This window comes from Lysinibacillus sp. FSL P2-0066 (genome assembly GCF_037969495.1).
Classification (GTDB): Bacteria; Bacillota; Bacilli; order Bacillales_A; family Planococcaceae; genus Lysinibacillus; species Lysinibacillus boronitolerans.
On record NZ_CP150202.1, the window covers coordinates 4,038,801 to 4,269,486 of the forward strand.

General features: G+C 37.1%; 224 protein-coding genes, 9 tRNA genes, 3 rRNA genes, 1 pseudogene, 2 riboswitches and 2 other annotated features (1 of these 241 running past the window's edge). Of the genes and pseudogenes, 59 read left to right on the forward strand and 178 right to left on the reverse strand.

Annotated features, from left to right (window positions below):
- The first annotated feature begins 480 nt into the window (after positions 1-480).
- From MKZ14_RS20080 to MKZ14_RS20095, 4 genes are all read left to right on the forward strand, one after another.
- On the forward strand, positions 481-2,229 hold the full coding sequence (locus MKZ14_RS20080; RefSeq protein WP_016994786.1) for a methyl-accepting chemotaxis protein: 1,749 nt from the start codon (positions 481-483) through the stop codon (positions 2,227-2,229).
- A 135-nt stretch (positions 2,230-2,364) separates the two neighbouring features.
- Entirely contained in the window at positions 2,365-5,535 is a 3,171-nt protein-coding gene (locus tag MKZ14_RS20085) for an amino acid adenylation domain-containing protein (RefSeq protein ID WP_339280382.1), read from the forward strand.
- Complete coding sequence (locus tag MKZ14_RS20090; protein ID WP_339280383.1) at positions 5,532-6,188, forward strand: 4'-phosphopantetheinyl transferase superfamily protein; 657 nt, start codon at positions 5,532-5,534, stop codon at positions 6,186-6,188. Before MKZ14_RS20085 ends, MKZ14_RS20090 begins: the two co-directional genes overlap by 4 nt.
- A 154-nt stretch (positions 6,189-6,342) precedes the next feature.
- Entirely contained in the window at positions 6,343-7,557 is a 1,215-nt protein-coding gene (locus MKZ14_RS20095; protein WP_333007013.1) for an ISL3 family transposase, read from the forward strand.
- A 111-nt stretch (positions 7,558-7,668) separates the two neighbouring features.
- Here MKZ14_RS20095 and MKZ14_RS20100 read toward each other — a convergent pair whose 3' ends face one another.
- The 5 genes from MKZ14_RS20100 to groES form a co-directional block, all read right to left on the reverse strand.
- Positions 7,669-8,679, reverse strand: coding sequence for an ABC transporter substrate-binding protein (locus tag MKZ14_RS20100; protein WP_339280384.1), 1,011 nt, complete (start codon positions 8,677-8,679; stop codon positions 7,669-7,671).
- A gap of 10 nt (positions 8,680-8,689) precedes the next feature.
- Positions 8,690-9,451 (reverse strand): ABC transporter ATP-binding protein, encoded by a 762-nt coding sequence (locus tag MKZ14_RS20105; RefSeq protein WP_312127029.1) that lies wholly within the window; start codon positions 9,449-9,451, stop codon positions 8,690-8,692.
- A 4-nt stretch (positions 9,452-9,455) separates the two neighbouring features.
- The gene (locus MKZ14_RS20110) at positions 9,456-10,535 is read right to left on the reverse strand and encodes an iron ABC transporter permease (RefSeq protein WP_339280385.1); all 1,080 of its coding nucleotides are present in this window, start codon (positions 10,533-10,535) and stop codon (positions 9,456-9,458) included.
- 249 nt (positions 10,536-10,784) lie between these two features.
- Positions 10,785-12,416, reverse strand: coding sequence for a chaperonin GroEL (groL, locus tag MKZ14_RS20115; protein WP_036075467.1), 1,632 nt, complete (start codon positions 12,414-12,416; stop codon positions 10,785-10,787).
- A gap of 129 nt (positions 12,417-12,545) precedes the next feature.
- The gene (gene groES / locus MKZ14_RS20120; RefSeq protein WP_004224358.1) at positions 12,546-12,830 is read right to left on the reverse strand and encodes a co-chaperone GroES; all 285 of its coding nucleotides are present in this window, start codon (positions 12,828-12,830) and stop codon (positions 12,546-12,548) included.
- Between the two features lie 171 nt (positions 12,831-13,001).
- On the opposite strand from groES, the gene MKZ14_RS20125 reads away from it, so the two are divergent.
- Together MKZ14_RS20125 and MKZ14_RS20130 are read left to right on the forward strand one after the other, a co-directional pair.
- Positions 13,002-13,766 carry a type II CAAX endopeptidase family protein gene (locus tag MKZ14_RS20125; RefSeq protein WP_036075465.1) on the forward strand — a complete coding sequence of 255 codons (765 nt, stop codon included), beginning with the start codon at positions 13,002-13,004 and terminating at the stop codon, positions 13,764-13,766.
- 378 nt (positions 13,767-14,144) lie between these two features.
- Positions 14,145-14,504, forward strand: a complete 360-nt coding sequence (locus MKZ14_RS20130) for a hypothetical protein (protein WP_339280386.1) — start codon at positions 14,145-14,147, stop codon at positions 14,502-14,504.
- 565 nt (positions 14,505-15,069) lie between these two features.
- Here the strand turns inward: MKZ14_RS20130 and tatC are convergent.
- The 3 genes from tatC to MKZ14_RS20145 form a co-directional block, all read right to left on the reverse strand.
- Positions 15,070-15,894, reverse strand: a complete 825-nt coding sequence (gene tatC / locus MKZ14_RS20135; RefSeq protein WP_333005885.1) for a twin-arginine translocase subunit TatC — start codon at positions 15,892-15,894, stop codon at positions 15,070-15,072.
- A 16-nt stretch (positions 15,895-15,910) separates the two neighbouring features.
- Entirely contained in the window at positions 15,911-16,096 is a 186-nt protein-coding gene (locus MKZ14_RS20140) for a twin-arginine translocase TatA/TatE family subunit (protein WP_008176991.1), read from the reverse strand.
- Positions 16,097-16,262: 166 nt separating this feature from the next.
- Positions 16,263-16,898: a redox-sensing transcriptional repressor Rex gene (locus MKZ14_RS20145; protein WP_036075461.1), complete on the reverse strand. Its 636-nt coding sequence runs from the start codon at positions 16,896-16,898 to the stop codon at positions 16,263-16,265.
- A 253-nt stretch (positions 16,899-17,151) separates the two neighbouring features.
- Between MKZ14_RS20145 and MKZ14_RS20150 the strand changes: the two genes are divergently transcribed.
- Positions 17,152-19,095: an ABC-F family ATP-binding cassette domain-containing protein gene (locus tag MKZ14_RS20150; RefSeq protein ID WP_333005884.1), complete on the forward strand. Its 1,944-nt coding sequence runs from the start codon at positions 17,152-17,154 to the stop codon at positions 19,093-19,095.
- A gap of 431 nt (positions 19,096-19,526) precedes the next feature.
- On the opposite strand, the gene tsaD is transcribed toward MKZ14_RS20150, so the two are convergent.
- From tsaD to MKZ14_RS20180, 6 genes are all read right to left on the reverse strand, one after another.
- Positions 19,527-20,543, reverse strand: coding sequence for a tRNA (adenosine(37)-N6)-threonylcarbamoyltransferase complex transferase subunit TsaD (gene tsaD, locus MKZ14_RS20155; protein WP_016993018.1), 1,017 nt, complete (start codon positions 20,541-20,543; stop codon positions 19,527-19,529).
- Positions 20,540-20,995: a ribosomal protein S18-alanine N-acetyltransferase gene (gene rimI, locus MKZ14_RS20160; protein ID WP_016993016.1), complete on the reverse strand. Its 456-nt coding sequence runs from the start codon at positions 20,993-20,995 to the stop codon at positions 20,540-20,542. Before rimI ends, tsaD begins: the two co-directional genes overlap by 4 nt.
- On the reverse strand, positions 20,988-21,695 hold the full coding sequence (gene tsaB, locus MKZ14_RS20165; RefSeq protein ID WP_333005883.1) for a tRNA (adenosine(37)-N6)-threonylcarbamoyltransferase complex dimerization subunit type 1 TsaB: 708 nt from the start codon (positions 21,693-21,695) through the stop codon (positions 20,988-20,990). The genes rimI and tsaB overlap by 8 nt, the downstream gene beginning before the upstream one ends.
- Positions 21,692-22,141, reverse strand: coding sequence for a tRNA (adenosine(37)-N6)-threonylcarbamoyltransferase complex ATPase subunit type 1 TsaE (gene tsaE / locus MKZ14_RS20170; RefSeq protein WP_016993010.1), 450 nt, complete (start codon positions 22,139-22,141; stop codon positions 21,692-21,694). Before tsaE ends, tsaB begins: the two co-directional genes overlap by 4 nt.
- Before the next feature lie 181 nt (positions 22,142-22,322).
- A complete protein-coding gene (locus MKZ14_RS20175; RefSeq protein WP_258859713.1) occupies positions 22,323-22,661 on the reverse strand; it encodes a hypothetical protein in 339 nt (112 codons plus the stop codon).
- Between the two features lie 466 nt (positions 22,662-23,127).
- A tRNA-Asp gene (locus tag MKZ14_RS20180) sits at positions 23,128-23,203 on the reverse strand.
- A gap of 213 nt (positions 23,204-23,416) precedes the next feature.
- On the opposite strand from MKZ14_RS20180, the gene MKZ14_RS20185 reads away from it, so the two are divergent.
- Positions 23,417-24,481: a Xaa-Pro peptidase family protein gene (locus MKZ14_RS20185; RefSeq protein ID WP_333005882.1), complete on the forward strand. Its 1,065-nt coding sequence runs from the start codon at positions 23,417-23,419 to the stop codon at positions 24,479-24,481.
- An 86-nt stretch (positions 24,482-24,567) separates the two neighbouring features.
- Here MKZ14_RS20185 and rrf read toward each other — a convergent pair.
- The 23 genes from rrf to acpS form a co-directional block, all read right to left on the reverse strand.
- Positions 24,568-24,683, reverse strand: a 5S ribosomal RNA gene (gene rrf, locus MKZ14_RS20190).
- Positions 24,684-24,797: 114 nt separating this feature from the next.
- Positions 24,798-27,725, reverse strand: a 23S ribosomal RNA gene (locus MKZ14_RS20195).
- A gap of 181 nt (positions 27,726-27,906) precedes the next feature.
- Positions 27,907-29,458: ribosomal RNA gene (locus tag MKZ14_RS20200) — 16S ribosomal RNA — on the reverse strand.
- The 16S, 23S and 5S rRNA genes sit together here with 8 tRNA genes alongside, the layout of an rRNA operon.
- 197 nt (positions 29,459-29,655) lie before the next feature.
- Positions 29,656-29,729, reverse strand: a tRNA-Gly gene (locus tag MKZ14_RS20205).
- A 14-nt stretch (positions 29,730-29,743) separates the two neighbouring features.
- Positions 29,744-29,820 (reverse strand) — tRNA-Arg (locus MKZ14_RS20210).
- 18 nt (positions 29,821-29,838) lie between these two features.
- Positions 29,839-29,924: transfer RNA gene (locus MKZ14_RS20215), tRNA-Leu, on the reverse strand.
- Between the two features lie 66 nt (positions 29,925-29,990).
- Positions 29,991-30,063 (reverse strand) — tRNA-Lys (locus MKZ14_RS20220).
- A 15-nt stretch (positions 30,064-30,078) separates the two neighbouring features.
- Positions 30,079-30,153 (reverse strand) — tRNA-Gln (locus tag MKZ14_RS20225).
- A 5-nt stretch (positions 30,154-30,158) separates the two neighbouring features.
- A tRNA-Asp gene (locus MKZ14_RS20230) sits at positions 30,159-30,234 on the reverse strand.
- 27 nt (positions 30,235-30,261) lie between these two features.
- A tRNA-Glu gene (locus MKZ14_RS20235) sits at positions 30,262-30,333 on the reverse strand.
- A 1-nt stretch (position 30,334) separates the two neighbouring features.
- A tRNA-Asn gene (locus MKZ14_RS20240) sits at positions 30,335-30,411 on the reverse strand.
- 90 nt (positions 30,412-30,501) lie between these two features.
- On the reverse strand, positions 30,502-30,963 hold the full coding sequence (locus MKZ14_RS20245) for a SprT family protein (RefSeq protein WP_333006493.1): 462 nt from the start codon (positions 30,961-30,963) through the stop codon (positions 30,502-30,504).
- Between the two features lie 67 nt (positions 30,964-31,030).
- Positions 31,031-33,202 carry a Tex family protein gene (locus MKZ14_RS20250; RefSeq protein WP_333006492.1) on the reverse strand — a complete coding sequence of 724 codons (2,172 nt, stop codon included), beginning with the start codon at positions 33,200-33,202 and terminating at the stop codon, positions 31,031-31,033.
- A gap of 135 nt (positions 33,203-33,337) precedes the next feature.
- A complete protein-coding gene (gene sigB / locus MKZ14_RS20255; protein ID WP_016993412.1) occupies positions 33,338-34,123 on the reverse strand; it encodes an RNA polymerase sigma factor SigB in 786 nt (261 codons plus the stop codon).
- Positions 34,101-34,571 carry an anti-sigma B factor RsbW gene (rsbW, locus tag MKZ14_RS20260; RefSeq protein WP_016993413.1) on the reverse strand — a complete coding sequence of 157 codons (471 nt, stop codon included), beginning with the start codon at positions 34,569-34,571 and terminating at the stop codon, positions 34,101-34,103. Before rsbW ends, sigB begins: the two co-directional genes overlap by 23 nt.
- The gene (locus tag MKZ14_RS20265) at positions 34,571-34,903 is read right to left on the reverse strand and encodes an STAS domain-containing protein (RefSeq protein ID WP_016993414.1); all 333 of its coding nucleotides are present in this window, start codon (positions 34,901-34,903) and stop codon (positions 34,571-34,573) included. The genes rsbW and MKZ14_RS20265 overlap by 1 nt, the downstream gene beginning before the upstream one ends.
- Positions 34,904-34,966: 63 nt before the next feature.
- Positions 34,967-35,917, reverse strand: coding sequence for a PP2C family protein-serine/threonine phosphatase (locus tag MKZ14_RS20270; protein WP_333006491.1), 951 nt, complete (start codon positions 35,915-35,917; stop codon positions 34,967-34,969).
- A gap of 58 nt (positions 35,918-35,975) precedes the next feature.
- Positions 35,976-36,377: an anti-sigma regulatory factor gene (locus MKZ14_RS20275; RefSeq protein ID WP_016993415.1), complete on the reverse strand. Its 402-nt coding sequence runs from the start codon at positions 36,375-36,377 to the stop codon at positions 35,976-35,978.
- Between the two features lie 363 nt (positions 36,378-36,740).
- Positions 36,741-37,091: a type II toxin-antitoxin system PemK/MazF family toxin gene (locus MKZ14_RS20280; protein WP_004232054.1), complete on the reverse strand. Its 351-nt coding sequence runs from the start codon at positions 37,089-37,091 to the stop codon at positions 36,741-36,743.
- A gap of 4 nt (positions 37,092-37,095) precedes the next feature.
- On the reverse strand, positions 37,096-37,359 hold the full coding sequence (locus tag MKZ14_RS20285; RefSeq protein WP_004232053.1) for a hypothetical protein: 264 nt from the start codon (positions 37,357-37,359) through the stop codon (positions 37,096-37,098).
- A gap of 301 nt (positions 37,360-37,660) precedes the next feature.
- Positions 37,661-38,782 carry an alanine racemase gene (alr, locus tag MKZ14_RS20290; RefSeq protein ID WP_016995332.1) on the reverse strand — a complete coding sequence of 374 codons (1,122 nt, stop codon included), beginning with the start codon at positions 38,780-38,782 and terminating at the stop codon, positions 37,661-37,663.
- A gap of 179 nt (positions 38,783-38,961) precedes the next feature.
- A complete protein-coding gene (locus tag MKZ14_RS20295; protein WP_339280387.1) occupies positions 38,962-40,020 on the reverse strand; it encodes an outer membrane lipoprotein carrier protein LolA in 1,059 nt (352 codons plus the stop codon).
- Positions 40,021-40,144: 124 nt separating this feature from the next.
- A complete protein-coding gene (gene acpS / locus MKZ14_RS20300; protein ID WP_036079388.1) occupies positions 40,145-40,498 on the reverse strand; it encodes a holo-ACP synthase in 354 nt (117 codons plus the stop codon).
- A gap of 65 nt (positions 40,499-40,563) precedes the next feature.
- Here acpS and MKZ14_RS20305 point away from each other — a divergent pair, with 65 nt between their 5' ends.
- Positions 40,564-41,187, forward strand: a complete 624-nt coding sequence (locus MKZ14_RS20305; RefSeq protein ID WP_036079389.1) for a rhomboid family intramembrane serine protease — start codon at positions 40,564-40,566, stop codon at positions 41,185-41,187.
- A 280-nt stretch (positions 41,188-41,467) separates the two neighbouring features.
- On the opposite strand, the gene MKZ14_RS20310 is transcribed toward MKZ14_RS20305, so the two are convergent.
- The 8 genes from MKZ14_RS20310 to MKZ14_RS20345 all read right to left on the reverse strand — a co-directional run bounded on the left by MKZ14_RS20310 (position 41,468) and on the right by MKZ14_RS20345 (position 50,308).
- Entirely contained in the window at positions 41,468-42,043 is a 576-nt protein-coding gene (locus MKZ14_RS20310; RefSeq protein WP_258860285.1) for a GNAT family protein, read from the reverse strand.
- 110 nt (positions 42,044-42,153) lie between these two features.
- Positions 42,154-43,620 carry a PH domain-containing protein gene (locus MKZ14_RS20315; RefSeq protein ID WP_339280388.1) on the reverse strand — a complete coding sequence of 489 codons (1,467 nt, stop codon included), beginning with the start codon at positions 43,618-43,620 and terminating at the stop codon, positions 42,154-42,156.
- Positions 43,613-44,092 (reverse strand): PH domain-containing protein, encoded by a 480-nt coding sequence (locus MKZ14_RS20320; RefSeq protein ID WP_312126250.1) that lies wholly within the window; start codon positions 44,090-44,092, stop codon positions 43,613-43,615. The genes MKZ14_RS20315 and MKZ14_RS20320 overlap by 8 nt, the downstream gene beginning before the upstream one ends.
- Before the next feature lie 137 nt (positions 44,093-44,229).
- Positions 44,230-45,753, reverse strand: coding sequence for a DEAD/DEAH box helicase (locus MKZ14_RS20325; protein WP_036079395.1), 1,524 nt, complete (start codon positions 45,751-45,753; stop codon positions 44,230-44,232).
- Positions 45,754-46,105: 352 nt separating this feature from the next.
- Complete coding sequence (locus MKZ14_RS20330; protein WP_333006488.1) at positions 46,106-46,798, reverse strand: alpha/beta fold hydrolase; 693 nt, start codon at positions 46,796-46,798, stop codon at positions 46,106-46,108.
- Between the two features lie 75 nt (positions 46,799-46,873).
- Complete coding sequence (gene murF, locus MKZ14_RS20335; protein WP_312126248.1) at positions 46,874-48,241, reverse strand: UDP-N-acetylmuramoyl-tripeptide--D-alanyl-D-alanine ligase; 1,368 nt, start codon at positions 48,239-48,241, stop codon at positions 46,874-46,876.
- Between the two features lie 11 nt (positions 48,242-48,252).
- Positions 48,253-49,332 (reverse strand): D-alanine--D-alanine ligase, encoded by a 1,080-nt coding sequence (locus tag MKZ14_RS20340; RefSeq protein ID WP_312126246.1) that lies wholly within the window; start codon positions 49,330-49,332, stop codon positions 48,253-48,255.
- A 223-nt stretch (positions 49,333-49,555) separates the two neighbouring features.
- Positions 49,556-50,308, reverse strand: a complete 753-nt coding sequence (locus MKZ14_RS20345) for a hypothetical protein (RefSeq protein WP_036079402.1) — start codon at positions 50,306-50,308, stop codon at positions 49,556-49,558.
- 352 nt (positions 50,309-50,660) lie between these two features.
- On the opposite strand from MKZ14_RS20345, the gene MKZ14_RS20350 reads away from it, so the two are divergent.
- Entirely contained in the window at positions 50,661-51,848 is a 1,188-nt protein-coding gene (locus tag MKZ14_RS20350; protein ID WP_036079404.1) for an FtsW/RodA/SpoVE family cell cycle protein, read from the forward strand.
- A gap of 57 nt (positions 51,849-51,905) precedes the next feature.
- Here the strand turns inward: MKZ14_RS20350 and MKZ14_RS20355 are convergent, their stop codons facing one another.
- Complete coding sequence (locus tag MKZ14_RS20355; protein WP_004232019.1) at positions 51,906-52,043, reverse strand: Lmo0850 family protein; 138 nt, start codon at positions 52,041-52,043, stop codon at positions 51,906-51,908.
- A 370-nt stretch (positions 52,044-52,413) separates the two neighbouring features.
- On the opposite strand from MKZ14_RS20355, the gene MKZ14_RS20360 reads away from it, so the two are divergent.
- Positions 52,414-53,574: an MFS transporter gene (locus tag MKZ14_RS20360; protein ID WP_036079799.1), complete on the forward strand. Its 1,161-nt coding sequence runs from the start codon at positions 52,414-52,416 to the stop codon at positions 53,572-53,574.
- Positions 53,575-53,898: 324 nt separating this feature from the next.
- Positions 53,899-55,356 (forward strand): cardiolipin synthase, encoded by a 1,458-nt coding sequence (gene cls / locus MKZ14_RS20365; RefSeq protein WP_036079801.1) that lies wholly within the window; start codon positions 53,899-53,901, stop codon positions 55,354-55,356.
- A gap of 49 nt (positions 55,357-55,405) precedes the next feature.
- Here the strand turns inward: cls and MKZ14_RS20370 are convergent, their stop codons facing one another.
- The 4 genes from MKZ14_RS20370 to MKZ14_RS20385 all read right to left on the reverse strand — a co-directional run bounded on the left by MKZ14_RS20370 (position 55,406) and on the right by MKZ14_RS20385 (position 58,376).
- Entirely contained in the window at positions 55,406-56,185 is a 780-nt protein-coding gene (locus MKZ14_RS20370) for a M15 family metallopeptidase (protein WP_339280389.1), read from the reverse strand.
- Positions 56,186-56,339: 154 nt separating this feature from the next.
- Positions 56,340-56,588, reverse strand: a complete 249-nt coding sequence (locus MKZ14_RS20375; RefSeq protein ID WP_036079405.1) for a hypothetical protein — start codon at positions 56,586-56,588, stop codon at positions 56,340-56,342.
- Between the two features lie 55 nt (positions 56,589-56,643).
- Positions 56,644-57,405: a membrane protein insertase YidC gene (yidC, locus tag MKZ14_RS20380; RefSeq protein ID WP_016992710.1), complete on the reverse strand. Its 762-nt coding sequence runs from the start codon at positions 57,403-57,405 to the stop codon at positions 56,644-56,646.
- A 176-nt stretch (positions 57,406-57,581) separates the two neighbouring features.
- Complete coding sequence (locus MKZ14_RS20385) at positions 57,582-58,376, reverse strand: helix-turn-helix transcriptional regulator (protein ID WP_004232009.1); 795 nt, start codon at positions 58,374-58,376, stop codon at positions 57,582-57,584.
- A gap of 505 nt (positions 58,377-58,881) precedes the next feature.
- Here MKZ14_RS20385 and MKZ14_RS20390 point away from each other — a divergent pair.
- The 3 genes from MKZ14_RS20390 (at position 58,882) to MKZ14_RS20400 (ending at position 62,704) form a co-directional block, all read left to right on the forward strand.
- Positions 58,882-59,532 carry a LytTR family DNA-binding domain-containing protein gene (locus MKZ14_RS20390; protein ID WP_004232004.1) on the forward strand — a complete coding sequence of 217 codons (651 nt, stop codon included), beginning with the start codon at positions 58,882-58,884 and terminating at the stop codon, positions 59,530-59,532.
- Between the two features lie 351 nt (positions 59,533-59,883).
- Positions 59,884-61,404 carry a succinate CoA transferase gene (locus MKZ14_RS20395; RefSeq protein WP_339280390.1) on the forward strand — a complete coding sequence of 507 codons (1,521 nt, stop codon included), beginning with the start codon at positions 59,884-59,886 and terminating at the stop codon, positions 61,402-61,404.
- A gap of 157 nt (positions 61,405-61,561) precedes the next feature.
- Positions 61,562-62,704 (forward strand): MFS transporter, encoded by a 1,143-nt coding sequence (locus tag MKZ14_RS20400; RefSeq protein ID WP_339280391.1) that lies wholly within the window; start codon positions 61,562-61,564, stop codon positions 62,702-62,704.
- A 17-nt stretch (positions 62,705-62,721) separates the two neighbouring features.
- Here the strand turns inward: MKZ14_RS20400 and MKZ14_RS20405 are convergent, their stop codons facing one another.
- The 12 genes from MKZ14_RS20405 to MKZ14_RS20460 form a co-directional block, all read right to left on the reverse strand.
- Entirely contained in the window at positions 62,722-63,030 is a 309-nt protein-coding gene (locus MKZ14_RS20405) for a hypothetical protein (protein WP_004232000.1), read from the reverse strand.
- Between the two features lie 488 nt (positions 63,031-63,518).
- Positions 63,519-63,800 (reverse strand): GNAT family N-acetyltransferase, encoded by a 282-nt coding sequence (locus MKZ14_RS20410; RefSeq protein WP_016992714.1) that lies wholly within the window; start codon positions 63,798-63,800, stop codon positions 63,519-63,521.
- Between the two features lie 227 nt (positions 63,801-64,027).
- Positions 64,028-64,942: a DUF1002 domain-containing protein gene (locus MKZ14_RS20415; protein ID WP_016992715.1), complete on the reverse strand. Its 915-nt coding sequence runs from the start codon at positions 64,940-64,942 to the stop codon at positions 64,028-64,030.
- Positions 64,943-65,097: 155 nt separating this feature from the next.
- The gene (locus tag MKZ14_RS20420; protein WP_016992716.1) at positions 65,098-65,955 is read right to left on the reverse strand and encodes a S1-like domain-containing RNA-binding protein; all 858 of its coding nucleotides are present in this window, start codon (positions 65,953-65,955) and stop codon (positions 65,098-65,100) included.
- 29 nt (positions 65,956-65,984) lie between these two features.
- Positions 65,985-66,404: a transcriptional regulator MntR gene (gene mntR / locus MKZ14_RS20425; RefSeq protein ID WP_004231993.1), complete on the reverse strand. Its 420-nt coding sequence runs from the start codon at positions 66,402-66,404 to the stop codon at positions 65,985-65,987.
- A gap of 122 nt (positions 66,405-66,526) precedes the next feature.
- Entirely contained in the window at positions 66,527-66,829 is a 303-nt protein-coding gene (locus MKZ14_RS20430) for a late competence development ComFB family protein (RefSeq protein ID WP_016992717.1), read from the reverse strand.
- A 164-nt stretch (positions 66,830-66,993) separates the two neighbouring features.
- Complete coding sequence (locus tag MKZ14_RS20435) at positions 66,994-69,117, reverse strand: heavy metal translocating P-type ATPase (protein WP_016992718.1); 2,124 nt, start codon at positions 69,115-69,117, stop codon at positions 66,994-66,996.
- Positions 69,098-69,469 carry a metalloregulator ArsR/SmtB family transcription factor gene (locus MKZ14_RS20440; protein ID WP_016992719.1) on the reverse strand — a complete coding sequence of 124 codons (372 nt, stop codon included), beginning with the start codon at positions 69,467-69,469 and terminating at the stop codon, positions 69,098-69,100. Before MKZ14_RS20440 ends, MKZ14_RS20435 begins: the two co-directional genes overlap by 20 nt.
- Before the next feature lie 143 nt (positions 69,470-69,612).
- Positions 69,613-71,982, reverse strand: a complete 2,370-nt coding sequence (locus tag MKZ14_RS20445; protein ID WP_258860762.1) for a penicillin acylase family protein — start codon at positions 71,980-71,982, stop codon at positions 69,613-69,615.
- 468 nt (positions 71,983-72,450) lie between these two features.
- Entirely contained in the window at positions 72,451-73,206 is a 756-nt protein-coding gene (locus MKZ14_RS20450; RefSeq protein ID WP_016992720.1) for an exodeoxyribonuclease III, read from the reverse strand.
- Between the two features lie 52 nt (positions 73,207-73,258).
- Positions 73,259-74,173, reverse strand: a complete 915-nt coding sequence (gene murB / locus MKZ14_RS20455; RefSeq protein ID WP_016992721.1) for a UDP-N-acetylmuramate dehydrogenase — start codon at positions 74,171-74,173, stop codon at positions 73,259-73,261.
- Positions 74,174-74,391: 218 nt separating this feature from the next.
- Positions 74,392-74,697: a helix-turn-helix domain-containing protein gene (locus MKZ14_RS20460; protein ID WP_004231981.1), complete on the reverse strand. Its 306-nt coding sequence runs from the start codon at positions 74,695-74,697 to the stop codon at positions 74,392-74,394.
- 337 nt (positions 74,698-75,034) lie between these two features.
- Here MKZ14_RS20460 and MKZ14_RS20465 point away from each other — a divergent pair, with 337 nt between their 5' ends.
- Both MKZ14_RS20465 and MKZ14_RS20470 read left to right on the forward strand, forming a co-directional pair.
- The gene (locus MKZ14_RS20465; protein ID WP_016992722.1) at positions 75,035-75,562 is read left to right on the forward strand and encodes a YceI family protein; all 528 of its coding nucleotides are present in this window, start codon (positions 75,035-75,037) and stop codon (positions 75,560-75,562) included.
- Between the two features lie 36 nt (positions 75,563-75,598).
- Entirely contained in the window at positions 75,599-75,964 is a 366-nt protein-coding gene (locus MKZ14_RS20470) for a DUF2500 domain-containing protein (RefSeq protein ID WP_036079415.1), read from the forward strand.
- A gap of 43 nt (positions 75,965-76,007) precedes the next feature.
- On the opposite strand, the gene MKZ14_RS20475 is transcribed toward MKZ14_RS20470, so the two are convergent.
- The 5 genes from MKZ14_RS20475 to MKZ14_RS20495 all read right to left on the reverse strand — a co-directional run bounded on the left by MKZ14_RS20475 (position 76,008) and on the right by MKZ14_RS20495 (position 81,636).
- On the reverse strand, positions 76,008-77,018 hold the full coding sequence (locus MKZ14_RS20475; RefSeq protein WP_339280999.1) for an IS3 family transposase: 1,011 nt from the start codon (positions 77,016-77,018) through the stop codon (positions 76,008-76,010).
- The gene (locus MKZ14_RS20480) at positions 76,913-77,338 is read right to left on the reverse strand and encodes an HTH domain-containing protein (protein WP_058844812.1); all 426 of its coding nucleotides are present in this window, start codon (positions 77,336-77,338) and stop codon (positions 76,913-76,915) included. The genes MKZ14_RS20475 and MKZ14_RS20480 overlap by 106 nt, the downstream gene beginning before the upstream one ends.
- A 122-nt stretch (positions 77,339-77,460) precedes the next feature.
- Positions 77,461-79,821 (reverse strand): bifunctional 2',3'-cyclic-nucleotide 2'-phosphodiesterase/3'-nucleotidase, encoded by a 2,361-nt coding sequence (locus MKZ14_RS20485; RefSeq protein ID WP_016992724.1) that lies wholly within the window; start codon positions 79,819-79,821, stop codon positions 77,461-77,463.
- A 302-nt stretch (positions 79,822-80,123) separates the two neighbouring features.
- Positions 80,124-80,750, reverse strand: a complete 627-nt coding sequence (locus MKZ14_RS20490; RefSeq protein ID WP_016992725.1) for an FMN-dependent NADH-azoreductase — start codon at positions 80,748-80,750, stop codon at positions 80,124-80,126.
- Positions 80,751-80,928: 178 nt separating this feature from the next.
- On the reverse strand, positions 80,929-81,636 hold the full coding sequence (locus MKZ14_RS20495) for a DsbA family oxidoreductase (RefSeq protein WP_016992726.1): 708 nt from the start codon (positions 81,634-81,636) through the stop codon (positions 80,929-80,931).
- Positions 81,637-81,761: 125 nt separating this feature from the next.
- Here MKZ14_RS20495 and MKZ14_RS20500 point away from each other — a divergent pair, with 125 nt between their 5' ends.
- A complete protein-coding gene (locus MKZ14_RS20500; RefSeq protein WP_016992727.1) occupies positions 81,762-83,141 on the forward strand; it encodes an FAD-dependent oxidoreductase in 1,380 nt (459 codons plus the stop codon).
- A 102-nt stretch (positions 83,142-83,243) separates the two neighbouring features.
- Here MKZ14_RS20500 and MKZ14_RS20505 read toward each other — a convergent pair whose 3' ends face one another.
- Both MKZ14_RS20505 and MKZ14_RS20510 read right to left on the reverse strand, forming a co-directional pair.
- Entirely contained in the window at positions 83,244-84,812 is a 1,569-nt protein-coding gene (locus MKZ14_RS20505) for an IS1182 family transposase (RefSeq protein ID WP_258861044.1), read from the reverse strand.
- Positions 84,813-84,975: 163 nt separating this feature from the next.
- Complete coding sequence (locus MKZ14_RS20510; protein WP_258860757.1) at positions 84,976-85,902, reverse strand: manganese-dependent inorganic pyrophosphatase; 927 nt, start codon at positions 85,900-85,902, stop codon at positions 84,976-84,978.
- Positions 85,903-86,367: 465 nt separating this feature from the next.
- On the opposite strand from MKZ14_RS20510, the gene MKZ14_RS20515 reads away from it, so the two are divergent.
- Positions 86,368-87,171, forward strand: coding sequence for a GNAT family N-acetyltransferase (locus MKZ14_RS20515; RefSeq protein WP_036079421.1), 804 nt, complete (start codon positions 86,368-86,370; stop codon positions 87,169-87,171).
- Between the two features lie 112 nt (positions 87,172-87,283).
- Here MKZ14_RS20515 and MKZ14_RS20520 read toward each other — a convergent pair whose 3' ends face one another.
- Positions 87,284-88,150 carry a MurR/RpiR family transcriptional regulator gene (locus MKZ14_RS20520; RefSeq protein ID WP_339280392.1) on the reverse strand — a complete coding sequence of 289 codons (867 nt, stop codon included), beginning with the start codon at positions 88,148-88,150 and terminating at the stop codon, positions 87,284-87,286.
- A 317-nt stretch (positions 88,151-88,467) separates the two neighbouring features.
- Positions 88,468-89,697 carry an MFS transporter gene (locus MKZ14_RS20525; RefSeq protein ID WP_339280393.1) on the reverse strand — a complete coding sequence of 410 codons (1,230 nt, stop codon included), beginning with the start codon at positions 89,695-89,697 and terminating at the stop codon, positions 88,468-88,470.
- Positions 89,698-89,901: 204 nt separating this feature from the next.
- Here MKZ14_RS20525 and thrC point away from each other — a divergent pair, with 204 nt between their 5' ends.
- The 3 genes from thrC to MKZ14_RS20540 all read left to right on the forward strand — a co-directional run bounded on the left by thrC (position 89,902) and on the right by MKZ14_RS20540 (position 92,651).
- Entirely contained in the window at positions 89,902-90,954 is a 1,053-nt protein-coding gene (thrC, locus tag MKZ14_RS20530; protein ID WP_016992731.1) for a threonine synthase, read from the forward strand.
- Positions 90,951-91,865, forward strand: coding sequence for a homoserine kinase (gene thrB / locus MKZ14_RS20535; protein ID WP_016992732.1), 915 nt, complete (start codon positions 90,951-90,953; stop codon positions 91,863-91,865). The genes thrC and thrB overlap by 4 nt, the downstream gene beginning before the upstream one ends.
- A 99-nt stretch (positions 91,866-91,964) precedes the next feature.
- Complete coding sequence (locus MKZ14_RS20540) at positions 91,965-92,651, forward strand: 2-hydroxy-3-keto-5-methylthiopentenyl-1-phosphate phosphatase (protein ID WP_339280394.1); 687 nt, start codon at positions 91,965-91,967, stop codon at positions 92,649-92,651.
- A gap of 55 nt (positions 92,652-92,706) precedes the next feature.
- Here the strand turns inward: MKZ14_RS20540 and zupT are convergent, their stop codons facing one another.
- The 8 genes from zupT to MKZ14_RS20580 form a co-directional block, all read right to left on the reverse strand.
- Positions 92,707-93,516, reverse strand: coding sequence for a zinc transporter ZupT (gene zupT / locus MKZ14_RS20545; protein WP_016992734.1), 810 nt, complete (start codon positions 93,514-93,516; stop codon positions 92,707-92,709).
- Between the two features lie 159 nt (positions 93,517-93,675).
- Positions 93,676-94,284, reverse strand: a complete 609-nt coding sequence (locus MKZ14_RS20550; protein WP_016992735.1) for a phosphatase PAP2 family protein — start codon at positions 94,282-94,284, stop codon at positions 93,676-93,678.
- Positions 94,285-94,369: 85 nt separating this feature from the next.
- On the reverse strand, positions 94,370-94,501 hold the full coding sequence (locus tag MKZ14_RS20555; protein ID WP_333006629.1) for a hypothetical protein: 132 nt from the start codon (positions 94,499-94,501) through the stop codon (positions 94,370-94,372).
- 39 nt (positions 94,502-94,540) lie between these two features.
- Positions 94,541-95,440, reverse strand: a complete 900-nt coding sequence (locus MKZ14_RS20560) for a hypothetical protein (protein ID WP_339280395.1) — start codon at positions 95,438-95,440, stop codon at positions 94,541-94,543.
- Positions 95,441-95,863: 423 nt separating this feature from the next.
- Positions 95,864-96,475, reverse strand: coding sequence for a response regulator transcription factor (locus MKZ14_RS20565; RefSeq protein WP_238543007.1), 612 nt, complete (start codon positions 96,473-96,475; stop codon positions 95,864-95,866).
- Positions 96,459-98,747 (reverse strand): ATP-binding protein, encoded by a 2,289-nt coding sequence (locus MKZ14_RS20570; RefSeq protein WP_339280396.1) that lies wholly within the window; start codon positions 98,745-98,747, stop codon positions 96,459-96,461. The genes MKZ14_RS20565 and MKZ14_RS20570 overlap by 17 nt, the downstream gene beginning before the upstream one ends.
- Before the next feature lie 5 nt (positions 98,748-98,752).
- The gene (gene comX, locus MKZ14_RS20575; RefSeq protein WP_016994779.1) at positions 98,753-98,911 is read right to left on the reverse strand and encodes a competence pheromone ComX; all 159 of its coding nucleotides are present in this window, start codon (positions 98,909-98,911) and stop codon (positions 98,753-98,755) included.
- 12 nt (positions 98,912-98,923) lie between these two features.
- Positions 98,924-99,826: a polyprenyl synthetase family protein gene (locus tag MKZ14_RS20580; RefSeq protein WP_036079437.1), complete on the reverse strand. Its 903-nt coding sequence runs from the start codon at positions 99,824-99,826 to the stop codon at positions 98,924-98,926.
- A 340-nt stretch (positions 99,827-100,166) separates the two neighbouring features.
- On the opposite strand from MKZ14_RS20580, the gene MKZ14_RS20585 reads away from it, so the two are divergent.
- On the forward strand, positions 100,167-100,712 hold the full coding sequence (locus tag MKZ14_RS20585; protein ID WP_016992693.1) for a hypothetical protein: 546 nt from the start codon (positions 100,167-100,169) through the stop codon (positions 100,710-100,712).
- A 625-nt stretch (positions 100,713-101,337) separates the two neighbouring features.
- Here the strand turns inward: MKZ14_RS20585 and MKZ14_RS20590 are convergent.
- From MKZ14_RS20590 to putP, 13 genes are all read right to left on the reverse strand, one after another.
- Positions 101,338-101,652 (reverse strand): antibiotic biosynthesis monooxygenase, encoded by a 315-nt coding sequence (locus MKZ14_RS20590; RefSeq protein ID WP_016995403.1) that lies wholly within the window; start codon positions 101,650-101,652, stop codon positions 101,338-101,340.
- A 1-nt stretch (position 101,653) separates the two neighbouring features.
- The gene (locus MKZ14_RS20595) at positions 101,654-102,673 is read right to left on the reverse strand and encodes a siderophore ABC transporter substrate-binding protein (RefSeq protein ID WP_339280397.1); all 1,020 of its coding nucleotides are present in this window, start codon (positions 102,671-102,673) and stop codon (positions 101,654-101,656) included.
- 62 nt (positions 102,674-102,735) lie between these two features.
- Positions 102,736-103,497 (reverse strand): ABC transporter ATP-binding protein, encoded by a 762-nt coding sequence (locus tag MKZ14_RS20600; protein ID WP_048394201.1) that lies wholly within the window; start codon positions 103,495-103,497, stop codon positions 102,736-102,738.
- Positions 103,494-104,447 carry an iron chelate uptake ABC transporter family permease subunit gene (locus MKZ14_RS20605; protein ID WP_004231949.1) on the reverse strand — a complete coding sequence of 318 codons (954 nt, stop codon included), beginning with the start codon at positions 104,445-104,447 and terminating at the stop codon, positions 103,494-103,496. The genes MKZ14_RS20600 and MKZ14_RS20605 overlap by 4 nt, the downstream gene beginning before the upstream one ends.
- A complete protein-coding gene (locus tag MKZ14_RS20610) occupies positions 104,440-105,390 on the reverse strand; it encodes an ABC transporter permease (protein ID WP_016995399.1) in 951 nt (316 codons plus the stop codon). The genes MKZ14_RS20605 and MKZ14_RS20610 overlap by 8 nt, the downstream gene beginning before the upstream one ends.
- A gap of 285 nt (positions 105,391-105,675) precedes the next feature.
- Positions 105,676-106,728, reverse strand: coding sequence for a hypothetical protein (locus tag MKZ14_RS20615; RefSeq protein WP_258860746.1), 1,053 nt, complete (start codon positions 106,726-106,728; stop codon positions 105,676-105,678).
- 51 nt (positions 106,729-106,779) lie between these two features.
- Positions 106,780-107,886: an o-succinylbenzoate synthase gene (menC, locus tag MKZ14_RS20620; protein WP_312123948.1), complete on the reverse strand. Its 1,107-nt coding sequence runs from the start codon at positions 107,884-107,886 to the stop codon at positions 106,780-106,782.
- 21 nt (positions 107,887-107,907) lie between these two features.
- Positions 107,908-108,732, reverse strand: a complete 825-nt coding sequence (locus MKZ14_RS20625; RefSeq protein WP_036079445.1) for a GNAT family N-acetyltransferase — start codon at positions 108,730-108,732, stop codon at positions 107,908-107,910.
- Entirely contained in the window at positions 108,732-109,877 is a 1,146-nt protein-coding gene (locus MKZ14_RS20630) for a M20 peptidase aminoacylase family protein (RefSeq protein ID WP_016995394.1), read from the reverse strand. Before MKZ14_RS20630 ends, MKZ14_RS20625 begins: the two co-directional genes overlap by 1 nt.
- A gap of 137 nt (positions 109,878-110,014) precedes the next feature.
- A complete protein-coding gene (locus tag MKZ14_RS20635; RefSeq protein ID WP_333007013.1) occupies positions 110,015-111,229 on the reverse strand; it encodes an ISL3 family transposase in 1,215 nt (404 codons plus the stop codon).
- A 230-nt stretch (positions 111,230-111,459) separates the two neighbouring features.
- Positions 111,460-112,947: a peptide MFS transporter gene (locus MKZ14_RS20640; protein WP_036079448.1), complete on the reverse strand. Its 1,488-nt coding sequence runs from the start codon at positions 112,945-112,947 to the stop codon at positions 111,460-111,462.
- Positions 112,948-113,359: 412 nt separating this feature from the next.
- Positions 113,360-114,646, reverse strand: coding sequence for a GTPase HflX (gene hflX / locus MKZ14_RS20645; RefSeq protein ID WP_016995391.1), 1,287 nt, complete (start codon positions 114,644-114,646; stop codon positions 113,360-113,362).
- Between the two features lie 133 nt (positions 114,647-114,779).
- Positions 114,780-116,267, reverse strand: a complete 1,488-nt coding sequence (gene putP, locus MKZ14_RS20650) for a sodium/proline symporter PutP (protein WP_016995390.1) — start codon at positions 116,265-116,267, stop codon at positions 114,780-114,782.
- Between the two features lie 198 nt (positions 116,268-116,465).
- On the opposite strand from putP, the gene MKZ14_RS20655 reads away from it, so the two are divergent.
- The gene (locus tag MKZ14_RS20655; RefSeq protein WP_312123947.1) at positions 116,466-117,626 is read left to right on the forward strand and encodes an SAM-dependent methyltransferase; all 1,161 of its coding nucleotides are present in this window, start codon (positions 116,466-116,468) and stop codon (positions 117,624-117,626) included.
- A 62-nt stretch (positions 117,627-117,688) separates the two neighbouring features.
- On the opposite strand, the gene MKZ14_RS20660 is transcribed toward MKZ14_RS20655, so the two are convergent.
- The gene (locus tag MKZ14_RS20660; protein WP_036079452.1) at positions 117,689-119,008 is read right to left on the reverse strand and encodes an FtsX-like permease family protein; all 1,320 of its coding nucleotides are present in this window, start codon (positions 119,006-119,008) and stop codon (positions 117,689-117,691) included.
- A gap of 1 nt (position 119,009) precedes the next feature.
- Entirely contained in the window at positions 119,010-119,696 is a 687-nt protein-coding gene (locus MKZ14_RS20665; RefSeq protein ID WP_004231931.1) for an ABC transporter ATP-binding protein, read from the reverse strand.
- A gap of 425 nt (positions 119,697-120,121) precedes the next feature.
- Here MKZ14_RS20665 and MKZ14_RS20670 point away from each other — a divergent pair, with 425 nt between their 5' ends.
- The 3 genes from MKZ14_RS20670 to MKZ14_RS20680 all read left to right on the forward strand — a co-directional run bounded on the left by MKZ14_RS20670 (position 120,122) and on the right by MKZ14_RS20680 (position 123,997).
- Positions 120,122-120,742, forward strand: a complete 621-nt coding sequence (locus tag MKZ14_RS20670; protein ID WP_004231927.1) for a DUF47 domain-containing protein — start codon at positions 120,122-120,124, stop codon at positions 120,740-120,742.
- Positions 120,743-120,763: 21 nt separating this feature from the next.
- Positions 120,764-121,780 (forward strand): inorganic phosphate transporter, encoded by a 1,017-nt coding sequence (locus MKZ14_RS20675; protein WP_036079454.1) that lies wholly within the window; start codon positions 120,764-120,766, stop codon positions 121,778-121,780.
- A 105-nt stretch (positions 121,781-121,885) separates the two neighbouring features.
- Entirely contained in the window at positions 121,886-123,997 is a 2,112-nt protein-coding gene (locus MKZ14_RS20680; protein WP_312123946.1) for an MMPL family transporter, read from the forward strand.
- A 46-nt stretch (positions 123,998-124,043) separates the two neighbouring features.
- Here the strand turns inward: MKZ14_RS20680 and MKZ14_RS20685 are convergent, their stop codons facing one another.
- The 20 genes from MKZ14_RS20685 to MKZ14_RS20780 form a co-directional block, all read right to left on the reverse strand.
- A complete protein-coding gene (locus MKZ14_RS20685) occupies positions 124,044-124,652 on the reverse strand; it encodes an alpha/beta hydrolase (protein ID WP_312123945.1) in 609 nt (202 codons plus the stop codon).
- 17 nt (positions 124,653-124,669) lie between these two features.
- A complete protein-coding gene (locus tag MKZ14_RS20690) occupies positions 124,670-124,861 on the reverse strand; it encodes a hypothetical protein (protein WP_004231917.1) in 192 nt (63 codons plus the stop codon).
- Positions 124,862-124,883: 22 nt separating this feature from the next.
- Positions 124,884-125,348 (reverse strand): hypothetical protein, encoded by a 465-nt coding sequence (locus MKZ14_RS20695; protein WP_036079460.1) that lies wholly within the window; start codon positions 125,346-125,348, stop codon positions 124,884-124,886.
- 133 nt (positions 125,349-125,481) lie between these two features.
- Positions 125,482-126,105 carry an NUDIX domain-containing protein gene (locus MKZ14_RS20700; protein WP_036079462.1) on the reverse strand — a complete coding sequence of 208 codons (624 nt, stop codon included), beginning with the start codon at positions 126,103-126,105 and terminating at the stop codon, positions 125,482-125,484.
- An 11-nt stretch (positions 126,106-126,116) separates the two neighbouring features.
- Positions 126,117-127,265 (reverse strand): AI-2E family transporter, encoded by a 1,149-nt coding sequence (locus MKZ14_RS20705; protein ID WP_312123943.1) that lies wholly within the window; start codon positions 127,263-127,265, stop codon positions 126,117-126,119.
- Positions 127,266-127,371: 106 nt separating this feature from the next.
- Positions 127,372-129,069, reverse strand: coding sequence for a M3 family oligoendopeptidase (locus tag MKZ14_RS20710; protein WP_036079466.1), 1,698 nt, complete (start codon positions 129,067-129,069; stop codon positions 127,372-127,374).
- A 132-nt stretch (positions 129,070-129,201) separates the two neighbouring features.
- Positions 129,202-129,777, reverse strand: a complete 576-nt coding sequence (locus MKZ14_RS20715; RefSeq protein ID WP_036079468.1) for a YdcF family protein — start codon at positions 129,775-129,777, stop codon at positions 129,202-129,204.
- Positions 129,778-129,854: 77 nt separating this feature from the next.
- Complete coding sequence (locus MKZ14_RS20720) at positions 129,855-131,597, reverse strand: methyl-accepting chemotaxis protein (RefSeq protein WP_036079470.1); 1,743 nt, start codon at positions 131,595-131,597, stop codon at positions 129,855-129,857.
- Positions 131,598-131,821: 224 nt separating this feature from the next.
- Positions 131,822-133,570 (reverse strand): methyl-accepting chemotaxis protein, encoded by a 1,749-nt coding sequence (locus tag MKZ14_RS20725; RefSeq protein ID WP_339280398.1) that lies wholly within the window; start codon positions 133,568-133,570, stop codon positions 131,822-131,824.
- Between the two features lie 82 nt (positions 133,571-133,652).
- Positions 133,653-134,948: an arsenic transporter gene (locus MKZ14_RS20730; protein WP_339280399.1), complete on the reverse strand. Its 1,296-nt coding sequence runs from the start codon at positions 134,946-134,948 to the stop codon at positions 133,653-133,655.
- Positions 134,949-135,014: 66 nt separating this feature from the next.
- Positions 135,015-135,734, reverse strand: a complete 720-nt coding sequence (locus MKZ14_RS20735; RefSeq protein ID WP_016992915.1) for a YebC/PmpR family DNA-binding transcriptional regulator — start codon at positions 135,732-135,734, stop codon at positions 135,015-135,017.
- A gap of 201 nt (positions 135,735-135,935) precedes the next feature.
- Entirely contained in the window at positions 135,936-136,397 is a 462-nt protein-coding gene (locus MKZ14_RS20740) for a low molecular weight protein-tyrosine-phosphatase (RefSeq protein ID WP_333004725.1), read from the reverse strand.
- A gap of 60 nt (positions 136,398-136,457) precedes the next feature.
- The gene (locus MKZ14_RS20745) at positions 136,458-137,060 is read right to left on the reverse strand and encodes a lysophospholipid acyltransferase family protein (RefSeq protein WP_016992913.1); all 603 of its coding nucleotides are present in this window, start codon (positions 137,058-137,060) and stop codon (positions 136,458-136,460) included.
- A 79-nt stretch (positions 137,061-137,139) separates the two neighbouring features.
- Positions 137,140-137,973, reverse strand: a complete 834-nt coding sequence (locus MKZ14_RS20750) for a putative RNA methyltransferase (protein ID WP_016992912.1) — start codon at positions 137,971-137,973, stop codon at positions 137,140-137,142.
- Between the two features lie 2 nt (positions 137,974-137,975).
- The gene (locus MKZ14_RS20755) at positions 137,976-139,343 is read right to left on the reverse strand and encodes an MATE family efflux transporter (protein WP_339280400.1); all 1,368 of its coding nucleotides are present in this window, start codon (positions 139,341-139,343) and stop codon (positions 137,976-137,978) included.
- 136 nt (positions 139,344-139,479) lie between these two features.
- Positions 139,480-140,247, reverse strand: a complete 768-nt coding sequence (locus MKZ14_RS20760; RefSeq protein WP_312123937.1) for a tyrosine-protein phosphatase — start codon at positions 140,245-140,247, stop codon at positions 139,480-139,482.
- A gap of 142 nt (positions 140,248-140,389) precedes the next feature.
- The gene (locus MKZ14_RS20765) at positions 140,390-141,340 is read right to left on the reverse strand and encodes a cobalamin-binding protein (protein WP_333004721.1); all 951 of its coding nucleotides are present in this window, start codon (positions 141,338-141,340) and stop codon (positions 140,390-140,392) included.
- The gene (locus MKZ14_RS20770; RefSeq protein WP_016992909.1) at positions 141,324-141,881 is read right to left on the reverse strand and encodes a hypothetical protein; all 558 of its coding nucleotides are present in this window, start codon (positions 141,879-141,881) and stop codon (positions 141,324-141,326) included. Before MKZ14_RS20770 ends, MKZ14_RS20765 begins: the two co-directional genes overlap by 17 nt.
- Positions 141,882-142,039: 158 nt before the next feature.
- A riboswitch (cobalamin riboswitch) is annotated at positions 142,040-142,238 on the reverse strand.
- Positions 142,239-142,362: 124 nt separating this feature from the next.
- The gene (locus tag MKZ14_RS20775) at positions 142,363-142,908 is read right to left on the reverse strand and encodes a glutathione peroxidase (RefSeq protein WP_339280401.1); all 546 of its coding nucleotides are present in this window, start codon (positions 142,906-142,908) and stop codon (positions 142,363-142,365) included.
- A gap of 81 nt (positions 142,909-142,989) precedes the next feature.
- Entirely contained in the window at positions 142,990-143,544 is a 555-nt protein-coding gene (locus tag MKZ14_RS20780) for a hypothetical protein (RefSeq protein WP_036079480.1), read from the reverse strand.
- 90 nt (positions 143,545-143,634) lie between these two features.
- Here MKZ14_RS20780 and ytvI point away from each other — a divergent pair, with 90 nt between their 5' ends.
- Positions 143,635-144,693 carry a sporulation integral membrane protein YtvI gene (gene ytvI, locus MKZ14_RS20785; protein ID WP_036079481.1) on the forward strand — a complete coding sequence of 353 codons (1,059 nt, stop codon included), beginning with the start codon at positions 143,635-143,637 and terminating at the stop codon, positions 144,691-144,693.
- A 163-nt stretch (positions 144,694-144,856) separates the two neighbouring features.
- Here ytvI and MKZ14_RS20790 read toward each other — a convergent pair whose 3' ends face one another.
- The gene (locus MKZ14_RS20790) at positions 144,857-146,011 is read right to left on the reverse strand and encodes a C40 family peptidase (protein ID WP_004231877.1); all 1,155 of its coding nucleotides are present in this window, start codon (positions 146,009-146,011) and stop codon (positions 144,857-144,859) included.
- 321 nt (positions 146,012-146,332) lie between these two features.
- Positions 146,333-148,321 (reverse strand): AarF/UbiB family protein, encoded by a 1,989-nt coding sequence (locus MKZ14_RS20795; protein WP_259950536.1) that lies wholly within the window; start codon positions 148,319-148,321, stop codon positions 146,333-146,335.
- Positions 148,322-148,570: 249 nt separating this feature from the next.
- Between MKZ14_RS20795 and MKZ14_RS20800 the strand changes: the two genes are divergently transcribed.
- Positions 148,571-150,265, forward strand: coding sequence for an FAD-dependent oxidoreductase (locus tag MKZ14_RS20800; protein WP_339280402.1), 1,695 nt, complete (start codon positions 148,571-148,573; stop codon positions 150,263-150,265).
- A 39-nt stretch (positions 150,266-150,304) separates the two neighbouring features.
- Here MKZ14_RS20800 and MKZ14_RS20805 read toward each other — a convergent pair whose 3' ends face one another.
- The 11 genes from MKZ14_RS20805 to hmpA all read right to left on the reverse strand — a co-directional run bounded on the left by MKZ14_RS20805 (position 150,305) and on the right by hmpA (position 157,987).
- Positions 150,305-151,255: a c-type cytochrome gene (locus tag MKZ14_RS20805; protein ID WP_339280403.1), complete on the reverse strand. Its 951-nt coding sequence runs from the start codon at positions 151,253-151,255 to the stop codon at positions 150,305-150,307.
- Positions 151,256-151,492: 237 nt separating this feature from the next.
- Complete coding sequence (locus MKZ14_RS20810) at positions 151,493-152,197, reverse strand: DsbA family oxidoreductase (protein ID WP_339280404.1); 705 nt, start codon at positions 152,195-152,197, stop codon at positions 151,493-151,495.
- Between the two features lie 13 nt (positions 152,198-152,210).
- Complete coding sequence (locus tag MKZ14_RS20815; RefSeq protein ID WP_339280405.1) at positions 152,211-152,987, reverse strand: sulfite exporter TauE/SafE family protein; 777 nt, start codon at positions 152,985-152,987, stop codon at positions 152,211-152,213.
- A gap of 80 nt (positions 152,988-153,067) precedes the next feature.
- Positions 153,068-153,298, reverse strand: a complete 231-nt coding sequence (locus MKZ14_RS20820) for a sulfurtransferase TusA family protein (RefSeq protein ID WP_088364071.1) — start codon at positions 153,296-153,298, stop codon at positions 153,068-153,070.
- A 117-nt stretch (positions 153,299-153,415) separates the two neighbouring features.
- A complete protein-coding gene (locus tag MKZ14_RS20825; protein WP_036079493.1) occupies positions 153,416-154,543 on the reverse strand; it encodes an MBL fold metallo-hydrolase in 1,128 nt (375 codons plus the stop codon).
- A 73-nt stretch (positions 154,544-154,616) separates the two neighbouring features.
- Positions 154,617-155,012 carry a DsrE/DsrF/DrsH-like family protein gene (locus MKZ14_RS20830; RefSeq protein ID WP_016992899.1) on the reverse strand — a complete coding sequence of 132 codons (396 nt, stop codon included), beginning with the start codon at positions 155,010-155,012 and terminating at the stop codon, positions 154,617-154,619.
- A 17-nt stretch (positions 155,013-155,029) separates the two neighbouring features.
- Positions 155,030-155,578 carry a sulfurtransferase TusA family protein gene (locus MKZ14_RS20835; protein ID WP_339280406.1) on the reverse strand — a complete coding sequence of 183 codons (549 nt, stop codon included), beginning with the start codon at positions 155,576-155,578 and terminating at the stop codon, positions 155,030-155,032.
- Positions 155,579-155,641: 63 nt separating this feature from the next.
- The gene (locus tag MKZ14_RS20840) at positions 155,642-155,941 is read right to left on the reverse strand and encodes a rhodanese-like domain-containing protein (RefSeq protein ID WP_258859867.1); all 300 of its coding nucleotides are present in this window, start codon (positions 155,939-155,941) and stop codon (positions 155,642-155,644) included.
- Between the two features lie 11 nt (positions 155,942-155,952).
- Positions 155,953-156,294 (reverse strand): rhodanese-like domain-containing protein, encoded by a 342-nt coding sequence (locus MKZ14_RS20845; RefSeq protein WP_339280407.1) that lies wholly within the window; start codon positions 156,292-156,294, stop codon positions 155,953-155,955.
- A gap of 42 nt (positions 156,295-156,336) precedes the next feature.
- Positions 156,337-156,597: a metal-sensitive transcriptional regulator gene (locus MKZ14_RS20850; protein ID WP_016992895.1), complete on the reverse strand. Its 261-nt coding sequence runs from the start codon at positions 156,595-156,597 to the stop codon at positions 156,337-156,339.
- A 223-nt stretch (positions 156,598-156,820) separates the two neighbouring features.
- Positions 156,821-157,987, reverse strand: a complete 1,167-nt coding sequence (gene hmpA, locus MKZ14_RS20855) for an NO-inducible flavohemoprotein (protein WP_339280408.1) — start codon at positions 157,985-157,987, stop codon at positions 156,821-156,823.
- A gap of 190 nt (positions 157,988-158,177) precedes the next feature.
- Here hmpA and MKZ14_RS20860 point away from each other — a divergent pair, with 190 nt between their 5' ends.
- Positions 158,178-158,615 (forward strand): Rrf2 family transcriptional regulator, encoded by a 438-nt coding sequence (locus tag MKZ14_RS20860; RefSeq protein ID WP_004231845.1) that lies wholly within the window; start codon positions 158,178-158,180, stop codon positions 158,613-158,615.
- Positions 158,616-158,664: 49 nt separating this feature from the next.
- On the opposite strand, the gene MKZ14_RS20865 is transcribed toward MKZ14_RS20860, so the two are convergent.
- The 4 genes from MKZ14_RS20865 to MKZ14_RS20880 form a co-directional block, all read right to left on the reverse strand.
- A complete protein-coding gene (locus MKZ14_RS20865) occupies positions 158,665-159,645 on the reverse strand; it encodes a GNAT family N-acetyltransferase (protein ID WP_339280409.1) in 981 nt (326 codons plus the stop codon).
- Between the two features lie 177 nt (positions 159,646-159,822).
- A complete protein-coding gene (locus tag MKZ14_RS20870) occupies positions 159,823-160,941 on the reverse strand; it encodes a DUF4179 domain-containing protein (protein ID WP_339280410.1) in 1,119 nt (372 codons plus the stop codon).
- Positions 160,913-161,503 carry an RNA polymerase sigma factor gene (locus MKZ14_RS20875; protein ID WP_339280411.1) on the reverse strand — a complete coding sequence of 197 codons (591 nt, stop codon included), beginning with the start codon at positions 161,501-161,503 and terminating at the stop codon, positions 160,913-160,915. The genes MKZ14_RS20870 and MKZ14_RS20875 overlap by 29 nt, the downstream gene beginning before the upstream one ends.
- Before the next feature lie 226 nt (positions 161,504-161,729).
- Positions 161,730-162,224 (reverse strand): DUF1648 domain-containing protein, encoded by a 495-nt coding sequence (locus MKZ14_RS20880; RefSeq protein ID WP_036079512.1) that lies wholly within the window; start codon positions 162,222-162,224, stop codon positions 161,730-161,732.
- A gap of 311 nt (positions 162,225-162,535) precedes the next feature.
- On the opposite strand from MKZ14_RS20880, the gene MKZ14_RS20885 reads away from it, so the two are divergent.
- Positions 162,536-164,230 (forward strand): methyl-accepting chemotaxis protein, encoded by a 1,695-nt coding sequence (locus tag MKZ14_RS20885; RefSeq protein ID WP_036079514.1) that lies wholly within the window; start codon positions 162,536-162,538, stop codon positions 164,228-164,230.
- Between the two features lie 162 nt (positions 164,231-164,392).
- Here MKZ14_RS20885 and MKZ14_RS20890 read toward each other — a convergent pair.
- Positions 164,393-165,012, reverse strand: a pseudogene (locus MKZ14_RS20890) (HAD-IIB family hydrolase).
- A gap of 178 nt (positions 165,013-165,190) precedes the next feature.
- Positions 165,191-165,429 (forward strand) — a binding site (T-box leader).
- A 90-nt stretch (positions 165,430-165,519) separates the two neighbouring features.
- Here MKZ14_RS20890 and MKZ14_RS20895 point away from each other — a divergent pair.
- Positions 165,520-167,091 carry a 2-isopropylmalate synthase gene (locus tag MKZ14_RS20895; protein ID WP_339280412.1) on the forward strand — a complete coding sequence of 524 codons (1,572 nt, stop codon included), beginning with the start codon at positions 165,520-165,522 and terminating at the stop codon, positions 167,089-167,091.
- A 50-nt stretch (positions 167,092-167,141) separates the two neighbouring features.
- Here MKZ14_RS20895 and metG read toward each other — a convergent pair whose 3' ends face one another.
- The 4 genes from metG to rsgA all read right to left on the reverse strand — a co-directional run bounded on the left by metG (position 167,142) and on the right by rsgA (position 171,361).
- Positions 167,142-168,776: a methionine--tRNA ligase gene (gene metG, locus MKZ14_RS20900; protein ID WP_339280413.1), complete on the reverse strand. Its 1,635-nt coding sequence runs from the start codon at positions 168,774-168,776 to the stop codon at positions 167,142-167,144.
- A gap of 58 nt (positions 168,777-168,834) precedes the next feature.
- Positions 168,835-169,095: a binding site (T-box leader), on the reverse strand.
- A gap of 89 nt (positions 169,096-169,184) precedes the next feature.
- Positions 169,185-169,832 (reverse strand): HAD hydrolase-like protein, encoded by a 648-nt coding sequence (locus tag MKZ14_RS20905; protein WP_312123922.1) that lies wholly within the window; start codon positions 169,830-169,832, stop codon positions 169,185-169,187.
- A 15-nt stretch (positions 169,833-169,847) separates the two neighbouring features.
- On the reverse strand, positions 169,848-170,273 hold the full coding sequence (fosM, locus tag MKZ14_RS20910) for a FosM family fosfomycin resistance protein (RefSeq protein WP_258858853.1): 426 nt from the start codon (positions 170,271-170,273) through the stop codon (positions 169,848-169,850).
- Between the two features lie 17 nt (positions 170,274-170,290).
- Positions 170,291-171,361, reverse strand: coding sequence for a ribosome small subunit-dependent GTPase A (gene rsgA, locus MKZ14_RS20915; RefSeq protein ID WP_339280414.1), 1,071 nt, complete (start codon positions 171,359-171,361; stop codon positions 170,291-170,293).
- A 397-nt stretch (positions 171,362-171,758) separates the two neighbouring features.
- Between rsgA and MKZ14_RS20920 the strand changes: the two genes are divergently transcribed.
- Positions 171,759-172,841 carry a 3-oxoacyl-[acyl-carrier-protein] synthase III C-terminal domain-containing protein gene (locus MKZ14_RS20920; RefSeq protein WP_339280415.1) on the forward strand — a complete coding sequence of 361 codons (1,083 nt, stop codon included), beginning with the start codon at positions 171,759-171,761 and terminating at the stop codon, positions 172,839-172,841.
- Between the two features lies 1 nt (position 172,842).
- Positions 172,843-173,385 (forward strand): isoprenylcysteine carboxyl methyltransferase family protein, encoded by a 543-nt coding sequence (locus tag MKZ14_RS20925; RefSeq protein ID WP_339280416.1) that lies wholly within the window; start codon positions 172,843-172,845, stop codon positions 173,383-173,385.
- Between the two features lie 20 nt (positions 173,386-173,405).
- Here the strand turns inward: MKZ14_RS20925 and MKZ14_RS20930 are convergent, their stop codons facing one another.
- The gene (locus MKZ14_RS20930; protein WP_016993039.1) at positions 173,406-174,599 is read right to left on the reverse strand and encodes a GTP-binding protein; all 1,194 of its coding nucleotides are present in this window, start codon (positions 174,597-174,599) and stop codon (positions 173,406-173,408) included.
- 169 nt (positions 174,600-174,768) lie between these two features.
- Between MKZ14_RS20930 and rpmG the strand changes: the two genes are divergently transcribed.
- A complete protein-coding gene (gene rpmG, locus MKZ14_RS20935) occupies positions 174,769-174,918 on the forward strand; it encodes a 50S ribosomal protein L33 (RefSeq protein WP_004231780.1) in 150 nt (49 codons plus the stop codon).
- Between the two features lie 210 nt (positions 174,919-175,128).
- On the opposite strand, the gene MKZ14_RS20940 is transcribed toward rpmG, so the two are convergent.
- The 4 genes from MKZ14_RS20940 to MKZ14_RS20955 form a co-directional block, all read right to left on the reverse strand.
- The gene (locus MKZ14_RS20940) at positions 175,129-175,863 is read right to left on the reverse strand and encodes a hypothetical protein (protein ID WP_339280417.1); all 735 of its coding nucleotides are present in this window, start codon (positions 175,861-175,863) and stop codon (positions 175,129-175,131) included.
- A gap of 12 nt (positions 175,864-175,875) precedes the next feature.
- Complete coding sequence (locus tag MKZ14_RS20945) at positions 175,876-176,157, reverse strand: hypothetical protein (RefSeq protein WP_016993047.1); 282 nt, start codon at positions 176,155-176,157, stop codon at positions 175,876-175,878.
- Positions 176,150-176,722: a hypothetical protein gene (locus MKZ14_RS20950; protein WP_036079532.1), complete on the reverse strand. Its 573-nt coding sequence runs from the start codon at positions 176,720-176,722 to the stop codon at positions 176,150-176,152. Before MKZ14_RS20950 ends, MKZ14_RS20945 begins: the two co-directional genes overlap by 8 nt.
- An 85-nt stretch (positions 176,723-176,807) precedes the next feature.
- On the reverse strand, positions 176,808-177,458 hold the full coding sequence (locus MKZ14_RS20955) for a hypothetical protein (RefSeq protein ID WP_004231775.1): 651 nt from the start codon (positions 177,456-177,458) through the stop codon (positions 176,808-176,810).
- A 235-nt stretch (positions 177,459-177,693) separates the two neighbouring features.
- Between MKZ14_RS20955 and MKZ14_RS20960 the strand changes: the two genes are divergently transcribed.
- The gene (locus MKZ14_RS20960) at positions 177,694-178,884 is read left to right on the forward strand and encodes a hypothetical protein (protein WP_339280418.1); all 1,191 of its coding nucleotides are present in this window, start codon (positions 177,694-177,696) and stop codon (positions 178,882-178,884) included.
- Between the two features lie 163 nt (positions 178,885-179,047).
- Complete coding sequence (locus MKZ14_RS20965; RefSeq protein WP_258858860.1) at positions 179,048-179,665, forward strand: exosporium glycoprotein BclB-related protein; 618 nt, start codon at positions 179,048-179,050, stop codon at positions 179,663-179,665.
- Between the two features lie 73 nt (positions 179,666-179,738).
- Here MKZ14_RS20965 and MKZ14_RS20970 read toward each other — a convergent pair whose 3' ends face one another.
- From MKZ14_RS20970 to MKZ14_RS21030, 13 genes are all read right to left on the reverse strand, one after another.
- Positions 179,739-180,251 (reverse strand): YfiT family bacillithiol transferase, encoded by a 513-nt coding sequence (locus tag MKZ14_RS20970; protein ID WP_339280419.1) that lies wholly within the window; start codon positions 180,249-180,251, stop codon positions 179,739-179,741.
- Between the two features lie 241 nt (positions 180,252-180,492).
- Positions 180,493-180,972 (reverse strand): hypothetical protein, encoded by a 480-nt coding sequence (locus MKZ14_RS20975; protein WP_333004690.1) that lies wholly within the window; start codon positions 180,970-180,972, stop codon positions 180,493-180,495.
- Positions 180,973-181,044: 72 nt separating this feature from the next.
- Complete coding sequence (locus MKZ14_RS20980) at positions 181,045-181,692, reverse strand: hypothetical protein (RefSeq protein ID WP_339280420.1); 648 nt, start codon at positions 181,690-181,692, stop codon at positions 181,045-181,047.
- A gap of 11 nt (positions 181,693-181,703) precedes the next feature.
- Entirely contained in the window at positions 181,704-182,177 is a 474-nt protein-coding gene (locus MKZ14_RS20985; protein ID WP_036079543.1) for a GNAT family N-acetyltransferase, read from the reverse strand.
- Between the two features lie 82 nt (positions 182,178-182,259).
- Positions 182,260-183,831, reverse strand: a complete 1,572-nt coding sequence (locus MKZ14_RS20990; RefSeq protein WP_339280421.1) for a BCCT family transporter — start codon at positions 183,829-183,831, stop codon at positions 182,260-182,262.
- 121 nt (positions 183,832-183,952) lie between these two features.
- On the reverse strand, positions 183,953-184,723 hold the full coding sequence (locus MKZ14_RS20995; RefSeq protein ID WP_339280422.1) for an alpha/beta hydrolase-fold protein: 771 nt from the start codon (positions 184,721-184,723) through the stop codon (positions 183,953-183,955).
- Complete coding sequence (locus tag MKZ14_RS21000; protein ID WP_066038038.1) at positions 184,723-185,502, reverse strand: ABC transporter ATP-binding protein; 780 nt, start codon at positions 185,500-185,502, stop codon at positions 184,723-184,725. The genes MKZ14_RS20995 and MKZ14_RS21000 overlap by 1 nt, the downstream gene beginning before the upstream one ends.
- 29 nt (positions 185,503-185,531) lie before the next feature.
- Entirely contained in the window at positions 185,532-186,527 is a 996-nt protein-coding gene (locus tag MKZ14_RS21005) for an iron ABC transporter permease (protein WP_016993066.1), read from the reverse strand.
- Positions 186,528-186,555: 28 nt separating this feature from the next.
- Positions 186,556-187,563 (reverse strand): iron ABC transporter permease, encoded by a 1,008-nt coding sequence (locus MKZ14_RS21010; RefSeq protein WP_009370610.1) that lies wholly within the window; start codon positions 187,561-187,563, stop codon positions 186,556-186,558.
- A 155-nt stretch (positions 187,564-187,718) separates the two neighbouring features.
- Positions 187,719-188,702: an ABC transporter substrate-binding protein gene (locus MKZ14_RS21015; protein ID WP_339280423.1), complete on the reverse strand. Its 984-nt coding sequence runs from the start codon at positions 188,700-188,702 to the stop codon at positions 187,719-187,721.
- 206 nt (positions 188,703-188,908) lie between these two features.
- Positions 188,909-189,739, reverse strand: a complete 831-nt coding sequence (locus tag MKZ14_RS21020) for an AraC family transcriptional regulator (protein WP_339280424.1) — start codon at positions 189,737-189,739, stop codon at positions 188,909-188,911.
- A 10-nt stretch (positions 189,740-189,749) separates the two neighbouring features.
- Positions 189,750-190,343, reverse strand: coding sequence for a nucleotidyltransferase family protein (locus MKZ14_RS21025; RefSeq protein ID WP_016993070.1), 594 nt, complete (start codon positions 190,341-190,343; stop codon positions 189,750-189,752).
- Positions 190,344-191,168, reverse strand: a complete 825-nt coding sequence (locus MKZ14_RS21030) for an alpha/beta hydrolase (RefSeq protein ID WP_339280425.1) — start codon at positions 191,166-191,168, stop codon at positions 190,344-190,346. It lies immediately after the preceding gene.
- Positions 191,169-191,278: 110 nt separating this feature from the next.
- On the opposite strand from MKZ14_RS21030, the gene MKZ14_RS21035 reads away from it, so the two are divergent.
- A complete protein-coding gene (locus tag MKZ14_RS21035; RefSeq protein ID WP_339280426.1) occupies positions 191,279-192,073 on the forward strand; it encodes a sulfite exporter TauE/SafE family protein in 795 nt (264 codons plus the stop codon).
- Here the strand turns inward: MKZ14_RS21035 and MKZ14_RS21040 are convergent.
- A complete protein-coding gene (locus MKZ14_RS21040; RefSeq protein ID WP_339280427.1) occupies positions 192,070-192,435 on the reverse strand; it encodes a nuclear transport factor 2 family protein in 366 nt (121 codons plus the stop codon). The genes MKZ14_RS21035 and MKZ14_RS21040 overlap by 4 nt on opposite strands.
- 136 nt (positions 192,436-192,571) lie before the next feature.
- Between MKZ14_RS21040 and MKZ14_RS21045 the strand changes: the two genes are divergently transcribed.
- Positions 192,572-193,057, forward strand: a complete 486-nt coding sequence (locus MKZ14_RS21045; RefSeq protein ID WP_036079563.1) for an SRPBCC family protein — start codon at positions 192,572-192,574, stop codon at positions 193,055-193,057.
- Positions 193,058-193,104: 47 nt separating this feature from the next.
- Here the strand turns inward: MKZ14_RS21045 and MKZ14_RS21050 are convergent, their stop codons facing one another.
- From MKZ14_RS21050 to MKZ14_RS21060, 3 genes are all read right to left on the reverse strand, one after another.
- Positions 193,105-193,866: a hypothetical protein gene (locus MKZ14_RS21050; RefSeq protein ID WP_339280428.1), complete on the reverse strand. Its 762-nt coding sequence runs from the start codon at positions 193,864-193,866 to the stop codon at positions 193,105-193,107.
- A 70-nt stretch (positions 193,867-193,936) separates the two neighbouring features.
- Complete coding sequence (gene abc-f, locus MKZ14_RS21055) at positions 193,937-195,568, reverse strand: ABC-F type ribosomal protection protein (RefSeq protein WP_257961876.1); 1,632 nt, start codon at positions 195,566-195,568, stop codon at positions 193,937-193,939.
- A 331-nt stretch (positions 195,569-195,899) separates the two neighbouring features.
- Entirely contained in the window at positions 195,900-196,265 is a 366-nt protein-coding gene (locus MKZ14_RS21060) for a hypothetical protein (protein WP_054549664.1), read from the reverse strand.
- A gap of 132 nt (positions 196,266-196,397) precedes the next feature.
- Between MKZ14_RS21060 and MKZ14_RS21065 the strand changes: the two genes are divergently transcribed.
- The 3 genes from MKZ14_RS21065 (at position 196,398) to MKZ14_RS21075 (ending at position 198,656) form a co-directional block, all read left to right on the forward strand.
- Positions 196,398-197,288 carry an endo alpha-1,4 polygalactosaminidase gene (locus MKZ14_RS21065; protein ID WP_339280429.1) on the forward strand — a complete coding sequence of 297 codons (891 nt, stop codon included), beginning with the start codon at positions 196,398-196,400 and terminating at the stop codon, positions 197,286-197,288.
- Between the two features lie 71 nt (positions 197,289-197,359).
- Positions 197,360-197,842 carry a DUF2243 domain-containing protein gene (locus tag MKZ14_RS21070; protein WP_339280430.1) on the forward strand — a complete coding sequence of 161 codons (483 nt, stop codon included), beginning with the start codon at positions 197,360-197,362 and terminating at the stop codon, positions 197,840-197,842.
- Between the two features lie 13 nt (positions 197,843-197,855).
- The gene (locus MKZ14_RS21075; protein ID WP_326140594.1) at positions 197,856-198,656 is read left to right on the forward strand and encodes a cytochrome c oxidase assembly protein; all 801 of its coding nucleotides are present in this window, start codon (positions 197,856-197,858) and stop codon (positions 198,654-198,656) included.
- Positions 198,657-198,670: 14 nt separating this feature from the next.
- Here MKZ14_RS21075 and MKZ14_RS21080 read toward each other — a convergent pair whose 3' ends face one another.
- A complete protein-coding gene (locus MKZ14_RS21080) occupies positions 198,671-199,180 on the reverse strand; it encodes a DNA-deoxyinosine glycosylase (RefSeq protein WP_054549667.1) in 510 nt (169 codons plus the stop codon).
- 18 nt (positions 199,181-199,198) lie between these two features.
- Positions 199,199-199,993, reverse strand: a complete 795-nt coding sequence (locus MKZ14_RS21085) for a DUF2268 domain-containing putative Zn-dependent protease (RefSeq protein WP_339280431.1) — start codon at positions 199,991-199,993, stop codon at positions 199,199-199,201.
- Between the two features lie 105 nt (positions 199,994-200,098).
- Between MKZ14_RS21085 and MKZ14_RS21090 the strand changes: the two genes are divergently transcribed.
- The gene (locus MKZ14_RS21090; protein WP_004231722.1) at positions 200,099-200,359 is read left to right on the forward strand and encodes a hypothetical protein; all 261 of its coding nucleotides are present in this window, start codon (positions 200,099-200,101) and stop codon (positions 200,357-200,359) included.
- Between the two features lie 65 nt (positions 200,360-200,424).
- Here MKZ14_RS21090 and MKZ14_RS21095 read toward each other — a convergent pair whose 3' ends face one another.
- Positions 200,425-201,159: a polysaccharide deacetylase family protein gene (locus tag MKZ14_RS21095; protein WP_066037960.1), complete on the reverse strand. Its 735-nt coding sequence runs from the start codon at positions 201,157-201,159 to the stop codon at positions 200,425-200,427.
- Between the two features lie 272 nt (positions 201,160-201,431).
- Here MKZ14_RS21095 and MKZ14_RS21100 point away from each other — a divergent pair, with 272 nt between their 5' ends.
- The 4 genes from MKZ14_RS21100 to MKZ14_RS21115 all read left to right on the forward strand — a co-directional run bounded on the left by MKZ14_RS21100 (position 201,432) and on the right by MKZ14_RS21115 (position 203,464).
- Positions 201,432-201,554 carry a hypothetical protein gene (locus MKZ14_RS21100; RefSeq protein WP_004231718.1) on the forward strand — a complete coding sequence of 41 codons (123 nt, stop codon included), beginning with the start codon at positions 201,432-201,434 and terminating at the stop codon, positions 201,552-201,554.
- A 183-nt stretch (positions 201,555-201,737) separates the two neighbouring features.
- Entirely contained in the window at positions 201,738-202,040 is a 303-nt protein-coding gene (locus tag MKZ14_RS21105) for a DUF1805 domain-containing protein (RefSeq protein WP_004231716.1), read from the forward strand.
- Between the two features lie 105 nt (positions 202,041-202,145).
- Complete coding sequence (locus MKZ14_RS21110; protein WP_054549669.1) at positions 202,146-202,772, forward strand: DUF2238 domain-containing protein; 627 nt, start codon at positions 202,146-202,148, stop codon at positions 202,770-202,772.
- Between the two features lie 47 nt (positions 202,773-202,819).
- Positions 202,820-203,464, forward strand: a complete 645-nt coding sequence (locus tag MKZ14_RS21115) for an SIMPL domain-containing protein (RefSeq protein ID WP_048394056.1) — start codon at positions 202,820-202,822, stop codon at positions 203,462-203,464.
- A gap of 42 nt (positions 203,465-203,506) precedes the next feature.
- Here MKZ14_RS21115 and MKZ14_RS21120 read toward each other — a convergent pair whose 3' ends face one another.
- From MKZ14_RS21120 to MKZ14_RS21130, 3 genes are all read right to left on the reverse strand, one after another.
- Positions 203,507-204,154, reverse strand: a complete 648-nt coding sequence (locus MKZ14_RS21120; RefSeq protein WP_048394054.1) for a phosphoribulokinase — start codon at positions 204,152-204,154, stop codon at positions 203,507-203,509.
- A 60-nt stretch (positions 204,155-204,214) separates the two neighbouring features.
- Positions 204,215-204,772 (reverse strand): histidine phosphatase family protein, encoded by a 558-nt coding sequence (locus MKZ14_RS21125; RefSeq protein WP_048394052.1) that lies wholly within the window; start codon positions 204,770-204,772, stop codon positions 204,215-204,217.
- Positions 204,773-204,857: 85 nt separating this feature from the next.
- Positions 204,858-205,775, reverse strand: coding sequence for a DMT family transporter (locus MKZ14_RS21130; protein WP_048394051.1), 918 nt, complete (start codon positions 205,773-205,775; stop codon positions 204,858-204,860).
- A gap of 118 nt (positions 205,776-205,893) precedes the next feature.
- Here MKZ14_RS21130 and MKZ14_RS21135 point away from each other — a divergent pair, with 118 nt between their 5' ends.
- Both MKZ14_RS21135 and MKZ14_RS21140 read left to right on the forward strand, forming a co-directional pair.
- Positions 205,894-207,231, forward strand: coding sequence for a PLP-dependent aminotransferase family protein (locus tag MKZ14_RS21135; protein ID WP_048394049.1), 1,338 nt, complete (start codon positions 205,894-205,896; stop codon positions 207,229-207,231).
- 74 nt (positions 207,232-207,305) lie between these two features.
- Positions 207,306-207,548: a hypothetical protein gene (locus tag MKZ14_RS21140; protein WP_004231701.1), complete on the forward strand. Its 243-nt coding sequence runs from the start codon at positions 207,306-207,308 to the stop codon at positions 207,546-207,548.
- Between the two features lie 48 nt (positions 207,549-207,596).
- Here the strand turns inward: MKZ14_RS21140 and MKZ14_RS21145 are convergent, their stop codons facing one another.
- From MKZ14_RS21145 to MKZ14_RS21180, 8 genes are all read right to left on the reverse strand, one after another.
- Positions 207,597-207,755, reverse strand: a complete 159-nt coding sequence (locus tag MKZ14_RS21145; protein WP_004231699.1) for a DUF1540 domain-containing protein — start codon at positions 207,753-207,755, stop codon at positions 207,597-207,599.
- 96 nt (positions 207,756-207,851) lie between these two features.
- Positions 207,852-208,736, reverse strand: coding sequence for an AraC family transcriptional regulator (locus tag MKZ14_RS21150; RefSeq protein WP_048394047.1), 885 nt, complete (start codon positions 208,734-208,736; stop codon positions 207,852-207,854).
- A gap of 69 nt (positions 208,737-208,805) precedes the next feature.
- Complete coding sequence (locus MKZ14_RS21155; RefSeq protein ID WP_315059608.1) at positions 208,806-210,068, reverse strand: erythromycin esterase family protein; 1,263 nt, start codon at positions 210,066-210,068, stop codon at positions 208,806-208,808.
- A gap of 12 nt (positions 210,069-210,080) precedes the next feature.
- Positions 210,081-210,818, reverse strand: coding sequence for an ABC transporter permease (locus tag MKZ14_RS21160; protein ID WP_339280432.1), 738 nt, complete (start codon positions 210,816-210,818; stop codon positions 210,081-210,083).
- Positions 210,818-211,528 carry an ABC transporter permease gene (locus MKZ14_RS21165; protein WP_048394043.1) on the reverse strand — a complete coding sequence of 237 codons (711 nt, stop codon included), beginning with the start codon at positions 211,526-211,528 and terminating at the stop codon, positions 210,818-210,820. The genes MKZ14_RS21160 and MKZ14_RS21165 overlap by 1 nt, the downstream gene beginning before the upstream one ends.
- Positions 211,525-212,436: an ABC transporter ATP-binding protein gene (locus MKZ14_RS21170; RefSeq protein WP_257961863.1), complete on the reverse strand. Its 912-nt coding sequence runs from the start codon at positions 212,434-212,436 to the stop codon at positions 211,525-211,527. The genes MKZ14_RS21165 and MKZ14_RS21170 overlap by 4 nt, the downstream gene beginning before the upstream one ends.
- A 111-nt stretch (positions 212,437-212,547) precedes the next feature.
- Complete coding sequence (locus MKZ14_RS21175; protein ID WP_054549679.1) at positions 212,548-213,921, reverse strand: HAMP domain-containing sensor histidine kinase; 1,374 nt, start codon at positions 213,919-213,921, stop codon at positions 212,548-212,550.
- Entirely contained in the window at positions 213,918-214,586 is a 669-nt protein-coding gene (locus tag MKZ14_RS21180; protein WP_339280433.1) for a response regulator transcription factor, read from the reverse strand. Before MKZ14_RS21180 ends, MKZ14_RS21175 begins: the two co-directional genes overlap by 4 nt.
- A 424-nt stretch (positions 214,587-215,010) precedes the next feature.
- On the opposite strand from MKZ14_RS21180, the gene MKZ14_RS21185 reads away from it, so the two are divergent.
- On the forward strand, positions 215,011-215,889 hold the full coding sequence (locus MKZ14_RS21185) for a LysR family transcriptional regulator (RefSeq protein WP_054549680.1): 879 nt from the start codon (positions 215,011-215,013) through the stop codon (positions 215,887-215,889).
- A gap of 56 nt (positions 215,890-215,945) precedes the next feature.
- Here the strand turns inward: MKZ14_RS21185 and MKZ14_RS21190 are convergent, their stop codons facing one another.
- Complete coding sequence (locus MKZ14_RS21190; RefSeq protein ID WP_048394038.1) at positions 215,946-216,386, reverse strand: VOC family protein; 441 nt, start codon at positions 216,384-216,386, stop codon at positions 215,946-215,948.
- Between the two features lie 330 nt (positions 216,387-216,716).
- Between MKZ14_RS21190 and MKZ14_RS21195 the strand changes: the two genes are divergently transcribed.
- Positions 216,717-217,562, forward strand: a complete 846-nt coding sequence (locus tag MKZ14_RS21195) for an aldo/keto reductase (protein ID WP_339280434.1) — start codon at positions 216,717-216,719, stop codon at positions 217,560-217,562.
- 55 nt (positions 217,563-217,617) lie between these two features.
- Here MKZ14_RS21195 and MKZ14_RS21200 read toward each other — a convergent pair whose 3' ends face one another.
- Complete coding sequence (locus tag MKZ14_RS21200; RefSeq protein WP_036079607.1) at positions 217,618-218,001, reverse strand: helix-turn-helix domain-containing protein; 384 nt, start codon at positions 217,999-218,001, stop codon at positions 217,618-217,620.
- Positions 218,002-218,110: 109 nt separating this feature from the next.
- Between MKZ14_RS21200 and MKZ14_RS21205 the strand changes: the two genes are divergently transcribed.
- The 5 genes from MKZ14_RS21205 (at position 218,111) to MKZ14_RS21225 (ending at position 223,978) form a co-directional block, all read left to right on the forward strand.
- On the forward strand, positions 218,111-219,295 hold the full coding sequence (locus MKZ14_RS21205) for an MFS transporter (RefSeq protein ID WP_339280435.1): 1,185 nt from the start codon (positions 218,111-218,113) through the stop codon (positions 219,293-219,295).
- Positions 219,296-219,453: 158 nt separating this feature from the next.
- Positions 219,454-220,404, forward strand: coding sequence for an ABC transporter substrate-binding protein (locus MKZ14_RS21210; protein WP_339280436.1), 951 nt, complete (start codon positions 219,454-219,456; stop codon positions 220,402-220,404).
- Positions 220,405-220,872: 468 nt separating this feature from the next.
- Positions 220,873-222,444 carry a helix-turn-helix domain-containing protein gene (locus MKZ14_RS21215; RefSeq protein WP_339280437.1) on the forward strand — a complete coding sequence of 524 codons (1,572 nt, stop codon included), beginning with the start codon at positions 220,873-220,875 and terminating at the stop codon, positions 222,442-222,444.
- 116 nt (positions 222,445-222,560) lie between these two features.
- Positions 222,561-222,965, forward strand: coding sequence for a hypothetical protein (locus MKZ14_RS21220; RefSeq protein WP_244905020.1), 405 nt, complete (start codon positions 222,561-222,563; stop codon positions 222,963-222,965).
- 81 nt (positions 222,966-223,046) lie between these two features.
- A riboswitch (SAM riboswitch) is annotated at positions 223,047-223,153 on the forward strand.
- Between the two features lie 87 nt (positions 223,154-223,240).
- On the forward strand, positions 223,241-223,978 hold the full coding sequence (locus MKZ14_RS21225; protein WP_036079618.1) for a cyclase family protein: 738 nt from the start codon (positions 223,241-223,243) through the stop codon (positions 223,976-223,978).
- A 30-nt stretch (positions 223,979-224,008) separates the two neighbouring features.
- Here the strand turns inward: MKZ14_RS21225 and MKZ14_RS21230 are convergent, their stop codons facing one another.
- Together MKZ14_RS21230 and MKZ14_RS21235 are read right to left on the reverse strand one after the other, a co-directional pair.
- A complete protein-coding gene (locus MKZ14_RS21230) occupies positions 224,009-224,605 on the reverse strand; it encodes a DedA family protein (protein WP_036079620.1) in 597 nt (198 codons plus the stop codon).
- A 61-nt stretch (positions 224,606-224,666) separates the two neighbouring features.
- Complete coding sequence (locus MKZ14_RS21235) at positions 224,667-225,440, reverse strand: Cof-type HAD-IIB family hydrolase (protein ID WP_339280438.1); 774 nt, start codon at positions 225,438-225,440, stop codon at positions 224,667-224,669.
- Between the two features lie 313 nt (positions 225,441-225,753).
- On the opposite strand from MKZ14_RS21235, the gene MKZ14_RS21240 reads away from it, so the two are divergent.
- The 3 genes from MKZ14_RS21240 (at position 225,754) to MKZ14_RS21250 (ending at position 228,363) form a co-directional block, all read left to right on the forward strand.
- Positions 225,754-226,437 carry a DUF2225 domain-containing protein gene (locus MKZ14_RS21240; protein ID WP_036079623.1) on the forward strand — a complete coding sequence of 228 codons (684 nt, stop codon included), beginning with the start codon at positions 225,754-225,756 and terminating at the stop codon, positions 226,435-226,437.
- A 22-nt stretch (positions 226,438-226,459) separates the two neighbouring features.
- The gene (locus MKZ14_RS21245; protein ID WP_036079625.1) at positions 226,460-226,813 is read left to right on the forward strand and encodes a hypothetical protein; all 354 of its coding nucleotides are present in this window, start codon (positions 226,460-226,462) and stop codon (positions 226,811-226,813) included.
- Positions 226,814-226,950: 137 nt separating this feature from the next.
- Positions 226,951-228,363, forward strand: a complete 1,413-nt coding sequence (locus tag MKZ14_RS21250; RefSeq protein WP_339280440.1) for an erythromycin esterase family protein — start codon at positions 226,951-226,953, stop codon at positions 228,361-228,363.
- Positions 228,364-228,412: 49 nt separating this feature from the next.
- Here MKZ14_RS21250 and MKZ14_RS21255 read toward each other — a convergent pair whose 3' ends face one another.
- Positions 228,413-229,588, reverse strand: coding sequence for a DUF4272 domain-containing protein (locus MKZ14_RS21255; protein ID WP_339280441.1), 1,176 nt, complete (start codon positions 229,586-229,588; stop codon positions 228,413-228,415).
- A 1-nt stretch (position 229,589) separates the two neighbouring features.
- Positions 229,590-230,686, reverse strand: the 3' portion of a protein-coding gene (locus tag MKZ14_RS21260) for an SMI1/KNR4 family protein (RefSeq protein ID WP_339280442.1). The gene runs 205 nt beyond the window's last position; 1,097 of the gene's 1,302 nt are visible here — the last part of the coding sequence; its start codon lies off the right edge, out of view; it ends in the stop codon at positions 229,590-229,592.

Genomic DNA, 230,686 nt, shown 5'->3' on the forward strand with positions numbered 1-230,686 from the left:
CCTTTTTTTCATTTTATCCCCATAATAAAAATCATCCAATTCCTTTCCACATAAGACATGGCATAATAAGTAAAAAGCCCTAACAAGTAATTGAAAATTGGCATTTCCGCCAAATTTTAAATCAATTGAAAATAAGTTCGTTCTGAGCATACTTCTTTTTTATACTAGGAACAGTTGAATTTTTTGTAAAAATTTAAGCTAACTTGAAAAATATATAGACTAAAAAACTAAATTTCATCGTTTATTTATAGAAATCATGACTTTAAATAGTAAGTTTTCTGGGTTGTGAATCATTTTTTTTGGCAGTATAGTAGTTAAATGATAGGGGATAAATAGATTACTTTGCATTTATAAATATTTAACACGCGTCTGGACTTCTACGAATAACATCAACATCTTCAAGGTGTAATACATTTACTAAATTATCCACTCATAGTCCTTAGCTTGAAATATTTGCTATATCATATTAGGAGGAAAAGCATGAAAACACGCAAGAAGCAGCAAATGTCTATTAGTAAGAAATTAACTGCAATAGTAGTGAGTATTTTATTATTATTTGGATTAGTTACTTTAGGTCTTTCTTATTATATAGTAAGAAATAGTAATTTAACAGACATGAATCAATCTCTTTCTGACAAAGGCATGATCCTAGCCAAAACCATTGATATTACTACACTAAAATCCATATTAGAGAATCCTACAAATAGTAACCCCGATGCTCTACGTTTAACTAGAGAGATGGATGCAATCAATGATAATTCAGATAGTATTACCAATCTATTTTTAATTACAGTTAACGGTGAAAATATTAATGCACCTGTTCTATCATCTAGTATACTTGAACTAGGAGCAGAGTATAATCAAGATATGATTGCAATGGGTTTATCTCCTGATTTCCTAGCAAGAATTAAAGAAGTCTTTGATACAAAAAAAGCAACAGCAACAGATATTTATAGCGATGAATATGGTAGCTATAAAACAGGCCTTACACCAATCTTGGATGAAAATGGGGACATGCTGGCTGCTTATGCCATTGACTATGATGTATCAATGGTAACAGGAAAAGCGATGTCTGAAGCCCTATGGACGTTATTAGTAACGGTTATTTTCTTAATTGGTTCATCCATTGCTGTTTACACTCTTTTAAGAAAAAAATTAACACCAATTCAACAACTTTCCTTACAATCGAAAAAGGTCGCAGAAGGTAATTTAGAACTTGAACCGTTACCAGTTACTTCAACAGACGAAGTAGGAATGCTCACACAAAACTTTAATTCAATGATTGAAAATCTAAAAAATGTTATTAAGAGTACAACGAATGTGTCTGAACGTGTTTCAAACACAGCCAATGTTTTATCTGTAAATATGCAAGAAGCTTCTGATTCATATAATAATGTAGCATCTTCCATGCAGGAAATTGCAAGTGGCGCTGATCTTCAAGTACAAAAGGCTAAAGAAAGTACAGTTACTATTGAAGAAATGAGTATTGGTATTCAACGAATTGCTATGACATCCAATCAAATTTCAGAATCCTCAATTTTAGCATCTGAGGAAGCTGAAAGAGGGAATGAATCGACAAATAAATCTGTTGCACAAATGAATGCTATTAGTAAGGCTGTTAATCAATCCGCAGCTTCTGTTAAATTACTTGGCGAACATTCCAATAAAATTGAAGAAATTGTAGGAATCATTACAGGGATTGCTTCTCAAACCAATTTACTTGCATTGAATGCGGCTATCGAAGCTGCACGTGCTGGAGAAGCTGGTAGTGGCTTCGCAGTGGTTGCTGATGAGGTACGTAAACTTGCCGAACAATCTGAGGCATCTGCACGTGAAATTTCTACACTTATTTCTCATATCCAGCATGATACAAACGAATCTGTAAATATCATGGTTCACGCTGTAGAAGAAGTAGATCATGGTATTGTCATGATCAATGATTCGGAAAAATCATTTAGCCAGATCTTAACTTCCATTCACCATGTGACAGGGCAAATTCAAGAGCTTTCTGCAACGATTGAAGAAATGGCAGCTGGTATGGAAGAAGTAACGTCTGCTGTTAAAGATATGGAAGATTTTTCAGTCAATTCAAAGGACAATACAAGAGCAGTAGCAGCAACTTCTGCCTCTCAATTGAATACAGTACAACGAGTTTCTGAAGAGGCTCAAGTATTATCCGAGTTATCTGATGAATTAATGAATGTTGTTAATACCTTTGTAGTGAAATAAAAAATGAAAGGGCTGCCTTATTAAGGAGAGTTATTTCCGTTAGTTTCTCACAGATTGCTTCACTACTGTGGACCTAATGATGATAATCGCTCCTTCATAAGTGTCGGCCCTTTTCTAAAATAGGAGTTGTCATAATTGAATAATAAACAAGAATTTGATGTACACCCATCCCAAAATAATAAGCATTCTTTTGACCAACAAACGCCATCCTCCAATAGCACACAATTGTTGAACAAAGAAGACTTACTCGCATATCAAACGTTAAACCGAACAATGGCTAACTACGATCAAAACACCACAATACCTGATGTATTTTATCAGGCAGCACAAAAGTTTGCAGAACGAATCGCATTATCCTATGAAGGTGGAAAACTTACCTACCGTCAGCTAAATGAACAATCCAACCAAGTTGCTCATATGTTAGTTGCCAACGGTCTAAAAAAAGGAAACTATGTAGCGATTGTGATGGAACGTAGTAAAGAAACAGTCATTAGTTTGTTAGGTATCCTGAAAGCTGGTGGTGTTTATGTTCCCATTGATCCGAGCTATCCAAAAGAACGTTGTCAGTACCTATTAAACGATACAGGTGCCCCATTTATCATAACGAAAAACGAACATACAGCTCTACTGAATGATTTTATACATAATGATTCCCAAACACGCACAGTGTTCACTATCAACCAAACGGAGCAAGGGTATTCACAGGAAAATATGCAATGTGAACTGCTTCCATCCGATTTAGCCTATATTATTTATACTTCTGGTTCAACAGGTAAACCAAAAGGCGTCATGCTTAAGCATGAAGCTGTCATTAATTTAATAACAGATAATCAACGAATCTACCATTCAACTAAAGAAGATGTTTATTCCCAGTTTATTTCTTATAGTTTTGACCCTTCTATAACAGAAACTTTTACTGCTTTATTTTCAGGGGCAAGACTTCATATGCTTACAAGTGTAGAACGTCTGTCCATTGAGGCATTTGCTGATATGATCGGCCGTGAGCAAGTAACGACTGCTACTGTTCCAAATGCTTTCTTTACACAGCTAGCTACACATTTACCAGTAAGCTATAGGGAAAAGCTTTCGACATTAAATTATTTATCTGTAGGTGGTGAAGCCCTATTGCCTGCCATTGTTCAAAAATGGCAAGAGAAATTTGGACTTACTACAGAAATTATTAACGTGTATGGACCAACTGAATGTACAGTATTGTCCTCCTATTTTAAGGTGAAAAGTCAGATAACAGACATGCAATCTAGTATCCCTATTGGCAGACCAATCGCCAATTATGAAATGTATGTTATTAATACGGACGATCAGCTATGTCCTGTTAATGTAATCGGAGAATTATGTATTGCTGGTGCTGGTTTAGCAGCAGGTTATTTACATCAGCCTGAAAAAACAGCTGAAGTATTTGTACCTCATCTCTTAAAGCCAGATCAAAAAATGTATCGAACAGGTGATTTAGTTCGACTATTGCCAACTGGTGTCATTGAATTTGTTGGACGTAAAGACTCTCAAATTAAAGTAAGAGGTTTTCGTATTGAACTTGGAGAAATCGAAACAGTATTGAGCAATCATACGAGCATTCAGGAAGCTGTGATTATTGCGAAGAAAATGGCTGATGGAAATAATCATTTATTTGCCTACTATACAGTGGCAAGTGGTATGCAGCTTGAGGAGAATCTTTTAAGGGACTACTTAGCAAATCTTTTACCAGATTATATGGTACCAGAGCAATTTATTGAATTGCAAGAAATGCCGTTATCCCCTACAGGAAAAATTGATCGAAAGCACTTAGCTTCATTGGAATTAACTTTATCACGCAGCACTACATATATTGCCCCAGAAAATGATACACAGCGTATGCTTGCTACTGCATGGGAATTTGTACTCGGTATTGAGCCGATTGGCATTCACGATAACTTCTTTCATATCGGTGGGCATTCGCTAAAAGTGCTCGAGATTCTTGTACAAGTGAAAAAACATATACCATTCTTAAAGATTCAGGATTTCTTCCAATATCAAACGATTGCTGAACTGGATCATTATATTCGTCATTATCAACCAGAAGCGATTGAAGATCAAGACGAGCCAGCTAAAAGCATTGTATTCAAGGACTTAATGGAGCCTAGTCCTCTACAAGTCTCCCAAAACGTGAAGCCCTTGCCAATGACATCGGTATTATTAACTGGGGCTACAGGTTATTTAGGTAGTCATGTATTATATGAGCTATTAGCAACAACAACTGCGCACATATATTGCCTTATTCGACCGAGTGCCCAAACTACGATTGAAGCCAAACTAATAGAAAGTATGCAATTTTATTTTGGTAATACGATTGTTCGGCAATTGAAAGACCGTGTCACTGTTATCCAAGGTGACTTAGGCAAGCAACGACTTCATTTATCTGATAAAGATGAACAAATTATTATGAAAGAAATCGATGCCATCATTCATTGTGGTGCAGATGTACGTCATTTCGGTGCAGCTGATCATTTTAATAATGTCAATGTGAATGGAACTCGCTATTTGCTTGAAGTAGCCAAACAGAAACCAGGTGTGCATTTCCATTATGTATCGACTATTGGAATTCCAGAGGAGCTAGCAGCCATCCAATGGGGACCAGATGAAGCAAAAGGTAACTTCAATTACGATGTAAAGCTAACTAATGTTTATACTCAAAGTAAGCTAGAAGCAGAAAATCTTGTTCGAAACGCTGTACATGATGCGATCCCTGTCTCCATTTATCGTGTAGGAAATTTAAGCTGTCATTCTGAAACAGGTAAATTCCAACGTAATATCGATGACAATGCCTTTTACCGTATGATTAAATCAATGCTTTATTTAGGTAAAACTCCTACGGCACAATGGCATGTTGACTTCACACCAATCAATTATGCTAGTCAGGCACTTGTTTCTTTGGCAAGCCAGCCAGCAACCAACGGCCATGTCTTCCATTTATGTAACCCTGTATCGCTTACTTATTTAGAATTAATCGATATGCTGAAAGAAATTGGATATGACTTAACAATTGTTTCAACACAAGAATATACAGATTGGCTTTTAAATGGCGATCATTCAAAAGATGTACAGGAATATTTATCGTTAGCCATTGCGCAGCTTGAAGGTGATGGAGCAAGTGACTCCCCATTTATCTTCAATTGCAAAAAAACGATAGAATTTTTAGCGCATACAAAGATTGAATGTGCGGTACCAAATACAGCCTTTATTCACAGAATGATTCAATATGGCATTGATACAGGCTACTTTCCTGAGCCAAAACAAGTCAATATAAGATGATAAAACAAACTATACAGCTATTTGCACTACCTCTAGGCGCTCAGTTAGCACCACCAGAACGGGATGCTTTCCTTAAAGTACTCCCTTGTGAGGTGCAAAGAAAAGTTCAGCAATACAAGCACTGGCAAGATCAGCAAAGAGCGTTGCTAGGTAGCACTCTTATTAGATGGGCACTCCTTCCCTATATAGATGACGTTCTGTTACATCTAGCTCATAATGAATTTGGGCGCCCTTATATTGCAGGACACCCACATTGGCAGGGAGATTTTAATCTCTCTCATTCTGGGGATTGGATAGTGTTAGCTCTCACCACTATTGGACGAGTGGGCATTGATGTTGAAGAAATAAAGCCAGTTAGTGAAGATATGATGATATATGCGCTTTCTGAGACAGAGCGTCAATTGGTCTCTCATCAGCCTTTACATGTTTTTTATGAGTTTTGGACTTTAAAAGAGGCTCTTTTTAAAACAGGCTTATTACCAATCCAATCGCCACATTTGCTTGATACTACTGATATAAGAAAAAAAAGGAAAGACCTTTTTACCCAATTACTCTATCTTGATCAGCAACATCCTGTATCCGTCTGCTGGAGCAATGAAAATTCTAAGATAATAACCACAATATTAAATAAAGAGCTGCTTCTACAGCTATAACAAAGGAGGAGAAATTGAATAATTTCTCCTCCTTTTATTATGGTTCTATAATATTTTTTGGGGTATTTACACAATTACACGCATAAAAAAAGCACAGATTCACTGATTTATATATACTTGAATTGTCGAGAAACAAGTAATAGAAAGGTGAACTGTGCAAATGAATTTTAACATGAATATCCCAGGATTAAAAGATGTAGAGATTACGAAAGTAGAAGAAGTAGGCGATCGAATCGCATTGTATGTGCAATTGCCTAAGTGCACGCATCCATGTCCAGTTTGTGAAAAAAAAACATCGAAGGTTCACGATTACCGTATACAAAAGATCAATCATTTAAAATGGTTTGAACGTTTAACTATTCTTTTCTATAAACGTCGTCGTTATGTTTGTGATTGTGGAAAGCGTTTCTCTGAAAAATCCCCCTTCGTAGATAAATATCAACGTTACTCAAAGGAATGGAATCAAGTAGTGAGTATACGTGCTATTAAAGCTAAAACATTTAAAGAAGCTGCAGAAGTGCTAGGTACATCAACCACGACGGTTATTCGCCGTTTTAAAAAGGTAGCGAAAAAACAATTAGTAGAGGGTGTACGTTTACCAAAAGCAATTGCGATTGATGAGTATAAAGGCGATACAGATGCAGGTACGTATCAGTTAATCATTGCGAATGCGGAGACGCGCGAACCGATTGATATTTTACCGAATCGTAAAAAAGAAACCATAAAAAATTACCTAAGTCAGTATGGAGCAGATGTTGAGATAGTGGTCATGGATATGAATCCAAGTTTTAAAGCAGCTGTTCGTCAAGCGCTAGGTCGACCTGTTATTGTGGCAGACCGGTTTCATTTTAGCCGTTATATCTATTGGGCAATGGATGAAGTGCGCCGACAAGTACAAAAAGAATGGGACAAATACAATCGTACAAAGTGTAAACGTATGCGTCATGTATTGTATAAACGTGCATCTAAATTATCACCGAAACAACAGTGGTACTTACAGCGTTATACAGAAATGTCTGAAACATTAAAAGTAGCTCATGAATTAAAGGAAGCCTATTGTGAATGGTTTGATTGGGCAAAGACAAAAAATGATGTTGTAGAAGTGAAGAAGCGATTACTAGCTTTTTACCGTAAGGTAGAAGAGACAAAATTACCAGCTTTCTTAAAAGCCATTCAAACATTGAAGAACTGGCAAGTAGAAATCTTAAATAGCTTTAGTTTTGGTTATTCCAATGGCTTCTTGGAAGGCATTAATAATAAAACAAAAGTGATGAAACGGAATGCATATGGCTTTCAGCGTTTCGATCACTTTCGAGCAAAAATCTTATTAAATTTAAAGTATAAAGAAATCGGAGTTCATCTGGGTTAATGTGTTAAAAGATTACACCACCCCAACATTTGACTTAGAACCTTTATTATTAGTAGAAAACGCTGCCCTATCGTGTCATTTATTCGCCCCGCTAGGACAGTGCTTTTTATATTATTTAAATAAGTCTGGATACATTTCTTTCGCTAGTGTCTCCATTCCGTCAATTGTGTTATAGCCATAGCCGAACATGTAATTGTAATCTACGATATATATTTGTTTATTTTTAATAGCCTTCATGCTTGAAAGTTTAGGATTGGCATAAATTTCTTCACGTACTTTTGTCAAATCAGAACCGTCCCAGTTAGGAAGTATTAATACATCTGGATCTGCTGCAATTAATGTCTCAACACTTACATCGCCTGTTTCATCTTTGAAAATATTATCTAATTTAACCATTTTGAATGCATCATTAAAAAATGTTTCGTCGTGTGCTGGATAAATAAAAAGCTCTTTTGGATCATTTGTATGCAGATAAGCAAATGTTTTTTCTTCTTTAATACTTTCTAATTTTGAAGAAATATCTTGTTGTCGGCCTTTTAGTTCGTTAATAAAGCTAACTGCTTTGTCTTGAACATTAAAAATTTCACCGATATTTTCGATATCTTTATAAATAGAATCATATGTACCACCTGTTACAGATGACTCTAAAACATATGTTTTTACACCCATTTCATTAAGAGAGTCTACTGTCCCTACTCCCCATTCAGCATTATCAAATAAGCCACCACGGCCAAATACTAAATCAGGATTAGTCCCTAATGTAACCTCTTTCCCAACATATTCATCACTTAAAATATTTAGCTTAGCATACTGTTCTTCTACAGATTTATCAACTGCTCCAAAGTTCGCACCAACACCAACGATTTTATCGCCTAATCCTAGATGTAATAATAATTCTGCTGCCGGGCGTGTATTTGCCATAATTCTTTCAGGTGCTTTATCAAATACTTGATCTTTCTTTTCCCATGTTGATCCCCCTTCAGCCTTTGTAAAGTTCTCAATTGTTAGTGGATAATGCTCTTTTGTTTGTGTTTCCTTAGATGCATCTTTTGATGTGTATCCGCAGGCTGTTAATGTTAACAAAGCCGCTAAACCAATTCCTAATAATAATTTTTTCTTCATGGTTTTCCTCCTACAGTCCATATGCAAAGCCTAATCCATTCGTCACCGGATTAATAAATGTTTGACATTTTATATGATATAAAGCTTCTATTGTTTCTGGTGTTAAAACTTCTTGTGGTGTACCATGTGCATAGATTTCACCATCTTTTACGGCATAAAGATAGTCACAGTAATGTGCTGCCATTTCTAGATCATGAAGAGCTGCTAAAACACCGATGTTTAAACTTCTTACACAGGATAGTATTTCAATTTGATAGCGAATATCTAAATGATTTGTTGGTTCATCCAAAATCATAAATTTAGGCTGTTGGGCAATCGTTCTAGCTAAAATAACCCTTTGCTTTTCGCCGCCAGATAGTGAAAGAAAGCTACGCCCTCTATAAGATTGTAAGTTCGTTCTTGTCAATGCCTCTTCTACGATGTCAAAATCCTTTTGGTTATCTGACTCTAGCATTTTTTTATGAGGTGTTCTTCCTAACATCACCATTTGTTGAACTGTTAAATCAAAGTGCATTTCATTGAATTGTCCAACCACGCCTAAGTGCTGAGAAATCTTTTTTTCGGGACTTTTTAAAACATCTAAATCATCTAAGAAGACCATTCCTTTTTGAGGCACTAAGCTTTTATAAATGCTTTTTAGTAAAGTTGATTTTCCGCATCCGTTTGGTCCGATTAAGCCCACAAATTGCTGCTTATTCACATGAATGGATATGTTTTTTACGATTTCCTTTTTGCCGATTTTTACTTCTATTTCCTTTGCTACTAATTCCATTGTTCTACCCTCCGAAGTTGTAACCTTTTTTTACAATCATATAGATAAATAATGGTGACCCAATGACAGAAGTAATAATACCAATCGGTAATTCTACATTTTGGATTAATGTACGAGACAGAATATCCGCCCAAATCATGAAAAGACCGCCTAAGAGCAATGTTCCTAGCATTAATCGTTTATGATCTGCCCCGAAAATACCTCTCGTAATATGTGGAATAATTAAACCAACAAAACCGATCATACCTGCATAAGCGACCATCGTCCCTGTAATAAGCGAGGTAAGAACCATATACAATTTACGATAAGCACTTAAATTGATCCCTAATGTGATAGCTGATTCATCCCCAAGTAGCATTGTATTTAGCACGCGATGTTGGAAAAGGAATAATACAGCTCCTAGCACAATGACGAATGTTAAAATCGGTGTTTTGTCCCAGCTTGCGGATGCTAAACTCCCCATAGACCAGAACGTAACCGTTTTGATACCCTCTGCATTATTGGCAAAAAAGATGATAAGGCTTGAAAACGAACTACATAATGCACCGATAACAACCCCTGATAAAACCAATTTCACTGAGGTTGCTTTACCTCCAATACTGGATAAGATAAGCACTGCCATAGAGGTAAACATCGCTCCTGCAAATGCACCAAAGGCTACTCCAAATTGTGCTAGCAATGCACTACTCCCAAAACCAACTAGGATAGCAAAGGTTGCTCCCAATGACGCTCCTGAAGAAATACCAAGTATGTATGGATCAGCAAGTGGGTTTTGGACAACTGCCTGCATGACAGCGCCACACAATGCAAGTCCGACACCAATTAATAAGGCAAAAACCACACGTGGCATTCTGACCTGTAAAATAATATTCAAGTAGGATTCACTTTCCACACTATCAAGGGTGCCAAGTTTTCCATTGGATATAGTATGTAGCAAAATATCCATCGATTGCTTGAAAGGAATACTGACTTGTCCTATTGATACAGAAAAAACGGCAGATATTAAAATGGAGGCTATTAAAAGCAAGATAATAACATAATAAATATTGCCCGTCCCTATTCTGTTAGCTTCCTGTTTATTCAAGATTTCACCTCTATCTATTTAACTATTAGTTAATGATAACGATTATCATTTTCATTTGTATTGTAAGTGATAATCCATTGAAAAACAACAGGAAAATTTTTAATTATAAATTATTCATATATTTAGCAGATGAATAATCCACTTAAATAGCCTGTTCTAATAAAAAATCAAAATAAAAACCACTTTCCATAAAATTATGGAAAGTGGTCATGTTTACTTAAAAGATTGTGCTTTAGTTTAAGCTAAATCTTACATCATTCCTGGCATACCGCCCATGCCGCTCATATCTGGCATTGCTGGTGCTGCTTCAGGGATATCTGCTACAACCGCTTCTGTTGTTAAGAATAGCGCTGCAACTGATGCTGCGTTTTGTAAAGCTGAGCGAGTTACTTTTGCTGGGTCTACTACGCCTGCTTCCATCATGTTTACCCATTCGCCAGTTGCTGCATTGAAACCAATGCCAACTTCTTCACGTTTTAAGCGATCTACGATAATTGAGCCTTCAAGACCAGCGTTATTAGCAATTTGGCGAACTGGTTCTTCTAAAGCACGTAGAACGATTTTCACACCTGTAGCTACGTCGCCTTCTACTGCTTCAGCCGCTTTTTCCACTGCTGCATAGACGTTAAGAAGAGCTGTACCACCACCTGATACGATACCTTCTTCAACAGCCGCACGAGTTGAGTTTAAAGCATCCTCAATACGAAGTTTACGCTCTTTAAGCTCTGTTTCTGTTGCAGCACCAACTTTGATAACTGCTACACCACCTGCTAATTTAGCAAGACGTTCTTGTAATTTTTCTTTATCAAATTCTGAAGTAGTTTCAGCAAGTTGTGCACGGATTTGACCAATGCGTGATTCAATCGCGTCTGCTCCGCCTACACCTTCAACGATTGTTGTGTTATCTTTTGTTACCACTACTTTTGCTGCACGACCAAGTGCAGAAATGTCAGCTGATTTTAGATCTAAGCCTAATTCTTCTGTAATCACTTGTCCACCTGTCAGGATAGCAATATCTTCAAGCATTGCTTTGCGGCGATCACCGAAGCCTGGTGCTTTTACTGCTACAGCATTGAATGTACCACGAAGCTTGTTCACAACAAGTGTTGCTAGTGCTTCACCTTCTACATCTTCAGCAATCATTAAAAGTGGACGACCTTGTTGTACCACTTGTTCTAATAATGGTAATACTTCTTGAATGTTTGTAATTTTTTTATCAGTAATTAAAATGTATGGGTTATCAAGAACCGCTTCCATTTTATCTGTATCAGTTACCATGTAATGAGACGCATAGCCACGATCAAACTGCATACCCTCTACTACATCTAGCTCTGTTGTGAAGCCTTTTGATTCTTCAATTGTAATAACACCATCGTTACCAACGCGCTCCATTGCTTCAGCAATTAGTTGTCCAACTTCATCATCAGCAGCAGAAATAGCAGCAACTTGTGCAATTTCTTCCTTATTGCTTACTGGGCGAGAAATAGCGTGTAATTCCGTAAGTGCTGCAGCCACTGCTTTATCAATACCTTTGCGGATACCTACAGGATTTGCGCCAGCTGTAACGTTTTTCAAGCCTTCACGAATAATTGCTTGAGCTAATACTGTTGCTGTAGTTGTACCATCACCAGCGATTTCGTTTGTCTTAGAAGCAACTTCTGCTACTAATTTTGCTCCCATGTTTTCGTATGGGTTTTCTAATTCGATTTCTTTTGCAATTGTCACACCATCATTTGTAATAAGTGGTGAACCGAATTTTTTTTCTAAAACAACATTACGTCCTTTTGGTCCTAATGTTACTTTTACTGCATTCGCTAATTTATCTACACCTTGTAACATTAATGAACGAGCGTCTTCTGAGAATTTAATATCTTTTGCCATGAGAATTTACCCTCCTGAAATGGAATATTCGTTAAGCTTCTTCAATATATTTATATCAATTTCACCTTATTGTCACATTTGTTTTGCAGACAATAAGCATCCACCTTACGTAAGGTGTGTTTAATGTTCTTATTCAATAATTGCAAGAATATCGCTTTCGCGTAAAATTAGGTATTCATTACCTTCAAATTTAACTTCTGTGCCAGCGTATTTAGAGAAAATAATGCGGTCGTCAACTTTAACGTCAAGCTCTACACGTTGCCCGTTCTCTAATACACGACCTGTCCCAACTGCTACTACTTTACCTTCTTGTGGTTTTTCTTTTGCAGAGTCAGGTAGTACAATACCGAATGCAGATTTTTCTTCTACCTCGATTAGTTCAATTACAATACGATCTCCTAGTGGTCTTAACAAGTGAAACAACCTCCTAATAATTAAATAATTGTTGATATTTATTAGCACTCTATATCAATGAGTGCTAACACAATTATTATGATAATCAATCACCCTTTTTTTTGCAAGTCAGAACTTCAAAAAATTTTGTTTTCTTTCCATATTCCTCTACAATAGAAAAGAAGCATATGAATGGAAAGGATTTTGACTGTGACTAATTCTCAAAAAGTAACGAAACATAAAAAAACAGCCCTGTATGTTTTGCTGATTTATATCTTGATGCAAATCTCTAGCAGATGGTTGCTCTTACCGTTCCATAAGCTCATCATGAAGGTAACGGGTTTAGCTTCTGAACAAGCAGCTCCCATTACTCAAGGTTGGTATATTGCCTTAAGTTTTGCTGTAGCGCTCATTTTAAGCTTAATCCTTACATCTCGAGATAAGGCCTTCTGGAACATTTATCAAGGAAAAAAAGAAACGATACCACTTACAATTGTGTGGGGAATCATCGGCTTCTTCCTAGTCTTCTTTGGACAAATGATTGGTGCAGCTATTGAGATGGCTGTTTTCGGTATTGAAGGAGGCTCACAAAATACTGCTGATATAGTTGCGATAGCTAAAGGGGCTCCCATTGCCATATTAGCAATTGTTGTATTTGGTCCCATTTTAGAAGAATTCGTCTTTCGCAGAGTGATCTTTGGCTCGCTTGTCCAAACAACAAATTTCTGGGTGGCAGCAATCGTTAGTGCCATTTTCTTTGCGATTATCCACTTCGACTTCTCACATATCTTGCTTTATACCATTTGTGGTTTAATCTTCGCTTTTTTATATCACAAAACAAAGCGCATTTGGACGTCTATTATTGCACACGTCATGCTTAATGGATTTGTGACACTTGTACAATTCTATGCGGAACCATTGCAAAAGTTTCTTCAAGAACTAGAAAAAATGCAATAAATTTTTGTAAAGCCCAAAAGGTAATACAAAATATAGACAAAATTGTATAGGTACCAATTTAATGTAATTTAATTACATCATGTTAGATTTCAGTATAAATAGCCTCATTACAAAAAGACAATAGCTTTCCCAATTTAAAAATAGCAACAGATAACGAATAGTTTTCTGTTGCTATTTTTTATTTCGGAAACAAAATTTGTAAAAGTCCGATAATACTCTATAGTTTATAGAGAGATAAAAATGAAAATATTAACATAAATACAAATTTTCTGTAAATTATGATTGATTAGCCATAATGCGAATGTTACACTTGATTTAACTCGAGTGTAGCTTACTTTTAATAGCGCTTTAAATGATTAATTATAGGAGGTATTAAATATGCAAGCAAAAAAAATAATTAGTGGTGTGTTACTAGGATTATCCGTAACTCTATCAGGAGCACTAATTTCTTCGGCAGAAGAAATAGAGAATAATGAAACTAATAATGTAAGTACTGAAAATAATAGTGAAATTTCACAAAGCTCTGGAGAAATAACTCCTTATGCTGTACACGAAAGATGGGTTTCAGGAATTAGAAAACCTTACTCACTTTTCTCAACAGTCGAAAAACAAGTATTTCATATAAACGGCGATTGGAGTGGTGTACTTAATTTAGTAGCTATTGAAGATTCATACGATATTTTCACAGGAAAACGCATTAAGGTGGGCGTTTATGAGGGGTGGCTATATCCAAGATAGTTTAAAAGTACACATATTTTTAATCGAGAATTTCTACTCTTTTCTAGTATTATAAAATAAGTACTAATTTAAAGAAAATCTATTTAGTATTTGAACTACACCTCAATTGGAGGTGTAGTTTTTTACGGATAAATTTAGAATAAAAGAAAAACTAGAAACAACTAATTGCTTAATAATTGATAGGAACATAATCGAAAATTTACTGTCAAATGCGATAAACAATATAACATTTCTAAATTACACATCATAATTCAAATTAGGTGTACTAAAATACTTAACTTATAATAGTTAGTTTTTGAAAATTAACCACATTATCTTGTAAAAAGCCTGTTTGAATTATAAAGTGTTTTACATCAAGCTTGCATGTAACATAATAAACTTTATTTTGTATACTTCTAACTAATTACTAGGAATAATATACTTCTTGGCTAATTTATCAATAAGAAAGAACTTCTTGAATATATTTTCTCCTTACTTATAATTTACTGCTATACTTTGACATAGCAAACACCCAAAAGTTAGATTTTCACGCTAACTTTTGGGTGTACTTCAATTTTAAAATTGATTATTGTTTTTTTAATTCTTCAATTTGTTTCCGTTGTAACTCAAGTGCCTCTTCAATCTGGCGCTTTTGTTCAGCTTCCTGCTCTTCTTTTAATCTCATTTCTTCTGATTGCAAGTATTTTTTATAGCCAATACGTGAAATCATAATGCTTATTTCATATAGCATAAACAATGGTATTGATACCATTAAATGCGAAGCCAACTCCGGGGGTGCAATTATAGCTGCACACACAAACAGACCAAAATAGGAATACTTTCGAAAACGCACTAGTATTTCAGGAGTTAACATTCCAATACGTGAAAAGAATAGGACTACAATCGGCAATTGGAAAAGGAAACCAAATGGAATTGTAAGTCTAAATAAAAATGAAAAATAGTCCTTTATGCCAATTGTTGGTTGTATGTCTAATTCATTCGATAAACCCATCATAAATTTTATGACATAAGGAAATAAGTAAAAGAAAGAAAAGGACAGCCCTGCTAAAAATAATAAAAATGCATACGGAATATACTTTAAGGTTGCTTTTCGTTCTATGTCCCTTAGTCCTGGACTTATAAATGCCCACAATTGATACATTAAAATTGGCGAAGAAACAATAAAAGAGATTAAAAATATAACTTGAATATAAATTGAAAGCGGTGTTACTACATCAAACGCATGGAGTTCTATATTATAGGATTCTCCAGTAATTTGAAGATATTTAATAATTGGCTTTGCGACAAAAAAGGCGCCGGCCATAGCTAGAACAAAGAAAACGGCAACAATGAACAGCCGTTTTCTTAATTCTTCTATATGCTCAATGACAGTTAGATCTTTTGGATTCATTCCTCAACATCCTAACTTACTTATCTAGTTCTTTCTTTTTCTTATCATCATCATCTTCGTCGGCTAAACCTTTAGTAGCATTTTTGAATTCACGTAGTGTTGAACCAAATGCCTTACCAAGCTCTGGTAACTTTTTAGGACCAAAAATTAGTAACGCGACAACTCCGATAATAATGAGGCTCATAGGACCAATACCACCCATTACAGCCACCTCCTCTTTATATCCATCATTTTAACGCATATTTCGCCATTTTGCTAACTAATTATATGTGAAAGTTTTTCGTCACTCTCACTGATTTGACCTCATTTTATTTAAATTATCTATCTTGACAGAAACGGTGAATTACACTTAAAAATATGTATGGTTTTCACTCTTCCTGATTACGAATTAAATAAATAAGCGCTTGCAACTCTACCGATAAATCGATGGTTAAAAGCTGCATTCTTTCAGGTACTGTTAATCGCTCTGGCGTAAAGTTTAAAATTCCCTTTGCATTCATGGCTGCTAAGCGATCCGCCATTTTTTGAGCGGAGCGTGGTGAAACGGTTAAAATAGCAAGCTCTGCACCGTATTCTGCATATTTTTCTTCCAATAAATCTGGATGAAAAACAGGAATGTTACTGATCATTTTGCCATCCTTCGGTGCTTTTGAATCGAATGCTACCACAATATGTGTATTATGATTTTTTTGAAAATTATATTTTAATAATGCACTGCCTAAATTCCCCACACCAATTAACGCTACTTTTGTCGTTTCATGTTGATCAAGCGTCTGGCTAAAAAATTGTAATAGATGCTGCACATCGTAGCCATAACCCTTTTTCCCAAGTGCACCAAAATAAGAAAAATCACGGCGAATAGTTGCAGAATCTATTTTCATCGCTTCACTCAATTCCTTCGACGAAATACGTTCCATACCTTCTTGTGCAAAGTTTTGAATAAATCGATAGTAAAGAGGAAGTCTTTTTGTAGTGGCTTGTGGAATTTTTAATTCTTGTTTCAAACTTTTTCCTCCTTATGATGTACCTCCATCAATTTTACTGTCTTTAACTACTAATTTTAATACATTCATCCTTAACAATATACAACATTTTTGCAATCCCCTGCTGTATTTCTCTTTAGTTAATGGCGCCTTATACGCAGCTAACTAAAAAGAAATCGTTTCAATCTTACATGACTGCTAGGAATAAGTAAAGCACGGACATTGCATGCAAATCGTTCATCCATTACACTAAGGTAGAATTGAGGTGTCAAGAATGATTGTTTTACAGGTCAATCAACTAACTAAATCCTTTCTTGCAGATGAAATTTTAAGTGGTGTTAAATTAGAAGTTCAACACCGTGACCGTGTTGCCTTAGTAGGACGAAACGGTGCAGGTAAATCTACTTTATTAAAAATAATTGCTGGTCAAATGTCCTATGATTCAGGCGATATCATTATCCCAAAGGGTATTCAAATAGGCTATTTAGAGCAACATGCAGGATTAAACTCTACGCTAACGATTTGGAATGAAATGATGACTATTTTCGAATCACTTTTAGCACAAGAACAGCTCCTACGCTCACTTGAACAACAAATGGCTGATCCTACTGTTTATGAAAATCCTACTATGTATGCGAAAGTTATGTCGGAATACGATCAATTACAGCATACGTTCAAGGATGCTGGCGGCTATCAATATGAATCAGACATACGATCAGTCCTTCATGGTATGCAATTTTATTCCGAAGACTATGACAAACCCATCAGTTCCTTATCTGGTGGACAACGCACACGTTTAGCACTTGCTAAGCTCTTACTTAGTAAACCAGATCTTTTAATTCTCGATGAGCCTACTAACCATTTAGATATCGAAACATTATCTTGGTTGGAATCCTATTTAAAGGGCTATGAAGGCGCAATATTAATTGTTTCCCATGACCGCTACTTCTTAGACCAAGTCGTTTCTATTGTCTACGAAGTATCCCGTCATCGTGTTACCAAATATCCTGGTAATTATAGTGCTTATTTAGATGAAAAAGCTAAAAATTATGAGCGTGATGTCAAACTCTATGAACGTCAGCAAGATGAAAAGGCCAAGCTAGAGGATTTTATCCAAAAAAATATTGCACGTGCTTCTACAACAAAAATGGCACAAAGTCGACGTAAAATGCTTGAACGTACAGAGTGGATGGAATCCCCGGACGGTGATGAGAAATCCGCTAGTTTCGGTTTCTCGATTGAACGTCAAAGTGGAAATGATGTTTTATCTGTTGATGAATTAACGATTGGTTATAATGATCGTACCATTTCTAGTGGGATAAACCTTCGCACTTTTCGCGAGGATCGGATTGCCCTTGTTGGTCCAAATGGAGTTGGTAAATCGACATTATTAAAAACAATTGTAAAGGATTTAGCCCCTCTTGCAGGCAGTATTCGTTATGGGACGAATGTACAAATTGGCTATTATGATCAAGAGCAAGCAAAGCTCTCGAGTAATAAGAGTGTCCTGAAAGAATTATGGGATGAATGGCCACTCATGAACGAAAAAGATATTCGAACTGTATTAGGGCGTTTTCTTTTTAGTGGTGAAGATGTGGATAAAGCTGTATCCTCTTTATCGGGCGGTGAAAAAGCACGCCTTGCACTCGCAAAGCTAATGATGCAAAAGGCTAATTTCTTAATTCTAGATGAGCCTACCAATCATTTAGACTTAGATAGCAAAGAGGTATTAGAAAATGCCTTGATTGATTATCCAGGTACTCTTCTATTTGTCTCACACGACCGCTACTTCATTAATCGTATCGCAACAAAAGTGGTGGAGTTATCTGGAACGGGTTCATTTGAATATTTAGGTGATTACGATTATTACGTTGAGAAAAAGCAGGAACTATTGGAACTAGCACAAATGAATGCTGCCTCTCAACCCCAAGTACAGCAAGATCTGCCTGATAAAACGTCTACATCAAAAATAGATAAAGAGGCAAAAAAACGTGAACGTCAAATTAGACGTACGATCGAAGATTTAGAAAGCAAGATGCAAGAAACATCTACTATTGTTGCAAGCCTAGAAGAGGCTCTATGTGACTCTGCCATTTTCACTGACCATGAAAAAATTTCAATGCTTCAAGACGAATTAGCAACTGCTAAAGAACAGCATGAGCTATTAGAATTAGAATGGCTTGAGTTAAATGAAGAACTCGAAAATATTAATATGTAAAGATGTAAGCCATGTGACCTTTCACATGGCTTTTTCTTTACTTGTCTTCATTTTTCATATATATTGGTCAAGTGCTATTTTTCGACAAAAAATGCCCACAGTTTTATACACACTATAAATCTAGTAATACCAACATATCAACAGAGTTTTCCACACTGTCCACAATAAAAAATTATTTTATCCACATTGTATCGTATAAAACAAGCTACTATATATTGAATAATCACAAGTTATACACAAGTTATCAACAATTTGTGTATAAGTACGCGTGTTCGCTATTTATTTCGCTCTTTTACCTGTGGATAATTTTCTGAAAAATTTGTCAATTTTGTTGTTTCTACTTATTATTCCCTTAGCACCGTTCCTTTTTATCAACAATTATTCGACAATTAAAAAGAGATATCTAAAAATATAGATACCTCTTTTCCATACTATATCCAGGATTTTAACTCCATTCCTGGACGTCCATTCATCATTAAGTTTCCTCGAATACCAGCCTCATACATCGGCATAGCAGCTGCGCCAATCATTGCAGCATTATCAGTACACAATTTAAGCGGTGGTACAAAAAACGGGATACCTTCCTCTTCAAATACAGCCTCCAAAGAAGTTCGCAAACCTTTATTTGCGGCTACACCTCCAGCTGCAATAACCTGTTTCACCTGATACTCACGAGCAGCACGCAATGTTTTAGCTGTCAGTACTTCAACAACACTTTCCTGAAATCCCTTGGCAACAGCTGCTGGTGAAATGGCTTCACCTCGTTGATCCATATTATGTTTATAATTGATGACAGCTGATTTTAAACCGCTAAAGCTAAAATCATACGAATCCTCTTCCAACCATACTCTTGGAAAAGGCACAGCCTCTCCTTCCTCATGAGCAAGACGATCAATATGTGGCCCACCAGGATAAGGTAAATTTAAAACACGTGCCACTTTATCATATGCTTCACCAGCAGCATCATCTCGTGTTTCACCAATGACCTCAAAAGAACCATGCTCCTTCATATAGACAAGCTCTGTATGACCGCCTGAAACTACTAGTGCTAATAAAGGGAACTCCATTGGCTGTACAAGCGCATTGGCATAAATATGACCTGCAATATGATGTACACCCACAATGGGTAAGCTGTTCGCAAAGGCAAAAGCCTTCGCCGCATTAATGCCAATCAACAATGCCCCTACAAGACCTGGACCCTCTGTAACAGCAACCGCATCCAAATCTGACGGCTTTAGATTTGCTTGAGCTAAAGCTTCTTCAATTACCATCGTAATTTGTTCAACATGATGGCGTGATGCAATTTCTGGGACAACTCCACCAAAACGCTTATGACTCTCTATTTGAGAAGCAACAACATTCGACACGATTTCATGACCATTTCGAATAATCGCTGCAGCTGTTTCATCACAGCTTGATTCTATTGCTAATATCATTCCATTATTCATTGTAAATTCACCCACATGACAAGGGCATCCTCCCCGTTATCAGTATAATAGCCTTTCCGTATACCACCATCTTGGAATTGAAGCTTGCGATAAAGATTTTGTGCAACGGTGTTCGTTACACGTACCTCCAATGTCATAACCTCCATTCCATGTAAACGAGCTATTTGCATCGCCTCACGCATTAATCCCTCGCCTATACCTCGACCACGAGCACCCTCAATCACAGCTACATTCGTAATTTGGGCTGCATCTATAACCATCCACATCCCACAAAAACCAATAATACTTCCATTTGCATCCACAGCCAGCACATAATGAGCATACTGATTTTCATGCACTTCATAGTAAAAGGAATCCAACGTCCAAGGTACAGGAAATGAAGCTACTTCAATTTCATAAACTGCTGGTACATCATCAGAAACCATTTTACGATAAGTTACATCACTACTCATGTTCTTTCTCCTTTTGTTCTTTCAGCCAATTTGCTTCAGCCTCTGCAATTCGTTTATATTGTGGGACAAAGTGATGAGTAGCTTCAACACTCGGTAACTCCACTTTAGTTCCTACACGAATAACTTCCGTTGCACGTGGCAAGTCAAGACTAAAAGGTGCACGCAAAGCGTTATCACCAAGCTCTTCTACGATGTTATCCCAAAAAATGCCCACATCTGTTCCTACAAATAAAACAGGTGCATCTAATGCCCTTAAACGTTCTAATAAATCAGCGATATGTGCATGATGATCTTCCACAAGAGCCTCTAGTGTCATTCCTTGATAAACAGCTGTATAAACATTGTCTCTTCTTGCATCAAAAATTGGACAAATGAATCCATTATAAAGGGTAGCATTTGCAGCTAATGCTTTTAAGCTAGAGACGCCAACTAAAGGTATCTGTAATGTCCAAGCTAGGGTTTTCGCTAATGTCACACCTATGCGGACACCTGTATACGAACCTGGACCTTCAGACACCGCAATCACATCCAAGTCGCCTGCCTTTAAGCCTGCTCTTGCTAATATTTCTTCGATAGCGGGCATCGCGCCAGCAGAATGCGTTAATTTTATATTTTGCACCATCTCGGCTACCACTTTTCCATCCCTCACAATAGCAACGGAAAGTGGTGTATTCGCTGTTTCTATTCCTAACCAAATCATTTCATTAGCTCCTCACATAGCGCCTTATAGCGTTCCCCAGTAGGTATTAACACAAAACGTCGTTCATTATCTCCGATTCGGTAAATCTCTATCGCTAATCGATTCTGTGGCAAATCCTGTTCAATTAAATGCGCCCACTCTACCACTGATACTGCATCTCCATAAAATAATTCATCCCAACCAAGGTCCTCGTCACTTTCAGCCAGACGATATACATCTAAATGATTGAAGGGTAAACGTCCTTCATACTGTTTAACAATCGTAAATGTTGGACTGTTGACTGTTCTCTTCACACCAAGCCCCTTTGCTAAGGCCTTCGTAAACGTTGTCTTGCCTGCGCCCAAATCTCCTTCTAATGTAATCGTATCTTGAGCTTCTAGTAAATTGGCAAGTGCCATAGCAAAACGTTCTGTATCATCAACTGAATTCATGATTATTTCATACATTCTCATTTTTCCTCTCATCACTACATTACCTCTAGTTTACCTAAACTAGCGAAAATGTTCAAAGCATCCAATATCATTTATATCCTACTTAGAATGTCGTCGTTAAAAAGCCTAATTCAATACATAGGTTGCTTATTTAAATGAAAAAACACGTCTTCATTTACGAAGACGTGACAACGATTTATCTTTTTGAATGACCTTTCACTGCTATGATTTCTTTGCCAACTAGTTTATCATCCTTAAATTTCACTATATAGGCCTGTGTCATCAAGATTTCATCATTCCAACGATATTCATTATTTTTGATCTTTTTACCTGCGCCGCCTGCTGCTTTTACTACCTCAATATATGACATATCATTTTTTAATTTCTCAAATTCTACTTCGTTCATATTTTTTTGCCAGTGATACGCATTTGATTCTTCAATCTCTATAATAGGATCTCCACAGCCTACCATCATTATCATGGAACCAATAAGCAAAGGTAAATAAATACTTTTAAAAGAATAATCTTTGCTCATATAAACACCTCCGTAGCCAATCCGATTACTTCTACTTTTTACCCTTAATCTTTATATTAGAAACACATCTAATTTTACCTTATAGAAACGCTATCATTTATCGGTAATTTTTACTATTTTTAGATAATGTTAAATAAATACAAATAATTATATTTATGTAAATAATATCAATTATTTCACGAAGATTAAGCCATTTTTTAGACACGATTGAGATGCTTTTAGGGAAATAGATGTTGTTTATGAAATAATAAAGGGAGGTTGGTCTCAAATACTTCACAGATTGTTATACTTTTAGCCCCTTTGTTTCTAATAGGCGAGGTTGATCCTTTAGGAGTTATTCATTTGTCATAAAATTTCTACTTAGGTTTCCTAATAAGCTCCTGAATGATGAATTGGTTCCATACTCCGATAAAATATAAAAAGTCCTTATGATGTAAAATCATAAGGACTGTAATATCAATTTAAATGGCGGTCCCGACCGGGATCGAACCGGCGATCTCCTGCGTGACAGGCAGGCATGTTAACCGCTACACCACGGGACCTCTTTAAGACATTTATAAATATATCATAGAAAACATAGATATGCAATATCTATTTTTATATTTTCCTTTAATATATTTTCTAACACTCTCTTAACTAGAAATAGAACTTATCTTGTAATGAATTTCCTATACAATCAACTTCTTAATTTTATATAAGCTCTAAACATAATGCATATTTTGCAGTATATTTAACTTTAAAGGGGGAAATGTAACATGTCAAAATTAGAGCAATTACAAGCAGCCTTACAGCTACACGAAACCGATGCAATTATTATTACAAATGCTCAAAATCGTCGCTATCTAACCGGTTTTACAGGTAGTGCAGGTACAGTTATCGTAACGAAGACGCGCGCACTTTTATTAGTAGACTTCCGCTATACACAGCAAGCAACAAATCAATGTGACACCTTTGAAGTACTCGAGATTGATCGCAACCGTTTATATGAAACCATTCAGGAAATTTTTGAACAGGAATCAATTCAAACAGTTGGTTTTGAGCAACTTCATGTTACTTATTACAGCTATCAATTCATGAAAAGCAAATTGACAGCCATATTAAAACCAATGCCTACTATTGTAGAAGATTTACGGATGATTAAAACGCCAGAGGAAATTGAAATAATTAAAAAAGCAGCATGGATTTCTGATGAGGCATTTAATCATATTCTGACATTCATCAAACCTGGTATTTCAGAACTTGAGATAGCCTATGAATTAGAGTCTCATATGCGCAAAAATGGTGCAACGGGTGCAGCCTTCGATATGATTATTGCTTCTGGCCATCGCTCAGCACTCCCACATGGCGTAGCATCCTCTAAAATAGTGGAGCAAGGTGATATGCTGACAATGGATTTTGGTGCTTACTATCAAGGCTATCGTTCTGATATGACAAGAACGATTGCTGTTGGAGAACCATTAGAGCAATTAAAAGAAGTATATCAAATAGTCCATTATGCCTTACAACATGCCCTTTCCAATATCAAACCTGGTATTACTGGACAAGAGGCAGATCGTTATACACGAGACTACATTACTGCAAAGGGATATGGACAAAATTACGGACATGGTACAGGACATGGCATAGGCTTAGATATCCATGAAAATATATTTATGTCTACCATATGTAAAGACATTTTAGAAGAGAATATGGTACTGACAGTAGAACCGGGTATTTATATACCGAATGTAGGTGGTGTTCGTATCGAGGATGATATTATCGTTACAAAAGAAGGCGTTGAAGTCATTACCCACTCTCCTAGAGAACTTATTATTTTATAGACATTTTAAAGAGTAATTACAATGACTGTAATTACTCTTTTCATTAATATAAAAAAACAGTCAGCACACAGCTGACTGTTTTATTTGCCTAGCGACGTCCTACTCTCACAGGGGGAAGCCCCCAACTACCATCGGCGCTAAAGAGCTTAACTTCCGTGTTCGGTATGGGAACGGGTGTGACCTCTTTGCCATCATCACTAGACTTTTTAAAAGACAAGATTTATTATACCATATTTAAGTATAAATACAAGCTTTTTTTAAAACTTTCTTGTTCTTTCAAAACTGGATAAACGGTACATTGAATGCTTCAAACATATTGGTTAAGTCCTCGATCGATTAGTATTCGTCAGCTCCATGTGTCACCACACTTCCACCTCGAACCTATCTACCTCATCGTCTTTGAGGGATCTTACTTACTTGCGTAATGGGAAATCTCATCTTGAGGGGGGCTTCATGCTTAGATGCTTTCAGCACTTATCCCGTCCACACATAGCTACCCAGCGATGCCTTTGGCAAGACAACTGGTACACCAGCGGTGTGTCCATCCCGGTCCTCTCGTACTAAGGACAGCTCCTCTCAAATTTCCTACGCCCACGACGGATAGGGACCGAACTGTCTCACGACGTTCTGAACCCAGCTCGCGTACCGCTTTAATGGGCGAACAGCCCAACCCTTGGGACCGACTACAGCCCCAGGATGCGATGAGCCGACATCGAGGTGCCAAACCTCCCCGTCGATGTGGACTCTTGGGGGAGATAAGCCTGTTATCCCCGGGGTAGCTTTTATCCGTTGAGCGATGGCCCTTCCATGCGGAACCACCGGATCACTAAGCCCGTCTTTCGACCCTGCTCGACTTGTAGGTCTCGCAGTCAAGCTCCCTTGTGCCTTTACACTCTACGAATGATTTCCAACCATTCTGAGGGAACCTTTGGGCGCCTCCGTTACCTTTTAGGAGGCGACCGCCCCAGTCAAACTGTCCGCCTGACACTGTCTCCTGCCCCGCTAAGGGGCATGGGTTAGAATTTCAATACAACCAGGGTAGTATCCCACCGACGCCTCCTTCGAAGCTGGCGCTCCGAGATCTCTGGCTCCTACCTATCCTGTACAAGTTGTACCAAAATTCAATATCAGGCTACAGTAAAGCTCCACGGGGTCTTTCCGTCCTGTCGCGGGTAACCTGCATCTTCACAGGTACTATAATTTCACCGAGTCTCTCGTTGAGACAGTGCCCAGATCGTTACGCCTTTCGTGCGGGTCGGAACTTACCCGACAAGGAATTTCGCTACCTTAGGACCGTTATAGTTACGGCCGCCGTTTACTGGGGCTTCAATTCGCAGCTTCGCTTGCGCTAACCACTCCTCTTAACCTTCCAGCACCGGGCAGGCGTCAGCCCCTATACGTCACCTTACGGTTTTGCAGAGACCTGTGTTTTTGCTAAACAGTCGCCTGGGCCTATTCACTGCGGCTCTCATGCGCTTGCACGCTCAAGAGCACCCCTTCTCCCGAAGTTACGGGGTCATTTTGCCGAGTTCCTTAACGAGAGTTCTCTCGCACACCTTAGGATTCTCTCCTCGACTACCTGTGTCGGTTTGCGGTACGGGCACCTCTCACCTCGATAGAGGCTTTTCTTGGCAGTGTGAAATCAGGAACTTCGTCCATACGGACTCGCCATCACAGCTCAACGTTACAGTGTGCGGATTTGCCTACACACACGCCTTACTGCTTGGACGCGCACAACCAACGGCGCGCTTACCCTATCCTACTGCGTCCCCCCATTTCTCAAACGGTGAGGAGGTGGTACAGGAATATCAACCTGTTGTCCATCGCCTACGCCTATCGGCCTCGGCTTAGGTCCCGACTAACCCTGAGCGGACGAGCCTTCCTCAGGAAACCTTAGTCATACGGTGGACGGGATTCTCACCCGTCTTTCGCTACTCATACCGGCATTCTCACTTCTAAGCGCTCCACCAGTCCTTCCGGTCTGACTTCAACGCACTTAGAACGCTCTCCTACCACTGACATCGTAGATGTCAATCCACAGCTTCGGTGAATCGTTTAGCCCCGATACATTTTCGGCGCAGCGTCACTCGACCAGTGAGCTATTACGCACTCTTTAAATGATGGCTGCTTCTAAGCCAACATCCTGGTTGTCTGTGCAACGCCACATCCTTTTCCACTTAACGATTACTTTGGGACCTTAGCTGGTGGTCTGGGCTGTTTCCCTTTTGACTACGGATCTTATCACTCGCAGTCTGACTCCCGTGTATAAATATCTGGCATTCGGAGTTTGTCTGAATTCGGTAAACCGGGATGGCCCCCTAGTCCAAACAGTGCTCTACCTCCAGTATTCTCATCACGAGGCTAGCCCTAAAGCTATTTCGGAGAGAACCAGCTATCTCCAAGTTCGATTGGAATTTCTCCGCTACCCACACCTCATCCCCGCACTTTTCAACGTGCGTGGGTTCGGGCCTCCAGTAAGTGTTACCTCACCTTCACCCTGGACATGGGTAGATCACCTGGTTTCGGGTCTACGACCACGTACTACTTCGCCCTATTCAGACTCGCTTTCGCTGCGGCTCCGCCTTCTAAAGCTTAACCTTGCACGTAATCGTAACTCGCCGGTTCATTCTACAAAAGGCACGCTATCACCCATTAACGGGCTCTAACTACTTGTAGGCACACGGTTTCAGGATCTCTTTCACTCCCCTTCCGGGGTGCTTTTCACCTTTCCCTCACGGTACTGGTTCACTATCGGTCACTAGGTAGTATTTAGCCTTGGGAGATGGTCCTCCCGGATTCCGACGGAATTTCACGTGTTCCGCCGTACTCAGGATCCACTCAGGAGAGAACGAACTTTCGACTACAGGGCTTTTACCTGCTCTGGCGGACCTTTCCAAGTCGCTTCATCTAACTCGCTCTTTTGTAACTCCGTATAGAGTGTCCTACAACCCCAAGAGGCAAGCCTCTTGGTTTGGGCTCTTCCCGTTTCGCTCGCCGCTACTCAGGGAATCGATTTTTCTTTCTCTTCCTCCAGGTACTTAGATGTTTCAGTTCCCTGGGTCTGCCTTCAAGACGCTATGTATTCACGTCAAGATACTACGCGATTAAACGTAGTGGGTTCCCCCATTCGGAAATCTCCGGATCAAAGCTCACTTACAGCTCCCCGAAGCATATCGGTGTTAGTGCCGTCCTTCTTCGGCTCCTAGTGCCAAGGCATTCGCCGTGCGCCCTTAATAACTTAACCAAGTTATTAAGCCTATAAAAAAACTTAAAAAATAAATGTGTTTGTTACAATTTCAATGTCGTTTTATCCAGTTTTCAAAGAACAAGTTTTGAAGTGTTTCATTCAGAAGAATGAACCTTCAAAACTGAACGCAAAACGTAATCTTACAAACCCAAGGTTTGTATTCCGAAATAATCCTTAGAAAGGAGGTGATCCAGCCGCACCTTCCGATACGGCTACCTTGTTACGACTTCACCCCAATCATCTATCCCACCTTCGGCGGCTGGCTCCAAAAGGTTACCTCACCGACTTCGGGTGTTACAAACTCTCGTGGTGTGACGGGCGGTGTGTACAAGGCCCGGGAACGTATTCACCGCGGCATGCTGATCCGCGATTACTAGCGATTCCGGCTTCATGTAGGCGAGTTGCAGCCTACAATCCGAACTGAGAACGACTTTATCGGATTAGCTCCCTCTCGCGAGTTGGCAACCGTTTGTATCGTCCATTGTAGCACGTGTGTAGCCCAGGTCATAAGGGGCATGATGATTTGACGTCATCCCCACCTTCCTCCGGTTTGTCACCGGCAGTCACCTTAGAGTGCCCAACTAAATGATGGCAACTAAGATCAAGGGTTGCGCTCGTTGCGGGACTTAACCCAACATCTCACGACACGAGCTGACGACAACCATGCACCACCTGTCACCGTTGCCCCCGAAGGGGAAACTATATCTCTACAGTGGTCAACGGGATGTCAAGACCTGGTAAGGTTCTTCGCGTTGCTTCGAATTAAACCACATGCTCCACCGCTTGTGCGGGCCCCCGTCAATTCCTTTGAGTTTCAGTCTTGCGACCGTACTCCCCAGGCGGAGTGCTTAATGCGTTAGCTGCAGCACTAAGGGGCGGAAACCCCCTAACACTTAGCACTCATCGTTTACGGCGTGGACTACCAGGGTATCTAATCCTGTTTGCTCCCCACGCTTTCGCGCCTCAGCGTCAGTTACAGACCAGAAAGTCGCCTTCGCCACTGGTGTTCCTCCAAATCTCTACGCATTTCACCGCTACACTTGGAATTCCACTTTCCTCTTCTGCACTCAAGTCCCCCAGTTTCCAATGACCCTCCACGGTTGAGCCGTGGGCTTTCACATCAGACTTAAAGGACCGCCTGCGCGCGCTTTACGCCCAATAATTCCGGACAACGCTTGCCACCTACGTATTACCGCGGCTGCTGGCACGTAGTTAGCCGTGGCTTTCTAATAAGGTACCGTCAAGGTACAGCCAGTTACTACTGTACTTGTTCTTCCCTTACAACAGAGTTTTACGATCCGAAAACCTTCTTCACTCACGCGGCGTTGCTCCATCAGGCTTTCGCCCATTGTGGAAGATTCCCTACTGCTGCCTCCCGTAGGAGTCTGGGCCGTGTCTCAGTCCCAGTGTGGCCGATCACCCTCTCAGGTCGGCTACGCATCGTCGCCTTGGTGAGCCGTTACCTCACCAACTAGCTAATGCGCCGCGGGCCCATCCTATAGCGACAGCCGAAACCGTCTTTCAGTCTCTTGCCATGAAGCAAAAGAGATTATTCGGTATTAGCCCCGGTTTCCCGGAGTTATCCCAAACTATAGGGTAGGTTGCCCACGTGTTACTCACCCGTCCGCCGCTAACGTCAAAGGAGCAAGCTCCTTTTCTGTTCGCTCGACTTGCATGTATTAGGCACGCCGCCAGCGTTCGTCCTGAGCCAGGATCAAACTCTCCATAAAAGAAATTTGATTAGCTCAAATTGTTTTGCTGGCATCATGTTTGATGTCCAAAATTTTGTTTCGTTTACTAACTCAAGATTAGCTACTAAAAACTTTATTGATTACGTTTTGCTTGTTCAGTTTTCAAGGTTCATATGTTATCAATTCAGACAACTATTCAAGTATATCATGCAACCAATCGGTTGTCAACACTTTTTTGGAGCGGGTGATGAGAATCGAACTCACGACATCAGCTTGGAAGGCTGAGGTTTTACCATTAAACTACACCCGCATATATTTTAAAATTGGCGCGCCCGGCAGGAGTCGAACCCACAACCTTCTGATCCGTAGTCAGACGCTCTATCCAATTGAGCTACGGGCGCATATAAAATTGATTGACTTGGTGCGGCCGAGAGGACTTGAACCTCCACGGGGTTGCCCCCACTAGGCCCTCAACCTAGCGCGTCTGCCGTTCCGCCACGACCGCATTCGATTAGTAACTTTCTCATTATACTACGATAATTCAAAAAGTCAACTCTTTTTCTTAAAGAGATGAGCCATGAAGGACTCGAACCTTCGACCCTCTGATTAAAAGTCAGATGCTCTACCAACTGAGCTAATGGCTCGAATTAAGAAATGAATGGCTGGGGTACTAGGATTCGAACCTAGGCATGACGGAATCAAAATCCGTTGCCTTACCGCTTGGCTATACCCCAATAAGTGGCGGTCCCGACCGGGATCGAACCGGCGATCTCCTGCGTGACAGGCAGGCATGTTAACCGCTACACCACGGGACCAAAATATTTACATTAAATTATGAAAAATGACCCCTACGGGATTCGAACCCGTGTTACCGCCGTGAAAGGGCGGTGTCTTAACCACTTGACCAAGGGGCCATGGCTCCGAAGGCAGGACTCGAACCTGCGACAACCTGATTAACAGTCAGGTGCTACTACCAACTGAGCTACTTCGGAATAATGTATGTTAGTTGTTGTCGTTATCTTGTCGACTTTTACTATTATAGGGACAACACAACAAAACGTCAACTATTTTTAAAAGTTTTTTTATTCCACTAATTTTAATTTCCCCAAACACTTACTACAACAATACTTTTCAACATTCATTTTTATTTTCCGTACATATAACTGGTGGCAATTAACACAAGTATATGTATAGCGTCGTCGGTGTTTTTTAATTGTAGCTTTAGGGGAATGTAGAACTGAGCAAAATCGCGGGGCATCTACTTTCCTTAATAATTCTCTAAAATCTTTATCTCGATGCTGATACCCTTTCCCTTCAATATGTAGATGATAATGGCATAATTCGTGTAAAATAATACCTTGAACTTCTTCCAAACCGTATAACTCATAGGCTTTAGGATTAATCTCAATATTATGAGATTGTAAAAGATATCGTCCTCCCGTTGAACGTAATCTTGCATTAAAATAGGCTTGATGAAGAAAAGGTCTCTGAAAGCTTTTCAAAGATAAGCGACGAACAAGCTCTTGTAATTCTTGATTGTCCATAGTAATCACCTCTAACAACAAGAATACCACACTGCGTAGTATAGACAGTGTGGTGAAAATTTAGTACTCAAACTAATGCTTGATTTTTAGGTGGAAGCATCGTTAAAGAGATACGACCTTTCGTTACATCTATTTGTTCAACCCAGACAGTTACAATATCCCCAAGCGCTACAACTTCCAATGGATGCTTAATACGTTTGTTTTGGAGTTTAGAAATATGCACAAGTCCATCTTGCTTCACGCCAATGTCAACAAATGCGCCGAAATCTACTACATTTCTTACCGTACCCTGCAATTCCATACCTACTTTTAAATCTTCCATTTTCAATACATCAGTCTTAAGCAATGGTTGTGGGAATGCATCACGTGGGTCGCGACTAGGTTTCATTAAAGTATCCACGATGTCTTGAATTGTCACAACTCCTACTCCGAGCACATCACTTAACTTTTTGATATTTAGTGCTGCAATAGCTTCCTCTGCCTTCTGTGTCCCTAACTCTTTTTTATCTATTTGAGCCTCTGCTAATATTTGCTCAGCAAGATCATAGCTCTCAGGATGAATACCTGTAGCATCAAACGGATTTTTTGCTTCTGGGACACGTAGGAAACCAATAGCCTGTTCATACGTTTTGGCACCTAACCTTGGGATCTTCTTTAATTGCGCACGTGTAGTAAATTGACCATTTTCCTCTCGCGTCTTCACGATATTCTCTGCAACAGTTTTTGATAAACCAGAAACGTATTGTAAGAGTGATGATGAAGCCGTATTTACATCAACACCAACTTGGTTAACAGCTGTTTCTACTATAAAAGTTAGCGATTCATTTAATTTTTTTTGAGAAACATCATGCTGATATTGACCTACTCCCACCGCTTTTGGTTCAATTTTCACTAACTCTGATAAAGGATCCTGTAAGCGGCGTGCAATGGAGACAGCACTACGTTGTTCAACCTGTAAATCAGGAAATTCTGCACGTGCAATATCAGACGCTGAATAAACAGATGCTCCCGCTTCATTGACAATCACATAAGCTATGTCAGTAGTAAGCTCGTTTAATACATCTGCGATAAATTGTTCTGTTTCTCGAGATGCTGTACCATTCCCAATGGCAATTATACTTATTGGATACTTTGCCAAAATTCCTTTCACAGTAGCTTTCGATTTTGCCACATCTGGTTTAGGTGGATGTGGATAAATAGCTGTAACCTCAAGCATTTTCCCATTTTCATCTACAACCGCTAGCTTACAACCTGTACGGTAAGCTGGGTCAACCCCTAAAACATACTTCCCTTTCATAGGTGGCTGTAGTAATAAGTTACGTAAATTTTCAGAGAAAATATGAATAGCCTGTGCCTCAGCTTTTTCTGTAAGCTCGTTTCGTAATTCCCTTTCAATTGAAGGCTGAATTAAGCGCTTGTACGAATCCTCGATTGCTAGTTTCACTTCTGCAATAGCAGGAGAGGAACCAGTTGCTGGAATCCATTCTTTCCACATAATCATTAATACTCGGTCCACCGGTACATGAATAGAAACCTTTAATATCTCTTCTTTTTCCCCTCGATTTATCGCTAAAATACGGTGCGGCACAATGCGATTAACAGGCTCCTCATATTCGTAATACATTTCAAAAACATTTTTTTCATCGATTTCAGAATTTTTCACAGACGTAACAAGGATGCCATCCTTCCATGAATAAGCACGAATTTTTTCACGGATAGAGGCATCGTCCGCAAAACGTTCTGCTAATATATCTCGAGCTCCCATCAGGGCTTCTTCAGGATTAGCAACTTGTTCATTATCCACAAAATCAATAGCTAATTGCTCTAATGCATCATTACTAAATGCTAATAGGAGATCTGCAAGAGGCTCTAAACCTTTCTCTTTTGCAATCGTCGCCTTTGTACGTCGTTTTTGCTTATAAGGTCTATATAAATCCTCAACACGTTGTAAGATTGTTGCAGAAAGAATAGCCTGTTCTAATTCTGGTGTAAGCTTTTCTTGCTCTTGGATTAATCGTATAACTTCTTCTTTTCGTTGTTCAAGTTGCTGTATGTAGTGATAACGATCTTCTACAGCCTTAATTTGCACCTCATCAAGTGATCCTGTAACCTCTTTTCGATAGCGCGCAATAAATGGTACCGTATTTCCCTCTTCTAATAATTTGATAACAGCTTCTACTTGCCCTGGTTTGACTGCTACATCTTTTGCAATGAGCTGTAACATTTGCCTTTGCTCCACATCATCACTACCTTTTTCTTTTCATTTTACCATTACACTTTACTAAAAATGCAAAAAAATAGTCTACTCAGACGAATATGAGTAGACTATTTTCATTCATTTTAAAGGTATTCTTCACTAAATACCTCCGAAAGATTAGAGCGAAACACCGCCACTTGCTAGAATAGCCTCTTGTAATTTCTTTATTGCTTTCCTTTGTATCCTAGATACATGCATTTGAGAAATCCCTAATCGTTCTCCAGCTTCTTTTTGACTAAGTTGCTCTAGATATGTAAGCTGAATAATTTGCTTTTCTCTCTCATTCAATACAACCAGTGCATCCGAAACAATCATTCGTTTATTGGTCATTTCATAGCCATCGTCTTCTCTGCCCAAAATATCGAATAACGTCACTGTGCTACCGTCAGAATCTGATTCTATTGAATGGTCCATAGAAAGAGCTTGATAACTACGGCTCATTTCCATAGCTTCTAGTACCTCTTCCTCTGCTACTTCTAATCGTTCAGCAATATCTTTAATGGATGGAGAACGCTGCAATTCAATTGTCAGCGCCTCCACGGTTGATTTAATCCTCGGCCCAAGTTCCTTTATTCGTCTAGGCACATGAACATCCCATGTTTTATCACGTAAAAAACGTTTGATTTCCCCAACAATTGTTGGCACGGCAAATGCTTCAAAACTACGACCAACATTCGGATCAAAACGTCTTATTGCACCTAACAATCCCAGCATCCCTACTTGAACAATATCATCATAATAAGATTTACCATTCGAATATTTACGAGCTATAGATTCAACTAGATATCGATAATGAATCACTAAATTGGTTTGTGCTTCATCATCCTCTGTTGACTGGTACAATTCAATCCACTTTAGTACATCTTCTTTGGATGAAGATTTATGTAGTGATTCTTTCGACATTTTTCTCCACCTGCTCCCTAGTGACATACTTTGTCATGAAGACAGTTACGCCACCATCGTTATTGATCATCACCTCATCCATCAAAGTTTCCATTAAATAAAGTCCCAAACCACCTTCTCTTAGCCCTGCAATACTTTCTTCAGGATGATACGGCCCAATCTTAGACTTAATCTCTTCAAAATTAAAACTATTGCCGTAATCCGCAATCATCATTTCCATTTTATTGTCGTACAGCGCACAGCCGATGACAATTTCACCCTCTTCTTCGTCTTTATAAGCATGGTGAACAACATTTGTCACAGCCTCACTCGCTGCAATTTTTAAATCTTCAATATCATCATAATTAAAGCCAATCCTACTTGCTAAGCCCGAGACAGTTAATCGAATGACACTGACAAATTGCGGTTTAGCAGGAACTCTAATTTCAATATAGTCAAATTCCTTCATTATCTTAATTCCACCTTTTTATCAGTTTCGATATCCATCAAATCACTAAGACCAGTAATTTCAAATAATCTTTGTAACCTATTCGATAAACCAACGAGCTTTACTTTTCCATTTTCACGTAATGCTCTTTTATAAAAGGCAACAAAAATCCCAAGCCCTGTACTATCCATGTAATTTACCTTTGATAGATCAAGCTCAATTTCTAAACCCTCTGTAATCTTTACAGCTTCTAATTCGTCTCGTAATCCTGAAGCAGTAAACGTATCAATCTCACCCTCAACAAAGCCAAATAATTTATGATCAATTTCTTTAAAATGTATCGTTACGTCCATATAGCACACCTCCACCATATTTGTTAGACTATTTTCTCTACCCTGTTCAATTTAAACTTAAACCTATTTTTTTAAAATAACTACAGTAAAATCATCAAATAGTTTAAAATTTTGCACTCTCTCTATTTCCTTATAAAGGAGCTGACACAATTGCTGGGCAGATAAATGTCTATTTTCTTTTATTAAAGTTGTGATTACCTCTCGCGAATTTAATTCTTCTTTCACTCTAAATTCTGTCACACCGTCGGTCATCATAATAATCAAATCATTCTCTTCTAACACAATTTCATGAAACGTATAGTTTGTTTCAGACAATACACCCAATAGTAGACCTTTAGCCTCTAAGGTAAAGAACTGATCGTCCTTTGCACTATAATGTAAAGCTGGTTCATGGCCCGCCGAAGCATAAGAAAAGATGTTTTGCTCTACATCTAAGCAGCCATAAAACATCGAAACAAACATACTGTCATCCACACCTTTTTCTATTACCCTATTTAAAACTTCTAAAACATATGACGGATCTTTATATGCATATACCAATGTTTCAAGTCCATATTTCACCATCGACATACATAAAGCAGCAGGAACTCCTTTTCCGACCACATCTGTCACAGCCACACTCAAATATTCTTCACCATCGTGGAAAAAATGTACATAATCGCCGTTCATTTTTCGAATAGGTACTGAAATCATACCTATATCAATATTTTGCATATTCGGCACATAAGTTTTCAATAATGTTTTTTGAATGTTTGTCGCTATTTTCATTTCCATTTCATATTCAGCTTGCTTTTGAAGTAAACTTTGATGCTCTCTATGGGCCATCCCATAATGCACCATTACTTCAATAAGAAAATCATAAGCAGGCTGTGATTCATTCATTTGATTCGGAAATATTTGTTCTACAGCATTTTTATGGATGCTAATAACATCCTCAGGTGAGATATTTTTTTGAATTAACTGACGTGTGAAGTTCTGAGCGATATATAAATTTCTTTCTGTTTGGTTGACCATATAATCTGCTAATATTTTTTTATACTGAGCTTCTAATTGTTTCAGTTTTCTTCACGTCCTAACGCAACCATTTTTCCGCTCTTATTGTTGTTCCTACTCCAATGACAGATTGAATATCTAAACTGTCCATCAATCGTTTAACACCTGGCAAACCTGCACCTAGCCCCCCAGAGGTGGAATAACCATCCTCCATTACTTTACGAACATCTTTAATACCAGGCCCTCGATCTGTTGCAATAACAACTATTTTCTTTTCAGTATCCGCCTCAACCCTTTCAATTTCTATGACACCTATACTTGCATATAAATATATATTACGTGCTAATTCACTAATTGCCGTGGTGATACGGGCTTGATCAACAGTGCCAAATCCCAGTACTTTTGCTTCATTGCGCCCCAGTTGTCTAGCTGCAACAATATCCCACTCTGTAATAATTTCAACCGAAGACCTATATGTCACTGCTGTCCCTCCATTTCCTGTGGAGCTATACTCTTACACTTTTGTTCGACCTGCTTGCCATAATTAAAAAAAATTTAATCGCCTCTATAATTGGAATATTCTATGTAAATTTTCATATACCTTTTAAGAATTTTTTCAAAAATCTATTTTTATTAAAAATCTTGAATATATCTTAAAGCTTTTTGTAACATTTATCAATTATACGTTGGCTTAATCGCCAGCACTTCTCCTTTCGTAGCAAAATCATTTGCTGCACAAAATCTATAATAGTAAATTCAAATTATGGTAAAGACGTTTCAAGGAAATAAGACAAAAAAAGCATCGAGATATCATAATCTCGATGCTTCTATACACATATGTATATCAAAATTTAACTAGACCTAAACTAATCATCAACGCTCCATCAACTTTTTCCATCACAGCATGATCAAGTTGCGTAATACGATCCGTCAATCTTGACTTGTCAATTGTCCGCACTTGTTCTAGCAAAATAACCGAATCACGTTCAAAACCATACTTTTCAGCATTGATTTCAACGTGTGTCGGTAACTTTGCCTTTTGAATCTGTGCAGTGATAGCTGCGATGATGACAGTCGGGCTAAATCGATTGCCAATATCATTTTGAATAATCAGCACCGGCCTAGTGCCTCCTTGTTCAGAACCTATTACCGGTGATAAGTCTGCAAAAAAAACGTCACCACGTTTTACATTCAAAGTGTCATCCCCCGCTAACGAGACGCTCCACCATATGTTGTGCTTCATACTCTGCATGCAAGCATTCGCTCGCAATCATTAAATTAATATGAGACATTTCAACATATCCTTTAATCATAGCTTCCCGTATTTGATTTGGTTGCTCCTGCATTAAATTTTTGCGCGCCAAAATACGCACAAAAGATTCACCTTCAATTACTTCCTTTGTTTGTAGAAATAGTCTGTCTTGAACAGCAATTGTAGCTTCTCTTAACTTTTTCTCGTACACAGCAAGCACCTCCAACGGAACCATACACTTTTCATTACTTCCCATTCTATCATTGAAAGATATTGTTGAAAAGACATGAAATGACAAAATATCTGACAATTTGAAGTACAAATTGTAAAAATATGTTGGTTGTCGAAGGTATATGCTGAATAATTATTATTGCAATGTGTTTCCAAATATGAGCCATTACTATGTTTTGGAAAAGAAATAAGTTCTCCAGTGCTAATTTATTTACCAATTCTAACTTGGAACATTGCTCATGGCATTACATTGAAATTTGACTAATTCTAATGAAAGACAACTAAAAGTATATTCTAGGAACTCTTGTTGTTATAATGCATGGTATTTCATAATTAATTGTTTCAAGCTTTGTTGCCCATTCATCGATCGTTATTCCATTATTTCCTTGTTGACCAATGAGTGTTACCTTCTCACCTATATCATATGCTTTTGGTAGGGCAACCATACATTGGTCCATACAAATTCGTCCGACAATCGGCATTCTTTGTCCATCAATTAAAACTTCTTGTCCACCTAACTTGCGAATCATGCCATCTGCATAGCCAATTGGAATCGTTCCAACCCACATATCTGATGGAGCAACATACGTGGCTCCATAGCCAACTGAATCACCTGCTTTTATTTGCTTCACATGCACAAGTTCACTTTCAAGTGAGAAGGCTGGTAATAAAGGAAAAGGTAAGATACTTTTCACGTATGGAGAAGGTGATAATCCATACATAGAAATTCCATATCTAACAGCATCATATTGTAAATGTGGATCTTTTACTAATGAGGCTGCTGTATTAGATGCATGAACAAGTCGCGGCTTATTAGGTATTACAGCTAAACATTTCTCAAAAAATTGTACCTGTTGATCAAAATGTAGTGTATCCTCTTCATCAGCTGTCGCGAAATGTGTAAATATTCCATCCAGCTCAACGTTTTCTGTAGACTGTATTGTTTGGTACAGCTCTAATAATTCCTGCACTGAGCGAATACCTATTCTACCCATTCCGCTATCTATTTTTATATGAAGTCGTAAAGGACGTGCCTCATCCACTAAAAGAGAAGCAGCTTGCTGAACCCAATCATCGGCAAACGCCGTAAGTATAATACGTTGCTGCGCTGCATAGGGAGCAAATGAAACTGGAGATGCACCTAATATTAATATGTCTGGTTCTTTAAAATGTGCTCGAATATGTAATGCCTCATCGGGCGTTGCCACTGCAAGTACTGTGGCACCAGCTTCAAGAGCTGCCCGTGCAACGGCTACATCTCCATGACCATACGCATTTGCTTTTACTACAGCGATAATTTGAACATTAGGTCGTAAAAATTCTTTTAAATTTTTTACATTTTGTTGAATTGCTTGTAAGTCTATTATTGCTTTGGTTGGACGAAAAAACTGCTGTGTCTTCATAAGGATACCCTCTTTATTTTTAATTAAAACATTATGTAGGACATACATGTATGCTTAGTATATCGATTTAGCTTGTACACACAAAGTTTTAGCTTTCATATGAGCTTATACTTTATCGGTTCATTTCAATTATCAATAAGCTACAGCCTCCGTATTCCAGAAGGCTGTAGCCAGAAAAGTTACTTCATACTACTTATCGTCATAGATGTAGCAACTTCAATCATTTCTTCTCGCGTTAATTTACTTGATGCTACAAAGAATTCAACACCATCTTTTTCCCAACTAATTGATGTATCTGTAATAGCACCAATCGTAAAGCCTAAATCAACTGGATCACCAGGTGAAGATACCGGTAACATTGAATTTTCTTTCATTACTGGTTGCTGCATAACAGTAAATGCCTTTTCACCTTCGAATGTTAAGATAACTCGTTCCATTCCACTTTCCTGCACAACTTTTTCATTTGCTAATTGTGCCCAATTTACGACAGGATAATGTGTTTGGAATTCTTGATATTCTACCTCTGCACCAACTGCTTCCTTATCCTCATTATCTTCTTGCCCATCTTTGTCGGCAGGTGTAGCTTGTTCACCTTTCGTGTTATCTTTATCAGTGAATTGCTCAACGGCATACTCTTTTGCAGCATGTTGTACACCTAGTTTAATTTTCTTAAATGTGATTTTGATTTGCTCTTCTTTCACATCATTCATAATAACTACTGAGGTTGGCAATAAAGTTTTCTTATCTACTGTTATAACCTGATGTGGCATACTGTTCTTATAGCTATTTCTAGTAGCCGCTTCAAATATATATGCTTTTTCTTCTTCTTTCATGACAAGATTTTTATCTTCCGCTAAATCTTCTGCTAGCGCTCCAATTAAGTAGGCTTGACTATTTTTCTTTGGCCAATCACTTTGGAATTTATACATTTTGTTTAATGTCGGTGTTACAACAAAAACACCATCAGCATTACGTACAATCATTTGAGAAACATCTTTCCCACTTTCAACTACTTCTACTCGATAGAAATCAGGTTTTGTGTGCCATACTGTTACATCATAATTTCTTGGTTCCCCACCCGATTTTATTTCCATCGATGCATTTAATTCATAACCATTCGTCTCTGCCCATTTACCATTCACTTTCTTCAACACTTTTTCCTGTGAGGCTGCACCACATGCCGACAGAAGTAATATCGTACAAAGTAAGACGAGCCATTTAACTATACAGTTGCCCACGCTTTCACCCTTTCTTCTTTCAAATCCACTACGACAATATATGAACCGTATTTGTCAGTTATGTCATTTGAAGAAAGGGCAATATATTTAAATTTACGTGCAACCCTTTTAGACAAGTTAAGTACTATTCTAATAAGATTACTTGTGCAGCTGCATAGTGCTTAGAATGCGTAATACTAACAAATCCATTGACAAGTTCATCCTTAAAATATAAAACAGGCTTGCCGGCCTCTCCTTTTAATACTTCCATATCATGAAGCTTACATTGTTCTCCAAGCCCTGTTCCCAAAGCTTTCGAAAATGCTTCTTTAGCAGCAAATCGCCCAGCTAAAAATTCTATCTTACGAGTTTCAGAATAACCATCAAATATTTTTTTTTCATTTATCGTTAAAATGCGGTCTTTAAATTTATCTGTTCGTTTCAGAGCCTTTGCAATACGATCAATCTCTACAATATCGAGGCCAATTCCCTTAATCATGTGAACCTTCTCCTTTACCTATTTCCAACAAGGCATGTATAATAATTGTAAATTGAGGTGGAGCCATGTTTAGTAGAACGGAAAATTTTAAGCAATATACAAAGTATTACCCTATTGTTTCAACTTTAATAGCAATAAATCTTACTCTTTATGTATTATCTCTCATACCCGGCATAGGAACACTTTTGTGGAATTACGGAATCCAAGCAAATTTCCTGATTCAAAGTGGTGAATGGTGGCGTGTTTTCTCTGCTATGTTTTTACATGCAGGGTTTATGCATGTGTTTTTTAATATGTTTTCCTTGTATCTCTTTGGACCAGAGCTAGAAAAAATCGCAGGGAAAGCACGTTTCATTACAATTTATTTAGTATCAGGTATTGTAGGCAACATGGCAACCTATATATTCTATGATAGTAGTTATGCGAGTCTTGGTGCAAGTGGGGCTATTTTTGGAATTTTTGGTGCATTTGGGGCATTAGTTTACTATACTCGTCGTACAATGCCAATGCTTCGTAAGCTCATTTTACCAATCATCGTCATCAGTGTCATTATGACCTTTCTCCAACCAAACGTGAATGTCTTTGCTCATTTAGGCGGTTTGGTAACCGGATTTATCCTTGGACTTGTTTATTTACATCCAAAAAGAATTTTAAGTTGGCGCAAACAAAAGATGGCTGGTAGACCATAAAATTAAAAGAGGAGCTGCTCACCTATAGAGCAACTCCTCAGACTGTAGACAAAGTCGATTTTTTCGACTTTGTCTATTATTTTTAAATTAAACGGCTATAAGTACAATTTTTTCAGATTTTCCAAACCCTTTATTTTCTAGGATTCAGAAAAACATTTGAACATAGTAAACTAAAATTAAATGCCGACTTATGATAACTTTTTGTTACGAATTTAGTTTGTCGACACTCTGGGAGCTGCTCACCTATAGAGCAGCTCCTTTTTCCTTACAATGACATCCGTTATAAAACTACTGTAGCTTCATTTGACATCTTTATTTTTTTCCATTCAGCTGCTGTTAAACCATATACAACCTGATCTACGTGGTGATCATATAGCCACTCAGCATCCCTTAAACGCCCTTCTTCATGGAAGCCCAATACTTTTGGAATTGTACGACTACGAATATTACCTACTGCTACACGCACTTCGATGCGATTCAACTTTAAATAATTAAAGGCATAATCAATCAATGCTTTCATTGAATTCGTGACGAGCCCCTTGCCTACAAATTCATTCCCTAGCCAGTAGCCAATACTTGTCCATTTATGCTGCCAGTTGATTTGATGATAACCAATAACACCAGCAAGCTTTCCATCATAGTAAATCCCTGCTTGTATGCCATTGTGATTAGCATATTGTTGCATAGCATTTTTTATGAATTGCTCCGTATCCTTTACTGTTTTAACATCATCTACAAAGGGCAACCATTCACGTAATGTATCCCTTGAACGGTCAGTTAAAGCAAATAACTCATCTACATCACTTAAATCCAAAAGCTTTAAATAAGCGCTTTCATTAATGTCATATTTAAACAATGTCTCCACCCCTTTTGTTCTTTTTACTTTATTATAAACAGCATCCCTATTTATTTATAGTTAAAAAAGCTAATCCTTCCATAAAATTGAAAGGATTAGCTTTTAGTTCATTAATGTTCATACCATGTTAAGATCTTCTCGGCATCCTTTTGCTCTAGGCTAGATACACTTCCCGTTGTACCAGTTGCTCCTGACATGACGGTTGCTTTTACAGACATAACATTCTTTCTTTTTTGAAAGTACGATTGTGTACTTTCAATAGATTGAATTCGCTTTTTCTCCATAATCAATGTAATTCGACTAAATACTCGATACTGCATAGCCAGTTGCTTGCCATCTATTTGATAACCTGCTGTTTTATGCTGCCAGATACCAAGCAAAATTGTTAATGGGATTAACAGCAACGACAATAGCCCGTATGGATAAAAGAAATAACAAGAGGCACCGATAATCGGAACTAGCCAGAAAAAATCAATGCGATAAAAAAACGGCCTTGCCCTTTTTGGTGAGCGAATTAATGTAGGATGCCAATTCATATCTGGGAAAAGCTGTTCTAATGTTTGGATACAATCCAACTTCTTAATAAGTGGAAATAGCGTAATTTTTTTATCATTTCCATTTTCACCATTACCTCCAGCACTTTCAACAACCACTGTAGCAAAGCCCGTTAACTGACGTAAGGGATTTTCCACAATACGAATTGCCTGAATTCGATTCAACGGCAAAGTAATACGTTTCTTTTCTAACAGTCCCTTTGTGATAATCAATTTTTCTTCTTCAATCCGGACCGTATAATCATAATAATTAATTAGCGTGATGACCACCGATACAATCCAAGCTACAATTAAAACCACCATCACTGTTAGTGCCACTAAAAATGCGCCGATTTTCACAAAATCAGCTAACTCATGAAATACTGTTTCATAAGGAATAATATCGGAAAATTGTGAGGCAACAGCTGCAAGACCTGATAGCACGACACCAATCCCACCAGATGTAGTTGCTAATACCAGCAAATCTCGCATAGACATATGATAAATCATCGGAGTTGCTACAGCTTCCTCTTCTACCTGCGCTTGTTCTTGCTGTTGAACCGCTTCGTTTTTAGCATGACGCATTTCTAATTCAATAACATCTGCTGCTGCTTTGCGAATGGCTGTCAGCTCAACCTCAGGTTTTCCTCCCTTACTACCAGCAGTCTCCACCTGAACTTTCACTAAACCAAAAATACGATGAAAAACACCTTCATTGTAATTTAAACTTTGAATACGTTCAAAAGGAATATAACGCTTCTTTTTAACAAATAATCCATATGTTACACGCAATTCCCCATCTTCAAACCAGTAAACAAATGTCCGCCATTTTATGATTCCTCCCACGAGTGCAAGTAGTGAGGCAACTCCCCATACACCAAAAAGTAAAATGGTTTCAAAAAAATGCTCACTACGAAAATTCAAAGAAAAATTAAAGCCGTTACTTATGATAATAATGACAATTGGTAATATCATACTTTTCAATGCTTTTACACTTGTTATAATTGCGGACACTGGGTGTAAACGATTAATTTCCTTAGACATCATCTTCAGCCACCCTTGCTAAATCAGAAATACGCGCACGCAGTACGTCTGCTTCGTCCATAACAAGTGCAGGAATCGTATGTACAGTTGCAGCTGTTGAAATAGAAATATTACCTAAGTCATATTTTTTTAATATCGGCCCTTGTGTCGTATCAACATGTTGCACACGTACCATTGGAATTAATGTGCGTTTCACCACAAATAAACCATGTTGTACTTCGATTTCATGCTCACGCACCTCATAACGCCATCTTTCCCATCTTATCTTCGGGAAGATATAAACAGATAATATCGCACTTAAAAATACAATTGCACCCGCTATGAAGTAAATAAATGTCGGCCATTCAAAATAATAAGTACCGTAACTTACCAGTCCTGCTACAACTAACAGCACCAAAGTTTGTATAACTCCATATAAACGCCACACAGTTAACCCTTTTCGGGAAATTTGATGAATAGGTTGTGCTCTCATTGTCGTTCCCCCCCTCTTTCTTCATTACATGTATACGGATTCATTCACCTTTTTGTTTCAACTATAACCGAAAAAAAACCTTACAGCCACCATGGCTGTAAGGTTTACAATAAAAATTAAGTGTATTTCGGTTAAAATTACCCTTCGTGTCGTCTTGGAGAGCGTGAACGACCTTGTCCACCTTCACGACGTCCGCCTTCACGGCGTCCACCTTCGCGACGGCTACTGCTACTGCGGCGTTCTCCACTGCGAGCATTGTCACGGCGTCCGCCGCCAAAGCTACGGTTACCACGGCCACGATCACCGCCACCACGGTTATTGCTTGAACGTTCACGACGCATTGGTAATGGGCGTTCTTCCGTGATTGTTACTGGTGTATCGTCTGGCTCTCTCGTTAATGAACGTAGAGCAGCTGCTACAACATCGACTGCGTCATGATTCTCTAGTAATTCTGCTGCAAGTGTGCGGTAATCACCTAAATTATTATTAGCAATGAGGCCTTCAAGTGTTTCTACAGCTAAACGTTGTTGACCTTCTAATGCTTCATCCGTTGTTGGTGGACGAAGAGGTGTCATACGTTTTTTCGTAGTTTCTTCTACAATTCGTAAGTAACCCATTTCACGTGGTGTTACAAATGTTACGGCAAGACCCGATTTACCCGCACGACCTGTACGTCCAATACGGTGAACATAAGATTCAGGATCTTGAGGAATATCAAAGTTATAAACGTGTGTCACACCAGAAATATCAAGTCCACGAGCGGCTACATCTGTCGCAACAAGGATATCGATTTTATTTTCTTTAAACTGACGTAACACTGAGATACGCTTCGCTTGGCTTAAATCACCATGAATACCTTCAGCTAAATAGCCACGAATAGATAGGGCCTGTGCAAGCTCATCTACACGGCGTTTTGTACGACCAAAAATAATAGCTAGCTCTGGTTGGTGAACGTTTAATAAACGAGATAAAACATCGAATTTTTCACGTTCAGCAGACTTAACAAAATATTGATCAATATTATCAACTGTTAACTCTTTTGCTTTAATTTTCACGATTTCTGGATCACGCATAAATGTTTCTGCAATTTTACGGATTGCTGGTGGCATTGTTGCTGAGAACAGTAATGTTTGGCGCTCAGAAGGTACGTTTTCTAAGATTGAATTAATATCATCGATAAAGCCCATGTTTAACATTTCATCTGCTTCATCCAATACTAATGTTTGAACATCTTCTAATTTTAACGTACGACGATTAATATGATCAATAATACGACCTGGCGTACCAACGATAATTTGAGGTCTATTTTTCAGTGCACGAATTTGACGGCCAATTTCTTGACCACCGTATACTGATAATAATTTTACGCGTTTGTCATAGCCAATTTTATATAGCTCTTCTGAAACTTGAATTGCTAACTCACGAGTTGGAGCAATGACTAATGCTTGAATATTAGGGTTTTTTGGATCGATTTTTTCAATTAGTGGAATCCCGAAAGCGGCAGTTTTACCAGTACCTGTTTGTGCTTGACCTAAAACATCGCGGCCTTCAATCGCAAAACGAATAGTACCTTCTTGGATTGGTGTTGCTTCTTCAAATCCCATACGCTTTACTGAACGTAGTGTAGATTCGCTAATATTTAATTCTGAAAAATTTGTCAAACTTCTCAATCTCCTTTTTTTCCTTTTAAGTTGACAAATGGTTACATTTTCAGATGAAGTTGTCGGCAAATTCGAGCCTGTGTAGTGGAACGTTTCCGTTACTTAAAAATTTTCTCTACATGATAGTCCATATAGAGCTCTCTTATATGAAAAGGAAAGCCCGGTCTTTACCGAGCGGTTCGATTCTGTCGTAATTTTTCACTTTAGAATAAAACCGTTGTGTTCAAAAAAAAGTACTCTTCAACCAAATATGAAGAGTCTTCGCACAAAATGTATCCATTGCTTACACTAGTCTAACATGGCTTTAAATCCTATGCAACGATAACGCATGAGTCGTAATAATCTGACTACTTTATTTGTCCTTCAAAAACATTAAAACTTGTGGAAACCATTCAGAGCAATCTTCCTCAAAACATATATGATGCTTGCCGTTATCAGAAAAATACAAATTTTTATCTTCAGAGGCTAACTCATCAAAAAGAAATTGAGCCGTATGATAAGGCACTATCCCATCTAACTTACCCTGCACAATAAATACAGGAATTTGAATATGTCGATAATATGGCGCCACCATTCTTACCAGCTTCATAAATTCTACTGTTGAGGCTAGTGGCACATTGTTAAACTTATGATGGTATCGTAGAAAGAGTTCATTATTAGTCAAATTATGGTGATAGGCTTCAGTAGCTAACATTTTAAAATCTTTGACTAGTTGCTTAGGGCTCACATATTTTGCAGCAGCACTTAGTAATACAAGCTTTTTCACTTTATAACGTTTAGCTAAATAGAGCGCTATAATTCCTCCCATTGAAAAGCCAACAACGATTACCTCGTCAACTTTTTTTGCCAATGCTCGGAAGGCTAATTCGGCATCCATCAACCAGTGCTTCGCCTTAAAACCACTCATATGTAATTCTTCCCCATGCCCAGATAATGTTGGCTCTTCAATTATCCAATTTGTATGTGAACGTAAGTAAGTTGTGAATGGCTCCACCTCGTATGGTCCACCTGAAAATCCATGAATACATAGTACACCTACTGACAACGTTCTCACCTCATTCAACAAAGATAAACTTACATGAATAAATCGGTGGGCGTTTATCCCACCGATTCAATGCCACTATGACGTAAATGCCTTTAATATCGTCTCTAATTTCATACCACGTGAGCCTTTAAGTAAAACAATAGATGATTCATTCGCTTGTTTTAGCTTTTCAATAATAGCCATATAATCATCTTCTACATACAATAAACGTTCCGCCTCAAAACGCTCTTTTAATACTTTGTAAAGATATAACATTCGAGGGCCAAACAAACAGACATAATCAATTTCATCCTCATTAATATGCTCAGCTAGACCCTCATGGAAACTTTGCTCGTCTGGGCCAAGCTCCAGCATATCTCCTAACACTAGCCATTTTTCAGGTCGAATAGTTGATGTAGCCATGAATTGAATGGCAGCTTTTACGGAGGTTGGTGCTGCATTATAGGCATCATTGATAAATAGAGCGCCATTCGTTCCTAGCACCTGTTGCATTCTCATATCTGTTAATACTACATGCTCTAAGGATGTACGTATTTGTTCATTGCTTAAACCTAGCTTATGAGAAATTAACATTGCCACAAGTGTATTTTTTACTTGATGCTTGCCAAGCACTGAAATAAAGAAATCTCCCTCTATCATACCGTGTGTAGTGAAGTGGCTACCATCAGCGTTAGCATGAATATTGTCTGCGTATAAAAGATTGTCGGATTCTAATCCAAACGGCACTGACTGTAAGTGCTGTTCTTTTGCCACTAATTCCTGGAGCAAGGGTTCATCACCGTCATAGAATAATAGACCATCTGCTTGCATTCCTTGAATAATTTCAAACTTCGCTTTTGCAATACCAGCACGCGACCCCAAATCCTGCATATGGGCCTCACCAATATTGGTGATAACCGTCATATGAGGACGAGCAAGCTTAGTTAGAAACTCAATTTCACCGAATCCACTCATGCCCATCTCAAGGACGGCTACATCTGTATCTTCATCAAGCTGTAAGATAGTAATTGGCAAACCTAATTGATTATTAAAATTCCCGATTGTTTTTTGTACTTTAAAGAATGGAGCAAGTGTCCCCGCTAAAATATCCTTTGTTGATGTCTTACCATTTGAACCTGTAATGCCAATAAATTTTGCCTTATGTTCATTACGATATGCTCTAGCCATTTCTTGCAAAGCTAATTCTGGATCATCAACAAACAACAAAGGATAACCTTCTGGTGGATTCGGCTCATCCTTTTGCCAAAGAGAAGCTCCGGCACCTTTCTCAAATGCCTGCATTACAAACTTGTGCCCATTTGCATGCTCACCACGAAATGGAACAAATAGGTCTCCTTGTTGAATTGTTCTTGTATCAATAGAAATTCCTGACACAACCGTGTCATCAAAAGCCGCCATATCCTCATTTAACCATGCAGCCAATTGTTTTAAAGTTTTTTTCACGATAATCCCACTCAGTCTTTTTTATAGTGAAGCTGTTGTTTTTCTTCATAGCGCTCTATTGCTAGGGTAATTAAACGGTCGATCAGCTCTGGATAACTCACATCTGTATGCTGCCATAATAATGGATACATACTTACAGGCGTGAAGCCTGGCATTGTGTTTACTTCATTAATGTACACGTTATTTTCAGCTGTTACAAAAAAGTCCGCACGAACTAATCCGCTACCATCAATAGCCTTAAATGCACGCTTTGCCAGTTCTTTTAAGCTTGCCACTGTTTCTACTGGAAGCTCAGCTGGAATAATAAGTGCTGTAGAACCGTCCTTATATTTAGAATCATAATCATAGAAATCAGTAACTGGTTTAATTTCTCCTGGTACTGAAACTTCTGGATAGTCATTACCTAACACTGCTAATTCAACTTCACGAGCTACAATTCCTTGCTCAACAACGATTTTACGATCATATTGCAAAGCAACCTCAATTGCTTTTTCTAATTCCTCGCGATTTGTTGCCTTGCTAATTCCAACACTTGATCCTAAGTTTGCAGGCTTTACAAACATTGGCCAATTTAAGTTATTTTCACAGCGCTCAATGATTGCCTGTTGCTCATTCTTCCACTCACTACGAATAAAATACGTATAGGGCACTTGAGGTAATCCTGCAATTTCAAATAATTGCTTCATTACCACTTTATCCATTCCAGCAGAGGATGCTAATACACCATTTCCTACATACGGTAAATTCAGAACCTCAAGTAAACCTTGCACTGTTCCATCCTCACCATTCGTACCATGTAACAATGGGAAAATGACATCAAACTTTACCTCATTGCCATTTTTATCAAGCAAAAAATCAGTGATATTATTTTCTAAAATTGTAGTATTATCACCAAATTGTAGTTCTTCTATTGCACTTACGGGTTTTTCTAAACGCTCTCCACGACGCCATTCCCCGTCAGTTGTAATGAAAATCGGATATACTTCATACTCCTCGAAATTCAAAGCTCCTGTGACTGCACGTGCTGTCGATAACGACACTTCGTGCTCCGCTGACTTTCCGCCGTATAATAAACCGATTCTTTTTTTCATTTTTGTGCCCTCCACATACTTCTTGAGTACTATTAGTTTATCATGAAACGTCTTGACAAATGACATAAAAATCTCACCGTATTTTTAACGGTGAGATTTTGCGTGTATATTTCTTCGATTATGCCCCAGCATCAATACTTCCTGCTATTAAATTGTACAGGAATAATGCAACATAAATATTGTCTACCAACATCTTAGTTCTTTGATTGCGTCACCATGAAGTTTAAATAATATAGATTAATTCATCATGCTCTGTTTTTAAAATCGTATTTAAGTCATCCCAAACTTCGTCAGGAAAAGAATATTCAGACAGATTGCGAACTTCTATTCCATACGCTACTTTTGGTTTTTCAATCCGATACAAGGAAAGTAATGCCCCATCTTTTGCAAAGGATCGGTAAGAACGTAAAAAATCTGGTGATACAGCGGGAATACTTGCTTTTACTTTTCGACGCCAAAAACCAGTGCTACGTTCCTTTTCACGAATTAAACTATTAAAAACATTGGCAACCAATAAATCCGAATCACTTAAATGACGAAAATAAATTTTTGTCATTTTCTCTAAATCTGAAGAATAATAGACGAATCTATTTTGTAATTTATTAAAAAATGCTGACGTAATCGGTTCTTTCTTATGACTTATGTAAAGCAATTCTCCTTGTTCCATCGGTGTTAAATGATCTAGCCTCTTCTCGTCCATAAAATCAACCCAACATAATTCTTTTGATTCAGCAGATTTTTTCACAAAACGAGGAACATCTTCTTCCAATACATATTCAAATTGTGTATGCATATTAAAAGAACCGTCTTCATAGGAATGTTTTAATAACAGTAAGTGATGCAGTGGTTCAAGTGCAGCCACAAATTGCGAGAATTTTAACCCGCTAAATATGACAAATTTATCGACATCATTCATATGAACATAAATATGATACATAAAATCATCAGCTGACTTTAATTTTTTAGCCACAACCATCACCCCATTCTTCACTACATTATAAGACTAAACATGATTTTTTTGAAACATTTTATGTTAATTGTCGTCACTACTATATACGCAGGCATAAAAGTATTTTTTGCGTTATAATTAGGAATGTTAAACATGCATTTGCATATATAGTTTAGATTACTCAATAAGTTCAAGTATTTGCTTAAAATTCCATTGACAATATTCAAAGCAAATTGCAAGCTTATCAATAGATATGAGCTATTCTTACAGCACTGCTGGCTATTATTTTGCTTTCTTCTTTGACCAATTATAAACGAAATAGGGAGAATCGCATCACATTTACTCATATTGAGATACTATTTTAATTTAGGTGGCTTTTATGGAAAATAAACGAAATTTCGCAAATCGTTTTGACTGGACACTTGCTTTTATTCTCTTCACTTTTCTAGTCATTAGTTTGTTAGCTATTGCATCTGCCCAAACATCAGGTCAATATGGCATTAACTATGTACCAAAACAAATGCAATGGTATGTCATTGGTGCAGTAATTATTGGTATAGTCATGTTTTTTGAGCCAGATCAATATAAAAAAATGTCATGGTATATGTATGGAGCAGGGATTGCCTTACTGGTACTGCTTATTTTTATGCCTGAAGGAGAAGGTCAAATCGGTGCACCCGTTAATGGTGCTAAAAGCTGGTATCATACGCCGATAGGAAATATTCAGCCTTCTGAGTTTATGAAAACTTTTTACATTTTAGCACTAGCTCGATTAATTAGTAAGCACCATGAAATTTATTCATTACGATCAATTAAAACAGACTTTTTGCTATTAGGTAAAATCGCTATTACCTTAATCGTACCATTGGCTATTATTTTAAAGCAGCCTGACCTAGGCTCAGCGCTTGTATTCTTTGCCATTACTGCAGCTCTTATCATTGTAGCAGGTATTTCTTGGAAAATCATTTTACCAACATTTTTAGGTGGCATGGTAGCAGGTGGTACACTACTGTGGATGGCACTTTATATGCAGGACTTTCTAGAAAAAACATTTGGTTTTAAGGCATATCAATTTGCTCGTATTTATTCTTGGCTAGATCCCTATTCCTATTCATCCAGTGATGGCTATCACTTGATTACCTCTTTAAATGCTATTGGATCAGGTGAAATTTTTGGTAAGGGATTTAGAAATCGAGAGGTATATGTAGCTGAAAACCATACCGATTTCATTTTTACAGTTATCGGTGAAGAATGGGGCTTTATTGGTGCTAGTATTGTTATTTGTATTTTCTTCTTATTAATTTATCATTTAACAAAGACAACCCTTTTATTGAAAGACCCTTTCTCGACATATGTATGTGCTGGGATTATTGCTATGATTACTTTCCACGTTTTCGAAAATATTGGTATGACTATTCAATTATTACCTATCACAGGTATTCCACTTCCGTTCATAAGCTACGGAGGAAGTTCACTTATGGGGAATGCTTTAGCGATTGGGCTAGTCTTTAGTATGCGATTCCATTATCGAACATATATGTTTACCACACATGATGAAGATGAATAAATATAGAAAAAGGGAAGTCTCGCGTATTGAGACCTCCCTTTTTCTATTGGAAACGAGTTAAGCTTGAACTTGCGGAGTTTGCGTTGGTGGTGTTAGCACTTTTAAAAGTTCTAGTCGAGACTTTGTTACAGTGGCTGTTACACCCAACTTAGATAAATTCGAAACAATCTTTTTCAAATCTACTTCTTTTGTCATACATTCCACCTCAATCTTTCCTCGATTTTATATAACGTTTTATTTACGAAAAAGTTTCATTTTTTTACGAGTATGATGTCTGACAAATTTATCATACCATTTAACTTACCTATAAAATTTTTCAATTTTGTTACATTGTAAATTTTTCACACTCATCAAACTTTTCCATGAAACATATTTAAATTACCCAAAACCGCTACATTCTATTCAAAAATCAGAACATAGATTTAAAAAATATCAAAGAGCTTCATTTCTTCCTTTACTGAATAGTTCCACTTCATCCAAGCTTCCCCTCCCCTATTGTTGTAATCGCAAGAACAAGAGAGGTAGAATACACATATTGAAATATCGTATGAAAGCAGGGAACTGTATGAAAAAGGCTATTTTATTATTGATGTCTGTTCAATTCCTAGTTTACCTAGGGTTCGGCATTATTATTCCCGTCTTACCAGAGGTAATTGTGCAGCAAAATTGGCATGAACTCCACGTAGGTGGTTTATTGACTGTCTATTCACTTGCAAGTTTTTTCACAGCTCCATTTTGGGGTATGCTATCAGATAAGGTAGGGCGAAAACAACTGATCCTTACAGGTCTAATTGGCTTTAGCCTTAGTTTTGTTATTTTTTCACTATTTATAGATAACCTAGTTATATTGTATGCTTCACGTATTATTGGTGGTTTATTTTCAGGTGCATTATATACAGCAGTAACAGGATTTATCGCCGATATGTCCAGTGAAGAGGATCGCAATAAATATATGGGATTTATGGGCATGTCCATTGGTCTTGGGTTTATTTTTGGTCCAGCAATCGGGGGAATGCTAGGTCATTATAGCTTACAGTTGCCGTTTACTGCATCAGCATTATTAATTGCACTATTATTTATTTATGCAAGTTTCGTCCTAAAAGAACCTAAAAAACGAAAAGATTCAAATAAACGTGCTATAGTGCCAAAAGGTGCTGCAACAATGCTACAATACCGTGTGCGCTATCTATTTATGTTTTCATTTTTAGTAACTTTTATGCTAGCGGGCGTTGAGGCAACATTCCAGCTATTTCAAATCGAAAAAATTCACATTACTCCATTACAAATTGGTTACTTGTTCATGTTTAGTGGCTTTGTCGATGCAGCTATTCAAGGCGGGGTCGTTCGACGTATAAAAAACGGCAGTGAAACGACATGGTTAATCGGTGCACAAATTGTAACAGCTATCGGCATGCTTTTATTTACATTGACAGCTAATCTTTTTATCGCTGGGCTTGCCCTTTGTGTCTTTACAGCAGGTAATGCACTTGCAAGAACTTGTGTTGTATCACTCTCCTCTAAAGAATCTGGAGGACAATACGGAACTGCTGCTGGGCTTTCCTATTCAATGGATAACTTAGGACGTATTCTTGGTCCATTATTTTTCACATGGTTATTTACCGTACAAGCAAGTCTTGGTTATTATATTTCGGCAGCAATAGCCATACTTTCTATAAGCCTGATTTATATATATAAGGCATCCAGTAAATCATTGCGTCATCCATAACATATAGTAAAGTGCCCATTATGGATGCCAAAAGTCAGGTTAAGTCAGAAATCAAAGAAACGCCCCAGTTATTAGAAAGTAAAATTCCTAGTGAACGCGATCTCCTCTTATCAGATGTCTTTACTAGCTCAATTTTTTAAGGAATTTTTCCTTAACCTAAAAAACTTTCTATTAGAGAATTACTAAATAAACCATGCGGATTATCTCTGATATGTCTAAGGGATAATCCTTTTCCATGCTATCTAGCCAATTCATATCTTCTTTCCGCATTTGAAGTAGGCTATACTAAGTATGTTATTAACAAAAGTAAAGGCAGGTGTAGGAATGAGCATTTTTACAGATATAGAATATTTAGTTCCTTTAACTTTGTTTTTTAATATTTTATTAGCCATGACCATCATTTTCTTAGAACGTAAAGATGCCACCTCTACATGGGCATGGATTCTCGTATTATTTTTCCTGCCATTAGCTGGATTTATATTGTACTTATTATTAGGAAGACAATTACGAAGAAAGCATCTATTCCGTTGGGAAGGACGCAAGGATATTGGGATTGATAATTTGATTAGCTATCAGATGGAAGCGATTCGTGATGAAACGTTTGAGTTTCGTATTGCTAATGCAGAAAATTATCAAGAGATGATTTATATGCACCTCAGAACAAACAATGCGGTATTAACACAGGACAACCATCTGGATATTTTTGACGATGGCGCCGATAAGTTTGAACAGCTTCTTAAAGACATTGAAGCAGCTAAAGATCACATCCATATCCAGTATTATATTTTTAGACTTGATGACTTAGGTACTCGTATCGTCAATGCACTGATAAAAAAAGCAAAGCAAGGCGTTAAGGTACGTCTTCTCTATGATGAAATGGGATCACGTAATGTTAAAAGACGCCATTTTAAAGAATTGCTGCATGCTGGTGGTGAAGTAGAAGTTTTCTTCCCATCCATTTTGCCACTTCTTAATCCTCGTTTAAATTTTAGAAATCACCGAAAGATCGTTGTCATTGATGGTCGAATTGGCTATATTGGCGGTTTTAACGTCGGTGATGAATATTTAGGCTTACAAAAAAAGTTCGGTTATTGGCGAGATACACACTTACGTATAGAAGGTAGTGCCGTACATCCCTTACAAACACGATTTTTACTCGACTGGAACCAAGCTAGTGCTCAACAAAAAATGGGGTACTCTGATCGCTATTTCCCTGCTATCCCCAAAAAGGGTGATGTGGGTTTACAGATTGTTTCAAGTGGACCAGACTCAGACTGGGAGCAAATAAAGATTGGTTACTTAAAGCTTATTAATATGGCTCAAAAATATATTTACATTCAAACACCCTATTTCATCCCAGATGTTAGTTTCTTAGACGCCATTAAAATTGCAACCTTGTCAGGCATTGATGTACGTATAATGATTCCTAATAAGCCTGATCACATGTTTGTTTATTGGGCTACCTATTCTTATGTGGGTCAATTATTACGTGCCGGAGCCAAAGTCTACATTTATGAAAAGGGCTTTATCCATGCTAAGGCTATTATTATTGATGATGAGGCATCCTCTGTCGGAACAGCAAATATTGATGTACGAAGTTTTAGTCTGAATTTTGAAGTCAATGCCTTCATATATGATGCCAATATATCGCACCAATTAGCCGAGCTGTTTGAGAAGGATATTTTTGATTGTACGGAATTAACATGGGAAATGTATAAAAATCGTTCAACACTAATTAAATTTAAAGAATCTATTTCCCGTTTATTAACACCCATTTTATAAACTAAAAAGGAAGAGAGCCTGTTCAACAGAACCGCTTCTCTTCCTTTTATTATTTCACGCCTAAATATTCTTCCAACGTAATATTTTTCTTTGTTATCTCTTTTGCAACCTCTTTGCCCACATAACGATAATGCCAAGACTCATACATATAACCTGTTATCTCTTCTTTGTTTTGAGGGAAACGCAAAATAAAGCCATACTCTTGTGCGTGTGCAAATAGCCATTGCCCTGCTGGAGTTTCCCCAAACTCTTCTGTCAGCCACACATCTTCTTTTCCTCGCTCACCTATATCAAACGCTAAGCCTGTTTGATGTTCTGAGTAGCCTGGACGAGCACTATATCGATCTGCTGCCGCCTGTCCATCACGTTTAACATAATTATCATAAAGTGTTGTTTGATATTCAAAAGAACGGTAGCCACTAAAAGCAACTAAATCAAATCCTTGCTGCTTAGCAGCGGCTAACATTTGATTTAACGCTTCTCGTGCTTCTGGATTTTCTTCAGGTGCAAAGGTAGACGGAAGCGGATAAATTTTATTGGCTAGCAGAATACCATCGATATAAGTTGGTTCGGTAGGTAATGTTTGATTTGGAAGATAGCCATTTTCGTCTGGTTGTTGCTCAGGCTTTGCGGGTGTTTCAGTATTGTCTGGCTTCTCTGTTGCAGTAGAATCTTGTTCAGTTGTTTTGTTTGTTTCTGTTGTTTTTGGCTGCTCATCAGTTGCACTATTTACTTGATTATTTTTATAGTTATAGACTACAAAAATTGCTACGATTAACGCGATAGATATGAAAGCACCAACGATAAGCGGAAGACGATTGTTTTTCACTCTTTATACCCCTCTTAAAATATCAGGTATCTATAAGGATGATGTTTTTATAGCTTTTCACCTTGAAAATACCTATTTTATTGTATTACTAGTTATATTCTTATTTTAGCACTGTTCACATTTTCGGGTGTAAATTTCCTACATAAATATTCAATTAATCTGTTAGGACAATGACAAATACTACTATAGATGCAATTGCGAAAAAAATTGCCATATACTGCATCCACTTCGCTTCTTTTACATAACCTTGCTCTTTAAAGCTTTTCGCTCTAAACCCATTTGATAAGGCGAACATAATCGTCATTGCAAGTACGGCAAAATTAAATTTCCCTATAATAATAAATACAAGTGCTGCAATACTAAAAATTGCAACGAGAATAGATGATAGCCATTTTTTGTTCATCCTGCTGTCCTCCTAAAAAAATCGAGGCAACAGAGGCGCCTCGACATCAATCAATTTATTTTTTTGCTTTCTCGGGATGTTCCGAATAATATTTACGTCCAATATATGTTTGAATAATCAACAATGCACCACTGACAGACCAATACAAAGGTAGTGCTGCCATAGAAGACATGGAGATAAAGACAATCATAATTGGTGAAATATAAATAAACATTTTCATCTGAGCTTTTTGTTGCTCAGGTACAGTCCATAAAGATACACGAGCCTGGATTAGGTAAACAACCCCTGCAACAATGGTCATCACGATATCTGGTGAACCCAAGCTAAACCATAAAAACTCATGGGATTTCACATCGGCAGAATACAAGATTGAGAAATACAGACCCATAATAATTGGCATTTGAATTAACATCGGTAAACAACCCATATTAAGTGGATTAATGCCATGCTTTTGATATAGAGCCATCATTTCTTGTTGATATTGCGTTTGCTCTTCTTTTGTCTTAGCTTCCTTCATTTTTTTCTGAACGGCTTCCATTTCAGGTTTAAAAGCATCCATCTTCGTTTTCATTAATTGTTGCTGACGATAGTTTTTTAACATAATCGGCATTAAGATTAAACGAATTAGAACCGTAATCGCGATGATTGCTAAACCATAGCTCCCTGAAAAGATATCATTCCCGAAAAACTCCAATAAAAATTCCATAGGTTTTACAAAGATACTATAGAAAAAACCTTCTTTGTTTTGCACAGCTTGACAGCCACTAAGAACAAAAACGGCAAGACCAAGCATTGAAAATAGCTTCAAATTTTTCATTTTTCCACCTACTATTATTTATCAACTACAGTGAAGTATACCTTATAGGGTCTCTCTTTATCAAATAGCAAGTGCTACTCATTCCTTAAGCTGGTTCTCCAGATGATTCATTAAAAAAGATGCGAGCTTTAGCAACGCTAATATGTTCGCACCTTCTCATTCTCTATGCTCAAAATCTAGACATTTTGTAATTCAGTCTCTGCCATTTCAAAACGATAAAATTCATGATGAAGCTCGTCTCTAAAATGTTTTGGCGTAACTCCCGTATATTTTTTGAAAATACGAGTAAAATAACTTTGATTACAGAAATGGAATTGATCTGAGATAGAAGTAATACTTTTGTTTGTATGTCGTAAGTAGTATTGTGATTCTTCTACACGTCTAACATTTAAATACTCAACCAATGTAATGCCCACATGTTCTCTAAAAATACGTGATAAGTGACTAGTACTTATATGAAAGTTATTAGCAATACTTTCGACAGTTAAATCATTTTCAAGCTCGTCATTTATATACATTATCACTTTGTTAACTGTTTGATGTCGGAAAGTCGGTTGTTTGCGATCTGCAATAAAGTAAACAAAGAAATCAATTAAATCATCAGCAAATTGTAAAAATTCTGCGTCTTTCATCTGATTTTCTATCATATCGTTACACGCAATATTGAAAGCAAATGCTTTTTTCGAAGGTACTTGATTGTCCAGCAATTTACGAGCCACAATTGATGACAAAACAGAAAAATAGCTTCGAACGATTTTAATGACCTGTTTGCCAAAACGAATTGAGAGAATATCAATTAACTCATGCAAAGATTTTTTCGCTTTTGCAGATTCTAAATGGTAAATTTCAAAAATTAGTTTCGACTCAATATTAAAAAATTCTTCGACACCGATATATTGATTAATATTATCGATTTCTTGGAAGTATCTTTTGGATATCGTTTCTGACATAGAATGTTGATGTAGTTGCATAATCTTCCCCATCTTTCCTCAGAGTGCACGAATTGCATGACAATATTTGACACCAATCCCGACGAATTAAAAATAAGAAAATAGTATTTACTTATTCAATATAAGAACTGAGTCCTATTTCACAAATTTTATTAACAAATAAATCAAAAATAACCCTACTAATACACCAGATATAAAAAAAATAGACTATACAGTGAATTTTACCATATTCTGCGATTTCCTTTCAACCACATTTTAATTGCTACTCTAGTTCTAATTTATCACATACGCATAGTAGAAACCTCGTAAACTTAATCTTAACAATTAAATTTTACCATATACATATCAAAATAAATTAGTCATTTTATAAATTTATTTACAAATTATACAAAACTACTTACATTATTCTAATGGAACATTCGACATTTTTCTATTTTATTCCTAAATCTTCTCTATATAATTTATATGAATATGTAGTAAAATAGATGATAATACTATTTTTAAAAGTTTAGACGAGGTGTTTAAAGTGGATCCAAAACAAATAGAAGAGATCATGGAGATAATTAAGGAGTTCTTCCCTGAAAATACGTCCATCGCTATCTCAGATACAAATGAATATTTGTATTACCAACCAAGCAAGAAAGTTGATTTAAAAATTAAACCAGGTGACCCTATCAAAGAAGGTTCAGCCGCACACAAAGCATTAAGCTATGGTCAAAAAATCAGCTCCTATATTGAACCTGATGTCTTCGGTGTCGCATATTATGGCATGAGTATTCCTTTAATGGAGGAAGGCGAAACAAAAGGAGCTATTACTGCTATCTTCCCGCAAAAACCATCAGCATTCTTAACAAACTACATTACAATCAAAATTGATGATTGCTGGTACCCAATCAAACATGATCAAGTGATTTATTTAGAAACACAACTCCGTAAAACATTTGTTAAAACAATGACTCGTGAAGGTTATCACCGTTTAAACTTAAGTGATCTAGAGCTATTTTTAGCACCTGACTCATTTATTCGTTGTCACCGCTCTTATATCGTTAACATTGACTACATCGATGAAATTCAACCAGATTCACACTCAACGTTTTTATTAATTATGAAAGATGGTACGCGCATTCCTGTTAGCCAACGTTATGCAAGCTATTTCCGTCGTTCTTTAGGTTTCTAATTATGTAAGAACAGCAAGCAATTAATAATTGCTCGCTGTTCTTTTTTGTGCTCAAATCAGCCTCATTTTCTTCCCTATTTAACTATTTTTGCACTATTTTTAATGTAGAAAACAACTAAATTTATACAGCTCTACAATAAAACGTTTTCTCTGTCGAAAAAGCATCTTAATGCTCGATTTTCCTTTTTTTACTCAATTTAATGCTAATTCTAAAGTTTTTGTGACAATTTGGTGATAGTATTATTCAAATGGTTGGAGTCATACTACAACTGAATAAACAGAAAATTCTTAAATGTTTTTTCTAGTTTTGTAATCGGTTTCCATCAAAATTATTTAGGGGAGGATTTTTTTATGGATGCAAATGTTCAAAAACGCCTTGGTTTAAAAGAACTTGAGAGTAAAATTGTAACTGCTGAAGAAGCAGCAGCACTTATTTCTAATGGTGATGTAGTTGGGATGAGTGGTTTTACTCGTGCTGGGGATGCAAAAGTTGTTCCAATGGCATTAGTTGAGCGCGCAAAAATTGAAGAATTCAAAATTGATGTATATACAGGTGCATCATTAGGACCAGAAGTAGATAAGTACTTAGCAGAAGCTGGTGCAATTCGTAAACGCGGACCATTCCAAAGTGATGCGGGTATTCGTAATTTAATTAATTCTAGGGATATCTTATATGTAGATGCTCATCTTTCTCATAATGCTGAGCTAGTGCGCCAAGGAATTATCGGACCAATCAAGTATTTAATTCTTGAAGCGGTTGCTATTACTGAAGATGGCTTAATCATTCCAACAAACTCTGTAGGTAACTCACCTATCTTTGCAGAATATGCAGAAAATATTATTATCGAGTTAAATATTTCTCATCCAGAAGCTTTAATTGGTATTCATGATATTTATGTACCTGGAGAGCAAGGTAAACGTGAAGCTATTCCAATGACAGATGCTATGCAACGCCTTGGTGATATTGGTATCAAAGTGGATCCAGCTAAAATTAAAGCAATTGTTATTTCTGAAGAGCCAGATGCTCCTTCATTAATCGTACCTCCAGATGAAGAAACACAAACAATGGCAAACATTTTATTAGACTTCTTCCGTGATGAAATTAAAGCGGGTCGTTTAACAAAACAATTAATGCCATTGCAATCTGGTGTAGGTTCTGTAGCAAACGCTGTACTTGATGGCTTTGCAGATTCAGAATTTGAAGATTTAATTGTTGCATCTGAAGTACTTCAAGATGCTGTATTTAACTTAATCGATGCTGGGAAAGTTAAATTCGCAGCTGCAACTTCAATCACACTTACTGAAGAATTACAGCAAAAAGTTTATGGTAATTTAGAAAAGTATGCTGATAAAATTTGCTTACGTCCACAAGAAATTTCTAACCACCCTGAGCTTATCCGTCGTTTGGGTCTAATCTCAATCAACACAGCTCTTGAGTTAGATATCTATGGTAACGTAAACTCAACGCATGTTTCTGGTACTCGTATGATGAACGGTATCGGTGGTTCAGGTGATTTCGCACGAAACGCACGCCTTGGTATTTTCGTTACAAAATCATACGCAAAGGGTGGAGCAATTTCTTCTATCGTGCCAATGGTATCTCACGTTGACCATACTGAGCATGACGTTGATGTTATCGTAACGGAACAAGGTATTGCTGACTTACGTGGTCTTGCACCAAAAGAACGTGTACCTTTAATTATTGAAAACTGTGCACACCCAGATTACAAAGAGCAATTATGGGATTACTACAACCGTGCAGTGGAAGCAACTGGCAACCACCAAACTCCTCATCTTTTAGAGGAAGCACTTTCTTGGCATGTAAATCTTGCTAAAAACAAAACAATGAAAAAAGAAGTTGCAAAAGCTTAATTACTAAATGCTCGAACGTCTAATAAGTTGATACTTATTAGACGTTTTTTCTGCGTGAAAGCAAAAAATAAGTGAGAAGTATTATCGATTGGAAAATGCTATAATAGGACTATATCAATCTTATTGACTATAATTGTTCTATTTCATCGGAGGAACTATGAAGAAATTTATCTATGCTATTATTTTCTTTTCGTTTTTCGACCTTTTTACCCAGCTCCCTGTTATGAGTACATATGCTGAGTCTTTAGGTGCATCGGCATTCCTCACTGGTCTTGCAGTAGGAATGTATTCGCTTTCCAATACATTCGGTAATATCATTTCTGGCTTTTTAACGGATCGCAAGGGACCTTTTATCATACTCATAATAGGTCTTCTAACAACGGGTCTAGCATTAACGCTGTATAATTTAGTAGAAGAGCCCATTGCTCTATTAATTGTACGTTTTATCCATGGCCTTGTTGCAGGCTTCATTGTTCCTGCTGCCTTTACATTTCTAGCAAACGCTACTGAGCAGGAAAAAAGAGGAAGGGGCAGTGCTATTTCTGGTGCCTTTGTTGGTATAGCAGCCATTATAGGCCCTGCATTTAGTGGCATTTTAGCTAGCCGAACAAGTGTCCCCTTCGTTTTTAATATCACAGCAAGCTTTATGCTTCTTTTAGGTATTCTTGCGTTCTTTATATTGAAAGCAAATCAAGTAAACAAAGAGAAGGCTCAACCTAGTAATTATATTCCGATCAGTGTTTTTTTTAATAACACAGGAACATTAAAAGCCTTTTTAGGAGCCTTTTTCTTAATGTTTTCTCAAGGTGTTATTGCCTATCTACTTCCACTTAAAGTGCATGCCTTAGGCTTCGACTCTCGTTTAAGCGGCACTTTAATGAGTACATTTGGTATTATTGCAGTCCTAGTTTTCCTATTACCTACTAATCGTATTTTTGATAAGGTCAATCCACTCAAAACATTGTCTTTTGGAATAGGTTTAATGGGAATAAGTCAGCTATTAATTAGCCAAGCAAATTCTAGCTCTTTACTCTATATAGCAATGGCTTGCTATGGAATTGGATTCGGTTTCCTATTCCCTTCAGTAAATTCGCTGCTAATTGACTCCACAACTGCTGAAGTACGAGGAAAAGCATATGGCTATTTCTATGCGTTTTTCTCCCTAGGTGTAGTAATAGGCTCATCTTTACTAGGTTGGCTATCACTTGGTACTGTCAGTGGCTTTGTATTTACTGGCTTCGTTTTATTACTCTTTGCAGGCGCTATCCTTATCCCACACAAAAGACCTTCTCATGCTTAGATGAGAAGGTTTTTTGTTTACTTTTCCTTTTCTTGAATTTCTTCATTATAGAAATGGACACCAGTATGTCCTCCACCTTCAGCTACCATTTCATTCGAGGCAATTTTAGTTGGTGAAGTACCCGCCTCTGTTGCTACCTCTGTAGCTACACGTTCTGCAATATTGTCGTGCATATCAGGACCTGTTGTAAGATACGACTCTAATTTTGCTTTCATACTATTAAACATTGTTAGTGCTTTATCACGATTCTCTTTTTTACTGAAATAAGATGCTGCTAGTCCTGCTAATCCTGCAACAACAACACCTGTACCTTTACGTTTTGCCATAGTTTATTACCTCCTAAAAATATAGAAACTAGCTCTGTAGTATAGTTTTTCCCTATTCTTAAAAGAATAAACATTATTTTTTTATACCTTCTAGCATATATATTAATGTAAGGCTAAAACTTGCTCTTTTATCTAGTAATAATTCTGCCAATTCAATGCAGTTCGTCTCGTTTTAATGCAGACAAAATCTCCTATTAACATCCAGCTATCACACCTTTATTTTTAGCATTCGTCAAAATTTTGTAACTATTTATGATTATAAAGGGCAAGTAAAGGGAATTAATGAAATAACACTAAAATAGGAGAGTGGTTAGGATGAAAGATTTTGATTTAGCATATGATTGGATAGATATGGCTTCATTAATTGGTGGGGCTGGCTTCTTAACAGTACTAATTTATAGTGTCATTCTATTATAAGGAGCTACTTACATGATTTGCTCTAGCAATTAAAAGGCAATCCGCTTAATTAAAAGCAGATTGCCTTATTTTTATTGTTTTACATCATTGTATGCATCTGACTTTTCAAATGCTGCCACAACATAGGAACAAACGGCCTCCATTTTATAGCCATTTTCGCGTGCATACGCTGCTGCTTGATCGAGTAATTGTTTGGCCACACCTTGACCACGGAGCTTATCTGATACATATGTGTGATCCATTACCATTACTGAGCCATTTTGCTGCCAAGTAATTTCCGCCAGTTTTTCTCCTGCTTGCTCATTTAAAAATGCAAACTTATTTTCTGCTAATTGTTGTAATTGGAATTCCATTTCTCACCACTCCTTTTATTCATAGTACCATAGCTTTTTGTATTTTCACAAAATTTGTGTACCTTCCTTTTATCTAATTAGCGTAGCTATGTCCAGATAATCGGTTAGCCTTCTGTGTTGGAAACAGCTCACTTCAATTATTTACTTGCTGAATCAAAAAAAGAATCTGTACACCTTCTCTAGCAAAGCGAGAGGGTATAACAGATTCCTTTCTATCAACTTTAAATTTAGTTAAACCATGAAGAAATAGTATCTTTTAAATTAGCAAAAAAGCTTTTCACACTTTCCCAGAAACCTTTATCTTCCATAAGTGAGCCAAATTTTTCTTGGATCGTGTTACTAATATCATTTAATTGATCTGACCATTTACTAAAATCAATGTCCAGCTTGCTTATTTTATCCATTAAATCTACTAGCAATTGACGGTCCTTTTCACTTAAATTAATTTCAAGCTTAGTTAATTGCTCTTGTACAATTTTTTCCACATCTTCACGTGTTGCTGGCTTTAATTCTGCAATTTGCTTTTTAATTTCAGTCAGTAATTCTGCTACTTTTGCATCGTCTACTCCTGCAGATTCTGCAATGGATGTTGCTACTGATAATTCTTCATTTGCTACATCAGTACGATCAATATCCAGTGTTTCACCTGTAGTGACCTCATATGCCTTGTAAATACCTACTAACGCTGAATGCCCTGTAACGGCTTTCGGAGCAGCTACCTGTACGGATGCATCCTGAATTCCTGCTGTTAACATCGCATTTGCGTACATCTCTGAAGTTACCTGCGTTATATTCGATGGTGTGACAATTTGTATTACCAGACCCTCTCCTGCATCTCTGCGTGTAATCTTTGCAGAAGAATACATACGGGAGCTTGAATTACTATCTTTAATGTATTTTACTAGATCCTCACCAGACACAGTAATTTCTTCAATTTCAGGTTCTTCACTTACTTTTAATGATTTTTTTACAGACTCTTTTTCAGCCTCAGATAAATTTGCTCCATACACGACGATCGGTACGCCAAGTTTTTCATCTATTGCTTTTGGAGGCGTATTGTCAGATGCAAATCCTGTAGCTGGTGCCATCACTCCAAATACCAACATTGTAGCAGTTAGTATTTTTATCCATGTTTTTTTCAAATCGTGTGACCCCTTTCGCTAAAACTTCATAATTAGCAAGTATAATGTATGCCATTATACAATAATTAGTACGAAAAAAAGACGAGAAGGTTTCAAGGATGTCTCTCGTCATTTTTCCTGTTGTAAATGTCTTGCTGGCAATTCAAACTATATCCTTAAACTTCTTCAGTCCAACCATCCTGTTGTTTTACTTTACCTGCTTTCATTAATGTTCCTAAGGCACGTTTAAATGCCCCTTTACTCATATTAAACATTTCTTGAATCTCCTCAGGAGACGATTTATCACCAAATGGCATTTTACCGCCCACATCCTGTATATAATTCAATATTTGTTGCGCATCATTTGAAAGACGCTCATGTTTTCTCGGTAAAAGAGAGCCATTCATGGAACCATCGTCTTTCACATCGATAATACGTACAACTACATCTTGTCCTAATCGAGGCTCTGTACTTCGCTCAGATTCATGCACGAAAATACGGTAAGGAACTTCTACACCTAGTAAGAATGTCCCGATCGGTAACAAACGATATGGGCGTGCTTGAATATTTTTATTGTGCATATCTTCAAATGCACCTTCATATAGTTCTGAGATTTTTTCCTCTGTGGCTAAACGACCAAATAAATCACCATTACGATCTGTGCGTAGTGTCATAAATAAATGATCGCCTGGTTCTGGCCATACTTCTTTTAATGCAGGTAAATCTTCTGCTTTTACTAATACTTCGCGAGATGTACCAATATCCACAAAAGCACCTTCATGTTCCACTACTTTCAAGACGCGTGCCCAGCCGTACTCACCTTGTGTAAAAGCTGGAATTGCTGTTGTAGCAGCCAAATCTCCACGACGGTCTGCAAATAAAAATACTTCAAGGCGGTCACCTACTGTTAGTGGCTCTGTTACCTCTGAAGCATTTAAAGGTAGTTCTTCAACTCCATTTGTTAAAATCCATTTCGATGCTTGTTGCTCTAATACCGTTAATGTAACGACTTCACCTGATTTTAATGCGTTCATATTGTCTCCCTTTCCTTCACACCATCATTTTAAAGATTGTGCTGTGTCTTAGATGCCTCTAATTTTTTCACGATGTCTGGATTTTCTTCCATTACTTGCACAAGATCTGCAATACGATCGATTGAATTCCAACTTAAATGATGTTCAATTCCCTCCACATCATCATAAATACGTTCTTCATCCACACCAATCATTCGTAAAAACTGCTCGAGCAATTCATGACGCTGCACAAGACGCTTTCCGAGCTTATCCCCTTTAGGCGTCAATGTCAGTCCACGGTACTTTTCATAAACTAAATAACCATCTTTATCTAATTTTTGAACCATTTTTGTAACAGAAGAAGGAAGAACAGATAATGCTTCAGCAATGTCAGACACTCGCGCATATCCCTTGTTGGCAATTAATAAATATATTTGTTCGATATGGTCCTCCATACTAGGTGTTGGCATATCCTTTTCCCTCTCTTTCCTTTTCTTACTCTCTAGTTTACTACAAGCTTGGCTTAAAAGTTAACTGAAAATACATAGCCTAGAGAAACACTTCCTTTACAACTTAAATAGAGCCTCTTCTATTAAGAAGTAGGCTCTACTTTGTGTCGAGGATACTTATTTACCACATGTAACGCATGAATAATCTCTTTATTAATGCGCTCAATGTTTCCAGGAGTATTCATTTCTTTAAATGCCTCATCTCTAGCTTCCATAGATGTAACATACTTACTTGGCAATGCATTTAGTGTAAGTGCCACCGTGTCGAATTCACAGATTTCGCATTTACAAAATGTTTGATATTCTGGTCCTCGTAGTAAAAAGCTTACTAAACCACGCACAATTTCTTCTGTAACATTTACTAAAATAGGATCTGACATATTCAAACTTTCGCCTCATTTATATTTAATTGTTACATTACTCCTGAAACTATAATAGCCTTAAAAAAAGTCTATTTCAAGAATCGCAAGTAGCATCTATCCGCATAAAATCCCTCATGTCAAAGCAAGATTAATTTCCTACCTTTTCAGATCGTTTTACACCTTACTTACTACTTTTTTGCTCTAATTAGTCTTAATGAATTAAACACAACTAATAGTGTTGCACCCATATCCGCAAAAATTGCTATCCATAATGTTAACCACCCTGGTATGACAAGCAGCAATGCAATTAATTTTAAAACTAGGGCAAATATAATATTCTCTTTAATGATACGTAATGTTTTTCTGCTCAAGCCAATAGTGTAAGGAAGCTTTGTTAGATCATCACCCATTAATGCAATATCTGCTGTCTCAAGAGCTGCATCCGTTCCTGCTCCACCCATGGCGATTCCTACGTTTGCAGTGGCCAATGCTGGTGCATCGTTTACACCATCTCCAACCATTGCTACAGCACCAAATTGTGTACGTAAATCCTTAATCGCCATTAATTTTTCTTCTGGTAATAACCCAGCACGCACATCTGTCATCTTTAATGAAGTAGCGATGGCTTGCGCAGTAGGCTCTGCATCGCCTGTTAACATCACCATATGCTTTACTTTTAAGGCATTTAATTTGTTCAATACGTCCTTGCTTTCACGACGTAATTGGTCAGCAATTGCAATCAGTCCAATAAGTTGATTATTCGAAACAGCTGCTACTACTGTTTTACCCTGTTCTTGCAGATTCTTAACCTGACTTTCTATATTTTGATCTATAGAAGTTAATGAAGTAGCCCATTTCATGCTACCTACATAAATAATCTGATTATCAACGGTAGCATAGGCACCTTTTCCTGTTACTGATTGGAAATCTGTTGGGATGAGCTCAGATAATTTTTGATCGTGTAGTCTATTTAAAATTGCTTTAGCTAAAGGGTGCTGTGACTGTTTTTCTACCGCTGCTACTAGTTGTAGCACATAGTCTTCTGACCAATTTTCAGTCGTTACAATATCTGTTACTGCAGGCTGCCCTTTCGTTAATGTACCTGTTTTATCAAAGGCAACAGCTTCAATATGTCCTAGTTGCTCTAAATGAACACCACCTTTAATCAGTACACCTTGCCTTGCTGCATTACCAATGGCTGTAACAATGGCAACGGGAGTAGAGACGACCAGCGCACAAGGACATCCTACCACTAAAACAGCTAGACCTTGGTAAATCCAATGCTGCCAATCACCTACTAATAAAGGTGGAATCACAGCTACTAAAAAAGCAATAATCATAATCGCTGGTGTATAATACTTTGCAAAGCGATCTACAAATTGCTGAGAAGGTGCCTTTTCTGCTTGTGCTTCTTCCACAAGATGAATTATTTTAGCGATAGTAGTATCTTCTACTCGCTTAGTCACACGTACTTCAAGGGCACCCTCTTCATTTAACGTCCCAGCAAATACTTCATCATTTATTGTTTTATTTACGGGAATCGATTCACCTGTAATAGCCGCCTGATTGACTGCAGACAATCCACTAATGACAATGCCATCCATCGCAATCTTTTGGCCAGGCTTTACAATCAATATATCTCCTATTTCTATGTCTTCAGTAGGTAACTCAAGCTCATGGAAGTGTTCACCGTGGGCTCTTTTAATAATCGCTGTGGGCGGAGCAATATCCATTAATTGACGAATAGATTGACGTGCTTTATCCATTGAATACGCTTCAAGTGCCTCACTTACAGCAAATAAGAATACGACAACTGCTGCTTCTTCCCACTCACCGATAATAGCAGCTCCGATGATGGCGATTGTCATAAGCGTCTTCATATCAAATTCAAAGCGAACTAAATTGCGGAAGCCTATTTTAAAAATACCCACTCCACCCACAAGGATAGCTATAATGAACATGGCAATCGGGAGTGGGTTTGATTCCCCATTTATACCCACAAACAGATAACCTAGAATGACAAAAAGCAATGATATTCCTGCTAAAACGTTTTCCTTTTTACGATAAAAGGGTGTAGTATTTTCAAGTGCTTTTGCTGCCGATTGTGTAACCTTAATGCCATCAAAAGCACCAGCTTCTTCAATTTGGTCTACACTAATAGCACCGATTACTGTAATTTTAGAAGCACCAAAATTTACTTGTGCATCCTGTACTTCTGGAATAGCCTTTACGTTTTTTTCAAACTTTGCGGCACAACTAGCGCAGGATAAATTTTGTAGCCTGTATTCTTGTTTAATTGGCGTTGCTGCCATTCGCAATCCCCTCTTTCGCATGTTCGTAGGCAATTGTTACAATTTGGTATACATGCTCATCCGCTAAAGAGTAATACATTTGCTTACCTTTACGGTGTGATCTCGCTAAATTATTATCTTTCAAATATCGTAAATGATGTGATGCTGTGGCAACTGAAGAACCAATAATAGTCGCTACATCACAAACACATAGTTCATCTTCCACCGTTAAAGCATAGGCAATTTTAAGTCTAGTTTCATCAGATAACGCTTTTAAAAATTTGGCTACACCTGATAAATCGGGCATTTGTTGTTGCACCTTTGTGACCGCTTCTTCATGTACATGCGTCACCTCACATATTTCCTTTGGCATTTTCTCACCTCATTCAAATATTCGTTTGATTGTATTCAATGTAGCATATTATTCCATCTTATTCAAATGAATATTTGAATGTTAGGATGTATATCCTTAAATAAAAAAGTTAGCGTACTTTATTATGTACGCTAACTTTTTTATTACTTCGCTTTTAATTGTAATGTTTTCCCTCTTATCTCTTCCTGTTTGATAAATGTTTGATGGTATTTACCATTAGCCCAATCAAGTACCTGATCTTGATACCAATCAGATTTTACATGCCCACTTTGACCAGGACCAACAATATGATAGGCTGAGCTTAAATCACCTACATCCACCACAAAACGCCAAGATGCGCCGTGATCTACATTACCAGCTAAATCATTATCTGCTGCTTGTACGGTAACTTTCGAGCCACCAATAGGAACCCTTTTAGCATTAAAATAGGCTGCAAGAATAGGTGATGCACTTCCTAATGTATGATCAAAAGTAAGTTGATGGTAATCACCCCATTGCCATTTAGAAGCATTCTTGCCGAATTGATCTTCTAATTGTGCAATTGTTCGCTCAAATGCCTTGTATACTGTTTCATCAATACCACCCTGCTCCTCAATCCAAATACTTTTCTCTCCTGCATAGGCTGTACGTAAAAGCTGGTCTGTAATATTAAACTTCCCATACATAATGCCATACATATCTTCAGGCATTTGATCTTTAAACAAAACTTCCTGTAACTTAATCATTAAAGTATGAAATACAAGTGGTGCACCTGATTCCTTTGCGTCCACCATATCCCAATTCTCTAGCATGGCAATAATCTCGTCGTACTTCCCATCCTGATCTTTCTCTTTTAGCGATGTTAATAAATCAGGCAAAAATTCTCTGGCATAGAGATTATGCTGATCCATTTGCAAAGCCATCATATCTTCTACTGTAATAGCATCATTTGCCTCTAACACTTCTTTAATTCTCTCGAAACGATAAGGTTGCGCCCAGAAATCAGTTATATGATAAGGATAGTCTTCCCCTATTACTTGGTTATTTGCTGTTGCAATAAAACCTTCTTTCGGATTTACTAAAGTCGGTAATTCATCCCAAGGGATAAAGCCTTCCCAGCCATAATCACTCGAATCGCCTGGAACTGGTAATTGACCTTCACCTTGCTTACGAATAGGTATTTGACCATTAGCTTTATAGGCAATCGTACCGTCCTGTGATGCAAAAACAAAATTTTGAGCTGGCGCTTTAAAATCTTCTAATGCTTTTTCGAAATCATCCCAAGTTTTCGCCTTATTAAAACCAAGCACTGCCCTCAGTTCAGCTGTCGGTTGTAGTGCCGTCCACTGCATCGAAAATTGTGCAGTTGGCTCTGTATCTTTGAAAGCTAAATCTGTCATTATAGGGCCATGACGTGTAACAATGACCTCAAAATCTACAGTTTCTCCATCTTTTACCTTAATCGACTCATCGCGTACCTCTGCTTGCTCCCACTTTCCATCGTAGCGAAATTGTGTTGGATTATCTGGATTTGGTATTTCAATATATAAATCCTGTACATCTGGACCCACATTAGTCACACCCCAAGCAATTTCGTCATTATGACCTAAAATAATACCTGGAATCCCTGCAAAGATAACGCCACTAACGTTTTGTTGTGGGGATTGTAGATGCATTTGATACCATATGGAAGGGGTGCTTAACCCTAAGTGTGGGTCATCTGCTAAAATAGGCATTCCTGATTTCGTTTTATCCCCAGAAACTACCCAGTTATTACTTCCATTAAATTCGTTTGGTAGCATTTCCGCACTGAATTGCCCAGCCACTGCTACAGGATTTTGGATATTGGCCTCGATAATAGACGAAGCGTTTTCTGGATATTTAATAAATAATTCTTTAGCCTTTTCTTCATCAAAATTCTGTAATGCCCAATGACGAAAAGCTAATGTATTCCAATTCCCTCCCAAATCATAGGCCATGTATTTACCAATTGTTAAGGAATCAACAACTGTCCACTCCTCTGGCTCATAGCCTAACAAAGCGAATTCATAGCTTAGTGTATTGCTTTCCTTTGCCTGTGCAATAAAAGCATTTACTCCTTCAGCATACCATTCAAGTACTTGTTTGCTTTCGTCATCATAGGCAGCTAATGATTTCTCTGCAGCATCTCGCAAGCTAAATGTGCGGAAATGTTTGTCGGTATTAATCGTCGCTTCTCCAATAATTTCAGATAATCGACCACTTGCCTGCCTTCGTGCTAAGTCCATTTGAAATAGTCTATCCTGTGCTTGAACATAACCTTGCGCACGATACAAATCAGCATCTGTTTTGGCAAAAATATGCGGAACCCCTTTTTCATCTCTCGTTACTGTCACATCCTGATCCAGAATAGTAACAGCTAACTCACCATCAATCACCGGCTTAGATTTATTCATAAACCATGTAAATCCAATAAAGGCCACTAGAGCCAAAGCAGCTATTGTCCCAGCTATGACAATGAGCCACTTTTTCCAATTAAACTTTCTCTTCCCCACTGAATAACCCCCTTTTTGCACTATATTCCCGTACTCCCTTCCCAAACCCGCTTTGAAACACAAATTTTTTAGCGAAATTTACTATTTTATGTATATAAAATTGTCTCTAAATACAAAATTTTATATTTATTCGCTATTAGAATAGTATAAACAATAGGAATTATGAAGGCTACTGAGTAATGTTAAAAATTTGTATGTTCATAGAGTGATTGGAGCGACTCTTCCTCATTTTGGAGCGGTTTCTCTCCTTTGTTGAGCGCCTTTCTCTTTCTTTGGAGCAGCTGCCCACTCTCGCTTTACTTTCTAGCAATTTTTCACGTAAAATGAGCTCTTAGACATCTATTCAATAGGGATTCCTCTCACATGGAGCTACCTATCCTGGCGTTGCAAAAACTCTTATTTTCAATAGTGCCGCTCTTATTAAAATACAAAAAATCGTATTTCCATATAGAAAATACGATTTCAGTACTAGCATTGTAATTGCAATTCAATCGGACAATGATCACTGCCCATAATGTGTGGGTGAATTGTAGCGCATTCAATTTGATCTTTCAATTGATTTGATACGACAAAATAATCAATACGCCAACCAATATTACGTTCACGCACTTTATTCATATAGGACCACCATGTGTAGTGGTCGGTTTCCTCGGGATGCTTGTATCTAAAAGAATCTACAAAACCGCTTTCCAATAACGCTGTGAATTTTGCCCTCTCTTCATATGTAAAACCCGAATTTCCAATATTAGATTTTGCATTTTTCAAGTCAATTTCCGTATGTGCAACATTTAGATCACCACAATAAACCACAGGCTTCTGGCTATTTAGTTCTTGTAAATAGCTAGCTAAGCGATCCTCCCATTGTAAACGTAGTGGTAATCTCGCTAAATCGCGCTGTGCATTTGGTGTATAAACATTTACTAAATAGAAATTCTCATATTCTAAGGTTATGATTCTGCCTTCATCCTGAGAATCATCCTCGCCCACTCCATACTTAACAGATAATGGTGTGTGCTTCGTGAAGATTGCTGTTCCAGAATACCCTTTTTTCTGGGCGTAATTCCAATACTGCTCATAACCTTCGATAGAGAGCTCTACTTGTCCAGCTTGACATTTTGTTTCTTGGATACAAAAGAAATCAGCATCTATTTGATGAAAGAACTCTAAAAAACCTTTACCTAGACATGCTCGTATTCCATTGACATTCCATGATATAAATTTCATTTTATCCACACTCCTAAAAAAATGCCCTTCGGCTTATACGAAGGGCATCCTATTATAGATCGTCACCAACAATTTTGACTTCCGTCTCTAGTTCAACGCCAAATTTTTCTTTCACTACACGTTGAACCATTTGGATTGTTTCAATATAGTCTGAAGCAGTAGCATTTCCTTTGTTGACAATAAACCCTGCATGCTTGGTAGAGACTTCCGCATCACCAACACCTTTACCTTGTAGGCCACTATCTTGAATAAGTTTTCCAGCAAAATGACCAGGTGGGCGTTTAAATACACTTCCAGCAGATGGATATTCTAATGGCTGTTTTGATTCACGTTGGAAGGTTAAATCAGCAATCTTCGCATTAATTTCCTCCTGTATGCCTACTCTTAATAGAAATTCAGAGGACAATACATAATAACCTTTTTTGGCAATAATGCTTTGACGGTATCCTAGCTCAAGCTCTTCTTTACCTAATATTAAAATGTCGCCTTCTTTTGTTAACACCTTTGAAGAAACAATAATATCTTTAATCTCACCGCCATAAGCACCTGCGTTCATAGCCATTGCTCCGCCAATTGATCCAGGAATACCACATGCAAATTCAAAACCTGTTAAGGAGGCTTGTGCTGATAACTTTGATACCTCTTTGATCAGTGCACCGCTTTGTGCATAAACATGCTCACCATTAATACGAATCTCATCTAAGCGTGAAAATGTTACAACGATTCCTCTATGACCGCCATCTCGAACAACCATATTAGAGCCGTTACCTAACATCAATAAAGGAATATTATTTATATATGCATAGCGAATAACGGATGCTGCCTCTTCTTCTGTTTCAGGAAGAACAAAAACATCTGCTTTGCCACCTAATTTTGTCATTGTGTATTGCTGTAATGATTCATCTAACTTAATATTGGCAGGATTAATACTTTTTGCTAAATCCGTCGCCCATTGTTCTTTTGTCATGAGAGCTAATTCCTTTCTAACGTCCTTCTTACTCTACACCAGTATGGATTTAGAACCCCAATTTGACAAGTAAAATGAAGGGTATTTTTATCTCATATTTTAAGACAGGTCAGACCTGTGCAGAGATGATGAATATTATAAAGAAAATTGACAGTCATTCCAAGTGTTGTTTTTAGCACATTATTTCATTTATTATCTACTGAAATAATCTATTCAGCTCAGAGCCAACTACTTGCCCATGTTTCAATATTGCGGATAGCACCTTCAAGCGCCTGACCCTTATCTGTTAATGAATACTCAACACGTACTGGTACTTCTGAATATACTTTACGTTCAACAAGCCCCTCTTTTTCAAGCTCCTTTAAACGTTCTGATAATAAACGTCCACTAACAGGTAGTGCAGATTCGATTTCATTAAAGCGCTGTGGTCCATCTAGTAATTGATATAATATTAACCCCGTCCATCGTTTTCCGATTAAATCCATTGCTTTAGCTAAACGAGGACACAAAGTTGTCTCATTCATAATTTTTCACCTCTATGTAACTATTGTAACGATTATTGCAGTAAATGTAAATTTGAAGTAACTTATTTACGTAAAATAATCTATTAACTTTTATATATTTAATTACAAATAGTAACTTTAAATTTCAATGATCATAATGTCTGAGACTAAACGCTATCCTAATAAAATGCACGTATTTCCAATAATATGCCTATTCGATTTTAAATATGTTTTGTTTCCTGTTCACAGATTACACTTTTATAGAGGTAAATACTTCCACATTTATTAAAAACTCATTGAATATGCGATTTATTTACTTTATCATTCGTTGTAGAATGCTGTTTTAGGAGGTTTTCAAATGAAAAAATATGCTATTGATTTCAGTCATTCAACGATCGGCTTTTCTGTAAAACATATGATGATTTCTCGTATTCATGGTACTTTTGAATCGTACAGCGGTGAAATAGTTTCATCCAATATCGAGCAAATGCAGGATGCAAACATTTCTATTACCATTACAGTGGCTAGTGTATCAACTAAGAATCATGATCGTGATGTCCACCTTGTGTCTCCTGACTTTTTTGATGCAGACGTCTATCCAAAAATCGTATTTACCTCTACATATATTGATAACCTTGATGATAAAACTTTTGCTATTCACGGTGATTTAACCATCAAAAACATAACAAGACCTATCGTATTTACAACAGTATATACAGGAAAAGGTGTAAATCCATGGGCACAAGAAGTTTTTGGCTTCCAAGCTAAAGCCCAAATTGATCGCCGTGATTTTAATTTAGTCTATAATACGTTTTTGGAAACAGGTGGTGTATTGATTAGCGATGAAATTGACGTGATAGTAGATCTTGAATTAAATCCTCTTTAAGTATTATTTCTACTTCAAAGAAAGGGAGGAATCTATTTGTTTTGGTTTGATGATCAATTTTTATTTGGCTCTGCTTTTATTACCATCATCTTCTTTATTGTTTTTGGGAGCATAGCCTTTATGATTGTAAACGGTATTATCACTTGGTCTAAAAACAACCGTTCACCAATATTAACGGTACCCGCTAAGGTTGTGACAAAGCGTACGAATATACGTGGGGGATCTAACAATACTGGGGCATCTACGTCCTACTACGTTACGTTTGAAGAGCAAAACGGAGAACGGCATGAACTAAAGATGAATGGCTACGATTATGGTCTGCTTGTAGAAGGTGATCTTGGCATTTTAACCTATCAAGGTACACGGTATCATTCATTCAACAGACATAAAAAAGGAGAGTAGCGATTATAAAATGTACCCTTTGTAAAGGACATTTTGAAAAAGGTTAGGCAACTTCTTGAAGCTGCTGTCTGTATTTTGCAGGCGGCAGCTTTTTTAAATTCCATTGCCCTCGATAATGATTGTAGTAAATCATATAACTCTTAATTTCTTTCTTTACTTCTTCTAACGTTTCACATGCTCTAATAGTTGTTTCATCTTTAAAATGCCCAAAGAACGATTCTTGTGGCGCATTATCCCAACAGTTTCCTCGACGTGACATGGACTGTCCTAAGCCAATTTTCTTCACTAAGGCTCGGAATTTTGGATTCGTATAGTGGAAACCTTGATCCGAATGGATAAAGGCATCCTCCCTTAAATGCCGATGTTTCTTTAATTTATGTAACGTATTGAGCGCAATTTCTATACCCAATGTAGAGGATACTTCATACGCTAAAATTTCATTTGTTTCGGCGTCTTTTATCGTTGATAAATAAGCACGTTTACCGCCTCCATATGTTAAATATGTGATGTCGGTTAGTAATACTTTTCCTGCCACACCTTGCTTGAAGTTGCGCTGTAAATTGTTAGGGCATATACGGTGTTCCTTCGTTGCTTTTGCCATACGACGCGCTGGATTGGCTTTTCGAATGGGACAGATAATATTAAACTTTTTCATAATGCGACGGATACGCTTAAGGTTGTACGTAATTTCATATTGGTTTTCTAGTGTCATTTTTATTTGACGTGCGCCTTTCTTTCGTCCTCGGAAATGAAAGGCCTTTAAAATGACTTCTTTCACCACTTCATCTTCTTCATTCTGTTTTTGACGAGTTAAGACAGCTTCTTCTCTAAAATAGCGATAGTAGCCTGAGCGTGAAACCTTTGCCATTTCACAAAGATATCGTACCATCCGTTTTAATTGATATTTTTCAATAATTTGATGGATTAACTCAAATTTTTGTGTAGTACTTATTTTGATTGCTTCCTTATCAGCTGCCTTTCGAGTTGATCTAGCTTTTTTAAAAATTCGTTTTCTGCTTCTAACAATTTCATCTTCGCCTCTAAGCGGGCGTATTTTTCTTCTATACTTAATTCGCGTTCTAAAGGGCGACCTGAAGCATGTTTTCTGGCATCTTCTAAGCCTGTAAGCCCATGCTCTTTATAAGCTGTACGCCAACGATTCGAAGCTCTCCGAATACGAGCTGGACCAAGGGCTTCAATGTCAAAACCCGCCTCAAAAAAGATTTCACTTGGATATTTTCCTTTATCGTATTCATCAATAAAAAATTCTTTAAATTCATCTGTATAAGTAATGGCTTTCGCGCTTACTGTTTTGACGTATGGATTTAATTTTAATTGTGCCTGTTGTTGTTCCGAAAAAAATTTTTTAGTCATACAATCTACCACCGCTCGTTTTTTCTTCATTATAAATAAAAATACCCTATAAGATGACCTTTTTGAAAGTGTCTATCTTATAGGGTACATTTTATTATCGTTACTCTCCTTTTCCTATTCTTTTATTTAATTAAATATTTAGCAAATCCAGCTTCTGTATCTTCTAAATATTCAATACCACTACCTGCTGGAATGAACTTTTGTGCATCTTTTGCAGATAGGTAGATAACCTTTGTATTGGCTGGGAACGGTACAAATGACCAGTTATTATCCGCAGCTGGGTTAATTGTTTTATTCGCCATAATATAATCTACAACAGCTTGGCGATTTTCATATGCATAGTTTGTTATGTTAGAGCCGTCAGCATTTTTAAATGTCGCCCCATATGATCCACCAACACGGTAATTGTTTGTGATGATGATGAATTCTTGTTTTAAATCGATTGGTTTACCATTATATTGTACATTCTTAATACGATTTGCCTTTTCATCAGTAAGATTACCGCGGCGGTCATATTTTGCTGGCGATGTGACATCAATTTGATATGTTAAGCCATCTAACACATCAAAGTTATAAGAACGTGCTTCTGCATCGATAATATTTTGCTCTTCTGATTTAGTTGGATCAATTGTTGCAAAAATACCAGCAGCCATCTCTAACCACTCGATTGCTTGTGCGCCTGTCACTTTAATCGTAGCAACAGTATTGTCATAATGATAAATGTCGGCCATATTTTTAATAGCAAGTGGCCCTACAGGAATATTTGTATAATCTAATGGATTATTACGAGAGCCTGCTTTGAAAGGTGCTCCAGCTGAAAGAATTGGTGTCTTTTCATCAGCCGTACCCTTTAGCTCTTGTTCGATAAACCATTTTTGAGCTTGCGTGACAATTTGAATGGATGGATCATCTTGCACCATTGAAAAATAACTATGGATTGGTGCAGTTGTTTCTCCAACAGGCTGACGGATATATGATAATGTGCCATCATGTGCCTCTTTAATAGCCTCTAAAACCGTTGTGGATGGTTGTAAACCTTCTTGCTTGATCGATTGCAATGAACCTTTACCATCTACCACTACCCACTCTGATCCTTGTTGTTCTAGTTTTAAATCAATTACACCAAGATGACTACCATAGCTACCTGCCATAACAGTAGGAACACCGTGAATTGTACCCTTCTCTTGGTCAACATCTTTCAAATCCTTATAGTCACCAGGGAATGTTAAATGAGAGTGCCCTGTAATTAAAGCATCAATACCATCAATTTCTGCTAATTGGTAACCAACATTTTCAGCACCCTTCACATAAGTATCTTCACCGATACCTGAATGTGACAGAACGACAATCACGTCTGCTCCAGCCTTTTGCATTTCTGGTACTACCTCTTTCACAGCTTCTACTGGCTCTTGCATTTCCACTTTACCTGCTAAATGAATGGCATCCCATTCAACAATTTTCGTTGGAACAATCCCTGTTACACCAACTTTAAGTGTATGCTTTTTGCCTGAACTATCTACCACTTCTTTATCAAGAATGACATAAGGTGTAAACATACGCTCTTTTGTTTTTGCATCATAAGTATTAGCATTTACGACTGGATACTTTGCATCGTTTAATACTTCATCTAAAAAGTCTAGACCATAGTTAAATTCATGATTCCCTAAAGTTCCACCATCGTATTTTAATGCATTAAGTGCAGCAATAGCTGGATGAACTTCACCTGGCTTTAATACGCTTTCTAATGCTTTATATGAGCCAAGTGGTGTCCCTTGAATTAAATCACCATTATCAAAAAGTAATGTGTTTGGATTTTTAGCTCTTGCTTGCTCAATTAATGTCGCTGTATTAGCCAAACCAAGCTCTGATGATGGAGCATCTAAATAGTAATTGTAGTTAGCTAAATTGGTATGAATATCTGTTGTGCCTAAAATTTGAAGATTTACTGATACGCCAGTTGAAGGTGCTTTGTATTCTGCTACAAAGCGTTCTACAATACTCTCCATCTGTTCCTTTGTCACATAGTCACGAGGGCGAATAGTGTTATCCTCAAATGCTTGTAAAATGTTTGCTGCAACAGCATTTGCTAAATCTTGTTTATATGCCGCTGCAATTTGATCTGCATCCTTAAATTGCTCTAAAACTGTTAGGGAAGCGTTTTCACTAACTAGTCCACGAGCAGAGATAACAAATGCTTGTTGACGTGTTAATTTGTCATCTGGACCAAATGTCGTTGCTGTTTTACCTTTAATTAGTTTTAATTGAACAGCTTTTTCTACATAAGGTGCTAAATCCTTGGAAACATCTTTAAAGGCTAGAGAAGATCCATCGCCTATCTCTACATCTAAGCTTTCTACCAATTCCTTTACATAATCTGCACGTGTTACATCATTGGAAGCAGCATCAGCAGAAACTCCAAATGGTATAAACGCGAAAAGGACTAGTAACATCACTAAGAAATTAGTTATTAATTTCTTATTCATACAACAACCTCCCTGATAATCTATTATTTTCCTACAAATCCTATTATATTAAAACCATATTAATTTTTACTGAATAAATAGTCCTAATTATATGTATTTTTAAAAGAATGGTTAATTACTTTCCCTCAAAATCACAGATTGCTATCATTTTTCATTTTTCTATCTAATAGGATGTTAGTAAATGTAAATTCTAATTAATAAGTTAATGTCAATATGTCCGACCTCCATACCACACCATACATCTGTTCATAAAATAAAAAAGTCCTCTCAAAAATGAGAGAACTTTTATTAAAAAATATTTTTTATGCATTCACAGTTTGTAGTGATTGAGCAACTTTTTTCACTTCTTCTAGGCCATTTGCAATAATTTCTTGAGCTTTATCAGGTGAAGCATTATGACCTTCAATAATTACTTCTTCGATAATTTCCATACCGAATACGCCGCCTACTACGTTTTTAATGTAGTTTACTGACATTTCCATTGGTTGAGCTTCTGGTGCTGAATAGTAGCCACCACGAGCATTTAAAATAATTGCTTTTTTGTCAGTCATTAAGCTAATTAATTGACCGTCTTCTCCATATTTGAACGTGAAGCCTGCTTGATATACATAGTCAATAAATGTTTGTAAAGGTGCTGGAATTGTTAGGTTCCATAACGGGAATGCAAATACAACTAAATCAGCTGCAGTTAATGCATCCATTGCTTTTTGTTTTGCAGCTAATAGACGTGATTCGATGTCCGTTAACTCTCCACCATTTTGTACTTTACCGAAAGCATTGAAAAGGTCTTGTCCAAAATAAGGCATATCTTCTGCAAATACGTCAAAAGTTGTCACATTGGCACCTTGTACATTTTCCATGAAAGTATCATACATTTTTGTTGAAATACCGTCTGGACGGTTGTTAGCTTTTACTACTAAAACGTTCATTATATAAAATCTCCCTTAAATAACAGAATCTAATATCTCGAATTCAAGATATATATTTATCTTAAAAAATTTCATTTAAATTGTCAATGTTACTTGCCTCAGACTTTTGACTGAAATATTATATCTTCCAGCTATCCTAACAAGAGGAGTTTAAAGCTTTACTCCTCTCTCTAGTAAACTAAAATTTACAGTTATCGTCTGTGCATATACCCCCATCACCTGTGCCAGCCATCTTTAGCGTTGGTTGTAAGCCCTCTTCCTCAGCAACTTTACGCAATGTATCCTCAAATACCTCCTGCGGTTGTGCACCTGAAATACCATACTTACGGTTTAGCACAAAGAACGGTACCCCACGAACTCCAAGCTGTAGACCTTCTTGAATATCTGCTTCTACTTCATTTTTATAAACATCATCGGCAAGAACCTTTGCAACTTCTTCACGCTGTAGCCCTACTTTCTCGGCTATCTCTAATAAAACATCGTCTTGGCCGATACGCTTGCCTTCAATAAAATGACTGTGTAAAAGTGACTCCACAAGTGCTGTAACATCTCCCTGTTGTTCAGCCCATTTTACGAGCCGATGTGCTTTTAGCGTATTCTCTTCCATCAAATTGCTAAAATCATAGTTTAAGCCGACTTCTTTCGCACGCTCCGTTACGCCGACAGTCATTTCTTTTGCCTTCTCTAATGACATTCCATATTTCTTTGCCAATGATTCATAGACAGTGCTATGCGAATCTACTGGAGTAGTTGGATCTAGTTGGTAGCTTTTATAGACAAGCTCCACCTGCCCAGCATAGCCAGTATCCTCAATCGCTTTCTCTAATTGTTTTTTACCAATATAACAAAATGGGCATACATAGTCAGACCAAATTTCAATTTTCATTTCTTGTTCACTCCTTTTGCTACATTGTAGCGATAGTTGAAATCACAAGGCAATTTTAATGCCTCACTGCATAAATTTTCAATTTCTTCTACATACTGAATACAAAAACGATGTGAGGTTTCTATATGACACAATCTCTTTGGCTTGCTACAACTGAGTCAGTCTCGTTATCTTCCCTTTCTTCCTCAACAACATGTGATGTATGTATAATCGGTGGTGGCTTAACTGGTTTATATACCGCCTATACTTTAGCAAAAGCAGGTGTGGATGTAGTTCTTCTTGAAGGAAATACCCATTTTGGTCACGGTACGACAGGGCATTCAACAGGAAAACTAACAGCCCAGCATAGCATTGTCTATGCAAATCTTTTAGAAAAACTATCTTTAGAAGAGGCACAGCTTTATTATCAACTTAATCAACAAGCGATTGACAAAGCTAGACAGTTACTCCCACCAGACAGCGTTCGTTCGGTTGATTCACTGTTATACTGTCAAACCAAAGAAGGCTATGCACAATTATTAAAAGAATGGAATGCCTATAAGGTTTTAAATATTAAGTCAAACCTTACCTCTGACACGGAGCTACCATTCCCTATTACAAAAGCGCTAAGCATGTCACAACAAGCACAAATAAATCCTGTTGAAGTAAGTAATTTTCTTGTTAAAGAGGCACAGAAGATGGGAGCAAAACTTTATGCGAATACCCGTGTTCAGCAATTAAACATACCACAAAATAACTTACATACCGAAAAAAATATGTCGGTTCAATATAATAAGCTTATTTTGTGTTCACATTATCCCATTGAAGCTTTTAAAGGACTCAAACTTTTTAAATTATCCAATAGTCGTTCCTATATGGTTGCAAGTAAAACCTCTGAGACCATGCAAGGTCAATATTTATCAGTTGATTTTCCTTCTCGTTCGATACGGACTGCCACGATTAATCAGGAAAATTATTTAGTATTAGGAGGGGCGAATCACATCGCTGGTGAGACCGTTCATACCGAGCCTTATTATGAGGCCATTTCCAATGAAATGAAGGAGCATTTTGAACAACAGCCACTTTATCGCTGGTCAGCCCAGGATATAGAAACACCAGATATTGTCCCTTATGTTGGAAGAATTACAAACTCCTTACCTAACGTACTAATTGCCACTGGCTATCGTAAATGGGGAATCTCCAATTCCTTTGTCGCAGGTGATATCCTATCCTCTCTTTTAACAGGCGCAAAGATCGAGGATGGTGCTATCGCTCTTTATTCACCATCACGTACAAAATTCGGTGCCCAATTCATGCAAATGCTAAAAGTAGGAGGCTTTGTTGCCAAGGAATATATAGCTGGATATATGAAGAATGCCACTGCTCCAACCTGTACTCATTTAGGCTGCAAAACGAAATGGAATGAAGCTGATGAAACATGGGATTGTCCTTGTCATGGTTCCCGTTTTAACGCTAAGGGTGAGGTGCTTGAAGGCCCTGCTGTCCAGCCATTAAAACTTGATTAAAAAAGAGGCTGGGACATAACTAGCTTCAATTAGTGAGAAATCCGAATTTGAATTCATTCAAATTCGGATTTCTCTATTTTTTATGTAGTCTCCCTATAGATCTTAGCTAATGGCTGTGAATTTTCTTAAATTCACGGCCATTAATGCGAGGCCCATCTCGTTTTCAACCTTCGATTTTCCTCGTACAGAAAATCGGGTGAAACGCAAATTAGCCTTCAAGAATCCAAAAACTGGTTCCACGTCAATTTTACGTTGACGATAAATGGTACTTGTTTTTTCTTCTGAAAGCTTTGCTCGCACATATTCTTTTTGTTCTTCCCACTTCTCATTCACCATTATCTTACGATTATTTCCTTCTTTTGCTTTTGTACACGATGAACGGAGAGGGCATCCGGAACAGTCTTCACATTCGTATATCTTAAACTCACGCTTGAAATCATATTGATCTGTTTTCGTGGTACGATATTTAAATACAAGCTGTTGTTGGTTTGGGCAAGTGTATCGATCATGTTCTTTATCATAATCCCAGTTCGCTGTATTGAATTCGTTGTGCTTATGCTTTTTCTTCTGTTCTTTTAAATACATATTGTACGTGATTAAGGCTTCTCTCTTACGATTCGAAAGGATATCATCATAATTTTGTTCACTGCCATATCCGGCATCTGCGACAATGTGTTTGGGTAACTTAAAATAACGTTGTTCGATTTCATCTAAAAATGGGATTAATGTACGTGTATCTGTTGGGTTCGGAAAAATGCTGTAGGCAAGCACATACTGACCTTCTGTTGCCACTTGTATGTTATAACCTGCCTTCAATTGACCATTTTTCATATAGTCATCTTTCATACGCATAAATGTCGCATCCGGGTCTGTTTTCGAATAACTATTTCGTTCGTCAAAGATTTCGAAGTCTCTTTGATATTTTAGTTTGCGTTCAATATAGTCGATTAATTTTTTCCGAGCTTGCTTTGGGAATTTCCGTTCCGTTCTTAAAGCCTTTCGCTCTGCTACATCTGATGAATCCTCAATTTTTCGATCATATTCAGAAATTACTTCATCTACTTTTTCAACCATTCGAGCGAGGTCTTCCAATGCTAATTCATTTTCATTTTCCCGTTCAATTTCTGGCATGATTTCTTTTTCAAGCAGCTCATCGTAAAGCTGGTTTGACTTTTCAATTAGTCCGTTATGATATTTTTCAATCGACTTTTTCCACACGAATGTAAACTTGTTCGCATTCGCTTCAATCTTTGTTCCATCAATAAAAATAGCTTCCTGGTTAATTAATCCCCCTTGTACCAACTGGCAGCGGAATTGAACGAAGCATTGACGAATTAACTCTTTTACGTCTGGTTGGACACGGAATCGGTTGATTGTGCGGTAGGTTGGTTCATGCCCTTGAGCTAGCCACATCATCCGAATACTGTCTTTTAAAAGCGCTTCGATTTTACGACCAGAAAAGACAGATTGCGTGTAGGCGCATAAGATAATTTTAAGCATCATGCGTGGATGGTAGGCAGGGCAGCCCTCATTTCGAAGGAATGGTTCAAACGCTTCAGGCGGGATACTTTCGACTAAATGATGGACATGGAAGGCAATATCATTCTTTTGTAATTTTACTTCTAAATCTAAAGGCAAAACTAATTGATTCATGTTATAATCTTTAAACATAAGGATCCTTCTTTCTGTATAATTTGGTTGTGGTGACTTAATTTTATCAGAAGTGGTCCTTATTTTTATGAAAAAATTGAAAGCCGATGAAATTTTACTGATCGTAAAATTTCACCGGCTTTTTAGTGTAGAGATGGGTTTTGTCCCAGCCCCTTTCTTATTTTTATTTTAGAGCTTCTGTTAATACTGGTACAATTTGTTTCTTACGAGAAACAATACCTGGTAATACAACACGGTTATTGATAAGGTCAGCACCGAATCCTTTTGCTGCCGCTTCTGCTACTTGCCCAATTGCAACAGCTGTTGAATCATTATTTAAAATGTCAGTCACAACGAAGAAGAATAGATCTAGGCCATTTTCTGCAACATTTTTATTGAGTAGAATTTCTAACTCTTCTTGACGATTAAGCACATCATTAATATCAACTGCATTCACTTGAGCTACAACAGATTTATACTCACCAAATTGGAACTCTTTTGCATCTAACGATAATAAATCTTCTAATGATTTATCAGATAAATCAGCACCTGCTTTTAGCATTGCTAAGCCATACTCTGCAGTATCCACACCAGCAATTTTTGCTAGCTCCTCGCCAGCTTTTACATCTTGCTCTGTGCAAGTTGGCGATTTGAAAAGTAGTGTATCAGAAACTATTGCTGATAACATTAAGCCAGCAATATTGGCTGGTATCGCTACTCCGTTTTCCTTGAAGATTTTGTTTAGAATTGTAGCTGTACAACCCACTGGCTCAGCACGATAGTATAATGGATCAGCTGTTTGGAAGTTTGCAATACGGTGATGGTCGATTACCTCAGTAATTTGTACTTCCTCAATACCGTCAGCTGATTGCTGGAATTCATTGTGGTCAACAAGGATAACCTTGTCCGCTTCTCCTACAACAGAAGAAATTAAACGAGGCGCTTCAAAGCCAAATTTATCTAATGCAAACTGAGTTTCATTATTAACATCTCCAAGACGTACTGCCTCAGCTTCTTCACCAATTTGCTGTTTTAAATAGGCATATACAATCGCAGACGTGATTGTGTCTGTATCTGGGTTTTTATGTCCAAAAACTAATACTTTACTCATTGAATTAATTCCTCCTAAAATGGCACTTACATTTATATTTTATTTTATCATACCTTAAAGCCTGACAAGTGATAAAGTGAAACTTTGGAATAATTTCGCCACCGTATAAATGCCACTGACCTCACTTCGATATATCATACAGTGCTCAATCACGATCAAAATGTATTACCTAAAATTCAATATACAAATATAATGACAGTGCTCCCAATACATACTTTTCAAATAAGATATCTACATTATAACTAGCTTGCATTACTCTGTATACTTTTAATAGGACTAATTACTTCTGCAAAATTCTCTATTTTTACCAACCTATTTTTAACATTCAATAGTAAAAATGCCTCTTTTTTATAAAATAATTAGTTTATATAGATATTTAGTTGGGTTTTCATATTTAAGTCATCATAATTTTATGCTATCATCAGATAGTCTATATTTTTGGATATTCAGGAAATGGGGATTACGATGACGAAGAAGATAGAAAAAAAGTACATTCCTTTAGCTAACTATTTTGATGTAGCTTTACAACAAGAAATTACTTTATCCTTTAGTGAATTAGAAAACATTATGGGACAAGCATTACCGAACGCTGCCTACTTAAATAAAAGCTGGTGGAAAAAAACTAAGCCCCCTCTCTCACATTATTTATCTTGGACGAATGCCGGTTATTATGTCATTGATGTTAAACTAGGTACTAGTGTATCTTTCTCACGTACACAAATGAAGTCGAGCGAAACCAACACTTCAAACACTGAGGAAAATTCATCTGCATACATAATACGAGGAATTGAAGCATCTGATGCTAGATCGTTCATTCATTTACAAGAGGAGATATTTCAAGAAACTGACTTCATGTATAATGTTCAAAATGAGCTAGATCTCACTGTCCAACAACTTCGTAAAAATTTAACCTATTGGAAGCAACTAAAAAACCGTACAATACTACTTTGTGTACTCAACGGGATTTTTGCAGGTTATGCAGTTATTCATGGATATAAACAATCGAAGGCTAGACATGTTGCCTCTATTCGTTTAGCTGTGAAAGCAGAGCATCAACAAAAAGGTATTGGCTCCGCACTGATGAAAGCTGTTGAAAGTTGGTCTAAACAACATGATATTTCCCGTTTAGAGTTATCTGTTATGGAGCATAACAATGTAGCTTTACATCTCTTTACAAAGCTAGGATTTCATCAGGAGGGCATTCGAAAAAATGCCATTAAATTAAATAATACTTATATTAATGAATATAGCTTGAGTAAAATTCTATAATTCACTTTTCCTAGATGTCTAAATACTATTTGGACATCTTTTTTAAATAGAAAATTCCAAAAAAATACCGCATAGATAGTGTGTTTCAACAAACTATCTATGCGTATTTACATTAAAAAACCTGCTTTTCTCTAATTGCATCTAAGAATAAAACATTACTTTCTACTTGCTCATACGATTGCTGATATTTTTCATAGTGGTCTTTATCCTGACTTATCATTTCCTCTATCAAGGCATGCAAAAATGAAATCAAGACTGGGGCGATGTCTAGAGAAGAATGATTTTTGGTGCCGAGGGTAAATAACGCACTGGTATATTCTCGAATAGGCGAAAATGCAGAACCTGTAATGGCAATAATTTTCACTTTCTTTACCTTTGCAATTTCAACAATCGTTTTAATATCCATAATCTGTTTATCAAAAGATAGTACAATTAAAGTTGTATGTTCGCCCATACTGTTTATTTGATTCACTAGATCATCCGAGTCTAAACGAAGCTGCTTAATATTAGCACGAAATGTTTTCAATGTATTAGATAGCCAATTTGCAACAGATGCATTATGACGAGTACCTAGAATATAGATATTGTCTGCTTCATGCATCCATTTTGAGCATTTCTGGATCTGCTGATCGTTAATCAATTGAATTGTTTCTTGAATATTTTGGATATCTCGTTGCATCACCTTACCAAAGCTAGAATTAGTCAGCTTCTTAGCTGTATATGTAGGCTGTAGATTTGCACCTACATCTTGAGACAAAATATAGCCTCTAATTTCCTCTTGCAGTTCTACATACCCGGACAAATCCATAGCATAACAAAATCGAATCACTGTTGATTCACTTACATTAGCCAATCTGCCAACCTCTGCTGCTCCATTAGCAATTACTGTTGTGGGATTATCCATTACAAATTGTGCTACTTTACGCTGGCCCTTTGACAGCCTTACAAACCTTTTCTTTATATCCTCATGAATACTCATTCCTAACAACCTTTCTTTCAATGACCTTATCACGAACGGGAGATTGTTTCCTATTGACTCAAAATTCGATTAAAAATACAGTATCACGATTACAATTTGAATACAATGACTTTTCTGAAAAATCTTCATCGCATTAACCTGCTAATAAAACAATTTGATTTACTCTATAACCGATTTATATTGATTTGTCATTTTAACAAATAAATTAGTAAAATCGAATAAAAATTAATAAATGCTCATTTTTATGTATAATTTAAGCGAAATGAGACAAAAATGTCCTGGATCAATTCCTCTGATCCAGGACATTCTATTTCATATTATTCTAATTCAAGCTGCTTCGTTTCTTTCCCAAGGAAGATGACACCTACAACACCGATAATAATTGCTCCACAGAAAATGGCGAAAATAAAACCTATATCATAGCCTGCCGTTAATAAAAATCCAACGAGCAACGGGCCGAAAATTCCACCAATTCGTCCAACGGCTGCTGCCATACCAGCACCTGTTCCACGAATAATCGAAGGATATTGTTCGGGTGTATAAGCATATAATGCTCCCCAAGCCCCTAAGTTAAAGAAAGATAAAAACATTCCTGAAGCTAGCAATACAGCTAAAGTATCTGCATTTCCAAAAATATATGCACTCGCTGCAGTCCCAATTAGATAGGAAACAAGGACAAATTTACGTCCAAACTTTTCTATAAACCATGCGGCTGTAAAGTAACCTGGTAATTGAGCTAAAGTCATAATCAAAACATATTTAAAGCTTGTGATCATGTCAAAGCCCTTCCCTACCATTACACTTGGCAACCATAAAAACATGCCATAATACGAAAATACAACCGTAAACCATAATAACCACAGCATAAACGTAGAACGAGCATACTTTTTCGACCAAACCTCTTTCATATTTTGGCCAATGCTCCGTTTTTTTGCTTCTTCCTTCACAGTAAATTGAGGTGAATCAGGCAAATGCCAACGAAGATAAATAGCATAAAACGCTGGAAGTGCCGTTAGAATAAGTGCTACTCGCCATCCCCATGTAGGAATCACAAAATACGAAATAAGTGCTGCAATTAACCAGCCTGCTGCCCAAAAGCTTTCAAGTAATACAACCACGCGCCCTCTTTCTTTGGCAGCTACACTTTCAGATACAAGCGTTGAAGCTACAGGTAATTCTCCTCCTAGCCCCATCCCTACTAAAAAACGTAAAATTAAAAATGCAGTCAATGTTGTTGTAAAAGCGGACAAACCACTTGCAATAGAAAAAAGGACAAGTGTCCACATAAAAATTTGCTTGCGCCCTACTTTATCAGCAAATACACCGAAAAAGAGAGCTCCTACAGCCATCCCGATAGAATTTATACTACCAATCCAACCAGACTGACTTGGTGAAAGTCCCCACTCAGCAGCCAATGCTGCAATAACAAAGGATAATATACCAACGTCCATTGCATCGAAGAGCCACCCTACCCCCGCCACACCCAATAGCTTATTTCTGGAAATGGATTGCTGAGGTTTATTTGTTACTGCTGTATTTATTGTCATCTCAACCACCTGTCTTTACACATGACTTTACATTACAAGATTACTATACAGTTGTTTCAAGAAAGTGACAAGTACTATTCAAATTACCGAATTGTTTCGACAATTAATGAAATGCTATTGAAATAATAGTGCTATTTGCGTTAAAATGTCTTTTATACAAAAACAACTGTTCTTTCTATAAGAACAAAAGGAGATCGTTACGTTATGTGGAAAGGCCTTATTGAAGAATATAAACAATTTTTACCCGTAACTGAAAATACACCTGCTTTAACTTTAAACGAAGGCAATACGCCTCTTATACATTTAGTGAATTTATCTAAGAAACTAGGCATTGAGCTTTACGGAAAAATTGAAGGTGCAAACCCTACTGGCTCATTTAAAGACCGAGGAATGGTATTTGCTGTTGCAAAAGCTATCGAGGATGGAAGTCAATGCGTTATTTGTGCCTCTACAGGAAACACTTCTGCTGCTGCGGCTGCTTATGCAACGCGTGCAGGTATTCAATCAATCGTTGTTATTCCAAAAGGTAAAGTGGCTCTTGGAAAGCTAGCACAAGCAACAATGTACGGGGCAAAAATCATCGAAATTGACGGAAACTTTGATGATGCTCTTAATATCGTTCGCCAAGTAAGTGAAACAACACCAGTTGCGCTTGTTAACTCTGTGAATCCGTACCGTATCGAAGGTCAAAAAACGGCATCGTTTGAAATTGTAGATGCGTTAGGTTCAGCACCGGATTATCTGTGTATACCTGTTGGTAATGCAGGTAATATTACTGCATATTGGAAAGGGTTTAAAGAATATCACGCTGCTAAAAATTGTGGTCTACCAAAAATGTATGGCTTTGAAGCTGAAGGTGCTGCAGCAATCGTTAAAGGAGAGCCAATTGCGAATCCTGAGACAGTAGCAACTGCCATTCGAATTGGCAATCCTGCGAGCTGGAATTTGGCAGAAGCGGCTCGCGATGAATCTGGTGGTATCATTGATTCCGTGACTGATGAAGAAATTGTAGCAGCCTACAAATTAATCGCAAGTACAGAAGGCATTTTTGTTGAACCAGGCTCTGCTGCTTCTTTAGCAGGTGTTATAAAATCTGTTGAAAACGGAAAAATCCCTCAGGGCGCTAAAGTTGTAACAATCTTTACAGGGAATGGACTAAAAGATCCTGATACAGCCATGAATGTATCCACTGTAGAGGTCGTATCTCTTAAAAACGATGAAGAAGAAATTCGTGCATATATTGAGGGTGTACTATGAGTAAAATTTGGCAAATCTCAGTTCCTGGAAGCACAGCCAATTTAGGTCCAGGCTTTGATTCAATAGGACTTGGCTTGTCTCTTTACTTAAAGCTTTCTGTTACCCTACAAGAACAATGGGAAATTATTCATCTTGATGATAATGGTCCTAAAGAGTTTGAGCTTGAAGAACACTTACTATACGTTATTGCTAAAAAAACTGCAGATCTATATGGTCAACAGCTACCTGCTTGTCGTGTAGAGATGGCTAGTGAACTTCCGTTGGCACGAGGACTTGGCAGCAGTGCAGCAGTTATTGTTGCAGGTATCGAACTTGCAAATCAAGTATGCGAGCTTGGATTAACAATTCAAGATAAACTCAATCTCTCTTCACAAATTGAAGGACATCCAGATAACGCAACTGCTTCAGTTTTAGGAGGATTAACGATTTCTTCAATGGATGACAAAGGCATAGTCGATACATTCCACATCAATGATATCGATGCCTCCTTTGTTGTATATGTACCAGATGTTGAATTAAAAACGAGCGAATCCCGTTCTGTTTTACCAGAGCAATTTAATCGCTCCTATGCTGTTCATGCTTCAGCAAATGCGAATATGTTAGCTGCTTCTTTAATGGCACGTGATTTTGAACGTGCTGGACGTTATATGGAGGCAGATTTATTCCATGAACCGTTTCGTGCAAAGCTAATTCCTGCTTATGAGGAAATTCGTATGGCAGCAAAATCGAACGGTGCATATGGTACTGCTCTAAGTGGCGCTGGACCAACATTGATTTCTATTATTCCTTCTGCTATTGCGCCTGACTTCGTTCAATTAATGACAAAGCAATTCCCTGAGCATCAAATTATTTTAACAAAAGCTGATGAACATGGTATACAAGTCAATGAATGTATGAAACGTCTACTATAATAGTAGGCGTTTTTTCTTGAAAGTAAGTACGTATAAAACTAATAATATAGAAGGATAGAATTAAACTTTTTAAATGTGCTTTTCTAAGGAGGGATTGCCTTGAAACCCATTATATTCTGTGATTTCGATGGCACGATAACAGAAACAGATAACATCTTTTCACTTATGACTGAATTTGTACCAGAAGAATCTGAGAAAATTGCCCAAGCGATGATGGAACAAACCATTTCATTTAAAGATGGGCTATCAGCAATGTTTCATCTACTTTCTACTCACCAAAAAGATGAAATCATTCAATATCTAATGGATTCAGCAGTCATACGTGAGGGATTTGGAGATTTTGCACGCTATGCTCAAAACAACCATATTCCATTTTATATTGTAAGTGGCGGAGTTGATTTTTTCATCGAGCCTTTAGTTGAAAAATTTGGTCCTTTTTCAGGCATCTACTGTAATAGAGCTGATTTTTCTGGTGAACAAATAGAATTAATCTACCCCAATAGCTGTGATGAGGCATGCGCGAAATATAGCACACAAGGTTGCGGCTGCTGTAAGCCAAGCGTGATGCGGAAGCTTGCTAAGGAAGATCATTATAAAATTGTAATTGGTGATTCTCTATCAGATTTTGAAGCAGCTAAACTAGCAGATATTGTTTTAGCTAGAGATCATCTTATCCAACGCTGTGAAGAGCTTCATGTTCCATATAGACCTTTTACCACATTTCATGATTGTCTCAAAATAATACAAGAGCTAGTGGAGTCAAAAAAAGCTGTTCTTACACGTTAATAGAAAAAAGAAAAAGGAGCCACTTTTACAAAGATGTCTCCCTTTTCCTACTTACTTATGCTAATAATACTAGGCTAATGGCCATGACCGCCATTCCCCCTACTAAACCATACATCGATAAATGTGTTTCATCATATCTTTGTGCAGCCGGTAGCAATTCATCTAGTGAAATAAAGACCATTATCCCTGCGACCCCAGCAAAAACGATACCAAACATGACATCCGTTAAAAAGGGCATAAGGAGCAAAAAGGCTACTAATGCACCAACAGGCTCTGCCAATCCTGATAAAAAGGATAATTTAAAGGCTTTCCTTCGATTACCTGTTGCAAAGAAAATAGGAACAGATACAGCAATGCCTTCTGGAATATTGTGAATAGCAACTGCAATGGCAATAGCAATCCCTACATTCGGGTCATTAATAGCTGACATAAATGTAGCGATCCCCTCTGGAAAATTATGAATGCCAATCGCCAGAGCCGTAAAAACGCCCATCTTCATCAAATGTTCTTCATTAACCTGTGGTTTGATAGCATTAACATCCTCTACTAGCTTTACTTCATGAGGATTAGTAGCCTTCGGAATGAATTTATCAATCAAGGCAATAAATAACATCCCACCGAAAAATCCAAGGATTGTCATCCAATAGCCATTTGTTGTACCTAATGCATTGGTTAAAGCATCTTTAGCTTTCACAAATATTTCTACAAGAGATACATAGATCATTACCCCTGCTGAAAAACCCAATGCTAAGGATAAAAATTTTGTATTTGTTCTTGATGTAAAAAATGCTATTAAACTACCTACACCTGTTGCAAGTCCGGCAAAAAGAGTTAATCCTAATGCCAGTAAAACATTTCCGTCCATACCCTTCTTCCTTTGCTCTTTTTCTTATTGTACTCATCTTAGCGTAGAAGTTTCCTTTACGCAATTCTTTTTTATAAGGCAAATATCATTCTTTACAATGTCTCAATTAAACGTAAAAAAAGCAGTATCTATCCTGTGAAATAGATACTGCCTGTCTTTTTATTTATGATTTGATTGAAATAAGCGTTTACGGCGTTCGTACCAGATGACACAGATGATAAACCAAGTATAGCCGATGCTCCAACCAGCAAGTACATCTGTAGCAAAATGTCGAGCTCCTGCAATACGTGATAAACCAATAAGCACCATCAAAATCGTTGCTCCAAGCCATAGAAGGATTTTACGTCCTTTACTACTATTCTCCGCTAAAATATAAGCAAGTGTAAATAAATAAAGAATACCTGTCATCGAATGTCCCGATGGAAAACTAAAGGATGTCAGCTGTTCCTCAATTTCAGGTCGTGGACGTTGCACCCATTTTTTTAGTAATTGGTTCAGAACATTGCCTACTGCAAAAGTTAGTACAACAAATAGCATACCTCGATAATTTTTTACCTTCCAAGCTAAATACGCCATTAAAACTACTGCAACAGCAACAACAAATTTGGGCTCACCAATATAATGAAAGATCTCAATAAAACGATTACCAAAAAGAAGCTCTGCCATCTTTGCATCAAATGTTTTCAGAAACTCACTTTGATAAGTGACTCTTAATACAATAAAGACAATTAACGTTAAAACTGCTAAAGGATATGCCCATTTTTTCATTTTTTCACCTCAAAAAACATTCATGCTATATTCTTCACATCATAACACAAATCGATCTTTTTTGAATGAAAAATAGGCATTCATTTTAAGAAAGGTTTACGCCATTGACCTCTTGATAAATGGTGATAGATTCTTCTTCGTGTTTGTTAAAATAATTGGAAACGGCCAATGCAACAATGAATAATATGGCTACTATAGGTAGTATTCTTCTAAACACCTTAAACACTCCCTTATTCTTTACTATTCCAAATTTGTCCTACTTGATTAGCACTGGATCAAATAGCCAATCTTTTGGACCAAAGTTTGCATCCTTTTCTCCTCTAACTTCACGCGAAATACCATATTTTATAATAGTTTCTCTAAATCGTTTGCTAAACAATGTTTTTCTATATAGATATCTTCCATCATGACTACACTCGGCTGAGTAAAAAACATCGCCTTTTAGATTTTTCAAATCTTCATGGTGATAAATATCAGGTCCATTAATGACTCCGTTTAAGCCACAACTGCATGGAGGTTGCTCAGTTGCAAAGTATAATTTAACTCTGTCCTTACTACACTCAGGTAGCATTTGTACAGGAATAATTTGATAAGCTGGCTGTTTGCCTTCTGCAAGTCCTTGATGGATTACCTCTAAAAGCTCATAGCCTTCTAGCTTTTCTTTTTGCATTAATGATACTAATTCCTCAGAAGCTACCCAATAACCATTTACATGCACTAAATGACGGTCTTTCATCTGCGTAGTATCAATGACTATTGGTGATAACTGCTCTTTATCCATGAGCCCACAACACTTACAATGTGTACTTAAAGAAAATAGTGTCCCCTTATCTTCTAAGAACATTTCTGGTGAATTACCTGTTGAATTTAAAGTAAATAATGGTGCACGTTCATACTCTATATCCGAGAATTCAAAATAAAAACGTTCTCCAATCGAAACGATTCCAAATTCACGCTCTAAAGACTCATATAAAGCTGTTACCTGCTCGTATGTTACATCTTCATTTAATGTAAAGATAGGATTAAATTTTGTTTTTAAGTTTCTTTTTCTCAATTCAGGCGCACCAATAGCAATACCATGACGATTATAAACGTTAATAACTTGATCTTGACTAGTTTCATCTATGGAAAACAAATTTTCAAGTTCTACTTTCACAATACACGCCTACCTTTATAAAGTTTTATGGTGAAGTATATTGACTAGCTAGTAACATTCTACAATCTACTAACGCTACTTTATTCATAGATAGTCAGGCTGCTTATTTTAATAAAATGATTTATATATTACTTACTAAAGCAAATCTACTTAACCACTGTTAATTTAAGCGTACCAGTAGTTATACCGTTATTTCAACTTCGGGTTTACGCCAATTTTCTGGCGTGATTCAGACAAATTTTTGGCGTGATTTGGCGGTTATAAAAAAACACCGCCACTTTTTTGGCGGTGTCTTTTATATTTCATAGGCTATTTAACACAGAAATTTGGATTTATTTAACTGAGGGAAAATATAGGCTATTCAATTCCCATAATGCTCCCTATTAATTGAAAAATATACCAACAGTATAGCATAGAAGTTGTTTAGAGTAAATTCATTCTCTCAGCAAGATTTACAGCTTCTGTTCGTGAGTCTACATTTAACAAAGAAAAGAGTTGAGTTAAATATCTCTCCGTTGTTCGTTGAGGAATATTTAATTCAATAGCGATTGCTTTATTTGTATGGCCCTCTGCAATGAGTCTTAAAATTTTCTTTTCCTTTTCATTTAAGTGAATGTTTTTAGCACCTTGCAGTTTAAATTTATCATCCAGAAAATCTAAGAAATTTTTAGGTAAAACAATTTCGCCGTTTGCAATTGCCCTTACTGTTCTTAATATTTGCTCTTTCGAAGCTGTTTTAGCTAAAATGCCTTCTATTTTTCTTTCTAAAATGAGTGGATAATAATCCGTAATATCATCGCCTGTGTAAAGAATAACAGAAGCATTTGACTGAATAGCTTTGATATTACGGGCTAGGTTAATTCCATTTTCTAATGGCATATTGATATCTATTAGATAGATATCGTACGGTTTATTCTTTATCCTTTGAATGACACAAGTTGCATCACTTTCCGTATCGATGATAATATCTTCATTCTCTTGAAATAAATTTTTAGTTCCCTCTAACACTATAGGGTGATCATCCACTATGAGCATCGTAATCAAGTGTTTCACTCCCTTCTTTCACCATGATTCTAATAAACATCCCTTCATTGATATTCGAGTCAATAGCAAATTGCCCATTAAACGCTTTTACACGCTCCTGCATGCCTTGAATGCCCATCGATTCTGCTACTATAATGTCCTCTACATTACAGCCTACACCATCATCTTTATAAATGATTTCGAAACCATCGTTCATTTCTTTTAAATGAATTTCAACAGAAGCTGCATAGGAATGCTTTAACGCATTATTAAGTAGCTCTTGGAATAAACGATAAATCATTAAATTCATGCGCTCATCCTCTAAATAAAGTCGATCAATTGTGTAAATAAGCGCGAAGTTAGCTCTTTCTTGGACTTTCCGAATCAACTTTTCTAATGCAGCATTTAAACCTAATGTATCTAGTAACGGGGGTTTGAGGTTTTCACAATAAGTACGTAATTCATGTAAGGAGGCAACCATTTGTTTATGAATTTTTGCAAGCTTTTCTTGAATATCCGTTGTATTTTTTGCATTTACTAGGACATCCACCTCGCGAGCAATATGAAGTTGCTCCTGTAAATTGGTATCATGTAACTCTTGAGCTAATTGGTATTTTTCTTCTTCAAACCTTAGCCATAATAGCTTATTTAGCCATGGTAACTGACCATCATCAGCTTGCTTCATATGCTTCAGTTCCTCTAGCAGTTCTTCCACCATCTTAGTATTTTCAATAAAATTATTTACATATAATAAGAGCAATTCAAGCCACAAAAGCTCCTCATCTTTTAATTGAATCGTATTATTATGCCCGAGCACTAAAGCTCTTTTAAAATGTGCATCCTGATGGAGAAATGCTATATAAACTTTGTCAATCTTTCTTATTTCACCTAATCTGATTTCTTCCATTATGTCAGGATCAATCGTAATACTTTCTCCAGCATTTGTTATGAATTCATTTTTGTCATAGTTATATGTTAAGACAAAAACATCCTCTAACTCCAGATGCATGGAAACCTCGTAAGCAAACTTCTCTAAAAGTTCGTTAATTTTAATTGTTTTTCCAATTTTATCTACGGCTGTATATAGCTGATGAATATAGTCGCCCTTTGTGGAGAATAAAATTTTCCGCTTGCGATAATCAACCTTCTCTTTTACGTAAAAAAGTATAACCAATGAAGCAAATGTAAAGAAAGCTACTCCTGACATGACAGTCATTGTTAAATAATGCCCTGCAATAAGATATAGTCCCACTGTGAACCATACAGTAAAGATTAAAGAGAATATAACATAATAACGTAATCTTGTAATATGGTATTCAATATCAAATAATCTCTCTGCTAATTGCGTAAAAATAAAGCTAAAAGGTATAAGCAATAAAAATAACGAGCTTATCTCAGATGAAAGTATATACGTATGAAAAAGTATTTTTGGGAGTGCATATAAAAAAAGAAATGGAAGAAACGGTATTAGTATACTATTTAATAAAATTTTCAACTGAGGTGAGCTGTACTTAAAATAGCTTATTAATAAAATACTAAGGATGATCACAAGGAGAATAAAGAAAATAGCCAATATAACATTGGAAAGAATATCATTTGAAGCAGGATAAATAGTGCCCACACAGCCTAATATAAAAGCTATGAAAGGAAGTATATAAAAGAGCTTGATATTATTTGTAAACACCCAATTAGTTTTCATAAATGAGTAATAATTTCTCAAAAAATGTAACAGTATAACTAAACATAACAGCATACTACTTCGATTTACGATAATGCCAATCGTATCCATTCTACCAGAGACACCACTGCTTACATAAGCCAAAGAAACCGTTAACATAAAGAGAATTAGTAAATCAGCTAACTTTGTATTTCTTTGTTTAAAATGTAAATAAAATGCAACAAATAATGTTAATAAATAATAACAAGCTGGAATGATTAAAACATAGATAAATTGTTGAGGGATATCCAAATGCTTAATATGTATATTGATTAGATCTCCATCGGGCTTCAGTATTGTTATTTCATTAGCAGATAAAATTTTTGATTTATACCTCAGTTGTTTTAATTCGTTGATGGGTTCAGTATCTACAGTTAAAATTGCATCACCAACAGAAATATTTTGACCCTCTGCCCAGTCTTTATAATATAGTTGAGAAATGACCCATCTGCCATTCTCTTCTTCTAATCCAATCTGTATATAAGGCTCGCTATAATTCACATAATTTAAATAAAAACCAATAATTAAATAGAGAATTATAGCGGGCCAAAACAACTTACTTCGCAACTTTCTTAGTTCCAAATATCACTTTCTGTATTCATTTCACCGTTAAACGCTTCTAAAATTGCTTTTTGTTCTACAGATGAAACTCCAACTAATGAGGCTTTTTGTTCTCTTAATAGTGCAACTAGGCTTGGATTTTGCTCTAAATATTGGATTACATTAATCATTCTTATCTCTCCTCATTTCAATAGTTTTTGTAGGTATTCTCTACCTATCTCATTTATAGCTACATTTTCAAGATAATTCAATGCTTTAAACTTGTAGACGTTTTTTATCGTAATGGCATAACGTATTGCCCCACCATTTGTCAACGCATCTTCTGTTGCATTATTATCCAAATCTGTAACTATATCATCATTATAATAGCTAGAAACAGATTTTGAAACATCATTTTTCTGTGATAAAAGATAAATAATAGGCAGAGAATACCTTTTATTTAGCAAATCATTTTTAGGACCCCACGCCTTTAAGCTTTGAATATCATTTTTAATTTGTTGGATGATGCCTATGTATTTCCCATATTCCTCTACTTCTTGAGATATTTCTCCTTTTGCAAGTACTTCACCAATCAAGCAACCCATTGCTGTTAATGAGCCAGATTTCAAGGTAATCATTTGTACATAGGAATCTTCATCACGACAACTATTTAGCAAGTCTAATTGCTGTCCATTTATACTTTTTAAAGCGTATTCCTCAAGTAGCTTTATAGCCGCTCTTTTATGGACAAAAGAGGTTTCATCTATTGTTTTAGATGCCATGACCAGCATAGCTAAAGCAACGTTTAATGATAATTCAGGTGTTTTGTTCCAAATATAGTCTGAATCCTTATCCTGCAGATCATCAATAATATCAAAAGATAGTATAAGAAGTTCAATTGCAGCAGCTACCTTGTAGATATCTTGATTTATACTACTTGAAAATGCTTCATAATGCCAAAAACACAATTTACCAAAGGAAAAACCTACTGATGTTTTTTCTTCTTTAAAGCTTTTTAGCATTAACTTGAGCTCAGGGCCAAGTAATAATTCGTTTTCTATAAGGATGTCTAATGATTCATCGATATGTGCATCTAAATCCTTCAATAGTCCTCTCTCCCATCTAGTATATTACTAGATATTATATAGATTAGTGGGAATTAATACTAGTCGTACAATTCTATAATACATTAAATACCATTGTTTCCTCTTTGAAGTAAAAGACCGCCAAAAAATGGCGTTATTCAAGCAAACCACGCCAGAATTTTGTTAATAATTACTAAAAAAATGGCGGTAGAGAACCAAGTACCGCCATTAAAGTGGCGTAAACTTACCATTGAAATGGCGTTCTAACAGATGTTACGCTTAGATTAGCCATAAAATCTTATTTTTAAAGTCAGGATAGATTGATGCACATGAAATCTTTTTGTACTGGGAGTGACTTAAAATGAATGAAACAGTTTTCATACTTACGGCTACTTTTTCATGTAATATCTCTGTCTCAACTGAAGAAATTACAATTAAACAGCCAAGCAATGATCAACGACAAATTGAAAAAATCATTATACAATCGGAATTAAAAGCCTATCAAGAAACATTGGCTGCGTATAAAAACATTTCACCCTACTCAAAATATATTAGTGATATTCCTGGATTTGAGGATACATTTCAACAAAAACGAGATTATTATATTGAGCAATATGGAATTATTAGAATATCAAACGAAAGTATTTCTAGTATGTCATTAGTCAATCCTTTCACTTTTGGATTAAATATAGATTCCCCTATAGTGTATGTAACGCCACACGACACAATTATTAATGCTAGAGGGCTAGCAATGGCGGCCAACGCATCTAATAATAACAATCACCCAGATAGTTTGGATGAACTTTGTAATACAAGTATTTCAGGCTTGTCCATTAATGAGAACACGATATCCTTTAATATGGATTCGACATTTAGTAAATGGAGAAAGCCATCTATTAAACATTAAACCTATCCACTTAGCTAAGCAGGTCAACAATCATTGTGACCTGCTTTTTGTGTCATATAAAAAGGTATCTCAATCTCTTGAGACACCACTATATAGTGTGATAAATAAAGCGATTAATAGAATATTTGCGAAAGGAGAAAGTCGTTTCTATTGCAGGCTACTTGCTATACTGTGGGAAGTGCCGAGCCGCTTCCTCCGCTACCGCTCCGTTTAGAGGCTTATCTATCTCGCTATCCCACGGGAGTCGAGTAGCCTTCCATTCATTGTTTCCTTTTTAGCAAAGGTTTTCAAATAAAGTGAGGTAGGTTCACTACTCTTTATGCTTTGAAAATAGAAGCCTATCCTTTCTCCATCATACAAGGAATGGGTTATTTTATTTACTACAGCTAGTATGAAAGATAAGGAAAAGACACTTTTGCACATGGTTGATTGGAGAGGAACTAGCGTCACAGATGAGATTCTGTAGCGATCGAAAGTGAGTAAAAAAGCTCATCGGAAGCTCCTGGAAAGGACGCTAGGGAACGGAAATTAACCCCTCGCCTTGCTAAAAGGCTTTTTCTGCTAGTGACATGATCTTTTTTCAACAAAAAAGGGTGTCTCAATCTCTTGAGACACCCTTAGATGATTAACCTTTTACATAATAAACTTCTTGTCCGCTTTCAATGATATGATCAGGCTTCGGTTTACCTGCGCTTGCCTTATGACCTGCAATATGCTCAGGACTCTTCTCCCAATTTTTCCATGCTTCTTCTGATTCCCAACGAACCATCACAAGCACTTCTTCATCACCACGGCGAACTTTCTTAACAAGTACCTGTTTATCAATGAAACCAGGTTGTTGTTCAAGTAATGATGGTCCGTTTGGATTAGCACCAAAACGTTCCACCACTTTATCCGAATTCCCTTCCTTCACAACAATACGTTTAATTTGTACAAACATATTAGTTAAACGCCTTTAATACATCTTCAACTTTTAGTGTTTCAGATTGTAAACCGCCACCTGAAAGGTACCAAACTTCTGGATCTAGGTAGAACACTTTACCGTTCTTCACCGCATTAGTTGCACTTACGATTTCGTTTTCAATTGCAGCTTTAGTACCTGACTCACCGTTTTCATTTACTACTGCATCACGGTCAACTACAAATAGAATATCAGGGTTCGTATCACGAACATATTCAAAACTTACATTATCACCATGTGTTCCAACTTTAACTTTCTCATCTGCAGCTTTCACACCAAATACATCATGGATAACACCGAAACGTGAACCAGAACCATATGCTGATAACGCGCCTTCACTACCTAATACGATTAAAGCTTTCTCTTCCGATGCACTTGCTTTGCCTTTTACTTCTTCAACTTTTGCTTCATATGCAGCGATCGCATCTGCTGCTTCTTTTTCTTTACCAAAAATTTTACCAGCTAATTCTGTATTAGCTTTGAATGACTCTAAGAAGTTAGTATTATCTACACCAATGTATACTGTAGGAGCAATTTTAGATAATTCAGCATAAGCTGCTGAAGCACGACCAGAGATGAAAATAATATCTGGGTTAATTTCAGATAATTTTTCATAATCAGGCTCGAATAATGTACCTGCGTTTACATAAGTACTATCTTTAAACTTGCTTAAATATGCTGGTAATGAGTCTTGTACCACTGCTGTAGGATTAACGCCTAAAGCATCTAATGTATCTAAGAAACCATTATCAAAAACGACAACTTTTTCTGGCATTTTATCAAGTGTTACTTCTTCAAATGTTGTACTACCGTCACGACCTTCAACTGTGCTACCTGGAATTGTTAGTGGATATACTGATGATTCTCCATTCTGTTCCTCAGCTGGTTTGTCAGTTGAAGTACCTTTATCATCTTCTTTTGCTTCATCTTTCGAACCGCAAGCAGCTAATACTAATAGCATCATTGCCATTAATACCGTAAGTAATTTCCATTTTTTCATTGTGAAATTTCTCCTTTAATTAAATGATTTGATAGTTAGATGTTCATCATCTGGAACTATTTTTACGAATTAAAATAAACACAAATTCGACAGCCATCCTGCTCTTGAACAGGAATATCCATATCATAAATTTCCTTCAATGCATGTGAGTTAATAATGTCATTTGTAGGACCATTTTTAACAACACGGCCATCTTTTAATGCAACAATATGGTCAGAGTAAACAGAAGCAAAATTAATATCGTGTAAAACGATAACCACTGTTTTGCCTAACTCATCAACCAACTTACGTAAAATCTTCATAATCTGGACAGAATGCTTCATATCTAAATTATTTAATGGTTCGTCCAGTAAGATATATTCAGTATCTTGGGCAATAACCATTGCGATAAATGCACGCTGACGTTGACCACCTGAAAGCTCATCTAAATAATTATGTTGCATATCTTCTAAATTCATATAGCGAATAGCTTCATCCACTTTTTCTTCGTCTTCAGGTTTTAAGTGTCCTTTTGAGTAAGGGAAACGGCCAAAAGATACAAGCTCACGAATCGTTAGACGAACATTCATAAAGTTTGATTGCTTTAAAATCGATACACGTTTAGCGAAATCATCTGATTTCCAGCTACGTACATCTGCCTTATCGAGTAGTACTTCACCAGTATCTGCATTCAGTAAACGACTCACCATAGAAAGTAGCGTGGACTTCCCTGCACCATTGGGTCCAATAAACGATGTGATTTTTCCTGAGACAATATCAACACTTACATCTTGAACGACAGGTTTTTTACCAAAAAACTTTGTAATTTCTTTGACTTGTATCATCCTGCTGACCTACTTTCTCTTAATAATAAGTAGATGAAGTAAACCCCACCCACAAAATTAATAATGACACTAAGTGTAGTAGTGAAACTAAATAAACGTTCAACCATCCACTGTCCACCGACTAAAGCTACAACACTCATTACACAGGAGCCAGTAATTAAGATGGAATGCTTGTATGTTCTGAAATACTGATATGATAAATTTGCAACGATTAAACCAAAGAACGTGATCGGACCAACAAGCGCTGTTGAAACAGCAATCAAAATTGAAGCTAAGATTAACATACGTTGTACCAGCTTATCGTAAGGTACACCTAAATTTATAGCTGTGTCTCGTCCTAAAGACATGACGTCTAATTGATTCATATGACGAGCACCGTAGATAAATGTTATTAAAATGATAACGCCTGCTAGCCAAACTAAATCTGAATTAACATTATTGAAACTTGCAAACATTTTACTTTGTAAGCCTAAAAACTCATTCGGATCTATTAATACTTGGAAGAACGTTGTAATACTTCCTAAGAACGTACCAACAATCATCCCAACAAGCAGTAAAAAATAAATCGGTCGCTTTCCTTCTTTAAACAATACTCGGTAAAAAATTAAAGCGAATAGAATCATCGCTCCAATTGCAAGCGTAAAATTATAGTAGATATTAATAACTAATATGGATGTAGAGCCAAAGAAGAAGTAGATGCATGTTTGAATTAACATATACAAAGCATCTAAACCCATGACACTTGGCGTTAAAATTCGATTATGTGTAATTGTTTGGAAAACTACTGTTGAATAGGCAATCGCTATACCCGTTAATGCCATTGCCACAACCTTTATGACACGGCGTGGAAAAGCATAGTGATAATTACCATTGAGTTCCCAAAATAAATATAGGACAACTGCTATAACAGCGAGACCTAGTAAAATGAACATTTTTGTACGATTACGCATATGCTCTCCCCCTAAACAACATGAATAGGAAGATGGCACTTCCAATTACACCAACAGTCATACTTATTGGTATTTCATAAGGGAAAATCAGTACTCGTCCTAAAATATCACAGAATAACAAGAATGACATACCAAGTAATGCTGTGTGCGGCAAGGTTTTTGCCAGATTATCACCTTTAAACAGAGAAATAATGTTCGGAATAATCAAACCAAGAAATGGAATGATACCGACTGTTAACACCACTGTCGTGGAGATAAGAGCTACCAACACCAAGCCTAAATTGACTACAAATTTATAGGATAGACCAAGATTTTTTGCAAAATCCTCTCCCATCCCAGCCACTGTAAAACGATTTGCGTAAATGTAAGCCAAAATGAGTATTGGTACACTTACGTATAACAGTTCGTAACGGCCTTTCATGATTAATGAGAAATCTCCTTGTAACCATGCGGAAATGTTCTGGATAATATTCGCCTTATACGCAAAGAATGTTGTAACAGAGGACAATATATTCCCAAACATTAAGCCAATAAGCGGTATAAAAATCGCATCTTTAAACTTAATTCGGTTTAATATTTGCATAAATAGTAATGTGCCGGCTAAAGCAAATATGAAAGCGAAGGAAATTTTTTGGAAATACGTAACATTCGTAAAGAACATCATTGAAATCAATACACCCAACCGTGTGGCATCTAATGTACCAGCTGTTGTTGGTGATACGAATTTATTCCTACTTAAGCTTTGCATAATTAAACCAGCAATACTCATACCTGCACCTGCTAGCAAGATGGCAACAAGTCTAGGTACACGACTAATTAAAAATAGTCTAGTTTCTTCTGATTGGAAGTCTAATAGGTCGCTAGGCTTAATATCAACTACTCCGATAAATAGCGACACAATAGACAGCAAAACAGTTGCTGTTAAAAGATATCTTATTTTCATAGTAATCCCCGGTAGATTTCATTTTTGTGCGTAACTCGCTTATTAGTGAAAATGATTATCATTACTCACGATTTCCATTATAAGCATGATTTTATTCTCAGTCAACCAACAAATGAGAATTATTCTCGTTTTATTTATGATTAACTAAAAAATATGCCAAATTAACGAAATATCAGCATTATCGCAAATCAATTGAACCGAAATAATTCACTATTTCTACAATGTTTTTATCCAAATAAAAAGGTAATTGAGAATAAAGTCTATCGCTCAATTACCATTTTTATATTAAATAATTTTCTTAGTGCCTCTTAACCATGCAGAAATAATGAATATGATTAATACTAGCCCTACATAGCCCATCACTGCATATAGTTTAGCTACTAGCGTTGTAAATCCTACAAGGCTTGCTAAAAAACCGAGACCACCTATAAATATGACTGCAACCCTAAAGCTTGCTCTACTAGGCTCAAAAAATCTTACCATAAAGGAATATAGCATCCCTACTGCCGTATTATAAATCATTCCCAAAAGAGAAATAGTCATTAATACTCCAACAATCGGATGAATTTCATTAGCTAACGCTAGCATCGGAATGTCTAGTCCAACAATGATATTCATCTTTGCTAAAAGGGAGAAATTCACAAGTAAAATTAAAGCACCTAACAAAATCCCACCAATTATACCACCCATGCCAGCTACCTTATGATTGCGTATAGAACCACACATAACAGTCAATAAAGAGAAGCTAACCCCTACATTGAACGACATGTATAATAAAGCCGTTACCCACCAACTTTTCTCACTTATTTGAGCCTGTTGAGCAATAACAGCTTGCTCTGCAAAGGTAAAATCCATCGTTGCAATAGCATAGATAGCGATGATGGACACAACGGTTAGTAGATACGGTGTAGCAAGTGCAATGATATTAATGATGCTTTTCACATCCATCATGACTGTGGCTACTGTAAGCAAGATCATACAAATACTCCCTAGCCAGATAGGCAGTCCAAACATTTGCTGGAATGTTGCACCAGCCCCAGCAAACATGATGACAGCTACACCAAATAAAAAGAGTGATAAAACTAAATCCAATATAAAGCCCATAGCATTCCCTGAAATTTGATAAATCAAATCCTTATGGGATGCTGTGCGAAGCCTAGAGCTCACTTGAGCAACACACATTCCAACAATTGAGAAACCAACCATAGCTAACAATGCTCCATATATGCCTTTAAAGCCATAGCTTGTAAAATAAAGGACAATCTCCTGCCCTGATGCAAATCCTGCTCCAACGATAATCCCCACATAGGCACCACCGATTTGCAAGCTTTTTTTCAATCAGTTCTCTCCTCATTTTCCTATATACTAAATGATTGACTACGTACTGCCTTATTGATAGATTTCTTTGCTAATCGTTAATTTATCAATAACAGCCATATTAGGCCTAAAACCAATACCTACCGACTGGGGTACCTCAATATAGCCATCTTTGACGTTTACTTCTGGATCAATGATATCCTCATACCAATAATGACTAGAGCCTGCTGTATCGCCAGGTAATAAAAAATGACTAAGAGATGTTAAGGCAATATTATGTGCTCGTCCAATCCCTGCCTCTAACATTCCTCCACACCAAACTGGAATATGGTTCGCTTTACACAGATCATGAACTCGTTTCGCTTCCGTTAAACCACCTACTCGTCCAATCTTGATATTTATAACACCACAGCTTCCAAGTTCTATTGCTCGTCTGGCATCCTCATATGATGTGATGCTTTCATCTAAGCAAATAGGCGTTTTTAACTTTTTCTGCAATGTTGCATGATCGACAATATCATCAGTAGCTAATGGTTGTTCAATCATTAATAAATTAAAGTCATCAAGCTGCTGTAGTATTTCTATATCATCTAACGTATAAGCAGAGTTTGCATCTACCATCAAGGGTAAATTTGGCAGTTCCGCACGAATTGCCCGTACTACCTCGACATCCTCTCCAGGCTTTATCTTAATCTTCACTCTTTTGTAGCCTTTTTCAATATGATCTTTTATTAATGCTATCAACTGCGCGATAGATGGTTGAATACCCACGCTGACTCCCACTTCAATACGTTTTTTTTGACCACCTAACGCCTGTGCAAGTGATTGCTTTGTTTGCTGAGCATAGATATCCCATACAGCACCCTCAATTGAAGCTTTCGCCATGCAGTTTCGACGAATAGGTGCAAATAATGAGGTCACCTCATCTGGATGCCCGATCTCTTTATGTAACAAGATGGGTATCAAAAAATCTTGTAGCATGTGCCAAGTTGTTTTTAATGTCTCTTCTGTATACCATGGTGCTACAAAGGCAACCGTTTCTCCCCATCCTGTGATCCCTGATTTATCTTTTGCCTCAATTAATAGCAGTTCCTTTTCATCAACAGTGCCAAAACTCGTTGTAAATGGTGCTTTCATAGGCATTTTTAAATGCCTTAATGTAATCTTTTCTAATCTCACAATGTTCACTCCCTATCATGATTATAAAGCTAATAAGGAGCGTCTGACTAACAGATAGCTATGAACATATTCTGGATGTTTCTTCATGCGTACAATGGCATAATCTTGGTTAAATAAGGTTGTTAGGATTGTGCGAACTTTATAACGCCAGTCCTCTGCAAGTTTTGGACTTTCCACTTTCATTTTCTGTAGTGATTGAGGGATTGGTAAGAGATAGGCGTCCTTATAAAAGGATTGTTCCAACTGAAATGTATTTTCTACATCTAGAACCGGTAATCCGTCGACTGTTAATGTCCAAGGTACAATTTCCTGCGCTACTTCTTCTAATTCATCAAGGCTATCTGCCATTTGATCGTGCTCAATCCACCATTCAACGACTAATCTATCTGAAGGTAGTCCTTCATTAAAGTCATCTCGAAGCGGACCATAATAATCATTTTCATATTGATAACTAGTGGCGTTCAATTTTAGAAATGCTAGATTCGCCAAACGTGCTTCTAACGGTTCAATTAACCAGCGGACAAGTTGAAAACCATGCTCTTTGGCATATTCTTGTTGGGCATGCTTCAATAATTCACCCACACCTTGTTCACGATATGCTTTTTCTACACCAATCATGTGCGAATGTAAGTACATTTCTCTATTCTGATAGCCAACGAAGCAATAGTTAAAGCCAATTAGCTTTTCATCTAAATACGCTCCTAATACGATTCCCCCATTTTGTACAGCAGCTAGTAATTGATGGGAGGGAATTGCTTGGCTGCCCCATATTTCAGCATTTAATTTTTGGATCTCTGCAATTTCTTTCGGTGTCATTACTTTGTGAATACGTACTTGCTCTAACATTATGCTGACGCCTCCTTTTTATGCCCTGTCTCCAAAGCTAATAAAACTGCTCTTGTAAGTATCTCCACTCCTGTGACAAGTCTTGCTTGTTTAAATTTCATTTTCGGATGATGCAACCCTGGTGTTAATCCACAACCCAAGCCTAGCATGGTTGTTTTTAAATGTGGCCGTTGTACAGCATAATGGTGAAAATCCTCTCCACCAGGTGTATGAACGGGCTTTCTTAAATTTGATAATCCAGCAGCCTGTATAATTGCCTGCTCCATCAAATATTGAGCACTTGTATCAACTTCAGCAGCTACGATATTGGCAACTGTACGTAATTCAATTTGTACCTTATGCAATAATTTAGAAGAATCTATCACACGCTTTACACCTTGTGCTAAATCGTCCATCACTTTGTTTTGTTGTGCACGAATATCAATCGTAAATGAGGCATTACCTGGAATAATATTGCCCGAATCTCCCCCTGCATGGAATTTCGTCATCTTTACAGATACAGGAACCATAGGATCTGTATGAATGGTTCGCAAATCTTCGATAATTGTTGCACCTACTTCAATTGCATTAATACCAAGGTGTGGCCTTGCAGCATGGGCATCCTCTCCGATAATCTCGCCTTCAAGTAAACGAGAGGCACCATGATATAAGGCCGCACAATAAGTGCCGTCCTCTAGCTCATGAACAGGTCTTACATGGACACCAAATAAATAATCTAAGTCATCAATAACGCCTTCTTCTATTACGGATAATGCTCCAGTCCCTTTTTCTTCAGCAGGTTGGAAAATAACACGAATTGTACCATTAATAGATAGCTGTAGTTCTTTTAAAAGTAATAGTGTACCAATGGCCATCGTCATATGCCCATCATGTCCACATGAATGATTCGCACGGAAATGGCCATCTACTTCTTGCCATAAAGCATCTATATCTGTTCTTAATCCTACTTTGGGGTCACCGTTGCCTACATCAACATATAATCCTGTGGAATTTTTAAATCGTCTAGGAGAAAAACCTTCTTGCGTTAATAGCTCCACTATATAATTGGTGGTTTCTACCTCATGCCAGCTGATTTCTGGATTCGCATGTAAATACGTAAAAATCTCCATTAATCTTGGCCTCAAATAATCTAACTCTTCCTTCATGGATTCCAACCCCTTAAATTTTCATATTATTAAAATTATTATAACGAAAATGTTAATTTTCTACATAGAAACTTTACCCACATTCAATAAAATAAGGTTCTAAGTCAAATGTTGGGGTGGTGTAATCTTTTAACACATTAACCCAGATGAACTCCGATTTCTTTATACTTTAAATTTAATAAGATTTTTGCTCGAAAGTGATCGAAACGCTGAAAGCCATATGCATTCCGTTTCATCACTTTTGTTTTATTATTAATGCCTTCCAAGAAGCCATTGGAATAACCAAAACTAAAGCTATTTAAGATTTCTACTTGCCAGTTCTTCAATGTTTGAATGGCTTTTAAGAAAGCTGGTAATTTTGTCTCTTCTACCTTACGGTAAAAAGCTAGTAATCGCTTCTTCACTTCTACAACATCATTTTTTGTCTTTGCCCAATCAAACCATTCACAATAGGCTTCCTTTAATTCATGAGCTACTTTTAATGTTTCAGACATTTCTGTATAACGCTGTAAGTACCACTGTTGTTTCGGTGATAATTTAGATGCACGTTTATACAATACATGACGCATACGTTTACACTTTGTACGATTGTATTTGTCCCATTCTTTTTGTACTTGTCGGCGCACTTCATCCATTGCCCAATAGATATAACGGCTAAAATGAAACCGGTCTGCCACAATAACAGGTCGACCTAGCGCTTGACGAACAGCTGCTTTAAAACTTGGATTCATATCCATGACCACTATCTCAACATCTGCTCCATACTGACTTAGGTAATTTTTTATGGTTTCTTTTTTACGATTCGGTAAAATATCAATCGGTTCGCGCGTCTCCGCATTCGCAATGATTAACTGATACGTACCTGCATCTGTATCGCCTTTATACTCATCAATCGCAATTGCTTTTGGTAAACGTACACCCTCTACTAATTGTTTTTTCGCTACCTTTTTAAAACGGCGAATAACCGTCGTGGTTGATGTACCTAGCACTTCTGCAGCTTCTTTAAATGTTTTAGCTTTAATAGCACGTATACTCACTACTTGATTCCATTCCTTTGAGTAACGTTGATATTTATCTACGAAGGGGGATTTTTCAGAGAAACGCTTTCCACAATCACAAACATAACGACGACGTTTATAGAAAAGAATAGTTAAACGTTCAAACCATTTTAAATGATTGATCTTTTGTATACGGTAATCGTGAACCTTCGATGTTTTTTTTTCACAAACTGGACATGGATGCGTGCACTTAGGCAATTGCACATACAATGCGATTCGATCGCCTACTTCTTCTACTTTCGTAATCTCTACATCTTTTAATCCTGGGATATTCATGTTAAAATTCATTTGCACAGTTCACCTTTCTATTACTTGTTTCTCGACAATTCAAGTATATATAAATCAGTGAATCTGTGCTTTTTTTATGCGTGTAATTGTGTAAATACCCCAAAAAATATTATAGAACCTAAAATAACTACTTACGATAATATATTTCGCTCTCAGTTTCTTAGGTAGACTTTTATTTAGATAGCAAAAAAAGATGCAAGTACAGCTATTAAGAAAACTGTACTTGCATCTTTCATTTAATTAATACCCTTCATCGCTTTTGAAATAATCGGTGAAAGAATTAATATAATAATTCCGACTACAATAGATAAGGTACCTAAGAAACCAAAGTATGTGAATTCGCTTACAACTTCATAGACCTTAACTAATTGTGCATTAATTGCTTGTGCTGCTGCACTTGTTAAAAACCATAAAGACATCGTTTGTGCTGCGAAGGCCTGTGGTGCCAATTTCGTTGTAGCAGATAGACCAACTGGTGATAATAATAACTCACCAACAACTACTAAGAAGAATGACAATACTAACCATAAAGGACTCACTAATGTATTTCCACCAGATAGGTGTGCTGGAATCATCATCACTAAAAATGAGAGACCTGCAAAGAACAATGCATATGAGAACTTACGTGGTGTTGTTGGCTGCTTGTCTCCCCATTTAAGCCATAGCATCGCAAATAATGGTGCCATTGTAATAACAAATAATGGGTTTAACGACTGGAACCAAGAAGATTGAAGCTGAATACCACCAATACTTAGCTGTGTACGCTCATCTGCATAAGTCGCTAAAATTGTTGCGCCCTGTTCTTGAATAGCCCAGAACATTACCGCTGATAAAAATAAAGGAATATAAGCAAGTAAACGAGACTTTTCATCTTTTGTTGTTTTTTTACTGCGATACATATAAATAAAGAATGCAGTTGGAATTAATACACCAAGAGCTGTGATGATAAAACTAAATACATTCATTGTTAATGTACCAGTTTTAATACCAATAGCACCTAAGATGATAATCAGTAAAGCTGCAACTCCGAATTGTGTAAAGACTTTTTTACGTTCTTCAGGCTTTAGTGGGTTATTTACTTGTAAGCCCGCTAAGCCTAAATATTTTTTCTCTGTTAATTTATAAACAATTAAACCAATAAACATACCCAGACCAGCTAAACCAAAGCCAAGGTGGAAGCTATATTTTTGTCCAATTGTTCCGACAATAAATGGTGCAATGAATGCTCCCATATTAATACCCATATAGAAAATAGAAAAACCTGCATCACGGCGGCTATCTGTTTCAGCATAAATGTCCCCAACAATACTTGAAACGTTTGGCTTTAATAAACCAGTACCCATAACGATAAATGCCATCGAAGCAAATAACATGCTCACACCACCAGGCAATGCTAGCAGTAAGTGACCAATCATTATTAACACGCCACCATAAAAAATGGTTTTTCGTGTTCCTAAAACTCGGTCGGCAATCCATCCACCTATAATACCAGACATATAAACAAGTGAGCCGTAGATGGCCATAATAGAGTTCGCAGTTCCGCGGTCTAGACCTAAGCCACCCTCATGTAATTCGTAATACATAAAGAAGATGAGAATTGCTCGCATACCATAGTACGAGAAACGTTCCCAAAATTCTGTGAAAAACAAAGTAAAGAGCCCTTTAGGGTGTCCAACAAAGCCATTTTGAGGGACAGATTTTACAACTTCATCTTTACTAGACATACAATACCCTCTCCCAATATAAAATTATTCTCCAAAAACATCATTACCCTAAAATAAGGATAAAAAAACTTTGTTTCATCATACTAAAGCGTTTTATAAACTTTATCAAGAGTTTTAAAAAATGTTGAAAATTTGTCATTTTTCTATAAATTCCGATTGATTACTATCTAAATTATTAAATCCTTTGATATATCTAAGTTTTCTCACACTTTATATCCAAAAAATTATTACACATACAATGAATTATTCTAAAATATATAAAATTCAGATTTATTACTTTACTTACAAATTTATACTCTTTTTCTATAACCTTTTAGATACACCCTTCACATTGCTCTAGATTCTACTATTCCCTCTAATGACAAAAAGCATGCCAAAAATCTTTTGGCATGCTTTGGGAAGTCCTTAATTTTTAATTAACAACATAGTGCTGATACTTTGCGTAATCTGCTGCTTTTACTTCAAGAGACAATAATGTCCCACCCTCTTCATAGGATGTATTAAAAACAGAGGCATTTTCATTTAAATAAGAGACAACGTTCCCTTGATCATAAGGTATTAACATGTCAACCGTTACATAATGCGAGAAGATGTGTTGACGAATTAATTGTATTAATTCTTCTAAACCAATCCCCTGCTTTGCTGAAATCCAAATATTATCTCCACTCACTACAGGGTATGGAACAGTTGCTATATCTGCTTTATTGTATACATAGATTGTGGGAATGTCCTCAACACCAACTGCTTTTAGTGTTTCGTTCGTCACATCCATCATAAATCCATGCTCAGCGTTTGAAACATCTACCACATGGAGTAAAAGGTCCGCATCTCGCGCCTCTTCCAAAGTGGAGCGAAATGCCTTCACTAAATGGTGAGGTAATTTACTCACAAAGCCTACAGTGTCTGTCAGTAAAAATGTCTTTTTATCAGGTAGTTCAATCTGACGTACAGAAGTTTCAAGAGTTGCAAAAAGCATATCCTTCTCAAAGACTTGTTTATGCTCTTCTTGTCCTATTTGTGTAAGCAGTTGATTCATAATCGTTGATTTTCCAGCATTTGTATAGCCAACAATCGATACAACTGGAAGAGCGTTTTTACGACGCTGTTTACGCTGCGTTTCTCGCTGCTCCTTCACGTGCTCAAGATCCTTTTTAATTTTAGCAATTTGATCTTCAATTTTTCGTCGATCCAGTTCCAGCTTTGTTTCACCAGCACCACGGTTTTTAAAGCCTCCCCCAGTACCTCCACCCTGACGGCTTAAAGAGGCATGCAAACCCACTAAGCGAGGTAGCATATATTGAAGCTGTGCTAACTCCACCTGCATTTGGGCTTCACGTGTTTTTGCACGTCTTCCAAAAATATCTAAAATCAGCATTGTTCGATCAATGACCTTCGTTGCTAAATCACGCTCTAAATTACGGATTTGCGAAGGAGACAGTTCATCGTTAAATATAACAAGGTTTGCTTGTGCTTCTTCATAAAAATTTTTGATTTCTTCTATTTTACCTGTACCCACATAATGGGAAGGTGTTACACGTTCCAAATTTTGCGTGACCGTCCCAACCACTTCTACCCGCAAAGCCTCAGCTAAATTTTGTAACTCTTCCATAGAATAGTCAAAATGCTCGTCATTTCGTAAATTCACGCCAACTAGGATGGCCTTTTCAATTAATACATCAACTTCCTTAATTCTATCCATTAGAAACCTCCCACCAAAGCCCGGTATCGCTACGATAAATTTTCTTCATCTTACCATAAAATACTCTTTTTCGTATTTGAAGATCATTGTTAACCTTTCTAAAAAATGCGCCTCACAGAAAGGCGCATCTCAACTATTTTCTTTCTTCTTTTAGCAATGCTTCTGAGCGTGTGAACTCTTCTTCAATTTCTTTATTAGGTCTATATGTCAGCATACTGACAACAACCGCAACAATTAAACAAACAAGGAAGCCCGGAACAATTTCGTACAACGCACTTGATAAAGCATCTACTTTACCCCAAATAAACGCAGTTACAGCTCCTGTTACCATCCCACTAAGTGCTCCATAGTTCGTTAACTTTCTCCAATATAAAGAAAGTAAAATAACAGGTCCGAATGCGGCACCGAAACCTGCCCAAGCAAAACCAACTAAGCTTAAGATGGAACTGTCTGGATTCCATGCTAGGATTGCTGCAATAATCGCAACAACTAATACAGCCATACGTCCCACAAAAACATAATGCTTATCGTCTGCTGTTTTATTAAATAATGCTTTATAAATATCTTCTACAAGTGCTGAAGAAGTTACGATTAATTGGGATGAAATTGTACTCATAACAGCTGCTAAAATAGCCGCCAGCATAATCCCTGCTATAAATGGATGGAATAAAATCTGTCCAAGTACAATAAATACTGTTTCAGCGTCTTTTAGCTCTCCAGCATTTTGCTGATAATAAGCTACACCCACCAAGGCAGTTCCAATAGCTCCAAATAAGCTTAACATCATCCAGCCAATACCTATGCGTCGTGCTTGCTTCGTTTCTTTAACGGAACTAATCGCCATAAAGCGGACAATAATATGAGGCTGTCCAAAATAGCCTAATCCCCAAGCAACCGACGAAATGATCCCTGCTGCTGTCGCAGTGGCCGGTAATAAATTTAGAAGATCTGGATCAACAGATTTAATAGATGAAATGGTTTCACCTATACCACCTGTTACAAATAAACCAAATAGCGGTACAGTAATAAGTGCTAAAAACATGATAAGTCCCTGTAAAAAGTCTGTATAACTTACAGCTAAAAATCCACCAAATAATGTATAGGCAACTGTTACACCTGAAACGATTAATAGCCCTGTGTGATAATCATAGCCAAATGAGCTCTCAAAAAACTTGCCCCCTGCTACCATCCCTGACGATACATAAAATGTAAAGAATATGAGGATGATGATACCTGAAGCAATCCTAATAAGCTTTGTATGATCACGTAATCGATTATCCAAATAACTTGGAATAGTAATGGAATCATTTGTAACCTGTGTATATACCCGTAAACGCGGTGCCACAAGTAGCCAGTTTAGGTAAGCTCCTATTGTTAATCCAATTGCAATCCAAGCTTCCACAAGACCTGATAAAAATATCGCACCTGGTAAGCCCATTAGGAGCCAGCCAGACATATCCGCAGCACCCGCACTTAGCGCAGTAACCGCTGGACCTAAGGAACGACCGCCAAGCATATAATCTGTTAAATTCGAGGTTTTAACAAATGCATACCAGCCAATCGCTAGCATGGCGACCATATAAATAACAATCGCTAATAATTGATACATGTTATCCGACATATTTTCTCCTCCTTATTAATCCTTAGTATCACTAATTCAAAAAGAATTACTATATTTAAGATACCATGAATATACAATTCTACCTATAAATACTCGGAATTTTTATTAAATTAATTCCGAATACCAAAGTATCCATTGTCTATTATAAAATGTGTTAAACTAGTGCCATCTATTACACAATAAAGTAGGCGAAAATGTATGACATTTGAAGAAATGAAAGCTCTGCTCACTGAGCAAATATTGCAACAACAGCTTGTGACAGCTACAATCAGTCAACCACGTATGAAATCAAACGAAATAAAACGAATAAAATTAAAACCATTAATGTTAAAGAATCAGTACCATATACAAATTGAATACCAATATGAACGGATTTTAAAACATGAAAATATTCTATTGGCTCATTTTCCTTCCAAGCTCGACGCGTTTTTTGAAGAGTATCGTCAAGCCCATATTGATTTCGTAGATGAGACGGTACAAGTGCAATTGTCAAAAAAGAACAAAGTCCTTTGGAAATCAGATAAAACGGCTTCACCTAAACAAGTCCATTTAAGCCATAATCGTAAAAAAAATTATTTACTATCTGATGATCAACCCTATCCATTTTTAATAAGACTGGGGGTACAAACAGAAGAAGGAAAGGTTAAAAAACAAAAGTATGATAAATTTAAACAGATTAACCGCTTTATTGAGTTTATTGATGATGCCTTAACATACTTACCTCAGGATCGACAGGTACGGATATTAGATTTTGGCTCAGGTAAATCCTACTTAACCTTTGCTTTGTATCATTATTTAAAAATTGAAAAAGGCTTAGACATTCGTGTTACAGGTTTAGATTTAAAAAAAGAGGTTATTGAAGAATGCTCAAGAATAGCACAGGATCTAGGCTATGATCAGCTAGAATTTCTTGTAGGAGATATCAATGATTATAATGATGAAAGTGCTGTAGACATGGTAGTGACACTCCATGCATGCGATGTAGCAACAGATATGGCCTTGGCTCGTGCTGTGAAATGGGGAGCAAGTGTCATTCTAAGTGTGCCTTGCTGTCAGCATGAGTTAAATCGTCAATTAAATACACCTGCTCTCGATATTATGTTGCAACATGGACTTGTTCGAGAGCGATTTGCGGCACTTGCTACAGATGCTATTCGAGCTGAAATTTTATCGCTTGTTGGCTATGAAGCACAGCTTTTAGAGTTTATCGATATGGAGAATACACCTAAAAACATATTAATTCGAGCATATCAAACAGGTAAAAAACCAACTAAAGAACAACGTACCAGCTATGAAGCCTTCTTAAATTTATTGAATGCAACGCCATTTTTAGCGAATGAGTTAAAAGAGTATTTATAACATACAGATGTACTTCTTTCCAAATAAAAGGCGATCCAATGTTGATTGGATCGCCTTTTTCATTATAACTCTTGTCGTAAAGCTTGAATAACATCGATTTTAGTTGCTTTGCGTGCTGGGCGATAACCTGAAATCATCGCTACACCAACACTAATGGCCGCTGCAATAATGACTAGTTGCCATGGAATAAGAGAAAATGTTATATCATTTGTTGCAAACGCTTCCTCCCCTGTTGCCGCCTTAAGAATTAATGGTAATGCTGCATTAGCCGCAAAGCTAATAGCATACGAGATGACAACAGCAATTAGCGTACCAAAAATACCGATAAATGTGCTTTCCATTAAAAATAACCGTTGAATAAGCTTTGGACTTGCCCCAATCGCCTTTAACACACCAATTTCGCGTGTCCGCTCTGTGACAGCCATTGTCATTGTATTAAAAATACCGATAGAAGCAATCAACACAGCAATTGTGCCTACAAAGATTAAGCCAATTTTTAATACAAGGAAAAATACATTCATTTGTTCTAATTGCTCCGTTACTGAAAATACACTATAGCCCTTATCTTTTAACTTCTCTAAAATCGGCTTAACGTTTTCTAAAGTATCCGCATAAATATTAAATTCGGAGTAAAACAGCTCATCCTCTGCCATGTTACTATCTGTAGATAAATTTTCAGCTAATACTGCCTTTTGCTCTTTATCCATATGAATAGCGTTATCAACCATCCAATCATAAGAAGGTTTCTCCATTACGCCAACAATTGTATAACTCATTTTTTGCGTTTCATCATTTGTACCCGTGTGGGGAACTAAGGACAGGTCTATGTTTTTTCCAAGCAAAGACTCTTTATAGCCCTCTTCACTGCCATCATAATACGTGCCCTCAGCTTCAGCCTTTTTACTTTTTTCCGCAATGACGTCACGTTCTGTATCATTCAATAATGTTTGAGCAAAATGATAGCCTACAACAATTTCATTAGATTTTGTTGGATAGCGGCCTTTTGCAAGCTTTCCATTTACCTGTTCAAAGTCCTGCATATCTGACAATATTAAATTAGAAGTTGTATCACGATCCTCAAAAAATGATTGCGCGGAGGCATTGACACTAATTGTTTCAAGCACTGTTTCTACATGTTCCATTTTTTTAATTTCTTGTACTTGTTCTTCAGTTAATTGCTTATCACCATATACTTGAATTTTTGTAACTGTTTCGTTTGAAAGAATTTCATTGCGTAAAGATTCCTGTAATCCAAAACCAACAGATGCTAGCACGATTAGAAAGGCACAGCCCATCGTTGCAGCCAGTATCGTCATAAACACACGCAGCTTATTTTTCTTGATATGTTGTGTTACAAAATCTAATTGATCCTTAAATAACATGTTAAGCTTCCTCCTTTACCAGTTCTCCATCGTACATGCGGAAGCGTCTATGTGCGATAGTAGCCACTTCTTCATCGTGTGTGATAATAACAAAAGTAAGCCCTAATTCACGATTTAAACTTTGAATAAGCAATAAGATATCCTGCTCGGTTTCTGAATCGAGACTCCCTGTCGGCTCATCTGCAAGTAATATGGGAGGATTCGTAATAAGGGCTCGTGCAATGCTGACACGCTGTTGCTGTCCACCTGACAATTCATTGGGATAATGGTCTGCTACTTCTGTCAAACCAACCTTATCCATTAATTTCTTTACTTTTTCTTTGCGCATAGCCTTACGCAAACCCTGTAGCTTTAAAGGTAATTCAATATTTTCGAAAGCCGTTAAACCAGGCATCAATTGAAAGTTTTGAAAAATAAAACCGAATTGACGTAAACGAAAGGCAGCACTTTCTGTTTCAGTTAGATGGGCTGTTTCCTTTCCATTTACTTTAATAGAGCCCTGTTCAGCCTTCATAAAACCAGCTAGAACTTGTAATAAGGTCGATTTTCCTGAGCCACTTTTGCCTACAATAGCAACAATTTCCCCTTTATTGACCTCGAAGTTCACGCCTTTCAATACAGGCACTTGCTTTTCCTTCCCTCGTTTTCCAATTAAAAATGTATGTTGTAAGTTTTCAACTTGAATCATTAGTTAATAAACGCTCCTTTCTTCTTCATTTTCCATTGTAGAAAACAATTCTTAATAAAGAGGGAGGATAAAAATGAAGATATTCTTAAGAATAAGAAGGTACTCTTCTGGTTATCAAACGAATTTACAATACCTTTACAATTCGGATGCGCTATTCATATTATCTTCTATTATTTTTCGTGTCTTAATCTGTACTAATAAGTCATCACGATAGAAGAATTTCCCGTTATCACAAGGTTTTATCTGTACTCATAAAAATAAATACAGCAGGATCATCTCACATTTTGTGAACGAATTGTATATTACAGCAATGTAAATTTTCGTGTCGAATAGTAAATTTTTATGTAGATAAATTAAAGATTTTGTTATGATAGTAAAGTTTAGAGGTCGATTAATTTATTTATATCCAGGAGGATTCGATTCACATGCTTAACTCAAAAAAACAAGACCCTTTCTTTATTGCATTGCATAAAATTGCTGAAAATATGAGAGAGGCTGTACATTACGCAAATGATTTTCGTATTAACAGTGTGGCTGACCTAAAAGAGATTAGCATTACAATGAAAAATTACGAAACTGCTGGTGATAAGCTTATTCATGAACTGATTGTCATGTTAAATAAATCATTCATGACACCAATTGAACGTGAGGATATTTTAGAGCTTGCCATTCGTATGGATGATGTTTTAGATGGAACAGAACACTGTATTGCACACTTTGAAATGTTTTCGCTCACTGAGATTGATGAATCTATGCGCATTTTCTTAGGGTTTATTTCGAAAAGTGCTGATGAAATAGTCAAAGCGACAGAAGAGTTAAAGAAAAAGAATCTAATTGGCATGCGTCCACACGCAATTCTTATTAAAGACTATGAACGTGAATGTGATGAGGTACAACGTACTTCTATTAAGAAGTTATTTTTAAATGAAAAGGATCCAATCCGCCTCATTAAATTTAAGGATATTTATGAACAACTTGAAGATATCGCTGATCATTGTCAAAACGTAGCAAATACTATGGAAACAATTATCATGCGTAACGCATAATTAGGAGATGGGCACTTTACAATGAACACAATCATTATATTAACCGTACTGGTCGTCATCTTTGCCCTAACATTTGACTTTATCAATGGCTTCCATGATACAGCAAATGCTATTGCAACTTCGGTTTCTACTAGAGCATTGCCGCCACGCACGGCAATCATTATGGCCGCAACGATGAACTTTATCGGTGCTATCACCTTTGTAGGAGTGGCAAAAGCTCTAACAAAAGATATTGTAGATCCTTTTGCTTTAAATGCTTTTGAAGGAGACACAACAGGCTCAGTCGTTATTTTAGCAGCATTAATTTCAGCTATAATTTGGAATTTGTTGACATGGTATTTCGGTATTCCCTCAAGCTCTTCACACACATTGATTGGGTCTATCGCTGGTGCTGCTATCGCATCCGCTGGTTTCAATGTGTTAAACTATAGCGGCTTTACTAAAATCATCATGGCGTTAGTGCTTTCACCATTACTTGCTATTTGTGCAGGCTTTATCATGATGACACTTTTTAAATTATGGTTTAAAAATTTAAATTTATATCGAACGAATAAAGGTTTCCGTACAATGCAAATTTTTACTGCTGCCATCCAATCATTCACCCATGGTACAAATGATGCCCAAAAAGCAATGGGGATTATGACAATGGCGTTAATCGCTGGTGGCTTGCATACTGGAGATGAAATTCCTTTCTGGGTACGTGCTGCTGCAGCTACAGCAATGGGGCTAGGTACCTCAATTGGTGGTTATAAAATCATTAAAACGGTTGGCGGTAAGATCATGAAAATCCGCCCTGTGAATGGTGTTGCTGCAGATTTAGCTTCTGCTACTGTTATTTTTGGTGCTACGCTAATCCACTTACCGGTATCAACAACACATGTCATTTCTTCATCCATTATGGGTGTTGGTTCAGCACAGCGTGTACGTGGGGTGAACTGGGGCATGGCTCGAAAGATTGTTACTACTTGGGTGATTACGATGCCAATTTCAGCTGTTATGGCATCTGTTATATATTTTGTATTATCATTATTCTTTTAATAATAAGACTCCTGTCCAAAAAGTGGATGGGAGTCTTTACTTTGTCACACGACAAAATGTGACACATCCTTTACACTAATTGAAAAGGGGGATGTATAAACAACTATGAAAACTTTTTCAGCTTATATTACAGCACATGCGAAAGCAATCGTAGTCATATGGCTAATTATTTTTCTAGCAATGGCGTACTTTGCTTTACAGCTTCCAGGTAAACTTCAAGGTGATGGTTTTTTTGTCGAAGCAGATCATACCTATGTTACCAACGAGCTAGCAGAAAAATTTGATTTACCATCTAATACGATATTGGTTGTCTTTGATCCAGCTGATGATCAGAAAATTGAAGACACTTTAAAAAAATTAGATAGCAAAAAAGAGATTCATTCTATTCAATCACCTTTAGAAGACTCCTCTTTACGGAAAGATGGTATTGCCTATGCTATGGTTCACATAAAGAACGATGTAGAAAACCTTCCGGACATTGTTGAGGAATTCCGCTCATTAATTGAAAAAGACGGTGTTAGTATTACTGGAGGTCCTGTTATTTCTGCTGACATAAATACTGCTAGTCAAAAGGATTTAGCATCAGCTGAAGCCATTGGATTGCCAATTGCCATCGTGGTTCTCTTATTAGCGTTCGGTACAGTTGTTGCCTCTATTCTACCAATCATCATTGGTGTTGTGACAGTGGTTACGGCCTTTGGTATGATGACGTTACTTAGTGCTAATGTAAATCTATCTATTTTCGTCTTAAATATTGTCCCGATGCTTGGGCTGGCTTTAAGTATTGATTTTGCGTTGCTGTTTATTAATCGTTACCGAGAAGAACGCGCACATACTTCTATTGCACAAGCTATTCAAACTGCTATTCAGACAGCAGGCCGTTCTATCATTTTCTCCGCAGTCTGTGTCATGATTGGCTTAGGTGCGATGATTGTCATTGATGTAGAAATTTTTCACAATATTGCGCTAGGAGGCACTATAGTCGTCCTGTTAGCCGTTCTTTCTGGCTTAACATTCCTTCCTGCCACCATGATGCTATTAGGAGATAAACTTAATAAATGGCGCTTAATACGCGTTAAACCAGGTGGAGCAAATCGTTGGCGCGGCTTTGCAGGTTTTGTCATGAAGCATCCAGTAGCTATAGTGATTTCAGCATTATTGTTACTAGGCATTGGCATGATCCCTTTAAAGGATATCCGATTAACCATACCACAGGTGGACTCCCTACCAACAAAATATGATGCACGTGTAGCATACGATAAATTAGATGAAACGTTTGGACTAGGTGAATCCTCTACATTATATTTGTTAGCTGAACGAAAAAATGGCTGGGAGGACACTGAGGGTAGAGAGCTAATTTATACGATTCAAGAAAAGCTATTACAGGACCCATTAGTGACTAATGTTTCAACTATATATACAGCTGCTAACATTCAAACACCAGAGGAGCTCTCTGCTTCTTTAGCTATTCCACAGGTTGCAGAACAATTAAAGCCTGTTATAAGTACTTTTTCAAAGGATACACAGCTATTTGTCCCAATCACAATTGATGCAGCGGGTTCTTCCTCTACAGCTCAAAAATTTGCCCGAACATGGATGGACAAAGACTTAGGCGTAGATTTTAGACTTGGAGGACCAGCTAAATTCAACCAAGAAATTTTTGATGAAATTGCTAATAAAATTGTTTTGGCTATAGCGATTATTATCGTTTCCACATTCTTTATTTTAATGTTGGCGTTCCGTTCTATCTTAATTCCGTTAAAGGCAATAATCATGAACATTATTGGGCTTTCATCCGCATTCGGTATACTCGTTTATATTTTCCAATATGGACATTTTGGTATTGAAGCAGGCTCCATTGTACTGATCATTCCAGTTATTGTTTTTTGTCTTGTATTTGGCTTAAGTATGGATTACGAAGTCTTTTTAATTTCTCGTATCCAAGAGGAATATTTAAAGGGCTCCGACAATACGCGTGCAACAATTGATGGCTTAACCTCTACTAGCCGAATAATTACATCGGCAGCGCTTATTATGATTGTTATTACAGGTGCGTTTGCTTTTACTGATGTGATGCCTGTGAAGCAAATTGGCGTTGGTATCGCCATTGCTGTTGCAATTGATGCAACGATTATTCGTCTTATGCTTGTGCCTAGTCTCATGAAGCTATTTGGCGACTGGAACTGGTGGCTTCCTTTCTCAAAGAAAAGTAAATAACATAATGAAAATCCACCTCCTTTTATAAGTGAGGTGGATTTTTCAATTAAGCATAGATGCTGTTATACCATTCTTTTGCTGCTTGAACTTCAGGCATTGTTAGTTGATGACCAAAATTAAACCATTTCGTCGTTACCGTTGCACCTGCAGTACTTAAAAGGGTTTCTAAATCCTCAGATTCCTGTGCTGTACACATTGGATCATTCGTACCCGCACCGATAAACACAGGTGTTGGAGAGAGCTGCGTTAATTCAATACCACGTCTTGGTACCATTGGATGATGTAAAATAGCTCCTGCTAACGCATCATCGTAGTGGAATAATAAGCTTGCTGCAATATTAGCACCATTCGAATACCCTATTGCTACAATTCGTTGGCGATCAAAGCCATATTGCTGTGCTGACGTCTGTAAAAATTCATAAAGTTCCTTTGTACGAAAGATTAAATCTTCCATATCAAAGACACCCTCCGCTAATCGGCGGAAAAATCGTGGCATTCCATGCTCAAGTACATTCCCACGAACACTTAAAATATTAGCTGTTTCATCTATTTCTTTTGCCAGCCCAATAAGACTTTCCTCATTACCACCTGTACCATGTAGTAATAATAATGTCGGCTTCGTTTCGTCTGTACCTTTATAATAAATATGTTGCACTGACAGTCACCTCTCAATTATCTTGAATTCGAGATAATTGTAGCCTGTGGCAAAATTAAATTCAAGCTCTTTGACTTATTAATTTCACGATTTTCACGATTTGGCTGTTCTTCGTGATTTTTATAAAAATTAGTAATGGTATAAACTGAAAATAAACATGCCGCAATCACAACAACAATAACAATTCCCACTAATTTCTTTCCGTTCATCTATCATGATCCCCCGTATTTCTTATTTCTTTGTACGAAAGCCTTCTTCTAGTAAATATTCCTTTGCTGCCTCATACGTACCAAATGCCTCTTCAAGATTGTCTCCATGATACACGTTCCAAGAACGCTGCTCAAAAGCTAGCTGCAACTGACTACCATCTCGGCTATTCCAAATCTCTACAATTGGCTCCTGCTCTTCTACTTCTTCAGATAAATATTGGATAGCGTCTTCAATAATTTCACGAAGCTGTAGTTCATCATAATCGCGGATATTAACTAATCCTTTATCGTTAGCCTCATTCTCATAGCGCAATAAATCTCCCACAAAGACAAAGCCATTGCCATTTGGATGTAATTTCTCCACTACAATCGTCTTTTCGTAAAGACTGTCCATGTAATGATAATTTAGGCGCTTTAAAGAAATTTCTTTTTTTGTTAGCTCAGAAAACGATTCAATAATCGCTTGTTTTTGTTCAAATGTTAGCATATAAAAAATGCTCCTTTTCTTTACAATCTATCTAACAGTATAACTCATTTTTTCCTATTATATCGTGTTGTTTCTAAATCATTTTGCACAAGAAAATAGGACAAGCTAATTTTATAGCTTATCCTATTTAAACTTATGAGGTTTGATTAAATATTTTTTCACGTGTGAATTTTATCACCTGTGCAACATACAATTCCCGATAAGGAACAAATTGTGCAGTACCAACTGGTCTGACAATTCTCACACGTTGACCATCTGGGAAATATTCATATCCTTCAATATTAAGCGTCGTCGTTTCCCCCAAGAAGAAAGCCTCCGCCTCATTTAGCCTCGCTCTTACTACACCTGATACTTCCTCATACTGCAAAGCAAAGGAATCCCAATCATGCTTGAAAGGATATATGTAGACATGGCAAAATTCATTGTCGATCATATTTTCAGAAACGATACTACAAGAGGTCATGCCCATTTTGACTACCTCATGGACATCAATATTGAGTCCCAATTCTTCTTTTACTTCTCGAATACCTGACTCTACAGTCTCAATCGCTAAAAGATGCCCTGCTGCTGTAATATCAAGCAACCCTGGATAATCCTTTTTCTGTGAACTACGTACTTGAAAATAAATATAGTCTTCATTGACAAGCCAGCAATGAAAAGTCTCATGCCAAAGCCCTTTTTCATGTACTTCCGCTCTCGTAGCTGTCCCAATTTGCTCATGCTGTTCATTAAATACCTTTACAATTTCTTGTTCCATTGTTTCGACTCCTATACTGACTTCGTCGCTTTTTTCTTAATCGCATTACGTTGATCATAAATATTGGATACGATAACCTTTAAGACTGCATAAAATGGTACAGCGATAATAATGCCAATAAAACCTGCTATATTACCTGCCGCTAAAATAATTGTAATAACGGTAAGGGGATGGATATCAAGTGATTTCCCCATGACATTCGGTGTAATAAAGTTGCTGTCTATTTGCTGAGCGACCAGCGTCACAACCGAAACCCACACCACTAAAATTGGATCTTGAATAACTGCCACAATCAGGGCTGGCGCAAAGGCAATCCAAGGCCCAATAAATGGAATCATATTCATAAAGAATGCAAAAATCACTAGTAATAGCGAATAGTCTAATCCGATAATTAAATAGCCTACATACATTATTAGTGCTAATAAAAAGCTAATTTGCAGTTGGCCCTGAATGTAGGTACGTAATACATCATCAATTTCACTTAACGTTTTCTTTACCCATTGCTGACGTTCACCACTGAAGTATTTATAGATGGATGGAGCAAACTTCTCATGATCCTTCAGCATAAAAATAAAGAAGAATGGAATTAAGATGGCTAATAACGACACAGATACAATGGATTGTAAAAAGGACACAAAACCTCTACTCGCCACTACTGCAATATCTTGTACTGAATTCGCCATTTTTTCGATAACATCATTTAATTGCTGAGGGAAGTTATCCTTATTTTGCGTTACATAGTCTGTTAGTTGCTGAATGCTCGTACTAATACTCGTACTAATCATAGGCGCATTCTTCACTAATTTATTGACCTGCTCGGCAATTGGGTTACCAATTATCCAGCCAAAAATACCTACCATTGCTATTAGTCCGAACACAATCGTCAATATACTTCCCCATCGAGGAAATCCACGTTTTTCTAAAAACCTCTGAATTGGCTCAGTTACATAATAGAGAACACCACCAAGTAGTAAAGGCACAAAAATGGCTTTTAAGATGATGACAAGTGGTGAAAAAATCCAATGAATTTCTATAAAATATTTAATGATTAGTAGTGTAAGTAGTACCCCTACTCCTACTTGAAACCAAACTTTCCTCGTCACTTTAAATTCACTTCCTTTAAATGCAGTTACTGAAAATACTACTGATATATTAACCATTTCGCAAGTATCCTAGTATTTTTTTACAGAACCCCTCTGACAAACTAAAAAATTCGCTCACTTCCACACTAGTTATCGTGGAAGTGAAACGAATTTAAGTCATCAATTATAGAGAAGAATCATCTATTGAGTTTAAGAATGTCTCAATTTCTCCTATAACCGATTCAACACAGCCATCCTCAAATGGTGAGATTAAACCTGCCTCTTTTACAAGCTTTGTAAAGGACATCGAGCCACCTAAACTACAAAGATGAATATAGTCTTTCCAAGCCGCTTCAAATTCTTCACGTGAACGCTTCCAGAATTGGAAGGCACAAATTTGCGCTAACGTATAATCAATGTAATAGAACGGACTTGCATAGATGTGGGCCTGACGTTGCCAAATGCCCCCAGCCTCTAGGTAGCTGTTATGATCATAGTCGCGATGTGGTAAATATGTTTCCTCAATTTTTTTCCATGCAGCTTTACGTTCAGCAGGTGTCATTGTAGGATTTTCATAAATAACATGCTGAAACTCATCTACTGCCACACCATATGGTAAGAATAAAAGACCACTACTTAAATGTGTAAATTTATATTTCTCTGTATCACCTTCAAAGAACAGCTCCATCCAAGGCCATGTGAAGAATTCCATACTCATCGAGTGAATTTCACAAGATTCGTAGGTTGGCCATAAATACTCAGGAATGCCTATGTTACGGCTTGAATAAACTTGGAAAGCATGTCCAGCTTCATGTGTTAATACATCGATGTCACCTGAAGTACCATTAAAGTTTGAGAAAATGAAAGGAGAATGATAGTTTTCAATAAACGTACAATAACCGCCACTTTCTTTCCCTTTCTTCGCTACAAGATCCATTAAGTCATGATCAATCATGAAATTGAAGAATTCTCCTGTTTCAGGTGAAAGCTCCTCATACATTTTTTTACCGTTTGCTACAATCCACTCAGGATTCCCTTTTGGCGTAGCATTACCTGATAAGAAGTTAAGTGCTTCATCATAAAATTTAAAATCTTCAATGCCAATTCGCTTTGCCTGACGCTCATATAGCTTCGTTGCAACAGGCACAATTAAATCACGAACCTGATCACGGAATTTTTTAACCATATCAGCATTGTAATCAATACGATTCATACGAATATAGCCTAGTTCAACATAGTTGTTATAGCCCAGTTTAATCGCAATTTCATGGCGTACCTTGACAAGTTCGTCATATAAACGATCGAATTCATCTTCATGCTTTGCAAAGAAGCCAAAACGAGCATCCGTTGCGGCCTTACGTGTTTCTCGATCCGTTGACTCTGCAAACGGGCCAAGTTGAGCAAGCGTTAATGTTTCCCCATTAAAGTCGATTTGTGCAGAAGCAACAAGCTTATTGTACTCAGAAACAAGTCTGTTTTCTTTTTGCATCAAATCAATAACTTCTGGTGAGAAGCCTTTAATTTGATAAGTTGCTAAATCAAATAATTGTTGACCCCATTTTTCTTCTAATTGCTCACGAAATGGTGAATCAATTAAAGCTTTATAATATTCCGTCGTTACTTCTTCTAGCTCAGGACCTACTTCATCGAAATAATCACGTTCTGCTTGATAAAATTCATCGTTCGTATCGATTGAAGCACGAATATACACTAAATTAGCCATTGTCGCAAAGTCATTACTAATTGCATTGTGCTTTTCTATGATATTACTTTGCTCGTCCATCGATTGTGCTTGTTTAAATTGCTCAATAAGTGCTAATTGCTGCTCTTTCATCGATGCCACATTTGGTCGGCTGTATTGATAATCTTTAAACGTTGTCATTAAAGTCCCCTCTTTCTGTCCTATACCCCGTAATATTTCTATTATATGCCAAATGGAATCTATTAAGAAACAATTATCTCTTTTCTGTTGTGATGATTTTTTGTGAGAAAGAAATGTAAAGGCGTTATTGTTTTAATAGCCCACAATATATGTTTTTAATAAGGCAGCTCTTTCTCTTATTCTTAATTTTGCTTCTACTGATTTTGGTGTTTTTGCTGATAGGACATCTACTTCAAAATCTAACGTTTCAGCAAGATATTTTGCACGTTTCAAATGAAAGTCATTTGAAACGATGGTAATTTTCTTTGTCTCTTCTGGTAATAATTCTTTAGAGAATACTAAATTTTCATAAGTAGACGTAGATTGATCTTCTATGATAATTCTCGTGGCATCGATGCCATGCTGTTCCAAATAGTCTTGCATTACAGATGCCTCTGTACGGTCTTCATCTGGCCCTTGTCCACCTGACACAATGACCTTAACATGTGGGTATTTTGTTAAGTATGGAACAGCCACCTCTAATCTACTTTTTAATGAAAGCGATGGTACACCACCTGGCCTTACTTTTGCTCCCAATATAATCATATAATCAGCTGAACCATTGGCATTTGGTTCTATACCCTGATCAAGTTCTCTTCCCAGCCAAATATAAAGAACGATTCCAATACCGATTAAAATAACACCAACTGTCACCAACCATCTTCTCACAAATCATTCCTCCTTTACCTTTTATTAACGATGGTAAAAAGAAAAGGATGCTTGTTAACCAAGCATCCTGAAAGATATTATCTCAATATAAATCGTTTAATAGACTCCTGTAAAGCAGATATTTCATCGGTTAAATCATTGGATGATTCGCTAACGAGTTGTATTGCGCGTTGTTGCTCATCTACAGATGCTGTTACCTCTTCAGACGCAGCAGCATTCTTTTCACTAATCATCGCAATACTTTCAATCGATTGCATAATATTATTCTTAGAGCTATTTAAATATTCTACACTATCCGTCGTATCGCCTATAATGGCTATGATTTTTTCAACAGCTAATTTAATTTCTTTAAAGGATGATTCTGTAACCATGACAGAATCATTTTGTTGACTTACAATGATATGGGTTTTCTGCATTTCATCATTGACTAAGTTTGTTTCACTTTCAATGCCTTTTAGCGTCGTGCGTACTAGCTCAGTTGCTACAGAGGTTTGATCAGCAAGTTTACGTACCTCTTCCGCGACAACTGCGAATCCTTTACCATGTTCACCCGCTCTTGCTGCTTCAATAGAGGCGTTAAGTGCAAGTAAATTTGTTTGATCTGAAATCTCCGTAATCGTCCCCACGATGCCTTCAATTTCACGTACCTTGACAATTAAGCTACCAAATACAGACTGAATATTCTGAACGAGATTTGAAGACTCCTGCGACTTATCCTTTAAGCTTTCTAGATTAACTAGGCCTTCTTCATTTGATTTTTTCATATGCTGTGAGGCATCTAACATTAATTCATTTTTATCATGCAATCCTTCAATTTGCTGCGCAAACTCGATAGCCGTTCTGTTTGTATCCTCTGCATCAGATGCTTGCTTGACTGCGCCCTTGGATACTTCATTGATTGCTTTGACGATTTCATCACCATAGGCATTTGTCTCCTCAGCTACTGCAGTTAAGTTCGCTGAAGTTGATTGTATTTCTACAATCGCTTCCTCCACATCTGAAATAAGTGTTTTAAGTTGATGTACCATTTCATTAAAGCCATCATTTAACTGTCCTATTTCATCCGAGCGCTGTAAATGCTCAATTTCAACCGTTAAATTCCCTTTTGCTACTTCACGCACACGTTTAGATAATTTTTGAACTGGTAATGCAAGATGTCTTGATACAAGAATGACAACGATTGTCCCAATAATGATGGCACCTACTAATGTCAAACCAATTACTAGCAATAAAGAATTTGCCTCTGCATTAAAATCCTGCATATATGTACCTGATGCAATAATCCATCCCCAATGTGGATCTTTCTCAGAATAAATAATTTTATCCGCTAAGACATTCTGACCTGGTAGTTCAAATTCATATTGTGTAAAGCCACCACCATCAAGTGCCTTTTCAGTTACTTCTCGAATAAAGTAATTGCCACTGCTATCTTGGTCATTCCAAAGATTATCTCCTTCTCGTGTTGGATGTGTTGTTAATGTTCCCTTATCATCCAGCACATAAATATAGCCATATTCCCCTAAATCACCAGGATAATTAATCGGCCGTTTTCCTTCGCTATCTTTCGGACCAAGAAATGCTTCTCGTACTCGTTCCTGTGCAACCTCTAATGGAATGTTACCTTTCTCAACACTTTCGTTTGCGAGCTCGATTAATTGCAAAGCAGATTCAACACTATTGTAAAGTACCTGCTCTCCTATATCCTCCATCCCATTCTTAGCCTTACCATAACTAACTATACCTATTATTAAACTTGGGATAATTAGTAGTGCCAATGATATAATAATCAATTTCCCCTGTATTGAACGTAAAAACTTCATACTTTAGCCCCCTATTTTCTTCGTTCAACAATATATTACTTTATATTATGTTATGGTTTGGAAGTTTTCACAATGGGTAAAGCACAAATTATTTTCTAATTTCCCTTAATATGGTTCGTTTTAATACTTTCATGCTAACCTCTTGATATATTTTAATGGCCAAAAATTTATAAAAACTATTTCTCCACAAGACGTACACTTATAGAGAAATAGTTTTGTGCTTATCATAATTTAAATGTATTAATCGTTTCTATAACCTCTTTCGTTGTTTGATCTAATATGGTTACAACTTCATTTAATTCAGAAACCATCGTTACTTGTAAATCCGAGGCAGTTGCTACTTCCTTTGTTCCTCGCACACTATGCTTCGCAATAGCATTCATCTGCTCGGTAGTAGCTAATACTTCCTCAGAGCCTGCTGACATTTCTTCAATTACAGCAGAGTCATCTTGAATTTTATTATTCACCTCAAGGACAGAATGCAATATTTTCTCTAGACTTACGCCTATGTGTTGCACTGATTTATTGCCTGCCTGTACATCTATTGTACTGCTAGCCATCTCCTGTAATGCTCGATCAGTAATTTTCTTAAAGCTTTCTAAATGCATGTGTATTTCGTCAGCAGATGCTTTAGACATCTCTGCAAGTTTACGAACTTCATCTGCCACGACTGCAAAACCTTTACCAGCCTCTCCTGCTCTTGCTGCTTCAATTGCAGCATTTAAAGCCAGTAAGTTGGTTTGATCCGCTATACTTGTAATGATTTTCACCATCTCTTCAATTGATTGGAACTTATCACCCATTTCCTCGACATGATTAGCCGTACGTAAAACAGAAGATTCTACGTTTTGAATTTGGGATACAACTTCTTGAGAATGATTAACACTTGTTTCCACAAGTCCTGTCATGGCTGATGATGACTCTGCAATCTCTGAAGTTGTATCAGCCAGTCGTTGAATACCAATTGACATCTCATTCATAGTTAATACAACTTCTTGATTATTTTGCTGTTGTTGCTCACTACCAGCAGCAATTTCGATAATTCGATCTGCAATTTGAGCGTTTGATTCTTCCACATGTTGAGAAGTCTCATCAATTTTTTGAACAACATTTTGTAAAGCAAATGTGCGTTGTTGAATCGTATGGAAAGTTTCTTTTAATTTTTGTAGTGATTCTCTGAAGGATTGTGCAAATATTGTAATTTCATTGGTTCCTTTTAATTGAATTTTCTCCACTTCTATCGTTGCCTTAGCAATATCTCCTAGAGCAAAACTTTGTGCTGCAACACCGAGATGCGCTAAAGGTTTTAATGCTCCATTAATATAACGATATAAGATAAACATCACAATACCTGTTAAAGCTAATATGACAATAATTAATGCAGGTAAAATAGCCGTTAATACGGCATTCGCAACATTGCTTACCTCTGTTGCTTCTATATCGACCCCAACAAAGGCAACAGTATTCCCTGCCTCATCCTTTAATGGAACAGTACCAGATAAATAATCTCCAAAATCACTATGTAAAATAGCGGAATAATAACTTCCTGTATTCTTTACCTTTTCAATATCCTTGTAGTATGTGGTGGAGGACTCATCTCCTATAGCTCCAGCATTTTCTTGATCATCTGCTGGCATACCGTCCACTAAAAAACGTACCTTTTTATCTTCCTGTGGTACTGCGAAAGTATAGGCATAGAGAACACCATTTATTTCACGTAATTCGTTGAGCTCTTCTCGAAGTCGCCAATATAACTCAGATTCTTTTGGTTCCTTTGAGAGTTGCTCATATTCATCTGCATTTAGATGTTTTGCAATATTCTCAGCAACTGCAACTGCCTGTGTTCCCATGGTTTTATTAACAGATAATTTTGCTGTGTAGATAGTTGTTATAACAAAAAAAGATAACAAAGCCACTAACATTACTAATGACATTAACACTATTTTATTGCTTAATTTGCCTGTCGCTCGCATACTTTCCTCCTTTAATATACTGATATACTAATATCTTAATAGTTCCTATTGTACTATTTTTTCAACTATTTCGACAATAAATCTATGATATTAAGCATATCCAAATAATTAATGCAATTAAAGTGGCGAACAGTGTCGGAATGGTAAGAATAACACCGATTTTAAAATATTGTCCCCAGCTAATTTTAATGCCTTTCTGGGCTAATATATGAAGCCATAGCAATGTTGCCAATGAACCAATCGGTGTCATTTTTGGACCTAAATTCGTACCAATTATATTTGCATAAATCAGTCCCTCTTTCATCATGCCCGATGCGCTTGTTTCTGAAATCGCCAAAGCATCAATCATAACAGTAGGTAAGTTGTTCATGACAGCAGACAAAATGGCAGCCACAAATCCCATCGTCATCGTTGCTACTACGAAGCCCTGCTGTATAGCTAGCTCGAATAAATTTGCTAACAGTCCTGTCATCCCTACATTTTTTAACCCATAGACAACCACATACATACCAATTGAGAAGAACACAATGTTCCATGGAGCTCCTTTTACAACCCTCTTTGTATCTACAATAGAGCTACGCTGTGCAAGCCATAAGAATAAAGCAGCGACCCCACATAAAATAAAGGATACAGGGATGTGTAAAACCTCACCAGCTACGAATCCTACTAATAGGATTGCAATCACATACCAAGCGATCGTAAATAATTTGGGATCCCTGATTGCGTGCTTTGGTTGCTCAACTGCCTCAAGAGAATAATGCTGTGGAATGGAACGGCGAAAAACAATGTAAAGTACTGCTATACTTGCCACTAACGAAAAGAAGTTCGGTACGATCATATGAACTGCATAATCTATAAACCCTATGTCAAAAAAGTCAGCTGAGACAATATTCGTTAAATTGCTAATAACAAAAGGTAAGGAGGTTGTGTCTGCTATAAAACCACTTGCAATAATAAATGGAAAGATCATTTTTTCAGTCAAGTTCAGTTTTCTCACCATCGCTAAAACGATCGGCGTTAATATTAAAGCACCCCCATCATTAGCAAACAAAGCTGAGACAACAGCTCCAAGGCAACTAATATAAACAAATAAGCGAATTCCACTTCCCTTTGCGAGTCGTGCCATATGGAGAGCTGCCCATTCAAAAAAGCCAATTTCATCTAAGATGAGTGAAATTAAAATAATGCCAATAAATGATAGTGTTGCATTCCAAACAATCTCCGTTACCACTAATACATCATGCCAGGTTACTACACCTATTAATAGTGCAATAGCTGCTCCTATACAGGCCGACCAGCCTATTGATAGTTTTCGTGGTTGCACTATGACAAAAAATAATGTAACTAAAAATAAAATAATGCCTAAAGCAGTCTGCATCATTTTCCTCCCTAATTAAAAACCAGTAGCGTACATGCTACTGGTTTACTCATTTTGCTAATTGGTTTATTCGCCTAGATCTGCATTGTGGAAGACATTTTGTACATCTTCTAAATCTTCTAATGCATCAATTAGTTTTTCAAACTTCGCTACATCGTCGCCAGTTAAAGTCACTTCTGTTTGAGGAAGCATAGAAAGCTCTGCTACTGTAAATTCTTCTACGCCTGCAGCCTTCAATGCTTCTTGTGTCGCAAAGAATTGATCTGGCTCTGCATAAATAATTACGGCTTCTTCCTCTTCTAGAATATCGCGAGCATCAATATCAGCTTCCATTAAAATCTCTAGTACTTCATCAGCCGTTTTGCCTTCTAAGCCAATAACTGCTGTTGAATCGAACATATAAGCTACAGATCCACTGACACCCATATTCCCGTTATTTTTACCAAATGCTGCACGTACATCAGATGCTGTACGATTTACATTGTTTGTTAAAGCATCCACGATAATCATTGTGCCGGCTGGTCCAAAACCTTCATAACGTAATTCATCAAAGTTTTCATCACCGCCACCTTTTGCTTTGTCGATGGCTTTTTCTATAATATGTTTTGGAACACTGTATGTTTTTGCGCGTTCAAGTACTACTTTAAGTGCACGGTTTGACTCTGGATCTGGTTCGCCCGATTTAGCTGCCACATAAATTTCTCGTCCAAATTTTGCATTAATACGGCTTGTGCTTTGATCTTTAGACGCTTTCTTTTCTTTAATATTGTTCCACTTACGACCCATTGTTTCCACTCTCTTTCAAAAGATAAATTTATAAAAATAATAGATACGCAGTTGCATATCTGTAAATGGTAATTAAATACTTATCGTATCTTTACTCTGCAAATAATAACACAATGATGCTTACAAAGCTAGATATACCAATGTTTAAGGTAGCATTTTTCTGAAGAAATCACTGTTAAAATTTACGTTTTTAGCGCCCTCTTACAACAGCTCTTGTTTAATTTTTTCTAGTAATGCCTGACAACCTTCCTGCACCAAATCATAAGTTTCCTGAAAATCACCTGTATAATAAGGATCTGAGACATCCTTACGATGCGGTGTTAAATCTAAAAAACGAAAAATCTTTGGCGAGTTTGGATTGCCTAGTATTGTGCGGATATTACGAATATTGCTTTCATCCATTCCGATAATATAAGCAAACTTTTCAAAATCTGACTTTTGTAATTGTCGACCTTGCATACCTATTGTGGAAATACCATATTCCCTAAGCTTATCCTGTGTACCCCGATGTGGAGGTTCACCGATATGCCACGAACTAGTAGCAGCAGAATCCACTTCAATTTTATCTTCTAAATGCTCTTTCTTCACCAAGTCGCGCATAATCGCCTCTGCCATGGGGGAGCGACAGATATTACCTAAACACACGAAAAGTACTCGAATCATTTTATTTTCCTCCTACAACAAAGCACTCAAAATCAATTTGATTCTGAGTGCCATTTTCTTTTATTTTACGGGAATACGTTTCTGTAATTCTTCTGTTAGAGCGACTAGCTCATGCTCAAGGTGTTGAGTAAACTGCTCACGGCCTTCTTTTCCCTTACCTGTTACATAAAATGGCTCACCATAAATTAAATAGCCTTTGCCACGCTTCATGACATCTCCAGCATTACGCGCACCAACATAAGCAGCTGGAACAATTTGCGCCTTTGCCAACTGTGCAATGGTAATAGCACCTTGTTTTAAATCTGTTCCGTCTGCACTGCGTGTACCAGAGGGGAAAATCCCTACAATTTTACCTTCCTTCAATAACTGCGAAGGAATTTTAATCACGCTTGGTCCAGGATTATCACGGTCTACCGGAAAAGCATTTAAATGCTTAACAAGCCAGCCAAGCCCTTTCATTTCAAATAATTGCTTCTTCGCCATAAAGTGAATTTCACGAGGGTACATGGCTACACCAAGGTTTAAAATATCCACATAGCCAGTATGTGTACAAGCTATAATAAACCCACCCTCTTTCGGCAAGTTTTCTTCTCCGTATACACGAGCCTTTGAACCCATTAATTTTAATATTACTTTGACAACATTTGCTGCTAGTTTATACACTGTTACATTCCTACCTTATTCAATAGTTATTCCCATTGTAATCGAAAATACCAGTATACTGCAATTGCAGGTGACCAACTTAAACCTTCCCTACTAATAGATCCACATCAATCGTGATTTCATTTAATACAATGGCTGTTTCCTCTTTTTTATGCCAGCCCATTGGTGTCATTTCTAATAGCGCAGGTACTAGTTCATCTGCAAGCGGTAAAGTATAAGTTATGCGTTCTACGTTTACCTCACGAAAACTATCTTGAAAACGAGCCACAATTTGTTCATTTGAGTAAGTTTCCTTGCTTGAATCTGCATATAATTGAGCACGCAGTTCTTGCAAATATCCACTTTGTGGAACAACCTTTACAAGACAGCCATTCGGTTTAAGAAGTCGTTTAAACTCCTCATAATTTGCTGGCGATAATATATTTAAAATTGCATCGAAACTTGTCTGAGCAAATGGACTTTTAGCTAAATCCCCTACACACCAAATTTGTTGAGGATAATGACGTGCTGCAGCCAAAATGCCCTCCTTTGCTATGTCAATTCCAACGCCAATACCATGATTTCTATCATTCATAATGCGAGCTAAATGTGAGCCCTCTCCACAACCAGTATCAAGCACCGTTTTTGCTGAGCTTATAAGCTCACCGATTCGGGCTTCTACAGCATCATAAATCCCACTATCAATAACAGCCTTGCGGGATTCAAAAAGGCTCTTACTATATTTAGAAGCAGCGCTATGTGTCAACATGTTGACATAGCCTTGTTTCGCAATATCAAAGGAATGGTTAGAAGCACAAACCAATCTCCCTTGCTCATAGACATGCATTGATTGCTGACAGATCGGACAAGCAAAAAGGGTGATATGTTGATCCATTAATGCTGCCCCGATAGCACGTTTCGATAATGCGCCCATTTCTATGCCTCCTTCTTGTCGTTCGGTGATACAAGAGCATAACGCTCCCATTTACGACTTTTCCATCTAAAGTATACAATAATCGCCCGCACCCATTCATCTGCTGAAATGGCTAGCCATACTCCGACCAAGCCCCAATCCAACACAAATACAAATAAATAGCCAAGCGGCAGACTCATGCAAACCATCGATAGGAAACCAATTTTCACTGGGAATCTAGCATCCCCAGAAGCGCGTAAAGAGTTAATGACAACGATATTCATCGTGCGACCAGTCTCTAGTAATATACTTAGAGCTAACACGGACGCTCCAATTTTAATGACCTCTGGATTATCAGTAAAAACCTGCATGAGGGGCTTACGGAAAATCGTAACGACTGCGACCATAATTATCGTAAAAACAAATGCTGCTCGAACACTTTTCCATAGCTGATGATACGCCTCATCTTGCTCGCCTGCACCCACATGACGACCAATAATAATGGCTGTTCCTGTACCAATGGCTATCGCAAATAAATACGTAAACATCGAAATATTCATAGCATACTGTCGTGCTGCTAGCGTTTCTGCTCCTAAGTAAGTCGCATAATATAAAAAGATGATTTGGCAAAATTGATAAAGCACCTGCTCAAACGCAGATGGTAAACCAATGTTTAGTATTTTTCTTACATATTCCTTTGAATACTCAAAATAATATTGTAACTTTACGCGTACTTCCATTACCTGATATAGCAACCAGAAAAATACTAGTACGGCTAGTCCGCGACTAATGACTGAGGAAATAGCCGCTCCTTTCACACCAAGCTCTGGTAAACCTAAATTCCCAAAAATAAGACAGTAGTTTAGCACAACATGTAAGACGTTCATGCCAAGTGAAACGTACATAGTTTGTTTTGTCCAACCATGTACACGAATAATTGCAGCAAGTGCATTAATAATAGCCTGCAGGAAAATAAAACTCCCAATGATGACTAAGTAACTTTGTGCATAGTGGAGTACTTCTCCCTGCAGGTTCATCATTGTCATTAAATGTCTCGCAAAGAAGAAAAATAAAATACTCATTAAAAGCCCAACGACCAAATTCATCGTGACCGCTAACGCCGAGATTTTCGCCGCCTCAAAAAAGCGTCTGGAACCTAAATACTGTGAAACAACAATAGATGCACCATTGCCCACTACTTCCAGTATTAAGATGGCAATATGGATATATTGATTGGCTGCACCTACTCCTGATACAGCATTATCTGATAAAGCACTGAGCATAAAAGTATCGGCTAGTCCCATCAACATAAATAGAAAAACTTCTAAGAAGATCGGCCATGTTAAATGGAATAGACTTAACTTATTTGTCTCTTTAATTGTGTCTGCCAATACTTTCACTTCTCCTATAGTTTCTTAAAAATCTATTGTATCTTATCACAAATATTTTGACTGTAAAGAGATTTATAGGAAGACAGCGCTTCCACATAAAAAAACCCCTCTCACATAGGAGTGAAGGGGCACATTTTTAAATTAAGCAATAGGATTGCAATTGCTCTCGTTTTTCAATTGTTAGGCCAAATTCCTGCTCTAAAAACCCAGCCTTTGAACCATAGCGACCATCCATAGCATCCAGTGCTGCTTGTAAATAGTCTTCACGGGCGGACATTAAAGCATAAAATTGCTGTAGTTCTTGCTCATTATACTGATGCTGAATAGCCTGAGCCATTCTTTCCACCATTGGACGTAAATACATATTGGTATCTAAATAGTCCTCCATGATAGTCTCCTCAGGTACATCTAAAGCTAGTAAAATAAGAGCTCCCCCAATACCAGTTCGGTCCTTACCAACTGCGCAATGGTGAACAAGACCTAGATTATCAGGATTTTGAATCGTTTGCATTAACTCTTTAAATGAAGGATTGTTAAAAGGCATTTGTGCATAAAAATCCCGGAACATATCAGGGCTTACCGCTTTATAAAAATCTCTACCCTCAGCATTCGTAGGCATTTCAAAAGCATGCTTACCCTTCGCTGGGATTTGAATATATTGAGCATTCGAGAACACTGGGTTAGGATTATGATATGCCTCATTGTTATCGCGATAATCAAAAATAGTTTTAATCCCTAGCGTTTCAAATAGTTCTTTATCCGCCAGTGTCATTTTCCCAAGGGCCGCTGAGCGGTAAAATAAACCGTTCTTTACCCTACGGCCATCCCTTGTCTTATATCCACCCATGTCTCGGAAATTATAGACTGCCTCAAATGGAATCACCTTTGTCTCTAATTGTTCCAATCACTACACCTCCTAAAATTATCGAGCATACTTACTTTTATTCTAAAGAACAAACTACATTAATTCCAATTTTCACGCTAGGTAATAATTAAAACACAAAAAATACTAGCTGAAAGGCTAACAGCTAGCATGGAATAATATTTTATTTAAATAACTCTGGATATACAGCTTTCGCTACTAATTCTACAGCTTCACCAATACGTGGACCAGGTCGATTAGAGATATCTGTATCAAGAGACAACACCGCTTTGTTTTGAATAGCTGTCACTGTATTCCAACCATCTCGTCCAAGAATTTCCCCTATAGGATCTTCTGTATAGTTTACTGTCGTTAAAATAACATCTGGATTTTTTGCAATAACATCTTCCTCATTCACTTTTGCCCAGCTAGTCAGGTCAGAAAAAACATTATTAACATTAGCTGCATCCAATATTTCTTGTTGGAAAGTACTAGAGCCTGCTGTATAAATGTCTGGCTTAGGGCTAACCTCTAAATAAACATTTTTTGGCGTCTTTACGTCCTTCACCTTCGTTTGGACTTCAGCAATTTTCGCTTTAATCTCTTCGTTTAATTTATTTCCTTTATCCGCAACATCCATCACTGCAGCAATTTGTTCGATATCTCCATAAACATCTTCGAAAGTAGTCGCAGATTGAATAACAAACACTTTAATTCCTGCATCCTCAAGCGGCTTTAGTGCATCCTTATCACCGATTGTATAAGCAATGACAACATCTGGCTTTAACGCTATAATTCTTTCACTGTTAAAATTCATAGTATCAGAGACACGTTCAATTTTTTGTGCTTCCTCTGGGTAAGTATCGTACTCAGTTGCCCCCACAATTTTATCGCCAACACCTAAAGCAAACAAAATTTCAGTATTACTCGGTTGTAATGATACGACTGTTTTCGGTACTTCATTAAACTCTATTTCCACTCCACGATCATCTGTCACTTTATAGCTTGTTTTCTCTTCTTGTTGTATATCCTGTGAAGCTTCTTTATTTGTTGTATCTTCAGCCGTGCCACAGCCTGCTAATACCAGTGCAAGTAAGAGCACTGATAGCCATTGGAAATTAAATACTTTCTTCATTGTTATTCTCCTTTTTCTTTTTCATTGGGTAAGATTTACTAATAAATGGTATTTCAGCTATTCCTGCTTGCTGATTCATAAACACAGCCATAACAAAACATACATTAGCTAATAAGCCAAGGTAATCGAAAAGAATAGCAGGAACCTCTCGTTCTTCTGATACTTTGTGTAAGATACGATATGATTTTTTCGCTTCACTGCGGCAAAGATGTAGAGCAGCAGCGGCCTCTGTTCCTTGTGGTAAAACAAAACTTTGAATCTCTTCCTTCACATGGCGAACGTAAAAATCATACCGCTCACTTAACCAAGATAAATCCTCTTCAGTTACTGCTAATTTCCCACGAACTGAGCCATTTACATGATAAGCCATAGGTAAAATAAGCAATAAATCCTCAGCAACAACTTGAACATCCTCTTTTTTTACTGCAGCTAATGCAACTCCTAAATGTGTTGTAAGGCTATCTGTTCGAATTTCAAAATCTACCGTTGAAGCTTTCTCACGCATAAATGGATAACAAGAATAACGGGCATCTTTTTTCACTTGCTTCCCCCCTACTTTCTATAATGAAAAATTCTTACTTGAAAGGCATAAAAAAATCGCTCCTTTTGCAAAGGAACGACAAAAATAACATAATAAGTACCATCAAACTGGACATAGCCTATGTATTTGCCGTATATCCTCCTAGCTTCCGAGAAGTTTTTATACGTTCAAATAAAGGTCGGTCTCCTGGCTTGTACAGTTCATCACATGAAACAAATGAGTTATAAAGGACCTTCCCATCTTCTTTGAGACAGTGGTAAATCTTTATATTGGCTGTACTTACAGTTGCGGAAACAGCTCCGGTTTTTCACCGAATTCCCGATTATGCTAACTAGCACCTTTATTCTGCAAGAATATTTCATTTGTAAAGCAGTTTATCATATATGCTTCAGAAAAAATAGCTATACTTAGAATGGATAACTTTAAAATTACAGCAATATTGCTACTTTAAGAGAAAAATTAAAACTGTTTAATAAGTTTACTACAATAGTGTTTCAATTGCTTGTTCAATATCAAGCTGTGAATCTGTTGGTTCAAAGCGAGCAACGGTTTTACCATTAGCATCTACTAGAAATTTTGTAAAGTTCCAGCGAATATTACGACCATCTAAAAAGCTTGGAGCAAGTTGAACTATTGCTTCTGCCAGCATTTTCTCCTGCATACTTGCCTTCCCAAATTCGCGGTAATCCGCTTCATGCTTTAAATAATTAAAGAGTGGATGTGTTGCCTCTCCATTTACCTGTACAAGCTCAAAAATCGGGAATGTGACTCCATAGTTTACCTTGCATAGATGCTTAGTTTCCTCTCCATTTTCAGGATTTTGATGACCAAATTGATCACAAGGGAATCCAAGAACTACAAAATTCTCTTTTCCATATTTATCATACATTTTCTGTAAGTCTTCAAATTGATATGTAAATCGGCATTGGTTTGCCGTGTTAACAATTAACATTGTTTTTCCACGATATGTTTCCATCGATAAAATTTCACCATTAGGCTTTCGTACTAGATAATTATAAATGCTCATGCCATAACCTCTTTTTTTCATTCATTATAGTTGACTATTCTACAGTTCATCAAAGAATTTGCACAAAAAAACACCATCTCGCTACTTTGAACGGATGGCTGACTTATACTTCTTTTTATATTTAGCATCTTGTTCCTCATTAATTAAACGATGGGCAATGTCTAATAATTTCGAGTCATTCGTTTGATCATATAGCTTTTTAAATGACATAATAATATCCTGGCGAATAAGAGATGGCTGTTTTTCATCTATACATGTTTGAAATCTTTTAGCTAGATACGACACAACCAAATCTCTTTGTACCTGACCCGCTTGTCCAATTTTCCAAATTGCTTGTAATGCATGCCTCGCTGTAGCATATTGATCATCGTAAGTCACAGCCCAAATCTTTAAAAAATCCTCCAAGACCCTTTCTTCTGGATCACTTTTTGCAGCTAAAGCACATAAAATTTGTGCAGCACGTGCACGAGAATAACCATTATTGTATGTAAGTGCTTTTATTAGCTGTTCCCAAACTGCATATGTCCAATCTACAGGTTCCTGCATAATTTTCATTAATTCCTCGTAAGATTCATATTGAATATCGCGATCATGCTCTGTTAGATTACTAAAAAGTTGCAAAATCTCTTTTTCCATAATTTATCCCTACCTTTATTGTTTCAGAACGTAATAAAACTTGATTTATGGTACACTTAACTTAATTTTTTTCGCAAAGAAGGTGAGTTTATGAATAAATTTCATGCTAGGAAATTGATTTTTCGGTTGATTGTGATTTTATCACTACTTATAGCTGCCTATTTTGTTATCCCCGTATCCATGCCTTTAATACTTGCTGGGATTAGTGCATTTTTCTTAGAACCAATTGTCATGTTCTTTAAACGGAAATGGAAAATGTCACGGAAAATAGCAGTTGCTTTTATTTACATAGTGAGTGTTTTTGTTATTTCTATTATTTGCTATCTTTCCATTACACAAATTATGACGCAAATAATTTTACTGTCTAAGCAAGCTCCTTATTATATTTCCAAGCTATCAGATATGTGGCTTCATATGCAAGAAAATATTTCTAAATACACAGAAGACTTTCCACCTGAAGTAAGTGCTTCGCTTCAAAAAACCACTATGGATTTCATAAAGAAAGTCGAAGAATCCTTTTTAAGCTTCTTTAATTATAGCAAAGTTTCTGCCTTCTTTTCAGAGATACCCAGCCTATTTATCAGTCTTCTCGTTTATATGATTGCGCTATTCCTATTTATGCTTGATTTGCCTAAGTTAAAGCAAATCACTTATAAATATTTAAAGCCCAATACAGCAAAGAAGATAAAAATTATTTTAAATCGCTTAAAAGATGCAACATTTGGCTATATGAAGGCTCACTTATTTGTAAGCTTTATTATTGGAGGCGTCACACTCATTGGACTGCTATTAATCCAACCGAAATATGCAGTAACAATGACGATTATTATCTGGTTAATAGATATTGTACCATTCCTAGGCTCTATCATTATTCTAGCGCCATGGGGACTTTACCACCTGTTGATGGGAAACACCTCTATAGCTGTAAAATTATTCATCTTAGCTGCTATTTTACTTATTATTCGTCGAGTAGTCGAGCCTAAATTAATGGGAGACCATATCGGTTTATCCACTTTACCAACATTAATTTCCATGTTCATAGGTCTACAGTTATTTGGTATTATCGGTTTACTTGTCGGCCCATTCGTTATTATTTTCTTTATTGCCTTGAAAGAGACAGGTGTCATCAAAGTAAATTTTAAAATTTAATATCAATCTATTATGTAGAAAAGTCTCTTTTCAAGAATAGAAGTAGTCGTCCTTATTTCTTTTGAAAGAATAGCATTCCAAAAACAAAAAAGGTCATCTTTGTATATTTTTCTCTACAAAGATGACCTTTTTCTTATCTCAACCGTCTATATAATAGTGAGGCCTATTGAATACGTCCAAAGCCTACTAAGTATTGATTCCACCAATCAAGTGATTCAATTACGACACCATTGTTTTGAGCGTCGATCATTGTGTTATTACCTAAATAAATACCTACGTGTGCTACACCTGAACCATAGCTGAAGAACACTAAGTCCCCAACGCGTGCTTCACCTGCTGAAATGCGTTGTGTTGCTAAATATTGTTGTGATGCTGTACGAGGTAAAGAAACACCCGCTTGCTTATATGACCATTGTACAAGACCTGAACAGTCAAAACCTGTTGATGGGTTGCTACCACCCCAAACATAAGGACGTCCTAGGAATTGTTTAGCTGTTGAAATGGCATCTCCTGAAGAAACAGTGCCAGCTCCTGACCCAACAATAATTTTTTGTGGTTCGCCTCCACCATTATTCTGAGTTGCTTGTATAACTGGTGTAGCTGCTTGAAGTGCACGTAAACGAGCTGCCTCTTCTTCAGCTGCTTTACGCTCTGCTTCTAAACGTTCTTCTTCTTGTTTCGTTGCAATTTCAGCTTTTAATGCAAGTGATTTCGCTTCGTTCTCAGCTTTCTTCACTTCCATTTCGCTTTCTTTTTGCTGAAGCTCTTGGAATTGTTTTTGAAGTTCCTTTTGTTTTTCATCTAATGTAGCTTTTTGTTGCTCTAAGCTTGCTTTATCTGCTTCCTGTTGATCCACTAATTCTTGGTCAGCATCCATTAATGTTTTTACCGCTACGACACGATCCATTAAATCTGCAAAGCTTTTTGCCTCAAGCACTACATTTAAATAAACACCTACAGTGTTGTCTTGCGCTTGGTATGCAGCCATACGCTCACTTAAAATTTTTGAACGTTGCTCGATACGTTTTTGTGTTTCAACAATACTAGCATCCACTTCTTTAATATCTGCTTGTACTTGTTTAAATACCTTTACTTTTGCGTCGATCTCTTGTTGTAGTTTCGTTAGTTCTTCTTGTAATTTTTTAATTTGTGCATCTATTTCAGCCTTTTTCTCAATCATTTGTTGAGAAGTTTCTTCGGCATGTACTTCTGTTGGTTGAATTGTATTAAATAATAAGCCGCCAGCTAGTGCTAATGCTAGCACCATCGACTTACGCCATTTGTTACGCTTAGCCACGTTACCTTCATTTCCCTTCATCTATCAATTTCGCTCTCGATATTCTATGTAATCACTTGAACGATTTCTATTTTAATTAAATGTTCTTATATTTATTTTAGCCTTTTAAAGTTTAGCATTTTCTACATAACTTTTATACTATTTCATGTCTATTTAATACATTAGTAAAACTCGAAATATTTCTGTAACATTCGCACTCAAACTACATTATTCTACATAATACATTTTTCTTCTACACAGAGAAACTATTAGCTAATTCGACATTAGACCTAACAGATCTTTTGTAATGTTTTTGTAATATTTGAGGGTGCCAAAGAAAAAGGTAGGGAAAAAATTCCCTACCTATTGCTTCATCGACCTTAATGCTTGTATAGATAATCTCACTAACAAAATAGCACATAAAAATAAACCTAAATATGCCGCTGTGTTCAAATAGACCGCATAAGAATCGTGGATAAATTGTGAAATAGCTAAAAGAGCGACAGATATAATACCAAAAGTTATACCCACCAGCAGCAAAACAAATTGAGAAAACAAATGTGTAATAAAACGTGAATTATGTTCATCCGAAAAGACATCATGATGTAAAATGATTTTTCCGCTCTCAACTCGCTGAATGAGCTGATCGACTCTTCTAGGCATTTTACGCAAAGTCGGTATTAGCATAGATAATTCTTCTTGCAGCCGCTCCTTAGTTGCCATCGGTTCTTTAAAAGGCTTAAGGAAAGAGGCACGCATATATGTAGCAGAAAAATCCTTTGCCTCAGTAAAGATATCAAAACGTGGATCTATTACCCGTAATGTGCCATCTAACGTCACTAAGGAACGGAGAGCTAATCCCACTGCTGGATAGAATGCAAGTCCAAAATCTCTTACCACTGTAAATAGCGCGTGAATTAATTCTTCAGTAGGTATACGGTCAACATAGGAAATTTTCAGTAAAATTTGGTCGATTGCCTGCTCCATTCTCCCACGTTCTGCATGATCAGCATTTTCCACTAATAATGTTAAACCATCATATAAAACGCTTGAATCATTTAGTTGAATGCCCATCAAAAATAACTTTAAGCCTTCTTGCTGTGTTGCACCTAAACGTCCTACTGCGCCAAAGTCAAGCAAGACTGGTGTTCCATCTGTTTCATCGATATGGATATTTCCTGGATGTGGGTCTGCATGAAAAATACCAGAGAATAGCATCTGCTCAAAAAATGAGTAGAGTACGGTTCTTGCAAATTGCCTACGATCAATCGACAAACGATTAAATTCAGATGCCCCATCTGCCACACTTTGTCCACGAATATACTCCATCACAATAACATTTTCATTACTGTAAGGCGTAAATATTTTAGGAATTCGAACCTTGTAATCGCTTTTCGCCAGTGCATTCTTCACCTGTAGCGTATTACGTACTTCAATATCTAAATGAATCTCCTCACGTAGCCCCTCTGCAAATCCCCCAGCCAACTCTCGAAAGCCTAATGATTCTGCCCAGGTTGATTTTGTGGATAGCCAATTAGCAAATTCCTCTAAAATTTCAAGGTCATCGCGCATAATTCCCTTTACTTCTGGACGCAATAGCTTGACTACCACCTCTTCATAATTTTTAAGCCTTGCTTTATGCACTTGGCCAATAGAGGCTGCTGCAATGGGTTCCATTTGAAATTGGCTAAATATTTCGTCCATTGATTGCGGAAGAGATCTCTCTAAAATTTGTTTCACTTGCTCCTCTGATAAAGGCCTTACTCGGTGTTGAAGCCTTTCTAATTCATCAATAAAAATAGGTGAAAAAAGCTCTTTTCGTGTGGAAAGTACCTGGCCAAATTTGATGAAAATCCCACCACATTGTTCTAACGTTGCGCGCAAAGCAATTGCAAGTTCTTTTTCATTTTCTCGTTGCCTCGCATATTTAATCGTTTGTACGACACCGTTTGTAACAGCAATTTTTAATACCTGACGCAGGCGTTTCTGCTGTCGCCAATAGCTACGCAATCGCAATAGTAAAGATTTTTGGCCGTGACGGCGATCTCCATTCGTAATGCCACTAGGGTCAAAAAGTTCAAATACCAAATAAAGCAACATCGAAATTAGTAGCATACTACCGATCCAAATCAGTGTGCTTACCTCAGTTACTGTTTGCATCATCGTTTCTGATAAAAAATCTGTGTGGCGTAGATAAGAATACCAGTACACAAAAGAGGTTAATGTCACACTAATAACGACTGACAGCACTCTTCGCACAAAATTAATATTCGAGCCAATTAATCGTCCACTCACAATATAAATCAAACCCGATACTATGAGGATTTGGGTTAAAAATTTCAAAAAGATCAACAGTGTCACCCCCTGTGCCATTTCCATTTCCTACTACCGTTAGTATAGCAAATTTGTGCATCAACTTTCTTGAACGAGGAACACCACAGAAAATTTATTAATTTGGCACCTTGATAAAATACCCTTTAGGGTATATTATTTATTTGTAGTATTCAAACTACATAATTCTCCTAATTTTAGAGAAAAAACCTTTATTTAAGAGACTCTAAATACCCCATTATGTATTTATTATGAAAAGGAGTGTTTACATTGAGTAAAAAATTTTTAATAGTCGGTGGCGTTGCAGGTGGTGCATCCACAGCAGCTCGTCTTCGTCGTCTAGATGAAAAAGCAGAAATTATTATATTTGAAAAGGGGCCGAATGTTTCATTCTCTAATTGTTCTCTCCCCTTCCATTTAAGCGGGATTGTTGAAAATAGCGACAAATTAATTTTAATGACGCCTCAAGGCTTCCAAACAAAATACAATATAGAGGCTCGTGTTCAGCAAGAAGTTGTACGTATTAACAGAGAGAAAAAAACCATCACCATTAAGGATTTAAAAACGAATAGAGATTATGAGGAAAGTTACGATACGTTAATTTTATCCCCAGGAGCAAGTCCTATCGTCCCTGACTTAGAGGGCATTCATTCTAAGCAAGTCTTTACCATTAGAAACGTGGCTGATATTGACCGTTTAAATTGGTATCTACAAACAGATAATGTACAGGATATTGCCGTGGTTGGCGGAGGCTTCATTGGTGTAGAGGTAGCAGAAAATTTGAAGCTAGCAGGCTATAATGTATCTCTAGTTGAATTTGGCCAACAAATTATGGCCCCTTTTGATTATGATATGGCTCAAATCTTACACAAGGAAATGACTGATAAAGGGGTTCAAGTTATTGTCAATGACGGTCTTGCAAAGGTTACACCAAATAATGTGACGTTGAACTCAGGCAAACAATTGAAAGCCCAAGCAGTAGTATTAGCAATTGGCGTTCGACCTGAAATCCGCTTAGCCAAAGAGGCCGGGCTAACAATTGGTGAACTCGGAGGTATTCAAGTTGATGCAAATTACGTGACGTCTGATCCTTCCATATATGCTGTGGGAGATGCGATTGAAGTATTCCATCAGCTTACCCATAAACAGACGCGCCTTGCTTTAGCCGGTCCCGCTCAACGACAAGCACGTGCAGCAGCTAATCATATGTATAACATCCCTCATCACAACAAAGGAGTCATTGGATCTTCAAGCGTACAAATTTTCGATCTCGTATGCGCGACAACAGGTTTGAACGAAAAAACAGCCCTAGCAAATGGCTTTCAAGCAAAAAGTGTTTATTTGATAGCTCCAGACAAAGTAGGACTAATGCCAAATAGTAATCCACTTCACTTTAAGCTCGTTTATGAAACACCGACGGGTAAAATACTAGGGGCTCAAGCAATAGGTAAAGGTAATGCAGATAAGAGGATTGATGTTATAGCTACCCTCATCACAATGGGCGGTACATTAGAAGATTTAAAGGAGCTAGAGTTATCCTATTCTCCAATGTTTAGCACTGCCCGTGATATTGTTAATTTGGCAGCTCTTGTAGCTCAAAATCTATTACACGGACACTTTAAGCAGGTAAAAGTTGATGAAGTAAGGGAACTCATTGAAAATCAAGCCTTTTTCTTAGACGTTCGTGAAAAAAATGAATTTGAATCCGGTCACCTTATCAATGCACACAATATTCCTCTAAGTGAACTTCGGGAAAGAATGGATGAAATTCCGAAGGATCAAGCAGTGTATGTGCATTGCCGATCTGGTCAACGTAGCTATAATGCTGTTATGGCCCTTCAAAATAGCGGTTTTTCTAACATCTTTAATGTAAGCGGGTCATTCCTTGGGATTAGCTTATATGAATATTTTACAGACATTACAACAAACAGAGATAAAATCGTAACTGCGTATAATTTTAAATAACTTAAAAGGGATGCCAATTATGAGCATCCCTTTTCTTCGTTAGTTTGTAGACAAAACTTTCTCCCAGTCAATCGTTCCATTTTTAACTTGTTCACGTTTTTCCTTATTCATGATGTCATTTGGACGCCCGCCTTTTGGCCAGTCTTTTTCATGGTTTGCCCACTCTGGACGATCCTGCGATAAAATAAAGGCAGCTAAATCTGCAGCTTCTTGATCTGTTAATGTTCCTGCTGCACCTATTGGCATATTATTTTGAATATAGCCAGCCATTTTTGACATACGTGCCATGCCTGCGCCATCATTAAATGAATTATCTCCCCATAAAGCTGGGCCAGTATTAGCACCAGTTCCTGCGCCATCAGCTGCATGACAGGCTATACAGGACTGTGCATAAAGCTCCTCACCATCTGCAACATTTGGAATCGGCACATTCTTCATATCACTTGTGCCCGCCCATTCACGTTTTGCTCCAATTGGAACACCTTCAGAAATATAAGCGAAATACGCCACCATAGCCTCTAGTTCATCACTATTCATTTCGAATTTTTTACCATTCATACTCCGAACCATACAGCCATTAATCCGTTCTTCTATTGTAACTACACCACCTGAGCGTCCAATATACTGTGGATAATTTGCCATTACACCTACTAATGATGAGGCTTGCTCGTCATAGCCAGCACCGGCATGACAGCTTGTGCAAGATAATTGGTTGCCCACATATTCATCTGCCGCAACATGTGTGTTATTAACAAGTTCATAGCCCGTTAATATTGCTTCTTTCATTGGACCATCTGGTACTTCTTCAATACTTGGCGGAGCATAGACCACTGACTGAGCAGCTGCTGTTGTTGGTATTTGTGTTTGCACTGTCGCTTCTTTCTCACTCACATTCGAATCAACTGTAATTTTGTCACTGACAAACGTCCCAACAAAAATGGCGCCTGCTAACAGTACTGTTCCTGCTACTCCTGCTACTATAGGTTTCATCTATAATACCCCCCTTTGTATTCTCACTTATATTTTAGCAACATAACAATTTATTGGATGTGATTTTTCTCACACCACAATAAAATAGAACCATTGAGATGATAAAAATGGATATTTTATACATTTTATTTTGTTCTATAACACAGAAAACAAGACTTAATACCTCTTGCAGTATTCATCTACTTCCCAAACAAAAAAAGCGTCGAGTACAAATTCGCACTCGACACCTCTTACGTCTTATAGTTTACACTGTCCATCAGCACATGCCGATTCTCCATTACCATTTATCGTTACTGTTGGCTGAATACCAGCTATTCCCGCAGCTTGATGCAAAGTCCGCACAAACACTTCATTCGGCTCAGCCCCTTTAATACCATAACGGTTTTCAAATACAAAGAACGGTACACTTCGCACGCCAAGTTGCTGTGCTTCATAGCGATCCTTGTCTAGCTCTTCACTAAAATCAGTTGAAGCTAATATTCCCTCCGCAGCTTCTCTATCCAAATCTAATTGCGCAATAACTTTTAATAAGAATTCATCTTTATTTAAATCTTCACCATCTTTAAAATAACCAGCCATTAGTAATTCAGTATATGCTGTCGCTTTACCAAATTGCTGCGTCCATTTAGCTAAACGATGCGCCTTTTCTGTATGTGCCGTTTTCATCTTAGCAAAATTATAATGTAAACCAACTTCCGCTGCTCTCATAGCTATACCCTCAACCATTTCTTCCGCTTCTTCAAGCGTAACATCATATTTTTTAGCCAACGCCTCATAAAAAGATGGTGCATTCACTTTCGGGGTATCTGGGCTTATTTGAAATGCTTTATATTCTATTTCCACTAATCCTGTATAGCCTGCGATGTCAATCGCCCGTTCAAGTTCTTGCTTACCAATATAACAAAATGGACATGTAAAATCAGAGAAGACTTCAATTTTCATTACCATATCCCCTTTATAATATATCCATCCAAATTTTAATAGCTGTTGCTAATATAAGAACCGCTAAAATAATTTGTAGGAATTTTGTATTTAACTTGCCCCCTATTCTCGCACCTAGAGGAGCAGCTATTAGACTAGATACAATCAAGATGAGCGCTGGATAATATTCTACTTGCCCAGTCATTAATTTACCAATGGTACCTCCTATTGAGGAGATAAACGTAATAGCAAGGCTTGACGCAATAGTCATACGAGTAGGAATTCCTAATACCACAAGCATGATTGGTACTAATAAAAATCCACCAGCTGCCCCCACAATCCCGGAACCGATACCAACAACGAAAGCTAATAGGACCGCCAATGGTTTATTAAATGTAACAGCCTGCATTGGTCTATCATCAATTTGCTTTTTCGGTATGAACATCATCACAGCTGCAATTAATGCAAGAATTCCATAGACAATGTTAATACCAGACTCTGATAAAAATTTCGAACCGAAGCTACCTACAAAGCTTCCCGTTAATATGGCGCTCCCCATATAGATAATGAGTGATTTATTTAAATACCCACCTTTGCGATAGACCCAAACACCTGAAAGAGCAGCAAAAAGCACCTGAATCGCACTTATCCCTGACACCTCATGTGCCGAAAAGGCCGCAAACCCTAGTAATGGCGGTATATACAGTAGCATTGGGAAATTAATGATGGCACCGCCAATACCTAACATCCCCGATACAAATGAACCGAGAAAACCAATAAGTAAAATGGTTAAGATCCATGCAATATCCATTTATTTTTCCTTCTTTCTGGCTGTATTCAACAAAAGAAAAGAAGGGTTGTTCTACTGTAATAGACAACCCTCAATCAGCCCTATGCTTTCTGAATGAAAAATGTAATGACGCCAGCCTCTTCAGATTGATCTAAAATGATATGACCTCCAGCTTTTGCCCAAGCAGGAATATCCGCTAAAGCTCCTTTATCTGTCACCTGAACTTCTAAAACTTCCCCAGGCTTTAGGGTATCTATTGCTTTTTTTGTCTTCACAATAGGCATTGGACAAGAAAGGCCTTTTGCATCTAGTTGTAAACTTGATTTCATCATAATCTCCTTCTACTCGGCAAAGGTTGTAAGCGATTTTGCCGGTTCATATTGTTTTATATCTTCATGCGCCTTCAATTCCCGAAATTTACAGGCATACTCATTGCACTTTAGCATGTTTTATCGTACTGCACAGCGATTTGGTCCAATTTCCATTTCTGTTTGCTCATCTAACCCAGGTGTTATTTTCCCCATATTCACCTGACGAATTTCCTGATAAGCATTGGGCTGTGGAGGTAATTCATCTGTTACCACACGTCTAAATTCTTCTTCATCTTGAATATTTAATCCATGGTTTTGTACAAATAAATCCCCTAGTCGTTTCGCAACCGTTCCATCTTCATTCAGCTCATCAATAATCATAAAATGTGCCGGTAAGACAATAAGTTCATCAGACAATTCTCGATAACGCTTGTAAAGCGTGTCTCGTAAATCTCCAACCCAGTCATCAGCAAGGCCAGCTAAATCAGGACGTCCGATTGAATCGATAAATAAAATATCTCCCGTTAATAAATATTTGCCGTCAACAACAAATGAAGTAGAGCCTATCGTATGACCAGGAGAATAGATCGCCCCTACATCTATTTTCGATGCACCGATTTGAACAGTCGTGCCATCAACTAATGGTGTATAGTGGAACACAACTTCCTCAGCGTCCTTAGGTGGCAAATAATAGGTTGCGCCTGTCATCTCTGCGATATGGCGCCCACCTGAAATGTGATCAGCATGTAAGTGTGTATCAAAAACATGTTTAATTTGGACATTTTTATGTTCTGCAAAGGTTATAAACATATCTGTAAAACGTACAGCATCAATAATAGCTGCTTCACCTTCAGAAAGGACCATATAAGACAGACAACCCTTTCCTAAACGAACAAACTGGTAAAGCTCACCACCGCCTGTTAAATCTCCTATTTTGACTGGCTCTAAATATTCGCTCCAGGATTTCATACCTCCTGCTAAATAGGCAACCTCAATACCTGCCTCAGCTAACATTTCAGCGACCATTAAAGACGATCCTTCTTTTGCACAAACGACTAAAACTTCTTTATCAGTTGGGATATTTGGTAAAATATTATCAATACCATCTAACAGTTCAAAATAAGGTATATTTAAATACTCAAAACGATGTCCGTCGATTTTCCAATCTTCGAATGCATCCGCATTACGAACATCTAAAATAAATAATTCCTCATTATGAATAACCTTTTTAGCTACTTGTGACGCACTCCATTTTTGAATTGACATCTCTTTTACCCCCATCGGTATTATATTTATGTTTTTTATAGCGGAGAGGGGTATCCTCTCCGCTTTTAGGACACTAGAATGTAAGTGACGGTGCTGCGTCTTTCGCGAATTCAAGGAACGTTACGGCTCCTCCCACTTCAATACCCTCAATGAAATCTTCAGTAGTTAAACTCATTACATCCATTGTCATCTGGCAAGCAATAAATTTCACACCTAATTCTTGTGCCATCTCTACTAGTTGAGGGATAGCTGGCACATTTGCTTTTGTAAAACCTTCAGCATAATGTTCTGCTCCAGCTGGCATTGGTAATGCATGCATACCTTGCTTATGAATTAAATTCAAACCTTCAAATGTAAAGAAGATCGCTACCTCTTTCTCAGAAGCTGCTGCTGCAGTTGCGATATTAAACACCTTATACGCATCAAATAAACCACCGTTACTTGCAATAATTGCTACTTTGTTCGACATAATAAAATTCCTCCAATTTAAATGATTTTTGTTAAATCGCCTGACCAGGATGTCATACCTGGTAGTACGTTAAATACTTTCGTAAAACCATGTGAAGCCAGCTTTTGCGCAGCCATGTCACTGCGTTTTCCAGTACGACAAATAACATATATCTCCTGCTCTTTATCAAGCTCAGAAAGTCGCGTCTCCAGTTCGCCCATTGGTATCGATTTTGCTCCCGCAATATGCCCAAAAGCGAATTCTGTTTCCTCACGTACATCAAGAATTAATCCTTTACGACTTGTGATTTGCTCTAAATCAATTGTTTGATCAAACATCATTTCTACTATTTGGTCGTTTGTACATTTACGAATATAATGTTTCAGCACACCATCATCTTCTAAAGTACCAATATACTGATGACCTACAGTTTCAGCCCATGCTGCAATATCAGCTTTTGACCCTTTATCTGTCGCAGCTACTTCTAAAATTTGACCATCTACTAAATCAGCCATCGCTTTTTTTGTTTTCACAATCGGCATTGGGCAAGAAAGACCCTTGGCATCTAGCTGAAAATCCGCCTTCATAATTTTCTCAACCTCCACATACCTACAAGGGTATTATTTTACTCAAAAAAATATAGCAATAATCTATAACTGTACTTTACCCTCCCAAGCTAACATACCACCAGTCATGTTAGTTACATTAAAACCATTACTTTCTAATATTTGAGTAGCTCGAGCACTTCGTCCACCTGATCGACAAACCATAATATACGACTCTCTCTTATTTAATTCATGTAGTCGAAACTCTAATAAACCTAGCGGGATATGAATAACGCCTGGGATGTGACCAGCCTCCACTTCATCTACCTCTCGCACATCAATAAGATTCAGCTTCCCTCCTTGCTCCATAGTTTGCTGAACTTCTTTGGCTGTGATTTCTTTCATTTTTTCTCCTCCTAGTATGCACTCATTCCACCACGAACATTGGAAACACGCTCAAAGCCTTGCTTTTTCAGTTGCTTACAAGCCTGACTACTTCGCATGCCACTCTGACAAATAACTATGATCTCTTTATCCTTCGGTAGGTTTTCAAAGCTCGATCCAAGCGGAACATTTATAAATTGCGAGATATGCCGACCTTTATACTCAGCAGGCGTGCGTACATCGATAAATATCTTATCCTTATCATTCAGCATATCTTTTAATTGGGCTGTAGAAACTGATCGAACGCCCTTCGCTGGCTTCATTCGCCAAAAGAAAAAGGCTACGACAAGCACAATAATAATCCATATTTCCATAGGATCAGTCCTCCCTTATATACGATAATGGGTATATCTTAGTTATCGACTTTTCACGACCAAATCCATTGCCTCTTGGATAGCAGCATTCATTTTTTCAGCATTACCTTCAGCAGTCGATACACAATCTAATAAATTTTCACTTACAATGACACCAATCGTCCGATCAACAGCAGAACGCACGGCAGATAGCTGTGTAATCACATCTTTACAGCTTTGACCTTCTTCCATCATGCGTAAAATACCGCGCATTTGACCTTCCATACGTTTCACACGATTTGCAGTGTTTGGGCCATATGCCATTCTGTTACGCCCCCTTTCAAAACGGTTGAGTGAACTTCCTTACGAGATTCATATTATACCCCTATAGGTATATTGTCAATATGAAAGCTTCAAACTTTTTTATAGGGCTAAAATTCAGGGGCACAATGTTCTCCTCATTTCTTTAACCCCATCCATCTGCTTCCTTATTATTTCAATAAAAAAACCCTGCTACGAGTTATTACTCATAGCAGGGAAATCATTTTTATTTAGCTAATTGCATGGCTGGTCCAAAGAATTCATAGTGAATCTTCTCATCTTTCACGCCAATTTCCTGTAAATTTTTAATTACCGCTTCCATAAAGCCTACAGGGCCACATACATAAACATCTGCATTATCAGCTACTTTTTCAGCTAATAATTCTTTTGTAATAAGCTTGTCTTCATCAGAGTATAAAGCTGTATAGGATGCATTTGGTAATATGTTTACTTTCTCTTGAATGTCATCACTAAACGCTACAACTTTCTCATTACGAGCACATTGGATAAAGTTCACTTCATTCACTGCATTATCATTTAAAGATTGCAGCATACTGTTTAAAGGTGTTACACCGATACCACCACTCACAAATGTAATTGGCGCATCCGTTTCTTCTAACACAAATAATCCAGCTGGGGCACTTACATCCACTAAATCTCCAACCTGTAAGTGATCGTGAATATAATTCGACACTTTACCATTTGGCGTATGATCGCTTTCTCGTTTCACCGAAATACGATAGCCATCTTCTGCACTTGCTTGAGAAAGTGTGTATTGGCGGTTCATTAAATACTCTTCTCCTGGCACTTTCACTCGGATAGAGATGTATTGACCTGGTTCATAAGTTGGTAGCGGTGATCCATCTTCGTTTACAAAATAAATAGAAGTTACTAAGTCACTTTCCACAACTTTTTTCGCCACTTTTAATGGTTTAAATAGACGCCATCCACCATTGTTCTCAGTTTTTTGGTATAACTCTTCTTCTACTTGAATGAAAATATCTGCGATAACGCCATATGCCTCAGCCCATGCACCAATAATATCATTTGTTGCTGCATCACCAAGTACTTCTTTAATCGCTTTTAATAAGTTTTCACCCACGATTGGGTAATGTTCAGGTAAAATTCCTAAACTACGGTGTTTATGTGCAATAAGCATTACTGCTGGTAAAATTGCTTCTAAGTTTTCAATATGAACTGCTGCAGCGTAAACAGTATTAGCTAATGCTGTTTGCTGACGACCTTGTTCTTGGTTCGTGTGATTAAAAATATTTAGTAATTCTGGATGAGCTTGAAACATATTTTTGTAAAACGTCTTTGTGATTTCAACACCGTGAACTTCTAATACAGGTACTGTTGCTTTAATAATTTGAATTGTTTCTTGTTTTAACATATCGCTTACCATCCTTTCGTGATTACAATATAACGCTTTCATTCTCTTAAAGCAATATATAAAATACATCTTTAACAAAATAGACATATTTGATGTATTCTAAATACATCTTTAAAAATAGGTTGAAGATATTATACTTCAATGTAAAAATGCTATAATTATTATGAATTATAGAAAGTAGGGTGTTCGGATGCGCTTAACTTTATACACGGACTACTCTCTGCGCACACTTATTTATTTAGGCGCAAAGGAAGATGGTCAATTATCAACTATTCAAGAGATCTCAGATGCTTATAATATATCGAAAAACCATTTAATGAAGGTGACACACCAGCTTGGCTTATTAGGGTATATTGAAACTATTCGTGGACGGGGTGGTGGTATTCGCCTAGCCATCGATCCAAAAACCATTACTATTGGTGAAATTGTGCGTCATACAGAAGAAGATTTTCATCTTGTAGAATGTTTCGATAAAGAAAATAACCTATGTAAAATAGCTCCTGAATGTCAGCTAAAAGGTGTGCTGTATGAAGCTTTGCAAGCCTATTTGAACGTGTTAGATCAATACACCTTGGACGATTTCCTTCATTCCAAGGAAAAATTAATGGCTCTACTGCTCGGTAAATAAAAATACCCGCTCAACCTTTGTTGAACGGGTATTTTTTTATGAAGTTTGCTTATAATTGCTTTGTAAAGAAAATCATATCCAATGCACGAATACCATTTTCATAAATTGGTTCTGGGTAATGACGGAAGAAATCCTTTTCAATAGCCTCCATGCGAAAGCCTGCTTTTTGATAAAAAGCGATATTATCAATACTAGAGTTCGCCGTTCCAACCAATACTACCTGATAGCCTTCCTTACGGCACTTTTCAGTAAGTTGTCGTAATATCTCTTTGCCTATTCCCTTCCCTTGATACTTGGTTTCAATAGCAATATTCTTCAATTCAATTGTAGTGTCAGATTGAGGAATGACCAATGCCACTCCCACTAGCAGTTCTCCACAATTAATTTTATATAATGTACCCTTATCTAAATATTTCCGAACCGCTACCTCACTTTCATCCGCTAATAAAAGCTGGGGTAAAAAAGCTTCTCGGTTTCCTTCTACCTTTTCTAGGGATGTTCGATAACGGACATAGTCTTCTCGTTCAAAAACATTTAACACACATGGTTGCTTTTCCTTCACTTCTAACCACGAATGCTCCTCAGGATAATCTTTTTCCACCCCTAATCGAACAAAAGGTAGTTTTTCTTGGGCTTTTTGTGAACGGATATTAACCTTCCGTGCTCCTGCAAATACACGTAATAATCCTATTTCAAAAAAAGCAATATCTAAGATAGCCTTTTTTGCTTCAAGATTATAGCCCTTTCCCCAAAATTGATAGCCAAGCCAAGAGCCGATATGACAGCTCTTTTTATGACGATCAATAAACATTAATGATGTCACACCAATGACTTGCCCCTCCTCATCTAAAATCACGCGAGGAACGGTCTTACCTTCTTCTTCATCTATACGTTCACGCTTAATAAAATGAATCGTGTCTTCTACCTTGCCAGCAGGTAAGCCAAGGGCATCTCGAACCTGTGGCATAGAAGACAACGCATGCATAGCCTCGGCATACTTCACATCATGCCTTACTAACGTTACTGCCATCTTCTATTCCCCTTTATTTCTTAGGATTGAAAACTTATTCTTTATATATACTCCATATACTATAGATTATTCAAAAGCCTTGTTTTGCTAGTATAACTGAATATCCATCTACTTTATATAAATATAGAAAAATAAAAATTGAGAAAGTGAGCTTTTACTACACTTTCTCAATTATTTTTATGGTTGAACTGGTATAGTGATCTCTAATTCAGGTATATATCGAATTTTTGGATAACCGTTTTTATCCAATTGAAACATACCTTTTTCGTTTTCCTTGAAAAGATGTATATACGGTTTTAAGGTTATTGTTTTTGGAACAGATTCAAAAGGAGTGTACCGAAGATCATCAAGATGAATGTTTCCATTGGTAGCGTTCCAACCGTTTCCTCCAATTACTTCAATTTCACGACCATGCTCATCAATAATTTCTATCCCCATTGTTAATAGTGTTAAATTATCAGTGAAAGTTGAATTATCAGTTAGAACCATTCGTGTTGTAATACTTGTTGTAACTGGTGTCAGCTTAACCTTTTCAAGAGTCAAATGAATATTGTCATATTGTCGACTTATATTCGGTGCTAAAGATACATAGTCTTCCACCTTATTTTTCACAGGAACATCAATTTCAATAGGGTCTTCTATACCTCTGACAGAAGCTTGAATGGTTAAATCAAATTGCTCTGGGAAAGGTTTCCCTCCCTGATTTCTTAAATCCGCAAATTCAATTATCGCAGAATCACTATCTTTTCCTGGATATGTCACTAAACCAATACTGTTCCCTTCACTAGGTGCATATTCATTAACAGGTTTATTATTAATAAATAGTTTAATATTGCTCATTATGTCTTGTAATTTTTCAGCTTGATTCTCTGTTTGATGTCGTTCTATTCCAACAGAAACCCTTGTGCCATCATACGCTACTTCCGATACACTTAATGTAAACCCATCCTGCGTCACACTTGCCTGTGGTTTTGTAGAAAGTCCTTTTTCATCAGCCATCTGCAACCCGAAATCACCAGCGAGACGAAAAATTGAGGATAGTACAGGCACTTGTTTAAGCGTTGCAGCCATTGTTGGTGAAATAAATGGTGTAATAAATAGTAAGCCAACTAGCATAGCTGTTGCAAAAGCAACTTTATAATGCCAGTTCTTCTCGGGCTTTTCTATTTTCGGCTGCTCGTTACGTTCATATTTACTGATTACACGATCAGCCAAATCAACTTCCACAGGTGTTTCTCGAATTAGCTGCTCTATTCTTCCCATTCCCTTATCCTTCTGCTTTGAATGCATGCTCATAAACCCCACCTCCTAACATATTTTCCTTCATCAATTTTTTACGTAATCGTTCATACTTTTTTCTTACTGTGGCTGCTTTCATATCCATAATGGCAGCAATTTCATCAAAGCTATACTCTTCAATAGAACGAAGTAATAAAATCCTTTTTTCATCTACATGTAAGTTTTCCAATAGCCTATGCACCATTTCATCATATTCAGGTATCGGAGCTTGCGTCTGCTTCACCTGTTCTTGCTTCATACTTAGCCAAAATTTATAGCCCCTATTTTTGGCTTTTATGACATCAATACAATGATGATGGGCAATTTTATAAAGCCATGCCGATAAGGAAACCGTATAAGAAAAGTTATGAATATTTTCTAATCCTTTAATAAAAATATCTTGTGAGGCATCCTCCGCCTCCTCTTTGGTTCCTAGCATATAGTAACAATAAATATAAATTTGCTTTTGAAAACAACGAATGATTTCTGCATAGGCACGTGTGTCACCTGATTGAACTTGCTCCACAATGGATTGAATATCTATATCAGTTCGCTCTTTTGATTGATTTAGTGCAGTCAAAGTTGTCCCCCCCTTTCCAATCTATATAACTGAAATTAATAGAAGTTTGTGACACTAGATAAAAAATCTTAAAAATATTATTGAATGTCAACAAGTTACTTGGAGAAATCTTTTACATCTTCCCTTCCTCGCCTATATAACTGATATCAACAGCCATTTGTGACACACATTAAAAAATTTTTTCACAAAAATAAAACGCTTAAGGATATCCTAAGCGCTTAAGTTTCTATTTTATTTTGGAGCTTGTTATAAACCCTTTAATAATTGGGATCAATACAACTATCAATACAATGGGTAGGAACCACCAGCCTAATGAATTTACCTCACCAAGACCAATCCGAACCATCTGAATCGATATAAAGGCAAATAAAATGAGGCAGATATTTTTCACCTGATTTAGTATTTTTCTGCTATTCAAATAAAATGCTTTTACATTACTTTCATTCAAACGTGACGGATAATTATGCATATGAGGTGCTTTTTCTAGCAGCCCCATTACAATCCATAAAAATAAACCGATGAATGGAAGAATAAATAATTCAATTTTTGAACCCCAGCGATCAACCTCACCCATCCCATTAAAATGACCAGGTATTTCATCAGGCAACTTACCCCATGCCAATATAATATAAAAGATGGATAAAATAAATATACTACCACCAATATAGTCCCATATCTTTTCTGATTTCGTTTTAGGTAACTTTAAAATTGGCCTATACATTTTCTCCACCCCTGTTCTTTTCCTTTACTGCTTCTACGTAATGACTACTATTAAAGTTTCAAAATTTATGAAAATTGACTTAATATTCAACATGCACCATTAACTATCCCTATTATTAGTAGCATTATAGCTATAAAATCTACTTTTTTTATTACTTCATATATTAATAATACCCATTTTCAAACTACTAATTACAGTAGAAATACTCATAATACTTTGTAAAATCCATATAATCTGATATAAATGATATATATACATATTTCATTATTTTGTAACATTTCTACTAATTACTGAGAAAGGATATTTCAACTATGCGATTTACTATCTACAAGAAATTATTACTCGGTTTTTTTATAGTTATTTTAGTACTCGTTACAACAATCGGCTTAAATATAAAACAGCTTGATTCTGTAAATAAGACATATCGTACATTACTGGAGGAACAAACTACTAAATCTATAAGTATTCAGGAATTACGGGTGATTGCAAAACAGGAAATTGTCAGCATGCGAGGTTACCTACTACTTGGAGACAAACAAAACTTTCAAAGTAATCAAGCCTCACGCGAAGAATTCAAACAAAAATCAGAAGAATTAATGGCTACTTTAGATTCAGAAAAATCAATTAAGCTGCTTGAAGCTATTAATAAAAGTGAGCAAAATGTTCAAGAATTTGCAGATCGTATGTTTGAGTTAAAAGCTGCTGGCGAAACAGAGAAGTACGAAAAATTGGATAGTACTCAAGGACGCTTAATTATTAAACAATTCGATGAACGTGTTGAAAACCTTTCTAATTATCAAAATGAATATGTAGAAGGTAAAATGGCTGCTACATCCAATCAAATTCAAGATATCAAGCTCCAAATGATGCTTCTTGGGGTCTTTGCAGTTGTCATAAGTCTGATAATTGCTATGGTGGTTGGTAGTCTAATGTCTCGTCCAATTAACGGTATGGCTAAGGCTGCGAAAAAAATAGCTGAGGGTGACTTAACAGCTGAACAAATTCGTATAAAGAATCGTGATGAAGTGGGTGATTTAGCGCTTGCGTTTAATCAAATGGCTACAAATTTAAAGGATTTAATTACGAATGTTCGCCAAAACACTGTACAAGTAAGTGGTTCTGCTGCTGAGTTAACAGCTAGTGCAGAGCAAACTATCCAGGCTACAGAACAAATCACTTCTTCTATTCAAGAGGTTGCTAGTGGCTCAGAGGCTCAAGGGAAAAACGCAACTGAAAGCTCAGAAGCAATGAAAAACATGACAAAGGGTATCCAACAATTAGCTTCTACTACTGCTGCTGTTTCTGAACTGGCAATCGAAACAAATTCAGAGGCTAAGAAAGGGAATGATTCATTACATCGTGTTATCTCTCAGATGACAACAATCAACACGGCTGTTTTAGAGTCAGCAAGTGTTGTTAAAAATCTAGACGGGCACTCCATTGAAATTGGCAATATCATTGGTATTATTACTGATATTGCAGAACAAACAAACTTATTAGCACTTAATGCTGCAATTGAAGCAGCCCGTGCAGGCGATCATGGACGCGGCTTTGCAGTCGTAGCAGATGAAGTGAAAAAGTTAGCAGAGCAATCAAAAAAATCCGCTGAGCAAATCGCTACCTTGATTTCTGAAATACAGCAGGATACAAACCGTGCTGTTACGGTAATGGATACTGGAACGCAAGAGGTTCAAATTGGAATGCAAGTAGTGAAGGTAGCAGAAGAAGGTTTCTCTAAGATTGTTGAGCTGATTGAGCAAGTATCCATGCAAATCCAAGAAGCAACGACTGTTTCAGAGGAAATGTCCTCTAGTGCAGAGCAAATCTATGCTTCCTTTGATGAAATTGCAACTATTGCCCAAATGTCCTCATCTAATTTACAAAATGTTGCATCTGCTTCCGAGGAACAATTAGCTACTATCGAAGAAGTAGCAGCTTCAGCTGCAACACTTTCAAATATGGCAGAAGAACTTCACACGCAAGTCTCTCGCTTTAAGGTAGAATAAAAGACTGCTCGTTTTCTTTAGGCTTATAGTCTCTAGAAAATGAGCAGCTTTTTCATGTTTTATGTATTTCTATTTGCTATGTTTCCGCTGTACTTTTCGCTAAACATCTCAAGCATCTCAATTACAGCTGCTTCCTCGCTCACAACCTGTAAAGAGGCCATTTCACGAAACTGATGTCCTCAACTTCCCTGCCTCAACACCCAATTTAGATAAGCCATTCCACTTGTCGATGCCATAAGGGCTTATATCCACAATATTTTCTGAAGTATGCTCATATAGACAAACAGGAAGCTTTTGTAACTCAGACAATACAGCATCAAGATAATCTCCAGGAAATAAAACAACTTTCACTATGTCTCTTATATCCTCTAAGGCTACCTTTTTAGCTGCTTTTAAAGGGGCTATATTTTTGTAAATTGGATGATCCTCACTACCTGTATAAGCATAATCCCAATCACTATCTACTAGATATGGTAATTGAAAAGTTGTGATAACCTGGCGAATGGCCTCAGCTACTTCTGTAGTAAATGCTGTTACCTCAATTGCTTCACCATCATGAGCAATAAATGCACCATTCCCACCTACCATTGGATATTTTCGATCGATTCCGGTAATACAGGTAGTAGATCCCTTATCGGTCTGGCTGAGGCAAAAATGACTTCATGTCCAAGCCGTCTACATGCCTTCAAAGCATTTGTGATCTCTTCACTTAATGGCTTACCTTTAAAACAAATAGTACCATCTAAATCAAAGACAAATTTCATGATTTTCCTACCTTTCATAGGGTAACTCACCACATTATTATCTTACAGAAAAATACATTTATTAGTGTTTCAACTACATTTCACTAAATATCAAATTTTTAATAAGGTAGTTAATACTTAAGACAGAATTAAATAAATTTTTAGAATATTATTGACATGAAGTTAATATCCAAGTAATATAGCTTTCAACAACACATTGCAGGCCAAGATTGGAAATAGTAAAAGTGGTTGTGTACTTGTAGAGAGCCGATGGTTGGTGTAAATCGGTAGGCACACATTTTGAACTCGTCCATGAGCTACTCCCTGAACTTTTTAGTAAGGGATGTCGGTTTCCCCCGTTAACAGGATAGACAGTGATAGCTGTCGATAAGGGGACTTTTTCTATAAAGAAAAGGTCAATTAGAGTGGTACCGCGAGCATAAACTCGTCTCTATTTTTAAATAGAGACGGGTTTTTTATTTTTTAATGACTTATTGGCCTAAGTGTAGATTTTAGATACTAATCACTAAAAAGGAGTGTTTGAAAATGGGAAGAAAAATTTGGGTGTTTGATACAACTTTACGTGATGGCGAACAGGTGCCTGGAGCAAAGCTAAATCTTTATGAAAAAGTAGAGATCGCTCAGCAGCTGAAAAAATTAGGTGTCGATATTATTGAGGCTGGATTCCCCGCTTCCTCTCAAGGTGATTTTGATGCCGTCAAAGCTGTAGCTGAAAAGGTTGGCAATACAAACGACATTATGATTACAGCATTAGCACGTGCTGTAAAGGCTGACATTGATGCTGTCTATAATGCTGTGAAGTATGCTCAAAACCCGATGATTCACATGGTACTAGGAACCTCTGATATTCATGTGGAGAAAAAATTCAGCAAGTCAAAAGATCAAATTTTACAAATAGGCGTGGATGCTGTGAAATACGCTAAAACATTCTTGCCGCAAGTTCAATATTCCACAGAGGATGCCTCTCGTTCTGACTTTGAATATCTTTGGAAAACAATTGAAGCTGTTATGAGAGCTGGCGCAACGATGATTAACGTTCCTGATACGGTTGGCTTTGCAGAGCCAGAGGAATTTGGAGAAATGATTTTTAAATTAAATGACCGTATGAAAAATTTAGATGATAGCGTTCTTTTAAGCGTTCATTGTCACAATGATCTTGGCATGGCAACGGCTAATACGCTAGCTGCAATTAAAAATGGTGCAGATAAGGTAGAGTGTACAATCAATGGTATCGGTGAACGCGCAGGTAATGCTGCATTAGAAGAAGTTGTCATGGCACTTAAAACTCGTAGCTCCGTCTACAATGCAGAAACACGTATTAATACAAAAGAAATTATGAATACTTCACGTCTTGTTTCTAGCTTTATGGGCTTAGATGTACAGGTCAATAAAGCCATTACAGGAGATAATGCATTTGCCCATTCTTCTGGTATTCATCAAGATGGTTTGTTAAAATCGCGTGATGCTTATGAAATCGTCCATCCTGAGGATGTAGGTCTTGATGATATGGAGCTAGTACTAACAGCTCGCTCTGGTCGCCATGCAGTGAAAAATGCTCTTGAAAAATTAGGATTTACTAATCTTTCAACAGAGGAATTTGAAGGTATTTTCGAAGGATTCTTAAAGCTAGCCGATGCGAAGAAAGAAGTATATGATCACGATTTATATGTTATTGTTGAAAGCTATTATGAAAAACATGATGCCAATAATAAAAATGCTACACATTATAGTGAGCAATTCTTTGATTTTGATGATCTACAAGTCGTCAGCAATACAAGCTTCCCTTCAGCAAGTGTTAAGGTTCGAAAAGGCGGCGAAGTATTTAAAGCTAGTGCAGTAGGCTCTGGTCCAATTGATGCCCTCTATTCAGCCATTGCAGAAATTACAAATATGGATGTAAAACTAGTGGAATATAATATCAATAGTGTTTCACGAGGCAAAGAGGCTTTAGGTAAAGTAAAAATTACGATTGAGCATGAAGGCGAAAAGTATATTGCAAAAGCAGCAGATACAGATATTCTAAAGGCAAGTGCCTTAGCCTATATTAATGCAATCAATAGCATTGTAGTGACAAAATTAACACCTGTTATGAATTAAACGTAAATAGCAAAGCAGTATGGCGCGCGAGCCATACTGCTTTTTCAATCCTAGTGACTATCCCTAACTAGTTTTTGATATTCCTCATCGATTCGTTCGATATCAAGACGTTCAAACAATGGCGTCACCTCTTGAATTAATTTAGGCAGATCTACTTGCTCATGCCACATCATTTCATTTATACCTAACATATTTCTTACTTTCTTTGCTGAAAACGGTAAGAAAGGATGCAGCAGCTGTCCTAAATTCGCAATGATATAGACGCAAGTTGCTAATGTACGATTACCTGCCTCTACGTTTTCTTTTACCTGTAGCCATGGCTGTTGTTCATCAAAATAACGATTAGCTCCTCGAATATACTCAAAGATGGATTCTAACGCCTGTTTGAAATGACCACCTTCGATAAGAACGCCCGCTTCATTAAACAATTGTACGGTTTGTTTTCGAATGTCGCTATCCACCTCAGCTTGTGGCACCTGACAAGCAAATGATTTCTCAATAAACTTCAATGTACGGTTTACAAAATTACCATAGGCTCCGAGTAGTTCGCCATTATGGCTATAAATAAATTCCCGCCATGAAAAATCAGTATCACGATTTTCTGGCGCATTCATCGTTAAGAAGTAGCGAATAGAGTCCGCATCATAACGACTTAAAATATAAGGAACCCATACAGCCCAATTCTGACTAGTAGATAATTTGCGCTTTTCTAATGTTAAATACTCATTGGATATGATATGGGTAGGTAATGCCTTAGATCCAATTCCCATTAAAATGGCTGGCCAAATAACTGTATGGAATGGAATATTATCCTTCCCATGTACATAGTATGAAATAGTCTCTTCATTCCATAAATCTTCAATAGCTATTTGATGCTCTTTTGCCCATTCCAAGCTTGCTGTTAAGTACCCTGCTACAGCTTCAATCCATACATATATTTTTTTCCCTTCAAAACCTGGCACTGGAACATCTATGCCATTCGGTAAATCTCTTGTTACTGCTCGGTCAGGAACTCCCTCTGCCAAGTATCGCTCCGTTAACCCTAAAGCATTGTCACGCCAACGTTTCTCGACTTTTGCTTGTGCTAAATAAGACTCCAACCTTCCTTGAAATTGACTAAAGGTAAAATAAAAGTGCTCAGTTTCCCGAATAACAGGTTCGTTCCCACAAATTTTGCAGCGCTTATCAATTAAATCCAAAGGGTCTAAAATTTCTGAGCAGTTATCACATTGATCTCCCCTTGCTTTTGCTCCACAATTTGGACAAAGTCCCTCAACAAATCGATCTGGTAGGAATTGTTTATCCGTCTCACAGTAAGCTTGTTCAATTTTCTTTTTGTATAAAAAATTGTTGGCCAGTAGCTGTAAGAAAAGGGCCTTAACGGATTCATGGTGGTGCTCCGCATCTGTTCTTGTGTACAAATCATAGGTAAATCCTAAATCATGAAAGCATCTAGTAAACTCATCATGATAGTGATTAGCTATAGCCTCTGTCGTTGTATTCTCTTGTGCGGCCCGTATAGAAATGGGTGTACCATTACAATCACTGCCTGATACATATAAAACCTGCTCGCCTTTTTGTCGGTAATATCTAGCCAAAATATCACCTGGTAATAATGCGGCAACATGCCCTAAATGCAAAGAGCCATTTGCATACGGCCAAGCGCCTCCAATAACAATCGTCATTCTAAATTGCTCCCCTCACAGAAAAAATGGTAAAAAAAAAATCGCCCTAATCAAATCTGATTAGGACGAGTATACCCGTGTTACCACCTATATTTACAAATAGCTTACACTATTTGCCTCTATCAGTACGTCTTCAATCAAAAAAGAGATACTGCTGCTGTTGTAACGAGTGCCCCTCTCGTCGTAATCTACTGGCTAAAAAGCTTTCGGTACGAAGCTCAAAGGTCATTTTCAAAAGGGTTCATTTACCTCATTTCCACCAACAGAGGCTCTCTACAAAATGCTAATCCAATTTACTTTTCCTTCTCAATGCTTTTTCTATAGGATTTGGCATTATTTTACGCCTTCTTGTGAGGAAATGCAATGTTTGTCGCTAAATCATCCCTTATTTTGATACACTTTCTTAGGTTAATCTAATGTAACATTTACCAATGCAGTTAAATCATCAATTACTATATCTGCTTTTTCTAATTCCTTGTCCTGTGCAAAATCAAAGCGTACTCCTATCGCTAGTAATTGATTGTCCTGTGCAGCTTGGATATCTGAAGAACGATCTCCTACCACTGCTCCGTAATCAATTTTATTTTCATCTACAACTCTTTTGACCAGATCTGATTTATGCCCACTTGCAATAGCTTGAATACTATAGATTCCCTTTATAAAACGCTCCAACTGATAGGTTTCAACGATTGCTTGTAAATAGTCGACCTGTCCATTACTCGCTATGTATAACGGATATTTCTCTGACAATGTTGCAAGGGTTTGTTCAGCATGTGGATACAATGCGCCTTTATGTCCACGTATTTGCTCAACCAGCTTTACATGAAATAATACATTGCTCTTTTCTCGTATCTCTAGCGTATGCATAGGACATAATGTTTCCCACACGACAGGTAAAGGAACCCCCATTATTTCTCTATATTTTTCTATCGGTGTTTCTCCGTGCCACAGGCCATTTGTCCGTAGCACATCAAATGTTGCATCAAGCGCAGGCTCTAAAATAAGATTGGTTTGAAATAATGTTCCATCCATATCAAAAATAAACGCTTTATTCATAGAATCACTCCTTAATTAGTTACCAAAAAACGTCATATGTGGCTTTTCTCGCTTATAATAATCCAAACGATCTTGCAAAGTTCCTGTATGAAACTCAAATTTATGACCATCAGGATCCGTAAAGTAAATCGATTTCTTGTCCTTCTCATCTCTTTGCCGACCTGCTAAAATATTGACCTTTAGTTGCACCAATTTGTCATACATCATATCAAAGTCATCCTCAGCGATTGTGAAGGCAATATGTGTATAGGACTGATGGATGTCATTACGTGGTATATCCTTTTCTACATTAAGAGCAAGCCACAGCCCATTTACATCAAAATAGGCTGTGCTGTTCCCCTTTACTAGCAGCTTGGCATCGAATACTTTTTCATAAAATGTGATGGATTCGTCTAAATTAGAAACTGAAAACAGTAGATGATTTATGTTTTGAATTGTCATGGCTGTGCTCCCAATGATTATTTTTTCCCCTTTTTCATTCCCTTAGCTATTTGCTTCCACTTGCGTTGCTCCTCAAGTTTTACTTGTGTATTTGTTTTGCGTTCTATATAAGCCAATTCTCTTTGTAGCTTAAAATAGCTTTGTAGTCGATATTGATCTAAGTCCCCATCTACAATAGCTTGCTGGACAGCACAATACGGCTCTTTTTGATGTGTACAATCACGATAACGACAAGCTGTTGCTAGTTCCTCAATATCTTGAAAGCTTGAAGCTAAACTGTCACCTTGATCCCATAGTTGAAGCTCACGCATCCCAGGCGTATCAATTAGACAGCCACCAGCAGGCAATACTACTAGCTCTCGATGGGTCGTTGTATGACGTCCCTTCGCATCATCCTCACGAATTCCCGCCACTTTCATCAGTACTTCACCACATAAAGCATTTGTTAATGTGGATTTTCCTGCTCCCGAAGACCCCAATAATGCCCCTGTGACGCCCTCTGTAAATAACGTCTGAATTTCCTCTAAACCTTCACCAGATAGAGCACTCGTTACAAAAATCTCTACACCAAAGGCTACAGATTCCACCTCTTGCACTAAGCTTGAAACATCCTCGCACAAATCAGCTTTTGTCAGGACAATAATGGGCTTTGCCCCTGAATCCCAAGCAGCCACTAAATATCTCTCCAAACGTCGAATATTAAAATCAGCGTTCAAACTCATAACAAGTAATACGATATCGACATTTGATGCGACAATCTGTTCTTGAATTTCCGTTCCTGCAACTTTACGTGAAAATACAGATTTTCTTTGGAATAGCTGATGAATAATTGCTCGTTCCTCACCAGGCATTTTCTCCACTAGCACCCAATCACCAACTGCTGGATAGTCCTCCCGAGCTAAAGAGGTATACGCATAATGACCAGCAATTGTCGCAAGCCATTCTCCCTCTTCAGCTAACACCCGATAAGAATGCTTATGCTCTAAAGTAACCCTTGCAGGCACACAATTTTTTAATTTAGCCTGCTTTTTCATTTCTATCATTTGCTCTTCAAAATATGTTGTAAATCCTAATGTTGGTAAATTCAATTTATTTTCCTCCTAAACGTGCTTATCAATGATGCCTCAGCGAAAATCGATTTCATCCGCAAAAGGCCATATCGCAATAACCCTAACTACGATAAAAAAACCTTGTAGCTGCAATTCGGCAGTTACAAGGTTTCACAGGCACGTTTAAAAGATACACAAATACCCCGAGTTATAGCACGGCGTCACTTTGTATATGTTAGGCGTGTGAAATTGAACAAACCGAATTGCAGTTCGCTAATTACAGATCTATTCATCATGTCACATCACCTACTTTCCATTTAGTTGTTTTCAATATTAGCTAATTTTTCAGAAATTGTCAATTACAATAATATAAGCATTTATTCCAATCATCCACGCATACAATGAACAAAACCATTAAATGCGAGGAGATGTTGGATTGCCTAAAATCATTTCAATTAGCACATATCAACCACCTTACACATTACAGCAAGATAACGCAGAGGAACTAACGAAAGAGCTTTTTTATGCAAAAATTCCAAAACTAGAGCGCTACTTAAAGGTTTTTGAAAATGGTGGCATCAACACACGCCATTTTTGTGTGCCAGCTGAATGGCATCGTACGAATCACTCCTTTGAAGAACGTAATAATTTATATATTGAGTTGGCTACACAATACAGTGTAAGTGTCATTCAAGCATGTTTAGCTAATACAGCTTTTTTATCCTCATCTATTCCAACTGAGGACATCGATGCCATCATTTTTGTTAGCAGTACAGGAATTTCAACACCTAGCATTGACGCACGTGTTATGAACAAGCTTCCCTTTTCAGATCGACTTAAACGTATTCCTCTATGGGGACTTGGTTGTGCAGGAGGAGCCGCTGGTGTAAGTAGAGCCTATGATTTTTGTAAAGCCCATCCACATGCAAAGGTACTTGTCGTTTGTGTCGAGTTATGTAGTCTCACTTTTCAGCCAAATGATTTTTCTAAAAGTAATTTAATCGGTGCTTCCCTTTTTGCAGATGGTGCAGCATGTATACTTGTTTGTGGTGATGAAGTAGCTATCCCAACAAAAAGACCAACCCCTAATATTCAAGCTAGTGGTTCTAAATGGATGCCAGATTCGGAAAATGTGATGGGTTGGGATATTAAAAATAACGGGCTTCATGTCATTTTTCAAAAAAGTATTCCTTCTATTATTACCAATTGGCTTGGTCCTTTTATTGAGCAATTTTTAATGGATCAAGGACTGTATAGTGAACAACTCACTCATTTCATTGCGCATCCTGGAGGAAAAAAGGTATTAAAGGCTTATGAAGATACACTTTATTTATCTCCCCAAAAAACCGACATTTCTCGGGAAATATTGCGACGATATGGTAATATGTCATCACCGACAGTGTTATATGTATTAGAGCAATTTATGTTAAATGAAGGACAAGTGGAGGATACAGGCTTGCTCGTAGCTCTTGGCCCTGGTTTTTGTGCAGAAGCTGTATTATTAAACTGGAGGGAGTAACATGATCTTCTATCTTATTTTTACCCTTGTCGTTCTACAAAGATTGACAGAGGTTTTCATTGCCAAGCGCAATGAGAAATGGATGCTTTCACAGGGAGCCTATGAAGTAGGTGCTTCACACTACCCCTATATGGTTGCCATGCATATTAGTTTTTTTCTATTTTTAATAGTAGAAATCGTCACAAACAACAATGGTATCTCGCCCTTATTTCCGGTATTTTTTATATTATTTTTAGCTGTGCAGGCTTTACGAATCTGGTGTATTCGCTCTTTAGGTACCTTTTGGAATACAAAAATACTCATTTTACCTGACGCACAAGTTGTTCGTAAAGGGCCCTATGTATATATGCGCCACCCCAATTATGCGGTAGTTTGTTTAGAAATCCTTTTGCTACCACTCATGTTCCAAGCTTACTTTACAGCATTTTGTTTTACATTACTCAATATTACAATGCTTTCTGTACGCATACCTATAGAAGAAAAAGCATTACGAGATGCTACTAATTATAATCGTGTATTTCAAAAGAAGATTTCGGAGTCTTAGCCGAAATCTTCTTTTCTTCTTTATTGCCATTCCCAGTTAAACGGATCTTGTAGACGTTCCCAAGGGTTCTGAAACTCTTCATTTGTTAACAAACAGTTGTCCAACTGTTTAGTGATGTCTTCTCGATCTAGATCAATGCCAATAATAACAAGTTGTGTCATTCGATCTCCGTACTCTTCATCCCAATCTTCCAATACTTCAGGGCTTTGCTGGAATACATCCTGCTGCTGGGCTTGAGAAAGTGCTGCTACCCAATAAGAGACTGGTTCAATTTTTGCAGATGACCCCGCTTGCGATAATAATAGCGCAACTTCCTGATGTCTTGCACTCCAAATAATACCCTTCGCTCGTACTATTGAGTCTGGCATGTGATCACACCATTCAACAAAGCGCATCGGATGAAACGGTCTTTTGCGTTTATAGGTAAAGGAAGAGATACCGTACTCCTCAGTCTCTGGTGTATGGTTTTCGTGACCAAGCTCCAACTCCTTTAACCAACCAGCCGATTCAGAGACACGTTCAAAGTCAAAGCGCCCTGTATTTAAAATTTCAACTGGATCGATAACACCATTTGTTGTACGTATAAGTTTTGCCTCAGGCTGTAATGCACGTAAAATACGCTCTAATCGCTCAAGCTCCTCTGCGGATACTAAATCGCACTTATTTAAAATAAGGACATCACAAAATTCAATTTGATCAATGAGAAGGTCTGCAACATCACGCTCATCTAATTCACCAACAGCTTCCTTGCGCTCCAATAAGCTTTCCCCAGACTGAAAATCATGCCAAAAACGATGGGCATCTACGACCGTAACCATTGTATCTAATCGACAAAACTTCGTTAAATCAATGCCAAGCTCCTCGTCTAAATAACTAAACGTTTGTGCAACTGGAATCGGCTCACTAATCCCTGTCGATTCAATCAAAATGTAATCAATATTGCCTAGCTTCGAAAGACGTTCCACCTCCTGCAATAGATCCTCTCGTAATGTACAGCAAATACAACCATTCGATAGCTCCACAAATTTCTCTTCTGTACGTGATATACCGCTACCATTTGCGATAAGCTCCGCATCAATATTAATTTCACTCATATCATTCACAATAACAGCGACACGTAAATCCTTTTTGTTTTGCAATACATGATTCATCATGGTTGTCTTACCAGAACCTAAATATCCACTCAATACTGTAACAGGAATTTTCTTTGTCATTATTACAACTCCTCAAATCGTAATGATTACTATTTACAATTTGTAATTAAATCATATTACTTTGGAAAATGCAAAGCTTTTTATTACTAGTGAAATTAAACTTGACAATATCCAGCGAGAAATATATTGTTTAAATCGTAATAATTACTATTTAAAAGGAGGCCCTTCAATGCGTGTACAAGTAACACTAGCCTGTACTGAAACAGGTGATAAAAACTATATTACTACTAAAAATAAACGTAATAATCCCGAAAGATTGGAGCTTAAAAAGTACTCTCCTCGCCTGAAACGTGTAACCCTGCATAGAGAAACAAAGTAATATTGGAATGGGGATCAAGATGATATCTTCTGGAGCGGATCTAACCTGTTTTGGAGCGGTGCCTTCTACTATGTGAGTGGCTATGGCCAATTTAGGAGCGTCTTCCTCTATGAGCGGTTGGACCCTTCTTAGAAGCTTCCTATTCGAAGCAATAAAAAATGACTGTTTCAAAGGCATACTTTTGAAACAGTCATGATGAAATTTCCCCAGCTAAAGCTGCTCACTATTGATTTCTAACGCTAGTTCATTCAATTTCTGATCTAATTCATCGAGCATACGTAATCTAAAATCTATTTGTTCATCAATATTAACCCCTTGTTTTATTGATGTGCCATTATCCTTAGATTGTTTTTTTACTGCATCTAATTCATTGGATAGTCTCTCAATTTCTAGATTTTTCGTCTCTAACTCCCTTAATAAATGTCGATGAAGGCTGTCCGACTCTACTTTCTCTCTATGGTATTTTTCTAGTTTCTCTATAATATTCTCCATTTGTTTACCTGCTATAGTTGTATAGTCACTTAATTTTTTATCTATGCTTTCAATTATAGATCTTTCATTTGTATTGATCGTAGCTTCCTTTGATGCTTGAATATTGTCCATTAATGACTTATTTTCAGCTCGTAATTCTGCCAATTCCTTTAATAAAGCCTCAATGGATGCAATTTGTTTTTTTCTTTGCGCTTCTCTTTTCTGAATTTGTTCATCGTAAGCTTGTAATTCCTTATCAAAGTCTCTTTTCAACTTTAGTAGCTCCATCGAAAGATCTTTTTTATGCCTTGTTAATTGAACATTTTCTCGTTCAAGTCGAAGAACCAAAGCGTAGTAATCACTATCTCTAAGTCTTTTCACCTCATTTTTGTACTTAGCTAACTCGGCCCTTAAAAAAATAATCATTTGTTGGAGCTGTATTGGATCATTGTTTTTCACAATCTCATTGTCCATCATCACACCCCCCTAGCCTGAATATCTTTTTAGTAAATCGACCACCTCTTCAAACTGCTCTCTACTTTCCTCTAGTAATTCATCCAGCTGCTTCATCCACTTTCCTTCTAATTGTGGATTCTCTAGTTGTTCAACATGACTCTTTTCACCTGTAACAAGATAGGCAATTAATAGCTGTAATGTGCTTTTTTCAAGAAATGCAAAGCTATTATCTTGTTCATTACGACGACTTAGCTGTTCCTTCACTAATTGCTGAATTACACTACCAAACTCTTGTTTTTCGTTGTCACCCATTGTCTTCCTCCTGTGTTTGGCCCATTCCATTTAGATTTATAGGATTTAAAACTACAACACCTTCTGTGAGCTGATCGCAATATGTAAAACCCATAATCGTCCCTGAATATGATAAATTATGGGACCATTTTATTTGAAAATTGGTAAATGAAATGGTTTCATTCGGTTCGATTATTGATTTACCAACCGGTCTCAGCCAATATTCTTCTTTGCTTGATTTGTCATTAAAGCGCTCCCACTGACTCTGCCCCTGTGTCTTAAAATTGGGCGTGAAATTTTCATGAACATATCTCCCCGAAAAGTAAAACGGTGACTCCTTGGGTATTGTTATACACAGAGATGGGTTCGTGATGGCTGCACTTCCAATATTACGAATATGATAAGAGCCTAAACATAAACTCTCTTGCTCAGGATCATAGGAAATATTTAATGAAGTTGTAAAATAACTGATGAGGTTAATCCTATTCGGAATTGCTAATCCCTCAACCAACCTTTTAATATCATGAACATAGGCATTTGTTTGTTCTTTTAGTGCCTGTATTTTGTCTTCAATACGATCTGTCACTTTAAACCTCCTTATTATTTCCATTAAAAAAAGAGAGGATTACCCTCTCTTCCATAGTATGACTTTCTTCTTTTTGTTATCACAATTAACCAACAGTTGGGAAAATAACTGGGCATTGTTGTGGACGAACCGCAGTTGGACATGAGAATGGTAAGTCTGCTCTTGGTTCGCAGAAAGTTGCTAAAAATTCCACTGTAACTGGGAATGTAGATTGAATACTTTGACAAACAGCAACAGTAATTGTTAACGCAGAGAACGTGATTGTACCTGCTGCAGCACCTGTTCCAACACTAAGTGTTCCTGTTGTACAAACGAAGCAATCTAAATCTGTGTATAAAATTTCAACGTCTGTTCCCTTAGGTGCACATAATGTCACTTGCTCACAGCGAGAAACTGGAATATTATTGCTTGTGAAAACAGTACCATTAGGTAAAGTAACGACAATTGTTAGAATGAAGTTCTTTTGAACATTTAGGTGTTGCAGACAAACAGTTGATCCATCAATAGAGAATTGGCGATTCTCACGGTTCAGAATCACAATTGGATTTGTAGTTGCTGGAATTACTCGACAAGTAACAATAGCACCTGTTAAGTCAGTAGTTGCTGTAACACCTGGGAATGTAATTGGTCCAGTAGGTGAAATATCAAACGACATTTCTTTTACAATCCAGTCGTATACCTTATCAACATTTATACAGATTAGTTCCTGCGCCTGGGATGGCATATGCTCTTGCATCCTTTTGACACCTCCATAAAATTTTTATCTTTCGTTTGTAGCATATGTTTTTCAGCTATAAGTGCATGGGCTAACAAATAGTTACATTGGATATTTATTAAAATCAATCAAGATTTGTTTTCATACACTTCTCTCATTAACGATACGAATCAAAATGTTGAAAGAACCGTTATATTTGTAACAGAAAGTCAATATTTTTAATAAACTAATAATGGACTGAAAGGGGTGAACTACAATGGAAGAGTCAAAATTGTATACCACTCAAGAAATTGAAAATTTAAAGCAAAAAATTGAATCTTATAGAGAATCGTTAACCTCGTTAAAAACGGGGAATTCAATTGAAGATTTCCTTTATATGAAGCAGGAGTTTGATGGACTAAAAACACAGATGGCCCATTTAGAAGGGATCACAGAGACATTGGATACTAAACAAAATTCATATATAAAAGGATACGACGATCAAATTAGGGTTCTTTCAACACAGCTTGAGTCTTTGAATCAAACCATTGAAGGAATGAACCAAGAGATTTTATCAATTTTAAATAAACTATTGCCAGTTAAAGGAAATGATACAAAAACCGTACCTCCCTCCATTGACATGCCTGCTCAAACTTATCCTAATCTTTTACCTAGACAACCTAGAATGACCCAAACCGCAGATCAAACTACAATTACATCAGCACAACCTTCTTATAGACTATTACAAAGTGTGGCAGGAAAAGCCAAAAACCACCAACCTAATGTAAACATCGGGGGTCCCTCTCCTCAGAATGGTCTACCGGAAACTAAACCTGAAGAACGGCATTTTAATCAGCAATATTTCCAATCAATCAATACACACCCCAGCCAAATATACAATGGTTTATACAGAAACACGACAGTTGAATCCACCTTCCATTTTAAAAATGCCATGGATGCAAAGGAAGTTCCAGTAAGTGTTTATGATCCATCTGCCGTACAGCCAGCTTCAAGCGAGGAAAACATCGAGAATGATACTTTACAATCTTCTATTGTTAATGAATCAGATAGCACTAAAACTGAAACATTCAATAATCCTGCGGAGGTTGTAAAAACTGAGAATGAGCATAACAATCTGGAGAAGCCCATTGTAATTAATGACTCGATAGAACAAGTTATCTTAGAGCAACCTAGCGAGCCTGTTAGTCAAGACATTGAAGCAATAGCTAGTGAGCCTCTCAACCAAATCATTGCAGAGACAGTAGCAGAACCTACAGATATAGATCATTCTCCTTCATTGGAAACAGAAGAAGAATATGTTGAAGTGTATCATGCTGATGCAACCTATGAGGTTCATCCGTCCTTTGATGAAGAGATCATGCAGCTTGAACCTGTAAACAAGCCGATTGAGGAAGAACCTAAAAAAGGAAAAAACTCATTTTTCGATTTCTTTAAAAGATGGAGTTAACATTTTCTTAAACATCCACTATGTCAAAACATACATAGTGGATGTCTTTATGTGTCAAATAAAAGCTGTCATTAAGAAATCATTGAATTTATAGGTGAAGTAGATAATTGCCCTTAACCCCTAATCTGAAATGAATAGAATAATGAAGAAAGGGGGTGTAAAAATGTGTTTGAATAACTCAATGTGTGGCTGTTCTGGTAACGGTCATGGTAACGGGGAGTGTACTGCACTGGGACCATTTGTTGCAATTGACGCTGCATGTATTACTCCACCAGTAGCTACTGGTTCTATTATCCCATTCTCATCAGGAATAACTCCTGTTGCTTTAGTGTCTCTTGCTACTGGATTAGTTGGTACTGTGAGTCTTGTTGGATTTGGTACATCTGTTCCAGGGGTTGCTCTAGCTGGCGTTAATATTGATTTAACATCTTCTGCTGCTACAGAAGCATTTACGGTTCCACGTCCAGGTACTATTACATCTATTTCTGCTACAATCTCAGCAACTGCTGCTTTAACTCTAACTGGAACAGCGACTGTCAGAGCACAGATTTACCGCGCAGTTCAAGGAAGCAATGTATTCAGCCCTACTGCAGCATTTGTTGATTTATTACCACCTTTACCACTAATAGCATTAGCAGTAGGTACGATTGCAAGTGGTAATGCAAACGTGTCAGTACCTGTAAGTACTGGTGATCGTTTACTAATGGTATTCTCTATGACTACTACAGGAGTTGCTGCTACACTTGCTGGTAACGCAAGTGCTGGTATTACTATCGTATAAAATAAACTTAAATAAAAAATGAAAACAAGTGATTTCTTCATTAGCAGAAATCACTTGTTTTTTCACAAAATATTTATTTAACCAATGCATTCTGAATATGTGCCAAATGATGCTTGCCATGCCATGCATACAGACCGATTGCATGCTCAAGAGTCGTCAGCCCTGAATCAGGATGATTAAAGGCTCTTTGTAATTGTTCATGTGATAAGCTTGTCAGTAAATAAACCCACCGCTCATGTAAGCTTTCAATCAAATTATAAGAAGTTGCTACTGGCATTTCTGAATCTGGTAGCTGTGCCCATTCCGCCTCATTGTATGGCTTAATGGTTGGCGTATCCTCTGTTAACGCTAGTTTAAAACGGATATAGCTATTCATATGGCTATCGGCAATATGATGGACTAGCTGTGCCACGGTCCAGCCATTTTCACGATAAGATTTTGCAAGGTCTTGCTCGCTTGCACCATTTAACGCCTCTGCAAGTTGTTTTGGTAATAAACGAATTTCATCAATCCATGCTAGTACTTGCTGTGAATTCACTTCTTTTGGGAATTGGAATTGTCCAATTGGATATCGTAAATCAGTCATATTGCTCTCCTCCGTTTTACTTTTTATATTACCAATTTAATATTTTACTTGCTACAACCATGCACTGTAATTTTCTTCGCTCGGTAGATAATTCGTTCATCTCTTGTAGTTTAGTAGCATGATTGGAAGCTTTCGTTTGCACCCATACACCTTTCTTTTACATACTTATACAATTTAGAAACTACAAATGTATAAAACCCTTATTTTTAAGTATAGGTACTTACAAAATAAGGGTTCTTTATTATTCCTGGATATCGTATATCAACGTATCAAAATATTTTCCATTTGTATACAGTAAAATAGCCCATTCACCAGACTGAGGAATTTTCACATGAGAAGGTGTATGTGCATCTGCTCCATTAACAGGTCCGCCAAGCCCTATGCTCCAGCCATCCACTAAAATCGGTTGTACGACTTTAGAGTCTCTATGGTATCCAATAATCGTTAACTCCGTATCCCGTACTTCATCTATTCCCCATAGATGCCACATCCATTTTTGTGTGCTTAAACTTGGCATATTCGCACCGATGACACCTGATTTATCGGCATTACCAATAATACCTCTATCACCAAATTCCACTGCCTTTTTATCCCAATCAACGGATGCAAAATCATCTTCTTGCACAAATTCAGGTAGATCCTCAGGTATTGTTACCTTTGCTTCATCTTTACAACCCACTAAGAATAATAGCACTATACATAAAAATACAATTCGTTTCATAACATCCCCCTTTCCTATGAAACGTTTGTTTCAACGATATTGTTACAGATAATTCTGTAAATTACGAAACTATTACTTCATCGTACTCTTTACAATATTCACTAATGGCTTTAATGGATGAAGAATTTTAATCCTGGTGCGATCTTCAAATTGTTGTGCTGCATCCACCATCGATAGCTGGGCAACCGATATGGATTTTTGCTCAGCAGATAAAGTATGCAAAGTTCTTAAAATAACCTCGTCATAGGCTTCTTTTTTCCCCTGCATAATAAGATCAAATGTATGTTCAATAACTTTCGCTACCACATCTACTGATATTCCTTGATGCTTAGCATATTGGTGAAGTCTTGCCATCGTTCCTTCTACAGTTGCTGGATTTGTGAAAAGTATCGTTTGAGGCTGATGCTTACTACATATACTTTCAAAATAGGGCTCATCAATCTTTATGATGGGGATCGGGAGATTGGACAAAGTTTCATCTTTTAATAAAGCTATATAATTTGTACACGTTATTAAGATTGCATCCACATCACAGCTAATTATCCATTCAATTTGCTCCTTAACTTTATGTACTAAATCATTACTCCCTTTAGACACATGCTTTATAACGCCAGGGTCTACAAAATGGATTATCTCTATATCTTCATCGCTTTGAAAAGCTTGCTCTATGTATTCTATATTGGAATAATGAGCATGCAAGCAGCCGAGCTTTTTTCTCAATTAAACTCCTCCTAATTGGAAAGTCTCTTTTCCATTGTTACTATTGCTAGAGAGTTACCATTACGATTTTTCACCATTTCCTCTGTCGTTACAACATAACCTAATGAGCGATATAACTCAATATTACGCGGAACACTCATACGTACTTTGCACCGACTAATTGTTACCCCTTTCGATAGTGCATATTGTTCGAGCTGACAGATCAGTACTTTTGCTAAACCTTGACCTTGTCTTTCTGGGATCACTGAAAGTCTATAAAAATAAATCCCCTTTGAACTGAGCGTAAACCTTGCAATGGCAACTGGTTGTTTATTGATATACCCAATAAATGCTTGTTCATTTTGCTGCATTGCCTGTTCTATTGAATCCACCGTTTCACTTAGTGCACTGGATGGTGGAGTAGCTTTTTCATATTCTTGAAACGCCTGTAGCATCACCTGATGTATAACTGGGGCATCCTTGCTCTCTGCTAAAACAATTTCCAACCTTAAGCACCTCCTATCGTTTTTTGTTCATAATAGTGCAAATTAAAACAAAAAGAAACCGTATTATTTCGAATACGGCCTCCTATTTAGTATGTTTGTCTTTCACTTTTGCTTCCTTTTCAATATGCTTTCTTGCTATTTTCAAACGTTGGATATCCTTTTTCTTAAGAGGAATAATCTCTTCCTTCATCATTTTAATATAAGAAATCATTAATAAAAGTAAAACCACTGTAAAAGGTAATGCAGCGATTAATGAGGCCGTTTGCAATGCTTCAAGCCCGCCTGTATACAATAAAACGCCTGAAATAGCTGCCATTAAAACACCCCATACTAGCTTTGATAAAATTGTGGGATTTAAAGAACCTTTTGTCGTCATACTCGCCATAATAAAGGTGGCCGAATCAGCAGAGGTAATTAAAAATATTATGATTAAAAGTATTCCAATGGTAGATGCAATTGTTGAAAGCGGTAAGTGTTCTAACAGCTGGAAAAGTGCAACCGTTACATCATTATGAACAGATTGAGCGATTTGTGCATCTTGATGTAAATCAAACCACATTGCGGTTCCACCAAAGGTCGCAATCCAAAAGCAGGCAATAAGGGGCGGGATAATTAAAACCCCTATAATAAATTCTCGAATAGTCCTGCCTTTAGATACACGAGCTATAAAGGAGCCTACAAATGGTGACCAAGCGATCGCCCATGCCCAGTAAAAGATCGTCCAATCCTTCACCCAAGTCCCACCAACGTATGGCTGCATCCTTAAACTATATTGAATAAAGTTTGAAATATAATCCCCAATAGCTAATGTAAAGGTTTCAAGTATAAAGATTGTTGGGCCTGTAATAAAAACAAATAAAAGTAAGACAATTGCTAAAGTCATATTGACATTACTCAGGATCTTCATCCCTTTTTGTAGACCTGTTGTGGCTGATAGCATATAGCCAATAAACATGATAAGAATAATGGCCACTTGCAAGATAAATGTATCTGGCAAACCAAAAACAAATGTCAAACCTCCATTTGTTTGTAATACGCCTAGCCCTATAGACGTTGCTACTCCCATGACGGTAGCAATTACTGCGAGAATATCGATCGTTCCTTTAACGACTCGATTTGTTCCAGTGACAGGCTCTAAAGCAGTGGAGATGAGCATATTTCTTTTTTTATTGAATTGTACAAAGGCCATAACAAGGCCCAATATGGCATAAACAGACCACTGGCTTAATCCCCAATGAAAGAATGAATATCCCATCGCCAGTCGGGCTGCATCCGTTGATAGAGGCTTTGTATCACTGAATGGAGGGGAAAAATAATGACTCATCGGCTCAGCTACACCCCAAAAGACCAGGCCGACACCAAGTCCAGCTGAAAAGAGCATGGAAATCCATGTTAGAAAACTAAACTCAGGACGACCATCTTCTGATCCTAAGCGAATTGTTCCGTATTTACTAATTGCCAGACCGAATAAAAATAAAACGATAATAAAGACGGACATTAAATAAAACCAGCCGAAATAATCCGTTGTCATATGAAATACGCTGTTTGCTACGTTCTTAAATTTTTCCGGTATCGTTGCTCCGATAATGACTAAGAGAAAAATTGCTCCACTAGAAATAAGAAATACTGGGTTTTTTAAAATTTTATTTTGCATACAGCGCCTCCATTTATCCCAGACAGATGACCAAATTTCCTTTATTATGCGTACAATTCAGTTATTTTATTAATAAATAAAAAAAGAAACCGCATTATCAAAAGACTATGCGGTCTACCTATTAATGTGTTTTATGCATAAAACGCAGGGCTCTACTCATAACAGTTGGTACAATCGAAGCATGATTTTCATCTAAAGCCTCGTAAAAATCTACCGCCATTATTTTTTTTAAAACTGCTGCCATTTGTCGCGCATCATCCACCATAAAGGTTTCAAGTTCACCTGCGCTCATAAACAAAGTTTCGTCCATGTCCTGATGCTCGTTCAGAAATACTGAAGCACATTGTACTAGCTCATGCTCATTCCACCAAATAGATGGGCTAATAGCTAGATAGCGTTGGAAGCTGGATTGGTGGTGAAATAGTTGCCAAAGCGCAAAGTATCCTCCTAGGGAATGACCAAATAGAGCTTGCTGTACTTTATTTACTGGATATTGTGACTCAATCGTTGGCTTTAACTCTTCTTCAATAAAGCGACTAAAATCCACTGCTCCTCCAAGCTTCTCATGACCTTTTCCTTTAAATCTTGCTGGATAAATATAAGACTCCGCAGGTGCTGTAAAATCATAAAATCTTCTTTCACGCATATCGTCGCCATGACCAATTCCAATAACAATAGCTGGAAGGATACCTGTTTTTGGTGCATTACGACTTTGTAGACGCACCGCTTCCTTTACGAGGTTAAAATAGGATGAGCCGTCAAGTACATACAAAACTGGAAAGCCATCTTGTGGCGCTTCCTCCTCTGGCACATAGATATTAATCGTGTACAAATAATTTGTCAATTTTGAAGTCATATGTTGTGTAATGTAGTCTACTTTAGTTGTATTCATTAGATATCCTCCTTCAAAATTTCATAGCCATAACATACAGGTGTATTGGTTACAGGATCTTCCATAATGCGTGCATCAATATTAAATACTTTACGCATTACCTCAGCACTTAAAATTTCCTGTGGCGTGCCAGTTTGCATAATAGTACCCTTACGCATTGCAATAAGATGATCTGAATATCTGGCCGCGTGGTTAATATCATGTAGAACCATCACTACTGTACAGCTGTGGTGCTCATTTAAACTTTTAACAATGTCCAATACCTCTAGCTGATGCGCCATATCTAAATAAGTAGTAGGTTCATCCAATAGCAAGATATTTGTTTCTTGTGCTAAGGCCATAGCTAGCCAAACACGCTGACGCTGACCTCCTGAAAGCTGGGCAAGCTCCCTATTTCGATATTCCATCGTATTAGTAACTGTTAAAGCCCATTCAATCATTTCCTCATCCTTATTCGTTAAACGATTGACATTGTTGCGATGTGGATAGCGACCATACGCAATTAACTCCTCCACTTTCAATTGACCAGGAGCTATCGGTGTTTGAGATAATATTGCTAGTTTCTTGGCAATATCTTTGGTCGATAAATTTTGCATATTTTGCTCCTGCAAATATACCGTACCTTGTTGTTTTTTTAAAATACGTCCTATCGTTTTAAGGAGTGTAGATTTACCACAACCATTTGGACCGATGATTGTAGTCACTTTGCCCTCTTCTATCGTTAAATTTAACCCTTCAAAGACACGTACCTGCTCATAACCTGAAGCCAGATTTTCCATTCTAAATGCAGTTTGCACGCCATTTCCTCCTATGCCTTAGATTTCACCAGTAAATACAAGAAATATGGAATCCCAATAATTGAAACGACAATACCTACAGCCAGTTCCGATGGTGCAAAAACGGTTTTACCAATAAAATCAGCTAAGATTAACAGACCTGCACCAATTAACGCACTTACTGGCATAACATAACGGTGCTGAATACCAACAAGCTGCTTGGCAATATGGGGAGCCATTAAACCTATGAATCCAATACTCCCTGATACAGATACACAAGCGCTGACAAGACCTACACTGGCTAATAACAGCTTCATTTTCTCCTTTTCAACTGCTATTCCTAAACTTGTGATGCTATCCTCTTCAAGCTGAAAATAATCGAGTAAATATGATTTTCTATGCACATATATTCCTAAAATCAAAAGCCAAGGTAGCATCGTAAGCGCAAAGATCCAATTCGCATTATAAATTGAACCTGCCATCCAAATAGCCGCTGATTCAAAATCTTGTGCACTCATTTTTAAGGATAGGAACAAGGACAAAGCTCCAAATCCACTATTGATAGCTATTCCAGTTAAGATTAATCGCTGCATATCCAGATGACCATTTTTTAAAGCAAATGAAAAAATCAGGATAGCTGCAATTGTTCCACCGATAAAACCGAATAGTGGCATCATTAAAATTGACATCCAGCTGTTCATATCTGCACTCACTAGCTTTACTTGAAAGAAGTACATGAATAGTACGACTGCTGCACCAGCTCCAGCATTAATCCCTAATATTCCTGGATCTGCTAGTCCATTGCGTGTAATCCCCTGTAATACAACTCCTGCCATACCTAAGCCAATACCGACAAGTCCAGCAATGACAATCCGAGGTAAACGGAACTCAAATATAACAAGATCAAACTTTGAATTTGACTCGATCCGTAGCAATGTTTTGATAACATCCATTACAGACATATCAAAAACACCATTTGTAATATGTAAATAGCTCGCAACTAAAATCATTAAAACAAGCATCAGCATGGTTAAAAAGAATACACTTGAGGTTTTTTTACGCACGTTTTTCACCTCCGTGCTTACGAACTAAATATAAGAAGAATGGTACACCGACCAATGCGGTTAAGACACCAATTGGCGTTTCAAATGGATAATTGACAACGCGGCTCAGGACATCACAAAGCGCTAAGAAAAAGGCTCCAATGACAGCTGCACAAGGAATTATATAGCGATAATCAACACCAACAAGGAAGCGTGTAATATGTGGTATGACTAACCCTACAAACGCGATTTTCCCTACAAGGGCAACCGCTGTCCCTGTCAAACATACGACAGCTAGCATGCTAATAATACGTACTGCTTTTGTTTTCTGTCCTAGCCCCATGGCAATATCTTCACCTAATGAAGTAATGGTAATCGCTTTTGCCGATAATAAAGCCAAGATCAACCCAGTTAAACCAAATGGAATAGAAAGGATCAGCATATCCATATTTACCATATGTACCTTTGTGTTATACCAAGCACTTACTGTTTGTGATACTTGGAAATACATCGCAATAGCAGTAGCAATACTACTTAAAAATGTGCCAATGACTGTTCCAATTATGGCTAGCCTTACTGGAGATAAGCCATTGCGGATTAACGAGCCAAAACCAAAGACAATACCAGCTCCCAATGCAGAACCAAGCATCGATAATAAAATCATTTGATAGTTTGGTAGCCCTGGAAAAAAAACAATGGCTAATGTAATGACAAATGCAGAGCCATCATTGACACCCATTAATGAAGGCGAGGCTAAATAGTTTCGTGTAATCCCTTGCATGACTGCACCGGCAACTGCTAAAAATGCTCCAACTAGTAATACCGCGGCAACTCTTGGAATACGGCCTGTTCTTATAATTTGATGATCGACATCCGATGGATCAAATGCTGTCATCGACTGCCATACTGTAATAGCACTAATATCTTTTGTCCCATACATAACAGAAATAAGTGCCACAAGGGCAATAAGGAAAGGAGATATCGCTAATATTGAAAACGACACTATGTTTGTTTTTTTCAACTTTCACACCTTTTTCTTTATCCATTTTGCGGTACACAATATCAACCACTTAAGTGTATACCCTTAACAACTGCCTGCAATGAAAAATGCCACATCTTACAAAAGGCTGGTAATAGCCCGGTGATATCACCAAATCTACTACCAGCCTGTTTATACTATTTAAATAATTTTTCAGCCGCAGCATCTAAGAATTTCACCTTAGACCAAGCAGTACCACCTTGTGCTAATGGCTCAATTGTGTTGACAAAAACTTGATTATTTTGTGTTGCCTTTAAGCTAGTGAAAATTGGATTCTTTTGTAGCTCCTCTAAAGCTTTTGGCGTATCCTTATTCTCTGAATCCTCGAATTGCAGGAAAATCACATCTGGATTTACTTGTGCTAATGTTTCAAGTGATAGTTCCGCTTGCGCCTTAGCTGTTGTAACAATTTCTGGTACAGGTGCTCCTAAATCTTCATATAGAACAGGGTTTAAATAAACGCCTGCTGGATAGATGTACATCACTCCACCACGAACACGGATGATTAATACTTGCTTATCTGCTAATTGCTCCTTGGATTTTACTTGGGCATCAGCAACTTTGGCTTCATAGTCAGAGATGATTTTCTTTGCATCATCTTCCTTCCCAGCTAATTGTGCAAGCAAAGTTAAATTTTCTTTCCAATTTGTTGAAATATGTGAGTATGGAATCATTGTTTGAATTTTGTTGAGCTTTTCAGCCGTTTCTTCAGGGAATTTCGAAGTACCCACGATTACATCAGGGTCCAGATTAAGAATGGCTTCTGCATTTGGCTCCATTTTATTTCCTACAAGTGTAGCCCCTTCAAAATCTGTTGCTAGATAGGCAGGAACTTTGCCACCTACTTCAAGGACACCTACTGGCTTAATACCAAGCATTGCAGCATCTTCCATTGATTCAAGACTTGCAGCGACAATGTTCTTTACTTCGGCTGGTAGCTCATATTGCTCACCTAAGTACGTTATTGTCTGCGTTGATTTAGCTTGCTCTGTCCGTGATTCTGTTGCACTTGTCTCCGCTGTATTAGCTGTTGATGTAGATTCCTCTGCTTTATCTGTTCCACATGCAGCAAGTGATAATGCTAATAGTGCCGGTGCACACATTTTAAAATATTTATTCATAGATATTCTCCCCTAACGAGCTCATATTGATAATGATAATCGTTTTCATACATATGTCAACACATAATTGATACTCATTATCATTTACGGATACTATCCTAACAAAGTAAAAAAAGATTGTGAATGGACGATTTCGAAAATGACATGGATTTTTGCCGATCTTGCTAATAAAAAAACTGCTTCTTTTTTTGGAAGAAGCAGTTTTTTTACATATAATTGGATTCCTCCATTTTCATCTTTCGATAGGCGGAAGGAGATAAATTTGTGCACTTTTTAAACACTCTACTAAAGTAAAAGCAATCGACATATCCGACACATTCTGCTACTTCAGCTACTGGAATGACATCATATTCTAGCAAGTCTTTTGCACGCCGTATACGATATTCCGTAATATAAGTGCTTGGATTCATACCTGTATGCTGCTCAAATAAATAAGCAAAACGACGACGCTCAATGCCCAATTCCATCGAGATATTTGATACTGAGATTTGCTCTGCATAATTTTCATGTATATACTGTAATGCCTGCTCCATTAATTCGCTGGCACTATCTAAAACCTGCATTTTTGCCGCCACAAGGATATCTTCCAACAAATTCATAAATAATGTCTTAGACTTGAATACAGCCATATTACCAGGAAAGGAATAGCTTTCTACTAATTGCTGAACATGGCTAATAATTTGTGTGTTAAAGCCTGTATTGATTAGAAAATGTTGCTCGGCTAGTGGATATAGATTTATTTCTTCTGTAGGTAGGCTGTAATGAACAACTGCATACTCCCAACCTTTATGACCAGTCGCTCTCACTTCTATCGGCATCTGGGGGCCTGCATGGACAATCATTCCAGGCTCCATCATATAGGGGGTTCCATTAAAGCTAAAGATCGCACTCCCTGCAAGTGGTACTACTAAACCACACTTATCTGGAGCTGTTGTTCTACCAGCATCTACTTCACCTGGGTCCATTTTTTTAGTAAAAACATCTGTAAATTTTACAGAAGCATGTGCAAAGTAATCAATTAAATATTTGATATCCATATGCTAACTCCTATACATGTATAACATTCTGAATCTGTGAAAAATGAATTTTTAATTCTGACCAACTCAAATGCCATTGCTTTTGCTGAATTCTTTGACGATAAATCGCATAGGCATCCTTATTTTCTAGGTAAAACGATGTTGGCTCTACAATGCCTGCTCCTAAAAGATGAATACCGTACGGTGCTGCAATTTCTAGTACCCCATCTGATAATTTTACTCCAATTGCCGTTGGGATTTCTGGGAAATGAGAGATTCCATCAACAGCAGACTGATATGGTTTACTACCATTTAGGACATGCATTCGGGCTTGATTTTTCACTGACCAAGGCTCGTTTGGAGATAACTTTCTCAGTTCTTGCTCATACTGCTTCTCTACTTCTTCTGCTAAATTTTCTTTATCAAAATATATCACATCAATATCAGCAATTGGTGTTCTTTCCTCCTTATCGTGAAGGTAATCCCATACCTTTGAGCGAATAATTCCTGCGCATACCCACCAATCTGGTAATTGCAAAGTTTCTACTAAGGATAAAATGCTCATCATCCAGTCATCAGATGCTATTAAGTTCTTCAGCTCTTCCTCCGATTGAAGCAATCTCATTCATTCAGCCTCCATACCGCTTTTACACCAAAATGTTAATCTTTCCGCCACTATTTCAGGTGCATCACGAAAAATATCATGGCCTGCCCCTACAATCGACTCAACATCTAAATTCTCTATTTTTGTATGTAAGCTTTGGATGCAATTTTTTCTTTTCGTTTCTAATTCAGCAGGTACCGTAGCATGCAATAATAATGTAGGACATTTTAACATGCTCACTACTTGGTCAACTGGTTGAAAATTGATACCTTTTATCATCGCTTGTGCCGTGAACTGAGAAAGAGTTAGTCTGATCTCCCCGTTGATTTCCTTCACTTGTGCTTTTGAAGCTACTTTTAACTCCTTTGACCACCGAGAAAGCTCTTCTTTCTCAGAGTTAAAAAATTCTTCCCATGATGGAAAACGGACATCTTTGCAAAAATTTGCTACGTCCTTTAATTCTTTTTCTAATGTGACACCTAAATCTTTCCCTGACATATATCCGCCATCTAGTAGTACGATGCCTTTAAGTTGATGCGAGTATTTAGCTCCGTAATGAATAGCCAAGTCTGCACCAAAAGAATGCCCAATTAAATAAAAGGGCTTACTTTTTAAATTTGCACTTATTATTTCCTCTATTATTTGAATTAAATGAGAAGGAAGATACTCTTCTTCCTCTTCTAACATAGGTCTATAACCATGTCCAGGTAAGTCAAAAGAAATAACATGGTACTCCGATAAATAAGTTGCTAGCTCCCCAAAGGCTAAGCCTGAGCTTCCAAGTCCATGTAAAAAAACTAAAGATGGATTATAAGGATTTCCCCATTGATATATTTCTTGATTCATTTAATCCCCCATTTCCTATAAATTAATTTTATAAATAACCAAAAATTATATATTAGATTTATACATTAACACCAATTATCCTTAAGCTAATAAAAGAAAGGGAGAAGCTTATGAATAAAATGATCATGCTGTTGTTCTTTGTACTACTTAGCTTTATTGGACTTTTTTATGCAAACATTTCTTTTACACTCGTATGTATTGGAATGATAGCTGCTTTTGTCGGTACACTTGCGGGAGGTGGTGGACTGATTACACTTCCTGCCATGATGCTTGTCGGTATTCCGATTCAAACAAGTATTGCCACAAACAAATTTTCTACAGGTATTTCAGCTTTATCCAGTATTTTCTATCTACTCTATCAGAAAGAGCTACATCTCCCATCTATCCTCAAATATATAGCTCTTGCTTTTGTTGGGGGGATTTGCGGCGCATTTCTAGCGGTTTCGCTGTCTGAGCAAACAATGAACTATACGGCCTGTATGCTACTCCTTTTGGCTTTAGTCGTTACTTTGAAGAATAAGGCGTGGACCGAAGTTCTTGATTCGCTAGAACATCAAGCACCTCATTTTTGGCAACCGTTTTTCATCGCCATGTATGATGGTGGTTTCGGCCCTGGCTCTTCGACATTTAGCATCTTACATTATCTACGTTCTCATCACCCTTACATAAAGTCTGTACAGCTCACTCGAGTACTCCTCTTTGGTAGCTGTACAGGGGCATTTGTTGTGTTTAATCATTCTGGCTTTATTCAATGGCACTATGCGATTGCTTTGGCACTTGGCTCTATTATAGGCTCCCAATTAGGTCTCCTAGTGCTTCCGTACATTCCATTAAGGTTAGCCAAAATACTGCTAACATTGATTATTACATTGTTGCTTGTTCAAAATATATGGAAAATAATTTAATGACCACTACTCAAGTGCTCATGAATTATCTTCCATTCACCATTAATTAGTGTAAAAATATTAGTCGCTCTACCGCTACCTGATACAAACTTTCCGTTATGATAGCCTTCATAATGATATGTATAGAGACAGGTAGCCGTCTTTTCATCAACGGTTAACCATTTTACATCAGTGGCTGAATAAACCTCTTCTTTAATGACATTCCATGCATGCTTGAAATAAGCCTCAATCTCCTCTGTTGTTGTGCAAGTTTTATCAGAGAACCAATAAATTGCTTGTGGATGCAAAATAGCTTTTACTTGATTAAAATCATGGGTATTTGTTGCTTGAATATAATGTATCAATGCTTGTTGATGTGTCATCTTTACCCCTCCTTTTTTAACAATTTTATCCTAAAATTAACTTCTTAGAAATAATAATTGTTGCATGACCTTCTGCTTGGACAGCTACTGAAGAACATCTATAATGAAGTCAAAACTATAAAGACGGAGGATGTCTATGCTAGCTACTATTGAAAAACAATCCAATCACCATATTGCTACATTCAAACGACCATTACCACATTTAAAAAATGCCGTTTGGGCCGCCATGACTAACAATGAAAACCTACAAAAATGGATGAGTAATTTAGAAATCATTGAGCTACGTAAGAACGGGAAAATACATTTTAATATGAATGATGGAACAGGTAATTTTGAGGAAATAACCATTACAGATTATGCCGAGAAAGAAGTACTGGCATTTGATTGGGGAACGGATACGGTGAGATTTGAACTATCTTCTACTAACAAGGGTTCTTTATTGGTATTAGTGGAGACACTTCAAGAGCTGACAGAGCATACACCGAAGGATTTAGCAGGATGGCATATTTGCCTTGATATGTTAACAGATTTACTAAATGGCGTAGAACATCAACATTTCCCCATGGATGAATGGCAGCAACGATTCAGTGAATACAAAAAAATGCTAAGTACTGTGAAATAAAATAAGACAAAAAATCCTAGAGCATTATTACTCTAGGATTTCTAAAATTAATAAAAAGCTGTGGCTATTGCTAGTGCTTTTAAAGGATCTTTGATTGAATCGAGTGTGTAAACAAGCTTTTCATCCTGCCACACAATTAAATTACCTGATTGATAGACATCTAGCTGAGCCATGCCATATTGCCTTGGGATAGGCAGCATGTGGTTTTCTAAATACGTTACTGCCTGCTTAGCCAGTTTGACACCTGCATCAGGATTATCAGTTCGTGTATGAGTGGCAATTGCCCATCGCCCTTCGTTCCAACCAGTCCATAATGAACCAGCGCCTGCATCTTGATAACCTTTTATATTGTAACCAAGATCAACCTCTTGCCCGCCATTTTGATTAAAATTATCAAATGCTATCTGTGTGCTTGCACCTTCCACACTTTTATATTTCTTGACCAGCAATCTTCCAATAACAGTCGCTGATTTCTTTAATCGAATATCGTTAATTGGCATATTCTCTTTGCTCTCATAAAAAATAACTTCAACCTGGTCGCCCTGTGTTCTTGCTGTAGCTGATAAAAATGTACCCTCTGCAATAGGTAACGTTGTTGGCATTTTTATTGGAACATTGAAATGTATCTGCTCCTTTATTTGTTGAAGAGCTTCAGTTGCTTGAACCGTATCAATTTGATCATTATTAGACAGTGCTACAGATGTACTTGTTTCAATCTCATGTTCTTGTGCATTCTTATTTCGTTCAGCACAAGCACTTAAGCTACAAATGCTTAACAATAAAAAGAGAAATACTACCTTTTTCAACATGTTAACCCCCATTTAAGAAATGCCTTCTCTCCATATTTTCCCCTGAAAAAGGTTAACTTAAACGCTTCAGCTATCGAAGTTCATTGATGCGCTTCGTCAGCTCATTAAACTTCTGATCAAGCATGGTGTAGTCCTTATCTTTTACTGTTAGAAAGCTCAGTTTGCCTAAAATCTCTTGTCTTTCCGTTTCAAGCTTTAAACGGAGAGCCGCTGTATCATCCACTTTATTCGGTGTGACTTCTGTCCACTTTTTCTTGATGTGCTGACCGTGAAGCTCCCAAACACTGTTCGTGACTTTTTCTAGAAAGTATCGATCATGTGAAACGACAAGCAATGTTCCATTATATTGAGTAAGAGTATGCTCTAACTGCTCACGAGAAGGTAGATCAAGATGGTTTGTCGGCTCATCTAAAATAAGAACATTTTTATCCTCTAAAATATAAGCCATCAGCTTACACTTTACGCGTTCTCCCATACTCATTTTGCCTATGGGAGATGTCCAATGTGTCAGTGTAAACCCTAAATTCTTCATCAAGTTGCGCACTTTAGCACGCTCTTCAAATGTCTCTTGATAAAAATATTGCTCTGGTGTCTGATCAAGTGGTAAATCAAATACTTCCTGTGTCAGATAACCAATGTTTGCAGCTGGTGATACCCATACTTCACCCTCAGCTTCTAGCTTGCCTAAAAGAACTTTTAAAAAGCTTGTTTTCCCACTTCCATTCTTTCCTGTGATAGCTATCTTATCTCCAAATTGAGCCGTAATATTCACATCGTTAAATAGTATGCGTTCACCAAATTTTAAAGATAAATGCTTGATTTCCAGTAAGCGCTTGCCAACTCGTTGATTCGTGCCTAAAGAAAAACGAATCTCTGCTTCTGGCTCCACTGCTTCCACTCTTGTCTTCGCAAGTTCAGCCTCTAATCGCTTTTTCTTAGATTTCACCTGAGAATCTAAACGCTTTGCTTTCACACGATGGTACTCCTTAAAACCTTCCAGTTTTGTTGACTGGGCGTGGCCCTTTTGTGACCAAGACGTCAGTTCCGACATTTGAGCCTCAATTCGTTCAATGTTTTTTTGCTGCTTCTCGTAGGCACGTTGCTGTGTTAATCGTCGGTGTTCCCTATCAGCCATGTAGCTTGTATAATTGCCATCATGTTCAATCAGGCTTTTTTCCTCAATAGACCAGATTTTTGTGGCAACCTTATCTAAAAAATAGCGATCATGTGATACCACGATGATTGTCCCCTTATAGTTTTGTACTTGTCTGATGAGGAATGCGGTACTTCGTTCATCTAAATGATTCGTTGGTTCATCAAGTAATAAAATTTGAGCATTCTGGGAAAAACCTTCTGCAAGACGCATTTTCAGCTTTTCACCCCCACTTAACGCTGCAAATGACACATTAGGTACCTGCCACTTAGCCAGCAGATCAGCTTCTCTTGCGGATACTTCTAGTTTGTCAAAATGAGCTAGCTCCTGTTCAACAAATGTAATTTTTAAAGCCTGTGCTCCCTGAATTACTCCCATAGTTGGTGATAATGTACCTTGAATCAATTGTAATAATGTCGATTTCCCAGCACCATTCCTCCCTATAATGCCGATGACTTCGCCTTTTTTTACTGTGCCTGTCACATGCTCAAATAACAACATATCCTTTATTTCATAACGTACATCCTGTAATTTTAAAAGTTCCTTCATACTATCCATCCTCTCCAGTTGGAGGGACAAAAAAATCCCTCCAATTCATTTGGAAGGATTAGTCGCTACAATATCATACACAAATAAGCTCCAAAATTATTGTGAAAACAAGCTTTGGAGTAGCTAAATATCGGCAGTGGTTTGCGAATATAAAGCAATTATTATGAAAAATGGGCAGACTAATCCTATTTTTGTTGTTCGTGAAATATAAAATTTCCTATACAAAAATTAAGATTAGTTATTCATTAGCCACCCATCTTCCCTTCATTCATCGTTATCGTCATTGTAACATCATTTTTTTAAAAATAAAACTCCATACCTTGAGCTAAGTCTATCTAAAACATTCATAGGAACGAATTTGGTTTCTAGAAATGGTACGGAAATACCAGCCATATCTTCGACTCCACCTAAAGCCAGCAATGATTTCCCTTCCTACAGCTGTTGGGAAAAACCAAAAACTTCTACCACTATTCATCCAAATATACGTATTTCTAAATAAACAGGAGCGTATACCACTAGAACCTTCTCGCCAAGCAGGAATTGGTGGTGAAAAACCTGGTGGTGTGCTCATTGGCATTTGTCCTGCGGGAGGGGGGCCGAAATGAGTTGGCCCAAATGACGTTGTTTCAAAATCATTATAACCTCCCCAACCACCAGGTCTTCTAAAATTATCTTCTCTAAATGGATTATTATACACACAAACCCTCCTTTTACATTATTCATTATATGTAAAAGGGCGATTCACCGTTGAGCCATTGCCCATTTACCAAAGGTAACCTAGTTCCTATTATTGTATAATGGAAGGAAAATCCTTCAAAAAGGAGTACTTATGAAAAAATTATTGATACTCTTATTAGCCCTGCTTATCGCAGGTAGTATGTGGATGCTGCTTGCTAAAAATTCAGTCTATTCTTCCATAAATATCCAAACAAAGCTTGCTGATGTGAAAGATTACACATACTACTTAGATAAAGGCAACGATGCCATTGGCAAGAGCATGACGAAGTTAGATTTAGTGATTGTAGAACCTCTTGAAATGCAGCAAAAGTATATCGTCAATGCTCAAAAAAGCGGTACTTTAGTGTACGGCTATATTAATGTGATGGAAGCAGACAAATGGAATACAGCACTCTATCAACAATTGAAGGAAGAAGATTTTTATCGAGACAAACAGGGTGAAAGAATGTATTTTGCCAAATGGGATTCTTTTTTAATGGATTTGACTTCTACGCACTATCAAGACATTTTGCTAGCAGAAATAGAGCAGCAAATTGTTCAGAAAGGCTTAGACGGTGTGTTTTTAGATACGGTTGGTAATATCAATTCCTATTTACCTGAAGATGAACAAAAGTGGCAAAATGAAGCCATGTTATCTTTTATCCAACAAATCAAAAAACGACATCCAAATATATCTGTTGCTCAAAATTGGGGATTTCAAACACTCGCCGATTATACAGCACCATATATTGATTTTATTATGTGGGAGGATTTTTCGTATCCTGTGGTAGGAAAAGATGAATGGTCACTCGATATGATGCAACAGCTTGTCCACATACGCAATAAATTTGGTACACAGGTGATGGCAATTGGTTTTGAAGAAGAATCAAAAAGCCGTGCATTAGCTGAGAAGCATCACTTCAAATTCTTTTACAGTCCTGCTGGCTCTTACTATAATAGCTGGCAATCATCCTTACTTCCCTCTGACAAACGACTGTTTTGAGGGATATTTGTTTAAGAGCTCATCTCAGGGGTAGACTAAAAGAAAATCAGCTTGAGGTGATAGGATTGGATATGACCAATATGTATGAAGAACAAAAACATAAGCATGAAAATCGCTTTCAATATAAGCAGCGTAACATGTGGACTGGGATTTTATTTGGGCTTGGGGTTGTTGCATTTATAGATGAGGTGATTTTTCACCAATTATTACACTGGCATCATTTCTATGATAAGTCTACAGCAGCTATTGGACTAGTTTCAGATGGTTTATTTCATGCATTCAACTTTTTTGCTACGATTGGATCTGCTTTTTTATTGGCTGATCTACATAGAAAACATGGGTTTTGGCTAAAAAGATGGCTAGGCGGTATTTTTCTTGGAGCAGGCTCATTTCAGCTTTACGATGGAATTATACAACATAAATTCATGAAACTTCACCAAATTCGTTACAATGTTGAAATACTTCCCTATGATATCGTTTGGAACATATTGGCGGCGCTATTAATAATTATCGGTATTGTCTTACTGCTCCAAACAAATCAAAAAGATCGATAGGAGGTGGCGCATCTTGCATTCTCACGATGTTCATACTCAAAACTTTCCTATTATGGTTCAGCTTCTACTGGCCTTGCCATTTGTTCTAGCTCTTATAGGCTATATCCTCGCTGTTATTATTTCGAATCAACATAAAAAACAATGGCCTCATTTCCGTACTATCTGTTGGATTGTTGGAAATGTCTGTGCTCTGATTACATTAATCGGCCCATTGGCTGCTCTTAGTCATATTCATTTTGACGCACATATGATAGGACATTTATTGCTTGGCATGCTGGCACCATTACTTATGGCTTTAGCAGCACCAATGACTCTGCTGTTAAGAACCTTACCAGTAAACAAGGCACGTATTCTCTCTCGGCTACTAAAAAATCCGTATATTCGTTTTATTCGTCATCCAATTATGGCATCTATTCTAAATGTAGGAGGCCTATGGTTACTCTATACAACCTCACTTTTCAATTTGATGCATGAACATATACTATTGTATGTATTCATTCATCTCCATATTTTTCTAGCGGGTTATTTGTTTACTATTGCCTTTATTTATATTGATCCTACTCCACATTCATACTCTTATGTTTTTCGATCCCTTACATTAGTAGTAGCATTGGCTGCTCATGCCATATTGGCAAAATTTATTTTTGCAAATCCGCCTCATCATGTACCATCCACTGAGGCAGAACTAGGTGCTAAGATCATGTACTACGGTGGAGATGCTATTGAAATCCTTCTTGTGTATATTCTCTTTTATCAATGGTTTAAAAGCACAAGGAATAGTATTCACCCCAAAGCAGCTACTTCATCACGCTAATCTCGCCCTGTTGATTAGGTTAAATAGGATTGGATAATCCGCCAGTCCTCTAGCTTTTCAGTGAACGTTTTAATATTTTTCCCTGGTATTGGACTTGTTGATGGCATCTTTTTATAGGCTCGTCCTTCTAGAAGCCCTAAGCCAATATGCTTTTTAAAAACCTCAAATGCTTTCGCTCCATTAAAAAGCACTAATTGAATATTAGGGTATTGTTCAAAAAGGGTTTGAAAATCATTGGGCTTTTCATTGCGTATCGCTGCATCTAAACTTCCTTCACGTTCACAAGTTGCAATCGTGTCCCAAAGACCGATTGCATTGTTTTTTAATAAGGCTATTCTCTCTGTATAATCATTTGGAATCGCTATCTGTAATAACTCACCCATAATAGGCCAAAAGTGATTGCGTGGATTGCCATAGTACTGCTGTTTCTCTAACGATTGTTTTCCTGGCATGGATCCAACAATGAGCACCCTTGTTGATGAGTCTACAATTGGTAATAATATATTTTTTAATTCATTGGACACAACAATCACTCCTTTTCTCTATTGTAGCGGAAAATTCGAACCAGTAAGTAAATCTTGGCTTGAAATGAACAAGGGATGTTGGCATGAATGGTTCATTTTATACGACTGCACAATTTTGTAGCCTATACAGTAGCCTATCCAAGGTGGAAGGGCCCCCCCGTATAGAAATGGATGATGTTGTTTGATTCCTTGGAGTTGTAAATTCGGTAAAAAATGATGCTCCCATAAAGCTAAAAGTTCTTTTTCTGAGTAGGATTGTAACCAGGGAGCAATCCACCTTTCTCCGTATAAATCTTTCACCGCATCTTCTGCTAAGCCTTCTAAAATGAGAGAATCCAATAAAGTCATATCATCTAAAGTTTTTTTTAATATGTGTATACGACAAACATGGTTATATTCATGAGCAAATAATGCTTGAAGCTCCTGCTTTTCTAAATCACCCACAAATAAAAAAAGCGAATGAGGATAAGCGACACCATTTTTATTGGTTATCGTTTGCTGCTGAGTAATGGGGAAAATATAAATTGGTATTGATGGGCCTTTCCATTTCCTCTGTAAGTATAGGAACTCCTGCTGTACACTGGCCCATACTTTTTGCCTCTTTAATTTTTCAATATCGACTTCCTCATGAGGTAAAAAAAGACCCTGTTGCTGTAATGTATAGTGAATTTCTTCTGGAAGCCCATCTCGAAATAGTTTGACTAATCGACCGCAAAGAATCGAGCATTGTAAGCTTGTTCGCTCATCCTTTCTAGTTGATTTTCTAGCACTTACAAATTCATCTAACCACTTATCCGTTGACACAACTGCCATATTATCACCTCTTCACAGCATATGTCTTGAATAGACAATCGGCTAGTGATAAATGCATCAAATCGCATATATTAGCTTGTAATGACAATGAAAGGAGGGATATGTGTGAATCCAGCTGATGCTTATAGTCTTTGCTGTAAATATCATGGTAAACGTGTTCGAATCTCGGATTCATCTGGTAAAGTACATGTTGGAGAAATCACAAGGGTAGATAGAAGACAGGTATGGATTCTACCTGATAGAAGATATAGTGGTTATGGTTTAGGGTTTTGGGGATTTGGAGGGTATGGAGGAGAAGGTTTTGGCTATGGAATAGCTCTAGGAACAATTTTAGGTATTGCGCTAGCTCCAATTATTTTCTTCTAATTCAAACCTTTTATTTAAATGAAAAAGAAGCCATTTCAAACATTGTTGAGATGGCTCATTTTTCATTATTGAACTTGCTCTTGTTGCTGTTTGCTTTCAATCAGCTCGGATATTGTAACAAATGTGTAGCCTTGCTTTTTTAATGCAGGTAATATTTCTTCTAGTGCTTGAATTGTTTGTGTACGGTTCCCGCCACCATCATGAAATAAAATAACATCTCCAGGCCTTGTTCCCTTCATTACCTTTTGCACAATTTTCCTTACACCAGGCTCTTTCCAATCTTGCGTATCCTGATGCCAGGACCACATTACTACCTTATAGCCGTCCTTAACAGCAGCATTAATCATAGCATCCGTGTAATTTCCACCAACGGGACGGAATAAAACTGGGGAAAAACCAGTAATACTATAAATCGTGTCATTTGTCTGTTGAAGCTCCTCTTGCAATTTTTTGATGGAAACTTTAAATGGATGTGTATACGTATGATTTGCTAATTCATGGCCTTCTGTATAAGAACGTAAAACAAGCTCTGGATATTTTTCTGCATTTTTTCCAATAATAAAAAAGGTGGCTTTTGCATCATATTTTGCTAATAAATCTAGCACAGCAGCTGTGTATTTAGGATGTGGACCATCATCAAAGGTGAGTGCAACAATTTTATCCTCTGTTTTGATATCCCAAACAACTTCACCTGTCTCCTCATAATAGGGACGACCTCTATCTGCGTAGCCTTCCTGCACTAAAAATCCCGAGATGATTAAAAAGAAAACCATAAAAATGAATACGTAATTACGTGTCATAGCATCACCTCCCAAGTCCGAAATCACAGAACTCCGTCAACTTACTATTTACGAATTACCCGGAAATATACTTGTGAAGGATTGTCTGTTTTCTCCTTTTAATTATTTCAAAAAAATTTTAAACGTTCTTTATAATTTTGAACAATATGTGAAAATCTTTGAATAGTACTTTATTTTTTTATTTATTGATGTAAAATTAAATCAAATCTGATATATAACAGTTATTATAAATATATAAATGTTATGCAACACAATAAAGGGGGATGACATATATGTGGATTATTACAGTATTTGAAGAAAACACTTATCGCATGTTTGAGTATAGTTCTAAACGTGAGGCAACAAATGCATTACATAAATTTAAAGAAACTGCTTTGCTTTCTTATACAAGATAATAGAGGATAAAAGGAATCTATTCATTTGAGTAGGTTCCTTTTTGTTATAAAGTACCTCCGATGCTTCCCCCCTAATTCCTTTCATCCTTATACATCTAGCAACATATTTAGTTTTTTTTCATGAAAATGTCGAACACCTTGCTAGCCTTCACCATATGTATATAGAGAAAAGGAGTGATTTCAATGGTGACAATTGAACCTATTATGATTAAAGGGCATTTCTTCACTGCAGTAGTTGTTCAATTACCTAAAACAACATTACTAACTATTTCTAATGATACAGGCTACATTATGTGTGGTGCTTTAGATGTCGGCCTATTAAATAGTCGCTTAGTTGATCGAAAAATTATTGCTGGTCGTGCAGTAGGCGTGAAAACAATTGACGAGCTATTAACAGCTCCATTAGAATCTGTAACATATGAAGCAGAACAGCTTGGTATTACAGAAGGAATGACTGGTGTAGAGGCACTTTTAAAAATGATCTAATTGGCTAAAAAAGCGTCAACTAGACGCTTTTCTTTTTTGTTTGCTAACTATTTGAATAAGCAATTTCCCCATTTCCCATACTGTTGGACAAAGGGAGTTGTTAGTATGAATAGTAGGCAACATGTTAAAATACACGCCACCTTACTTATTATTGTTTTAATTGTTTTCATCTGGTCTGTTATAAAGCCGTCCTCCTATTTAGATTGGCTAGCTGAAGTCAGTCCTGGAATTGTGGCAATAACAGTCGTTGTTTGCATTTATCATAAATTTCGCTTTACCACATTTTCTTATTTTATTATCGCTCTCTTGTCGATCCTGACATTTATAGGTGGGCATTATACCTATTCGGAAGTCCCTCTTTTTAATTGGATAAAAGATGAATTTCATTTACAACGTAATCACTATGATAGGTTTGGCCATTTTTTAAAAGGTTTATTAGCCATCGTAATAAGGGAAATACTAATCAGGAAAACACCACTTACAAAAGGAGCTTGGCTTACAGGTATTACGATCAGTATTCTGCTCGCAATTGCTGCTTTTTATGAAATCATTGAATGGTTAAGTACAAGAATCTCGAAGGGAAGTAAAGGAGCAAAGGATTTTTTAGGCATGCAGGGAGATAAATGGGATGCACAATGGGACATGTTTTTAGCCTTGCTGGGAGCTATTTTAGCTTTACTTCTATTCACAAAGCTCCATGACAAATTTTTAAAAAGAATAAACAAATCCTAAATATTTTTGCATAGCATGATTATATAACCTATGAAAGGTGGTATTAGATGTACTATGCACAGGTCAATCAACAAACACATCATCCATCACGTACTATGATTGTAATCGGCTATGGACAGGTAATGGCTACACCAAGCTCTGTACAATTACAAATTGAAGTCCAAACACAGGGCAACCATGTACAAGGTCCTCAACAGGAAAATGCGGCAATCATGAATGAAGTTATGCAATCACTTATCGCACTTGGTATTCCAAGAGAACAAATTCAAACGGCTAGTTATACAATCACACCACTATATAATTTCGAAGATGGCAAACAAATTTTTAATGGCTATGAAGTAGTCAACGCCATTTCCGTCAACGTTTCGGATACCAATGATTTGGGCTTAATCATTGATACGGCTGTAGAAAATGGGGCAAATCGAATAACCAATATTCAGTTCAAAATGGACCATACCGATGCTTACTATCAGCAAGCATTAAGTTTAGCGCTACAGAATGCTCAATTGAAGGCGAAAACAATAGCAGAAACTATGCACCTGCCTTTGCAGCCACTCCCTGTAGAGATTGTGGAAGAGCAGGCTAACACACCTATCCTTTATCGCTCTATGGCTGTATCCTCGGGAATCACGCCTATAGAACAGGGACAAATTGCTATTGATGCTACTGTTCGTGTAAAATTTCAATACTAAAGTTAGGAGCCTTCCGCTAGTCAAAGTGCAGAAGGCCCTCATTTATTTTACAAGTGTATTTTTTTCAATAAGGATTTCATCATCCTGAGTTTTAATAACCATATCAAAATGTTGGCAATGTGGATGCATAAATAATTCATATTGAATACGTCGCTCATCATGTGATTGTTTTAAATAATTTATATCTGTCCCTCTTTCAAGCACATCACGATCTGATCTTCTCTTAAGCTCTGTAGCCCCATCCGTATAAAAATAAATCTTTAAATCGAATAACTGCGGATCTATAAATGCTACACACATTCCTTCTACTATCGTGATCTGTTTTTTCGAAGATATTAATGTACTTTTCATATAATGTGTATCGATTGTCATTAAATCGAGTCCTACTCTTATCATCTGAACATCTCGCTCCAATGATGGCAGATGATGAGCAGCGGGATGACAAGCCGTCATTTTAAAACGATGATGCTCATTTTGATATGTATAATCAAGTATAGTTTGTTTGCGAATATCAGAATTCACAATATACGGATCAGTATTTAAATAATTCACTTCATCTTTATCTAAAGCATGTATAAGTTTTTTGGCAAATGTCGTTTTTCCAGCAGCTCCATGACCAGAAATGCCGATTATGATTTTTTTATCAGCTTGTTTAACCCATCTTAAAATTTCTTTTAATATCGTCTCCATCTTACTCTCCTTCACTATAAAAGGTATGGCAAGAAACAATTCCTACCATACCACTTAATATTAGCCTTCATTATACGGGGAATCCCATATTCGCTCTATCATTACTCCATTATGCTTAGGGCTTAGTAGAAAAACATCTGGGTTGCTTAAATTTTTCCAACAGTGAAAATCAACATCCTTATCATAATACTTCAGTAGCAAAGAGATGATATTGCCATGACTCACAATTAATGTATTATCAACATCCTGAGCAAATGCATCTTTTACAAGGTCTACAATTCGATGCATCGCTTCATTACTGGATTCTCCACCATCATATTTTAAATCCATATCAACAAATGTCGCCTGTAATTTTTCGTACCAATCTGGAAAATCTCTAGTACTTAAAAGGCGCTCCGAAAGACGTTCATCAATTTCAATCGTTATACTTTCTCTGCTACTTAATGGTTCAATGGATTGGATTGCTCGTAAGAAAGGGCTAGATACAATTCGATCAATTTTTAGATTCTTGAAAAATTCAGCTAAACTATTTGCTTGCTCTATTCCCTTCTGTGTTAAGGGTGCATCTAGTGATTGTCCTTGTGCTAGACAATGTCTAATGACATAAATTTTCCCCATAAAAACCTCCTAATTTAGAAAGTCATTTATAAACGATTATTATACCCCGTTTTCTAAATAGCTCCGATTTAAATGTTCCTATTCATTATCTCACTTGTTCTACATTTTTCCGCCCAAAATAATTCGTCCCTATCACACCAATAATAATCATGATGCCACCAATAAGATGATATAGATGGAAATCTTCCTGTAAAAATAAGACCCCTGCCAAAATAGTAATAAGTGTTGCAAAATTGCTAAAGACACTCATTTTAGATGCTTCCAATTTAGATAAAGCATAATTAGATAAATAGGATGTACCAAGTGAAGATAGTATACCTAAATATAAAATAGCGAAGACAAAATGAGCATGTGTTAATGGCTTAAAAAATTCATTGAGTGTTCCATTCATCATATGACTTCCAAGAGCCATTCCATTAAAAATAACAAATCCACACAATGTCATGACATATGTTAATGCTAGTAAAGAATATTTCTTGGTAAGCCCTCTAGCAAAAATATTATAAAGTGATGTCGCAATCGCTGATAGTAAAATAAATCCACTTCCTATGACATTTCCTGTAGTAGTATTTGCTCCATTCATCATTAACAGATAGATGACACCAAGTACGGACAAACTTACAGATACAAGTTGACCCCGAGTAGCTTTTTCCTTTAACAATAAACCTGCCAATGCTAATGTAAAAATAGGAATTGTCGCTTGAATAATTCCCGCCTCTGATGAGGAAATTTTAGCAAGTCCAAGCACTTGAAACGTAAAAAAAGCAATTGGATACAAGATGGCTAACGGTAATATTTTTAGTATGTCCTGCATGTTCATTATTAGCTTATTTTTTGTCATTACCATGATTATAACAATACCGATGAATGCAAAAGTAAAACGATGTGCAAGTATATCAATAGGACTTGCTACAGTCAACGTAACTTTCACAAACATAAATGAGAGCCCAATGACAAATGCATAAATTATTGCTGCTATATAGGCATTTCTATTTTCTGACATAGGATCGTACTCCTTCTTTAAACATTCCGGCCGGTATAGTTATCGTATTAAATAGAGAACTTATTGACGATATAAAAAAAACACATCTGTACCGATACAGATGTGCTGGAGGTTATGTATGCTTAAATACGAATGGATTTATTCTCAGCTCCTGACTCAGATCCAAACAGGCTCACTTCAAGCAGGGGCAAAACTCCCCTCGATTCGCCAGTTATCACAGCAATTTTCCTGTAGTAAGAGTACGATTTTAGCATCTTTAAAAAAACTGGAGGATCAGCATCTTATCTATTCAATGCTTAAAAGTGGCTACTATGTTGTTGATCATCAACTGCCCATCCAACCAAAAATGAAAAATTACATAGATTTTGCTACATCTTCGCCCAATTGGCATGCATTCCCTTATCAAGATTTTCAGCATTGTATTAATAAGGCCATCGACATATACCAAGCAGATTTATTTAGATATGGGACACCAAAAGGCCTACCGTCATTAATAGCGGAAGCAAAAAAACTATTAACAAGCTATCAGCTGTTTACAAAGGAAGAAAATATTTTCATTACTTCAGGTGTCCAACAATCTCTATCCTTGCTAAGTATAATGCCCTTTCCAAATGGTCGCTCAACGATCTTAGTGGAACAACCTAGCTATCATTTGTATATGGATTATTTAAAAACCTATGAACTTCCGGCAATGGGCATCAAAAGAACAACGGATGGTATTGATTTAGATGAATTAGAAAACATTTTTAGTAAACACGACATAAAGTTTTTTTATACGATGCCACGTCTGCACAACCCTCTAGGAACTTCCTATAGTAAAAAAGAAAAGGATTCAATACGAAAACTTGCCTATAAATATAATGTGTATATAGTTGAAGATGATTATTTAGCGGATTTTGAGCAAAATACAAAAATAGATCCCCTATTTACGGAGGATACACAGGATCGGGTTATTTATTTAAAAAGCTTTTCTAAAATTATGTTTCCTGGCTTACGTATCGGACTTGCCGTATTACCAAATGTTTTGATTAATACCTTTCAACAGTATAAAAATACCACTGATATTGATAGCTCCATGATCTCCCAAGCTGCATTAGAGCTCTACTTGAAAAGTGGTATGTTTGAACGTTATCAGAAGAAAGTCAGTGAAGCTTATGCAAGCCGAGCAAATCAACTTCAACAATCTATAGCAACTCATCTGGCAGACTATCAATCCTCAAAGGAAATCTGTATGCATAGCCATATCATTCTACCGAGACAGGTGAATACTTCTAAGATTATTGATCATTTGGCACAACAAAATATTTTGTTAGATCCTATTAAACGCAATTATTTAGATGCATTTTATCGGGAACGTATTATCAAACTAAATGTATCGAATATAGACGAATCCAAGATTGATGTTGGCATAAGGGAAATTGCGCTAGCCCTTCATAACACGAGCAATTATTTCTAAAGAACATTATTCATGAAACCTTATTGTAGCTCATATAATTAGACATCATAAATTGGTTCAATAAGGAGGATTCAATGCAATCTGAGAAATTGCGACTAAGGAAGATTCAACGTCTTGCATATGAAATTATGGATGAGATGCACAAAGAAAAGCATCGCACAGAAATGCACAAATTAATTCCGATTATTGATAACTTGTCGCGGGCAATTGGGGATTTAACAGATTCTGTTGGTAAATACTCACTGGATTATGTAGAAGAAAAAGTAAAAAATGCCCATGCTCTTTTATTTAACAAAGAAAAGGTAGATATTTATTAATAAAGACAGGGAAAAAGGGTAACCATATACATGGCTACCCTTTTGGCATTAATGCGTTTCAGGTTCGAATGTTTTACAGTCTGTTTCCTCGCTGTTGGAAGCATGTTGTCCCTTTTGGCTGACAACATAAATTTTTTCAGCTGTGCATTTGTTACCAGAATCCCAAAATGTGCAGTTATTGACTTCACAAAGAATTTCTTGTGCCATCGTCTCACACCTCCTCCTTGTTATCTTTAACAAATTAGAGGTAATCAATACGTTATTCAAAAAAGTCATCTTGCACTTTTGTCAGTGCTGTCTGATTCACTCCATACTGAAGTCTAGATTAGTAGGATGATTTGATAAATGTTCCTGCGTAAGCATATTTGTTGAGGGTACCTTGTTGTCAACTTCTTCAAAACGGAAGCCATCTGCCCAGACTTTACCCGAACCAATTAGTAACACACCAAAATAAATGGAATTACCTTCTTCAGGTACGTCTAAGACAATAGAATAATGATTCCATTCAGTAGAACCTGTCACAGGGCGTTGATCCATATTATCAAATTGAATCGTATCACCTGTACCATTGTCAATACGCATCCATGCACCACACTTTGTAGCATCTGCCGTCTTTAAGTAGCATGACATTTTCAAGCGTTTCCCTTTATAGTCAGCTGCCTGAAAACCCTGCATCATTGTAGCAAATTGACCATGATTTGCTGAGGCAGTTGTGGAATACAATACTCCTGAACGCTTCCCTGAATGAAATACCTTGTCATCTGTATGAAATTTATACAATTCTGGATTAGCACCACTCAACACCCAACCTTTAACCTGTTCAACTGTTTCCATGTAATGTTCCTCCTCCATCATATTTAATGATTGCATTACTTTTCGATACTTCCCTGGTGGTAAAGCATAAACTTCTTTAAAGGCTCTTGTAAAAGCCTCTTGTGATTGAAACTGAAGTGTAACAGCAATCGTTAATATCGATACATTAGAGTACATCAAATAACTCGCTGCCATAGCTAGCCGACGTATACGAATATATTCACCAATCGTAATTCCCGTTTCTTGCTTAAAAATTCGGCTTAGATGGTACTTCGAATAGCCAGCAGTATTAGGAAGACATTCAAAAGAAATTTCTTCCATCAATTGCTCCTCGATATAGGCAATAGTTCTTTGTGTCGCTTGACTATACTCCATGTTACTCACCTCATCTTTATCATAATGGAGAAGGAAACAGATTTTTTGATGGAGGTTGCTAAATTTAGCTTAATCAATTATTTTTGTTGGTGTTGCTTCTTGCACAACGATGAGACCATCATAAGCTTCCTCAGGTGTCATTTTAATGGTGTACAGCATTTGTGTCAGCTTATACCACGGACGAAAATCATCGCCGATATTGCCCATTCTTTGCTTTTTGGAAAGAATATTCGCCAGCTCCTTCGATTGTTTGGCAGCTTCAAAATCCACATAAAAGATGTTATTATCAATGTCACTAAAGGCATCCACTAAAGCATTGTGATGCTCAATCGTATATTCCTTTCGTGCTCCAGACCCATTTTGTGCCTGGAATGTATTTTTCACAAAGTCTGTGCCAATCGCAAAATATTGATCTTTATATATCTCACTTAAATAATGCCCCATCGATTGATAGCCTGCCATCGTAGCAGAAGTTTTCTCAATATGACCATTATGAGCAGACATTAATACTTTATCATGACCTTGTGTTGCTTCATATTCAACAATCCATTGTAAATTTTCAGCTAAATATTCGTCCCGTAAATTCATATAATTACCATCATTTAAAAATAATTGCGTACGCTGCTTCATAATTTGCGCATATTGAACAGCAAATGCGAATTCATCCTTTGAAGATTTTTTCTCATACATCGCTTTGTTTGATTGTAAATCGTTGATTATTGTATCAATCGTTTTATCAAGCTCAAGTAGCTGACTATCCGATAAATCTCTCATCGTTTTGTTGGAAACATGCTCTAGCTTAGTCGTGAACTTTCGTGCATTGTCAGCATGTACCTTGGCGTAAAAATCAAGTAACCCCTTTTTGCTGTAATCATAGCGTTGCATATCATTTCCATAAAAGTAAATTTTCTCTTGATCATCAACTGTCTGATTATAGTCATGCATCCACTGCACAAACTCTACCATTTGTTCTGTTTTGTAGATGCCATAGTCTAACGCTTTTATAGCTTCCTCTGCCGTTCCGACACCGTTTTCGATAAATTGATTTATCTGCTGGGCCCCACCAAAATCTCCTTCTAAAACGAAAACATGGACATTTTCATTTTTTATCATCGCTTCAAATACATCTTTTTTTAATGTTTGAAATTCGATATTGCCATGTGTTGCTTCCCCAAAACCAATAATTTTTACATCATCAGGAATGTTGATATCTTTAATTTCATTCGTATATTGTGCGGCATCTTTTACTGCCTCTCTCTGTCCACATCCTACTAAAGCTACTAATAGCATCGATGCAGTTAAAAAACGTAAGCTACGTTTCAGCATTCTCATTCTCCTTTTAGCTTAAATAGATTTTCGCAGGAAATAGTAATATCCTCCGAGGAAAAATACGATGAATCCGCCACCTACTACGGTTAACAATTGCTCCCACGGTACAAAGAATACATCGTCTGTATTGCCCCCTATATACATCATCGAAAAGGGTTGTGCCCAAGGATAATACGGACCAATTCTTTCAGAATTCACTGCTAAAATTGATGGTAAAGTAAATATGACATTAACAGCAAATGGAGCAGCAAAGCTTTTAAACATAATGGACATCCACAATTGCAAGGCTACTAATGGCAATGTCGCTACCCAGCCTCCTACTATGCTTTTCCAAACAATCTCCATAGGAAAAGAATCTGTATAGCCTTTTACCATCCCAACAGCAAAGACCGAGCCTAAATACAATATCTGCATTGCTAAAACAAGCAGCATAATCAATATGTATTTAGCTACAAATACTTTCCCTCTTGTTACTGGTAATGCTAAAAGTTGCTTCCATCCACCAGACTGATGTTCATACCTACAAATAAGACTGGTAAAAACACCAGAAATAAGAGGTAAAAATAATAGAGCATATGTTAAATTCATCGAAAATAACGATATATACCACTCATTGATTTCAATCCCCTGCATGTTGTCCTCTAAATTAGCGGATAGTCCTATAAAAAGTCCAATCATGGGTCCTGCTAAAATAATTGGTACCATTTTTGATTTACGTAACTTAAACCACTCAGCTTGAAGTAAAGCAATCATTATTTCACGTCCCTTCTTGCAAAATCAACCATCCCGATAATATAGAGTAAGATACCAATTCCTACGCCTAATAAGACATTGATCATCGGCTCATTCCATTGGTTCATCAATGATGGCCATTTCCATATCATCCAATCTGGAAGAACATAGGAAGAATAGGTAAAAATCACCCCAAAAATGCCTACAGTTATAGGAATCCCTTGATTATGACTTACACTCGCTATCCACAATTGAAGTGCCAAGATAGGTAATGCTGCAAAAGCAGGGAAATAACTATATTTGGCTAGCTCCATGTAAGGTACCGTGTCACCTAATTCTAAAAACAACCCGTAGCTCAGCGTAAAAAACATTAATAACGTTGAGGCGAAGAATAGTAAGATAGCTAACAACGTAAATTTAGACAAATACACGGTTAATTTCGAAATAGGTAATGCAATGAGCTGCTTCCAAGCATTGGTCTCATTTTCAATGCTTGCTATGAATGACGTAAGAATGGCAATACCCAAGACTATGGCAAGCGGTGTAAATGAATGCACATTTAATAAGAAATAGCCCCAATCATCCTCACTTTGCTGTAAGAGATAATCCTTTCTTACTCCATAATTGACCATTTGCAGAGCAACCACCCCTAAAGGGCCAATAAGCGTTAGAAGCCATAATCCTTTACGTTTGATTTTTAAGAAGTCAGCAGTTAATAGCTTTCCCATCATATCCCCTGTTCTCCCATCGTCATTTGGAGGAATATATCCTCCAATGAACGTTTCTCTTCCTCGACTCGGAATACCGATATACCCTCCTGAACAAGAACTTGGACAATATGAGCAACCTTTTCATCCGAGCACTCTTCTAAGAAAATCACACCACCCTGATAATCTGCCTTAATACCATTTGCTAATAAGAAGCGCCATCCTTTTTCACCATTGTTTACTTTAAAGGTAACCTTTGGTTGGGCAAATCGACGCATAGCCTCAATAGAATCTTGGAAAATTAATTTCCCTTTCGAAACAATCCCAACTTGTGTTGCCATTTGATCAATCTCTGATAATAAATGGCTGGAGATTATAATGGTCATGCCATATTCCTCTGGTAATCTTTTAATTAAATTACGAATCTCTATAATGCCTGAAGGATCTAGGCCATTCGTTGGTTCATCTAAAATAAGTAATTCAGGACTATGTAGTAAAGAAGCAGCAATACCAAGACGTTGCTTCATTCCTAAAGAGAAACCTTTGACCTTTTTATGGGCAGCTTCCTTCAAACGGACAATTTCCAAAACTTCATCGATTCGAGTTTTCGGTACACCTAGTATTTTTCTTAGTGCCTCTAGATTCTCATATGCTGTTAAATGTGGATAATAAGAAGGGTTTTCCACCAACGAACCAATCTTAGCTAAAATTTGGATACGTTCCTTCGTAATATTCTTTTCAAAGACTTTAATTGTTCCAGAAGATGGCTTCATTAAACCTAGAAGCATTCGAATTGTAGTCGTTTTACCTGCCCCATTCGGACCTAAAAATCCATATATTTCACCTTTGCGTATTTGCAAGTTCAAATTTGATACAGCTTGCTCTTTTCCAAAGCGTTTTGATAAGTTTTGTGTTTGTACGATATATTCCAATGTCCTCACCTCTTTAACTATCTTAAAAAGGGAAGTTTAAAAAAAGGTATGGGCTAAGTTTAAATTTTGTTTAAAAAATCATTTCTATCATAAAAAAAATCTGCGAAGCATTTATTTCTCAAGCTTCGCAGATTTTTTTATGATAATTTTAGTACCAGAGTGATCGGAATGGATATCCCATTCAAGATGCATGCCCTTTATCATGACATCAACAATTGACAAGCCGATTCCGGCTCCCTTTGCATTCGACTCATTTTTCATCCCTTGACCATGATCCTCAACAATAAATGCTGTATAACACGCCGTCGATTCGGTTTTCACACTTATATATTTACCACTATTCGCGTGGCGCAGTACGTTTTGGAAAATATTATCAAATACTCTCCCTAACCATAATGGATCAACACGCCATTCAACAGGTTCAAATGACTGTAGCTCAATATCGATTGTAAAACCTTCTCGCTCGAAAACTGGATACCATGTCGTTAGATGTTCCCTTACAAATCGGATAACATTGATGTCTTTCGGTTCAAACTTATATTTACTTGCCATAAGCAATGTGTAGGACATCAAATTTTCAATTAAAGCATCAATATTCACTATGGATGTGTCCATAGCCTTTAATGCTTGCTTCCCTTCCTCAGATAACGCTTCTTTGCTAATTGTATAGGATTGAGCTCTTACCTTCGTTAAAGGTGTCCGTAAATCATGTGATAAATTAGCAATCAGTTCACGTCTTAGCTGTTCTTCCTTCTGTTGACGTTGTTTACTGTCTCGCAGTTCACAAACCATTCTGTTAAAACTATGCTCCAATTGCCCAATCTCATCTCGTTTTTTCACCTGAATTTCAATAGGTAGACCATCTACATCACGTATTTCCATCGCCTCTTGCAGATGTAATAGTCTTTTTCGAATTCCCTTGAAAAATAGAAGCGAAACTACAATAAAAAATAAAATAACTGCAATAACACCAAAAAATAAAAAGTTACCATAGTTATCATAGACCTTTATAAGTGGAGGATTAAATGCTACCCTTGGAATCTCTAATACAATAAAGCCATTTGATATATCATCACCTAAGAAGGCAATAACAGTAAATGGATCATCTCCATAACGTTCTTTTATAAATTGAGTTGTATAGGCTGGTGTCCACTTTGCTGGTAACTGATCCTTCACATTCCATGTAGTCAGTAAGTTCCCCTCTTCACTTACCCAAAACATAGAAGCCGTAGGAAATTGCTCTTGCCACTTTTGAAATAACTGCGTAATCGCATCATCTGTTGCATTGGTCATATTTTTAGCCTGTGCATGCCATTGCTCTTCAATATCACTTTCTACAAGTACTCCACTTGAAAAATCTCCTGTCCCTGTCTTTGTAATGCCTAATACGAAAATAGCAACACCCAGATAGGAGATTTGCACAATAGATATGGCTAATATAATAATGAGCATATATTTCGCTAATAATGATCGAAAAAATTTCATTGTTTCACCCTATAGCCAATGCCTCTGATTGTTTCAATAATCATAGGCTTTGCAGGATTGATTTCTATTTTTTCTCTTAAGTAACGAATATGCACCATGAGTGTTTTATCACCTTCTATATAGCTCTCACCCCATACGCCCTCATAGAGTTGTTCCTTTGTTAAAATTTGATTTAAATGACGAATAAAATATTGTAATAAATAAAATTGTTTTCCAGTCAAAAGAATTTCTTCTTCATTCATCGTATTGATAACTTGCATATCTTTCGTATAAATTTTAAGATGCTGCAATGCCAGTACATCATCATTTTTTTGATATCTTCTTAATAATACTTCTAGCCTTGCAACGAGCTCATCAGGGTGAAATGGCTTTGTTAAGTAATCATCAGCAAAATGCAGCCCTTCAATTTTATCTTCAACAGCTGTTCGTGCTGATAACATTAGAATTGGCAGGTCTTTATTTTCCCGTTTAATTCTTTTACCTAAGGAGAAACCGTCCAATCCAGGTAGCATCACATCCAATATAGCAATATCTTTTGAGTTAATATGTTGCTCAAGCCCCTCCCCTGATTCCAGCCATGTCACGTCATAACCTCGTTCCGTTAATTCCTTGCTTACCCATTGTCCGATTTCTTTTTCATCTTCTATGTACAATATACGAATCAATGTTCAACCTCCTTGATACATTTAACTAAAATTAGAAATTTATAATTTCCATACATGGTTATTATAGGGGAACTGTTATTTATTTTCTTAGGAAATTCAAAAACGTTGATTTATTGAAAAAAGCAACTAATAAAAGTTGCTCTTTTATAGTATACGTTGCTACTTTATCAACTGCTTCAAATTCATTTAGAAAGGTGTAGGGAATCGGTATTACAAGGCAAGCCCCAAAGCATGCAAGAATCATATACTCCTAAGTTGAATTATTTTTTCATCGACGTTGCTCGCTTCACATTTAGGTGCTTGAAAAAAGAAACTTTACTTCTTTTTTCTTTGATAAATATGCTAACATGGCCCTAACTATATTAAAAATATTAGAGAAATATAATTTACTTAGGTTTTACCTATAATAGAGGGGTGTTTATGTTTGGATATAAGACAACTACGCTATTTTATAGCAATTGTGGAGGAAAAAAAGATTTCTGCTGCGGCTGAAAGGTTACATATTTCTCAACCACCGTTAAGTCAGCATTTAAAAACGATGGAGGAAGAACTCGGTTCAAAGTTGGTAGAAAGGAGCGGCAAGTATTTTGAAGTAACTGAAGCGGGAAAGACATTATACAAATATGCGTTGCAGGTTGCACAATTAATGGAAGAGGCAGAAGCAGAGGTTAAGGATATTGGATTAGGCCTTCATGGTCGATTGACATTGGGCATTAATACATTTTCAGTAATTGAGCTACCTCAATTACTACAACAATTTCAACAATATTATCCAAAGGTGACTTATAAAATTCAACAAAACGAATCTTCTTATCTATGTAAATTAGTAAGGGACCGTATTGTAGAACTTGCCATCATTCGCTTACCTTTAGAATTAGATGATTTCTCTGTTCTTCATATGTACACTGAACCATTTTACTTTATACAATCCAAAAAATTCGACTTCTTAGAACACGATGTATCTTTAGTTGACATACAAAATTGGCCAATCCTTTTACCAAGCACTGAAGGCTTAGGCGTACATTATTCGATATTAGAAGCATTTTCTCGCTTCCAGTTGCAGTCCCACATTGTTGGAGAATGCTCAGATACGGCACTGTTAATGAACTTGATCGCTGCTGGCTTTAGCTCCTCTATCGTACCTGAAACTATTTTAAAGCAATATGGAGATTTACCACTTCATACATACAAAATTCCATCAGCAGAATTATCCACCTCAGTAGGACTCGTATGGCTGAAGAATCATTATTTATCTAAAGCCGCTCAAAACTTTGTGGATTTAATGAGGAAGTATTATTGTTAACGATTAATAAAAAAGAGAACAAATTAGAAACGTTAGTTTGCTCTCTTTTTGAACAGTTATTGAATAATCAGCATATCATTCTCATCAAACTGCCACATGTCGCCATAGGCAACTTCCCAATAGTAGCCATTTGGATCTTGAAAATATCCACTATAGCCACCCCAAAATACAGTTACGGGCTCCTTAATAATTTCTGCACCCGCCTTTTTTGCTAATGCAAAGACTCGATCTACTTCTTCTTTTGATTTACCATTATAGGCAAGCGTGATTCCACCAAAGCCTTGGCTAATTTCTGGTGGATTAGATTCATTAATATCTTTGACTAAACGTTCAATTGGAAATAACGATATTTTTGTTCCTCCATTATTAAAGAACATGACATCGGGATTCGTCTCCTCTCCGTATACCACCACTTCAAAACCCAGTCCCTCTCGATAAAAATTTAGAGATTCCACCATATCTTTAACACCTAATGTAATTAAATTTAAACGATTCATCTTCAAAATCCCCTTTTTAAAGTATTACTACTTTAATTCTCTACCGAACGTATATTTCCTTTTATTACCTCAAGAAAAATATTTGTTTAATTGTCTCCAAAGCCTTTTGTAGGTTACTCGATATTTTTTACTAGTAGTTAAGACCAATCAGATGCGACATTTTTATTTAATCGCTTCATCAATAAATATTTTTATTCCTCTAAGCATTGCCAGCTCACAAAAGTTACCTCTACGTTTCTATGACACAAAAAAGTACGTACTTTTTTTGAGAGTATGTTAGCAGCATAATGAGTAAGCAATCAAATAATCACAAAACATGGAGGACTAAAAATGATTACTCATTTACAAGATACAATCACTTTAAATAATGGCCTACAAATGCCTGGTATGGGTTTAGGTGTTTTTCAAGTAGAAAATGATGCTACGGCTGAGATGGTAAAAAACGCTATTGAAGTCGGCTATCGAAGCATCGACACTGCTGCTATTTATGGCAATGAGGCAGGTGTAGGAGAAGGTATTAAACAAACTCTAGCATCTACTGGCTTACGTCGTGAAGATTTATTTATCACATCTAAAGTATGGAACGATGGTTTAAGCTATGATGAAACAATTGCAGCATATGAAGAGAGTCTAAAAAAATTAGGATTAGATTATTTAGATCTTTATCTAATTCATTGGCCTGGTAAAGATAAATATGCTGAATCATGGAAAGCACTTGAAGACCTATATGAACAAGGCAAAATCAAAGCAATCGGTGTATGTAACTTTACTGTGGCACACTTGGAAAACTTATTATCATTTGCTCGTATTAAACCTGTTTTGAACCAAGTGGAATTCCACCCACGCTTACAACAAGTGGAGCTTCGTTCATTCTGTGACAAGCATCAAATTCAACTTGAAGCATGGGCACCTTTAATGCAAGGTGGACTTCTTGAAGATGAAACAATTTCAAAAATCGCAACAAAATACGGAAAATCAAATGCTCAGGTTATTTTACGCTGGGATGTACAAAATGGAGTGATTACAATTCCAAAATCAGTACGTAGAGAACGCATGATGCAAAACGCTGATATCTTTGACTTTACTTTAACAGACGAAGAAATGACATTAATCAATGAGATGAATCGTGAACAACGTGTTGGACCAAATCCAGATGAATTTGACTTTGCTCTATAGGCATTAAAATGAGGAAAGAGACTGTCTTGTATATGACAGTCTCTTTCTCCCCTCATTATGATGTTTGCTGCATAGCTATATCTTCATCACGTTGTTTTAACAGAACGTCTTCACCTTTATCCTGTAGTAACTCAACATGCTTTTCGCCCCAAGTGCAAAGCATATTCAAAATGGGCTCCATCCCTTGGCCATAAGACGTTAAGGAATACTCCACTTTAGGCGGAACTTGATTGAAGACCTTTCGATTGATTAATCCAGCTTGCTCTAATTCTCTTAATTGACTTGTAAGCATTTTTTGTGAAATTCCAGGAATCAATCGTCGAAACTCATTTGTTCGAATTTTACCATGGTGGTTTAAATGACAAAGAATGACTGGTTTCCATTTACCACCAATAACTTCAAGCGTAGCTTCAACACCAATATTATAAATTTTTTGCATTGTAAACCCCCGTAATATTCAAAAGTAACTAAAAGTACTCTACACAACTTTTAGGTATGTATGAATATTACTACACATGATAAAAAAAATCAAAGGAGATATTAGTAAAATGACACAATCAAAAAAGCCAAATGCAAAATTGACATTGCTAGCACTTGCAATTAGTGCATTTGGAATAGGGTCCACTGAATTTATCAGTGTCGGACTTTTACCATTAATTACTGATGATTTTGGTATATCTTTAAGCACAGCCGGTTTAACTGTTTCTATATATGCACTAGGTGTTACTATTGGAGCTCCATTACTAACAGCCTTAACATCTCGTTTAAGTCGAAAAACAGTTTTACTGCTTGTAATGACTATTTTTATAGCAGGGAATTTAACTGCAGCTATCGCACCTGTTTTTTCAGTTCTGATAATAGGTCGTATAATATCAGCTTTAGCTCATGGTGTCTTTATGTCGATCGCTTCTGTTATAGCAGCTGATGTAGTTGAACCTAATAAACGAGCAAGTGCCATTGCCTTTATGTTTACTGGATTAACTTTAGCTACTGTGACGGGTGTCCCACTTGGTACATTTATTGGACAAGTTACAGATTGGCGTATGTCATTCATCTTTATTGTCGTTATTGGAATTATCGGTTTAATTAGTAATGCATTGCTAGTACCTAGCCAATTATCGAAGGGCAATCCCATCTCTATTCGTGATATTGGTAAGGTATTAGGCAATATTCGTATGATCTTAATACTATTCATTACCGCAATTGGATACGGCGGTGCTTTTGTTGTCTACACATATGTTTCACCTATTTTAGAGCAATATATGGGGTATTCACCACATACAGTCGTCATTATTCTAGTTGTCTATGGTATTTGTGTAGCTATCGGTAATACTCTTGGTGGTCATTTTGCTAACCAAAATCCGCTACGTTCAATCTTTATAATTTTTGTTGGACTTGCCTTAGCATTACTTGCCATTGGCTTCACTCTTGAATCACCGATCATCGGTTTAATCATGGTACTGACAATGGGATTATTTATGTTCATGAATGTTCCAGGATTGCAGCTATACGCCGTTCTACTATCTGAAAAACATGTACCATCAGCAATTTCAATGGCCTCAGCATTGAATATTTCCGCTTTCAACATTGGCATATTTTTAGGCTCATTTATCGGAGGCTTTATTATTCACCACCAATCGTTGGCGCATACGCCTATATACGGATTTTTGATGGTTATGCTAGCAGCAGTTGTTACACTTTTATGGTTACTTTTCGATAACAAAAAACAATAACTCTCTAAATTTCATTATGTATAAAAAAGTAGTAGAGAATGTGTATTGTTTGTTGATATGTTGTATCCTATAATTTACTTGAATCAAACGAGAATGATTATCATTCTAAATTAAGGGAATACCCTTACTGTTTTAGTAAATCTATAGGAGTGAATAAAATGCGTAGAGGTCGATATTTTTCATTTGTAGTTTTCTTTGCACTAATGTTCTTATTAAGTGCCTGTGGCTCAAATGAAGTAAAAGAGGATACAGCTACAGAAGAACAAACATCTAAAGATACAAGAATTGTAGAAGACGAGTTTGGAAAAGTAGAAATTCCTACAAATCCACAGCGTGTAGCTGCTATCTATTTGGAAGACTATTTAACTGCTTTGGATGTAAAACCTGTTGTGCAATGGTATCACCCATCTTGGGGAAAACAAGACTATTTAGGATTAGATGTTCCTGAGTTCGACATTACTGGTAGCATGGAAACATTATTACAAGCCAAGCCTGATTTAATCATTGTAGATGGCGCGGCGGATAAGGCAAAGTATGAGGAGTACTCAAAGGTAGCGCCTACTTACCGCTTGAAAGAAGATATTCTACAAGATCCACGTAAAATTGTAGAAACAATAGCTGATGTTTTAAATATTCCTGATAAAGCAAAAGAAATGGTTGATCAATATGAGCAACGTGTTTCCGATTTAAAAGCAAAACTAGATGAATCAATTGGAGACGAAACAGTTGCTGTTGTACGACTAAATGTAGCAGATAATACATTAGCGTTATTTGGCATTAAAAATCGCTACTCTGGCTATATTTACACAGAGACAGGCCTAACACCTCATCCATTAGCCCGTGATATGACAGAGTTCCACGAGGTTTTATCAGAAGAGGCTATCACGGAATTAGATGCGGATCATATCATCCTTTTCCCTTCAAACGGTACATGGGAGTCTAAAGAGAACCAAGAAGCCATTAAATGGTTAGATAGTACACTATGGAAAACACTCCCTGCTGTAAAAAATGGGCATGTCTATATTGCTGAGCGCACATATTGGCAATCTGGCGCAATCACAGCCAACTTGCTAAAGTATGATGATCTAGAGAAATGGTTCGTCAAATAATTTACAAAAGAAAGCTCTTAATGAGGGCTTTCTTTGGCTTAATGTTAAAAAACAAAATAATTTAATAGCACTTTTGTGAAGGGGAAAATGGATAGATGTTGTCACTCATCACTTCTTCACATTGAAATAAGTGCCTATCCTCTCTTTAATAGACTTTTTTGTTTCCTACAGCTAGTACGAAAGAAGAAAAGACACGTTAGCAGCATGGTTGATTGGAGTGGAGCCAGCGTCACTCCTAGGGGATTTAGCGTCACAGGTGAGACCTTGGAGCGAACGCAAGTGAGTGAAGCGGCTCATCAGACGCCCCCTGGAAAGGACGCTGGCGGAGCGGAAATCAACCCCCTCGCCTTGCTAAAAGGGCTTTTTCTGCTAGTCACATGATCTTTTTTCAACAACATGAAAGAAAGCTCTTAATGAGGGCTTTCTTTGTGTTGTTCTTCTAACTCAACAAAAAGGGGTGAACTATCAATGGGTAACTTAACACATGTTTATACGTTACAAAATATCTCTTATTCAATTCAACCGTCAAAAAAGTTATTGATTAGTAGTGATTTCTATACACTTTTCATCGTAATGAATGGTAGCGGAAAGCTAGAAATAGATTATGAAACTATTCATTTTAGTGAGGAAAAGTGCATATTGATACCGCCAAATAACACGGTTAGTATTCACATTCAAAGTGAGCACCTTTATTTTTATCAATTACAATTCAACATTGTCAATCTTAGCAATAGTCAGAACTCCTATAGTCATTTTACAAGTATCAGAGTACAACATCTTCTCCCTTTTTCACAATGTTATCTACTGCTAGAAGTCATCTATCAAAACCGGTTAGCGGAGGATGAACACACGATTTTTGAGCAGCATGTGCACTTTCAAGAGCTGATGTTATTGCTCTTGCATCAAATTATACCCAGGCAGATGCAAAAAAATGATCGCCAATCTGTTGAGCAGTCCATTAACCAATTACATAAACATTTTGAAAAAGAGTGGACGGTTGAGCAGCTAGCACAGTTAGCTGACGTCCCAAGATGGAATTATACGCGCATTTTTAAAGATATTACGGGACAAATTCCTCTTCACTATTTAAATAACATTCGTATTGAAAAAGCTAAGCAATTATTAATAACAACAAATGATCGAGTATATGAAATTAGCCAGTCTGTCGGATTTAATAATGAGTATTATTTCAATCGTCGTTTTAAAGAACATGTCGGCATTTCGCCAGGACAATATCGAAGAAGTCAAAGCAGCCATCTACGTGTATTTGCACCATTCTTAGAAGATTTCTTTGTTGCCCTTGGGATTACGCCAATTGCTCAATTCAGTCATTCAAAATGGGGAAAACAAGACTATTTAGGTCTACAGGAAGTGCCAGATATCGATGTACAAAATAGAGAAATGGATCGACTCCTTTACTATAAGCCAACTTTAATTATGCTAGATTCTGGTGTAGAGCGTTGGGAATCCTTTCCGCATTTAAATGAGGTAGCCCCCGTCTGCCATCTCTCACACCCTGGAGAGAATTGGCAATCTACGTTATTTAAAATTGCAGATCTAACAGGAAAAACCTCCTTGATACAAGACGTAATCCTACAATATGAAGATAAAGTACAACAAGCAAAAGGAATTCTTAGTAAATCCGTTTATGGGCAAAGTGTGGCATTTCTCCGTATTTCAGCCATTGGCATCACTCTATACGCTGGTCCTGAGTGTGGCTATACGGGCCCCATTTTATATCATGACTTAGGTTTAATGCCCCATTCACTAGTATGGAGTATTCCGCCCAATCAACGTAAAGCCCAACTGACATTTGATCGATTGATGCAATTAGATGCCGATCATTTATTTATTACATTTGATAAACAACATTCCATTCATGAGAATGAAGAACGTGCTATTTTAAAAACACCTACTTGGAAAAACCTAGAAGCTGTTAAAACCAACTGTGTCTATGAAGTAGACTTTTTAACATGGATGAATTATGGCATTTTATCACATAGTAAAAAAATTGATGATGTCTTGGATGTACTTGGCTAAAAAGGAAGCTCACTTTAGCTTCCTTTTTAAATGTTTAGGACAAACATTGTATTGTAAATAACACCGAAAGTCGTTTGGCTACATAAGATAAGATATCAGGCTATAGGATAGGAGGAATGATCTTGTATTACAATCCTTATCCGTATTTTGTTCATCCCTATCATTATCCAACATCGCCAATTGCAAATCATTTTGCCGTTAGACCCTTTTCTCAACATCTAGCAATGCCGACCAATAATCCTTTTCCACCTGTCGATACACACAAATTAAAAGCTTCAGCAACACGGATAAAGGCGATGATGCAGCAAGCTCAATTACTTACGGATAAAATAGATAGCTCCCAACAATTCGCACATGATTTAATGAATGCTGCTCAACTTTCAAATAAAACAGAGGTTGAAAAATTAATCACATCAACAGGCATTACGATGAAATTTGAAACGAACTATACACCAGACAGTTTTAGAATACGTCTTATTGATAATGATTGTTGTGGAGTCACCTTGAATTTGAATTGGTGAAAATTCCTAGTGAACTTGTAAACTATAAAAAACTATGCTAAAGTGTTTGTATTGTTATTTCTGAAAATTCTTATATTACTTTTCTTATCAAGAGAGACGGAGGGATTGGCCCGATGAAGTCTCAGCAACCAGCTAAACAGTATGGTGCTAATTCCAATTGGCAAAATGATCAGCCTTGAAGATGAGAAGAACTACCGTTGTTTCAGCAGGAGTCCTCTTCTATAAGGGGACTCCTTTTTATGTACCACTATTTTTAACAGAAAGCAGGGAAATAGATGTCTAATGAACTTTTACAAGCATTGCAATTATTAAAATCGAAACAGTGGGTTGACTTAACACATACATTCGGCCCTAATTCACCACATTTTTTTATGTTTGAGGACGCTAAATTTGAAACGTTATTCTCTCATAAGGATGGCTTCTTCGCCCAACAATTTACGTTCCCCGGTCAATATGGCACACATATCGACCCACCCATTCATTTTGTGCGAGATACTCGCTACTTAGAAGAATTAGAACTAAAAGAGCTTGTTCTCCCCCTTGTTGTCATTGATAAATCACAAGAGGCTGCAAGCAACCATGACTTTGCATTAAGTGTTGAAGATATTCTTGATTTTGAGGACAAGCATGGAGAAATAGAAGCAGGAACATTTGTAGCATTACGTACAGATTGGAGTAAGCGCTGGCCAGATAAAGAAGCTTTCAGTAATAAGGATGCAGATGGACATAACCATATCCCTGGCTGGGGTTTAGAAGCTTTACAGTTTTTACTAAAAGAACGCAAGGTAAGCGCAATTGGTCATGAAACATTCGATACGGACTCTGCCGCCGATTTTCGTAAAAATGGCAAGCTAGATGGTGAATATTTCGTACTTGAACAAGACACCTATCAAATTGAGCTAATGACGAATTTGGACAAGCTACCTGCGAAAGGCGCTATCATCTTCAATATCGTACCTAAGCCAGAAAAAGCATCTGGCTTCCCTGTGCGCTCATTTGCTATTTTGCCATAACATAAAAGTCGGTATAGCGTATACCGACTTTTATGTTTGTCCATTTCTTTTTTTGAATAGAAAGTAAGCAATGAGCATCCCTACAATAAATAAAAGGATAAGATAGATACTATAATGAGTCAGATAGTATCCAACAAATCGCCATTTCTCTCCAAGCATCTTTCCTAATGATATAAATGTGAACGTCCAGATAAATGCCCCTGTATAGGCAAAAAGCGCAAACTTTCTATAAGGATAATTATTAATAGCCGCAATATACGCTGTCAAATGACGTACCCCGGGGATAAAATAGCCAATTAATAATAGGGTAGGTCCTATTTTTGTAAACATCTTTTTCGTAAAGTCAATTTTTTGCTCTGTAATATGAATTTTAGGCCCATATTTCTGCAATAACGGTAAGCCAAAACGATAACCAATATAGTAGCTTAAGGTAATGCCTCCAACCGCACCAATCATTGCACTGACTAAAGCAGGAATATGTTCAAGACTTTCTCGGTAAACACTATAGCCTACATAAGTTAGAAACACCTCATCAGGAAGTGGCACCCCTACAATACCTCCAATTAGAATCACGATAATTCCAAAGTATCCGTAATGTTCAATTAGAGACTGCACGTGATGTGCCATAAATCATCCCACCTAAAATTTATTAAAATTTACCTGCTATATATAGTGTAGCCTCAGCGCTCTAAATGACTTGAAGCTGACGTAAAGCAAAATCGATACCGTTATCAGTAGATTTCTTTGTAACAAAATTGGCAGCACTTTTTAGAGCTGTGCTACCATTCCCCATGGCAATTCCTAATCCTACATACTCCAACATGTCAATATCATTATCCCCATCCCCAAAAGCAATCGCATTCTCAGGGTCGATGTTAAAATGATCCAGTACGGCTTTAATAGCTATTGACTTCGAAACATCCTGCTGTAATACATTCACAATATAAGGATGCCATCGCTGCAAAAATATATTCGAAAACTGGCTAGTATATCTTTTTTCAGCCAGCTCATCCGCATATAGACACATGAGAAAAACCTCTTCATCTACAATTTTTTCATTTATAAGTGGAAAATCCCGTAAAGATAAAGTTTCCTGCATCGCTCTTAAAGCTACTGGACTTTGTATGCTATTCATATATAGCTTCTCTGTAAAAAATGTTAGGCTATGCTGCTGTTCCTGTGCAAATGCCTGTACATTTCGGACAATTTCTTTGGCAATCGGAGTTTTATGTATGACAAGATCCTTATGTTTCACATAGGCCCCATTTGCAGTAATAAAGGTTTCAATCCCTAGCGCTTTTAACTCATAGCACATAGATAAGGGTCTTCCAGTAGCCGCTACAAGATGGATTCCTTTTTCTTGCAATAGCTGAATAGCTTGTTTTGTACTTTCTTCCACACAGCCATCCTCGTAATTAATCAATGTGCCGTCTACATCAAAAAACACGATATTATACTTCATTTTGAGCACCTCCTTTATAATCATTTAGAACCAATTTATAATTTTTCTCCCATGAAATATGTGAAAGTATTTTGACAAACTTTCAGCAAGCTATATAACTTCCATTGGCAACACCGATAAAAACTATTACAAGCGTATTTATAATAATATTTAACTAAAAATTCCTTGAATATTTTTAATTTAATAATTCTAAAGGAGTATACCAAAGAACACAAAATTGTTAAAATAATAGATAATACCTTAAATACATTGAACGATAAAATCTTACGTATAAATAGAACAAAAGAAATAGCGCGCAAAGGAGTTGATTCTTATGGCATTTAACATTTACTACTATGAAAGTAGTGTAGACTGTAAATTTTGCAAAAAGCAGTTTACCACATATAAAGTTCGCCCTAATCGATATAAAATTATCGAAGAACAAACGGATTTCATGCCTGTTTATGATGGTCTAAACCCTTTGCTGTATGAAGTTGCTGTATGTCCACATTGTGGCTATGCCTACCATAAATCGATGACACGAACTTATGGACCTTTCATGCTCCTCATTGATGAACTATACATTAAAGAGCTCCAGAAACCTATGGATATCTGTCAGGAACGTACAATTGATGATGCCATTATCAGTTTTAAGCTCGCCTATTTAGTATCCCGTGCGTCAATGGAAGAATCTCTTTTAATGGCTAATTTCGCTCTAAAAATTGCTTGGCTCTATCGATTAAAAAAGGACGAAGAATCTGAAAAGCGCTACCTTTTTGCTGCTAGAGATTTTTATAGTAAATCCTTTGCCTCCAATCAAGAAGGTGGAGAGAGAATTCAGTTTTTACATGCTGAATTAAGCCTTCGACTTGGTGATATCCCTGAAGCTAAAAAAGGTTTTTCACGTTTAATTGCAGATCGAAATGTTTCGACGAAATATCGCAAGCTTGCACGCAATCGCTGGGAAAATTATAAATATGACGAACAACCCATAACAATTAATGAAATCATTAATTAATGGGACGAGGAGATGATTGGTTATGTTGCTATTTCAAAAGAAAATTGATGTGAGAGAAGAGGATATATATTCAGAGCTACATCATTTTTTATTAAGAAAAAATAATCGCTACCTAACAAACGATGAGGTTGTCGCTTTAACAGGCGTATCATCCGAATTGCTTTATAAATGGGTAAAAGCAGGAAAATTAAAGAACTCCATTTTTCCTAATTTAGGGGCTCCATGCGAACGATGTGGACAGATTACGCAAGCTAAAATTTGCGTGAGCTGCTCTTCCTCCATTGTTGGGACATTAAAACAAGAAGAAAAGGATCGTGCATGGTTTAACCAAATTCAACGTAACCATGTAAGAGCAAGTACGTATCACTATAAATAGCATGCCAACCTCCATCAATTGGAGGTGTTTTTCTTTTTTACATACTAAATTTAAACTAATTTTAAACAAATTCTTCCTAAACTTTAAACTTGCCTTTCTATAATTAGTATCAATATAAAGTGAAGGGCTGATAATTAATGAGGAAAGCTAGGAAGCATAAGGTTTTATTAAGTTTTGCACTGGCAAGTTTAATGACAGTAAGTGGAGTAGTAAATGTCTCTGCTGCTGTCCCTGTAAATGAGCAGATTATTAAAAACGATTCTGCCGTCAAACAAGCTAGGACTTCTAATGAAACATTACTTGATTGGAAAAAATGGGTGAATGACCATGCATACAGCCTGTCATCCATCCAGCCTGAAACGTTTGACGGACAAAAAATTCCCGCTAACAAATTTGACGATTTAGAGATGCTAAAACCTTTATTACATGATAAACGTATTGTCTTTTTAGGGGAAAGCTCTCATGGAGTGGCGCAATTCAATCTAGCGAAAACACGTTTAATACAATTTTTACATCAAGATATGGGCTATAATGTCCTTGCCTTTGAAAGTGGTATGGGTAATGTGATGAATGCTCAAGGACAAATTGATAAACAAGCAGCTCTACAAACAATGAAGGATGCCATTTTCGGCGTTTGGTGGACAAAAGAAACTTTGCCTCTGTTTGACTATGCAAAATCGACTCAAGCAACAGAGCAACCTCTTGTACTTACTGGCTTCGATATTCAACAGCAAGGAGCATTTACGAACGGAGATTGGCTGCAAAACCCCAAGTTGGCTCAGCAATTCAATGAAGTAGAGAAGCAACTTGCTGAATGGAGCTCGGGAAAAGATTTGAAGGGCTATCAAAAAGTAAAAGCTACTATAATTGATGTGTATAAACAGGTAAAATCAGAAATACAAATCAAAGAAAAAGAGCTACAGGCAGCTTATCCAAAAGAGCCTCATATTGTAAAACTAATGGATCGCACTCTAGCAGATCGTATTCGACTAGCAGACGAATATATAGAGTTAACAATTCAGTCCAATATCGATTTTGAACAAAATAATATAGAATCATTTTTGCAAACTATGGAATGGCGAGATCAAGCGATGATGGAGAACTTACTTTGGTTAGCTGAAGAGGTGTACCCAACAGAAAAGTTTATTGTATGGGCTCATAACGATCATATTCGTAAAGCACAATCGGATGTAATGGGATCTCCTTACCCAGTTAAATTAATGGGGGAACGTTTACCTGATATCTATAAGAAATATAGCTATGTATTAGGTCTATACATGACTAGTGGAGAGACATCAAATAATATGGGAGAACCTATGCCTGTTTTACCTCCTGTCAAAGGATCTATTGAAGATATTCTGTCTTCAACAAATAAACCTTACACATTCATCGATTTACGCAATCGACAAAATGAACGAGGCAACTCATGGATGTTTGAACCACGCTTATCCTATAGTTGGGGAATGATACAGGAAAGTCTTGTTCCGCGCGACCAATACGATGGTATACTTTTAATAGATCAGGTGAATAAACCAACTTATATTAAATAATCTCTCTTATTAAACAATAGCAAACTAGATTTCCTAGTTTGCTATTATTTTAAGTATCCATCGATATAGTATCCCATTCTTCGCCTTGATATCCAATTATCCAAAATAAGCCTCTCCGTCTTTCCATCACAACACTTTCATTTAATGCTAAAGGAGCTTCTTGTCCATTGATGCGGCTATCTACACAAGCCCAATGTAATCTGTAAATTTTATCCGCCTCATCCACTATATCTTCCTTACTGCGCAGTACCGTTTGACCATAAAATTGCTCAAATGTCTCGCAACGAGAAACTACTTGAATTGCATATTCACAATCACATACATCGTCAGGGAAATTTAGCTCTTCCACAAGCCCCAATGCCCAAATAAGTGTCCAATAGGCTTCATATTGCCATGATATATTGACTGCTTCTTGAGCACCAGGATGCTGAGCCTCAAGAAAGAATTTTTCATGCTCCGTTAAAAATTCATGCACCCCATATGTTCGTAGCATATTGGTAAAGAATTCTCTAGACTCCTCAATATCACCCCTCTGTGCTACATCACATGCGAATTGAATAACAATCAACAGGGCAACCGCTCTTCTTGCAATATCCTCTTGGCTTTTAAATTGAAGATTTTCTACTGGTGGTAGCTGAGGAAGTGATGATGCATAAGGAATCTCCTTATCCGTTAAAAAAGCTATCGTTCTATTTTTTCGTGCTTCTCCCTGTGCTGACGTCATCTCATGTGCATGTATCTTTCTTGTACAAGCATGTGGTCGAAAAACAGATGGACCCGATTCTCCATTAGGATAAACGATAACCATACCATTTTGATCCAGCAAAGTACCATCTGATAGGAAACCAATCCCCCCTATGCTTGCTAGTAATTTTATAAATTGCTGCATATGGTCATCTGTCATCTCTTTGTCCATTTCGATTGCAACGACAGTATTGAGCACGGATATTTGAATCATTACTTGTTCTTTTAGCTGTTCATCTTTAAATGGAATTGAATTGTAAAAGCCCATCATCCCAGGTATATTTTTTGCAAAATAATCAGGGTTCGTATCTTCAGTTAAAATATTTATGGTGCATCTATATTTATTAAATAAACCTCTTGATTTTAATAAATATTCATTATCGTTTTTTTCAATAGTAAAGCTTTTTGCTAATATATCAGATAGCTTATCCTCTATATCAACTGTATTATTTTTGGAAGCAAATATCGTAAAATGGTTCAATCTACTCTCCCCTTCGTTGCATATAGCATTTTAATATCCAATTTTCCAAACAACTAAGTGCTTGGCTAAACAGCTGTTTATTTTTCCGTAGCACCTCATGTTCAACCCAATACGCCAGCAAAGGGCGCCATTTTTCTTCGTTTATCATAGTTGTTGGTGTGATTCCACGCTGCATCATCTGACAAATGGCACGAATGGATGTTAGCCTCTCTACTTCGTTGCCATTTAACCACTCGTATAACGTCTCTGCACTTGGCTGTGACTCAGCTAAAAGTGTATCCCATCCATCAATGGGAAACGTGACATAGTATCTCATCCAGTCTATGATATTTGGGTGATGAAATTGACGTAGACGATACAGGGCAGTATAGGCATCAATTCTATCTTTTTCGATATCCATTAAGATGAAAGAAAGTCCTTCATCAGCTGGTAAACAATGTGCTGTTACATAATCACGTAGCCAGTCTGGTACGTCACTCTGTACTTGCCAAAGTTCCCTCGCCCAATTTCCTGCCTCACTCGGGCATACCTTGACTAAAACTTCACTCCACGCTTTCTGTTCTGATGGAGATTGAGCGCGCTCTAATTTATGTCGAAGTGCCTGATACACCTGCACACCATCAAAATGCAAAAATGTCTCCTGCACGCTTGTTTTTTTCACACCATGCATGGAAACATAATGAAGTAAAGAATCTAAGCCGGATTGAGCCTGCTGTAAATTAGAGCTTAAATATTGTTCTAGCCAAGTTAGCCATAATTGTGAGCTTGCCAATTCAATATCCAATCCATTTTCGCTACAAAATTGACGATGCTGTCCGCAGTCTACTCCGATACACCCTAAAGCTGTCATATTATCAACGTACGAATGAAAGCTGGCAGCAAGCAAATCAAACTCATCTTCTTCATGACTCCAATACCAAATCGTTTCATCCTCGAGCTTAAGGAGAAGAGCATCTCCATTACCTGCCGTAAAAAATTGTAAATATTGCTGTTCATCCGATTCATCATTCTCTCCAAAGTAAGGAAAGTCTAAGTCGTTTAAACTCCAGCCAAACTCCCCAGAAGGCGTATCAAGCAATTCAATAGGAAGGATCGCCT

Coding starts and splice junctions, on each gene's coding strand:
- MKZ14_RS20080 (WP_016994786.1), top strand. CDS start 481: ATGAAAACACGCAAGAAGCAGCAAATGTCTATTAGTAAGAAATTAACT.
- MKZ14_RS20090 (WP_339280383.1), top strand. CDS start 5,532: ATGATAAAACAAACTATACAGCTATTTGCACTACCTCTAGGCGCTCAG.
- MKZ14_RS20100 (WP_339280384.1), bottom strand. CDS start 8,679: ATGAAGAAAAAATTATTATTAGGAATTGGTTTAGCGGCTTTGTTAACA.
- MKZ14_RS20105 (WP_312127029.1), bottom strand. CDS start 9,451: ATGGAATTAGTAGCAAAGGAAATAGAAGTAAAAATCGGCAAAAAGGAA.
- groL (WP_036075467.1), bottom strand. CDS start 12,416: ATGGCAAAAGATATTAAATTCTCAGAAGACGCTCGTTCATTAATGTTA.
- MKZ14_RS20125 (WP_036075465.1), top strand. CDS start 13,002: ATGGAAAGGATTTTGACTGTGACTAATTCTCAAAAAGTAACGAAACAT.
- MKZ14_RS20130 (WP_339280386.1), top strand. CDS start 14,145: ATGCAAGCAAAAAAAATAATTAGTGGTGTGTTACTAGGATTATCCGTA.
- tatC (WP_333005885.1), bottom strand. CDS start 15,894: ATGAATCCAAAAGATCTAACTGTCATTGAGCATATAGAAGAATTAAGA.
- MKZ14_RS20140 (WP_008176991.1), bottom strand. CDS start 16,096: ATGGGTGGTATTGGTCCTATGAGCCTCATTATTATCGGAGTTGTCGCG.
- MKZ14_RS20150 (WP_333005884.1), top strand. CDS start 17,152: ATGATTGTTTTACAGGTCAATCAACTAACTAAATCCTTTCTTGCAGAT.
- tsaD (WP_016993018.1), bottom strand. CDS start 20,543: ATGAATAATGGAATGATATTAGCAATAGAATCAAGCTGTGATGAAACA.
- rimI (WP_016993016.1), bottom strand. CDS start 20,995: ATGAGTAGTGATGTAACTTATCGTAAAATGGTTTCTGATGATGTACCA.
- tsaB (WP_333005883.1), bottom strand. CDS start 21,695: ATGATTTGGTTAGGAATAGAAACAGCGAATACACCACTTTCCGTTGCT.
- tsaE (WP_016993010.1), bottom strand. CDS start 22,141: ATGTATGAAATAATCATGAATTCAGTTGATGATACAGAACGTTTTGCT.
- MKZ14_RS20175 (WP_258859713.1), bottom strand. CDS start 22,661: ATGAGCAAAGATTATTCTTTTAAAAGTATTTATTTACCTTTGCTTATT.
- MKZ14_RS20185 (WP_333005882.1), top strand. CDS start 23,417: ATGTCAAAATTAGAGCAATTACAAGCAGCCTTACAGCTACACGAAACC.
- MKZ14_RS20245 (WP_333006493.1), bottom strand. CDS start 30,963: ATGGACAATCAAGAATTACAAGAGCTTGTTCGTCGCTTATCTTTGAAA.
- sigB (WP_016993412.1), bottom strand. CDS start 34,123: ATGTCGAAAGAATCACTACATAAATCTTCATCCAAAGAAGATGTACTA.
- rsbW (WP_016993413.1), bottom strand. CDS start 34,571: ATGAAGGAATTTGACTATATTGAAATTAGAGTTCCTGCTAAACCGCAA.
- MKZ14_RS20265 (WP_016993414.1), bottom strand. CDS start 34,903: ATGGACGTAACGATACATTTTAAAGAAATTGATCATAAATTATTTGGC.
- MKZ14_RS20270 (WP_333006491.1), bottom strand. CDS start 35,917: ATGGTCAACCAAACAGAAAGAAATTTATATATCGCTCAGAACTTCACA.
- alr (WP_016995332.1), bottom strand. CDS start 38,782: ATGAAGACACAGCAGTTTTTTCGTCCAACCAAAGCAATAATAGACTTA.
- acpS (WP_036079388.1), bottom strand. CDS start 40,498: ATGATTAAGGGAATTGGCCTCGATATTGTAGAGATTGATCGTATTGCA.
- MKZ14_RS20305 (WP_036079389.1), top strand. CDS start 40,564: ATGTTTAGTAGAACGGAAAATTTTAAGCAATATACAAAGTATTACCCT.
- MKZ14_RS20315 (WP_339280388.1), bottom strand. CDS start 43,620: ATGTCTAAGGAAATTAATCGTTTACACCCAGTGTCCGCAATTATAACA.
- MKZ14_RS20320 (WP_312126250.1), bottom strand. CDS start 44,092: ATGAGAGCACAACCTATTCATCAAATTTCCCGAAAAGGGTTAACTGTG.
- MKZ14_RS20340 (WP_312126246.1), bottom strand. CDS start 49,332: ATGAAAAAAAGAATCGGTTTATTATACGGCGGAAAGTCAGCGGAGCAC.
- MKZ14_RS20345 (WP_036079402.1), bottom strand. CDS start 50,308: ATGGTTGTGGCTAAAAAATTAAAGTCAGCTGATGATTTTATGTATCAT.
- MKZ14_RS20350 (WP_036079404.1), top strand. CDS start 50,661: ATGGAAAATAAACGAAATTTCGCAAATCGTTTTGACTGGACACTTGCT.
- MKZ14_RS20355 (WP_004232019.1), bottom strand. CDS start 52,043: ATGACAAAAGAAGTAGATTTGAAAAAGATTGTTTCGAATTTATCTAAG.
- MKZ14_RS20360 (WP_036079799.1), top strand. CDS start 52,414: ATGAAAAAGGCTATTTTATTATTGATGTCTGTTCAATTCCTAGTTTAC.
- cls (WP_036079801.1), top strand. CDS start 53,899: ATGAGCATTTTTACAGATATAGAATATTTAGTTCCTTTAACTTTGTTT.
- MKZ14_RS20375 (WP_036079405.1), bottom strand. CDS start 56,588: ATGAACAAAAAATGGCTATCATCTATTCTCGTTGCAATTTTTAGTATT.
- yidC (WP_016992710.1), bottom strand. CDS start 57,405: ATGAAAAATTTGAAGCTATTTTCAATGCTTGGTCTTGCCGTTTTTGTT.
- MKZ14_RS20385 (WP_004232009.1), bottom strand. CDS start 58,376: ATGCAACTACATCAACATTCTATGTCAGAAACGATATCCAAAAGATAC.
- MKZ14_RS20395 (WP_339280390.1), top strand. CDS start 59,884: ATGGATGCAAATGTTCAAAAACGCCTTGGTTTAAAAGAACTTGAGAGT.
- MKZ14_RS20400 (WP_339280391.1), top strand. CDS start 61,562: ATGAAGAAATTTATCTATGCTATTATTTTCTTTTCGTTTTTCGACCTT.
- MKZ14_RS20405 (WP_004232000.1), bottom strand. CDS start 63,030: ATGGCAAAACGTAAAGGTACAGGTGTTGTTGTTGCAGGATTAGCAGGA.
- MKZ14_RS20410 (WP_016992714.1), bottom strand. CDS start 63,800: ATGGAATTCCAATTACAACAATTAGCAGAAAATAAGTTTGCATTTTTA.
- MKZ14_RS20420 (WP_016992716.1), bottom strand. CDS start 65,955: ATGAACGCATTAAAATCAGGTGAAGTCGTTACATTAACGGTATTAGAG.
- mntR (WP_004231993.1), bottom strand. CDS start 66,404: ATGCCAACACCTAGTATGGAGGACCATATCGAACAAATATATTTATTA.
- MKZ14_RS20435 (WP_016992718.1), bottom strand. CDS start 69,117: ATGGCAGCAACGCCAATTAAACAAGAATACAGGCTACAAAATTTATCC.
- MKZ14_RS20440 (WP_016992719.1), bottom strand. CDS start 69,469: ATGCCAAAGGAAATATGTGAGGTGACGCATGTACATGAAGAAGCGGTC.
- MKZ14_RS20450 (WP_016992720.1), bottom strand. CDS start 73,206: ATGAAATTTATATCATGGAATGTCAATGGAATACGAGCATGTCTAGGT.
- murB (WP_016992721.1), bottom strand. CDS start 74,173: ATGACAAAAGAACAATGGGCGACGGATTTAGCAAAAAGTATTAATCCT.
- MKZ14_RS20460 (WP_004231981.1), bottom strand. CDS start 74,697: ATGAATGAGACAACTTTGTGTCCTCGTTTAGCTAAAGCAATGGATTTA.
- MKZ14_RS20465 (WP_016992722.1), top strand. CDS start 75,035: ATGAAAAAATATGCTATTGATTTCAGTCATTCAACGATCGGCTTTTCT.
- MKZ14_RS20480 (WP_058844812.1), bottom strand. CDS start 77,338: ATGACTAAAAAATTTTTTTCGGAACAACAACAGGCACAATTAAAATTA.
- MKZ14_RS20485 (WP_016992724.1), bottom strand. CDS start 79,821: ATGAATAAGAAATTAATAACTAATTTCTTAGTGATGTTACTAGTCCTT.
- MKZ14_RS20490 (WP_016992725.1), bottom strand. CDS start 80,750: ATGAACGTTTTAGTAGTAAAAGCTAACAACCGTCCAGACGGTATTTCA.
- MKZ14_RS20495 (WP_016992726.1), bottom strand. CDS start 81,636: ATGAAAATTGAAATTTGGTCTGACTATGTATGCCCATTTTGTTATATT.
- MKZ14_RS20500 (WP_016992727.1), top strand. CDS start 81,762: ATGACACAATCTCTTTGGCTTGCTACAACTGAGTCAGTCTCGTTATCT.
- MKZ14_RS20505 (WP_258861044.1), bottom strand. CDS start 84,812: ATGTTTAAAGATTATAACATGAATCAATTAGTTTTGCCTTTAGATTTA.
- MKZ14_RS20510 (WP_258860757.1), bottom strand. CDS start 85,902: ATGAGTAAAGTATTAGTTTTTGGACATAAAAACCCAGATACAGACACA.
- MKZ14_RS20515 (WP_036079421.1), top strand. CDS start 86,368: ATGACGAAGAAGATAGAAAAAAAGTACATTCCTTTAGCTAACTATTTT.
- MKZ14_RS20520 (WP_339280392.1), bottom strand. CDS start 88,150: ATGAGTATTCATGAGGATATAAAGAAAAGGTTTGTAAGGCTGTCAAAG.
- MKZ14_RS20525 (WP_339280393.1), bottom strand. CDS start 89,697: ATGACAATAAATACAGCAGTAACAAATAAACCTCAGCAATCCATTTCC.
- thrC (WP_016992731.1), top strand. CDS start 89,902: ATGTGGAAAGGCCTTATTGAAGAATATAAACAATTTTTACCCGTAACT.
- thrB (WP_016992732.1), top strand. CDS start 90,951: ATGAGTAAAATTTGGCAAATCTCAGTTCCTGGAAGCACAGCCAATTTA.
- zupT (WP_016992734.1), bottom strand. CDS start 93,516: ATGGACGGAAATGTTTTACTGGCATTAGGATTAACTCTTTTTGCCGGA.
- MKZ14_RS20550 (WP_016992735.1), bottom strand. CDS start 94,284: ATGAAAAAATGGGCATATCCTTTAGCAGTTTTAACGTTAATTGTCTTT.
- MKZ14_RS20565 (WP_238543007.1), bottom strand. CDS start 96,475: ATGCTCATAGTGGATGATCACCCTATAGTGTTAGAGGGAACTAAAAAT.
- comX (WP_016994779.1), bottom strand. CDS start 98,911: ATGATTAATGTAATCCAATATTTAGAGCAAAATCCAAGCCTAGTTGCA.
- MKZ14_RS20585 (WP_016992693.1), top strand. CDS start 100,167: ATGAATGAAACAGTTTTCATACTTACGGCTACTTTTTCATGTAATATC.
- MKZ14_RS20590 (WP_016995403.1), bottom strand. CDS start 101,652: ATGTTTGTACAAATTAAACGTATTGTTGTGAAGGAAGGGAATTCGGAT.
- MKZ14_RS20595 (WP_339280397.1), bottom strand. CDS start 102,673: ATGAAAAAATGGAAATTACTTACGGTATTAATGGCAATGATGCTATTA.
- MKZ14_RS20600 (WP_048394201.1), bottom strand. CDS start 103,497: ATGATACAAGTCAAAGAAATTACAAAGTTTTTTGGTAAAAAACCTGTC.
- MKZ14_RS20605 (WP_004231949.1), bottom strand. CDS start 104,447: ATGCGTAATCGTACAAAAATGTTCATTTTACTAGGTCTCGCTGTTATA.
- MKZ14_RS20610 (WP_016995399.1), bottom strand. CDS start 105,390: ATGAAAATAAGATATCTTTTAACAGCAACTGTTTTGCTGTCTATTGTG.
- MKZ14_RS20625 (WP_036079445.1), bottom strand. CDS start 108,732: ATGTTAGAGCAAGTACGTATTCACAAAGTAATGACACCGAAAGAAATT.
- MKZ14_RS20630 (WP_016995394.1), bottom strand. CDS start 109,877: ATGAAGGAAGAGTTAGATTATTTGAGGCCAAGATTAATGGAGATTTTT.
- MKZ14_RS20640 (WP_036079448.1), bottom strand. CDS start 112,947: ATGTCTAGTAAAGATGAAGTTGTAAAATCTGTCCCTCAAAATGGCTTT.
- hflX (WP_016995391.1), bottom strand. CDS start 114,646: ATGGATAGAATTAAGGAAGTTGATGTATTAATTGAAAAGGCCATCCTA.
- putP (WP_016995390.1), bottom strand. CDS start 116,267: ATGTCGGATAACATGTATCAATTATTAGCGATTGTTATTTATATGGTC.
- MKZ14_RS20655 (WP_312123947.1), top strand. CDS start 116,466: ATGACATTTGAAGAAATGAAAGCTCTGCTCACTGAGCAAATATTGCAA.
- MKZ14_RS20660 (WP_036079452.1), bottom strand. CDS start 119,008: ATGTTATTTAAGGATCAATTAGATTTTGTAACACAACATATCAAGAAA.
- MKZ14_RS20665 (WP_004231931.1), bottom strand. CDS start 119,696: ATGATTCAAGTTGAAAACTTACAACATACATTTTTAATTGGAAAACGA.
- MKZ14_RS20670 (WP_004231927.1), top strand. CDS start 120,122: ATGCTTAACTCAAAAAAACAAGACCCTTTCTTTATTGCATTGCATAAA.
- MKZ14_RS20675 (WP_036079454.1), top strand. CDS start 120,764: ATGAACACAATCATTATATTAACCGTACTGGTCGTCATCTTTGCCCTA.
- MKZ14_RS20680 (WP_312123946.1), top strand. CDS start 121,886: ATGAAAACTTTTTCAGCTTATATTACAGCACATGCGAAAGCAATCGTA.
- MKZ14_RS20690 (WP_004231917.1), bottom strand. CDS start 124,861: ATGAACGGAAAGAAATTAGTGGGAATTGTTATTGTTGTTGTGATTGCG.
- MKZ14_RS20695 (WP_036079460.1), bottom strand. CDS start 125,348: ATGCTAACATTTGAACAAAAACAAGCGATTATTGAATCGTTTTCTGAG.
- MKZ14_RS20700 (WP_036079462.1), bottom strand. CDS start 126,105: ATGGAACAAGAAATTGTAAAGGTATTTAATGAACAGCATGAGCAAATT.
- MKZ14_RS20705 (WP_312123943.1), bottom strand. CDS start 127,265: ATGGTTAATATATCAGTAGTATTTTCAGTAACTGCATTTAAAGGAAGT.
- MKZ14_RS20710 (WP_036079466.1), bottom strand. CDS start 129,069: ATGACAACGTTTAAAGATTATCAATACAGCCGACCAAATGTGGCATCG.
- MKZ14_RS20720 (WP_036079470.1), bottom strand. CDS start 131,597: ATGAAGTTTTTACGTTCAATACAGGGGAAATTGATTATTATATCATTG.
- MKZ14_RS20725 (WP_339280398.1), bottom strand. CDS start 133,570: ATGCGAGCGACAGGCAAATTAAGCAATAAAATAGTGTTAATGTCATTA.
- MKZ14_RS20730 (WP_339280399.1), bottom strand. CDS start 134,948: ATGCAGACTGCTTTAGGCATTATTTTATTTTTAGTTACATTATTTTTT.
- MKZ14_RS20735 (WP_016992915.1), bottom strand. CDS start 135,734: ATGGGTCGTAAGTGGAACAATATTAAAGAAAAGAAAGCGTCTAAAGAT.
- MKZ14_RS20740 (WP_333004725.1), bottom strand. CDS start 136,397: ATGATTCGAGTACTTTTCGTGTGTTTAGGTAATATCTGTCGCTCCCCC.
- MKZ14_RS20750 (WP_016992912.1), bottom strand. CDS start 137,973: ATGGGCGCATTATCGAAACGTGCTATCGGGGCAGCATTAATGGATCAA.
- MKZ14_RS20765 (WP_333004721.1), bottom strand. CDS start 141,340: ATGAAGAAAGTATTTAATTTCCAATGGCTATCAGTGCTCTTACTTGCA.
- MKZ14_RS20775 (WP_339280401.1), bottom strand. CDS start 142,908: ATGAGCATTTATAATTATCTAGTACGAAAGCCTAATGGTGAAATTTTA.
- MKZ14_RS20780 (WP_036079480.1), bottom strand. CDS start 143,544: ATGGAAAAAGAGATTTTGCAACTTTTTAGTAATCTAACAGAGCATGAT.
- ytvI (WP_036079481.1), top strand. CDS start 143,635: ATGAATAAATTTCATGCTAGGAAATTGATTTTTCGGTTGATTGTGATT.
- MKZ14_RS20790 (WP_004231877.1), bottom strand. CDS start 146,011: ATGAAGGGAAATGAAGGTAACGTGGCTAAGCGTAACAAATGGCGTAAG.
- MKZ14_RS20805 (WP_339280403.1), bottom strand. CDS start 151,255: ATGAAACCTATAGTAGCAGGAGTAGCAGGAACAGTACTGTTAGCAGGC.
- MKZ14_RS20810 (WP_339280404.1), bottom strand. CDS start 152,197: ATGAAAATTGAAGTCTTCTCTGATTTTACATGTCCATTTTGTTATATT.
- MKZ14_RS20815 (WP_339280405.1), bottom strand. CDS start 152,987: ATGGATATTGCATGGATCTTAACCATTTTACTTATTGGTTTTCTCGGT.
- MKZ14_RS20820 (WP_088364071.1), bottom strand. CDS start 153,298: ATGATGAAATCAAGTTTACAACTAGATGCAAAAGGCCTTTCTTGTCCA.
- MKZ14_RS20825 (WP_036079493.1), bottom strand. CDS start 154,543: ATGTCAATTCAAAAATGGAGTGCGTCACAAGTAGCTAAAAAGGTTATT.
- MKZ14_RS20830 (WP_016992899.1), bottom strand. CDS start 155,012: ATGTCGAACAAAGTAGCAATTATTGCAAGTAACGGTGGTTTATTTGAT.
- MKZ14_RS20835 (WP_339280406.1), bottom strand. CDS start 155,578: ATGAAGGCGGATTTTCAGCTAGATGCCAAGGGTCTTTCTTGCCCAATG.
- MKZ14_RS20840 (WP_258859867.1), bottom strand. CDS start 155,941: ATGAAAGAAATCACAGCCAAAGAAGTTCAGCAAACTATGGAGCAAGGA.
- MKZ14_RS20845 (WP_339280407.1), bottom strand. CDS start 156,294: ATGGAAATATGGATTATTATTGTGCTTGTCGTAGCCTTTTTCTTTTGG.
- MKZ14_RS20850 (WP_016992895.1), bottom strand. CDS start 156,597: ATGGCATATGGCCCAAACACTGCAAATCGTGTGAAACGTATGGAAGGT.
- hmpA (WP_339280408.1), bottom strand. CDS start 157,987: ATGTTAAAACAAGAAACAATTCAAATTATTAAAGCAACAGTACCTGTA.
- MKZ14_RS20860 (WP_004231845.1), top strand. CDS start 158,178: ATGCGCTTAACTTTATACACGGACTACTCTCTGCGCACACTTATTTAT.
- MKZ14_RS20865 (WP_339280409.1), bottom strand. CDS start 159,645: ATGGCAGTAACGTTAGTAAGGCATGATGTGAAGTATGCCGAGGCTATG.
- MKZ14_RS20870 (WP_339280410.1), bottom strand. CDS start 160,941: ATGAGCATGCATTCAAAGCAGAAGGATAAGGGAATGGGAAGAATAGAG.
- MKZ14_RS20880 (WP_036079512.1), bottom strand. CDS start 162,224: ATGTATAGGCCAATTTTAAAGTTACCTAAAACGAAATCAGAAAAGATA.
- MKZ14_RS20885 (WP_036079514.1), top strand. CDS start 162,536: ATGCGATTTACTATCTACAAGAAATTATTACTCGGTTTTTTTATAGTT.
- MKZ14_RS20895 (WP_339280412.1), top strand. CDS start 165,520: ATGGGAAGAAAAATTTGGGTGTTTGATACAACTTTACGTGATGGCGAA.
- metG (WP_339280413.1), bottom strand. CDS start 168,776: ATGACGATTGTTATTGGAGGCGCTTGGCCGTATGCAAATGGCTCTTTG.
- MKZ14_RS20905 (WP_312123922.1), bottom strand. CDS start 169,832: ATGAATAAAGCGTTTATTTTTGATATGGATGGAACATTATTTCAAACC.
- fosM (WP_258858853.1), bottom strand. CDS start 170,273: ATGACAATTCAAAACATAAATCATCTACTGTTTTCAGTTTCTAATTTA.
- MKZ14_RS20925 (WP_339280416.1), top strand. CDS start 172,843: ATGATCTTCTATCTTATTTTTACCCTTGTCGTTCTACAAAGATTGACA.
- MKZ14_RS20930 (WP_016993039.1), bottom strand. CDS start 174,599: ATGACAAAGAAAATTCCTGTTACAGTATTGAGTGGATATTTAGGTTCT.
- rpmG (WP_004231780.1), top strand. CDS start 174,769: ATGCGTGTACAAGTAACACTAGCCTGTACTGAAACAGGTGATAAAAAC.
- MKZ14_RS20940 (WP_339280417.1), bottom strand. CDS start 175,863: ATGGACAATGAGATTGTGAAAAACAATGATCCAATACAGCTCCAACAA.
- MKZ14_RS20945 (WP_016993047.1), bottom strand. CDS start 176,157: ATGGGTGACAACGAAAAACAAGAGTTTGGTAGTGTAATTCAGCAATTA.
- MKZ14_RS20955 (WP_004231775.1), bottom strand. CDS start 177,458: ATGCAAGAGCATATGCCATCCCAGGCGCAGGAACTAATCTGTATAAAT.
- MKZ14_RS20960 (WP_339280418.1), top strand. CDS start 177,694: ATGGAAGAGTCAAAATTGTATACCACTCAAGAAATTGAAAATTTAAAG.
- MKZ14_RS20965 (WP_258858860.1), top strand. CDS start 179,048: ATGTGTTTGAATAACTCAATGTGTGGCTGTTCTGGTAACGGTCATGGT.
- MKZ14_RS20970 (WP_339280419.1), bottom strand. CDS start 180,251: ATGACTGATTTACGATATCCAATTGGACAATTCCAATTCCCAAAAGAA.
- MKZ14_RS20975 (WP_333004690.1), bottom strand. CDS start 180,972: ATGAAACGAATTGTATTTTTATGTATAGTGCTATTATTCTTAGTGGGT.
- MKZ14_RS20990 (WP_339280421.1), bottom strand. CDS start 183,831: ATGCAAAATAAAATTTTAAAAAACCCAGTATTTCTTATTTCTAGTGGA.
- MKZ14_RS20995 (WP_339280422.1), bottom strand. CDS start 184,723: ATGAATACAACTAAAGTAGACTACATTACACAACATATGACTTCAAAA.
- MKZ14_RS21000 (WP_066038038.1), bottom strand. CDS start 185,502: ATGGAAAATCTGGCTTCAGGTTATGAGCAGGTACGTGTCTTTGAAGGG.
- MKZ14_RS21005 (WP_016993066.1), bottom strand. CDS start 186,527: ATGCTGATGCTTGTTTTAATGATTTTAGTTGCGAGCTATTTACATATT.
- MKZ14_RS21015 (WP_339280423.1), bottom strand. CDS start 188,702: ATGAATAAATATTTTAAAATGTGTGCACCGGCACTATTAGCATTATCA.
- MKZ14_RS21020 (WP_339280424.1), bottom strand. CDS start 189,739: ATGGATATCAAATATTTAATTGATTACTTTGCACATGCTTCTGTAAAA.
- MKZ14_RS21025 (WP_016993070.1), bottom strand. CDS start 190,343: ATGAGATTGCTTCAATCGGAGGAAGAGCTGAAGAACTTAATAGCATCT.
- MKZ14_RS21030 (WP_339280425.1), bottom strand. CDS start 191,168: ATGAATCAAGAAATATATCAATGGGGAAATCCTTATAATCCATCTTTA.
- MKZ14_RS21035 (WP_339280426.1), top strand. CDS start 191,279: ATGAATAAAATGATCATGCTGTTGTTCTTTGTACTACTTAGCTTTATT.
- MKZ14_RS21040 (WP_339280427.1), bottom strand. CDS start 192,435: ATGACACATCAACAAGCATTGATACATTATATTCAAGCAACAAATACC.
- MKZ14_RS21045 (WP_036079563.1), top strand. CDS start 192,572: ATGCTAGCTACTATTGAAAAACAATCCAATCACCATATTGCTACATTC.
- MKZ14_RS21050 (WP_339280428.1), bottom strand. CDS start 193,866: ATGTTGAAAAAGGTAGTATTTCTCTTTTTATTGTTAAGCATTTGTAGC.
- abc-f (WP_257961876.1), bottom strand. CDS start 195,568: ATGAAGGAACTTTTAAAATTACAGGATGTACGTTATGAAATAAAGGAT.
- MKZ14_RS21065 (WP_339280429.1), top strand. CDS start 196,398: ATGAAAAAATTATTGATACTCTTATTAGCCCTGCTTATCGCAGGTAGT.
- MKZ14_RS21070 (WP_339280430.1), top strand. CDS start 197,360: ATGACCAATATGTATGAAGAACAAAAACATAAGCATGAAAATCGCTTT.
- MKZ14_RS21085 (WP_339280431.1), bottom strand. CDS start 199,993: ATGGCAGTTGTGTCAACGGATAAGTGGTTAGATGAATTTGTAAGTGCT.
- MKZ14_RS21095 (WP_066037960.1), bottom strand. CDS start 201,159: ATGACACGTAATTACGTATTCATTTTTATGGTTTTCTTTTTAATCATC.
- MKZ14_RS21100 (WP_004231718.1), top strand. CDS start 201,432: ATGTGGATTATTACAGTATTTGAAGAAAACACTTATCGCATGTTTGAG.
- MKZ14_RS21105 (WP_004231716.1), top strand. CDS start 201,738: ATGGTGACAATTGAACCTATTATGATTAAAGGGCATTTCTTCACTGCA.
- MKZ14_RS21110 (WP_054549669.1), top strand. CDS start 202,146: ATGAATAGTAGGCAACATGTTAAAATACACGCCACCTTACTTATTATT.
- MKZ14_RS21115 (WP_048394056.1), top strand. CDS start 202,820: ATGTACTATGCACAGGTCAATCAACAAACACATCATCCATCACGTACT.
- MKZ14_RS21120 (WP_048394054.1), bottom strand. CDS start 204,154: ATGGAGACGATATTAAAAGAAATTTTAAGATGGGTTAAACAAGCTGAT.
- MKZ14_RS21125 (WP_048394052.1), bottom strand. CDS start 204,772: ATGGGGAAAATTTATGTCATTAGACATTGTCTAGCACAAGGACAATCA.
- MKZ14_RS21130 (WP_048394051.1), bottom strand. CDS start 205,775: ATGTCAGAAAATAGAAATGCCTATATAGCAGCAATAATTTATGCATTT.
- MKZ14_RS21135 (WP_048394049.1), top strand. CDS start 205,894: ATGCTTAAATACGAATGGATTTATTCTCAGCTCCTGACTCAGATCCAA.
- MKZ14_RS21140 (WP_004231701.1), top strand. CDS start 207,306: ATGCAATCTGAGAAATTGCGACTAAGGAAGATTCAACGTCTTGCATAT.
- MKZ14_RS21145 (WP_004231699.1), bottom strand. CDS start 207,755: ATGGCACAAGAAATTCTTTGTGAAGTCAATAACTGCACATTTTGGGAT.
- MKZ14_RS21150 (WP_048394047.1), bottom strand. CDS start 208,736: ATGGAGTATAGTCAAGCGACACAAAGAACTATTGCCTATATCGAGGAG.
- MKZ14_RS21155 (WP_315059608.1), bottom strand. CDS start 210,068: ATGAGAATGCTGAAACGTAGCTTACGTTTTTTAACTGCATCGATGCTA.
- MKZ14_RS21160 (WP_339280432.1), bottom strand. CDS start 210,818: ATGATTGCTTTACTTCAAGCTGAGTGGTTTAAGTTACGTAAATCAAAA.
- MKZ14_RS21165 (WP_048394043.1), bottom strand. CDS start 211,528: ATGATGGGAAAGCTATTAACTGCTGACTTCTTAAAAATCAAACGTAAA.
- MKZ14_RS21175 (WP_054549679.1), bottom strand. CDS start 213,921: ATGAAATTTTTTCGATCATTATTAGCGAAATATATGCTCATTATTATA.
- MKZ14_RS21190 (WP_048394038.1), bottom strand. CDS start 216,386: ATGAATCGTTTAAATTTAATTACATTAGGTGTTAAAGATATGGTGGAA.
- MKZ14_RS21195 (WP_339280434.1), top strand. CDS start 216,717: ATGATTACTCATTTACAAGATACAATCACTTTAAATAATGGCCTACAA.
- MKZ14_RS21200 (WP_036079607.1), bottom strand. CDS start 218,001: ATGCAAAAAATTTATAATATTGGTGTTGAAGCTACGCTTGAAGTTATT.
- MKZ14_RS21205 (WP_339280435.1), top strand. CDS start 218,111: ATGACACAATCAAAAAAGCCAAATGCAAAATTGACATTGCTAGCACTT.
- MKZ14_RS21210 (WP_339280436.1), top strand. CDS start 219,454: ATGCGTAGAGGTCGATATTTTTCATTTGTAGTTTTCTTTGCACTAATG.
- MKZ14_RS21215 (WP_339280437.1), top strand. CDS start 220,873: ATGGGTAACTTAACACATGTTTATACGTTACAAAATATCTCTTATTCA.
- MKZ14_RS21220 (WP_244905020.1), top strand. CDS start 222,561: ATGATCTTGTATTACAATCCTTATCCGTATTTTGTTCATCCCTATCAT.
- MKZ14_RS21225 (WP_036079618.1), top strand. CDS start 223,241: ATGTCTAATGAACTTTTACAAGCATTGCAATTATTAAAATCGAAACAG.
- MKZ14_RS21230 (WP_036079620.1), bottom strand. CDS start 224,605: ATGGCACATCACGTGCAGTCTCTAATTGAACATTACGGATACTTTGGA.
- MKZ14_RS21235 (WP_339280438.1), bottom strand. CDS start 225,440: ATGAAGTATAATATCGTGTTTTTTGATGTAGACGGCACATTGATTAAT.
- MKZ14_RS21240 (WP_036079623.1), top strand. CDS start 225,754: ATGGCATTTAACATTTACTACTATGAAAGTAGTGTAGACTGTAAATTT.
- MKZ14_RS21245 (WP_036079625.1), top strand. CDS start 226,460: ATGTTGCTATTTCAAAAGAAAATTGATGTGAGAGAAGAGGATATATAT.
- MKZ14_RS21250 (WP_339280440.1), top strand. CDS start 226,951: ATGAGGAAAGCTAGGAAGCATAAGGTTTTATTAAGTTTTGCACTGGCA.